Consider the following 226,730-nt stretch of genomic DNA (forward strand, 5'->3'; position numbering starts at 1 on the left):
TCGTACAAGCCCATGACGCGGGGCACGTTTCCTTCCAGCTGGCGGATGCGATCGGGGCCTGTCGGGTGGGTAGAGAGAAAGCCTATGCCGCCTTCGCCCGTGGCCTGGCCCATCTTGCGCCACAGACTCACGGCGGCCTGCGGGTTGTAGCCGGCGCGGGCGGCCAGCTCCAGTCCGACCAGGTCGGCATCGCTTTCGTCGTTGCGGCTGAACTTGAGGCTGAGCAGTTGCCCGCCCAGGCGGGCAGCTGCATTGCCGATATCGCCCAGACCCAGCAATTGCGCGCCCAGCGATATGCCTATGCTGGTGGCCTGGTTCTTGGCCAGCTGCTCGCGCGAATGCTCGCGCAGCGCATGGGCCATCTCGTGGCCCATGATCATGGCGATCTCGTCGTCCGTGAGCTTGAGCTGGTCGATGATGCCTGTGTAGAAGGCGATCTTGCCACCGGGCATGCAGAACGCGTTGATCTGCTTGCTGCCTATGAGGTTGACCTCCCAGCGCCATTGGCTGGCGCGCGGATTCCATTGCGCGGCATAAGGGATGAGGCGCTGGGCAATGCTGCGCAGGCGTTGCAGCTGCGGGTTGCCGGCATCTGCCAGCGCGCCCTGGGCCTTGGCCTTTTGCAGCAGCTCCTGGTATTGCTGGGTTGCGGAGTTCTCCAGCGTCTCGGCCGGCACCAGCTGGCGCATGACCGATGCCTTGCCTACCTCAACCTGAGCCTGCGCTGGCGCGTGCATCAGCGCAGCGCAGACCAGTGCGGGCAGCAGGCAGTTGCGGGGGGCGGGCAGGCGCAGGGATGAGATGAGGGCGTGCATGAGCGCCAAGTCTATGCGAGCCCGGTGAGGACTCGGGTCAGACGGTTTCTGCAGTCTTGCGCTCTGCCTGCACTACCAGCCACAGGCCGCCGATCACGCCCAGCAGACCGATCACCGACCACCAGGCGGGGCGCTCGCCCACCACCAGCAGCGACAGCATAAAGGCTGTGATCGGCTCGGCCTTGCTCAGGGCCACGCCGGTAGCGGCAGACATGCCACGCAGGCCCACGGAAAACAGCAGATAGGCCAGGCCGGTGGCGACCATGCCCAGATAGATCACCACAGCCCAGCCCTCGGCGCGGATCTGCAGCGGCCCGCCCAGCCAGGCGGAAACAGGCAGCGACAGCAGGGCCGCGCTGGCAAAGACCCAGGCATTGACCGTGGCCACGCGCGCCTGCAGCACCAGTGCCTGGTTGACCAGCGCGTAGGCGGCATAGGACAGTCCGGCCAGCAGACACAGGGCCATGCCCGCCCACGGCAGATGCTGCCTGTCGGTGGCGGCCAGCGCCATGACAATGCCTCCGCCCACGCCGGTGCAGGTGCCCAGCCACCATTGGGCGCTGGGCATGCGCTTTCGCACCACGGCCTGCATCAGACCGGCCCAGATGGGGCCGCTGCCAATGGCCAGCGCCGTACCCAGAGCCACGCCGCTGGCCTTGACGCCGGCAAAAAAGCTGAGGTTGTAGATGGCCATGCAAAAGCCGCAGAACAGAACACGCGCCCAGCGTATGGGCTGGCGCACATGGCCTCTGTCCAGAACCATCGCCAGAGCGACAAAGAACAGCGCGGCCATGACCATGCGAAGGCCACCCACCCAGTAGGGCGAGAGCTGTGCAGGCGCGAAATGCTGGGCCGTGCCCGTGGTGCCCCAGAGCATGGCGGCGGCCAGTACCAGTCCCACAGGGCCCAGAGTGCTACGGGGCAAGGAGGACGAAAAAGCTGAAGTGGAGGACATGAGCAGGCCATCATGCTCGGGCTCTGGTCGGCCATCTATCGAGAAACGCTTGAAGTGAGTGCGTCGGCTCAGCGCGGCTTACGCAGCTGACGCGATGTCACGCCGCGCTCGCGCCGCAATGCATAGGCCAGGGCACTGGCCGACGCGTAGCCGCAGCGCAGGGCGGTCGCTTCGAGTGCCGCCCCCTGTTTGAGCTGCAACACGGCGGCGTCCAGGCGCAGGCCGCGAATCCAGTCCTGCGGCGTGCGATCCGTCAGCTCTACAAAACGGGCATGGAACTGGGCCACGCTCAGGTGCATCAAGCCCGCCAGTCTGACTGTGGGCCAGCTTTCGTGCAAGGCGGCCTGGACCTGCTGCTGCAGCCGCAGCAGATCCAGTCCACGCCGCTGCAGCAAGGTGGGAGCCTGCAGCACCAGCGCCATCTGCGCGGCAGCCGACAGGCTTGACTGAGGAAAGCGCAACGCCGGGGGCACGGCAAAGCGGCGCAGCTTGTCCAGCCCCTCGGTCATGGGCGCGTCGATCACCAGCACCTGGGTCTGCGGTGCTGCCAGATAGCCGTGGTCGGCACCTGCGGGTATGACCATGCCGCAGGCGCTGTCCACAAAGCTGGGTCTGCCGCCGACCTCCAGCTCCATGCGGCCCTGCAGCGCAAACAGAATCTGGGCATGGTCATGGGCATGGGCCTGATGCTCGCCGCTGTAGCTGCGCACCGAGGTCTGTGCCTGGTCAAGCACAGGGCGCGGAGATGCGGTGTCACGGCTCATGGGGCAATCCTGCTTACAGAAAGAGACGACGGTCGCGGTAATGGTAGCGCCCGGCGACTGGCGCGGGCAACCGATAATGCCCTCTGCCTCAGAGAACCAGACCATGACCGAGTCGTCCCAAACAAGTCGCAACCCCTCCTCCGCAGATGTCGTCATCAAGCCCAAGCGCAGCTGGAGCCAGGCCTTCAAGGTCTATGCCCAGCCCACCAGCCTGCGCATGCTGGCTTTGGGTTTTTCGGCAGGCCTGCCGCTGTTGCTGGTGCTGGGAACCTTGAGCTTCTGGCTGCGCGAGGCCGATATCGATCGCACGACAATAGGATTTCTGAGCTGGGTGGGTTTGGCCTATGCCTTCAAATGGGTCTGGTCCCCGCTGGTGGATCGTCTGCCCCTGCCGGCACTGACGCGCATGCTGGGGCGGCGCCGCAGCTGGCTGTTGTTTTCGCAGTTGCTGATCGTGGCGGGCCTGCTCGGCATGTCGTTCATGGACCCCAAGCAATCCCTGCAGCCGCTGGTGCTGTGCGCGGTGCTGGTGGCTTTCGGCTCGGCCACGCAGGATATCGCGCTCGATGCCTATCGCATCGAGTCCGCCAAGGTCGACGATCAGGCGGCTCTGGCTGCCACCTACCAGACCGGCTATCGCCTGGCCATGATCTGGGCCGGTGCCGGCGTGCTGTGGGTGGCGGCACAGGTGCAGGGGGATGTGCAGGGCTATATGGTGCAGGCCTGGCATGTGGCCTATACGGCCATGGCGGCAAGCATGCTGGTAGGCATGATCACGGTGCTGCTCTCTCCCGAACCTGAAGCTCGTCCCATGGCGCCGGCACGCAATGCGGCCGAGTGGATCAAGGGCGCGTTGATTGCTCCGTTTGCCGACTTCATCGGCCGCTACCGCTGGCAGGCGTTGCTGCTGCTGGCGCTGATCGGCCTGTATCGCGTGAGCGACGTGGTCATGGGCATCATGGCCAATCCGTTCTATGTGGATATGGGCTACACCAAGGAAGAGGTGGCCGCCGTGACCAAGGTGTTCGGCGTCATCATGACGCTGCTGGGTGGCTTTGTGGGCGGAACCATGGCAGTGCGCTGGGGCGTGATGCGCGTGCTGATGCTGGGCGCGGTGCTGTCGGCCTGCACCAATATTCTGTTTGCCTGGCTGGCTACGCGCGGCCATGATGTCTCGGCGCTGGTCTGGGTGGTCAGCGCCGACAATCTCGCCGGGGGAATCGCCTCGGCGGCCTTTATCGCCTATCTCTCGGGCCTGACCAATGTGCAGTACTCGGCCACGCAATATGCGCTGTTCAGCTCGATGATGCTGCTGGCCCCCAAGTGGCTCGCGGGGTTCTCGGGGGCGTTTGTCGATGCTTATGGTTACGAGGCGTTTTTCCACACCACGGCGTTGATGGGGTTCCCCGTGCTGCTGCTGATTTTCCTGGCATCCAGAGTGAAAATTGGCTCTGACGCTTGATGAGCAAGCACTGACAGCTATTGTTTTTGAGCGGCTCAGCGTTTACCCAACTTTACGCACCAGACAAGAGCAGGTCATCTGCGTGCTGCAGCATGACGTCTTGAGGAAATACCGAGGCGCGAGCATGACTACACTGCCCCCTATGAGCACGCACCAACTTCTGATGATTGAGGATGACGTTCGCCTGGCGCAAATGGTGAGCGATTACCTGGGCAATAACGGCCTGGAAGTGACCCATATGGCTGACGGCAAAAGTGGCCTGGAACAACTGCAGCCCAGCGATGGTGGCTCGGTCGAGCTGCCCGACCTGGTCATCCTTGACCTGATGCTGCCCGATATGGACGGTCTCGAGGTCTGCCGCCGCATACGTTCCATGCCCGGTACTCCGGCACAGGTCCCCGTGCTGATGCTGACCGCCAAGGGCGATCCCATGGATCGCATCATCGGTCTGGAGCTGGGCGCCGACGACTATCTGCCCAAGCCTTTCGAGCCGCGCGAGCTGCTGGCCCGCATTCGCGCCATCCTGCGCCGCAAAGGCAGCGATAGCCAGGCGGCGCCGGCCAATGCCGTCATGCGCTTCGGCAGCCTCGAAATCGATCGCGATGCCCGCACCGTGTCGGTGGGTGAGCAACAGGCCGACCTCACCTCCTACCAGTTCGACCTGCTGGTGGCACTGGCCGAGCGCGCCGGCCGCGTTCTGACGCGTGACCAGATCATGGAAGCCGTGCGCGGCCGCGAACTGGAGGCCTTCGACCGCTCCATCGACGTGCATATGGGTCGCATCCGCGCCGCTATTGAAGCCGATCCCAAGGCTCCCAAGCGCATTCTCACGGTGCGCGGTGTGGGCTACGTTTTTGCCAAGCAACAAGACTGATGAAGTTGCTGCATGCTTTCTCCCAGCGCCTGTATCTGCGCATCTGGCTGGCAGTGGTGGTCGGCGTGGCCGTGCTTACGCTCTGCGTGGCCTGGGCCTGGAATATCGCCGAGGAACAGCGCGCGCAGAACAGCACCACACCGCCCTCGCGCGAGATGGTGCTCAAAGGCCCCGAGGGCGAGGTGCTGGTGGAGGGGCGCGGCAACCGCATCTCTGGTTCGCCCGTAGATGGCGTGCGTTTTGAAATTGCCGCCAGGGACGGGCAGGTCTATGAGCTGTGGATGGCACCACGTGAGTGGCGTGAAGGACGCCCTCCCCCGCGTGATGGTGCCGTCGCCTTCTGGCTGCGGCCGCCGTTTGGCTTTCTGTGGATGCTGGGCCTGGTCGGCGTGGCGGTGGTCGTGGGCGTGTTCCCCATCATTCGCCGCCTGCTCAAGCGTCTGGAAAACCTGCAGCGCGGCGTCAAGCGCTTTGGCGAGGGCGACCTGTCGGTGCGTGTCCCCGAGCATGGTCATGACGAGGTGGCGGATCTGGCGCACCAGTTCAACGCTGCTGCAGCGCGCATCGAAACCTTGATGACGTCTCACAAGTCTCTGCTGGCCAATGCCTCGCATGAGCTGCGCTCGCCATTGACGCGCATCCGCATGGGCCTGGAGTTCATGGGCAATGACCCTGCCAGCACACGCGCCAAGGCCGAGATCCAGCGCAATATTGGCGAGCTTGACCAACTGGTCGACGAGATCCTGCTGGCCAGCCGGCTTGACTCCAGCGAGGTCGATGTAGGTACGGTGGAGTCGGTCGATCTGATCGGTCTGGCGGCCGAGGAATGCGCGCGCATCGATGCCGATCTGGAGATGCAGACCGATGGTCCGCTTGAGGTGCAAGGCATCGCGAAACTGCTGCGCCGTGCCGTGCGCAATCTGCTGGAGAATGCGCGCCGCTACAGCGAGGGCGAGATCACGCTGTCCCTGTCCAGGCAGGACGGCATGGCGTTGATCCGTGTCGAGGATCACGGCCCTGGCGTTCCCAAGGCGCAGCGCGAGCGCATCTTCGAGAAGTTCTATCGCCTGCCCGGGGCCAGCGAGCGCTCCGGCGGCGTGGGCCTGGGCCTGTCGCTGGTGCGTTCGATTGCCGAGCGCCATGGCGGCACCGTGCACTGCGAGGCGCGCCAGGACGGCCGCAGCGGTGCGAGCTTTGTGATCTGCCTGCCGCTGTCCTGAGCCGCTGCCCGGAAAAAAGCCCCGCAGGTTTCGGCCTGCGGGGCTTTTTGTTTCAGCGCGGCGGCTGAGCGGGGCGGCCTATGGAAACATAGCCCAGGCCATGGCTGGCAGGCAGGGCAGGCTCGTAGAGATTACGGCCGTCAAAAATCATTCTGTCGCGCAGCGTTGAGGCCAGCAGGTCAAAGTCCGGCGCACGGAAGATCTGCCATTCGGTCACGATGGCCAGGCAGTCTGCATCCTGCACGGCAGCCAGGGGGCTATCCACCAGTTGCAGGTCGGCACGCTCGCCGTAGATGCGGCGGGCCTCCTTCATGGCAACGGGATCGTAGGCTTTCACCTTGGCACCGGCGGCCCAGAGCGACTCCAGAAGATTGCGGCTGGGCGCTTCGCGCATATCGTCGGTATTGGGCTTGAAAGCCAGGCCCCAGACGGCGATGGTCTTGCCCTCAAGCTGGCCGCCGTTGAAGGCGCTGATACGCTCGAACAGCACATTGCGCTGGGCGTGGTTGCGGTCTTCCACGGCGTTGAGCAGCAGAGGCTCGAAATTGACTTCCCTGGCGGTGTGGATCAGCGCCTTCACGTCCTTGGGAAAGCAACTGCCGCCATAGCCCACGCCCGGGTAGATGAAGTGATAGCCGATGCGCGGGTCGCTGCCGATGCCGCGGCGCACGGCTTCCACATTGGCACCCAGCTTTTCCGCCAGGTTGGCAATCTCGTTCATGAAGCTGATCTTGGTCGCCAGCATGGCATTGGCCGCATATTTGGTCAGCTCGGCGCTTCGGACATCCATCATCACAATCTTGTCGCGATTGCGGTTGAAGGGAGCGTAGAGCTCGCGCAGCTTGGCTTCGGAAGCCGGATCGCCGGTACCTATGATGATGCGGTCCGGACGCTGGCAATCGCCCACTGCCGCTCCTTCCTTGAGAAACTCGGGGTTCGACACCACATCGAAAGGGTGCTGTAGATTGCGCTTTGCAAGGCCTTCGGCAATCACGGCCGAGACCTTGTCCGCCGTTCCCACGGGCACGGTCGATTTGTTGATGACGATGCGCGGGCCGTCCATGTGCTGGGCGATGGTACGGGCCACGGCCAGCACATATTGCAGGTCGGCACTGCCGTCTTCATCGGGCGGTGTGCCAACGGCAAGAAAGATCAACTCGCTGTGTGCCACGCCTTCCGCAGCATTGGTCGTGAACTGGAGACGGCCCAGTTGCTGGTTGCTGATGACGAGTGCATCGAGGCCAGGCTCATGGATGGGGATCTGGCCTGCCTTGAGTGCCGCTACCTTCTTCTCATCCACATCCACGCAAAGCACCTGGTGGCCTACGTCGGCCAGCACGGCGCCTTGCACAAGACCGACATAGCCGGTACCAAAGACAGTAACTTTCATACGCGATAAAAAGAGCGATACCAATCCACAAAATGCTGCACGCCGGTGGCCACGGGCATGGCCGGCGAGAAGCCGACCCAGGCTTGCAGGGCTCGTGTGTCCGCCGATGTGCTGTGCATGTCTCCGGGCTGTATGGGCAGCATTTGCTTGCGGGCGGTAATTTGCAGGGCGCCCTCCAAGGCGGCGATGTAGTCCATCAGCAAGGTTGGTGCGTTGTTGCCGATATTGAAGATGCGATAGGGCGCGGTGCTGGTGCCTGGGTTGGGGTTCTGGCTGTCATAGCTGGCGTCGGGTGTGGCTGGCTTGTCCAGCACGCGCATGACGCCCTCGACGATATCGTCGATATAGGTGAAGTCGCGCACCAGCCTGCCTTCGCCATAGACATCGATGCTCTCGCCCGCCAGCATGGCCCTGGTGAACTTGAACAAGGCCATGTCGGGGCGGCCCCAGGGGCCGTATACCGTGAAGAAGCGCAGACCTGTGGTGGGAATGCCATACAGGTGCGCATAGCTATGGGCCATCAGCTCATTGGCCTTCTTGGTGGCTGCGTAGTAGCTGATGGGGTGGTCGACCGCATCGCTTTCGGCAAACGGCATCTTGGTGTTGCCGCCATAGACGCTGGAGCTGCTGGCATAGACCAGATGCTCGACCTGGTGCTTGCGGCAGCCTTGCAAGATATTGCCAAAGCCCAGCAGATTCGAGTCGGTGTAGTCGTCGGGCTGATCGATGGAGTAGCGCACACCGGCTTGTGCAGCCAGGTGCAGAACTTTGCTGGGGGCTACCTCGGCAAACAGGTCGGCCATGCCTTGTCGGTCCGCCAGATCGAGCTCCACAAAGCGGAAGTGGGCGTGCGGGCGCAACTCGTCGAGGCGGGCATGCTTGAGCGCCACGTCGTAGTAGTTGTTGAGATTGTCGATGCCAACCACGGGCACGCCTTGCTCAAGCAGTCGCTTGGCGCAATGCATGCCGATAAAGCCGGCACAACCGGTGATCAGAACGGGATTCATGGGGCAATCCAGAGATATTGGTATTGAGCAGGTGTTGCGCTGGCAGGCATTTTCTCGAAAGGGATGCTCAGCGTCTGCAGCGCGGTTTTTGCCTGTGTGGTGAAGATGCCTTCCCACCAGCCCTCGACGGGCTTGTCGGCGCGTGTAATCAACAGCAGACCGTCAGCGGTATCGGCGCTGGCCTGAGACAGGCACTGTCTCAGCTGTGCGCCAGCGGAGCAGCCCAGGGCGTAGGTTTGCGGGAACTGCGAATGCAGCATGGCCGCCATCATGTGGTCCGAGCCGACGATGACGCCCTTGCCGTCATAACCGGCCTTGCGCAGTTCCTGGGCCAGCGTCTTGACCGGATGGTTGAGTTCGTCGGGATCGTTCTTGCGACCGCCCTGCCAGGGGCGCAGCGTGGCCATGATCAGAAAGATCAGCGCAAAGACGACGACGAAGGAGGTGAACATCCGGCCCACGCCCTGCTCCAGAAGCGCCGGATGCCGGACATACAAGGCCAAGGGGGCAATAGCCGTCAGAGGCAGCATCCAGCGCTGCTTGAAGTCCGTGACATCTGCCGCCAGCACCATGCCCAGCAGGCAGATGGCAATGATGAGCAGGTAGTTGCGTAGCAAAGGCCAGGCCCACTCCTGGCCCGGCAAAGACGCGTCGGTGCCGGGCTTCCAGAGTCTGGAGCGATAGCTGATCAGAGCGGCAATCAGCCACAGGCCCAGGGTGGCAAGCAGGGCCTTGAGCAGATTGCCCAGACCTTTCAGATGCGAGGCCTCGGTGGAGATGGACATCTTCTGTACGGTCTCGGTGGTTGCCATGCCCCAGTGCGAGGCCAGCCAGAAGGCATGGGGCGCAAACACCAGCAAGCCCACCAACGGAGCCAGCCACCAGCCCCTGGCGAAGATGGTGCGACGTACCTGCGTCACCGTCATGGAGGCCACGAACAAGGCGCCAATGAGCATGGCATAGCTGTATTTGGACAGCATGCCCAGACCGCAGAAGAGGCCAATCAGAACAAAATTGATGGCTTGCGGCCTTTGCACCTGTCGCAGCACGGCCCACCACAAGCCCATGGCCATCACCATCACCATCACCGTATGGGTCTGGTCGCGCAGCGAGTCCCAGCCGAAGGGCGGCATCAGCAGCAGACCTGCGGCAACCCACCAGGCACCTTTCTCATTGAGCAACTGCCGGCCAGCCAGCCATGCCAGGCAATAGGCCAGGGCAATCAGCAGATGTTTGAGCAATGCCAGAGCCAGCACCGAAGGGCCGAGAAGCTGACAGACCGCCCATTGCATCCAGGTATACAGAGGCGGCTGTGGGCCATAACCCAGCTGCAATTGCTGGGCCCAGAGAATCTGTTCGGACTCATCCCATTTCATGCCTGCTGAAATGCTGATGCGGGAAACGATATGGGCACAAACCAAAAGAGCCAGCCATATCCATGGCTTGGCATATAGGGCTTGCTGCCAGTCGGGGCGAATAGAAATCGAAGAGTTTGATGCCATAGGATTTGGCGAGTGCACATGTTTTGATAGTGCGCACTTACGATTGCGCTTGGCTTTGCAGGCCAAACAAAGGGCCTGGCGCAAATGGCACCTAGGGTATTCAGTTAGTATAGGTGACTGTTATCCTCAATCATTCAGCATGACGTCCGTGCACGATTCCAATCCCGAAGTTTCCATCGTTGTTCCCGTTTATAACGAGTTCGATAATCTGCCCGATCTGGTGGCCCGCATTGACGAGGCCATGCGTACCCAGTCACTGAGCTACGAACTGATTGCGGTGGACGATGGATCGACGGATGGCAGTGCAAGACGTCTGCGCGAGCTGGCCGAACAGCATCCCTGGGTGCGTGCCGTCTGCCTGGTGCGCAACTACGGTCAGTCCAGTGCCTTGCAGGCCGGTTTTGACCGGGTGCGCGGCCGCTATGTGGTGACCCTGGATGCAGATCTGCAAAATGAGCCTGGCGATATTCCGCTGTTGCTGGAGCGTCTGGAAAACGATCCCGATGTGGACATGATTTCGGGCTGGCGCAAGAACCGCCAGGACAAGGCCCTGTCGCGCCGCCTGCCCTCGGTGCTGGCCAACCGCCTGATTTCCAAATTCACCAATGTGCAACTACACGACTATGGTTGTGCATTGAAGGCCTATCGCCGCGAGATCATTGACCGCATCCGCCTGTATGGCGAGATGCACCGCTTCATTCCCTCGCTGGCACGTGATGCAGGCGCGCGTATCACGGAGATTCCGGTGCGTCACCATGCGCGCACGCGCGGTGTCTCCAAGTACGGCATAGATCGCACTTTCCGGGTGATTCTGGATCTGATCTTCATTGTCTTTTTCATGCGCTTCCGCCAGCGTCCGCTGCATGCCTTCGGCGGCATGGGGCTGTGGATGGCTACGCCTGGCGTGCTGATCCTGCTGTGGCTGCTGGCGCAGAAGATCATGGGTGAATCGATTGGCGGCCGCCCCCTGCTGATGGCAGGGGTCATGCTGGTGCTGATGGGCATGCAGTTCATCGCGGCGGGCCTGATCGGCGAGCTGCTGACGCGCATCTATTACGAGTCGGGCAGCGGCCTTCAGTACCACGCCAAGGATTACGGCGCTGTTGAACACAAGCCTGCAGACAAGGCCGCGAAAACCGAGACCACGGTTCTGTGAGCAAGGCGCGTAAGGCGGTTGTCCGAGCCCTGATGGGCATCGCTTTGCTGACTGCCGTCATCTATCTCGCCAACCCCGTGCAATTGTGGGGGCGGCTGCAGCAGGCCAGTCCCTGGTGGTTGCTGGGGGGCTTCGCGGTCTCCTTGGCCTCCAATGCGGTGTCGGCATGGCGCTGGCGTGCCATGGCCCAATGGCTTGGGGCCGAGATGTCGGTGGCCTCAGGCATGCGGTGGTACTTTCAGGCCATCGGCCTGAATGTGCTGCTGCCGGGCGCGGTTGTGGGCGGTGATGTCTATCGTGCGATTGCGCTGCAGAAGACCGGCCAGACCAAGGCGGCCAGCAATCTGTCGGTAATTCTGGATAGGGTCAGCGGTCTGTGGATGCTGTGCGCGATCGGTGGTCTGGGAGCGGTGGCCTGTGCTTCCACGCTGGCCCCCTGGGTACACATGAATACCGCAGTCTTCATCGCCCTGCTGCTTGCCGTCATCGTGCTGTGGTTGCTGCTGCCTTGGATTGTTCTGCAGGGCCTGCGCAGCAACTGGTTCAAGCTGCCTGGTGCATGGCTGGAGCCTGTGCGCGTGGCGGCAAGCAGCCCGAACTTCCTGCTGCAACTGTCGGTGCAGGCCGCATCCTCGGCCCTGGTGCAATTGCTGTCTGCTGGTGCGCTGGCATGTGGGGCCATGGCTCTGGACCTGCATTTGCCGCTGGCCGTATGGGCCTTTGTCATCGCCCCCGTGTTTCTGATGGCTGCGCTGCCCGTGAGCGTGGGCGGCTGGGGCACCCGTGAAGCCGCTGCAGTGGCAGCTTTGGCGCCCTTCGGAGTGCCTGCGGTATTAGCGGTCGGGGTTGGGCTCCTGTATGGCGTCTTTGCCCTGGGCCAAGGGGCTCTGGGAGCTCTGGCCCTGGGCTTCCCAAGCAGGTCTCAGGACTGAGTTTTTGTGATTGCAGACCGGGTTTCCAATCTGCAAATACCGCCCCAAAGCACAGCGAGGCTGAAAATATAGAACATGTTTCCGCTGTTGTGCGCGAAGAACACCTGGGTCCAGCCAAACCCGAAGTAGGCCAGTGGCAGCAGTGTGGCGGCTGCGCGCAAAGCCAGCAGCCTGGAGCGTTGCGCTGCATCGGCGCACGCCAGACGGCGCTGCGTGGGCCAGAAAATGGCGGCGGGTACGGCATAGAACGCCAGCAGCAGGATCAACCCCGGCAGCCCGCGCTTGACCCACATGTCCAGGATTTCATTGTGCGCATGCCCATATTCCATGACCGAGGGGTGGGCCAGGCCTTGATCGACCATCTGCTGCTTGGCCGCAGGGTAGCCGGCCAGTCCCCAGCCGCTGAAGGGGCGCTGCTCGATCAGATGTATGGCAAGCCGCCATTGCTCCAGACGCTGGCCGACCGAGGTCACTGCATATTTCTGAGGGTCCTGCAGATACTGCGAGACTTCCCGTGAGGCTTCGGCGCTGCGCTGTTCCAGCTTTTGATAGGCAGGGATGGCAACGATCAGCCCCAGCATCAGCATCGCGGCCGCCGTCATGCTGGCCAGACGCTTGTAGCCATTGAGCCATGCCATCAGCCAGATGGCCGCAATCAGCAGCGGGATCACGACCCAGGAGCCGCGTGAGTCGGAAAGAAAGGACGCATAAATCCCGCATGTACCCATTAGTCCCAGCGCTATTGTTTGAGACTTGCTCCAGCGGCCCAGCAAAGCCAGTGACAAGGTGGCAAAACCCAGATACATGGCGATGCCGCCGTACTGAATGGCATTGGTAAAGCCGGAGACACGTGGCATCTTGAGCACGCCGGCTTGATATGCAGCAATCGCCAGAGCACCCACACTCCCCAGAGCCAGGCCCCAGACAATGGCCCTGAGCCGGATACCTGTTTTGCTCAGATACCAGAGGCAGAGCGCGGCCAGCGCGTACTTCGCACCATAGCCCCAGCCGGCCGCCGAGAACCAGCGATCGAAGGACAGGCTCCAGAGCAGGCCCAACACCAGCATCAGCCCCAGCAGCACCAAGGTTTCGCGTCGAGCTGGGTCCTTGGGGCGAGCGGCGATGGAGCCGGCCAGAGTCAAAAGAGCCAGGGCCGTGGAGCCGTAGGAGTAGCCCGAAGGTACGCAAAGACTCAGTGCAAAGAATGCAAAGCAGGCGGCATCCAGGGCATAGGCAAAGACAGCAGCCCGCTTGCCGGGCTGGCCGGGTTGAGGCGTGACGGGTGTAGGCACATTCATAGTTGTGATCGGGTTCTTCTGCGAGGCAATGGGCTTCAACCTACACTGCAGGTCTTGTGTCCGGTGCAGAAGTGTATGTCCTCATTACCCATTGTCTTTATCAATTTGTCCAAGGACGCGGAGCGTCGCGAGCGTATGACCGCCCAGTTTGCACAAATGGGGTTGGTGGCATCGCGCTTGCCTGCAGTGTGGTGGGCGGATCTGTCCGAGGCCGAGCAAAGACATTACTTCTGTGCGCCTCAAAGCCATGGCCGCTACTTCAAACCCCTGAGCAACGGAGAGAAGGGCTGTTACGCCAGCCATCTGAGGTCATGGCAGCAACTCATGGCTAGCGACGCTCCTGCCATGGCCGTCTTCGAGGATGACGTGCGGCTTCTGCCGGATTTGCCCCAGGCGCTGGCGGCGATTGAAGCACTGCCCGCCGATGGCAGCTGGGACATGATCAAGCTCTACGGGCGCGAGCCGGAAAAAATAGCCGACCAGGGTCCGCTGGTAGAAGGGTCTTTGCAGCTGATCTCCTATCAGCGGGTGCCCAGTTTTGCCGCTGGTTACGTCATCAGCCGCTCCGGGGCCCGCAAGATGCTGGACGCACGTGTTCCCTTCGACAGGCCGGTGGATGTGGATATCCGCTTCTGGTTTGAAAACGACCTGCGTGTGTACGGGGTCTACCCCTCGGTCATTGCTCTGGATGACACCAGCGAGATCAGCAGCATCTGGGCCCAAAAAGAAGCACCGGCGAGTCGTTTGCAAAAAATGCGCAAATTCAAGATGAAGCTGGCATTGAACTGGGGCAATTTCCGGGCGGCAAAACCCCAGGTCTCGGCGGTGCTCAAGCCTTGAGCGGCAGCAGCCCTTGATATTGGCCCCACATCTGCTCGCGTCCATAGTGGCTGAGTGCGTGAGCACGCGCCGCCGAGCCCAGGCGCTGGGCCAGGGCAGGGTCCTGAAGCAGTCTTTGCAGTGCATCCGCCATGGAGTCGGGGTCTGACTCCTGCACCCGCAGGCCGTTCACCTCGGGGGTGACGACTTCCCGGGCTCCGATGACATCGGAGACGACACAGGCACAGCCTGCGGCCATGCCTTCCACCAGCGCCAGAGGCATGCCTTCCCAGTGCGTAGCCAGAACAAAGATCTGAGTTCTGGACAGTCGCTGGGGCAGGTCCGAGACATTGCCCAGGAAGCGAACCTGCTGCTCAAGTCCCAGTTCGGCCACCAGCCGCTCGGCTCTGGCCCTGAGCGAACGCTTGCCTGCGCCGGCCAGATAGAGTGTGGGCGTCAGGCCGCGCTGCCTGAGAGCGGCTATGGCCCTGATCAGCGTGTCGTGATCCTTCTGGCGCGCAAAGCGCGACGCCATGTAAATGGCCGGCTCGCGTTCCTGCCAGAGCTGGGGCATGGCGTCTTGAGCAAAGCGCGTCAGGTCGATGCCGTTGCAGATGGCAATGCATTTTTCGGCCGGGAAACCTCGTTCGACCAGACTGGTTCTGACGCCTTCAGAGACGCCGATATGGGCCTGGGTGAACGGCTCCAGCGCCAGGGCCTGGCGCAGACGACGCGGCGTGTAGCGCTCACGCGAGTTGTGCTCCACATGAAAGATATGAGCCACCCCCTCGGCCGCCGCCGCGCGCCGGCCCCAGATATGGTCGCTGAAACCATGGGCGAACATCGCATCGGGCTTGAACTCGCGAATGATCTTGCGCAGCTCCCAGACAGTCAATGCATGCAGCCAGTTGGACACGACCTTGACCTGAAGGCCTTGCTGGCGCAGTGCATCGATCTTGTGTTCATCCGTGCTGGGCTTGCGGCGCAGCACCAGCAGAGCTTCATAGCCTGGCGTGCGCAGTGCGGCCAGGCTCAGGTCCACCGCGACCTGGGTGGCGCCGGAGAATCCTCCGGTCACAAAGTGCAGGATTCGGGCCGGCGTTGTAGCGTCAGTTTTTGGCTCGGGGAAAGAGTGTGGGTTCATTGTTCTGATGGACAATCTGCACAGATCATTTGCGTCTATTGTTTCTTTTTGTTTCCCGCACCATGACCCGGATTCCTGCCCAATTATTCAAAAGCGCATTGAAGCTGGTTCAGCCCCGGGCGCTGAAATCCTCAGCAAGCTATTGCGACGCAATACCGGTCATTGTCGAAGGCGAGGTAGCTGCTCCAGCACCGCAATTAGCGGCGTCGCCAGGCGCTGCGATTCCCAAGAAATTGTGGACCTACTGGAACCATGCTCAGCCCGACTCGTTTGTGCGCGAATGCATCCAGAGCTGGCGTTTGCAGTGTCCGGATTATGAAGTATGCCTTGTGCATCCTGGCAACCTGGCCCAGTACGTGGCTCAAGAAGCTTTGCCTGCCCGGTTCCATGAGCTGCATCCCACCAAGCAATCTGACTGGCTGCGCCTGTACCTGGTGGCGCTGCATGGAGGCTTCTGGCTGGATGCCAGCACCCTGCTGACGCGCTCATTGGGCTGGATGCAGGCAGCCGTCGACTCCAGGACTGAGTTTGTGGGTTTCTATCTTGAGAAATTCACCACCCAGGTGCAGACGCCGGTGATCGAAAGCTGGGCATTTGGCGCTTTGGCGGGCTCCGGTTTCATCGTCGCCTGGCAGCGGGAATTTCACCAGGCCTTGATTGTCGAGGGAACCGAGGCCTATCTGCGGCGGCTTCAGGCACAGCCCGATTGGGTCGACATCCGGCAGAACATTGGCGATCCCCATTACCTGCTGATCCATGTCACGGCACAGCAGGTGCTGCGCCAAAGACAGTATTCACGCATGGCCTTGTTCAAGGCCGAGGACTCGGCCTATTACTATCACCATGCCTTGCGCTGGAAATGGTATTTGCTGTATCCCCAGCTGTGTCGGGTCCAGGGGCCGAAGATCGGTGCTCCCATCGTCAAGCTCAGGGGCGGAGAGAGGCGGCATTTCACGGAAATGTTCAAGGCACACGGCGGGGCAGTGCCAGGCAGCACCTGGCACCGGGCTCTTAATCCCGAGGCATAAAAAAGAGGCTCCTATCAGGAGCCTCTTTCATGAGCGGTGTTGCTTCAATGCCCGCCAGCAAACACCTCACCGGCCTTGAGGCGGTAGGTCGTGCCGCAATAAGGGCACTTGGCGTCGCCGGTCTTGGCCACATCCAGATAGACCTTGGGGTGGCTGTTCCACAGCTTCATGTCGGCCTTGGGGCTGGGGCAGAACACGCCACCTTGTGCGTTGAGGTCTTTGGCGGCCAGTTCGACGACGGCATTCGTGGTCATTTCTCGTGTCTTTCGTGTTTTCAATAATGAAGCATGGCCGGAAATACTGGCGCAATTGAGATCAGAAGCACCAAGCAAGGGCCGTGTCCCCCGAGGGGGAAGCGGCAAAGCCGCCCAGGGGGTGATTTATACCAAGGTCAGCCAGTGTGCGTACTTGGGATTGCGGCCGTTGACGATGTCAAAGTAGGCAGCCTGGATTTTCTCGGTGATCGGGCCGCGGCGGCCTTCGCCGATCTGCAGGCGGTCCACTTCGCGGATGGGCGTGACTTCTGCAGCGGTGCCGGTGAAGAACAGCTCGTCCGAAATGTAAAGCTCATCGCGGGTGATGCGCTTTTGCACCACTTCCAGGCCGAGGTCCTTGCAGATGTGCAGCACGGTGTTGCGTGTGATGCCGTTGAGTGCGCCGGCGGACAGGTCGGGGGTGTAGACCACGCCGTCCTTGATCACAAAGATGTTCTCGCCCGATCCTTCGGAGACAAAGCCCGAGGCGTCCAGCAGGATGGCCTCGTCGTAGCCGTCGTCCAGAGCCTCGGTATTGGCCAGGATGGAGTTGGTGTAGTTGCTCACCGCCTTGGCCTGGCTCATGGTGATGTTCACATGGTGGCGGGTGAAGCTGGAAATCTTGGTGCGGATGCCGCGCTGCATGCCTTCCTCGCCCAGATAGGCGCCCCAGGCCCAGGCAGCGACCATCAGGTGGATGGTATTGCCCTTGGGCGAGACACCCAGCTTGCGGTCGCCGATCCAGGTCAGCGGGCGCAGATAGCAGGATTTGAGGCCGTTGGCCTTGACCACCTCGACCTGGGCCTGGTTGACCTGCTCCTGGCTGAACGGGATCTGCATGCGCAGAATCTTGGCGCTGTTGAACAGGCGCTTGGTGTGCTCTTCAAGGCGGAAGATGGCCGTGCCCTGTGCGGTTTCATAGGCGCGCACGCCTTCAAAGGCGCCGCAGCCATAGTGCAGCGTGTGGGTCAGCACATGGATCTTGGCATCGCGCCACTCCACCAGCTGGCCATCCATCCAGATCTTTCCGTCGCGGTCGGACATCGAGGGAACAACAGGGCTCATAAAACCATCCTCTATGGGTTGTGTGTTCGGCGGGCGCTGCTGCCGGATAGGCGGCGGCGCTTGTCTCCTGAAACTGCCATTTTAGGGGGAGGTCGGCTCCGATGTCCGGGCTGTTGCCTGCGCGGCAGTCGGGTTCAGCTCTTCCTTGGGCTCGGGACGCTGCAGCTCCCACTTCATGAGGCGGCCGGCGACGAACTCGCAGGTCACATGGGACTGCGAGCCGTCGGTCCAGCGGTAGATCTCGGGGCTCTGGCCTTCTTCGGACAGGCGCTGGCCCAGGGAGCGGGTCATGGCCACCACATGGACCAGCGGGACCTTGGGCTTGAGCTTGGCATTGAGCATCACGGCGCTGCCCACATAGCCGATAGGCCGGTCCGACGCCTTCTTCATGATGGACATCAGGCGCGTGAAGTGCAGCAGCCCCCACATGAGGATGCCGCCTGCCACCGCCGCCACGCCGGGCCAGCCCGCAGAGTTGTAGGCCGCGATCACCAGCACGATCAAGCCCAGGGGAACCAAAATATTGCGCAAATTCATGGGCTTATTGTCTTACGAGGGTATGGGTTTGAGGTTGCGGACAGTGCGTATGCCCACACAGGCTGCGGTGACCAAGGGGTTTTCAAAAACAGTAGCTGCATGCATATCTCAATCAATGATTTCAGATCATTTATTAGCTGATATCGATGACTGAAAGGCGCAAGCAGCTATCAAAATACATCAACCAATGCCGCGCACGATGTTGATGGCTTCATCAACGCGCTCCACGGCATGGATGGTCAGGCCGGTGATGGGCTTCTTTGGGGCATTGGCCTTGGGAACCACGGCGATAGTGAATCCCAGCTTTGCTGCTTCCTTGAGACGCTCCTGACCGCGAGGGGCGGGGCGCACCTCGCCGGCCAGGCCGACCTCGCCAAACGCGATAAAGCCCTTGGGCAGCGACTTTCCGCGCAAACTGGAAGTGATTGCCAACATCACTGCCAGGTCGGCTGCAGGCTCATTGATGCGCACGCCGCCCACGGCATTGACGAAGACATCCTGGTCGGCGCAGGCCACGCCCGCATGGCGGTTGAGCACGGCCAGCAGCATGGCCAGACGGTCGCGGTCCAGCCCGACGGAGAGGCGGCGTGCGGCCGGGCCGCCCTGGTCCACCAGCGCCTGGATTTCCACCAGCATGGGGCGCGTGCCCTCCAGCGTCACCAGCACGCAGCTGCCGGGCACGGGTTCGCTGTGCTGGCTCAGGAAGATTGCGCTGGGATTGGTCACGCCCTTGAGGCCTTTTTCCGTCATCGCGAAGACACCGATCTCGTTGACGGCACCGAAGCGGTTCTTGATGGCGCGTACCAGACGGAAGTTGCTGTGCGTGTCGCCTTCGAAGTAAAGCACCGTGTCCACCATGTGCTCGAGCACGCGCGGGCCGGCCAGCGCGCCATCCTTGGTCACATGGCCCACCAGAATGATGGTGATGCCCGTGGTCTTGGCCGCGCGCGTCAGATGGGCCGCGCATTCGCGTACCTGGGCCACGGATCCCGGAGCCGAGGAGAGCTGGTCCGAATACACGGTCTGGATCGAGTCGATCACCACCACGGCGGGCTGGGTGGCCTCCACGGTGGCGAGGATTTTCTCGAGCTGGATCTCGGCCAGCACATTGACCTGGCTGTTGTCCAGCCCGAGCCGGCGCGAGCGCAGCGCCACCTGGGCGCCGCTTTCCTCGCCCGTAACATAGAGCGTGGGCAGGCCTATGCGATGCAATGCATCCATGGCCTGTAAAAGAAGTGTGGACTTACCTATTCCAGGGTCTCCGCCGATCAGCACCACGCCGCCTTCCACCACGCCGCCGCCCAGCACGCGGTCCAGCTCCTCGATGCCGCTGGGGGTGCGCGCCACATCCTGGGCCTCGATGGCCGACAACGGGGTGACGGGCTGGGCATTGGCCAGACCTGCATAGCCCTGGGGCTGGCTCAGGCGGTTCTTGCCGCCCGAGGCGGAGTCGGCCACGGTCTCGACCAGGGTGTTCCAGGCGCCGCAGCCCGGGCATTTGCCCAGCCAGCGCGGGCTGGTGCCGCCACAGGCGTTGCAGGTGAAAGTGGTTTTCTCTTTGGCCATGGGCGGCAACTATACCGACTGGCATGGGCGGCAATTGCTGTTGCCAAGGGGGAGCGGGCGACAAATCTCAGAGCCAGTAACCATAAAAAGCGCGTGTTTATATAACTGCTCCGCATGACAGGCCGATTTAGGCTACAATTGCGCCCATCGACACAGCGACTGCTGTTGAGAAACAAATTACCGCGCGATGGAGCAGTCTGGTAGCTCGTTGGGCTCATAACCCAAAGGTCGGAGGTTCAAATCCTTCTCGCGCAACCAAACAAAAAGCCTTCTGGAAACAGAAGGCTTTTTTCGTTTTGGGCCTCGAAGCCGCTTGCCCTCTCCAAGAGACGGCAAGCTAGGGCCGGACCGATGGTGAAGCCGGTATCCCCCTTCCGGTTGATGCCAGAGAGGGGGAAGCGGCAAAGCCGCTCAGAGGCCGATCATGGATACAGGCCGCGCGCCTCGCGGGCATGGAGAATGCGCTTGCAGGCCACGATGAAGGTGGCGGTGCGCAGTGTCACCTTGTGCTCCTGGGCCACGGCCCAGACGCCGGCAAAGGCTTCCTGCATGATGCGCACCAGACGGGCGTTGATCTCGTCTTCGGTCCAGAAGAAGCTGGAGAAATCCTGCACCCACTCGAAGTAGCTCACGGTCACGCCGCCGGCATTCGCAATCACGTCGGGCAGAACCAGCACGCCTTTTTCGCTGAGGATGTCGTCAGCCTCGGGAGTGGTGGGGCCGTTGGCACCTTCGATCACCAGCTTGGCCTTGATCTGGCCGGCGTTTTCCTCGGTGATCTGGCCTTCCAGTGCCGCCGGGATCAGGATGTCGCAATCCACGCCCCAGAAGGCGGCAGCATCCATGGCCTCGCCACCGGCAAAGCCACCCACACCGCCGGTATTGCCCACATGTTCCAGCAATGCCGTCACATCCAGGCCATTGGCGTTCTGAATGGTGCCCGTATGGTCCTGCACGGCCACGACCTTGGCACCGGCATCGGCAAACAGCTTGCCCGCCGTGCCGCCCACATTGCCGAAGCCCTGCACGGCCACGCGTGCGCCATGCACATTCAGGCCGGTGAGCTTGGCGGCTTCCACGCCCACGGTGAACACACCGCGGCCCGTGGCCTCGACGCGACCCAGCGAACCGCCCAGATCCACGGGCTTGCCCGTGACCACGCCGGTGGCCGTGGCGCCTGTGTTCATGGAGTAGGTGTCCATCATCCAGGCCATGACCTGACCGTTGGTGTTCACGTCAGGTGCCGGAATGTCCTTGGTGGGGCCGATCAGCAGACCGATTTCGCTGGTATAGCGGCGTGTCAGGCGCTCCAGTTCGGCCTTGGACAGCTTTCGCGGGTCGACACGGATGCCGCCCTTGGCGCCGCCGTAGGGCACGTTCACGGCTGCATTCTTGATGCTCATCCAGGCCGACAGTGCCATCACCTCGGACAGCGTCACATCCTGGTGGAAGCGCACACCGCCCTTGCCGGGACCGCGGCTCAGGTTGTGCTGCACGCGGTAGCCCTCGAAATGGGCGATACGGCCGTCGTCCATCTCGATGGGGACATCGACGATCAGGATGCGCTTGGGGCGCTTGAGCGTTTCCACCCAGCGGGCCAGCGAGCCCAGGTAGGGGGTGACACGGTCGACCTGTTGCAGATAAATGCCCCAGGGACCGAGATGATCGGGGTTGAGGTAGGAGGGCAGAGCATGCGCTGTGGACAGCGCTGAAGAGTCTTTGGCTTGCATGATGTAGGCCTGGTTGACTGAGTGGAGCAAGGTCGTTGTAAGCCCTTGCTGTCCGGGATTCACAGTGTGCGCGCGCCGAATTTTCCTGTCCAAGGCTTCTTGTTTGAGATGCTATGCATTTTATGCATAACCATCCGAAGGCCGCTCTGGATGTGGGCCAAGCACTGAATTGGTGACATGGAGACAGGAAATTTGCCATCATTGCCCTCATGTCTGAAAACAATGATTGCAAAAGCGGCTGGTGCGGCCCGGCACCGTTTGCCAATACCCCGCCCATAGGTCTGGCTCCCGAGCTGCAGACGCAGGATGAGGTGCTGCCCGACTGGAAGACGTTGTGGCCTGATTTGCCCGAGGACAGCTATGCCACGGCCGATGCGCTGTGGTGGTCGCGCAAACTGGGCACGGCCCAGGCCCAGGGTGCCGACGTGGCAGCGCTGATGCGCGATGCCGCCGATGCCCGTGCCGTGCAAAGCGCGCTGGCGCGCACCTGGAACTGGTGGCCCGCCGATCGCGCGCCGCGCTACTGGAAGTCCGGCGGCCCCGACCGCGATGCGGCGCTGCTGCATGTGCCGCTGCCCGAGGAAGGCATTCGCCAGGGCGTGAACCCGGTGCCCGCGCCCGCCACCGTCTTCAATCTGCGCAATGCCGAGGCCGAGATCGCCTTGCGCATAGGCCGGGATGTGAGCGCCGAGCAGGCCGCAGCCCTCGATTACGACAGCGCGCTGGCGCTGGTGGATGCCGTCTGCGTGGCCGTGGAATGGGTGGATGTGCGCTGGCGCGACGGCACCAAGGCCCCGGCCCTGGCTCTGCTGGCCGACGGCCAGTGCCATGGCGGACTGGCCCTGGGCGAGTGGCAGAGCGCTTCCGTCATCGCCGGTCGCGACTGGGCGCGGCAGCTGTGCACGGTGACCGTGAATGGCGGCTTGCCGCAGCGCTTCACCGGAACGCACAGCCTGGGCGATCCGGCCTGGCTGCTCGTGGACTGGCTGCAGCATGTGGCGCGCGAATACGGCAGCGTGCCTGCCGGCACCGTGGTGACGACAGGAACCTGGTGCGGCTGCATGCCGCTGCAGGCCGGCGATCGCTTCGAGATGGAGTTCGACGGCCTGGGCGGACTGGGCTGGCAGTTCTGATCCGTCCCGGGAGTCTTCAAAAACAAGAGCTGCTAGCGCCTTTTGATGAATGATTTCAAATATCTTTCAATCTGAAAATCATTGAAAACATACGCTAAATGCTCTTTTTATGAGAGTGACGCACGGGCACCAGTGGCTGTGTGCGCTGTCCGCGTCATCGGACCTGGATGTGATCCAGCCCCGGTGCGCCGGGCGGATATTTCAGTTCCAGATTGCCCAGCACCTCGCGCAGCACCGTGGCCACCATCAGATTGCGGTGGGTCTTGGAGTCGGCGGGCACAATGGTCCAGGGCGCCCATGGCGTGTGCGTGGCAGCCAGCAGCCGGCCGTAGGCCTGCTGGTAGTCGTCCCACTGGGCGCGCACCTTGAGGTCGTTCTCGTCGAACTTCCAGTGCTTGCTGGGGTCGTCCAGCCGCTGCTGCAGCCGCTCGCGCTGTTCGTCCTTGCTGATGTGCAGCATGAACTTGACGATCACCGTGCCGGTCTCGCTGAGCATGCGCTCGAAGTCGTTGATCTGCGCATAGCGCTGGGTCTGCTGCTCGGGCGTGAGCCAGCCGTTGACCACGGGCACCAGCACATCCTCGTACTGGCTGCGGTTGAAGAGCACGATCTCGCCCGCACCCGGCATCTGCTGGTGAATGCGCCACAGGTAGTCGTGGGACTTCTCCACGTCGGTGGGCGCCTTCCAGCCCACGGAGCGCACGCCCAGCGGCGACATGCGACCGAAGACAGCGCGCAGCGTGCCGTCCTTGCCGGCTGCGTCCATGCCCTGCAGTATGACCAGCAGCTTGAAGCGCCGGTCGGCGTAGAACAGGTTCTGCAGCGCGTCCAGCTCCTCGGCCAGGGCTTCGACACTGGCCCTGTCCTGGGTCTTGCTGCCGCCCGAGAAGGGCTTGGTGCCGGGATCGAACCCGGCCAGCTCGCAGCGTCCGGCCTTGACGGCAGCGGCGCCCGGTTGCAGGGCCTTCCAGCGTTCGCGCAGCGCGGCATCGCTGCTGGTGAAGATCGATTGCGGCATGGGCGGCGGCCTTCCCTGGTGTGATGAGGCGTCGAGCCTAGCGCATGGCCGGCGGCAGCTCAAGCGGCGGCCGGCCCGCGCGGGCGCGCCGCATTCAGTCCATGTGGATGCCGCGCTCGTTGATCAGCCGCGTCCAGCGCTGGCTTTCGGTCTGCAGGTGACGTGCCGCTTCCTCGGGCGTGGAGCCCACGACCTCGGCGCCTATGGCCTGGAAGCGCTCGATCACGTCGGGCTGCTTCATGGCGGCCACCAAGGTCTGATTGAGCTTCTTCACGATGGCCGGCGGCGTGCCGGCGGGCACGAAGGCGGCGAACCAGGGCGAGACTTCATAGCCCTTGATGCCTGCTTCCTCCATGGTGGGTACATCGGGCATGCTGGTCGAGCGCTTGGCCGTGGTCACGGCCAGCGCGCGCAGCTTGCCCGACTGGATGTGGGGACGCGCCGAGGTGATGGAGTCGAACATGTAGTTGACCTGACCGCCCAGCAGGTCGGAGACGGCGGGGCCTGATCCCTTGTAGGGGATGTGCAGCATGTCCACGCCCGCCAGCGAGGTGAAGACTTCGCCGGCCAGGTGAATGGAGGTGCCGTTGCCGGCCGAGGCATAGGTCAGCTTGCCCGGCGCGGCCTTTGCCGCGGCCACCACGTCGGTCACGCTCTTGATCTGGGGCTGGGTGGCGTTGGTGACCAGGATGTTGGGCACCACGGCCAGCACGCCCACGGGCGCGAAGTCCTTGATCGGGTCATAGCTGAGCTTGCGGTACAGCGGCTTGTTGGTGGCCATGCCGATGGAGGTGATCATCAGCGTGTAGCCGTCGGCCGGGGACTTGGCCACGAAGTCGGCGCCGATGTTGCCGCCCGCGCCGGGGCGGTTCTCGATGACGAAGGGCTGGCCCAGCGTGCGCGCGGCCTTCTCGCCCAGGGTGCGGGCGATGGCATCCATGGCGCCGCCCGGCGGGAAGGGCACGATCCAGCGAATGGGCTTGCTCGGCCAGTTGGCCTCGGGCGTCTGGGCATGGGCGGCGGCGGCCAGGGCGCTCAGGCCGAGGACGGCGGGCAGGGCGGCGAGGGTGCAGAGAAGGCGGCGTTGCATGGTGGATGTCTCCTGAAGATGAATGTTGTAGTTGGTGCGGTGTCAGCGGGCTGAGGGGGCAGGCGCAGACACGGGGGCGGATGAAGGTGCGGCGCCGAGGTCGATGTGCGTGGGTTGCAGGCCCTGGCGCGCGCGGTCGAAGCGGTCGAGCTGGGCAGCATCCACTTCCACACCCAGGCCGGGGCCGTCGGGCAATTGCAGGGCGAAGTCGGCAATCGGCATGCGCTCGGCCACGATGTCGTCCACCAGCAACTGGGGGCCGAACAGTTCGCAGTTGTGGTGGCGCCCGCCCAGCGTGGCGAACACATGGGCCGAGGCGGCCGAGCCTATCGAGGTTTCGAGCATGGTGCCGCCGTACCAGCCGATGTCGGCGGCCTGGGCGATGGCGGCGACCTGGCGCGTGCGCAGCAGACCGCCGTGCTTGGCGACCTTGAGCGAAAACACGTGGCAGGCCTGCTCGCGCGCCAGGCGCATGGCGTCGTGCGGCGTGCACACGCTCTCATCGGCCATGACCAGGGCCGTGGACGGCAGCGTGGCCGTGAGCTCGCGCAGCGCGGGCACATTCCACTGGGCCACGGGCTGCTCGATGAGGCTGACGCCGGCCTCGATCATGGGCGGCAGAAAGCGCCGTGCGGTGGCACCGTCCCAGGCCTGGTTCACGTCCACGGTCAGCGTGGCGCGGCCCTGCAGGCCGCGCGCGATCTGGCTCACGTGGGCCAGATCGGCCTCGGGCGTTCGGGCACCGATCTTGAGCTTGAAGATGCGGTGGCGGCCCTGTTCCAGACGCAGCTGGGCCTCGGCCAGGTCGCGTTCCACATCGCCGCTGGCCAGCGTCCAGGCCAGCGGCAGGCTGTCGTGCTGCTTGCCGCCCAGCAGCTGCCACACGGGAACCTGCAGGCTGCGTGCCACGGCGTCGAGTAGGGCCATCTCCACGGCGCTCTTGGCAAAGGCATTGCCGCGGCAGGCCAGGTCCATGCGGGCCAGGCAAGCCTCGATGCGCGCGCCGTCCTGGCCCGTGAGGGCCGGGGCCAGATGGTTGGTGACGGCGTGGTGGATGCTCTCGGGCGACTCCTCGTTCCACGACGGGCCGCCGATGGTGGCTGCCTCGCCGAAGCCCGTGGCGCCGTTGCGCAGCCACAGCTGGACAATGACCGGGCTTTGGCGGTTGATGGCGCCGAACGACAGCTTGTGCGGACGTATGGTGGGAATGTCCAGGATGCGCGCGGTAATGCGTTCGATGGGGAAGCTGGTGGTCATGGGCAAGAGGCCGTGAGGGCGGAAGGCGTTGGGGCGGGCAGCTGCATGGCTGCGATGGTCGCCAGCGTAAATCCATGAATGCCGTTGATCTACTGAATTATTTTTAAGGTATTGTTCGATGGCATCGATGTATCTACCTGGAAGCCGCCCATGGAACTGCGCCAGCTGCGCTACTTTGTCGACATTGCCAAGACCGAGCACCTGACGACCTCGGCGCGCAACCTGTTCGTGACCCAGTCCACGCTGTCGCACGGGCTGCGCCAGCTGGAGGAGGAACTGGGCATGGTGCTGTTCGAGCGCATAGGCCGTGGGCTCAAGCTCTCGCAGGCCGGCGTGGTGTTCCGCAACTATGCCGAGCGCGCACTGCACGAGATCGAGGCCGGGCGCATGGCGCTGGCCGATCTCAGCGAGCTGCAGACCGGCACCCTTACCCTGGGCGTGATCCCCACTTTTCTCAACACCCTGGTCGCGCCAGCCGTGGCGGCCTTCACGCGAGCCTATCCCAAGGTCAACGTGGTGGTGCGCGAGCTGCTGGCGCCGCCCGTGGAGGCCGGCCTGCTCGACGGCAGCCTGGACCTGGGCGTGAGCTTTCATCCGCCGCAGCGCACCGAACTCGAGGCCCTGCCGCTGTTCGATGAACGCATGATGCTGCTGGTCAATCCCTCGCATGCGCTGGCCGGGCGGCGCACGCTGGCGGTCAAGTCTCTGGCCGGCGTGCCGCTGGCGCTGCTGCCGCGCAGCTTCTACACGCGCGGCCTGATCGACAACGGCCTGCGCGATGCGGGCGTCACGCCCAGCCTGCGCGTGGAAATGGGCTCGGTGGAATCGCTGATCGCGCTGTGCCGCTGGGGCGACATGGCCACCATCGTGCCCGAGCGCGCGGCCCAGCAGGCCAGCGATATGGTGGCCATACATCTGGTGGGCCCGCAGTTGGTGCGCACGGCCGGACTGCTGTGGCGTCGCGGCAGCCATTACAGCGCCGCGGCGCGCGAGTTCGCGGCGCTGCTGGCGCCCGCGGCGCGCGCCAGCCTGGGACGAGAAGCCTAGCGCTGCGGTCAGCGGCCCGCGGGCTGCCTGCCCATGAGCTCCACAAAGCGCCGTGTGGCCAGACCTTGCGGGCGCTCCTTGGACCAGACCCAGTCCACGAACAAGGTCGTGCCGTTGCTGATGTTGAGCACGGGAATTTCCATCAGCGCACCGCTGCCGATATGCGACTCCACCAGGCCCTTGGGCAGCCAGCCCCAGGCCAGACCTGCACCTATCAGCGAAAGCGCTGCCTGGTGGCTGTCCGTGCGCCAGAGCTGGCGCGCAAACACAAAGCGCGGGTCTGTCTGCTGTGGGTCGCGGCTGGCCACCAGCACCTGACGCGTGGCAGCCAACTGCTCCACCGTGAGCTGTGGCCGTGTGGTGCGGCCCTGCTCATGCTCGGCCAGCGCCTGCTGCCAGAGCTCGAACTGCGGCGACATCACGGCCACCAGCGTCTCGCGGCCCATTTCCTGGAAGCCCTCGCGCCCGTCAATGGCGGGCCGCTCGAACACCAGGGCCAGATGGGCGCGGCCTGCATGCAAAAGCTCCAGCGCATCTGACTGGGGAGCTGCCAGCACCTCAATGGGCAGCGCAGGAAACTCGTGCACCAGCCGGTTCAGCGGTTCGCTCCAGTGCGTGGCCAGCAGTTCGGGGGCGATGGCCAGCGTCAGCCTTTCCTCCAGACCCGCATGCAGCGCCTGAGCCTGCCAGTTCAGCAACTGCAACTGCTCGGCCAGCAGGCGTGCCTGCGGCTCGAGCGCGCGGGCGGCGGCACTGGGCACGGGTTCGCGTCCGCTGCGGTCGAACAGCTGCAGGTCCAGCTCGGCCTCCAGCTGGGCAATGGCCATGCTGACGGCCGAGGGCACACGCCCCAGCTTGCGTGCAGCCGCCGAAAAGGTGCCGGCATCCAGCACGGCAAGAAACAGCGGAACCTGGTCGGCGCTAAAGGGCATGGTGTCGATCTGTCAGAAAAATTGAAAGGAACTGACTTTTATCTTCAGTTTATAGAACATACACTGCAGCCCATGTCTCAACAAGCCTCAGCGATGGCATCCGCTTCTTCCTCTGCCGTTTCTCTCAGAAATACCGCCGCTTTTGCCACCCCCGCCAAGGCCAAAGGTCTTCAAGGTCCCAAACGTCGCATCCTCTACGTGGGTCTGTACGAAATCATTGCCATCATCGTCTCCAGCCTGATCTTCATGGCCATCGGCCAGAAGGCCGGCGATTCCGGCGTCATGGCCGTGGCTGCCTCGGTGATCGCGATCTGCTGGAATCTGAGCTTCAACCACCTGTTCGAAAAATGGGAATCGCGCCAGAGCGTCAAGGGCCGTTCCCTGATGCGCCGCGTGGTGCATGCCATCGGTTTCGAAGGCGGCATCGCCGCCATGCTGATTCCGCTGATGGCCTGGTGGTTCGGCATCTCGCTGTGGGAAGCTGCAGTGATGGAAGCCGGCCTGCTGGTGTTCTTCATGGTCTACACCTTTGCCTTCAACTGGGCCTTTGACCGCATCTTCGGGCTGCCGGCTTCGGCCCAGGCCGTGGCTGCATGATTTGAGCCGCACAAGCCTCTGACGCTTGCCCTGAAAGCGCAAGCAACCATGAAAAAAGCGTGTTCCCGTCTACCGGGAACACGCTTTTTTTGCCTTATGCAGCGGTCAGCGAAGAATGCTGAGCATGGCCTGCAGCACAAAGGCGTTGATGATGTCGATGAAGAAGGCTCCGACCAGGGGCACGATCAGAAAGGCCTTGTGCGACGGGCCGTACTGGTTGGTGATGGCCTGCATATTGGCAACGGCCGTGGGTGTGGCGCCCATGCCGAAACCGCAGTGGCCGGCAGCCAGCACGGCGGCGTCATAGTTCTTGCCCATGATGCGGAAGGTCACGAAGGCCGCATACAGCGTCATGACGATGGCCTGCGCGGCCAGGATGACCATCAGCGGGCCGGCCAGGTCGGTCAGCTCCCACAGCTTGAGCGAGAGCAGCGCGATGGCCAGATAGATGGACAGTGCGGCATTGCCGAAGACGTCGATGGCGCGGTCAAAGACCTTGAAGCCGAACATATAGTCCAGCACGTTGCGTATGACCACGCCGCCGCCCAGCGCCCAGACAAAGGTAGGCAGCTGGATGACCGTTCCCATGGTCAGGCCGGTCATGAATTCGGCAAAAGCCAGGCAACCCGCGAAGAGGGCCAGCGTCTCCACCGCCGCATCGGCCGTGATCAGGCGCGGAGCCTTGTTGGGCGACTCGAAGTTGGCGACCTCGCTGCCTTCGCTCACGGCGGGCGCATCGGCGCGCAGCTGTTCGGACTCGGTCAGCGGCTGGGCCAGCTGATGGCGCGTGATCAGCCGCTTGGCCAGCGGGCCGCCCACCAGGCCGCCGATGATCAGGCCAAAAGTGGCGCAGGCAATGCCCAGGGTGGTGGCTCCCGTGAGACCGTATTGGTTTTCCAGCACCGAGCCCCAGGCTCCGGCCGTACCGTGACCGCCCACCAGCGTGATGGAGCCCGCGACCAGGCCGATCAACGGGTCCAGTCCCAGCACGGTGGCCAGGCTTACGCCCACGATGTTCTGCATCATGATGAAGACGGCAATCACGCCCAGGAAAATGAACAGCGCCGAGCCGCCCTCACGCAGCTTCGCGAAGTTCGCGCTCAGGCCGATGGACGAGAAGAACACCAGCATGAACGCCGACTGCAGACTGCCCTCGAAGCTCAGCGCCAGTCCCGTGGTCTGATGCAGCATGAAGATGATGGCCGCCACGACCAGGCCGCCGGAGACAGGCTCGGGAATATTGAAGTCGCGCAGAAAGCGGATATGTCTTGTCATGAGCTTGCCAAGCATGAGCACAAGCACGGCCATGATGAGGGTGTAGTACGCGCCGAAGGTCACGTTCATGAAGATCTCCTGGGTGTTCCGTTCCATGCGATGGCTGAATGGCCAGCCCGGTCATGGCTGGCAATCGGCTGTGCACGGCTGAGCACATGGACCAGACATTTGCTGCCGATGGTGCCAAAGACTCAAAGATAGGGGCTGTAGGTGCTTGTCCACTCATGGCAGGCGGGCCCGTCGGTGCCGGGCTGCCTGAGAGCCGGAAAGCGGTGCGCGCCATTCCTTGCGGATGCGCACCATGTCGGGAATATGCTTGAAATGAGATGGTTGCATTCGTGTTTTGCGAAATTACCTTTTGCCCTGCTCCTGTTTTTGGGGCGTGGAAAGTCGAATCTGCTATAGCCATTCGCAAAGAGCTCGCCTGCACAGCCACGGGGCAAAGCGCCTTGAAGCCCCGATTGCCCGCCCTCGCCGTAGAATGACGGGCTTCACCCCGAGGAGCGCTGCAGCAGGTCATCCCTGAGATGTTTGACCCGTCAGGCTCGGGGTCGCAGATCCGGTTGACGATCTGCCTGCACTCCCAACGGCGCTCACCTGTTTTCGATTCTGTTTCTGGTTTTCACACAGGTGAGCTGATGTCCGCTGCTACCCCTTCCACTGTCATTCCTCCCATGCGTCTGTCGGGCCTGGAGCCCGTCTTCATCGGCGATGAGACGCTGTTCGTCAACGTGGGCGAGCGCACCAACGTCACCGGCTCCAAGGCCTTTGCGCGTCTGATCCTCAACGAACAGTATGAAGAAGCGCTGGCCGTGGCGCGCCAGCAGGTGGAAAACGGCGCCCAGGTGATCGATGTGAACATGGATGAGGCCATGCTGGACAGCAAGGCCGCCATGGTGCGCTTTCTGAACCTGATTGCCTCCGAGCCCGATATCGCCAAGGTTCCGGTGATGGTGGACAGCTCCAAGTGGGACGTGATCGAAGCCGGCCTGCGCTGCCTGCAGGGCAAGGGCATCGTCAATTCGATCTCCATGAAAGAGGGCGTCGAGGAGTTCAAGAAGCACGCCAAGCTGGTCAAGCGCTATGGCGCGGCCGCCGTGGTGATGGCGTTTGACGAAAAAGGCCAGGCCGACACCTTTGCGCGAAAGATCGAGATCTGCGAACGCGCCTACCGCATTCTGGTCGATGAAGTGGGCTTCCCGCCCGAGGACATCATCTTCGACCCCAACATCTTTGCCGTGGCCACCGGCATCGAAGAGCACAACAACTACGGCGTCGATTTCATCGAGGCCGTACGCTGGATCAAGCAGAACCTGCCCGGTGCCAAGGTCTCGGGCGGCGTCTCCAACGTGAGCTTCTCCTTCCGCGGCAACGACCCCGTGCGCGAGGCCATCCACACCGTGTTCCTCTATCACGCGATCGGGGCAGGCATGGACATGGGCATCGTCAATGCCGGCATGGTCGGTGTGTATGACGACCTGGAGCCCCAGCTGCGCGAACGCGTGGAGGATGTGGTGCTCAACCGCCGCCCCGATGCGGCCGAGCGTCTGCTGGAGATCGCCGACAGCGCCAAGGGTGCGGCCAAGGACGACAGCAAGAAGCTCGAGTGGCGCGGCACGGCCGAGGCACCGAAGACGGTTGGCGAGCGTCTGTCGCACGCCCTGGTGCACGGCATCACCGACTTCATCACCGAAGACACCGAAGAGGCCTACCAGCAGATCGTGGTGCAGGGCGGCGGCCGCCCGCTGCACGTGATCGAAGGCCCGCTCATGGACGGCATGAATATCGTCGGCGACCTGTTCGGTGCCGGCAAGATGTTCCTGCCCCAGGTGGTCAAGTCCGCGCGCGTGATGAAGCAGGCCGTGGCCCACCTGGTGCCCTATATCGAGGAAGAGAAGCGCCAGCAGGAAGCGGCGGGCCTGGACGTGACCAGCAAGGGCAAGATCGTCATCGCCACCGTCAAGGGCGACGTGCACGACATCGGCAAGAACATCGTCACCGTGGTCCTGCAGTGCAACAACTTCGAAGTCATCAACATGGGCGTGATGGTGCCTTGCCACGAGATCCTGGCCAGGGCCAAGGCCGAGGGCGCGGACATCATCGGCCTGTCGGGCCTGATCACTCCGAGTCTCGAGGAGATGCAGTATGTGGCCGGCGAGATGGACAAGGACGACTACTTCCGCATCAAGAAGATTCCGTTGCTGATCGGCGGTGCGACCTGCTCGCGCGTGCATACGGCCGTGAAGATTGCGCCCAAGTACGACGGCCCCGTGGTCTATGTGCCCGATGCCTCGCGCTCGGTCAGCGTGGCGCAGAGCCTGCTGGGCGAAGGCAAGCAGGCCTATCTGGACGAGCTGAGCGCCGACTACGACAAGGTGCGCACCCAGCATGCCAACAAGAAGAAGACGCCGCTGTGGACGCTGGAGCAGGCCCGTGCCAATGCCGCCGTGGTGAGCCACGCCCCCGTGGTGCCGCGCAGCCTGGGCCGCCGTGTGTTCAAGAACTTCGACCTGGCCGAAATTGCCCAGTACATCGACTGGGGCCCGTTCTTCCAGACCTGGGATCTGGCGGGGCCGTACCCAGCCATCCTCGACGATGAGGTCGTGGGCGTGGAGGCGCGCAAGGTGCTGGCCGATGCCAAGCTGATGCTGCAGAAAATCATCGACGGCCGCTGGCTGCAGGCCAATGGCGTGATGGGCCTGTTCCCGGCCAATCGCGTGGGCGACGACATCGTGTTCTACACCGACGAGTCGCGCAGCCAGGTGCTGACCACCTGGTACGGCATGCGCCAGCAGACCGAGAAGCAGGCCGTGGGCGGCCCGGATGGCCGGCCCGTGATGCGCCCCAGCCGCTGCCTGGCCGATTTTGTGGCCAGCAGGGAGTCGGGCATTGCCGACTATGCCGGCCTGTTTGCCGTGACCGCCGGCATCGGCGCCGAAAAGAAGGACAAGGAATTCGAAGCCGCGCTGGACGACTACAGCGGCATCATGTTCAAGGCCCTGGCCGACCGACTGGCCGAAGCCTTTGCCGAATGCCTGCACCAGCGCGTGCGCAAGGATCTGTGGGGCTATGCCGAAGACGAGAACCTGAGCAACGAGGAACTCATCAAGGAAGCCTACAAGGGCATCCGTCCTGCGCCCGGCTATCCTGCCTGCCCCGATCACACGGCCAAGATCGAGCTGTTCAAGGCGCTGCAGGCCGATGAGATCGGCATGACGCTGACCGAGAGCCTGGCCATGAACCCGGCATCCAGCGTGAGCGGCTTCTATATCGGAAACCCCGAGGCCAGCTACTTCAACGTGGGCCAGATCGGCGAAGACCAGCTCGCTGATATGGCTCAGCGACGTGGTATGGATATCGAGGAGCTGCGCCGCTATCTGGCGCCGAATCTGGGCTGAACCAGCTTCAAGCTCGTACTTCGCAAATGAAAAAGCCAGGGTCGACCCTGGCTTTTTGGTTTGGAGCACGTCGCTCAGAGGCGCTGCTTGAGCACGGGCGCCAGCGTGGCACGCAGCCGGTCGCCGGGCTCCTCGGTCCCGGTCGCACGGATTTCCAGCGAGCGCTCCACCATGCCTATATGTTCCAGCAGCAGCGCCTTGGCACCCTCGGTGTCGCCGCGTTCCAGGGCGGCCACGATGCGCTCGTGCTCGGCGCAGGACTGGCTGGCACTGTGCGTGGACTGATAGAGCGTGGCAGCCAGGGTGGTGCGCGCCGTCAGATCGCGCAGCGTGTCGGCCAGCAGCCGGTGACCCATCTGTTCGGCCAGGCAGACATGGAAATCTGCAAGCAGGAAGGAACGCGTGGCGTTGTCCGCCCCGGCGATGGCTTTCTGCTCCTGGGCGATATGGCGGCGCAGCCTGGTGATGACGCGCTGCAGCGGCTTGCCGGCCTCCTGCAATATGCCGGTCTCGATGATCCGCCGGGCAGAGAACGCGTCCATGGCCTCGGCAGCCGAGGGCTGGACCACGTACCAGCCCCTGCGGGCCTGGACCTGGACAAAGCCCCGGGCCTGCAGCTGCATCAGCGCTTCGCGCACCACGGTGCGGCTGACGTCGAAGTTGTTGGCCAGCTCCTGCTCTCCCAGTCGTTCGCCGGGTGCCAGTTTCTGGGCCAGGATGGCTTCGACGACGCGTTCCGCGATGTGCTGTGGAGAGGCAGGAGTCATTGCTTGGTTCAGTGGCTGGAGTGAGGGATGGGGACTACGACAGGCGGCACGATAGCAGATGCATGGTCTTCTTCTTCGGTCAGTGGCTCGGCCTTGCCGTCAAGTACCGCATGGGCACGCTCGCGGTCGATGTCGCCTTCCCAGGCGGCGATGGCCACGGTGGCCACGCAGTTGCCGATCAGATTGCCCAGAGCGCGTGCAATGCCCATGAACCAGTCCACCGACAGCACCAGCACCAGGCCGATCGCAGGGATGGCGGGGATGGCATGCAGGGTGGCGGCCAGCACCACGATGGCCGAGCCCGGCACGCCGTGCGCACCCTTGGAGGTCACCAGCGCGATGGCCAGAATGGTCAGCAGGTCGGACATGCTGATGGGGGTGTTGGTGGCCTGGGCGATGAAGACCGCTGCCAGCGTGATGTAGATGGAGAATGCGTCCAGGTTGAAGGAGTAGCCGGTGGGAATCACCAGGCCCACGGTGGAGTCGCGCACACCCATGTTGCGCAGCTTGGCCATGATCTGGGGCAGCACGCTGTCGGAGGAGGTGGTCGCAAAGACGATGGTCAGTTCCTCACGCAGATAGCGCAGCAGCTTGATCAGACTGAAGCCCGACAGGCGCATCACCAGGCCCAGCACCACGAACACGAAGAGCAGTACCGAGACGTAGAACAGCGCCACCAGCATGCCCAGCTGCTTGAGCGAGCCTATGCCGTACTGACCCACGGTGAAGGAGATGGCGCCCAGCACGCCCAGCGGTGCCAGCTTGATGATGATGCCCATGACCTTGAACAGGGCCATGGACAAGGTGTCCACCAGCTCGGAAACGGGCTTGCCGCGCTCACCCAGCATGGTCAGCGCGCAGCCGAACAGCACGGCGAACAGCAGCACCTGCAGGACGTCGCCCTTGGCGAATGCTTCCACCACGGTGGTGGGAATGAGCTTCATCAGGAAGTCCACCGTGCCGCCGCTGGTCAGCTTGTCGGCATTGCTGGCATAGGCCGCCATGGCCGAGGCGTCGAGCTTGCTGGTGTCCACGTTCATGCCCACGCCAGGCTCGAAGACAAAGGCCAGCACCAGGCCCATGCCCAATGCGATGGTGGTCAGCACCTCGAAATAGATCAGGGCCTTGACGCCCACGCGGCCTACGCGCTTGAGGTCGCCCGCGCCGGCAATGCCGTGCACGACCACGCAGAACACCAGTATGGGGATGATCATCTTGATGAGCTTGATGAAGCCATCGCCCAGGGGTTTGAGTTTCACGGCCCATTCAGGGGCCAGTAGTCCGGCGAGCACACCCAGTATGAGTGCGATCACCACCTGTCCGAACAATGATCTGACAAAGCGGCGCATAGTCGTCTTTCGCAAGTTGTGGAATCTTGTATGCAAGTTGACTGCAACTTGCATACAAGAATGTAGGCAAGCGAAAGGCGTGCCAGCAGAGGGTATTCCTGCAGATTTGTGTAAATCAGGGGAGGATCAGCCCTGACTTTCACGTATGAAATAAAAGGGCGTTCCGCCTTGGTGCGAGAGGGGCCGCCGGCGTGCACGCACGTGGTGCGTGGGCTTTGGGCATGCCCAAAGCCAGGGCATGGCGCTTACAGCAGCGGGCTCAGCGCGCCCAGCAGGTTGTCCCAGATGCGCTTCCACCAGGGAGCCGAATGCACCTGTGCCAGCGTCACCACATCGGATTCGCTGAGATAGCTTTGCTGGCGCTGCCGGATAGCCTGGGTGGTGGCTTCGTCGTGCAGCAATACATTGTTTTCGAAGTTCAGGTCAAAGCTGCGCAGATCCAGATTCGTGGAGCCGATCAGGCTGACCGAGCCGTCCAGGCACAGGGTCTTGGCATGCAGCAGGCCGGGGCGGAATTCGTGGATATGGACGCCAGCGCTCAGCAGCCGCCAGTAATGGCTGCGGCTGACGGCGCCGACGATCCATGAGTCATTGCGGGCGGGCAGGATCAGCGTGACCTTCACCTGGCGCAGCGCGGCGGCGCACAAGGCATCTAGCACCGTGCTGTCGGGCACGAAGTAGGGGGTGGAGATCACGACCTCGCGCTGCGCGCAGGCCAGCAGGCTGGCAACCAGCTGGGGTGTTGAGCGTGCTCTTTCCGTCGGCCCTTCGGCAATCGCAACGGCATGGAAGCCGTCGTCAGCGGCAGTGCGGGCCTCGGCCTCGATTGCCGGTGGTGCAAAGCTCGCATCGGACTGCGCCCAGTCGCTGGCAAAGGCCTGCTGCATCTGCATGACCACAGGTCCCTGCAGGCGCAGCATGATGTCCACCCAGGGGGCATAGCGAGCCTTGATGTGAAAGCCTTCGTCGGCGCAGTTCTGGCTGCCGCAATAGTTGATCCTGCCGTCTATGAGCGTGATCTTGCGGTGGTTGCGCAGGTCTATGCGGCTGGTCAGCATGACCTTGAGCAGATTGCTGATGGGAAGGGCAATCGCCAGATGTACGCCGGCCTGCCGCATCTGCTGCCACAGTGGCGAGCGCGTCAGTGCGCGCGATCCCAGTCCGTCGACCATGGCACGGCAGGTCACGCCGCGCTGTGCGGCACGCATCAGGGCATGGGCCACATCGGTGCCGGTGCCGTCGTCCAGCCAGATGTAGTACAGCACGTTGATATCGTGGCGCGCGGCATCCATATCGGCGAGCATCTGCGAACGGGCATGTGCACCATCGCGCATCAGCTCGGCCCTGTGGCCGGGCAGCGGCGCAAAGCCATTGATGGACGAGGCATAGCGGAAGGCCGGCAGCCATTGATCGGCCATGGTCGGAAGTGCCTGCGGGCTGCGGCCGGCATCGGTCGCGGCGCCGCTGCGGGACTGGCAGAACTCGCGCACATTGAGTCTTCTGCGGCCGGGCACGCGGCCCAGGGCCACCTCGCCAAACAGGTAGTACAGCAGGCAGCTCACATAGGGCAGCAGCACGATGACCATGAGCCAGGCCAGTCGCACATCGGGCCGCATGTCTCTGCGCAGCAGGATGCGCAGGCCGAAGCCGGCAATCAGCAACACATGAAGAGTCAGCAGCAGCCAGGTCATGAATCAGTGCAGCAACGATGGACCTTGTCGAGCATAACGGGCTCTGCCCCAAGCACAAGCTGCAAGCCCTGATTCATATGCAATGAGCTCGAACTCTTTGATGAAAAAGTGCGGATTGCTATCATTAGTGTAGCGGCAGAGCATCGGCATGGCACTGGCATGGAACCTGCTTCCTTTTCTTGTCAAAGCAAACAAGCAGGGGGGAGTGCATGGAAATGGTGCCATTGACTGCCATCGACAAGGCAGATACCGGTTGGGTCATGGTCGCGTCGGCGCTGGTCTTGCTGATGACCTTGCCGGGTATCTCCCTGTTCTATGCGGGGCTGGTACGTCGCAAGAATGTGGTCAACACCATGGTGGCCGTGTTCGCTGTGGCCTGTGTGGTGACCCTGACTTGGTTCGGCCTGGGCTACTCGCTCGCGTTTACCGCCGAGTCTCCCTGGCTCGGCAATCTGGGACGCGCCTGGTTCGCCTCACTGCACTTTGATGGCCGGCGCAGCGTGATCTCGGTCAGCCATCTGGCGCCGCATCTGCCCGAAGCGGCCTATGCTCTGTTCCAGGCTGCATTCGCCATCATCACCACCTCGCTGATCGTGGGGGCCGTGGTCGAGCGCATGCGCTTTGCGGCCCTGCTGGTGTTTGCCGCGCTGTGGAGCGTTCTCGTCTATGCCCCGGTGGCGCACTGGGTGTGGGAGAGCGGTGGCTGGCTGAACCAGCTGGGCGCGCTGGACTTTGCCGGCGGTGCCGTGGTGCATGTGAACGCAGGTGTGGCGGCACTGGTCTGTGCCTTCATGATGGGGCGCAGGCGTGGCTATGGCACCGAGCCTTTCGAGCCGCACAGCCTGGGCTGGACGGCCATGGGCACTGCGCTGCTGCTGTTCGGCTGGTTCGGCTTCAACGCCGGATCGGCCCTGTCCGCCGACGGTCGTGCAGCGCTGGCCTTTGTGGTCACGCTGGTGGCGGCCTCGGCTGCGGGGCTGGCATGGATGGTGGTGGAGTGGCTGGTGCGCGGCGCTCCGACCTTGCTGGGCCTGCTCTCGGGCATGGTGGGTGGACTGGTGGCCATCACTCCTGCCGCCGGTTTCGTGCAGGTGGGCAGTGCGGTGTGGATAGGCCTGATTGCGGGCGCTGTCTGCTTCTGGGGCGCAACCTGGCTCAAGCGCCGGCTGGGGGCCGACGACTCGCTCGATGTCTTCGGCGTGCATGGCGTGGGCGGCATTGCCGGCTCCATCCTCACGGCGGTGTTTGCCGACCCTCTGATCGCGGGTACGAGTGCCACGGTGCTGAATCAGCTGATTGCGGTGGCAGCCGTGGCTGCCTACAGCGCCGCGGCCACGGCCGGGGTGCTGGTGCTGATCCGTCTGCTGATGCCGTTGCGGGTGGATGCCGTGCAGGAAATGGAAGGCCTGGATATCAGCCTGCATCTGGAGCGTCAGCACTAGTGATCCATCAAAGACAGGAGCGGTGTATGGAGGACAGCGAGCGAGTGGCGGTGGCCGCACATCTGCATGTGGTGTTGCGCCGCAAGACGGGCCGGGTGACCGATACCGAATGGATGGCCTGCAACCAGGCCTATGCACAGGCCATGGTGGCTTTTGCGCTGGAGCACGCGAGAGAGCAACAGGACGAGGAGCTGGCGCGCCTGGCCCGACGTCTGCAGGACAGCTGGAGCGGCGACAAGCCCCGGCATGCAGCGCCTGCCGAGACCGCACAGAGCGATAGCTCGGTCACCACCAAGGCCGCCGAGATACTGCGCACCTCGGCACGCTATATCGGCGGGCTGCGCTGAGGCACAAGCCGAACCGAGGGCGGTACGGCTTGGTGCCACGGATCACAATGCCTGCGATCCGTGGCAGTCCGCTGCAGCAGGCTGTGCCGGCAACGAGCCAGGCCTATTGCTTTTTCAGCTCGGCAATATAGGCATCGCGGGCCTTCACGCCATCGGCCGTGAAGTCGGTGAACACGCCGTCAATGCCCAGGCGGTAGTAAGCCAGGTATTCCTGCAGCGGGTCGCCCTTGAAGATGCCTGCGAGCCGGCTGGCCTCGCTGCGGAAGGTAAAGCTGTGCACCACCAGGCCGGCCTTGTGCGCATTGGCGATCAGGCCGGTGTCCTTGAGCGTGTTGACGTCCTTGAGGCCTGCGCCGTCCTTGTAGGGAACGACGGAATGGGCCAGCACCTGGGGCTTCCAGGGACCGATGCCGTCGGCATAGGTCTTGATCTCGGCCAGGCCTGCCGGCGTCTGCATGACCGCGAAGGTGCGCGCATCGCCGGCCAGCGTCCAGCTATAGGGGCGGCCGCTGATGAAGGTCCATTCGTCGGCGGTGATATAGCCTACGGAGCCATCCTTGAAGTTGTAGTCGTTGCCATCGATCAGCTGCACCCCCTTGGCCTGCATGCCCGCCTTGCGCAGATACTTCAGGCTGTCGGGGTCGAAGCTCTGGATGTAGATGGGCGCTTCCTTGCGGTTGAGATTGTTCCTGTCCAGCAGCGCCATCACGGCGTCTTCGAAGGGGTGGTCACCCGTTCCGCAGCTGTTGGCAATGGCCTGCTGGTTGTTCCAGTAAGGGTTCTTGGTCTCGGCGTAGACGGCAATCGTGCGGCCTGCCGCCTTGCCCTTGGCGAGTGCGATATCGATCACATCCTGTGCGCTGATCAGTGGCAGCCTGCCATTCCATTCGCTGGGGCGATCGGCCCGGTTGTCCAGCGTGGTGCCGCCAAACAGCGTGCGCAGCTCATGCAGGGTGAAGTCCGAGATGGACCAGTCGCCGGTGTGGTCCTCGCCATCGACCACCAGAGCCTGCAGCACCGACTTCTGATTGTTCGGGTCGATGCGGTCGCTCAGGTACTGCGCGGGGCCGTTGGCGGCAATGGCCGGGTACTTCACGTTGACCAGCACGCCGGGCGTGTTGCGCTTGCGGCCCGCCACATAGGCATTGATCTTGGCGACCTCGGCGATATTGGTGCTGTCGCTGAGCCAGGCGTTGTGGCGTGCCACCAGCTGGCAGTCGCGGCTCAGGTGCATGTCCAGCTCGATCATGTCGGCACCGGCATCGATGGCTTTCTCATACGCCATCTGTGTCTGCTCGGGGTACAGCCCCGAATAGCCGCGGTGGGCGATGACCTGGGGCTGCTTGCCGTCCAGCGTCAGAAACTGCGGCGCAGGTGCCGGCGTCGGACCGTCTCCACCGCCACAGGCACTCAGGGCAAGGGCGGCAAGCAAGGTCAGAGCAAAGACGGGGTGGCGGGTATGGGACATGGTTTCAGGCATGGATGGAGATCGCCTCATGCTTGCGGTTGTTGATGACGGTTGTGTGACCGTGCCCTCAGAGCGTGTTCAGCTCCGAAGCACAGGGCTGCGGCCGATACAGCCCCAGCTTCCTGGCGACGCAATCGGCATTCTTGTCGCCGCGGCCCGAGAGGTTGACGAGGATGTGCTGCTCCTTGGCCACATAGCCGGCAGAGTCCTTCACCGGTGTGCCGGCGCTGAGCATCTCGCCCTGGCTGACGGTCTGCAGCCCGCCGTGGAATTGCTTGTCGATGGACATGCGGCCGAGGCCGATGCCGTCGCTGTCCTGTGCATGGGTGGCCAGCGGGCGTAGCTGTACTTCAAAGAATCCGGTGATCTTTGGCATGTCTGGGCTCCTGAGGCATAAAAAAGCGCGATGCACCAGCTCCAGCCGCGCATGAAACTGCGCGGGCAGCGCGATCCACTCGTGGGCCTCGGGTTGCAGGCCATAGGCCTGGTCGAGCGCCGCCCAGCCCGTGGGGATGGCACTGGACCGCGACTATGCCATGCCAGCGTCTGGCCACACGGCGGCGGCTACCGATGGCGGCCGCCGTGCGTGGGCTTGCGCGGCAGTGGAGGTGGCGGAATGGTGGAGCATGATGAATACTGTTAATTTATGCAGTATTCATCAAAACTCCAAGTAACAGCAATACGGCGATCCGGGTCTGGGTTATTTCCCGGTTTTGACAGATTGGCGCCGCCATCCTAAATTGCGTGGCGTGTGCTTCATTGGTGTTCAATGCGAGGCGCCCCACTAGGAGAGCGGCAAACGCTCCCTCAATCCGTCGAGGATTGCATGATTACCTTGAACGTAAATGGGCGCTCGCGCCGTCTGGATGTGGCGGCGGACACGCCGTTGCTGTGGGTTCTGAGGGATTACCTGGGTTTCACCGGCACCAAGTTCGGCTGCGGAGCGGGCCTGTGCGGCGCCTGCACGGTGCATGTGGATGGCAAGGCCGTGCGCTCGTGCATCACACCGGTGTCGGTCGTGGCCAAGGCCCGCATCACCACCATCGAAGGGCTTTCCAGCGACAACACGCACCCGTTGCAGCAGGCCTGGATTGCCGAGCAGGTGCCGCAGTGCGGCTACTGCCAGTCGGGCATGCTCATGGCCGCGGCCGCGCTGCTCAAGGATAAGCCCCAGCCCACCAAGGCGGAGATCGCCGAGGCGATGACCAATGTGTGCCGCTGCGGCACCTATCCGCGGGTGGAGCACGCCATTTTGCGTGCCGCCAAGGCTTGAGGAGGGCGCCATCATGCAAGCATTGCAAGTGGATCGCCGCGACTTCCTCAAGGCCGGCGGCGCGGCGGCCAGCCTGGTGCTGGGCTTCAAGCTGCCGATTGCTGCCGCCAAGGGCCAGCCGGCCCGCGACCCGGATGACATCAACGCCTGGCTGCGCATCGCGCCCGATGGCACCGTCACCATCATGGTGCCCTCGGCCGAGATCGGGCAGGGCGTGTACACCTCGGCGCCGATGCTGATCGCCGAGGAGCTGGAGTGTGACTGGCGGCAGGTGCGCGCGCAGATCGCGCCGACCGACCCGGTGTATGCCAACCGCATGTTCAAGGTGCAGGCCACGGCCAGCAGCACCTCGTCGCGCTGGTCTTTCGAGCCGCTGCGCCGCATAGGCGCGGCAGCGCGCCTGATGCTGGTGGAGGCCGCCGCGCGCGAGTGGCGGGTGGATGCGGCCGGATGCACCGCCGTGCGAGGCCGCGTGCTGCACGCTGCCAGCGGCCGCAGCCTGGGCTATGGCGAGCTGGCGCCCAAGGCGGCGCAACTGCCGCGGCCCGATGTGGCCAGGATCGTGCTCAAGGCCCGGCCCGAGTGGCGGCTCATCGGCCAGCCGGTGCAGCGGCTGGACATTCCGCTCAAGACCAATGGCAGCGCGGTCTTCGGTGTGGATGTGAAGGTGGGCGGCATGCTCATCGGCACCGTGGCCGCCTGCCCGGTGCGCGGAGGCAGGCTCAAGCCCTTCGACGACAAGCCCGCGCTGGCGGTGAAGGGCGTGCACAAGGTGGTGCCGCTGGCTGGCAGCGCCGTGGCCGTGCTGGGCGAGAGCTACTGGCCGGCCAGACAGGGGCTGGCCAGGCTGCAGCTCGACTGGCAACTGCCCGAGGGCCCGCTGGTGGACAGCAAGGCCATGCTGGCCCAGCTGCGCGGCGCAGCGGCGCAGACCGATACCGTGGCGAAGCGCACAGGCGACCCCGAGGCCGCGCTGCGCGAGGCTGCACAGCGCGTGGAAGCAGAGTACGAGGTGCCGTACCTGGCCCACGCGACCCTGGAGCCGATCAACGCCACCGCCGACGTGCGCGCCGACCGTGCGGAGATCTGGGGCCCCACGCAGGTCTGCGGCGAGATTGCCGAGCGCCTGGCACCGCACCTGGGCCTGCCGGCCGAGCGCATCGCGGTGCACTCCACCTTCGTGGGTGGGGGCTTCGGGCGGCGCGAGGAGTTCGACGTCTTTATCCAGGCTGCGCTGGCCTCGCAGGCGGCCAGGCGCCCGGTCAAGCTGATCTGGTCGCGCGAGGAGGACATCCAGCAAGACTTCTACCGCCCGGCAGCCGCTGCGCGCTTCGCGGCCGTGCTGGGCGAGGGCGGCAGCGTGCAGGCGCTGGAGGCCCGGCTGGCCTGCTCGTCGATCTACATCCGCAACTTCCCCGACCGGGTGAAGAACGGCGTTGACCCGAAATCGGTGGAGGGTGTGGTCGATGTGCCCTATGCGCTGCCACATTTCGGCGTGCGCTATGCCATGGTCAACAGCGCGATACCGGCGGGCTTCTGGCGCGGCGTGGGCTACACGCAGAACTGCTTTTTCTTCGAAAGCTTCATCGACGAGCTGGCCCATCAGGCCAGGCGCAATCCGCTGGACTTCCGCCTCGCGCTGCTGAAAGACCAGCCCCGCCATGCCGGGCTGCTGCGGCGCCTGGCGAGCCGCGCGGGCTGGGGGCAGGCGCCTTCGCCATCGGGTGGGGACCGCCACCTGGGTCTGGCGCTGTCCGAGGCCTGGGGCTCGATCTGCGGCACGGCGGTGGAACTGTCGGTGAAAGACAAGCGCATCACCATCCACCGCGTGGTCTGCGTGGTGGATTGCGGCACCGTCATCAACCCGGCCACGGTGCAGCGTCAGCTGGAGGGCGCCACCATCTGGGGCCTCGCTGCCGCCGCCTTTGGCGAGATCAGCATCGAGCAGGGCAAGGTGCTGCAGTCCAACTTCCACGATTACCCGATGCTGCACCTGGCGCAGACGCCGCCGATAGAGACCGAGCTGATCGAGAGCGGCGCCAAGATCGGCGGTGTGGGCGAGTCGGGCGTGCCGCCGCTGGCGCCAGCGCTGGCCAATGCGCTGTTTGCCGCCACGGGCGAGCGGCTGCGTTCGCTGCCGCTGTCGCGCCATGGCTATACGCTGGCCTGAGCGTTATTGCCGGTGTTCCGGCATCAGCGACGAGTGGTGGCTGACGATCAGCCACTGCGTGCCGTCCCAGCGATAGGCGCAGCCGCCGAGGGCCAGGCATGATGCAGCCAAGGTCAATTCCCGAGGGGCTGGCATGGTGTATTCCTTTGTGTTCCAGGTGCGTGGGAGCAGCGGAATACCCCAGGGCGTAGCAGATTCGAAATCGTAAAAATGTTGGCCATCGTCAATGCGGATAGCCATTTTGCCGCCACGGGCGAGCGGCTGCGTTTGCTGCTGCGCCGTGGCTATGTGCTGGCAAAGCCAGCAGGGGCTTACAGGCCGAGCACCCGGGCCACGTAGTCGGCATCCTTGTCGCCGCGGCCCGAGAGGTTGACGAGGATGTGCTGCTCCTTGGGCAGCGTGGGCGCCACCCGCATGGCCCAGGCCACGGCGTGCGCACTTTCCAGAGCCGGGATGATGCCCTCCACACGCGACAGCGTCATGAAGGCATTCAGGCATTCCTTGTCGTCCACGGACTGGTAGTCCACGCGCCCTGTATCCTTGAGATAGCTGTGCTGCGGGCCCACGCCGGGGTAGTCCAGGCCCGAGGCAATGCTGTGTACGGCGGCGGGCGTGCCGTCGGCGTTCTCCAGCACATAGCACTTCATGCCGTGAATCTCGCCGGGCTTGCCAACCGACAGCGTGGCGGCATGGCGGCCGGGCTTATCCACGCCCTCACCGGCAGGCTCCACGCCCACCAGATGCACGGACGCGTCATCCAGGAAGGCCGTGAAGATGCCCATGGCATTGCTGCCTCCGCCCACGCAGGCTGCCACATGGTCGGGCAGCTTGCCGTGCCGGGCCTGGAACTGCTCGCGTGCCTCACGGCCGACGATGGACTGGAAGTCCCGCACCATCATGGGAAATGGGTGTGGGCCGACCACCGAGCCAATCGCGTAAATGGTGTTGACGGGGTCTTGCAGATAGACCTCGAAGGCGCTGTCCACGGCCTCCTTCAGCGTGGCTGCGCCGCGCGTGACGGGCACCAGATTGCAGCCCAGAATGCGCATCTTGGTGACGTTGGGGTGTTCCTTCTCGATATCCACCTGACCCATGTGAATCTCGCAGGGAATGCCCACCAGCGCACAGGCCGTGGCCAGGGCCACGCCATGCTGGCCGGCGCCGGTTTCGGCGATGACTTTTTTCTTGCCCATGAACTTGGCCAGCAGCGCCTCGCCCAGGCAGTGGTTGATCTTGTGGGCACCCGTGTGATTCAGATCCTCGCGCTTGAGATGGATCTGCGCGCCGCCCAGTTGATCGGACAGGCGCCGGGCGTGAAAGATGGGGCTGGGTCGGCCCACATAGTCGGCAAACAGTGCGGCCAGCTCGTCCTGGAAATCCTGGCGTTTGACGATCTCTTCATAGGCAGCGGCAATCTCGTCCATGCATTGCTTGAGCTCGGGCGGTACGAGCTGGCCGCCGTAGGGGCCGAAGAAGCCTTGCGCATCGGGCATGGCCTGGGGGTTCTGGGTCATGGCTTGTCTCCTTGGTGTGTGGTGCAGCGAAGCTGCATTCATAGCACACGGCGGGCTCAAGGCGCTTGCAGGCAAGTCCGGATGGAATCAGTACAGAAATGAACGCAGCCCTCAAGATGAAAGCGCTGACAGCTATTGTTTTGATATTGGCGGCAACCTGCCCCTGCTCTGAAACACAATAGCAACATGAAAGCCAGCTCAGCCCGCGACATTGTCTTTGCCCATGCTCTGGAAACCGCAGCTCCACACGAGGCGCTGCCCACGGCCGAGCGTTGCACTGCCATCACGCAGGAGTGCCTGCACGCCCAGGGCAAGACCAAGGGTGGCGGTCGTGCAGCGTTCGAGAGTTTTCTGCTGGAGCGGGCACAACGCGTGATCGCCGCAGCGCAGCTGCCTGCCGACATACGGGTGATGGCCCGGCAGCGCGCCGGTATTTCGCGCTGGATGGTGCTGGCCGTGATGGCAGCGGCATTTGCGCTGGGCTTTGCGGGTCATGCGATCACGGACCCGCATCGTGTGGATCTGCTCTCGGCCTCACTGATCGGCATCGTGCTGTGGAATCTGCTGGTCTATGTGCTGTTGCTGCTGTCCTGGCTGCGCGGTCTTGTTCGGCGCAGGCAAGCAGTGATTGAACCGCTGGTGCCTGAGACAGGTCAGGACGCTGCGCTGCAGCAGCCCGTGGCAGCACCCGGCGGCTGGCTGCAAAAGCTGCAGATGAAGAAGTGGAGTGTTTCGCGCGGCACGGGGCTGCGCAAGATGGCGCTGAACTTCGAGCGCAACTGGTGGCAGGTCAACCAGAGACCGCGCCATGCGCAATGGCTCATGTGTCTGCATCTGGGAGCTGCCATGCTGGCGCTGGGAGCGCTGGCATCGCTATGGATCACCGGGCTCACCAAGGCTTATCAAGTGGGCTGGGAGAGCACTTTTCTCTCGCCGTCTGCCGTGCAGACCTGTTTGAACCTGCTGTTTGCTCCGGTGCAGCATCTGCTGGGCCTGGCGCCGTGGGGTCTGGCGCAGATCCAGGCGTTGCAGGGTTGGTCGGCCGGTGATGCCGCAGATGCGGGGCCGCGCTGGGTGCAGCTCTACAGCTGGCTGCTGGGATTGATGGTGGTGGCGCCGCGCCTGCTTCTGGCGCTGTGGCAAGGTGCCAGGGTCTGGTGGTTGAGCGAGCATCTGGCCTTGCCGCTGCAGCAGCCTTATTTCCAGAAGCTGCAGCGTGACTGGGCGGGACGCGCCACGGCGCTGCTGGTGCAGCCCTACAGCCTGGACATCACGCCCGAGCGCGAGGCCGCTCTGCGCAACCATGTGGCGCAGAGCTACGGCGCTGGTGCGCAGCTTGAGCTGCTGCCTGTGCTGGCCTATGGCTCGCCCTTGCCGGACGCTTCGGCTGTTGATGCACAGCAGGTGCTGCTGCTCAATCTGGCTGCCACGCCGGAGGCGGAAATTCATGGCGTGCTGCTGGCGCAGGCATTGAACCGCTGGGGCGCGCAGACCGATGTGTGGCTATGGGCGGCGGATTTTCGTGCGCGCAACAGCGGTGCCCCGGCGCGAGTGCAGGAGCGCGAGCAGCTGTGGCGGGAATTTGTGCGCGGCGCGGGCCTGAACGCGACCCTGGTGCCCGGCGCAGGAGTGTGATGATGAGTGAGAACAATGAGCTGGCTCTGAGTGACAGCAGCATTCAGTGGTGTCTGCTGTCGCACACCAATATCGGCAAGACCACGCTGACCCGTACGCTGATGGCCGACGATGTCGGCGAGATTGACGACGCAGCCCATGTGACCACGCAGTCACAGCGCTATCTGCTTCAGAAAACGCAGCAGGGCGATGAGCTGTGGCTCTGGGATACACCGGGTTTCGGCGACTCCGTGCGGCTTTATGAGCGCCTGCGGCAGCAGGGCAATCCGCTGGGCTGGTTTCTCAGCAATGTCTGGGATCGTTGGCGCGACAGGCCTTTTTACCTGAGCCAGCGTGCCTTGCTTGCTGCGCGCGATCATGCGGATGTGATGCTCTATCTCGTCAACGCGGCAGAAGACCCGGCCGATGCAGGCTACTGGAGCGCCGAGATGAACATCCTGGCCTGGATGAACAAGCCGGTCATCGTGCTTCTCAACCAGATCGGCAGCGACACCACCGCAGAGCAGACACAGGAAGATTTGCGGCGCTGGCAGCAGGCGACGCAAAGCTTTCAAAGCGTGGTGCGCGATGTGCTGGTGCTGGACGCCTTCACGCGCAGCTGGTGGCATGAACGCAAGATGATGCAGAGCATTGCGCCATTGTTGCCTAGCTCCAAACAGTCTGCCTATCAGCGCCTGCTGGAACAGCGAGCTTTGCTGCAGCAGCAGCGAGAACAGGCGAGCCTGGCGGTCATGGCAGATCAGTTGCTGGCTGCGGCAGGTCTGCATGAAAAGCTCGATCCCGAGCAAGGCAAGCTGCTGGCGCGTGCCTGGAAAAGCCTGAGCCAACTCACCGCCAAGCTGGGCAAATCGGCAGAGGATGAAGAGCGGCTCGGAGCGCAAGCCAAGGCAGCCGTTCAGCGGCTGATGCAGGCTTTGCGTCAGGCCGATGTGCAGGCCACCCAGCGCTTGCTCGAGATTCATGGACTCGACGGTCAGGCGGCCAGTCAGATTCAGGAGCAATTGCGCAGCCAGCTTCAGATCACCACGCCTGTGGATGCGCAGGCGGCCAGCTTGTGGGGGGCGTTGACTGCCGGTGCGGCCACAGGACTGGGGGCCGATCTGATGGCAGGAGGCTTGACGCTGGGTGCCGGTGCCCTGGTGGGGGCGCTGTTGGGGGCGATAACCTTTGGGGGAGCGGCCTGGGGAGCGAACAAGATGTTCGACCAGGAGCAGCAGAGCTTTCAGCTTTCGACCGATTATCTGAACGTCGCAGCGAGTCAGGTATTGCTCAAGTACCTGCTGATCTCGCATTTCGGCCGTGGTCGCGGTCGCTACACCAGCCCTGCTGCGCCCCGTCAATGGAGCGAGCTGACCCAGGGCACGGTGCAGACATATGCTGCGCAATGGGCGGCGCTCTGGGCGCAGCTGCGCGAAGCACATGCCGCAGGGGCGGCTGCCGATGCGCACAGAGTCGCCATGATGGAGCTGCTCTCGCAAAGCCTGCAGCAGATCATGGCCGATCTCTATCCGGGGCTGAACGCAGAGTCCGGTGTCAGAGACGGGGAAAGCGCACCGTAAACAGGGCACCGCCACGCTCGGACACGCCGGCGCTGACGGTCCCGCCCTGTGAAGTCACCAGTGCCTTGACGATGGACAGGCCCAGACCCGAGCCTTCCCGGCGGCGCTTGCCGGGAGTCTGGGCAAAGCGCTGGAAGGGGTGGGCCTGAACTTCGTCGGCAAGGCCGGGCCCCGCATCGCCCACTTCCAGGGTCACCCATGACTGGTTCTGGTGGTCGGAGGTCGTATGCACTCTGATGCTCAGCCAGTGGCCGCTGCTGGCATGACGCAACACGTTGCCGATCAGGTTGGTGGTGATCTGGCGCAAGCGATCGACGTCGGCTTTGATGTCGGTGCTGCCATCGCCGTCCTGCATGGGCAGATCCAGTGACAGCGCCATGTCCAGCTTTTGCAGCTGCGGGTGCAAGTCCTCGACGACATCGCCGACCAGTGCGGCAAGGTCTATGCGTTCCTTGCGCAGGGACAGTTGTCCTGCATCGGCCATGGACAGGGTGTGCAGATCGCCGACCAGCCGGCCCAGATGCTCGACCTGGGCCAGCAGCGTCTTCATCTCGGCCTGGCTGGAGTCGATGACGCCGTCGCAGATCGCGTGCAGGCGAGCCTGCAACACCGTCAAGGGGGTGCGCAGCTCATGGGAGATGGAGGCGGCCGTGGCCAGGCGCTCTGCTTCCAGCGTCTCCAGCGAATCGACCATGCCGTTGAAGGCATCGATCATCTCGGCCATCTCGCCATGGGCGTTGCCCTTGACGGCTCTGGAGGCCAGATCGCCACGCTCCACGCGCGCAGCCACTTCCACCATGGAGGCCAGCGGACTGGTGATGCGTCGCGAAATCCAGAAGCCCACGGCCATGCCGAAAGGCAGGCTGACAGTCAGGCCGATGACCAGCGACCATTTCTCGCCAAACAGGCGGTCGCCTTCCCAGTACTCGGAGTAGATCTGCAAGGCTCTGGGGCTGTCCTCCAGGTCCTGGGACTTCAGCGCTTCCAGCTCGGTTCTGACGGAGCCTGGCAGGTGGCGGTAGAACTCGCGGTACTGCAGCTCGGAAAACGCAAGCACGCCAATCGCCAGGGAGGCAATGGCCAGCAGCACGGCCGCCGTGATCCACAGACCAAAGCGGACCCAGATGCGGTTCAGTCCCAGGGCCATAGACGATAGCCAATACCGCGCACGGTCTCGATCAGTCCGTCCTGGCCGGCCAGTTGCAGCTTGCGGCGCAGTTTGGAGAGATGGGAGTCGATCACCCGCTCCAGCGCATCGCTTTCCGGCAGGCAGTTCTCAATCAGGTAGGCACGTGAGAAGCAGCGGCGTGGCTGGGCCGCCAGGCATGCCAGCAGACGGAATTCCGTGAGCGTCAGTGCCAGAGGCACGGCCTGGCCCGCATCGTCATAGACGGCTGCGCTGTGGGCTTCCACGTCGATTTCTATGGGGCCGACGCGTATGGGGGCGGCTACCGGCGCAGGCTTGGCCTGGGTGCGGCGCAGCACGGCACGCACCCGGGCCACCACCTCGGGAGGGTTGAAAGGCTTGACCACATAGTCGTCAGCTCCCAGGCGCAGTGCCAGCAGCTTGTCCACATCGTCTGCCAGGGCCGTCACCATGATGACGGGGACATCGCTGTCATTGCGAATCATGCGCAGCACATCAACGCCATCGACCTTGGGCAGATGAATGTCTAGCAGCACCAGGTCCGGGCGCAGTTGGCGAAAGCTCTGCAGGGCTTCCTCGCCGTCTTGCGCCATGCGGATGCGCAGGCCGTCGCGCTCCAGATAGGCACTGAGAATGCCCGCAATTCCGGGTTCGTCTTCGACGACAAGCACCATGGGCGTGGAAGCAGGTTGAGCAAAAGTAGTCATGGTTTTGTGTGCAGCAAAGTCATGCATCTGCTGGACTCCCTGAAACTTGTTATCTGCACATTATGTGCGTTGCCGCTGCAATAGCCGAATGGCGACGGCTCTCCATAATTCCTACATAAACCCTGCAATCTGGCGAAAGCTTGCTGCCGTTCAATGGAGAGGATGGAAAGCTGTTTCTGCTTTCTGCAGGTTCCCGGGGTACAACCTAAAGCTTGAGCCAACTGCGCTGTGATATTTCCCTCCCACGTCTCGCGTCTTCGCATGGGCAGTCTTTGTCTATGTGCTTTGTCCTTGCTGGCAGGCTGTGCCGCGCCCGAGGCCGTCAAGCTGGACCGAACCACGCCACCTCGATGGCAGCAGCAGGAGTCGGCCCCAAAGCCGGCCTCTGCGGAGCTGGCCCAATGGTGGCGCGCCTGGAATGACCCTGCTCTCAATGCGCTGGTGGACGAGGCGCTGGCCCAGAATCTTGATGTGGCTCAGGCCGTGCTGCGCCTGCGTCAGCAGCGCTTGCTGGCCGGTACGGCCGATGCGGCTTTCCGCCCCACGGTCAGCACCGGAGCGCGGACCTTGCAGGATATTGCAGCAGTTGATACTTACTTCCATGCCAGCATTGATGTGAGCTGGGATCTGGGCCTGTTTGGCGATTCAGCCGCGGCACGCCGTGCAGGCGCGGCCGGCGTGCTGGACGCACAAGCCCAGCTGCATGCGTCGCGGGTGGCCCTGGTGGCCGATGTGGTGCACCGTTATCTCGATATCCGGCTGGCCCAGGTGCAGCGCAGTCTTGCAGAAAAGCAGGTGCAGCAGGCAAGGCGACAGCTGCAGCTCTTGCAGATTCGGCATGCGCAGAGGCTGGCCGATGCCCAGTCTCTGGAGCAACAACAGCTGCAGCTGCGCACCGCAGAGTCTCAGCTGTCCATCCTGAACGAAGCCCAGGCGCGTGCAGCCCATGCGCTGGCAGCCTTGCTGGGGCGGGAACGCGCCGAGCCGCAATGGCTGCAGCCAAGTGCCGATGTCGCGCTGCCCGTAGTGCAGGCGCTTGCCGTGCTGCCGGCAGACCTGCTGCGCAACCGCCCCGATATTCAAAGCGCCGAGGCCGCGGTGGAGCAGGCCGCGGCCGAGGTCGGCGTGTCGCGCGCGGCGCTCTATCCGCGGTTGACCCTGACGGGGTCCTTGTTGTATGCCTACAACCTGACGCGCAATCACCGCACGACCTCGGACTCCATCCCCATGGTCGGTCCGCAGATCGATATTCCGCTCTTTGACTGGGGTCGCCGCCGTGCGGTGGCGGACGGCAAGGAGCTGGCGCTGCAGGCCAGCATCAAGGCCTACCGCCAGGCCGTGCTCAATGGCATTGCCGAGGCTGAAACCGCCCTGGCAGCCGTTGCTGCTCAGCAGCAAAGGCAGCAGCAGCTGCAGTCCGAGCAGCAGGTTCATGCCGGGCGCGAGAAGGCCCAGGCAGTGCGCCAGCAACTGGGCCTGTCCAGTGAATTCGCGGGCATCGACAACGCCCGCGCCAGCCTGCAAAACCAGAGCGAGCTGGCAACCGCCAGGGCTGCCGAGGCGCTGGCCTATGTGGCTCTCTACAAGGCCGTGGGCGCTGCGCCTGTCGATGCTGCGCTTGTTACCCAGACCACAGAGGCTCAGCCATGATTGCCCTGGCGCGCAAGACGCTGATCTATGAGTGGCGACGCTTTGTCCCCTCGGTGTTCGCCGTGGGCTTTTCGGGCGTTCTGCTGGCCATGCAGGCTGCCCTGGTGCTGGGCATCTTCGGCTCTGCCGCGATTTACGTGACGGCTTCTTCGGCTGACCTCTGGGTGGGCTATCCGGGCACGCAAAGCGTGAACTTCGGGCGCAATATCGGCAGCGATGTGGAGATGCGTCTGCGCATGGACCCCGATGTGGCGGCCGTGGAATCCTATGTCTGGGTCGATGGCGACTGGCGCGCACGCGCGGGTGCCCAGGGCGCGACCGGCGGCGGAGTCTCGGTCTATCTGTCGGGGGTCGGCACAGCGGACACCTCCATGATGTTCACCAAGGTGCTCACCTCGTGGCAGCGTCAGTTGCTGCGCGAGCCCGGCGCCGTGATCGTGGACAGGGCGGACCTGGGGACTCTGGGGGCGCAGGAAGGCAGCACGGCCTGGATCAACAACCATGCGGTCAAGGTCGTGGCTGCCGTCGACGGCTTGCGCGGACTGGGTGGCGTGAATGTGATCGCCTCGCTCAGTACGGCCCGCGAAATTGCAGAAACCAGTGCCGAGCATGGCAGCACCTATTTCGTGGCGCGCCTGAAACAAGGTGCCAAGGCAGCCGAGGCCCAGGCGAGATTGAGCCAGTCCAGCAGCAGCTTCGGCCCCTATGAGGTCTGGACGGCGGATGCCTTTGCGCGCCGCTCGCAGCGTTACTGGATGCTCGATACCGGAGCCGGTGCCGGCGTCCTCTTCATGGCCGTCATCGTCTGCCTGGTGGGTGCCATCGTGACCAGCCAGTCGCTCAAGGCGGTGGTGGCGGGGTCCGCCCGCGAGTATGCGGTGCTCAATGCTCTGGGCGTGAGCCGAGCGGCACTGGGCCGCGTGGTGGTCGAGCAGGCCTGCTGGATTGGCGGACTGGGATTTGTGCTGGCGGCACTGGCCAGCGCGGTGCTGCTCAGCATTGCATACAGCTATCGCGTGCCCGTGGCCCTCAACCTGTCCGCAGTACTGGCTTGCGGTTTTCTGGTAGCCGTGCTGTCGCTGCTGTCGGGCCTTGGTGCCATGCGCAGCCTGCTGCGTGCCGATCCGGCAACCCTGTTGCGTTAAGGCCTGAAACATGCCAGCCGAGACCATGGAACGCGTCAAAACACCTGCTGCAGCCAAGGATGCTGTGCCCAGCCTCGAGGCCGTGCGCCTCGACAAATCCTTTGTGTCGGGCATCGTCCAGGTGCATGTGCTGCAGGGGCTGTCCGTCAGCCTGTATGCGGGGGAGTTGAGCCTGATCTCCGGTCCTTCGGGCTGCGGCAAAAGCACGCTGCTGTCCCTGATGTCGGGTCTGCAAAAGCCCGATGCCGGCCATGCGCTGGCATTGGGCGAGGACCTGGCCAAGCTCAGCACGGCGGCGCTGGAGAAATTTCGCCTGCGCCATACGGGCTTTGTCTTCCAGGGCTTCAATCTGTTTCCGGCCTTGACGGCACTGGAGCAGGTGCAGTTGCCGCTGGGCTATATGGGCCTCAGGAACGCCGAGACATTGCGCCGTGCCAGGGAGGCGCTCGATGAAGTGGGGCTCTCGCACCGCAGTCATATGCGCCCGGCTCAGCTTTCCGGCGGCGAGAAGCAGCGTGTGGCCATCGCACGTGCCATGGCCAAGCAGCCTCGCCTGCTGTTCGCCGACGAGCCCACCAGTGCGCTGGACGCCGAGAGCGGCCAGCGTGTCATCGATTTGCTGCACCGTGCAGCGCGCACGCATGGCACCACGGTGCTCTGCGTCAGCCATGATCCGCGCCTGGTGCGCCATGCCGATCGTGTGCTGGGCATGGAAGACGGCGCCATTCGCAGCGACTGGCGCCAGAACAGCCCCATCAAGGAATAAACATGAACGCAAGCCCATTTCGTCTCAGCATCGTGTCGGGCGCGCCGCTGCTGGCGGCTGCCGTGCTGGTGCTGGGCGGGTGCTCTCCGTCTCAGGACGCTGCCTCCGTGATCACGCCGGCTGCAGCCCAGATCAAGCCTCAAAGCCAGGTCGCCGTTGCGCGAGGCAAGATCGACGTCGAGGGCGGCCTGCTCGACCTCTCGTCGGCCGCATCGGGCGTGGTACAGCAATTGCTGGTCAAGGAAGGCCAGAGCGTACAGAAAGGCCAGGCGGTGCTGCGTCTCGCGGACGATGCGGCGCGCGCCGATCTGGCGGTGGCGGAGTCCGAGCTGCAGCTGGCACAGACCAGGCTCAAGACGCGCCAGGATCGCCTGCCTGCGCTCAAAGCCACGCTGACGCGCTGGCAGGCCGCTGCCAAACAGGGTGCGGCGGACCTGCAGAGCGTGGACGAAGCCGTGCAGGCCCTGCGTGACGCGCAGTCCGAAGTGGATATTGCGGCTGCGGAAGTCACGGTCGCCAAGCGCAAGGCCGAGCAGCTGCGGGCCCAGCTGCAGCGCCATGAACTGCGTGCGCCCGAGGCCGCTGTCGTGGTGCGTCTGCTGGCCCAGGGCGGCAGCATGCTGCAAAGCGGCAGCCCGGTGGCGGTGCTGCTGCCCAAGCGCCCTCTGATCGTGCGTGCCGAAGTCAACGAAAGCTATGTGACGGCGATTCGCGAAGGCATGAAAGCCCAGGTGGCCGCTGACGCAGACGGCAGCGCTGCCCGGCAGGAGTTTCCCGCTGCGACCGTGCTGCGCATCAGTCCCGTCTATGGCGCCGCCAAGCTGCAGGACGATGCACAGCGCGGCCCGGTAAGGGTTGTGGAATGCGTGCTGGCGTTTGATCAGCCGCCCGCCAATGTCAAGGTCGGTCAGAACGTGAGGGTCAGTTTCCATGAATAAGCGCATTCAGATTTTCCCGTCGCCTGCAGGTACAGCTTCGGTCGGCTGGATGGTGCAAAGCGATTTCGACGGCACCATCAGCCTGCTGGACGTGACCGATACCCTGCTCAACCGCTTCGGCAAGCCGGGTTGGCAGGATCTGGAAGACGCCTGGGAACGTGGCGAAATCGGCTCGCGCGAATGCATGAAGGGGCAGGTGGCCCTGCTGGACATGAGCGAGGCCGAGCTGCAGAACCATCTCGACAGCATAGAGATCGACGAGCACTTTGCCGGCTTCGTGGCCGAGGCCAGGTTGCATGGCATCAAGGTGCAGGTCGTCAGCGACGGCATTGACTATGCGATTCGCCATGTGCTCGCACGCCATGGCCTCGGGGATCTGGAAGTCATCGCCAATCACCTGGTGCAGACGGGAGAGCGCAGCTGGCGACTGGATTCGCCCTGGGCCAGCAATCGCTGCACACGGGCCAGCGGCAACTGCAAGTGCGAACGCCTGGCCGAGCAGCAGGCCGTGCACGGGCGGGTGCTCTATATCGGCGACAGCACGTCGGACTTCTGCGTTTCCGGCAAGGCGGATTTCGTGCTGGCCAAGTACAAGCTCATCGACTATTGCGAGAGCCAGGGGATTGCCCACGCGCGTTTCGAGCATTTTGCGCAGGCCACCCAGCTGCTGGAGCAGGTTGTGCTCGGCATGGAGCAGACTGCATGAATGCTGCCGATGGATTGGGGCTGCTGCTGCAGCCGGATTTGCAGCAGCTGTGCGTGACGCCGCATGAGTTCGTCATGCCCGGCGAAGGCCTCAATGCCCGCACCGGCGTGCTGCTGATTCATGGCCTGACCGGCACGCCGGCCGAGATGCGCCTGCTCGCCAAAGGGCTGAACAAACAGGGCTTCACGGTCTACGGGGTGCAGCTGGCAGGACATTGCGGCAGCATGGAAGACCTGGTGGCAGCCCGCTGGACGGACTGGCTGGCAAGTGTGGAGTCGGGTCTGCAGCGATTTTCGCTGCATGTGGACCATGTCGTGGTCGGCGGTCTGTCCATGGGGGCGCTGCTGTCGCTGGCCGTTGCCGAGCGCCATCCCGACAAGGTGGCTGGCGTCTGTGCGCTGTCCACCACCTTCCGCTATGACGGCTGGAGCATTCCGGCCTATACCAAGCTGGCGTTCCTGCTGCCTCTGTTCCGCCTGCTGGGCATTGGCCGCAACAGCGTTTTCATGGAGGCACCGCCCTACGGCATCAAGGACGAGGCCTTGCGCGCGCGCGTGGTCGAACAGATGAACAGCGGCGACAGCTCTGCCGCAGGCCTGCCCGGCAATCCCTGGTGGAGCGTCATCGAGCTGCGCGCCCTGTCCGCGAATGTGCAGGCCAGGCTGGCGCAGCTGCGCTCGCCCTGTCTGGTCATTCATGCCAGGGAAGACGATATTTCCTCGGTCAGCAATGCCCACGATATCAAGCGTGGCGCGGTCAACGCCCATGTCGACCTGGTGCTGCTGGACAATTGCTATCACATGGTCACCATCGACCGCGAGCGCCGCACCGTGATTGCCAAGCTCAACGAATTCATCGCGCGCATCGCCAGCTCGGCGGCGCCTGCCAGGGGTGCGAATGGGTAGTGATCTCTCGCCCCTGGTGGTGACGCTGTGGATACTCAATGTGCTGGTAGACAGCGGGGGGCAACTGGCCTTCAAGGCCGCGGCCAGCGAGCCGGGGCATCGCAATGGCACCGAGCGCTGGCGCTTCATGCTGACCAGGCCCTGGCTGTGGGTGGGTATTGCCTGCTATGTGGCGGAGTTTCTGGTCTGGCTGGCGTTTCTGTCGCTGGTGCCGCTGTCGGACGGGGTGCTGCTGGGCTCCATCAACATCGTTGCCATCATGATTCTGGGACGGGTGCTGTTTCGCGAAAAGCTCGCGCCCATGCGCGTGGCCGGCATCGTGCTGGTGTCCATAGGCGTGGCCATCGTTGGATTGCACTGAGGGCCCTCGGCTATGAAGCGTTTTTATATTGTCGGCTTTCTGGTACTCATGGCCTTTGACACGCTGGCGCAGCTCAGCTTCAAGCAGGCCGGTGATTCCGCACTGCCGCTGGAGTTCTCGACCGGCTGGCTGCTGCGCGTGTTCAGCCAGCCCTGGATATACGGTGCCTTCGTGGGCTACATCGGGGCCTTTTTCACCTGGATGAGTCTGCTCAAGCACGCTCCCATCGGCCCGGCATTCGCGGCCTCGCATCTGGAGATCATCTCGGTGCTGGCGATCTCGTACTGGCTGTTCAACGAGCCCATTGGCTGGCCGCAGATCATTGGCTGTCTGTTCATCGTGGCCGGCATCATGTGTCTGGCCGTGAGCGAGAAGCCAGAGGCCGAAGAGGCCGCCTGACATGCGCCAGCCCACCGTGCCGCCAACGGCCGGCTTGCCGCTGCAGCTCGGCGATCTCTGGCCCTCGGGGGCGGGCAGCCTGGCGGTGCAGCTGGCCGCGTGGCTGGGAGTGGATGCGGTGCAGCTCGAATGCTCGGGCACCTCGGCCCTGATGGTGGCATTGCGAAGCCTCAAAACCCTCAGTCCGGAGCGCAGCGAGGTCGTTGCACCGGCCTATACCTGCCCGTTGGTGGCGCTGGCGATTGCGCAGTGCGGGCTGCAGCTGCGCCTGTGCGATCTGCGCGCCGATGCGCTGGACATGGACCCGGTTTGCCTGCAGCGCCTGTGCAGCGAGCGCACGCTGGCCGTGCTGCCCACGCATCTGTGCGGGCGTGTGGCCGATGTGGACGCGGCCCTGCAATGCGCGCGTGCCGTGGGCGCCTATGTGATCGAGGATGCGGCCCAGGCGCTGGGAGCGCGCAGCGACGGAACGTCGGTGGGCCTCAAGGGCGATATCGGCTTCTTCAGCCTGGCCGTCGGCAAGGGACTGAGCACCTTTGAAGGTGGCGTGCTGATGGCGCGCGAGCCTTCCATGCGTGCTGCGCTGCGCGCTGCCGGCGCCGCCACGCGCTTCAGCCCGTGGTGGGAGCTGCGCCGCAGCATCGAGCTGCTGGGCTACGCCATGCTCTACCGGCCCTCCGGCCTGCGCATGGCCTATGGCAAGCCACTGGAGAAATCACTGTCGCGTGGTGACTGGGTAGAGGCCGCAGGCGATGACTTCGACGACCTCATTCCCCAGCACCGTCTGGGGCGCTGGCGCCAGAGCGTGGGCGCCAAGGCATTGCGGCGGCTGGCGGCATTTCAGCGACAGACATCCGGGCAGGCCGGCTTGCGCATCGCCCGGTTGCAGGCCTGCGGGCTGGAAGTCGTGCAGGATGCCGTTTCCGGGGCGCAGGGCGTGTGGCCGGTGATACTGCTGCGCATGCCCAGCCAGCAGGCCAGGGATGCCGTGCTGCGCTCGCATTGGGGCGGCGGCTGGGGTCTGTCCCTGCCGTTTGTCCATGTGCTGCCCGACTATGGCCGCTACGACCATGTGCTGGGTGCTGCGCGGGGCGACACCGTCGGCCAGGCACGTGACTGGGCGCAGCGCCTGCTGGCCATCAGCAACAGCCCGTGGCTGGATGAAGCACGGTTTGCCCAACTGGCGAGCCACCTCGGGTCCGCAGTTCAGCGTGCCTGATTCTCATAGAATGATAGCTTCTTGCGCTTGAGATAAAACGATTTCAGGTCTTTTTGATTCTGAAATCGAAGACAGTCAAGCGGTGGATGCTTTGATTTTTGCGGCGCCTGCCATGACCGGTGCGTTCGGGCCCAGGGTCGCTTCCCGGCTTTTGAGTGCCCCTTCGCGCTGGTGCACATAGTCACGCGTGAGCGGCACGGCATCCTGCCTGCGCGCCAGCTGAACCTGGAAGATGGCAATGTCCTGATAGCGGAACGCAGTTTCCGACATGGACAGATAGAACTCCCACATGCGGCAGAAGCGCTCGTCATACAGGGCTGCGGCTTCGGCACGACGTGCCATGAAACGCTCGCGCCACAGGCGCAGGGTCTGGGCATAGTGCAGGCGCAGCACCTCGATATCGCAGATCACCAGTCCCGCGCGCTCTATGGCCGGCGTGAACTCCGACATCGACGGAATATGACCGCCGGGAAAGATGTAGCGCTCTATCCAGGGATTGTTGAAGTCGGGCACATCGCTGTTGCCGATGAAGTGCAGCAGCATCACGCCGTCCTCGCTGAGCAGTTTATGGCATTTGCGGAAGAAGGCGTCATGGAATCTCGTGCCCACATGCTCGAACATGCCGACTGAGACGATGCGCTCGAAGGGCCCCTGCGTATCACGGTAGTCTTCCAGCCGGTACTCCAGCCGCTCGCCATGGATGGACTGCGAGGCCCTGGACTGCGCGCCGGCCAGCTGCTCCGTGGACAGCGTGATGCCGGTGACATGGTCGGCTCCGGCCACCTCGGCCAGATAGCGCGAGAGACCGCCCCAGCCGCAGCCGATGTCTAGCACGCGCTGGCCCGGCGCTATCAGCAGCTTGGCGGCGATATGGCGTTTCTTGGCCAGCTGTGCCGTTTCCAGGTCTTCGTTGCCCTGCTCGAAATAGGCGCAGGAGTATTGGCGCTCGCTGTCGAGAAACAGCTGATAGAGCCGGTCGTCCAGATCGTAGTGATGCGCCACGTTGGCACGCGATTTGCCGCGCAGATTGTTCTGCAGCAAGGGCCGCAGCTTCATGCGCCAGGCATCGAGCATGCGTACCGTGGCGCTGACGGGCACATGCCTGGCGCCGCGCAGCACCAGCTCCAGCACGTCGTAGACCGTGCCTTGCTCGACCAGCAGGCGCTGCTGCATGAACAGCTCGCCAAAGTTGAGGTCGGGGTCGCGCAGCAGCGCAAGGACGGCGCGTCTGTCGGCAAAGCGCAGGCGCGCCTGGGGCTGGCCGTCGTCGCCGAAGATCAGCGCCTTGCCTGAAGGGGTGATGACTTCGAGCCGTCCCGTTTTGACCAGAGGGGCAAATGCCTGTTGCAGCAATTTTTCGGTCAACCGGTCCAGCATGTCAGCTCCTTGAGGCGAAGTGTTGAAAAGTGGTCGGTGGAATCGCTCTAACTCGTGCTGCTGAGCGCTATGTGCTGTATCAGCCGCTGGTTCAATGCATGTTGCCCGGCCTGCCAGCCGGCCAGCGTAGCGGCGTCAATCTGTGTGTCCTGGCCGTCGCCCGCGCTCATCAGTCGCTTCCACCAGGTGCCATAGTGCCATGACGACACATCACCCGTGATGTCGCTTCCCGTGATCTGTCCGCGCAGCGCATCGATCAGCTGCTCGGCCTGCTCTTGCAGCATCCGGCCCTGGTCCCAGTTGGTGCGCACGACTTCAGCGGCGAACACATCCTTGTCTATGCTCAGATACGTGTCCTGCGGCCAGTCATGCAGGTGGCTGGACAGCGCCTGTACCAGCTCGGCGATATCGGCAAAGCTGCGAAACGCCTTGCCCGCGCCCAGGCGCCTGGCCCAGCCGGTGTCCACGCCGCAGCTCCAGTAGGTGAGCTTGCCCGCGCGCAGCGGCCGCAGATAGTTCTCCCAGGCGTGGCCCGAGCCTATGTCCTGCGAGGTAATGCCTGCCACATGGACCTGCGACACGGCCGGGTGCATGGCCACGCGCCGCACCCAGGAGCCGCAGTGCACGCCCCAGGGAAAGCGCATATTGTCAGGGTGGTTGTCCAGCACCACCACGCGCAGCGGATGCTTGGCACTGAAGCCCTTCTGGGCAATGCAGCGCTCGATCAGCGGCCAGCTCAGATGGTGAAAGTCGCCGCTGCCCATGAGCACGGTTCCGTGCTGCGCGGGCAGCTGCTCCTGCATGGCCTGGCTGAAGCGCCTGAAGCTGCGCAGGCCGCAGCCAAAGCGCACCAGCTCCTGCCACTGGGTGAGCGCAAGGCGGTTTTCCTGGAACAGCGGGCCTACCGATCCATCGACATCCAGCACCACAGGTGTTTGTTGCATCATGGCTTGTCACTCCACTGACGATCGCTTTCAAACAGGCCAGAGAAGCGTCGCCCCAACGCGCGCAGCACGGGATTGCGGATGAAGACCAGATGCTGCGTCATGGTGAAGCTGGCGCCGAGCTGGGCCTTGACTTCCGGGTCGGTCCAGCCCGCCACATAGTGGGACAGACCCCGCTCCAGTGCATACTCGAGGTTGACCATCCAGCTCACGAAATAGAGATTCGCCTCACGCGCTGCCGGGTACGACAGGCCTATGTATTTGTCGATCAGCCTGCCGTCGTGCTCGAAGCACAGATTCCAGCCCAGCAGAGCATCGCTTTGCCGATCCCGGTACTCGAACACGATGCCGCCGTTGTCCGCATCGCGCAGCAGGCCTGCCAGGAAGGCGCGCGAGAGCTTGTCGAAATGGATCTCGCTTTGCGCGTACACCGCCTCGAACAAGGCGTAGTAGGCGTCGATGCGGCTCTCGTCGGCGAAAGCGGCGCCGGTCGGCATGCGGCGGATGTCAAGCCCGGCACGGCTCTTGAGCTTGCGCCTGAGGCTGCTGCGGCGGTTCTTGGACAGGCCGGCCAGATACTCGTCCGTGCTGGCAAAGCCAAGAGGCACATAGGCCAGTGCCTGGCCCTCGAGCGCCACAAAGCCCTGCTCCGCCAGCGCCTGGGACAAGGCCTTGGCAAAGTCGTTGTCGTCCGCACTCAGCAGGGGCGATGCCTGCGGCAGATCCTTGACGATGGTGAGCATGGCGCGGCCCGCCACTGCGCGCAGCTGCCGGGCCAGCGTGGCGGCATCCATGCCCTGGGGCAGGGGCGCATACTCGCTGACCGTGCTGCCGACGAAGTCCGTTTTCAGCCTGAGTCTGGAGCTCAGCCAGCGCCCGCCCGGCAACGACAAAAGACGCGCCTTGAGCGCGTCATCTGCAGTGGTCAGCAAATCGAAGGGGGCGGTGAATGCTGGCGCCGGCCATTCCTTCAGCAAGGCAAAGCCTTCTGGAGGATGGTTGGTGAACTGCTGCAGCAAGCCACTGGGTTCGAGCTGGTTGCGGAAATTTTCCGTCGCCATTTCGCCTTTTTGTAGTCGGTTTTGATGGCGCCTGAGTGTGTCTGCAGCGCAGAAAACTGGCACAACCCAAGCAAGAGACAGCGAGGCTGCCGTCCCCTTCCCGAAGCGAGAGGGGGAAGCGGCGCAGCCGCCTAGGCAAAGCCGCTCAGGGGGTTACGCCTTCTTCGCCTTGGTCAGCAACTGATCGAGCAGCACCATGGCTTCGTCGATCTCGCTGCGCGAAATCATCAGCGAAGGCGCGAAGGTGATCACGTTCTTGTAGTAGCCGCCCACGTCCAGCACCAGGCCGCGCTTCTGACCCTGGTATTCCAGGCCGCCTTCGAGGCCGATGTCCACCATCTTGTCCAGCAGCGCCTTGTTGGGCGTGAAGCCGTCTTCGGTGCAGATTTCGGCACGCAGCGCCAGGCCCAGGCCGTCCACATCGCCGATTTCCTTGTGGCGTTTCTGCAGCTCCTTGAGGCCTTCGAGGAAGTAGGCACCCGATTCGCGCACCTGACGGCCGAAGTCCATCTCGTGGGTCATCTTCATGACTTCCAGGCCCAGGGCCGTACCCAGCGGGTTGGAGGCAAAGGTGGAGTGGGTGGAGCCGGGCGGGAACACCGTGGGGTTGATCAGCTCTTCGCGAGCCCACAGGCCGGACAGCGCATTCAGACCATTGGTCAGGGCCTTGGCAAACACCAGCACATCGGGCTTGATGCCGAAGTTTTCCACCGACCACAGCGTGCCGGTACGCCAGAAGCCCATCTGGATTTCATCGACCACCATCAGCACGCCATGGTCGTCCAGCACCTTCTTCAGACCCTTGAAGAAGTTGGGAGGAGGAACCACGTAGCCGCCCGTGCCCTGAATGGGTTCCACGTAGAAGGCTGCATATTCGCACTGATTGGTCTTGGGGTCCCAGACCGCGTGGTATTCGTTCTCGAACTTGCGCGCGAACTCGCGCACGATCTGATCCGCATACTCCTCGGACGTCATGCCCTTGGGGCGGCGGAAGGGGTAGGGGAAGGGGATGAACTGCGCGCGGTCGCTGAAGTGGCCGAAACGGCGGCGGTAGCGGTAGCTGGAGGTGATCGAGGATGCGCCCAGCGTACGGCCGTGATAGCCGCCTTCGAACGCGAACATCAGGCTCTTGCCGCCGCTGGCGTTACGCACGACCTTCAGCGAGTCCTCGATGGCTTGAGCGCCGCCCACGTTGAAGTGCACGCGGCCGTCATGGCCCCATTTGCGCTTGGCGTCCTCGGCGATGAACTTGGCCAGTTCGATCTTGGTGGGGTGCAGATACTGGCTGGCCACCTGGGGCAGCTCCTGCAGCTGCTCGATCATCTTGGCTTCAAGACGCTTGTTCTTGTAGCCGAAGTTGACGGCCGAATACCACATCTGCAGATCGAGGTAGGACGTGCCGGCATCGTCGTACATATAGCTGCCTTCGCAGCCCGTGAAGATCTTCGGAGGATTGACGTAGTGGACGGTGTCGCCAAACGAGCAGTATTTGGCTTCGTCAGCCAGCAATTGGGCAGTATTGATCACAGCAGAAAGCGCTCCGCAAAAATGGATTCGGTCAACGGTATGCGGCAGCAGTGTGCGTTTGCAATATTTCCGGGCTGTCGAGCATTTGTGTGGGAATTGTGGAGAGGTCTCTATTGGCCGGCTTCCTGCGGCCTCAGGGATTTGAAACCGGCGTGGCAGCCCTCCCGCTGCGCTTTCAGCTGGCCCAAGGCTCGGGGCCGAGCCGCCACGGGCTGGTCAGGCGGCACCGTAGCCGTTGCGGCGGGCCGATCAGCCCAGGGCCACCACGCGCAGCACCTCGGCTCCATAGGCATCGAGCTTCTTGGTGCCCATGCCGCTCACGCCCTGCAGCTCCTGCAGGCTCTGGGGATTGAGTTCGGCAATCGATGCCAGCGTGGCATCGTGGAAGATCACATAGGCCGGCAGATTGTGAGACTTGGCCACTTCGGCGCGCCAGGCCTTGAGGTTGATGAAGCGAACCTGCGCATCGGGGCCCAGATTGACCGCAGCCGCATTGGCGGCGGACTTCTTGCTCTGCTTCCTGCTGCGTGAAGCGGCCACGGCTTCGCGCAGCTGCACCTGTATCTCGCCCTTGAGCACGGCACGCGAGCCGGCGGCCAGACACAAGGTGTCAAACACATGGCCGCTATTCTCGCTCACCACCTTGTGCAGGCCCAGGGCCCCGGTGGCCAGCAACTGGCGCATCACGGCGCGCAGCTGCGGCTCCGAATATTCCTTGCCGATGCCGAAGGTGGACACCTTGTCATGCCCGTACTGCGTGACCTTGTCCGTCTCCTTGCCACGCAGCACGTCCATGATGTGGCCTGCACCGTATGTCAGGCCGCTGGCCTCGTGCACGCGGAAGATGGTGGACAGCAGCTTGCGCGCCGCATCCGTGCCGTCCCAGAGCGCCGGCGGCTCCAGGCAGTTGTCGCAGTTGCCGCAATGGGTGCGGGCAACGGCCTGCAGTGGCTTGCCGTCCAGGCTTGGCTCCTGTCCATACTGTTCGCCAAAATAGGCCAGCAGGCGCACACGGCGGCAGTCCGTGGCCTCGGCCAGACCGAGCAGGGCATCGAGCTTGCCGCGCATCACCTGCTTGAACTGTTCCTCGGCCGGGCTTTCGTCGATCATGCGGCGCTGGTTGACCACGTCGCTGAGACCGTAGGCCATCCAGGCATCGGCGGGCAGGCCGTCGCGGCCCGCACGGCCGGTTTCCTGGTAGTAGCCCTCGATGTTCTTGGGCATGTCCACATGGGCCACAAAGCGCACATCGGGCTTGTTGATGCCCATGCCGAAGGCAATCGTCGCCACCATGACCACGCCGTCCTCGCGCAAGAAGCGGTCCTGGTGGTTCTGGCGCATGTCCTGGGGCAGGCCCGCGTGATAGGGCAGGGCATTGATGCCGTTCTGCACCAGGGTCTGGGCCAGCTCCTCGACACGCTTGCGTGACTGGCAATAGACCACGCCGGCCTCGCCCTCATGCTCGCGCTCGATAAAGCGCAGCAGCTGGTTGCTGACGTCCTTTTTCTCGGCGATCTTGTAGCGGATGTTCGGGCGGTCGAAGCTGCTGATGAAATGCTGGGCTGCTTCCAGCTGCAGGCGCTCGATGATGTCGGCGCGCGTCAGCGCATCGGCAGTGGCCGTCAGCGCGATGCGCGGCACCTCGGCATAGCGCTGGTGCAGCACGCTCAGCGCGCGGTATTCGGGGCGGAAGTCGTGTCCCCACTGGCTCACGCAATGCGCTTCGTCGATGGCGAACAGCGACAGCTTGCCCTGGGCATGCAGATCGTCGAGCAGGCCCAGAAAACGTGGCGTGTTCAGCCGCTCGGGCGCGGCGTAGAGCAGGGTGATGTCGCCGCTTTGCAGGCGCAGCTCCACCTCCTGCGTCTCGTCGTAGCTCAGGGTTGAGTTCAGATAGGCGGCGCTGATGCCGGCCTCATGCAGTGCGCCGACCTGGTCGTGCATGAGCGCGATCAGCGGCGAGACCACGATCGTCACGCCATGGCCGAGCTGCTGGCGCGCGATGGCCGGCACCTGATAGCACAGCGATTTGCCGCCACCCGTGGGCATGAGCACCAGCGCATCGCCGCCGTTGATGACATGCGAGACGATGGCCTGCTGGGGGCCACGGAATTGCTCGTAGCCAAAAACGGCTTGCAGAATGGATTGCGCGGAAGACACCGGGTACTCTTGAATCGATAGCTGGTAGCGCTTGCTGTATATGAGTTTGAGGCTGATTTAACCTCGGGTGCAAGCATCAGGACTGGCCCTATTGTGCGCCGCGACCCGACGCGCTGCCCGGGCCGGGTTATGCACAATCAGCCAGCCTGCCCTATGGTGGAGGGCGAAAAATGCGCATCCAGCTCGTAGAGATCGGCGGGATAGGTCAGGCGCACAAAGGTGATGGGCAACTGCCCGGTCCAGGTGCGGCGGTCGATCACCAGGCAGGGAAAGCCGGGCTTGATCTCCAGCAGGCCGGCGGTTTCCTCGCTGGCTGCCTCGGCGCGAATGCGGTGTTCGGCCGAGCTCCAGGGCACATGGTTGACCATCCAGGAGCTGGGGCTGTGTTCGGTGAACGGCTCGTGCTCGGCGTCCGGCACGGATTCGAGATTGATCAGGCGGTCTTCGATGCAGAACGGCCGGGATCCCGCCATGTGCAGGCACAGCACATGGACGATGGGGGCCGGCCGCGTCATGCGCATGGCCTCCATGTCCTCGCGCGTGCTGCGCCGCTGCGTGCGGCCGAGCAGTCTGCTCGAGTACTCCTGCCCCATGCCAAGCACCACCTGACGCAGATCGGGAATCTCGAGCACGGCAGAGCTGGTTTGCGGGCTCGTCACAAAGCTTCCCGCCTTGCGCTTGCGCACCAGCAGACCGGCTTCTGCCAGCTTGTTCAGCACCTTGCTCACGGTCATGCGCGAGCATTGGTAATGGACGGTCAGCTCCATCTCCGACGGGATGCGATAGCCGGGCGGCCAGCGGCCACTGAGAATGTTCTGTTCAATCTCGGTGAGAATTTTCCCGTGCAGCGACATGGAAGAGTGTTTGTCCATGGAGTGGATTACACCAGCAAATCCTCCCGGGTGCCGCTGCGACCCCTAGGTGCTCAGTACGGCACGTGCAATGATGGTGCGCTGAATCTCGGAAGAGCCTTCGTAGATGCGCAGGATGCGGGCGTCGCGCACATAGCGCTCCAGGGGCATTTCACGGGTATAGCCGTAGCCGCCATGGATCTGCAGCGCCTCGTCGGTCACGAAGCCCACCATCTCCGAGGCGAACAGCTTGGCCATGGCCGACTGCTGGGTGAACGGCTGCCCCTGCTGGCGCAGTGCCAGGGCCTGCATGGTCAGCCCCCAGGCGGCTTCCAGACGCAGCTTCATGTCGGCGAGCTTGAACTGGATGCCCTGCTTGCCGGCTATCGGTTCGCCGCCCACCAGACGCTGGTTGGCCCAGTCGGCTGCTGCCTTGAGCGCGGCCTCGGCGATGCCCAGAGAGGTCGCGGCCACGTCCAGGCGGCTGTTGTCCAGCACTTTCATGGCGGTCTTGAACCCGGTGCCCTCGGCGCCGAGGCGGTTGGCAGCCGGGACACGGACGCCGTCCAGCGAAACCTCAAAGGCATGTCCGCCGCGGATGCCCATGAGCTTTTCGGGCGACGATACCTGTATGCCGGGCAGCTCGCGCGGCACGATGAAGGCACTGACTCCGCGTGCCGCAGCCTGCGCATCGGTCTTGGCGAAGACCACCATGAAGCGGGCCTCTGCTGCATTCGAGATGAAGTGCTTGACGCCCGTGATCAGATAGTCGTCGCCGTCGCGCACGGCCCGGGTACGCATGTCTGCTGGGTGGGAGCCGCCACGCGGCTCGGTCAGCGCGAAGGCCGCCAGCCATTCCCCGCTGGCGCAGCGCGGCAGCCATTGCTCGCACTGCGCCTCGTCACCGCCGATGAGAACGGCATCCGTGCCCAGGTAGTGAGCACCGATCATGGACGAGGTCGCTGCACAGGCGCGCGAGATGGCGACCAGCGACATCAGCATGGCGGTGGGAGTGACGCCCGGCCCGCCAAAGCGCTCCGGCAGATTCATGCCCATCACGCCCAGCGCGGACAGGCCGGGCACATGACGCGTGGCGGAAAAGGCTTGCTCGTCCATGGCCTGGGCCACGGGCGCCAGGGCTTCCTCGGCAAAGCGTGCAACGGCATCGGCAACGGCCTGATCTTCTTCGGTCGCGCCCAGACGAATCAATGACATGGCTGTCTCTCCTTGTTTTCTTGCTATCAGAATCAACCCAGGGCGCCTGCTTCGCGCAAGGCAGCAATGGCGTCCGTGCTGCGGCCCAGCCAGCTTTGCAGCAGCAGCTCCGTGTGCTCGCCCAGGGCCGGCGCGCGTTGCGCACGATTGGGCAGAGCGCCGTTGAAATGCACGGGCTGTGTCGGCAGCTGCAGGCCCGGAAGGCGTTCGTCTTCGATCTCGCGGAGCAGGCCACGCGAGCGGATCTGCTCGGAATTCAGGGCCTGCTCGATATTCCAGATGGGGGCTGCGGGAACGCCTGCGCTCTCCAGCCGCGCGACCACCTGGGCCACATCGTGCTGCGTGCTCCAGCCCTCCAGCGCAGCGCGCAAGGCGGGCTCGTTGGCCGAGCGGCTTTCGTCACTGGCAAAACGCGGATCGCTGGCCAGTTCGGGCAGTTCCATCGCGGCAGCGGTGGCATCGAACAGCTTCTTGTTGAGCACGGCCAGGGCGTAGTGGCCGTCACGTGCCCTGTAGACGCCGAACGGCGCCGAGAGCGGATGCCGGTTGCCCACACGCCGGGCAGGCAGGCCGGTGAACAGATAGCGTGACATCGATGTCGCCAGAAAGCTCAGCGTGGTGTCGAACATGGCGACATCGACATGCTGGCCGGTGCCTGTTCTCTGCGCCTGCAGCAGGGCCGCCAGTGTCGCCCAGGAGGCAAACAGGCCGGCAACCACATCGCTGACCGCTTCGCCGACCAGGGTGGGCGCGCCTTGAGGCTCGCCCGTGGCTTCCATCAGGCCGCTCATGGCCTGAACAATGATGTCGTAGGCCGGGCGATGGGCCAGCGGGCCGGTCTGGCCAAAGCCAGAGACGCTGACATACACCAGCCGGGGATTGAGGGCGCGCAGCGTTTCGGGGCCGATGCCCAGGCGCTCGGCCACGCCAGGCCTGAAGTTCTCGACCACCACGTCGACCTGCCGGACCAGCTCATGCACCACGGCCACCGCGTCCGCATGCTTGAGATCGAGCACCAGGCTTTGCTTGTTGCGATTCATGACCGTGAACAAGGCGCTTTGCCCGTTCTTCATGGGGCCGATGGCACGGTAGTCGTCGCCCTGGGGCGGCTCCACCTTCACGACTTCCGCTCCCAGATCGGCCAGCAAGGCCGTGGACATGGGGCCTGCCAGAACCCGGGTGAAGTCCAGGATGCGGATGCCGTCCAGCGGACGGGAGGCAGATTTTTCGGTGGATTCAGGCATGGGATTCCCGCTGTTGATCTGAAGCGATGTCTGCATGCTGCCCAAAACATGAATCAATGGAAAATATTCATTTCCCATTCATTGGATTCAAAAAATTGATTCAGATAAATCTGCGACAGCTCGAGTACTTCGTGGCCGCCGCACGCCACGGCAGCACGGCCAAGGCGGCGCTGGCCATCAATGTTTCACAGCCCTCCATCTCCAAGGCGATTGCCGACCTGGAGGCCCAATGGGGCGAGAAGCTGTTTGTGCGCAAACATGCCGTCGGGCTGGACCTGACCGCGGCAGGGCTGGCCAGAAGCCGGGAGGCCCTGAGCCTGCTGGAGGCTGCGCAACTGCTTCAGGAGCCACGCAAGCAGGCGGTTTCCGGCACGCTGAGGCTGGGCTTTCTGAGCACGCTGGGCGCGCTGTGGATTCCGCAGTTGCTTACCCAGATGCAAAAGCGCCACCCCTCCATCGACATCGAACTGGTCGAAGGGGACATCGCCTCCCTGACGCGGCAAGTGGAGCGCGGGGAGATCCATGCCGCGCTGCAATATGACCTGGGCCTGGCTCGCCCTCTGCTGACCATGCACCCGGTTGCCGCGTTGCCGCCCTATGCCTTGCTGCCCGCAAGGCATGCCCTGGCTGCGGCGCCCAGCGTGAGCCTGGCGGAGCTGGCCCAGTCGCCGTTGCTGCTGATCAACCTGCCGCAGAGCCGAGAGTACTTTCTCTCGCTGTTTCGGGAGGCGGGCGTGGTGCCCACGGTGAACTATGAACTGGCGTCGATAGAGCTTGTTCGCTCCATGGTCGCCAACGGGCATGGTGTCAGCGTTCTGACCACGCGGCCGGTGGTTGACCGAACCCACGACGGCAAGCGACTGGTCTGCAAAAGAATCAAGGGCCGTGTCGCCAAGCAGGCCGTGGTGCTGTCGGTGCCAAGGAGCAATGCCTCGGCGCTGATTGCACCATTTCTGACCGCGGCGAAAAGCGTGATTGCACCCGACTAGCGCAACTCGGATGCTGTTTTGGTGCGCGTCTCCGGGAGACGGCGGAGGCGGTCCGTGGGCGAGCGAGTTGGCACATTGCTTGCTCTTGTCGATTGTTGGTGCATGTCTATACAGCTGAGAAATGCTGTAACTATGGCGCTCGGGTAAGCCTGTATATACATGTTCAATCAGCAACCGCAAACTTCGCTGCCTGCACTGTCGTGCAAGGCTTGAAGTCCGCATCAACAACCGAACTGCTCTGGCATCGACCGAGGAGAGTCCCATGAAATCGACACGTCGCGTTCCAATCTGGCAATTGGCATTAGCCGCAACCGTTCTAGTGTCTGCTGCACAACATGCAGCGGCTCAGGAGACCAAGATCGTCCTGGGCATGTCGGGATGGACCGGCTTCGCTCCACTGACGCTCGCGGACAAGGCAGGGATCTTCAAGAAGAACGGCCTCAATGTCGAAATCAAGATGATTCCCCAGAAGGACCGTCACCTGGCGCTGGCCTCGGGTGCCGTGCAATGTGCCGCCACCACCGTGGAGACGCATGTGGCCTGGAACACCAATGGTGTGCCCATCGTGCAGATCTTCCAGATGGACAAGTCCTATGGCGCAGACGGTATTGCCGTGCGCAACGACGTCAAGAACTTTGCCGATCTGAAAGGTAAGACCGTCGCCGTCAGCGCGCCGGGTACGGCTCCCTACTTCGGTCTGGCCTGGATGCTGAACAAGAACGGCATGACCATGAAAGACATCAAGACCGTATCGCTGGAGCCGCAGCCTGCGGCACAGGCTTTTGTCTCCGGGCAGAACGATGCGGCCATGACCTATGAGCCCTACCTGTCCACGGTCCGCGCCAACCCCAGCGCGGGCAAGATTCTGGCCACCACCATCGACTACCCGATGGTGATGGACACCGTGGGTTGCGATCCCAAGTGGCTCAAGGCCAATGCGCCGGCGGCCAAGGCCCTGACCCAGTCCTACTTCGATGCGATCGCCATGATCAATTCCGACAAGGAAAAGAGCTACGAAATCATGGGCGCGGCCGTGAAGCAAAGCGGTGAACAGTTCGGCAAGTCGGCTGCCTTCCTGAAATGGTCGGACAAGGAAGCCAATCAGAAATTCTTTGCCAACGACCTGCTGCCTTTCATGAAGGAGTCTGCCGCCATCCTCAAGGAGGCCGGCGTGATTCGCAGCATTCCTGAGAACTACGGCGTCATGTACGACGCAAGCTTCATCAAGTAAGCGCAAAGAGGTTGCACATGGAAGCGGTATCACCTTCTATCAAGTCAGCGTCGCCCGCATCGGTTCAGGTGGCATCGCCTTCCGGACGGCCGGCTCGTCGGCGCTATATGGCCCCTCTGGAACCTGTCAGCCCCAAGGCCAAGTGGCTGCTCGGCACGGGCTTTTTTGCGCTTTTTGTGCTGATCTGGTCCGCCGTGACCTTTGGCGGCCTGGTGTCGCCGACCTTTCTTGCCAGCCCTCTGACGATGCTGCGCGAAGGCATTCTGCTGTTCACGGAGTTCGACTTTCACCATGACATCGGCATGACCGTATGGCGTGTCATGGGGGGCTTCATACTGGCCAGCGTCGTGGCCGTTCCGCTGGGCATTGCCATGGGGGCCTGGAAGCCCGTGGAGGCGTTTTTCGAGCCCTTTGTCTCATTCTGCCGCTACCTGCCCGCATCGGCCTTCATTCCGCTGCTGATCCTCTGGGCCGGCGTGGGCGAAGCACAGAAGCTGCTGGTCATCTTCATCGGCTCGGTGTTCCAGATCACCCTCATGGTGGCCGTGACCGTGGGCGGTGCACGCAAGGATCTGGTTGAGGCCGCCTACACCCTGGGTGCCAGCAATACCGGCATCGTCAAGCGGGTGCTGATTCCCGGCGCTGCTCCTGGCATCGCGGAAACCCTGCGCCTGGTTCTGGGCTGGGCCTGGACCTATGTGATCGTCGCCGAGCTGATCGGCTCGTCCTCCGGCATCGGACACATGATCACCGACAGCCAGGCGCTGCTCAATACCGGACAGATCATCTTCGGCATCATCATCATCGGGCTTATCGGTCTGGTGTCGGACTTCATCTTCAAAACCTTCAACCGTCGCATGTTCGAATGGAGTTCCCTGTGATGAACCAGCTGTCCATTCAAGGCGTTTCGCGTACCTTCACCAGCCACAAAGGTGTCAGCACCCAGGCGCTGCTGCCGGTGGATTTCGAGGTCCGGGAGAACGATTTCGTGACCATTCTCGGGCCCTCCGGCTGCGGCAAATCGACGATGCTGCGCATTGTTGCGGGTCTGGATTTTCCGACGACGGGGCAGGTGCTGCTGGACGGGAAACTGGTGCAGGAGCCCGGCGCCGACCGCGGCATGGTGTTTCAAAGCTATACCTTGTTTCCCTGGCTGACCGTAGCCCAGAACATTCGCTTCGGGCTGCGCGAGAAGGGCGCAAGCGAAGCCGTCCAGAAAGAGCGCAGCGACTACTTCATTGCCAAGGTGGGTCTGCGCGGGTTCGAGAATCACTATCCCAAGCAGCTGTCTGGAGGCATGCAGCAACGCACGGCGATCGCGCGTGCGCTGGCCAACGATCCCAAGATCCTGCTCATGGACGAGCCCTTCGGTGCGCTGGACAACCAGACCCGGGTTCTGATGCAGGAGTTGCTGCTGGGCATCTGGGAGGCCGAGCGCAAGACGGTGATGTTCGTGACCCACGATATCGATGAAGCCATCTTCATGGCCAATCGCGTGGCCGTGTTCAGCGCGCGTCCGGGCCGCATCAAGGCAGACATCCCGGTCCATCTGCCGCACCCGCGCCACTACACCGTCAAGACCTCGCCAGAGTTCATGGAGCTCAAGGCCCGGTTGACGGAAGAGATTCGCGCCGAGTCACTGGCTGCGGCTGCTCACTGAGGCCTGCATCATGAATGTCCGAGACCCTGCCCAACGCAAAACGGCTCCTGCAGCCCAGATGCCGCTCGCGTTGTACCAGCAGGTCAAGGACCATGTGCTGCGCAAGATCGGCGACGGCTCGCTGGCGGCCGGCGCGCGTGTGCCTTCCGAGCAGGAGCTGGTCAACGAGTTCGGCGTGGCGCGCATGACGGTGAACCGCGCGCTGCGCGAACTGGCCGAGCAGGGCGTGATCGTGCGTGTGGCGGGAGTGGGCTCCTTCGTGGCCGAGGAAAAGCCGCAATCGACCCTGCTGCGCATTGCCAATATCGGTGAAGAGATCACCCAGCGCGGTCACGATCATCGCTTCGAGCTGCTCGATATGCGCCGCGAGTCCGCCTCGCCCGAAGTCGCCGCGGCGCTGGACCTGGCGGTCGGCGCCTCGGTCTTTCACCTGCACGGCGTGCACTTCGAAAACGAGCTGCCGGTCCAGATCGAAGACCGCTATGTGAACCCCCGCCTGGTCCCTGACTTCATGGACCAGGATTTCTCTGCCGTGCAGCCCTCGGTCTATCTGGTGCGCAATGTGCAGTACGACCAGATCGAACATGTGGTCGATGCGATCTTGCCGACGGCCGAACAGGCCCGGCTGCTGCAGATGGCTATCGACCAGCCTTGCCTGATGCTCACGCGCCGTACCTGGTTGCGCGGCGTCCCTATCACCTGGGTGCATTGCGTGCATCCAGGCATGCGCTACCGACTCGGTAGCCGTTTCCGAACCGATTCAGTGCACGGCGGCTGATCCCGGCCAGGCTCTTGAATCCCTCAGTACGTTTTTGTTTCTCTTGACTGTATAGACAGGTATAGCCATGAACACTACCACCACCCAAGAGCTCTCGAACTCCGAACTGGAACTGCATCCCGGCGAACTCACGCTGGCTCAGCTGCGCCGCATTCAGGACGGCGGCGTGCAGCTCAGCATGGCGCAGGCCGCCTATGCCGCCATGCGCAAGGCCGAGGCGCATGTGCAGCACATCGTCGATGAAGACCAGGTGGTCTACGGCATCAACACTGGTTTCGGCAAGCTGGCTTCGACCAAGATTGCCCATGAGCGTCTGGCCGAGCTGCAGCGCAATCTGGTGCTTTCGCACAGCGTGGGCACGGGCGAGCCACTGCCGGATCATGTGGTGCGTCTGGTGCTGGCCACCAAGGCCGTGAGTCTGGCCCGCGGGCATTCGGGAGCCCGCACGGCGCTGGTGGACGCGCTGCTGGCGCTGGCCAATGCCGATGTCCTGCCCGTGATTCCCTCCAAGGGGTCGGTGGGCGCTTCGGGCGATCTGGCGCCGCTGTCGCACCTGGCCTGCGTGCTGATCGGCGAGGGGCAGGCCAAGGTGGACGGCAAGATCGTCTGCGGCCGTGAAGCCATGAAACATATCGGTCTGGAGCCCTTTGTGCTGGGTCCCAAGGAGGGGCTGGCGCTGCTGAATGGAACCCAGGTCTCCACCTCGCTGGCGCTGGCGGGTCTGTTCCAGGCCGAAAGCGTGCTGGCCGCAGGCCTGGTGGCCGGCTGCCTGACGCTGGAAGCCATACAGGGCTCGATCAAGCCCTTCGATGCGCGCATTCACGAGGCCAGAGGCCAGCAGGGACAGATTGCCGTGGCGGCCGCCGTGCGCTCGCTGCTGGACGGCAGCGCCATCGACCCCTCGCACCCCAATTGCGGGCGCGTGCAGGATCCCTATTCCATCCGCTGCGTGCCGCAGGTCATGGGCGCCTGCCTGGACAACCTCAGCCATGCTGCGCGCGTGCTGGTCATAGAAGCCAATGCAGCCTCGGACAATCCGCTGGTGTTCGACAACGGCGACGTGATTTCGGGCGGCAACTTCCACGCCGAACCCGTGGCTTTCGCCGCCGACATCATGGCCCTGGCGATCGCCGAAATCGGCGCCATCTCCGAGCGTCGCATGGCCTTGCTGCTGGACACCGGGCTGTCGCGCCTGCCGGCCTTCCTGATCGAAGACAGCGGCGTCAACTCGGGCTTCATGATCGCCCAGGTCACGGCGGCCGCCCTGGCGGCCGAAAACCAGTGCCTGGCGCACCCGAGCAGCGTGACCAGCCTGCCCACATCGGCCAACCAGGAAGACCATGTCTCCATGGCCACCTATGGCGCGCGTCGCCTGGCCGACATGGCCAGGAACACGGCGGTGATCGTGGGCGTGGAGGCCATGGCCGCAGTCCAGGGCATGGACTTCGACCGCCGTCTCAAGAGCTCGCCGCTGATCGAGGAGCAGTACGCGCTGATCCGCAGCCAGGTGCCTTATCTGGACAAGGACCGCTACCTGGCCCCCGATATCGAAATCATGCGTCTGTGGGCGCTGGAAACCGCCTGGCCCGAGGTGTTGCAGAACATCCTGCCAAGCACGGAGCGCTAAAACTGCTGCCTACAACCCTCATCGCAAAAATCGCCGGTGCCTCAGGCCAGGGGGGGCAAGCAAGTGCCTCAGCCGGCCGCGCCGCCTCGCAGCGAGGGCGCCGTCCCCTTGGGGGAAAGCGGCGCAGCCGCTCAGGGGGATCAAAAACTTCCCGCGAATTGGTAGCGCGATGCCGGGTGCCACAGGGCCGAAACCGAGGCCACCTGGCCCTGGGAGCGGGTTCTGCGGCGCAGCACCAGGCAGGGTTCGGTGACCTCCATGCGCAAAAGCTCCGCCACCTCTGGCGTGGGCATGCTCGCTTCGATGGAGAAATTCACGCCCTGCAGCGGAGCCACGCGCACCAGATAGGCATTCGGCGTCTGGCTTGCAAAGTCCTGGCTCAGATAGTCGGGAGCCACGGCCGGGTTCACATAGCGGTCTTCGACCTGGATGGGGACATCGTTTTCGAAGTGCACGACCACGGAGTGAAACAGATGGGGGGCGGCGTTCAGCTCGAACTGGCGCAGCAGGGCGGCGTCGACCTTGCAGCGCTCGAGCCGCTGCAGCTCCCCCCGATGGCGGTGGCCGCGAGCCGCGATCTCGTCGGCGATATTGCGCAGCTCGACCAGGGTGGCCTGGTACTTCTGCTGGGCCACGAAAGTGCCCGAGCCCTGGACACGCGTCAGTGTCTTTTCGTCGCTGAGCTCGCGCAAGGCACGGTTGACGGTCATGCGCGCCACATTGAACTGCTTGACCAGCGCGGCCTCGCTGGGAATGGCCTGGCCTTCCTGCCATACGCCACTGTGGATCTGCTGCAGCACATGGTCTTTGATGCGCTGGAACGCAGGTACGGCGGCGGTGGTATCGGTTCGCGACATAGGGTTTGTTTGGATTAGAAAAGCTGTCTAGATGATTGACGTTGGCAGGAGTAAATCACAAAATTCGTATAGACAACTTTATGGAAATTACTGAAAGTTGTTCGGACATATAAGAGACATCCAGAGGGATTGACGGAGCAATTTCATGAGTATTGATACAGCAACGCTGGGTTCCTCTGGCGCCATCGAGAGCAGAACCATAGACATGGTTCCGGAGAGCGAGCGCCACGGCACGCCCTCCAGCCAGTTCACCCTCTGGTTCGGTGCCAACATGCAGATCACGGCGGTGGTGGACGGCGCCCTGGCCGTGGTGTTCGGCGCCGAAGCTATGACCGCCATCCTCGGTCTCCTGATCGGCAATATTCTCGGCGGCATCGTCATGGCGCTGCACTCGGCCCAGGGGCCGCGCCTGGGTCTGCCCCAGATGATCTCCAGCCGCGTGCAGTTCGGCGTCAAGGGCGCAGCCCTGCCATTGGTGCTGGTGATCCTGATGTATGTGGGCTTCGCCGCCACGGGCACCGTGCTCTCGGGCCAGGCCATCAATCTGATGTTCGGCTTTCACAGCCCCGCGGCCGGCATCATCATCTTCGGCGCGCTCACGGCCCTGGTCGCGGTGGTGGGCTACCGGCTCATCCATGTGGTGGGGCGCATCTCCACCGTGGTCGGCATTCTGGGCTTTGGCTATCTGGCCTGGCAGCTGTGCCATCAGTTCGATGTGGTCTCGGCGTTCGGCCAGAAGCCTTTCACCTGGGCCAGCTTTCTCACCGCCATGGCTCTGTCGGCAGGCTGGCAGATGACGTTTGCCCCCTATGTGGCCGACTATTCGCGCTATCTGCCCACCAGGACCTCGACCGCCGCCACCTTCTGGACCACGTTCGGCGGCAGTGTCATCAGCTCGCAGCTGGCCATGAGCTTCGGTGTGCTGGTCGCAGCCCTGGGCGCCAACTTCATCAAGAACCAGGTCGGCTTCATGGGCCAGCTGGCTGGCCCGCTGGCCGTGGTGATCTATCTGGTCATCGTCACCGGCAAGCTTACCGTGAACTGCCTCAACGCCTATGGCGGCTTCATGACCGTGCTGACAACGGTCAGCGCCTTCAACCGGAAAACGCAGTTCACCGCGACATCGCGCCTGCTCTACATCCTGGGCTTTGTGCTGGTGACGGTGCTGGTGGCCCTGCTGGCCAGCTCCAACTTCCTGGCCACCTTCAAGAATTTCGTGCTGCTGCTGCTCACCGTGTTCGTTCCCTGGAGCGCCGTCAATCTGGTGGACTACTACCTGGTCTCCAAGGAAAAGGTGGACATCCCGGCGCTCTATGACAGCCAGGGCCGTTATGGCGCCTACAACTGGACGGCCCTGTCCTGCTATGTGATGGGCGTTGCGGTGCAGATTCCCTTCATCAACCAGGCCATGTATGTGGGCCCGCTGGCCAAGGCCATGAACGGCGCCGACATCTCGTGGATCGTGAGCCTGATCGTCACCTCGCTCGTCTACTACCCGCTGGCCAGGAAAAGCATGAACGTGCCCGGCCAGATGATCTACCCCAGCCCGGCTCCTGCCGCGACCACAGGCGCAGACAGGAACTTTGCTGGTGCCACTTACGCCGTGCAAGCCGGCTGAATCCTCCCACCCATTCTTGAAGGATACGACCATGAACGCCAACGACGCCATCCTCAGCGCGGCCAAGCAAGACCCCCGCTACGACGCCAGCCGAGAAATCCGCGCTCCCCGCGGCAGCGAGCTGCACTGCAAGAACTGGCTCGCCGAAGCGGCCTACCGCATGATCCAGAACAACCTGGACCCGGATGTGGCCGAGAACCCCAAGGCGCTCGTCGTCTACGGCGGCATCGGCCGCGCGGCCCGCAACTGGGAGTGCTATGACGAGATCCTGGCCCAGCTCAAGAAGCTCGAGGCCGACGAATCGCTGCTGATCCAGTCGGGCAAGCCGGTGGGCGTGTTCAAGACCCACCCCGATGCGCCGCGCGTGCTGCTGGCCAACTCCAACCTGGTGCCCAAGTGGGCCAACTGGGAGAAGTTCAACGAGCTCGATCAGAAGGGCCTGTTCATGTACGGCCAGATGACGGCCGGCAGCTGGATCTACATCGGCGCCCAGGGCATCGTGCAGGGCACGTTCGAGACCTTTGTCGAGGCCGGTCGCCAGCACTACAACAACGACCTGACCGGCAAGTGGATTCTCACGGCCGGCCTGGGCGGCATGGGCGGTGCCCAGCCGCTGGCCGGCGTGCTGGCCGGTGCCTGCGTGCTGGCCATCGAATGCAAGCAGTCCAGCATCGACTTCCGCCTGCGCACCCGCTATGTGGACAAGCAGGCCAAGGACATCGACGATGCACTGGCCCTGATCAAGCATCACACCGAAAAGGGCGAGGCCGTCTCCATCGCCCTGCTGGGCAATGCGGCCGAAGTCCTGCCCGAGCTGGTCAGGCGCGCCAAGGCCGGCGGCATCCGTCCCGATATCGTGACCGACCAGACCTCCGCCCATGATCTGATCAACGGCTATCTGCCCGTGGGCTGGACCGTGGAGCAATGGAACGCCGCTGCGGCCGATCCCGGTCAACATCCCAGGCTCAAGAAGGCCGCCGCCCAGGGCTGCGCCCAGCATGTGCAGGCCATGCTGGACTTCCAGGCCATGGGCATTCCCACGGTGGACTACGGCAACAACATCCGCCAGGTGGCCCTGGACGAAGGCGTGAAGAACGCCTTCGACTTCCCCGGCTTTGTGCCCGCCTACATCCGCCCCCTGTTCTGCGAAGGCAAGGGCCCGTTCCGCTGGGTGGCGCTGTCCGGCGACCCCGAGGACATCTACAAGACCGACGCCAAGATCAAGGAGCTGTTCCCCGAAAACAAGCACACCCACCGCTGGCTGGACATGGCCAAGGAGCGCATCGCCTTCCAGGGCTTGCCATCGCGCATCTGCTGGCTGGGTCTGGGCGAGCGCCACAAGGCGGCCCTGGCCTTCAATGAAATGGTCAAGAACGGCGAACTCAAGGCGCCCATCGTGATCGGCCGCGACCACCTGGACTGCGGCTCGGTGGCCAGCCCCAACCGCGAGACCGAAGCCATGAAGGACGGCACCGACGCCGTCTCCGACTGGCCGCTGCTCAACGCACTGCTCAACACTGCGGGTGGCGCCACCTGGGTCAGCCTGCACCACGGCGGTGGCGTGGGCATGGGTTACTCGCAACACGCTGGCGTGGTCATCGTGGCCGATGGCACGGACGAGGCTGCGGCCCGCCTGAACCGCGTGCTCTGGAACGACCCCGCCACCGGCGTGATGCGCCATGCCGATGCAGGCTACGAGATTGCCGTGCAAGCGTCCAAGCGCCATGGCTTGAATCTGCCGATGGTGAAGTAACGTCGTCCCCCCTGAGCGGCTGCGCCTAGGCGGCCCCGCCGCTTCCCCCCCAGGGGGACGACGCCCTTTGCTGCGGGGCGGCCCTTGCTGGGCGTCCCGCACCTGGGGCATGCTTGTTTTTAGAGCTTCGGCTTCACTCACAACAGTCTTCGATGCAACGCTTTGACCTGAACCAGATTGCGCCCAGCCCGTGGAAGAACGGGGGCGGCAGCACGCGCGAGATTGCCTGCTGGCCGCAGGGCGCGGGCATGGACAGCTTTGGCTGGCGCGTGAGCGTGGCCAGGATTGCCCAGGCCGGCCCGTTTTCGGCGTTTGCGGGCATAGACCGGCAGATCATGCTGCTCGATGGCGACGGGGTGCGGCTGCACAGCGCCCAGGCCGGGCTCGAGCATGCATTGACCGAGCGCTGGCAGCCGTTCGCCTTTTCGGGCGATATGGCGCTGGATTGCGATCTGCTGGGCGGCCCGTCCAGCGACTTCAATGTCATGACCCGGCGCGGACAATGGTCGGCCCGGCTGGAGCTGCTCGGCGGCCAGGCCGAGGCGGGGCTGAGCGCTGCGGGGCTTTGCATGGTGTTGCAAGGTAGCTGGAAATGCGCCGACGGGCGGATACTGCAAGCCGGTCAGGGGCTCTGGTGGAGCAGCGTCCGGTCCAAGGAGCTGCTGGTGGCGCAGGGCGAGGATGCCAGGCTGATCCTGGTCAGCCTGACAGCGCACACCTGAAACAGGAGCGGCTTGCGCCTTTGTACCGGACATTTCAGTGAAGATTGATCTGAAAAGTTAAGGGAGGCAAGCGCTGGAAGCTATGAAATCAGGAGTTTCATGGCCTGGACTGACATCATCGAACACGAGGAGCATCGCCATGGCGCAAGCTAATCACCATCCCGCAGTCTCCGCCGACGGCTGCTGGCAAAACCTGCGTCTGGCGCCGCAGCTGTATGTCTCCGAGGTGGCGGATATTCCCGAAGGTACGCTGGCCTGCATCGTGGTGCAGCAGGGCCGCATGGTCTGGGTGGGACCGCTGGATGCCATGCCTGCCCAATACCAGGCGCTGCCCAGGCACGATGGCGCAGGGCGCCTTGCCACGCCGGGCCTGATCGACTGCCACACCCATCTGGTCTATGGCGGCGAGCGCGCCAACGAGTTTGCCATGCGCCTGGCCGGTGCCAGCTACGAGGAAGTGGCCAGGGCCGGCGGCGGCATCGTCTCCAGCGTCAGGGCCACGCGCGAAGCGTCGGAGGACGAACTGGTGGCGCTGGCGCTGCCGCGTCTTGAACAGCTGCTGGCCGAAGGCGTGACGGCCATAGAGATCAAGTCGGGCTACGGACTGGCCCTGGAACACGAGCGCAAGCAGCTGCGTGCCGCAAGGCGTCTGGGCGAGCTGTGTGCCGTGACCGTGCGAACCACGTTTTTAGGAGCCCATGCGCTGCCGCCCGAGTATGCGGGCCGCAGCCAGGAATACACGGATCTGGTCTGTCAGGTCATGCTGCCGGCGCTGGCCGCCGAAGGCCTGATCGATGCCGTCGACGTGTTCTGCGAACGCATCGCCTTCTCGCTGGCCGAGACCGAGCAGGTCTTCCAGGCGGCCAAGGCATTGGGCCTGCCCGTCAAGCTGCATGCCGAGCAGCTGTCGAATATGGAGGGTGCAGCCCTCGCGGCCCGCTATGGCGCGCTGTCCTGCGACCACATCGAGCACCTGTCCGAGCAGGGCATCGCCGAGATGAAGAAGGCAGGCACCGTGGCCGTGCTGCTGCCCGGGGCCTTCTACACGCTGCGCGACACCAAAGTGCCCCCGATTGAGGAATTAAGGGCCGCCAAGGTCCCGATGGCCGTTTCTACCGATCACAATCCGGGTACCTCCCCGTGCTTGAGCTTGCTGCTCATGGCCAATATGGCTTGCACGCTGTTCCGTCTGACGGTTCCCGAGGCTCTGGCCGGCATTACCCGGCACGCGGCGCAGGCTCTGGGCCTGCAGGACGAGCAAGGCCTGATTGCCGTGGGGCGCCCCGCCAATTTCGTGCTCTGGCCCGTGCAGCGGGCTGCAGAGCTGGCCTACTGGTTCGGCAGCAAGCCTGACTGCACGGTGGTGCGCCAGGGCCTGATTGCACAGCAAGCCAAAGCCTGAATGCGGGGAGCGCGAAAGGTTGCTGATGTCTCACGAACAATTTCTCAATGAACTGATTTCCACCCTGGGCGCCGATGTAGCGCTGCGCGGCACGGACACGCCCGAGCGTTGTCGCACCGATTGGAGCGGCACGCCGCCCCGGCAGCCGCTGGCGCTGGTGCGCCCGCGCACCACGGAGGAAGTCAGCGCCGTCATGCGCCTGTGCAGCGCCCACAGGATTGCGGTGGTCCCCCAGGGTGGACTGACCGGGCTGGCCGGTGCCGCAGTCCCCATGGAGGGGGCAGTGGCCCTGTCGCTGGATCGCATGAACCGCATCGAGGACATCGATGCCCAGACCGGGCTGATGCAGGTGCAGGCCGGCGTCACCCTGCAGGCCGTGCAGGAGGCTGCCGTCGATGTCGGCATGGTGTTCGGCGTGGATCTCGGCGCTCGCGGCAGCTGCCAGATCGGCGGCAATGTCTCCACCAACGCGGGCGGCAACGGCGTGCTGCAGCACGGCATGATGCGCGAGCAGGTGCTGGGCCTGGAGGTGGTGCTGGCCGACGGCACGGTGCTGCCCATGCTGCGCCCCATGATCAAGAACAACACGGGCTATGACCTCAAGCAGTTCTTCATCGGTGCCGAAGGCACGCTGGGCATCATCACGCGCGTGCTGCTGCGCCTGCGTCCCGCGCCCCAGGCCACGGCCACGACGCTGGTGGCCATGCCCGATTTCGACTCGGCGCTGGCCGTGCTCAAGCGCATGCAATCGCGCTTCGGCAACAGCGTCGCTGCCTATGAGCTGATGTGGGACAGCTTTGTGCAGGCCTCCATGGCCTGGCTCAAGCTCGCTGCGCCTTTTGAACAGCGCTACCCCTTGCTGGCCCTGATCAATGTGGACGGCAAGGACGAGGCGCAGCTGCAAGGCGATGTGCAGCAGGTGCTCGAGGAAGCCATGGAAGCCGGCGAGGTGCTCGATGCCATCGTGGCCCAGTCGGGTGCCCAGGTGCAGCAGCTGTGGAAGCTGCGCGAGGCACCGGCCGAGCTCAACAACAATATGCATCCCGCCATCAACTTCGACGTGAGCCTGCCCCAGGCCGACATCGGCCGTTTTGCCGAAGCCTGCATGCAGGCCTTTGCCGCTCGCTGGCCAGGTCACCAGGCGCTGTACTTCGGCCATGTGGGCGACGGCAATCTCCATGTCTCGGTGGATGGCAAGACCGTCAACGGCGAATGCGAGCAGGTGGAGGCGCTTCTCTACCGCATCGTGGGCGAGATGCAGGGCAGCGTCTCCGCGGAGCACGGCATCGGCCTGCACAAAAAGCCTTTTCTCAGCAACAGCCGCACGCCCGCAGAGCTGGCGGCGATGCGGGCCATCAAGCTGGCCCTCGATCCCCTGGGCCTGATGAATCCCGGAAAGGTGTTCGATCTATGACGAATTCTCTGGTGGCCTCGCTGGCCCGTGCCCAGGTGCGCCCGCTGCCCGCATACAACGCCGGCCTGTCCAATGAAGCGGTACGGGCGCGCTATGGCGTGACCGATATCGCGCGACTGGCCAGCAATGAAAATCCCTTCGGTGCCAGTGCCTCGGTGCGCCGCGCGATTGCCGAGGTGGCCGACGATGTGGGTAACTATCCCGATGCCAACTGCACGGCCTTGCGCGAAGCCATTGCCGAGCGCACAGGGCTGCCCGCCGGGCGTCTGGTGTTCGGCGACGGCTCGGAAGACCTGATCAAGATTCTCTGCGAGGTCTTCCTCGCCCCCGGCGATCTGGTGGTGACCCAGCGTCCCGTGTTCGGCCTGCACGAAATCTATCCGAAGATGATGGGCGCGGAAGTCGAGCTCCTCGAGCTGAACGGGGAACTGGGCTTCGATCTGGGCGCCTGGTGCACTGCCGTGGCCAAGGCCCCCAAGATCGCCTTCCTGCCCAACCCGTCCAACCCCGTGGGCTGCATGATGGATGCGGCGCAGTTTGCGCAGGTGCTGGAGGCCACGCCCGCCAACACCGTGCTGGTGGTGGATGAGGCTTATTACGAATACGCGCTGCATGACGATGACTACCCCGATGTGCTGGCCATGCTGGACGCGCGGGTCGGACCCTGGATCGTGCTGCGCACCTTCTCCAAGGCCTGGGGCCTGGCCGGTCTGCGCGTGGGCTACGGCATGGCCGACAGCGCCGAGCTGGTGGGCCTGATGGACAAGGTGCGCTCGCCCTTCAACGTGAACATGGCGGCCCAGCGCGCGGCGCTGGCGGCCTGGAACGACCCTGCGCACATGCGCAGCGGCGTGGCCGCCACGGTGGCGCTGCGCGAAGATCTGCGCAGACAGCTGCTGGCGCTGGCAGGACCGGGCCAGCCGCTGCAAGGCCTGCGCATTGCGCCCTCGGTAGCCAACTTCCTGTTTCTCGACCTGGGCCGTCCCAATGCCCCGGTGACCGAGGCGCTGCTCAGGCAGGGCGTGATCGTCAAGCCCTGGAAGGAGTCCGGTTTCGAGCATTTCATGCGCGTGTCCATAGGCACCGAAGGCGACAACGCGCGTTTTGTTCTGGCTTTGCTCGCTGCGATGGAGCAGACTGAGCGCGTGACTGCATGAGCTGCGCGGTTTGATCTTTTTCGCTTCACAGAGACCATCATCATGACTGCATCCTCATCCATTTCGCGTACCTTGTTTGCCGAAGACGCCTTACTGCCCACGGGATGGGCGCGCAACGTCCTGCTGAGCTGGGATGAGAGCGGGCGTCTGGCCGAGGTGCTCACCGATGTGGATCCGCAAAGCGGCGAGGCCGGCGAGGTCGATACCGCCATCCGTGCAGCCGGCCCGCTGATCCCCGGCATGCCAAATCTGCACTCGCATGCCTTCCAGCGCGCATTCGGCGGGCTGACCGAGTTCCGCGGCCAGGCGCAGGACAGCTTCTGGAGCTGGCGCAAGCTGATGTACGGCTTTGCCAATCGCATGACGCCCGAGGCCCTGGAGGCGATCGCGACCTGGCTGTACCTGGAAATGCTGGAGGCCGGCTACACCTCGGTGTGCGAGTTCCACTATGTGCACCATGATGTGGGCGGCAAGCCCTATGCCAACGATGCCAGCCTGTCTCTGGCGCTGCTGCGTGCGGCGCAGAAGACGGGCATAGGCATGACCTTGCTGCCCGTGCTCTATCAGACCAGCGGCTTCGGGGGCCTGCCGCCTCGCGAGGATCAGGCCCGCTTCATTCGCAGCACTGACAATATGCTCGGCCTGCTGCAGCAGCTGGAGCCCGTGACCAGGGCGCAGCAGGCAGCCCTGGGCCTTGCTCCGCACTCGCTGCGGGCCGTGCCCCCGGACAGCCTCAAGACTGCGCTCGCTGGCCTGCACGCCATGCTGCCCAAGGCACCGGTGCACATCCATATTGCAGAGCAGACCCAGGAGGTGGATGACTGCCTGGCCTGGAGTGGTCAGCGCCCCGTGCAATGGCTGCTCGACCATGCTCCCGTCGATGCGCGCTGGTGCCTGGTTCATGCCACGCATATGACGCCCGAGGAATATGCAGGCGCGGCTCGCAGCGCTGCCGTGGCCGGCATCTGTCCCACCACCGAAGCCAACCTCGGCGACGGCATTTTCGACATGCCGCTGTGGCTCAGGCATGGCGGTCGCTGGGGCATTGGCTCGGACAGCCACGCTACGGTCAATGCGGCCGAAGAGCTGCTGATGCTCGAATACAGCCAGCGCCTGAACCTGCGCCAGCGCAATGTGCTTGGCGGCGGCGCTCAGCCCCAGGTGGCGACCTCCATGACCCTGCAGGCGGTGGCCGGCGGTGCCCAGGCCTCGGGCCGTGCCATTGCCGGTCTGGCCGTGGGCCAGCAGGCGGATTTCGTGGTGCTCGATGCCCGCCATGTGGCCCTCAACGGGCTGCCTGCGGACAGCGGCCATGCGGCCCATGTGTTTGCCAGCCATCGCACTTCGGCCATTGCCGAAGTCTGGGTTCGCGGCCAGCAGCGTGTGCAGGCAGGCCGCCATGCGCTGCACGAAGTCGCTCAGCAAGGCTTTGTGCAGACCCGCAAGGCATTGCTGCAGAACGCCTGAGGGCGGCTGCATCCAGATTTTTGACAGAAGAGAGACGCTCCATGAGCCAAGCCATCGCCCCCTTTGTCTTTCACCAGGGTACGGCACCGCTGCTGATTTCCATGCCGCATACCGGCACCCATGTGCCGGCCGACATTGCGGCCAGGCTCACGCCCGAAGGGCGCGAAGTCCACGACACCGACTGGCACATGCCGCGGCTCTACGACTTCGCCAAGGAACTGGGCGCATCCATTCTGGCCGCCACGCATTCGCGCTATGTCATCGATCTGAACCGTCCGCCCGATGGCGCCAGCCTCTATCCGGGCCAGAGCGTGACCGGGCTGTGCCCGGTTGACGGCTTCGACAGCGAGCCCCTGTATGCGAGCAAGGCGTTCGAGCCCGACGAGGCGGAAGTCGCGCGCCGCCGCGAACTCTACTGGCAGCCCTATCATGCGCAGCTGCGCGCCGAGCTCGACCGCATCAAGAGCCAGCATGGCGTGGCCATGCTGTGGGATGCGCACAGCATCCGCTCGGTGCTGCCGCGCTTTTTCGAGGGCAAGCTGCCCGACCTGAACCTGGGCACCGCCGACGGCAAGAGCTGCGCGCCAGCGCTGGCCCAGCAGTTGCTGGATATTGCACGGCAGGCACCGGACCACACCAGCGTGCTCAATGGCCGCTTCAAGGGCGGCTTCATCACACGCAACTATGGTCAGCCGGAGCAGGGCTTCCACGCCGTTCAGCTGGAGATGACGCAGTCCAGCTATATGCAGGAGCAGATGCCGTTCGACTATCTGCCCGAGGTTGCGGCCCGCATCCAGCCCACCATGCAGCGCCTGCTGCAGGCCGTGCTGGCCTTCGCCCAGGCCAGCGGCCGCTGAGCCGAGGCTAGTGGCCTTCGGCCTGCAGCTCGTCGCCTAGCCAGCGGCGCGGCCCAGGGCCGCAGCGCTGGCACTGGTCGCCGGGGTTGTACATGCTGCAGACCTTGAGCGACAGACAGCCGCAGCCTATGCACTGGTTGAGGCTGTCGCGCAGGCGCTGCAGCTCGTCGATGCGCTCGTCCAGCCGCTGTTGCCAGATGCGCGACATCTTCTGCCAGTCGCCGCCCGTGGGCACATGCCGCGTCGGCAGCCGCGCCAGCTGCGCGGCAATCTCCTCCAGCGTGAAACCCACGCGCTGCGCAAACACGATGTAGGCGATGCGCCGCAGGCCCGAGCGGTGGTAGCGCCGCCTTCCGCTGCTGCTTCGCACCGATTCGATCAGACCCAGCGACTCGTAGTAGCGCAACGCCGATGCGTTGACGCCGCTGCGCTGCGCGAAGTCGCTGATGCTCATCAGCGGATCATCCTCAATTTTCATGATGTCTTTCCCTGGGACTTGACTTAAAGTTCACTTGAACTTGAAGAATGCCGCCATTGTGATCGAGAGCCGGTGGAGCCGCAATCAACGGCCCAAGTGCTGGCCGGAGTTCTTCTGATATCCGTAGCTGTATTCGCTTGATGAAAAACGACTTCAGATGGTTTTGTGCCTGAAGTCATTTGGTGAATTGCGGCAGCAGCTATCTTTATTGAATCTCTCTCAGCCACCTGCCAATGCTTGTCACAAGCCTGGCTGCTCCTGCGTCTTGTAGGCAGAGGTGGCCGTTCCGTCAGGCCTGCTGCCGCCAGCAGGGCGGGCGCATTCATTCTGGGAGAGTCCATATGTCAGTCCATTCCACGCCGCCGCTGCGGCCCTTGCTGCTGGCCGGCGGCCTCGCGGCGCTGGTCCTGCTTTCGGGCTGCGACCGTCCCGGCGCGGGCGATGCCCATGCCGGCAACGGCCCGCCGCCCGCGCCCGAGGTGCAGGTAGTCGAGGTTGCCTTGCAGGCCATACGCCCCTGGGACGAGTTCAATGGCCGCATCGAGGCCGTGGAGTCGGTGCAGCTGCGCTCGCGCGTGTCGGGCTATATCGAGCGCATCGCCTTCGTCGAAGGCCAGGAGGTGAAGAAGGGCCAGCTGCTGTTCGTGATCGACCAGCGGCCCTATCGTGCGGCCCTGGCCAGCGCCCAGGCCCAGCTCGAACGCGCGCGTGCCGCTGCCGGGCTGGCGCAGACGCAGGACCAGCGCGCGCGCCAGCTGGTGGCCGAGAATGCAGTCTCGCGCGAGGAGGCCGACACGCGGGCCGCAACGCTGGCCCAGGCCACGGCCCAGGTGCGTGCGGCCGAGGCCGAGCTGGCCACCGCACGGCTGCAGCTCGACTTCACCGAGGTGCGCGCGCCCATCACGGGCCGTGCCAGCCGCGCCCTGCTCACCGTGGGCAATATGGCCCAGGCCGACCAGAGCGTGCTGACCACCCTGGTCTCGCAGGACCCGGTGTATGCGTATTTCGATGCCGACGAGCACAGCTTTCTGCGCTACCAGAAGGCAGGTCTGGCCGGCCTGACCGGCCAGGGCCGCGCGGTGCGTGTCGCCCTGGTCGGCGACAGCGGTTTTCCCCATGCGGGCACGCTGGACTTCAGCGACAACCAGCTCCAGCCGGGCACGGGCACCATGCGGTTGCGCGCGCGCCTGGCCAACCCCGACCGGATGCTGACGCCAGGCCTGTTCGCGCGCGTGCAGATGCAAAGCGGCCCGGACCGGCAGGAGGCCGAGTCCCAGGCGCTGCTGATCGACGACAAGGCCGTGCTCACCGACCAGGACCGCAAGTACGTCTATGTGGTGGGCGAAGGCAATCTGGCCGAGCGTCGCGACCTCACGCTGGGTCGCATGGTCGATGGCCGGCGACTGGTGGAAAAGGGCCTGGCTGCGGGTGACCGGCTGGTGGTGGGCGGAGTGCAGCGCATCTACTACCCCGGCATGCCCGTCAATCCCAGGCCGGTGGCGGCAGCGGCCGCACAGCCCGCGCCAGCCGCTGCGCAGTAAGGAGGGCGTGCCATGGACTTCTCCAAATTCTTCATAGACCGGCCCATCTTCGCGGTCGTGCTCTCCATCATCATGTTCGCCGTCGGCCTGGTGGCCATTCCGCAGCTGCCGGTGGGTGAATATCCCGAGGTCGTGCCGCCCAGCGTGGTGGTGCGCGCCACCTATCCGGGAGCCAATCCCAAGGAGGTCGCCGAGTCGGTGGCCGTGCCGCTGGAGGAAGCCATCAACGGGGTCGAAGGCCTGATGTACATGAAGTCGGTTGCGGCTTCGGACGGCAGCCTGCAGGTGGTCGCCACCTTCCGCCCCGAGATCGACCCCGACACCGCCGCGGTGCGCGTGCAGAACCGCGTCAGCCAGGCCCAGAGCCGGCTGCCCGAGGAGGTGCGGCAGTTCGGTGTGACCACGCAGAAGCAGGCGTCCACGCCGCTGATGTACGTGGGCCTGGTGTCCCGGGACGGCGCGCATGATGCGCTGTATCTGCGCAACCATGTCACGCTCAAGATCAAGGATGTGCTGGCGCGCATTCCCGGCGTGGGCGACGTGGGCATCTACGGCGCCGGCGACTATGCGATGCGTGTCTGGCTGGACCCGCAAAAGGTGGCGGCACGCCAGCTCACGGCCGGCGAGGTGATTGCCGCCATCCGCGAGCAGAACATCCAGGTTTCGGCCGGCCAGCTGGGCGCCGAGCCCAGTGCGCAGAAGTCCGACAAGCTGCTGTCCATCAATGTGCGCGGGCGGCTGAAGACGGCCGAGGAGTTCGGGGACATCGTGCTCAAGAGCGGCGAAGGCGGTCAGGTCGTGCGTCTGGCCGACGTGGCGCGCATCGAGCTGGGCGCCAGCGACTACACGCTGCGCTCGTGGAGCGACACCAAGAACATGGCTGCCGTGGGCATCTTCCTGTCGCCGGGCGCGAATGCGCTGGGCGTGGCCGAGCAGGTCTACGCGGCCATGGACAGGCTTTCCAAGGACCTGCCCGAAGGCGTGGCCTTCGAATCCGTCTGGGACCCCACGGTCTTTGTGCGCGATTCGATCAAGGCCGTGCAGAGCACGCTGATCGAGGCCGTGATCCTGGTGGTGCTGGTGGTCATCGTCTTTCTGCAGACCTGGCGCGCCTCCATCATTCCGCTGCTGGCCGTGCCCGTGTCCATCATCGGCACTTTCGCTGGTCTGTACCTGCTGGGCTATTCCATCAACACGCTGACGCTGTTCGGCCTGGTGCTGGCGATCGGCATCGTGGTGGACGATGCCATCGTCGTGGTCGAGAACGTGGAGCGCTACATCGAGCAGGGCCACAGCCCGCAGGAGGCGGCCCACCTGGCGATGAAGGAGGTCTCCGGGCCCATCATCGCCATCGCCCTGGTGCTGTGCGCGGTCTTTGTTCCCATGGCCTTTCTCAGCGGCGTCACGGGCCAGTTCTACCAGCAATTCGCCGTGACGATCGCCATCTCCACGGTGATCTCGGCCATCAACTCGCTGACCCTGTCGCCGGCGCTGGCGGCCAAGCTGCTGCAGCCGCACGGCGCACCGCGCGACGCGCTGGCGCGCGTCATCGACAAGGGCCTGGGCTGGCTCTTCCGGCCCTTCAACCGCTTCTTTGATCGCAGTGCTCACGGCTACCAGAACTCGGTGGGTCGCTCGCTGCGCCGGCGCGGCCTGGTGTTCGCGGTCTATGCGGCACTGCTGGCCGGCACCGCCGTGCTGTTCCATGTCGTGCCCGGCGGCTTCATCCCCATGCAGGACAAGCTCTACCTGTTTGCCGGCGCCAAGCTGCCCGAAGGTGCGTCGCTGAACCGAACCGATGCGGTCACGCGCCAGATGGTGGAGGCGGCCAAGAGCGTGGATGGCGTGGACATGGTCGCGGCCTTCGCGGGCTTCAATGCGCTGCAGTCCACGACCACGCCCAATCTGACCAGCTCCTACATCATGCTCAAGCCCTTTGGCGAGCGCACGCGCAGCGCCGAGGCCATCAATGCCGAGCTGGGTGCCAAGTTCGCGCAGATCGAGGGCGGCTTCGCCTATGCGCTGATGCCGCCGCCCATCCAGGGCCTGGGCAACGGATCGGGTTATTCGCTGTTCCTGCAGGACCGCGCAGGCCTGGGCTATGCTGCGCTGCAGCAGTCGCTTGCGGCCTTCCAGGCCGAGATCGCCAAAACGCCGGGCATGACCTACCCGGTCAGCAGCTACCAGTCCAACATCCCGCAGCTGGAAGTGAAGGTGGATCGCATCAAGGCCAAGGCCCAGGGCGTGGCGCTGACCGATCTGTTCCAGACCCTGCAGGCCTATCTGGGCTCGGTCTACGTCAACGACTTCAACGCCTTCGGCCGCGTCTGGCGCGTGATGCTGCAGGCCGATGCCGACTACCGCCAGGCCGTGGAGGACATCGCACAGCTGCGCACGCGCAACGCGCGCGGCGAGATGGTACCCATAGGCTCCATGGTCACCGTGGTGCCCAGCTACGGACCCGATCCGGTGCTGCGCTACAACGGCTTTCCGGCTGCCGACCTGATCGGCGACTCCGATCCGCGCCTGCTGTCGTCGGCCGAGGTGCTGACCAAGCTGCAGGAGATCGCGCAGCGCACGCTGCCGCGCGGCATCGAGCTGGCCTGGACGGATCTGAGCTACCAGCAGGTCGAGCAGAGCCATGCTGCGGCCGTGGTCTTCGTCATCGCCGTGATGCTGGTCTTCCTGGTGCTGGCCGCGCTCTACGAAAGCTGGACTCTGCCGCTGGCCGTGATCCTGATCGTGCCCGTGTGTATCTGCGCGGCGCTGTTCGGCGTATGGCTGGCCGGGGGGGACAACAATGTCTTCGTGCAGGTCGGCCTGGTCGTGCTCATGGGTCTGGCCTGCAAGAACGCGATTCTGATCGTGGAGTTTGCACGCGAGCTGGAGATGCGCGGCTCGCCAACAGTCGATGCCGCGCTGCAGGCCTGCCGCCTGCGGCTGCGTCCCATCGTCATGACCTCCATCGCCTTCATCGCGGGCGCCGTGCCCTTGCTGATCGGTAGCGGCGCGGGCAGCGAGGTACGCGCGGCCACGGGCGTGACGGTGTTCTCGGGCATGCTGGGCGTGACCCTGTTCGGCCTCTTCCTCACGCCAGTGTTCTACGTCACGCTGCGCCGTCTGTCGGGCCGTTCGCTGGCGACCCGCACGCCTGCTCATCTAGCTTCACATGTTTCACCCACATCCCTGGAGGGCAGTCATGTCTGAGATCCGCAAACCCTTGCGCCGGCATGCTCTGGCATATGCCGTGACAGGCCTTGCGACCCTGCTGGCAGGCTGCGCCGTCGGCCCCGATTTCCGTGCACCCGAGTTGCCCGCAGCCGGCGCGCAGTTCGCGCGGGCCGAGCCGTCTGCAGTCCTGCAGCTGGCATCCCCCGAGGCCGGTTCCGATGCCGCGTTCTGGCGCCAGTTCCAGGATGAGCAACTGACGCAGCTGGTCGAGCAGGCCCTGCGGGCCAACCAGGAGCTGCGCGGTGCACTGGCGAGGCTGGATGCGGCCCAGGCCCTGCTGCGCGAAAGCCGTCTTGATCAGCTCCCTACGCTCACCCTGTCGGGCCAGGCGCTGCAGCAAAGACGCAGCGAAAACCAGGCACCAAGCGGGCCGCGCAGCCAGCGCAGCTACAGCGCCGGCATCAACGCGAGCTGGGAGCTGGACCTGTTCGGTCGCGTGCGTCGCAGCATCGAGGCCGGCAGCGCCGACCTGCGTGCCAGTGCCGCCGATCTGGCTGCGCTGCAGGTCGCCATTGCGGCCCAGGTCGTGGCCGGCTACGCAGATCTGCGCGGCTGGCAGAAGCGCCTGCATCTGGCCGAGGCCAATGCCGCCAATCAGCAGGACACGTTGCGCCTGGTGCAGCTGCGGCTGGCGCATGGCAGCGGCACCGACTTCGACCTGGCGCGCGCCCAGGCGCAGCTGGAGACCACGCGATCGCGCATTCCGGCGCTGCAGGCCCGGATCGCCGTGGCCCAGCACCGGCTGGCCGTGCTCACCGGCCAGGTGCCCGAGGCTCTGATCGCGGCGCTGGACGCGCCGGCCGCCTTGCCGCAGTTGCCAGAGAGCATCGCTCCCGGCACGCCCGCCGAGCTGTTGCGCCGTCGCCCCGATGTGGCCGCCGCCGAGGCGCGTCTGCATGCCGCCACGGCGCGGGTGGGCGTGGCCACGGCCGAGCTGTTTCCGCGCCTGTCGCTGGGCGGTCTGCTGGGCAGCTCCGCTCTCAGTACGGGCGCGCTGTTCGAGGCCGGCAGCGCGAACCGCAGCGTGTTTCTGGGTGTGGACTGGTCTTTCCTCGACGTGGGCCGCGTGCGCGCACGCATCGCTGCCAGCGAGGCCGGTGCCCAGGTCGCCCTGGCCCAGTACCAGCAAAGCGTGCTACTGGCACTGGAGGACACCGAGAACGCCCTGGTGGGCCTGGCGCGCACCCGCACCGAGGATGCCCATCTGGCCCAGGCCGCCGAGCAGCGTGCCCGGGCCGAGCAGCTCGCGCAGCGCCGCTACCGCCTGGGCAGCGTGGGCCTGTACGAGGTGCTGGACGCGCAGCGCGACCTCTACGCGGCCCAGGACGCGGCGGCCGACAGCCGCGTGCGTGGCCTGCGTGCCGCCGTGGCGCTGTATCAGGCGTTGGCTGGCGGCTGGGAGGGGCAGCCGCCGACCGGGCCTATGATAGCGTTGCAATGACGCTTTCGCTGTTTCCTGACGACCCCCTGCCCGCCGAGATCATTGATGACGGAGCCGTGCTGCTGCGGGGGTTTGCGACAGCCGAGGAGCAGCGCTGGGTGGCCGAGGTGAGGGCCTTGCAGACACGGGCAGCGTTTCGCACCATGCAGGTGCCCGGTGGCAAGTTCATGTCGGTGGCGATCACCAACGCCGGCGGCTGGGGTTGGGTTTCGGATCTGCAGGGCTATCGCTACAGCGCTGTCGATCCGCAGACCGGCAGGCCCTGGCCTGCCATCCCGGCTTTTCTGGGCGAGCAGGCCGCCAGGGCTGCGGCGCTGGCCGGCTATCCGGGTTTTGCGCCCGACGCCTGCCTGATCAACCGCTATCAGCCGGGTGCGCGCATGGGCTTGCACCGCGACCAGGACGAGCACGACTTTGCTGCGCCCATAGTCTCGGTCTCGCTGGGCCTGGCTTGCAGCTTTCTCTGGGGCGGACCGACGCGCCAGAATCCCACCCGGCGCCTTGCACTCACCCATGGCGATGTGCTGGTCTGGGGCGGGCCTTCGCGCTTAGTGTTCCATGGTGTTGCCCCGCTCAAGCCGGGCCCGCACCCGCTGCTTGGCAACGAGCGCTGGAATCTGACGTTCCGCATGGCCAAGGCTCGCTACCCGGCAGGCCAGCCATCGGAATAGGCGCTGGCTACAGGGCAATGCCCGGCTGCCCGGCAAAGCCTGCCAGCTTTCCTACAATGGCGGTCTATGAGCCAGTCGCACCCCACCCCCGCCTACACCCGAGCCCAGGAGCTGCCCGCAACGCTTGCCAAGCGCCTCGTCATTCTTGACGGAGCCATGGGCACCATGATTCAGCGTTTCAAGCTGGGCGAGGCGCAGTATCGCGGCGAGGGCTATGCCGGTGCCGATGCTGCAGGCGAGCGCTTCAAGGACTTCGCCCATGACGTCAAGGGCAACAACGAGCTGCTGTCGCTGACCCGTCCCGATGTGATTCGCGACATCCATGAGAAATACCTGGCAGCCGGCGCCGATCTGATCGAGACCAATACCTTTGGCGCGACCACGATTGCGCAGGAGGACTATCACATGGCCGACCTGGCCTATGAGATGAACCTCAGGAGCGCCCAGCTGGCGCGCGCGGCCTGCGACAAGTACAGCACGCCTGATCACAAGCGCTATGTGGCCGGCGCATTGGGCCCCACGCCCAAGACCGCCTCCATCAGCCCCGATGTGAACGACCCTGCTGCGCGCAACATCACCTTCGAGCAGCTGCGCCAGGCCTATCTGGAGCAGACGCTGGCGCTGATTGAAGGCGGTGCCGACGTGATCCTGGTCGAGACCATCTTCGACACCCTCAACGCCAAGGCCGCGCTGTTTGCCGTGGACGAAGCCTTCGAGCAGACCGGCGAGCGCCTGCCCATCATGATCAGCGGTACGGTGACCGATGCCTCGGGTCGCATTCTGAGCGGACAGACCGTGACGGCCTTCTGGCACAGCGTGCGCCATAGCAACCCGCTGTCCGTGGGCCTGAACTGCGCGCTGGGCGCCACGCTGATGCGTCCCTATGTGCAGGAGCTGGCCAAGGCGGCTCCCGACACCTTCATCAGCTGCTACCCCAATGCCGGCCTGCCCAACCCCATGAGCGATACCGGCTTTGACGAAACGCCCGAGATCACCAGCCGCCTGGTGCACGAATTCGCGGCCGAAGGTCTGGTCAATATCGTGGGTGGCTGCTGCGGCACCACCCCCGACCATATCGGCGCCATTGCCAAGGCCGTGCAGGCCACGGCCACGCGCAAGCTGTTCTACCCGGCCGAAGCCTGATTCCGCCCGCAATGGTTCGCCCCTGACCCGCGCTTCGGATCGCAGGCGTGAACCATGCGGCGCCGGCACGATCCGGGCAGCCCTGGTGCTTGAGCTACAAGCACCGGCAGCTCTTTTTCCGATGCTTATCTGCAGGGGCGGGCACAATGGCCTGATTCCGGCTTTGCTGCCCCGCCACCGACGACCGCATGACTGCACCACTGCAACCCGTTGCCTCCTTACTGCCCGTGTCCGTGCCCACGGGTCAGGCGGCTGCGCAGGCCGGCAATGTGGCTGCAGCCGCTGTCCCGGATCTTCCCGCAGCGCAGCAGCTGCCCGCCGCTCAGGCGACGCCCCCGGCGACCAGCATCGTGCAGTGGTCGCCGCAAACCTTGCAGAACCTCAAGCTCCAGGCCTTTGAGCATCTGATTGCGCAACTGGCCCTGCAGGTGCAGGCCCAGCCCGGTGCGCCTGCGGCGAGCTGGCCCAGTCAGGGCCTGCCAGCGGCCGTGCAGCAGTTTGTGCAAAGCCTGCTCGCGCAGGTTCAGGTCAGCCTGCAGGGACAGGCCCAGCCCTTGCAACTGCTGGCCGGCCAGCAGGGATCGGTTGCGCTGATGCAGGCCTTGGCGCAGGCTGCGGTGTCTGGCGCGCAGCCGCCCAGTTCCGCTTTGCAGACGGCGACGACCCTGTCTCCGACGGCGGCCGTGGCGCTGGAGCAGGCGCAGCAGGGCATGGCGGCGGCAACTGCCGGCGGTGCTGCCGCACCGCGTCTGCCCCAGCTGCAGAACTGGCTGGTGCAGCAAGGCACGCTGGTCACGCCGCAAGGCGAGCGCAGCTTTTCCCTGACATTGCAGGTACCCGCCGCATGGGCGCAGGCCGTGGGTGCGGCAAGCATCCCGACAACCCTGGGGCCGGGGACGGCCCTGCGCCTGCCCATGGCGGATCCGGGTGACTTGAGCAGCGGTCCTCTGGCTCTGGTGGTGCAGCCGCAGTCGCCCGCGGCAACCAGCACGCTTGCCACCAGCGCATTGCTGTGGCTGGAGATGCAGCCCGTCACGGCGAGCGCTGCTCAGGCGACGCCGGCACAGATGGCTTCTCTGCCTCTGGCCATGCCCACGCCGGCGCTGGCGCAGGAGGTGCAGCAGCTGCTGCAGAACAAGTCCGATCCCTGGCTGATGATGGCGGCGGCCCAGGCTGCCAATGCCTTGCCCGTGCCGCGCCGCAACAGCGAGCACCGTTCGCATTTGTGCATGACCGAAGGCTGTCAGTACCAGGGCCTGGCACCCTGTGCCCAGCCGTTTTGCAGCGAGATGAATCGCATCTGGGCCGCTTCCGGCGTGGCGCGCAGCGGCTGAACCAAGCTGACGACGGACTGGACTCTGCGCAGGCCAGACTTTCATAATGCGTCCCGTTGCCTGCTTTTTGAGCAGGCTTCTCGGGCCGGAATCGGCAGCCCCGCTGCCAGCCATGTTCCGGCTGTCTTCAGTGCATCAGGCAGGGCCTGACTGCCTGTCATCGCCTCATCTCACAGGTCTTCGACCTTCTCTGTCTTCTGCTGTGCCATGGGCTGGCTGCGGGGCAGTGACTTCACAATTCAAGGAGAACCACCGGCATGCGCTTGCGTACTGGCATTGCTTGTTCCACATGTTTCACCCTTTTGTCTGCCGTGCTGCCTGCGGCAGCCCAGTCGTCCAGCGTCAGCATTGGCGGTCTGATCGACGGCGGCATCTATCGCGGCTTTGACGGCACGGCCCAGGCCGGCACGATTCAGCGCAGCAATCTGGCCATTGCAGGCTGGGAGGACCTGGGAGGCGGCCTCAAGGCCACCTTCCGCCTGAGCGCGCGCTTCGATATCGATACCGGGCGTCTGGAGGATCAGGGCAGCAAGCCGTTCTGGCACGACGAGTCCACGGTGGGTCTGCAGGGCGGATTCGGCCACCTGCGCCTGGGCCGCGCCCTGTCGGCCATGTGGTCGCAGGACTGGAAGTTCGACCCCTGGGCCAATTTCAACCGCATTTCCTCTCCGGCCTGGTATCAGTGGCACTACCTCACGCCTACCGACCGCTACAGCAACAACGGCGCAGCCGAATATGGGCGCATGGCCAATGGCATCTTCTACGATTCGCCCACGATGGCCGGCTTTACCCTGCATCTGAGCGCCTCGCCGGAGCGCACCGAAGTGCCGCTGACCTTGCGCCGCGAAGGGCGCGGCTATTCGGCCTCTCTCAATTACGACTCGGACAGCCTGAGCGGCATGCTGGCCTTCGAGCGCAACGGCAGCGGTGACAAGGACACCTTCGTGGCTGGCAAATACCGCTTTGGCGCAGCCGCCGTGATGGCCGCCTGGGACTACTCGCGCGTGGCCCAGACGGCGCTTTCGGCCAAGGCCGTGACGCTGGGTGCCACCTATCAGATGGGACAGACCACCCTGAAGGCCGGCTACGGGCGCCAGCGCATGCAGGAGCAGACCAATCATTTCTACTCCCTGGGGGCCGACTATGCGCTGTCCAAGCGCACCACGCTCTATGCCAGTCTGGGCCGCAAGAGCTACGAGTACGGTGCAGATTCGGGTACTTCATTCGGCGTGGGCATGGCTCACGCCTTCTAAGCCCAGCCCTCCCGCCCTACAGCCGCAGCCCTGCTGCGGCTTTTTTTGCGCTCGGTGCGAATGTCCAACAAGAGTTGAGGGAATTAAATCGGCCAGTTTGGGGTGTTTGTCCGCCTTTGCACGGACGGCACAGCACCGTTTCTGGCTCTGATTCAGGCCTTGTCCGGGTAAAAAGCGCCAAAAACCATGTTTTTTGCCGATATCTACGCTCTTCCTCGTTGAAATCCACGGTCTGAATCTGTTGCATTGCACTCAATTGAATGCACAAGAGCTCAATTTGGCAGAAGTTATGGCTGGCTGTTTCTAATGGGTGCTGAAAATCTGTCAAATGCATTGAAATAACGCTCAAAAATAGCGCTTCTTGCTGCAACTCTTTGGAGGGCAACTATTTGCATGTGGGCTCTGTAAATCCTTGATTTTTTTGCCCAAAATGCGCGGCATTCCCCCGATTGAGGAGAGACCGCGATGTCCTATTCCGTGCCCGAGCAAGACAACCCAGTGCGCGCCGCCGACGCACAGCAAGCCGCTGCCTGCGGCAGCCAGACCATGCACTGGCATACGCCGGCCAAGCCCGCCGCGGCCACCGAAGCGCAGCGCTGGCCTGTGGAGGCAGTGCAGTCCTTGCTGGACCTGCCTTTTCTTGACTTGTTGCACCGTGCCCAGAGCGTGCATCGCGAGAACTGGCCGGCGGGCGAGATCGAGCTGGCGACCCTGCTGTCCGTCAAGACCGGCGGCTGCCCCGAGAACTGCGGCTACTGCCCGCAGTCGGCCGAGTTCGATACGGGAGTGAAGGCCGAGAAGCTGATGAGCGTGGAGGAAGTCACCCGCGCCGCCAAGGCAGCACAGGATGCCGGAGCCACCCGCTTTTGCATGGGCGCCGCCTGGCGCGCGCCCAAGGACCGTGACATCGAGAAGATGAACGAGCTGATCGGCGCCGTGAAGGGCCTGGGCATGCAGACCTGCGCCACGTTGGGCATGTTGCAGCCGCATCAGGCGGCATCGCTGCGCGAGGCCGGCCTGGACTACTACAACCACAACCTCGACACCGCGCCCGAGTACTACAAGGATGTGGTCAGCACGCGCCAGTACCAGGACCGGCTGGACACGCTGGCGGCGGTGCGCGATGCGGGCATCAGCGTGTGCTGCGGCGGCATCATCGGCATGGGCGAGACCGAGGTCCACCGTGCCGGCCTGATTGCCCAGCTCGCGAACATGCAGCCCTATCCCGAGTCCGTGCCCATCAACAGCCTGGTGCCCGTGCCCGGCACGCCGCTGGCCGACAGCGAGCCGGTGGATCCGCTGGACTTCGTACGTGTGATCGCCGTGGCGCGCATCACCATGCCCAAGGCCCGCGTGCGCCTGTCGGCGGGCCGCCAGCAATTGGGCGAGGCCGTGCAGACCCTGTGCTTCATGGCTGGTGCCAATTCCATCTTCTACGGCGACAAGCTGCTGGTGACCGGCAATCCCGATGTGGAGGCCGATACCAGCTTGATGCGCAAGCTGGGCCTCAAGGGCCTGGGGACATCGGCCGCGAGCTGATCCCTGAATCGCCCCCGGCCGTCGCGCCGGGGCTTCTCTTTCCGGATGGCTTGGCCTGGCATCTTGCACAGGCCAGGCCCCGCCGTGCCTGCGATCTGGCAAGGCCGGTGATTCGCCTCAGGAGTTTTTGATGGACCACAGTCTTGCCAGCCGCAGCGTGCGCCATGTCTGGCATCCCTGCACCCAGATGAAGCGGCACGAAGCCGCGCCGCCGATTGCCATCGACCACGCCACCGGGCCCTGGCTGGTGGATACCGATGGCCGCCGCTATCTGGACGGCATCAGTTCCTGGTGGGTCAATCTGTTCGGTCACTCGCATCCGCATATCCAGGCGGCGCTGACCGAGCAGATGCGCAAGCTCGATCATGTGATGCTGGCCGGCTTCACCCATGCACCCGTGGTCGAGTTGTCCGAGCGCCTGGCCGCTCTGACTGGCCTGGGCCATGCTTTCTACGGCAGCGACGGCGCTTCGGCCACCGAGATCGCACTGAAGATGAGCGCCCACTACTGGCGCAACCAGGGGCATCCTGCCAAGCACCGCTTCGTGGGCCTGGCCGGCGGCTACCACGGCGAGACCGTAGGCGCGCTGTCGGTCACCGATATTGCGCTGTTTCGCGATGCCTACGGCCCTCTGGTGCGTCTGTCTGCCACCGTGCCCAGCCCCGATGCACGCCAGGCCGGGCCTGGCGAAACCGCTGCCGATGTGGCACGCCGCGCAGCAGAGGGTCTGGAAGCCTGGCTGCAAGCGCATCACCAGGAGACTGCTGCCCTGATTCTGGAGCCGCTGGTGCAGTGCGCCGCCGGCATGGCCATGCACGATGCCGAATACCTGCGTCTGGCCAGGGCGCTGTGCGACCGCTATTCAGTGCATCTGGTGGTGGACGAGATCGCCGTGGGCTTTGGCCGTACCGGAAGCCTGTTTGCCCACCAGCAGGCCGGCATCAGGCCGGACTTCATCTGCCTGTCCAAAGGTTTGACCGGCGGCACGCTGCCCTTGTCTGCCGTGCTGACCACCGATGAGGTCTATGCGGCCTTCTATGACGACGATGCCGCGCGCGGCTTTCTGCATTCGCATTCCTATACCGGCAACCCCCTGGCCTGCCGGGCTGCCGTGGCGACGCTGGAGCTGTTCGAGCAGCTGGACCAGCTGGCTGCCAATCGGCAGCTGGCCCGGAAAATCAGTGCTGCATTGGCCGGGCTGAATGTTCACCCCCGCGTCAGCAATGCATGCCAGCAGGGAATGATCTGGGCCTGGGACATCGATACCGCGTTGCCGGACTTTGCACAGCGCTACCACGAGGCAGCGCTGGATCTCGGTCTGCTGCTGCGCCCCATAGGGCGCACGCTGTACTGCATGCCGCCCTATGTGCTGGACGATACCGATATCGCCCACCTGGGTCAGGCCGCGCTGGCCGCGCTGAACACCACCTTGCAGCAGGAAGCGGAGCTTGCCGCGAAGAAGGGAAACGCATGATCGGCTGTTTCGTCACGGGCACCGATACCGGTGTGGGCAAGACCCTGGCCAGCTGTGCATTGCTGCACGCACTGGCAGGCCACCATTCGCGCGTGGTGGGCATGAAGGCCGTGGCCGCAGGCGCCGAGCCAGACGGGCGGGGCGGCTGGGTCAACGAAGACACGGTGGCCTTGCGCGCGGTCTCCACGCTGGCCGTGCCGGCAGCGCTGGACAATCCCGTGCTGCTGCCAGACCCCATGTCGCCGCATATCGCGGCCCGGCGCGCGGGCGTGGAGGTGACGCTGGCCCCGATTCTGGACGCCTACCGGCAACTGGCGGCGCAGGCCGATGCCGTGGTGGTCGAGGGCGCAGGTGGCTGGCGTGTGCCGCTGTCGGACTCTCTTTGCATTGCCGATCTGGCTGTGGCGCTGCAGTTGCCCGTGGTGCTGGTGGTGGGGCTCAAGCTCGGTTGCCTGAACCATGCGGTGCTGACCGCCGAGGCGATTTGCGCAGCCGGCTTGCCGCTGGCGGGCTGGGTGGCCAGCCGTGTGGAGCCGCAGATGCTGGTGCCCGAGGAAAACATGGACTGGCTGCGCCACCAGCTGGGACGGCTCGGCGCGCCGCTGCTGGCCGATATTCCCTGGCAGGCCACTCCCGATCCTCGCCTGACCAGTTTCTCTTTGCCCAAGGAATGGCAATGACTACATCTTCCAATTTCTGGCTGCAGGATATTCCACGGCAGCTGGCAGCACTCGACGCCGCCGCGCTGCGCCGCACCCGTCGTACCGTGGCGCCCTTGCAAGGTGCGCGCATTCTGGTCGACGGGCAGCCCATGCTGCAGTTCTGCAGCAACGACTATCTGGGGCTGGCCCAGCACCCGGCCATGATTGAGGCGGCCTGCGCCGGTGCGCAGGACTTTGGCGTGGGCTCGGGCGGTTCTCCCATGGTCAACGGCCATAGCACGGCCAACGCTGCGCTGGAGGAGGAACTGGCCCGCTTTGTGCAACTGCCCCGTGCGCTTTACTTCTATGCCGGGTTTGCCACCAACACCAGCATCATCCCGGCGCTGGTGGGCGCGGACGATGCCATTTTCTCGGACGCTCTGAACCACGCCAGCCTGATCGACGGCTGCCGTCTGTCGCGTGCCCAGATCCACCGTTTCGGGCATGGCGATCTGGCCGAATTGGAGCAGATGCTGGCTGCTTGCCCGGTGCAGCGCAAGCTGGTGGTGAGCGATGCCGTTTTCAGCATGGACGGCAATGTGGCAGATATAGAGGGCCTGCTGGCCCTGTGCGAGCGCTACGATGCCCTGCTGCTGCTCGACGATGCCCACGGCTTCGGCGTGCTCGGCCCGCAAGGCCGCGGCAGCCTGGCGGCCGCAGGACTGACGGGGGACAAGGCTTCGCCACGCGTGCTGTACATGGCCACGCTGAGCAAGGCGGCCGGCGTCTCGGGCGCCTTTGTGGCAGGACATGAACTGCTGATCGAGTGGCTGCTGCAGAAAACGCGCAGCTACACCTTTGCGACCGCCGCCCCTGCGATGCTGGCGCGTGCATTGCAAACCAGTCTGCAGCTGATAGAGCAGCAAGGCGCTCTGCGCCTGCAGTTGCAGGCCCGTATCGCCCAGTTGCGCGCGGGTCTGCAGCCCTTGCTGAATGGCAAGGGATGGAGGCTTTTGCCATCGGAAACGGCCGTGCAGGCACTGGTGGTGGGTGGGAATGACGCTGCGCTTAGCCTTATGGAGGGGTTGCGCCGCCATGGCCTGTGGGTGCCGGCGATTCGTCCTCCCACCGTGCCCGTGGGCACGGCTCGGTTGCGTATCGCACTGTCGGCGCTGCACACCGAGGCGGATGTGAGTCAGTTGCTGGCAGCGCTGCAGGAGCTGGCAGGCTGAGGCCTGGCCGCTCGCTGCTCGCTGCTCGCTGCTCGCTGTCAGCGGCGTAGCGCCTGCAGTACCTGTGCCAGCTTCCTCGCGGCGACCTCCAGCTCATGCGGTGTGTGAGCAGCAAATCCCATGAGGAAACCCGCCTTGTGCCGGCTCGATGCATGCAGCTGCGTCAACCCGAGCAGGTCGATGCCAGCTCTGCGAGCGCAATCCACTGCGGCAAGCTCGGAAATGTCGCGAATCAAGGTACACGGCATCTGCATGCCGCCCGCAGGCACCCGGGGCTCCAGAAAATCCCCCAGATGCTCGCGCACCAGCCGCGCCAGTACATCACGCCGCTCGGCATAGACGGCGCGCATGGTACGCACATGCGCTCCCAGGTGCCCGCCTTCGATGAACCGCGCCAGCGTCAATTGCGCAATCGGTGCGCTGTGTCCATCGAGCAAGGTCCGCGCCACCGTCATGGGGGCGACCAGCGAAGCCGGCAACACCATATAGCCTATGCGTAGCCCAGGGAACATCGACTTGGTGAAGGTGCCGACATAGATCGTGCGCTCGTGCTGATCCAGCCCCTGTACGCAGGCCGTGGGCTTGCCGGCGTAGTGGAATTCGCTGTCGTAGTCATCTTCGATGATCCAGGCCTGCTCCTGCTGCGCCCAGGCTATGGCGGCCAACCGGCGATCCAGAGCCAGCGTGGTGCCCGTCGGGAATTGATGGGATGGCGTCAGGAACACCGCCTTGGCGCATGGCATGGTCTGCAATAGATCCACCCGCATGCCGTCGCCGTCCAGCGGCACGGGCACACATTCCAGTCCCGCTGCATCGAAGGCCTTGCGTGCGCCGTGATACACCGGGTCTTCGATAAAGATGCGATCACCGGCGTCGAGCAGTACATTGGCGCACAGGGTCAGAGCCTGTTGCGAGCTGGTCAGCACCAGCACGCGTTCGGGCGTGGCGCGCGCGCCGCGCTCCAGGTTCACATAGGCGGCAATGGCCTGGCGCAAAGCCTCGGTGCCCTGTGGCGGACTGTGCAGCAGAGCCTGGGTGCCGTGTTCCTTGAGCACCTGCCGCTGCAGGCGCTCCCAGGTCTGGAGCGGGAAGTTGCGTATCTCAGGCACACCGGGCGCAAAAGCGCGTGGCGCGAGGAAATCACGCAGGCCACCGCCCGCAAACATGGCTGCGCCGCGTTGGCTCAAACGCAGGGCGGGAACGCGCGCCAAAGGACTTTGCATCAGGCCGCGCCCCGGAAGGCGCTTTACCTGCCCGGACACAAAGCTGCCGCTGCCCGTGCGTCGTTCGATAAATCCTTCGGCATGTAACTGGCCATATGCGGCCTCCACCGTATCGCGCGAGACACCCAACGATTGGGCCAGGGCTCGCGATGCCGGCAGGCGCCGGCCCACGTCCAGCGCGCCATCGAGGATCAGGTGCCGTATGGCCCGCTGGATGCGGGCATGCAGGGGCAAGGCGCCATGAGCGGGGTCGCCGATCCAGGCTTTGACGGATTCGAGTTGGGCGTGTTTGAACAAATGGTCTGTATTCCTGCAAAAAAGTGGCTGGGAGTATCAGGCCATTTTGATTCTATAAATCTGCTACCCCATGGGGTCAATCACTTTTCCGGGAGCCCTTGCAAGACCATGCCAACCACCCACTCACCTTCGCCTCTTCGCTGGAACGATCTCGCACATCCCGTCGTGGCAGGCCTGATCTCGGTCATCGTCAACTACGGCGGCACCTTCATCCTTGTGTTCCAGGCGGCCAAGGTGGCGGGCCTCGGCCCGGAGCTGACGGCCTCCTGGGTATGGTCGATCTCGATTGGCGTAGGGGTGACAGGGCTGCTGCTCAGTTGGGTGACGCGCGAGCCCATCATCACGGCCTGGTCCACACCTGCTGCGGCATTCCTCGTGACTGCCCTTGCGAGCACGCCCTATGCCGAAGCAGTGGGGGCCTACCTGATCTCCGCGCTGGCTTTCGTGGTGCTGGGGCTGTCGGGATATTTCGAGCGCGTCATCCGGCTTATTCCTGCCGGCATTGCGGCCGCACTGCTCGCGGGCATCCTGCTGCAATTCGGTATCAAGGCATTTGGTGGCATGAGCGTCGATCCCATGCTGGCAGGCCTGCTGATCGCAACCTATGTGGTACTGAAGCGGATTTCGGCACGCTATGCCGTCGTCGGCATTCTGGTGCTGGGGCTGGTCTTTTTGCTGTCGCAGAATCGGGTCGATCTGTCCGGGCTGGAGTTGCAGCTTGCTGCTCCAGTGTTCACCAGGCCGGAGTTCTCGCTCAATGCCTTGCTCAGCGTCGCGCTGCCGCTGTTTCTCATCACGTTGACCGGCCAGTACATGCCCGGCATGCTGGTGCTGCGCAACGATGGCTTCAAGACCAGCGCCAATCCCATCGTCACGATCACGGGTCTGGGCTCGCTGCTGATGGCTCCGTTTGGTTCGCATGCGTTCAACATCGCCGCGATCACGGCTGCAATCGCCACGGGCCGGGAGGCGCATGAAGATCCCTCCAGGCGCTGGATTGCCGGCGTTGCTGCAGGCATGTGCTACATCCTGGTCGGTGTGTTCGGGGTCACGCTGGCGGCGGTCTTCATGGCTTTTCCTGCCACCTTCATCACCACGCTGGCAGGCCTGGCCCTGCTGGGCACCATTGGCGCCAGCCTGGCCACGGCCCTGTCGGATGCCAAGGTGCGCGAGGCCGCGCTGATCACCTTCCTGGCTGCTGCCGCCAACATCACGCTGCTGGGCATTGGCGGCGCCTTCTGGGGGCTGGTCATAGGGCTGCTCGCCTATGCGGTCCTCAACGGCCGGATGCCGTGGAGCGCACAGCCGGGCGCTATGGCTGCCATGGAAAAAGGATGAGGTGATGCCCATGACTTCAGAAACCCCGACCCGTCACGATCAGCATGGCCTGTACCCCGAGGCCGGCACGGTAGAGGACTTTCGCCGCAACCTCGCCACCGTGCAGGATCGCATTGCAGCTGCCTGCCAGCGCGTGGGGCGTGATCCAGCCAGCGTGCGCCTGCTGCCCGTCAGCAAGACCAAGCCTCAAGCCAGCCTGCGTCTGGCCTATGCGGCGGGCTGCCGCCTGCTGGGCGAGAACAAGGTACAGGAAGCGCTTGGAAAATGGGAGTCCATGCAGGACCTGGCCGATCTGCGCTGGTCGGTCATCGGCCACCTGCAGACCAACAAGGCCAGGCTGGTGGCGCGCTTCGCCAGCGAGTTCCAGGCGCTGGACAGCCTGCGCGTGGCCGAGGCGCTGGACAGGCGCCTGCAGGCTGAAGGGCGGTCGCTGGACGTGTTCGTTCAGGTCAATACCTCGGGCGAGGCCAGCAAATATGGCTTGAATCCCGAGAACGTGCCAGGTTTCATTCGGCAGCTACCCGTGTTTTCCGCGTTGCGCGTGCGTGGTCTGATGACACTGGCCCTGTTTTCCGCCGAGACCGAGCGGGTGCGCCGGTGCTTCATCCTCCTGCGCGAGCTGCGCGATCAGTTGCGGCAAGGCGCACCCGAGGGCGTGGAGCTGGATGCTCTGTCGATGGGGATGTCCGGCGATTTCGAGATTGCCATCGAGGAGGGCGCTACCGTGGTGCGCGTGGGGCAGGCCATCTTCGGCGCGCGTCCGTTGCCCGATAGCTATTACTGGCCAACGCGCTCTGATCCGGAGACGCCGGAATCCGCTACCGATTGACATGGCATCGGCGCAATCGCAGGTGGCCTGTGCCCGCGCGGTGCGTTGCGACCGCAGCAGGCTGGCCAATCTGCCGCCAGGTCCTGCAGGTGCTGCGCCATGCCCGGCAAGCGCAATGCGCGATGCGCGATGCGCGATTTTTGCCGCTGAAACCGGGCATTGGCCCGCTGCAGAGTTCTCCCGAACTGGTTGATTCCCGCCAGCTTTCCTTCACATCCCACCGGAGCATTGCATGTTGCAAACCGACTCTCACCTGATGCGGGCATACGCCCGCCAGCCTGTTTCTTTTGTGCGCGGACGCGGTGCACTCCTCTGGGATGAGCAAGGGGTGGAATACCTGGACGCCATCGCCGGAGTGGCCGTCACCAGCCTGGGCCATGCCCATCCCGAGATTGCCGCCGTCATGGCTGAGCAAGCCGCGACGCTGCTGCACACTTCCAACGTGTTCCGTATCGACTGGCAAGAGCAGCTTGGCGAGCGCTTATGCGCGCTCGCCGGCATGGAAAAGGTGTTCTTCTGCAATTCGGGTGCCGAGGCCAATGAGACGGCTCTCAAGCTCGCCCGATTGCACGGGCATCGCAAGCAGGTGGCCGAGCCGCAAATTCTCGTGATGGAGAACGCTTTTCATGGCCGCACGCTGGCGACGCTCGCCGCCACGGGCAACGCGGCCAAGCAGCGGGGCTTCGAGCCGCAGATGCCCGGTTTTGTGCGCGTGCCCTATGACGACATCGATGCGGTGCGCCGAGCGGCTCAGGAAGTACCAGGTATCGTCGCCGTGCTGGTCGAGCCCGTACAGGGCGAAGGCGGCATCCGTGTCGCCAGTACCGGCTACCTGCGCGCTCTGCGCGAGCTCTGCGACAGCCAGGGCTGGCTGCTGATGCTCGACGAGATACAGACCGGCCTGGGCCGCACGGGGGCCTGGTTCGCGCACCGGCACGCCGGTATCGAGCCCGATGTGATGACTCTCGCCAAAGCGCTGGGCAATGGCGTTCCCATTGGGGCCTGTCTGGCGCGTGGCACCGCCGCGAACCTGTTCTGTCCCGGCCAGCATGGCTCCACCTTCGGTGGCAATCCGCTGGCATGCCGCGTGGCCTGCGCCGTGCTCGACATCATGGAGCGAGACGGCATTGCGCAGCGGGCAGCCCTGCTGGGCGAGCGCCTGCTGGCCGGGCTGCGGCTGGCTCTGGGAGGACACCCGGGCGTGCAGGCCATCCGAGGCCTGGGGCTGATGGCAGGGATCGAGTTGAACCGGAACTGCCAGGAGCTGGTCGGCCGCGCGCTGTCCGAACAGCGATTGCTGATTACCGTGACCCGTGAGCGCACGATCCGGCTGTTGCCGCCGCTGATCTGCGACGAGGCACAGATTGACGACATCGTTGCCAGAGTCACCAGCCTGTGCCAGGACTGTGCACCAAGTCGCGACGCTGTTTAGCTGCCGGGGCGTGAGCGCTGTGGCCGAAGTCGTCGCAGCTTCGACAAGGTCGCTCTTGGCGTCGCATTCCGGACTCTGATGCGCTGTCCTTGCCGCGGCTTTTTGACGGGAGCAGGCCGGTCTATCTGCCCGCACCCTCCACCTGCTTGGGCACGCGGGGAGCCACGGCACACATCAGCTCGTAGCCCAGCGTGCCGGCAGCAGCGGCTACCTCGTCGATGGGCAGCACGGCGCCATTGCTGGCGCGACCCCAGAGCGTGACCTCGCTGCCCAGCCTGGCCTTGGGAACGGGGCTCAGGTCCACGGCCATCATGTCCATGCTGACGCGGCCCAGCGTGCGGGTGCGCACACCGTCCACCAGCACGGGCGTTCCCGTGGGGCAGACACGCGGATAGCCGTCCGCATAGCCGCAGGCCACCACGCCCAGGCGCAGCGGTCCGTCGCACTGAAAACGCGAGCCGTAGCCCACGGTGTCGCCGGCACGCAGATCCTGCGTTCCGATGATTTTTGACGACAGCGTCATGGTCGGCTCAAGACCCCAGTGAGCCGCATCATGGGTGGGGAAGTCTGGCGAGCTGCCGTAGAGCACGATGCCGGGGCGAACCCAGTCGCAGCGCACATTGTTTTCGTCACCATGCAGCAAGGTGGCAGCGCTGTTGCTGATGCTGCGCTCGCCGGGCAGGTCCAGCGTGGTTTCGTGAAAGACCCTGAGCTGGTGGTCCATGCCATGCTCCACATCGGCATCGCTGAAGTGGGTCATGAACGAGATCTCGTCGACCTGGGGCAGGGCATTCAGCCGCGCATAAGCCGCACGAAAACGCTCGGGTGTAAAGCCCAGTCGGTTCATGCCGCTGTTCATCTTGAGGAAGACTCGGTGGCCGACCTGGGTCTTGTGGGCGGCCAGCCAGTCGATCTGCTCGTCGCAGTGCACGGCATGCCAGATGCCCAGACGCGAGCAGATTTCCAGGTCGCGCAACTCGAACACGCCTTCGAGCAGCAGGATGGGGCCGCGCCAGCCCAGATTGCGCACGCGCTGGGCTTCATCCAGGTCCAGCATGGCAAAACCGTCCGTCGCTCGCAACCCTTCAAACACGTTCTCGATACCGTGGCCATAAGCGTTGGCTTTGATCACGGACCACAATTTGGCATCAGGGACGGCTTGCCGTACCCGCTCCAGATTGTGGCGAACGGCTTCAGGATGGATGGTGGCAGTAATGGGACGAGGCATGGTTTTTCTCAATCAGACCAGTGGGATTCTGGCACTGTCAGCCGGAGCCTGCGTGATATAACCCCCAGTCACTTGCCACGGGGTCTATTATTTCCTTGGCATCGGTCCGTCCGGTGCCAGTTACAGCTAATTCATGAAGCGCGGTTTCTACACCATCATGTCAGCGCAGTTTTTCAGCTCGCTGGCAGACAACGCCTTGTTTGTGACCGCTGTAGAGCTGTTGCGTGCCAATGGTGCCCCCGAGTGGCAACGTGCTGCCCTGGTGCCCATGTTCGCCCTGTTCTATGTGGTCCTGGCCCCCTTTGTCGGAGCCTTTGCGGACGCATTGCCCAAGGGCAAGGTCATGTTCATCAGCAACGCCATCAAGGTGGTGGGCTGCCTGATGATGCTTTTCGGCCATCACCCCCTGATTGCCTACGCCGTGATAGGGCTGGGCGCGGCCGCCTATTCGCCGGCCAAGTATGGCATCCTGACCGAGCTGCTGCCTGCCTCCCAACTGGTCAAGGCCAACGGCTGGATCGAGGGGCTGACCATCACCTCCATCATTCTGGGGGTGTTGGTGGGTGGCCAGCTGGTGGGGCCGACCATTTCCCAGCATCTGCTGGGCTTTGACTTCCCGTACGTCAACACCGGCGTGGATACTCCGGCCGAGGCGGCGATTGCCGTGCTGATCCTGATCTACATCGTGGCGGCCTGGTTCAATCTGCATATTCCGCTGACGGGCGTGGCCATGCGCCCGCTGCGTGAAGACCCGAGCAAGAGTCTGATTGCCAATCTGCTGGGCCTGCTGCCCGATTTCTGGCGCTGCAGCAAGCGCCTGTGGGCCGACAAGCTGGGCCAGATCTCGCTGTCAACCACCACGCTGTTCTGGGGGGCGTCGGGCAACTTGCGCTATATCGTGCTGGCCTGGGGGGCAGCGGCCCTGGGTTACAGCACCACCCAGGCATCGGCGCTGGTGGGCGTGGTGGCCATCGGCACGGCTGTCGGCGCGGTGCTGGCATCCATGCGCATGCGCCTGGACAACGCCACGCGTGTGATTCCCCTGGGCGTGCTCATGGGCCTGCTCGTGGTCTGCATGATCTTCATCGACAGTCTCTGGGTGGCCGTGCCCTTTCTGATCCTTCTGGGCGGTCTCGGCGGCTTCTTGGTCGTGCCCATGAATGCGCTGCTGCAGCACCGTGGCCACAATCTCATGGGGGCGGGCCGCTCGATTGCGGTGCAGAACTTCAACGAGCAGCTGGCCATCCTGGCCATGGGCGGCTTCTACAGCCTGTCCACCAAGATGGGATTGACTGCCTTCGGTGCGATCACGGTATTCGGTCTGCTGGTTGCCGCTAGCATGGTACTGATCGGCCTCTGGCACTGGAATAATTGCAAACGACACCCGCAAGAGGTCGAGAAGCTGCTGGAAATCGCCCGTCGCGACTGCCATTGAAGCCCTGCAGCCAGCGCGCTGCATTAACTACACAATCAATAGCTTCTAACGCTTGCAGAATAAGCGTTAGAAGCCTTTTTTATGCATAGTCCACTACCTGTATTTGCGCTGCTGCTCAATGCCCTGATCTGGGGTTTGTCATGGTGGCCGTTTCGCCTCATGCATGAGGCCGGACTGCATCCGCTATGGGCCACGGCATCGATGTATGCACTGGTGCTGGCCGGTCTGCTGGCGCTGCGTCCCGCCAGCCTCAGGCAGGCCTGGCAATACCCGGTGCTCCTGTTGCTGGCGGCCAGCTCGGGCCTGAACAACGTGGCCTTCAACTGGGCTGTGACCGTGGGCGACGTGGTGCGCGTCATCCTGCTGTTCTATCTCATGCCGGCCTGGGCCGTGCTGCTGGCCTGGAAGCTGCTGGGCGAAAAGCCCACGCCCATGGCGCTGCTGCGCCTGTTGCTGGCCTTTGGCGGTGTGGTGCTGGTGTTGCTGCCCGCCGATGCCACGCTCTCCGGGCTGTTTGCCGGACTGACCCTGGCCGATGCGCTGGCCGTGTTTGGCGGCTTCATGTTCGCGCTGACCAATGTGCTGTTGCGCCGCTTTCAAGGCATTCCGGCCCAGGCCCGCATGCTGGCCATGTTTGCCGGCTGCATGAGCATGGGCCTGCTGACTGCCCTGACCGCCAGCAGCCTGGGCGCGGTGCCGGGCTTTCCGGCTTTCGACGGCAGCTGGGCCCTGGTGGCACTGGGCATGGCCGTGCTGCTGATGCTGGGCAACTGGGCCCTGCAATTCGGTGCCGCCCATCTGCCTGCGGGCGTGACCTCGGTGGTCATGCTCAGCGAAGTGGTGTTTGCCAGCATCTCCTCCGTGCTCATCGCCCACGAGCAGCTCAGTGCACGCACGCTGGCCGGCGGTGCGCTCATCATGGGCGCGGCATTGCTGGCGTCTCTGGGCCGAAGAAGACAGGCCTGAACAGGCGTCAATCAAGCCCGCAGACGCCGAGCAAAGGCCCGAGCGGCCGCCCCGCTCCGCAGCAAGGGCGTCGTCCCGTTGCACGTCGCCCCTTCCTGGGGGAAGGCGCACAGCGCCTCAGGGGGTCACATCAGCTTCCCCGCCAGGATCAGGTATCCGGGCACCCAGCCCGTGAGCACGCCTTGTGCGATGCACAGCCAGCCCGTGGGGCGTTCAATGCGTTTCCTCAGGGCCAGCAGTGCGAAGAACAAGGCCCAGAGCACGGCCCAGGCGGCCCAGTTGACGCCCATCCACCAGTCCAGCCCCGAGCTGGCGCTGGTCAGCGTATCCAGGGCGACGGGAATGGCTGTGATCGCCACGAACAGGCTGAACCAGCCCAGACCGCGGCCGTCGGCACCGCTGAAGCGATTGAAAGCCACCCAGAGATAGGTGAAGGCGAACAGCAGGGTCAGCGCGCCGCTCTTGATCGATGCAGCGTCGGCCGCCGGGCCGAAGATGCTGGCCAGGCCGATGCATAGCGACACCACCCCGGTGAAGATATTGATGACCCAGATTTCCTTGTCGGCAATCTTGCCCAGCATCCACAGGCCGTTGAGAAACAGCACCGCACCCACATAAAACAGCGACAAACCCAACCACATACAAGCTCCTTGGCTGCAGGCTGGTGCAGCGCGGCGAGGATTGTGGGGCCGTGCGGGGTGGGGCGGAACCCTGGGCGAACGCAAAAGAGTCTTGCGCCATGGGGCGGGAATGGGCTCAGAAACCCTCGTCCCGACCGCCGCGCAGGCGGCGGTACAGCGTGCCGCGCGAGATGCCCAGGGCGCGCGCGGCCTGTGAGACATTGCCGCCATGCTGGTCCAGCGTCTCCCTGATCAGCTGCGCGCTGTGCTCACGCAGCGTCGCCAGGGGCTGTGCCTCGGCGGCGGGCGTTGCTTCGGTGGTTACGAGGCAGGGCTGGTCTTGCACGCTGCTGGTGTCCAGGTGCGATCCAAGGCCGTGCGAGGTTTGCAGATGCGCCTGCATCCAGACGCCCAGGCCGCTGGCCAGGCGCAGCGACGCGGGGCCGGGCTGGCCGCTCAGTTGCAGCAGGCGCGTTAGATCATGGCCCAGCAGTTCCTGCGCGCTGCATGTTGCATGTACGGGCTGGCCGATGAGCTGGGCGGCGGTGCCGTTCATCCAGGCGACGCGGCCATCGGCAGCTACGCCCATCAGCGCCTGCAGCGGCGTGTGCAGCAGGGCCGGCGTCACCTGAAAGCGCAGTACCAGATGCTCGTGCGACTGAGCCTGCAGCAAGGTGTTTTCGATGGTCGTGGCGTACATGCCGACCACGGGACTGGCGTCGAAGCTGAAATGCTGCTCCTCCACCATCAGATTGAGCACCCCGGCCAGGCGGCCGTGCACATCGCGTATGGGTGCTGCCGCGCAGCGGAAGGCGTGCAGTTCGTCGAAATAGTGCTCGCCGTTGGTGACGGTGCATGCCTGGCCGGTGGCGGCGACGATGCCCGGTGCGTTCGTGCCCATGGCCTGCTCGGACATGTTCAGGCCGACCCGCTCGTCACGGGGCCGCATGGATGCCGGGGAGACATGGAGCACGATGCCCTTGTCGTCCGTCAGCATCACGCGCGTGCCGGTGCCCGCCAGGGCCTGCTCCAGGGTCGGGAGCTCGTGCTGCAGTGCCTGCAGCAGGCTGCGGCAGCGCTCCTGCGTGGCATGCAGCCTGCTGGGGCTGACGGGAGCCAGAGCCAGCCGCCGTCCATTGCAGTGCTGGCGCTGGCTGCGCAGCCAGGACTGGATGACCGCCTCGCTGACCAGGCCCGAGGGGCGTATGCCGGCCTCGAAGAACTGGCGGCGAGCCTGCAGGGCCCGCTCCGCCCCGGTGCTCGAAAAGCACTGCTGTAGCGCGTCCATCGCGCGTGGCTCATCAACGTTCATGTCATGTCCAGGCTGTCCGCAGGAGCGGTCAATGTGTTCCGCAATGGAACAGTTCGAGCCTGGGGAAATCCCGATCATGAAGAAAAACAGGCGATACACCATGCTTTGCGGCATAGAAATCACAACAGGAGACCTCGATGGAACGGCTGATCGACAACTCTCATGGGCGGCCCGGTCGCATGGCCTGGATGCTGGCCGCCTGCCTGGGCAGCGCAGCGGCTTTCGCGCAAGCCGACCCCGCGGCGCAGGCTGCGGCCGCCGTGCAGCGCGTCGATGGCGCCTTCATCCGTGCCAATGCCGCCAAGACGCCCGACTGGCCCACCATCGGCGTGGACTATGCCGAGACCCGCTACAGCCGCCTCGATCAGATCAATGCCGCCAATGTCAAGGACCTGGGCCTGGCATGGTCGTACAACCTCGAATCCACGCGCGGCGTGGAGGCCACGCCTGTCGTTGTGGACGGCATCATGTACGTCAGCGCCTCATGGAGCGTGGTGCATGCCATCGACACCCGTACCGGCCAGAGGATCTGGACCTATGACCCGCAGGTCGACCGCAGCACCGGCTTCAAGGGGTGCTGCGACGTCGTCAACCGCGGCGTGGCGCTGTGGAAGGGCAAGGTCTATGTGGGTGCATGGGATGGCCGCCTGATCGCGCTGGATGCCGCCACCGGCAAGGAGGTCTGGCAGAAAAATACCTTCGAGGGGCAGAAGGGCTCGCTCACCATCACAGGCGCGCCACGCGTGTTCAAGGACAAGGTCATCATCGGCAACGGCGGCGCCGAATATGGCGTGCGCGGCTATATCACGGCCTATGACGCCGAGACCGGTGAGCAGAAATGGCGCTGGTTCAGCGTACCCGGCGATCCGTCCAAACCCTTCGAGGACGAGTCCATGAAGCGCGCCGCCAGGACCTGGGACCCCAGCGGCAAGTGGTGGGAGGCCGGCGGCGGCGGCACCATGTGGGACAGCATGACCTTCGATGCCGAGCTCAACACCATGTACGTGGGCACGGGCAATGGCTCGCCCTGGTCGCACAGGGTGCGCAGCCCCAAGGGCGGCGACAACCTGTATCTGGCCTCCATCGTGGCCCTGGATCCCGACTCCGGCAAATACAAGTGGCACTATCAGGAAACACCTGGCGACAACTGGGACTACACCTCCACCCAGCCCATGATCCTGGCCGACATCAAGATCGCCGGCAAGCCGCGCAAGGTCATATTGCATGCGCCCAAGAACGGTTTCTTCTTCGTGCTCGACCGCACCAATGGCAAGTTCATCTCGGCCAAGAACTTCGTGCCCGTGAACTGGGCCAGCGGCTACGACAAGCACGGCAAGCCCATCGGCATTGCCGCAGCGCGCGACGGCAGCAAGCCCCTGGACGCGATTCCGGGCCCCTATGGCGCGCACAACTGGCACCCCATGTCCTTCAACCCCCAGACGGGCCTGGTGTATCTGCCTGCGCAGAATGTGCCCGTCAATCTGATGGACGACAAGAAGTGGGAGTTCAACCAGGCCGGACCGGGCAAGCCCCAGTCGGGCACGGGCTGGAACACGGCCAAGTTCTTCAATGTCGAGCCGCCCAAGAGCAAGCCCTTTGGCCGCCTGCTGGCCTGGGACCCCGTTGCGCAAAAGGCCGCCTGGAGCGTGGAGCATGTCTCGCCCTGGAACGGCGGCACGCTGACCACGGCGGGCAATGTGGTGTTCCAGGGTACGGCCGATGGCCGCTTCGTGGCCTACCACGCGGCCACGGGCGAGAAACTGTGGGAAGCGCCCACGGGCACCGGTGTGGTGGCCGCGCCCAGCACCTATATGGTGGACGGCAGGCAGTATGTCTCGGTGGCCGTGGGCTGGGGCGGTGTCTACGGCCTGGCTGCGCGCGCCACCGAGCGCCAGGGCCCCGGTACGGTCTATACCTTCGTCGTGGGCGGCAAGGCCAGGATGCCGGAATTCGTGGCCCAGCGCGCGGGTCGGCTGCTGCAGGGCGTGAAGTACGACCCTGCCAAGGTCGAGGCCGGCGCCATGCTGTATGTGGCCAACTGCGTGTTCTGCCACGGCGTGCCGGGCGTGGACCGTGGCGGCAATATTCCCAATCTGGGCTATATGGACGCAAGCTATATCGAGAACCTGCCCAGCTTCGTCTTCAAGGGCCCGGCCATGGCGCGCGGCATGCCGGATTTCACGGGCAAGCTGTCGGGCGATGACGTGGAGTCCATCAAGGCCTTCATCCAGGGTACGGCGGACGCCATCCGGCCCAAGCCCTGAAGCCTGCACTTCACCACGCCGGGCCGCTGGTGCATCCGAGCCATGCACCGGCGGCCCCGGATCGCAAACCTCTTCTTTTGACTCGATACCAAGGAAATAGCCTCATGCAAGACCATCTGCAGTTCTATATCGACGGACAATGGGTGAATCCGGTCAGCCCGCGCAGCCTGGACGTCATCAATCCCTCCAACGAGCAAGCCATCGCCCGCATCAGCATGGGCTCGGCCGCCGACGTGGACAAGGCCGTGGCTGCCGCGCGCCGCGCCTTCGAGAGCTACTCGCGCACCAGCCGCGAAGAGCGCCTGGCCCTGCTGGCCAAGGTGCTGGAGGTCTACCAGCGCCGCTATGGCGACTTTGTGCAGACCATCTCGCAGGAGATGGGGGCGCCGCTGTGGCTGTCCAAGGCGGCGCAGGCCGCCATGGGGGTGGCCCATCTGGGCTCCACCATCGAGGTCCTCAAGAGCTTTGCCTTCGAACAGGTGCAGGGCAGCACGGCCGTCGTGCACGAGCCCGTGGGCGTGGTCGGCATGATCACGCCCTGGAACTGGCCCATCAACCAGATCATGTGCAAGGTCGCCCCGGCCCTGGCGGCTGGCTGCACCATGGTGCTCAAGCCCTCGGAGGTCGCCCCGCTCAACGCCCTGCTCGTGGCCGAGGTGCTGCACGAGGCGGGCGTGCCGCCCGGCGTCTTCAACCTCGTCAACGGCGACGGCCCCGGCGTGGGCGAGGCTATGTCTTCCCACCCTGACATAGACATGATGACCTTCACCGGCTCCACGCGCGCGGGCATTGCCGTGGCCAAGGCCGCGGCCGACAGCGTCAAGCGCGTGGCCCAGGAACTGGGCGGCAAGTCCGCCAACATCGTGCTGGACGACGCCAACCTGCAAAAGGCCGTGACCCATGGCGTGCAGGCGGTACTGATGAACTCGGGCCAGAGCTGCAATGCCCCCACGCGCATGTTCGTGCCGCGCACCCTGCACGGGCAGGCCGTGGAGATCGCGCGCAGCGTCGCCGCAGCAGCGACCGTGGCCGATGCGCTGGCCGATGGCATGCACATGGGCCCCGTGGTCAGCGAGGCGCAATGGGGCAAGATCCAGGCCCTGATCCGCAAGGGCATCGAAGAGGGCGCGACCCTGGTGGCGGGCGGCACAGGCCGCCCCGAGGGGCTGGCCCAGGGCTACTTTGTCAAGCCCACGGTGTTTGCCGACGTGAGCAACGACATGACCATCGCGCGCGAGGAAATCTTCGGCCCCGTGCTGGTGATGATTCCCTACGATGACGAGGAAGATGCCATCCGCATGGCCAACGACACGGTGTACGGTCTTTCGGGCTATGTGCAGTCGGGCAGCCTGGAGCGTGCGCGCCGCGTGGCCGCGCGACTGCGCACAGGCATGGTGCACCTCAACGGCGCGGGGCCTGACTTCAATGCGCCGTTCGGCGGCTACAAGCAGTCAGGCAATGGCCGTGAATGGGGCGAGCACGGTTTCCGCGATTTCCTGGAAACCAAGGCCGTCATGGGCTACGGCGCGGCCTGAGCTATTCAAAATCAATAGCTGCTGGTGCCTATCTAATGGGCGCCAGCAGCTTTTTTATTGAATATTCTGCTGGCGGCGACGCGCGCGTTCCAGCTGCTGTGCGACCTGGCGCGGATTCATGCCGTACATCTCGGCGAACTCCTGCTCCGAAGTCTGGCCGCTGAGCTGGAAAGAGCGCAGCAGCGCCTCGTCCTTGGCGGCGCGGGCATCGGCCTCGGCCAGAGCATCTACCACCAGGGCGTTGGTCTTTTCGTCACGACCCTGTACGCGCTCGGCGTATTCCTCGCGCGTGAGACCGGAGGCTTCGTAGGCGACGACGATGCGGTTGCGCAGCTTGGGCGTCAGGTCTTCCTGCGTGCGCTGCTGGCGACGGCGGAAGACTTCGATCAGAGCGTGGTGAACATGCTCGGGCAGCGTGGCTTCCACGGGCTGGCCGCTCAGGTCATGACGCTGCTGGCCGCTGGCCATGGCAGCCAGATAGCGGCCGGAGCGGGTGTGCTGCTGCAGCGCGCTCTTGAGCGCGTCCTTGTCCAGCTCAGGGTGGGCGGCCAGCAGGTCTTCAAAAATGCCGCGCTTGAAGGGCAGCAGTTGCTCGCCAAACAGGGCCGGGTGCCACTGTGCCAGCTGCTCCAGCAAGGGGTGTTGCGGGCGTGCGGCCTGCGGGGCGGCTTTGGCTGCAGGAGCGGGGTTCTGGCGGCCACGGCCACCTCGGCGCGAGCGTGAGCCGGGCTGCGAGTCCTGCACGCTGTGCTGCGATGCCGCTTGCGAGGCTTTCTGCTCTTGTGATTCAGACACGATTTCAGTCATGGCAAAGCCCGTGGGCCTGGGAAAACAAAACTCCCAATCATGCCAGCATTGCAAACCGCAGTGGCATGCGGGGGTGTCAGTCGGTGGCCAGCGCCTGATCCAGCAGCTCCACCCAGTGCATGACCGGGACCTCGGTGCCGTTTTGCAGATGGACGATGCAGCCCATATTGGCCGAGAGAATCGCTGCGGGCTTTTCGGGCGCGAACGGCTCGTCCAGTGCGGCGATCTTGCGGTCGCGCAACTGGTGCGAGATTTCGGGCTGCAGCACCGAGTAGGTGCCGGCAGAGCCGCAGCACAGATGGGATTCGGTGCGCGCCACGCGCAGATCGAACCCCAGCTCGCGCAGGCCCGCTTCCACGCCGCCACGCAGTTTCTGCCCATGCTGCAGCGTGCAGGGCGGGTGATAGGCCACAGGAGCCCGGGGAGCTGTGATGCGGTCCTTGAGCTTGTCCACCAGCTCGGGCAGCATGTCGGGCAGCAGTTCGCTGAGGTCGCGGGTCAAGGCGCTGATGCGCGCGGCCTTGTCTGCGTATTGCGGCTCCAGCCGCAGCAGATGGCCGTACTCCTTGACGGTGACACCACAGCCCGAGGCGTTCATCACGATCGCCTCGACCTCGCCGCGCTCCACCAGCGGCCACCAGGCGTCGATATTGGCGCGCATCTGGGCCTTGCCCCCGTCCTGGTCGTTGAGGTGGAACTTCACCGCACCGCAGCAGCCCGCCTTGTCGGCAATCACGGTCTGCACGCCCACGGCGTCCAGCACGCGGGCCGTGGCGTAATTGATGCGGGGCATCATGGCCGGCTGCACGCAGCCTGCCAGCAGCAGCACCTTGCGCGCATGCTCGCGCACGGGCCAGGCACCGGCATCCTGGACGGTCGGTATTTTTTCGCCCAAAGACTCCGGCAGCAGGCCTTTCACGGCGCGGCCCAGCTTCAGTGCGGGGGCGAACAGCGGGGAATTCATGCCCTCCTTGAGCAGCCAGCGCTGCAGCTTCTCGCCCGTGGGTCGCTCGACCTGCTCATCGACGATCTTGCGACCGATGTCGACCAGGTGGCCGTACTGCACGCCGCTGGGGCAGGTGGATTCGCAGTTGCGGCAGGTCAGGCAGCGGTCCAGATGCAGCTGCGTGGCCCGCGTGGGCGTCTGGCCTTCGAGCACCTGCTTGATCAGATAGATGCGGCCGCGCGGGCCGTCCAGCTCGTCGCCCAGGGTCTGGTAGGTGGGGCAGGTGGCGGTGCAAAAGCCGCAATGCACGCATTTGCGCAAAATGGCTTCGGCTTCCTGCCCTTCGGGCGTGGCACGGTATTCGGGCGCGAGATTGGTTTGCATGGGGTGCTGTCCTTGTTCTTACCAATGCGCCGAGAGGCGGCCTACATTGAGAATGCCGGCGGGGTCGAATGCCTGCTTGAGCCGGGCATGCAGCTGTGCCGATGTGCGGCCTGCGGGGCTGGCCTGTGCATGAACATCAAGATCGCTGTTGGCGCTTGTCTGATTGGCGTCCTCGGCTTTGAAAAGAGAAGCGGACCCGCCGGCTGCCTGCGCGAGTTGCTGCAAAGCTGCTGCGGCCGAGCGCGGGGCCTGCACCCAGCGCTGAGCTCCATGCCAGTCGATGAACGGGCCTGCTGCACCTTGCGGCAATGGCAGCGGCGCTGCGGTCGCAGGAACGGACAGACGCCACAGGCAATGATCGGCAGCGCGCTGCTGGAACCAGGGCAGGTTCAGATCGCGGCTGGCGTTCCAGTCGGCGGCAACGGCGTCGCTGTCCAGCCGCTGGCCACCCAGGCGCAGGGTGGCGGCCTGAACGGCTGCGCGGGCGCCGCGCAGTCGCAGATACAGCGTGCCCTTGCCGTCTTCTTCCAGCCAGTTGCTGGCATTGAGCGGCAGAGGCTGGCCGCCCCAGTGGTTGAGCCAGTCCAGCGCCTGCTCCTGGCTGCAGCTATCAAAGCGCAGCGTGGCCTCGGCCGGAGCCATGGGCAGGACCTTGAGGCTGATCTCGGTGATCAGGCCCAGCGTGCCCCAGCTGCCCGTCATCAGGCGCGAGACGTCATAGCCGGCCACATTCTTCATGACCTGGCCGCCGTAGCGCAGCAGCTCTCCCTGGCCGTTGATCATCTCCAGGCCCAGCACGAAGTCGCGTACTGCACCCACGCTGGCACGCGACGGGCCGGACAGGCCTGCGGCGACCATGCCGCCCACGGTGCTGCCCTCGCCAAAGTGCGGCGGCTCGAAAGCCAGGCACTGGCCTTGGCTGGCCAATGTTGCCTCCAGCTCGGCCAGCGGCGTGCCGGCACGAACGGTCACCACCAGCTCGCTGGGCTCGTAGCTGACGATACCGCTGAGCGCGCGCGTGGACAGCGGCTCGCCCTGCAGACGCAGGCCGTAGAAGTCCTTGCTGCCGCCGCCGCAAATGCGCAGCGGGGTCTTGTCACTGGCAGCGGCGCGAATGCGCTCGCTGAGCTGATTGATTTGGCTGGTGGCTGAATCCATGGCCTGCATGGTAGCCGGGGCGCCCCTTGGGCAGGAAGGCCTGGTCTTTGATTTTTTTGAAAAGCAGGCGTGAATAAAAAAGCCCCGCAGTTCGCACTGCGGGGCAACGTAATGAAACTGAACTTGCGAAGAGCCTGCCGCTTAACGGGTGTAGGCCACCTCACCGTGAGAAGTGATGTCCAGGCCCTGGCGTTCGGACTCTTCCGAGACACGCAGACCCACGGTCAGATCGGCAATCTTGTAGGCCAAGAAGGAGACCACGCCGGACCAGACGATGGTCACCAGCACGCTCTCGACCTGCACCCACAGCTGATGCGCCATGTTGTAGCCCTCGGGCTCGATACCGCCCAGGCCCTTGGCGCAGAACACGCCGGTCAGGATGGCACCCAGGATACCGCCGACACCGTGGACGCCGAACACGTCGCAGACGTCGTCAACCTTGAGCAGATGCTTGAGGCCGGACACGCCCCAGAAGCACAGAGGGCCGGCGATGATGCCCATGACGATGGAGCCCATGGGGCCGACGAAACCGGCGGCGGGCGTGATGGTCACCAGACCGGCCACGGCACCCGAGGCAGCGCCCAGCATGGAGGCCTTGCCGCGCAGCAGTGCTTCGGCCACGATCCAGGAGATGGCAGCAGCGCCGGTCGCCAGGATGGTGTTGATGAAGGCCAGGCCGGCAGCGCCATTGGCGGCACCGGCAGAGCCGGCGTTGAAGCCGAACCAGCCCACCCACAGCAGCGAAGCGCCCACCATGGTCAGCGTCAGGCTGTGAGGGGGCAGGGCTTCCTTGCCGAAGCCGATGCGCTTGCCCAGCATGTAGGCACCCACCAGACCGGCCACGGCGGCGTTGATGTGCACCACGGTGCCGCCCGCGAAGTCCAGCGCGCCATCGGCACCCAGCAGACCGCCGCCCCACACCATGTGGGCCATGGGGATGTAGCTGAAGGTGAACCACAGCACGGAGAACACGATCACGGCCGCGAACTTGATGCGCTCGGCAAACGCTCCCACGATCAGCGCCACGGTGATGGCGGCGAAGGTGGACTGGAAGGCCACGAACACGTATTCGGGGATGGTCTTGAGCATGGACGACAGCGTGTCAGGCGTGATGCCCATGAGGAACAGCTTGTCGAAGCCGGCGAAGAACTTGCCTTCGCCGCCAAAGGCCAGCGAGTAGCCGTAGATGGCCCACAGCACGGTGATCAGCGAAAAGATCACGAAGACCTGGGCCAGCACGGACAGCATGTTCTTGCTGCGTACCAGGCCGCCGTAGAACAGCGCCAGGCCGGGGATGACCATCAGGATCACCAGCATGGTCGAGGTCAGCATCCAGGCGGTGTCACCGGCGCTCAGGGTGGGAACGGCCTCGGCCGCTGCTTCGGCCACAGGTGCTGCGGCGGCGGCAGCCGTTGCAGCTTCCTGGGCAAAGCCTGTGGCCGAAGCAGCCAGCAGGCCCAGTCCCAGGCCTGCGCTCAATAATTTCTTGATCATGGCAATCTTTCTCAAAACGGTTCCAGAGAGACTGGGCCTTTACAGGGCCGCGTCGCCGGTTTCTCCTGTACGGATACGGATCGACTGCTCCAGCGCCTGCACAAAGATCTTGCCGTCGCCGATCTTGCCGGTGCGGGCTGCGCCCTCGATGGCGTCGATGGCGGCATCGACCAGATCGTCGGCAATAGCGGCCTCGATCTTGAGCTTGGGCAGAAAGTCCACCACATACTCGGCACCGCGGTACAGCTCGGTGTGACCCTTTTGACGACCAAAGCCCTTGACTTCGGTCACGGTGATGCCTTGGACACCGATTTGGGAAAGTGCCTCACGCACTTCGTCGAGCTTGAAGGGTTTGATGATGGCGATCACCATTTTCATGACGGGCTCCTGAAAAATTAGAAAGTCTTGGAGAGCGTCAGAATCAGACGCGCCTTGTTCACATCGCCGAAGTAGGCCTTCTTGTTGGCGCCGGTCACCGCTGCTGCTGCAGAGAAGCCGTCGCCCAGGTCATAGGCACCACCCAAGCTGTAGTCCACATAGTTGGGAACGCCCAGGTCCTTGATGTCGCTGGAAAAATGGGTGTAACCAACTGATGCTTTCAGTGTCACCTTGGGCATCACTTCCTGGCTGTAGGAGAACTGCAGATATCCGGTGTTGCGGCCCTTGAGACCCGAACCCGCCTTGGCGCCGGCCCAGCCGAAGTAATCCTTGGACACCGTATGCGAATACTTGGCCGTGAACGGGCCGTAGGTACCGGCGCCGTAGATCTCGGTGGTGTTGCCGTTGGCATTGCCCGAGTACACATAGGTCAGCATGCCCACGTCCCAGTCCACATCGGCGGCCTTGAACTTGTAGCCGCCGTAGAAGTCGGTTTCCAGCGAGTTGCCGGGCAGCCAGTCCACGGAGGAGTTCCAGTTGCCCACGTAGAAGCCGCTGTCGCCGAACGTGTAGTCAAAACCGCCTTGCAGCGCGGGCTTGACGGCCTTGGTGCGGCTGGCGTCCTGGTCCTGACCACGGAACTTGTAGTTGGTAGTCAGGGCAACGTTGGCGGAGAGCTGGGCATGGGCCCACATGGGGGCGACAACAGCGCAGGCCAGGGCGGCAGTCTTGGCGAAAGTCTTGAAACGGCTTGCAGCGGGACTAGGCATTCAGGGTTCCTCCGGTTTGAAAATTTCGTGGCAAAAATCTCGGATGAACTCTCAAAGCACAGACCGTGCCAGTCTCTGTGGCTGCTGCCGGGTGGTCCGCCGCTCATGCTCTGAGAACAGGCGCCGGGCCATAGCTGCCAGTACAAAAAGCTACGAGTTTTCACAATCACTGAGCGCATCTTTCGCCACCTGGGTGCTGGCCGAAATCCATTGCACCAAGATGGTGCGTTTTTGCGATGCACCGCCATGGCTCTGCTTTTTGCCGGGTTCTTGCACCAATCAGGGGATTGGGAAGTGAGTGCGTGCTCTTTGTCTGGGCGCTGACAAGGAAAAAGCCCATCGGCTAGGCGATGGGCTTGGGGGTTGGCTGCAATTCAGAAGCTGGCCTGGGGCAGGTCTGCCTTGGTGAACACCAGCGAGACCTTGGCTTCCTCGGGAATCGGCGGCAAGTCCTGATTCCAGTGCTCCCAGGCGCTGCGCAGCTCGGCCAGTTTCCGGGGCTCACGGTCACGCAGATTGGCGCGCTCACGCGGGTCGTTGCCGATGTGGAACAGGTACTCGATGCCCTCGATCTGCAGATATTTCCAGTCGCCGCGTATCAAGGCCTTTTGCTCGCGGTGTTTCATGCGCCAGGCCAGGTCGCGCTCGGGCATCCAGCTCTGGTCCTGCATCAGGGGCAGCAGGCTGATGCCGTCCAGCGGATAGTCGGCATCTGCCGATACGCCGGCGGCGGCCAGGAAGGTGGCCGACCAGTCCATGGTCAGGCTGGGCGTGTCGCAGACGGCTCCGGCCGTCATGCGCGCCGGCCAGCGTGCCAGCAAAGGCACGCGGATGCCGCCTTCGAGCAGGTCCATCTTCTGGCCCACGAAGGGCCAGGTATTGGAGAAGCGCTCGCCGCCGTTGTCGCTGGTGAAGACGATCAGCGTGTTCTCGCTCATGCCTTTTTCCTCCAGCGCATCCAGCAGCCAGCCTATGCCTTCGTCCATGTGATGGATCATGCGCTGATAGGTGTCGATGGAGCCGCCGTCGATATGCTTGCCCATGCCTTGCAGGCGCTCGGATTCGGCGCGGTCCTCGCGCGTCAGCCAGGGCCAGTGCGGCGCGCTGTAGTGCAGCGAGAGGTAGAAGGGCTGGTCGGCCGTCTGGCGCTTGACGAAGTCCACGGCGCGGCGGCTCAGCAGATCGGTCAGGTAGCCGTCTTCGGCATGCGGCTCCTCGTTGAGCCAGAAGTCGGGGCGTCCGCGCGGGTCGCAGTGGGCGAAGTAGTCGGCGCCGCCGGCATGAAAGCCGTAGAACTCCTCGTAGCCCGACAGGCGCGGGCCGAAATGTGGCGGGTAGCCCAGATGCCATTTGCCGACCAGGGCCGTGGCGTAGCCAGCATCGCGCAGCAGCGAGGCCACCGTGGGGTGATCGGGCGGCAGGCCCAGCACCTTGTCGCCATGCACGCTGGCGATCGGCTCCTCGGCCGCACCGCGCAGGCGGTACTGCCAGCGGCCCGTGGCCAGCGCAAAGCGCGTTGGAGAGCACACCGACGAGTTCGAGTAGCCGCGCGTGAAGCGCAGGCCCTGGGCCGCCATGGCGTCCAGGCGCGGCGAGACATCGGTGGCGTTGTTGTGCGCATCGCGCGCACCGGTGCAGCCCAGGTCGGCATAGCCGAGGTCATCGGCCAGGATGAAGATCAGATTGGGACGGGAGTCGGTCATGGGAGAGCGGGGAACATTCAAAAACAGGAGCTTCTATCGCTTGTTATGCAAGGATTCTGAATAGATTTGATGCTGAAAATGTTTGGCGGCAAGCGATAGGCGCTCCTCAAATATCAGGGCTTGAAACCCGAGCGCTGCACCACCGGCGCCCATTGCGCGCGGTAGGCCTTGAGCATTTTTTCCGTGTCCTGCGCACTGCTGACCACGGGTACCAGGTTGGAGGCGGCGAACTTGTGCTGCGTGTCGGTTTCCTTCATCACCTCCTGCACCAGCTGCGACAGGCGCTGCACCGTGGCCGGCGCCATGCTCTGAGGGGCGAACAAGGTATTCCAGCCCGTGCCGACCAGGTTCACGCCCAGCTCCTTGAGCGTGGGAATGCCGGGCGCCATGGTGCTGCGGCGCTCGCCCGAGGTGGCCAGCACGCGCAGCTTGCCTGCTTCGTGCTGGGCAATCTGGGTGTCGAAAGTGTCCACGGCAATGGGGATCTGCCCGCCCATCAGGTCGGTGAGCAGCGGGCCAGAGCCCTTGTAGCCCACGACCTCGACCGGCACCTTGGCGGTCTCGCCCAGCATCAGTGCGAAAAAGTGCGGCAGGCTGCCCGTGGCCGGCACGCCGAAATTGGCCTGCTGCGGATTGGCCTTGAGCCAGGCCAGCAGGTGCGACAGCTCCTTCACGGGCACGGCGCTGGCCACGGCCAGGCCGAACTCGTAGCGGTTCACCTCGCTGATGGGGCGGAAGTCCTTTTCCGGGTCGTAGCCGGAGTCCGGAAACACCAGCGGCGCCACCACCATCACGGCGGGATTGGCCAGCAGCACGGCGGGCTGGGAGGCGGGCGCGTTCTTCACGTACTGGGCCGACAGACGGCCGCCCGCGCCGGGCTTGTTTTCCACGATGACCGGGCTGCCCAATCGGACCTGCAGCCGGTCGGCCACGATGCGTGCCACGCGGTCGGTGGCGCCGCCGGGCGGATAGCCGACCACCATGCGCAGCGGTGTCTTGTTGGGAAACAGGGCATGGCTCTCCTGGGCCTGCAGCGCGCCGCTGCCCAGCAATCCAGCGCTCAGGCCGAGCCCTGCCGCGAGCTTGCCGAAGATTCTTCTTTGCATCGTCATGTCTCTCCTGGTCTGTGATCCGCGCTGCGGTCTCACGCCATTGCTGATGGGAAATTGGGCAGTGTAAGTGCGTGCCGGCAGCGGCCTCAATCGGGTTTCAGATTGATCTTGCGGGCCAGCGCTTCCCATTTGCCCGAGATCTCGCGCACCCTGGCCTGGGCCTGCTCGGGGCTGCTGCCCACCATCTCGATATCCACGGACCTGACCCGCTCCTGCTGTTGTGGCGAGCGGATGGCGGCATCCATGGCGGCGAGAAAGCGCTTCTGGATCTCGGCAGGAACACCCTTGGGCGCCGCCAGCAGCAGCCAGTAGGTGCCGTCGAAATCGGGGTAGCCCGACTCGGCAATCGTGGGCAGCGCCGGCAGCAGGGGCGAGCGCGTGCGCCCCGTGGTGGCCAGCGCGGTGACCCGGCCGCTCTGGATCTGGGGCAGCACCGTGGGTGCGGCCAGGAAGCCGCAGTCCACCTGGCCGCCCATCAGATCCTGCATGGCCGGTGCCGGCCCCTTGTAGGGCACATGCACCATCTTCACGCCGGTTGCCGACAGCAGCGACTCCATGACCAGGTGGCCGGGCGAGCCCGCGCCGCCCGTGGCATAGGTCAGCTCGCGTGCCCTGGCGGTCTCCAGCATGTCCTTGACGGACTTGAAGCCGAGGCCGGGGGTGCAGATCAGGGTCTGCGAGAACCTGGCGGCGGCATTGAGCACCACGATGGCATCGCTGGAGTAGCCGATGTTCTTGTAGATATGCTTGTTGACGGTGAGCACCGGGTCCATGGTCCACAGCCAGGTGTAGCCGTCGGCCGGGGCGCGGGCGACCTCGGCAGCCCCGATATTGCCGTTGGCCCCGGCCCGGTTTTCCACGATCACGGGCTGTCCGAGCGCCTTCTGCACGGCTGCTGCGAGCGGGCGCACGGCAATGTCGGAAGGGCCGGCGGGCGGCGTGGGAACGATGATGCGTATGGGCTTGGCGGGCCAGCTGTCGGCAGCATGGGCAGCCGGCAGCAGCAGCGCTGCGGCCGCCAGCCCGGCCAGAGCGCTGCGGGCGATACGGGTGCAAGGCATGGTGTCTCCTGTCGTTTTCTTTGCAGCCACTGTAAGCAGTGACTCGATAATGGATCTAATCCATCATTCCTAGAGAAAACCCACAACACCCATGACCAAGGTGCAGAGCCACCCCTGGCGGCAGCCGTCCGAGCTGGACGATCTGTTCCTCTACCATCTGGCCCGACTGATGAGCTCGACCGGGACCATGGTGGTGCGCCTGTGCGAGGGCGGCTTCGGCATCACCCGGCGCGAGTGGCGCATGATCGGCCTGCTGGCCACCAAGGGCGCCATGCAGCCCTCTGGGCTCGCAGAACTGGCGCAGCTCGATCGCACGCGCACCTCGCGGACCATCTCCACCCTGATTGCCAAGGGGCTGCTGCACAAGCAGGGCATGGCCGGCGACGGGCGCCAGGCCATGGTGCAGCTGACGGCCGCCGGGCTGGCGCTGCACACCCAGCTGTTTCCGCAGATACAGGCGATCAACCAGGAGCTGCTGAGCGATTGCAGCGATGCCGAGCTTCAGGTGTTGTCGCAGGTGTTCGAGCGCGTGCGTACCAGGGCGGCGCTCATGCAGGAGCAGGGCAGCTTTCCCAAGGCCGAACGACGTCGTGGCCGGGCCGCGGGCAAGCAGCCCGCCCGCGATGACGCCACCGGCTGACGGCCTGTGCACACCCCTATTGCCTGTTTGAGCCGCCCGCGCATACGCTAGGCCCTACAGTCCGGCTGGAAAGGGAGGGGCGTGATGGGTCTGGCTCTGGTTCAAAGTCGTGCCCTGCTGGGCCTGCAGGCACCGGCCGTCACGGTGGAGGTCCATCTGGCCAACGGACTGCCTTCGTTCACGCTGGTGGGCCTGGCGGATGTGGAGGTCAAGGAGGCCCGCGAGCGCGTGCGTGCAGCCATTGTCAATGCGGGGCTGGAGTTCCCGAACAACAAGCGCATCACGGTCAATCTGGCTCCGGCAGATCTGCCCAAGGACTCAGGCCGCTTTGACTTGCCGATAGCGCTGGGAATTCTGGCGGCCAGCGGGCAGATCGATGCACAGCGGCTCGCCGATTATGAGTTTGCAGGAGAGCTGTCCCTGACAGGTGCCCTGCGCCCGGTACGCGGAGCCCTGGCTACGGCGCTGGCCTTGCAGCGTCAGCAACAGCGCGTGCGGCTGGTCCTGCCGCCAGACAGTGCGCTGGAGGCCGCTTTCGTGCCGGCTATCGAAGTCTTCGGCGCTGTGCATCTGCTGGATGTGGTCAGGCAGTTCATCGCGCATGACGCCGCCCCGTCGGAGCAGGGCGATGGCGTGGAGGGCTGGCAGCGGGTGCACTCCAGACCTGCTGAAGCTTCTTTGCAGTCGCTGGATCTGCGGGAGGTGCGCGGCCAGATGCAGGCCAAGCGTGCTCTTGAAATTGCAGCTGCCGGAGCTCACGGCGTCTTGATGATCGGCCCTCCGGGTTCTGGGAAATCAATGCTGGCCCAGCGCTTTGCGGGTTTGCTGCCCGGCATGACCGATGAGGAAGCCCTCGAAGCCGCCGCCATTGCCAGCCTCAGCGGTCGTTTCACGCCGCAGTTGTGGCGTCAGAGGCCGTTTGCCGCTCCCCATCACACGGCCAGCTCCGTCGCGCTGGTCGGCGGCGGCTCGCCGCCGCGGCCCGGCGAGATTTCATATGCCCATTGCGGGGCGCTTTTTCTCGACGAGCTGCCCGAGTTCGCGCGCAGTGCCCTGGAGGCCCTGCGCGAGCCGCTGGAGACCGGGCGCATCACCATCGTGCGGGCCGTGCAGAGGGCGGAGTTTCCGGCTCGTTTCCAACTGGTGGCAGCCATGAACCCCTGCCCCTGCGGCTACTGGGGCTCGCGCGTGAGGGCCTGCCGCTGCTCCCCCGACCAGGTGGCACGTTATCAGGCACGCATCAGCGGGCCCTTGCTGGACCGTATCGATCTGCATGTGGAGGTGGCGGCACTGTCGCCCGAGGAGCTTCTGGCTGCGCCCGAAGGGGAGAGCAGCGCTGCCGTGCAGCAACGCGTGAGTGCAGCCAGGGACAAGGCCTTGCTGCGCCAGGGCCTGCCCAATCATCAGTTGCAGGGGGTGCAGCTCGACACGCATCTGCAGCTGGAGCCCGAGGCGCTGACCTTTGCGCACAAGGCTGCAGCGCGCCTTGGCTGGTCGGCACGCGGCACGCACCGGGCCTTGAAGGTGGCGCGAACCATTGCCGATCTGGCGGACTCGGATGCCATCACGCAAGCCCATCTGGCCGAGGCATTGCAATACCGCCGCGCACTGATGCAGCCGTGATGTCCTGCCGCCCTCAGGCGGCAAGAGCCAGTGCCACGGGCTGTGCCTGTGTGGCATGTGGATGGACACCCAGTACCTGCGCAAATGCATGCAGTGCCGGCGACCAGCCTTGTACGGCAGCAGTCACAAAACAGGTGTCGACAAAGGCCAGCTCCTGCCCGCTCTTGCCGGGCAGCGTCATCCAGTGCACGCCAAAGCGCTGCTGCTGGGCTTCGACCAGCGAGCGCGACAGCAGTGCATAGCCCATACCGGCGGCCACGCAGCCGAGGATGGTGTCCAGCATGCCCAGCTCCATGATGCGTACCGCCGTCACACCCATAGAGGCCATCAGCAGCTCGATCCGCTGGCGATAGCTGCAGCCCTGGCGAAAGGCCAGAAACACGGCGCTGCTGAACTCTGCGGCGGTGGGGAAGCGCGTCAGCGGCTGTCCGCTGACCAGCACCAGCTCTTCGCGGAACACGGGCCAGGATTGCAGCTCGTTTTGCGGTGCGGCGCCGTTGATGAAGGCACAGTCGATGCGGCCGGCCGCCAGCTCCATCAGCAATGCGGCGCTGGGCTGGGCGTCCAGTTCCAGGTCGATATCCGGATGCTGCTTGCGCAACTCGGCCAGCAGTGGCGGCAGACGCAGGGCAGCCGTGGTTTCCATCGAGCCTATGCGCAAGGCGCCCTTGACCTGTCCGGCTGCAAATTGCCGGGCTTGCAGCATGGCCAGCACCTGGTCGTGCGACTGCAGCATCTGCCGCGCAGACTCCAGCAGCGTGCGTCCGGCCGGAGTGGGAAAGACCGGGCTGGCCCGCATCAGCAATTGCACGCCTGCTTCGTCCTCGAGCTTTTTGATATGGGCCGTGACATTGGATTGCACGGTGTGCAGCCGCTGGGCAGCGGCACCAAAGCTGCCGCTTTCGCAGACGGCTTCAAACATGCGCAGGGATTTGAGTTGCATTGCGGCTCCAATATCTTGAATTGAGATGCAAGTCATCATTTTGAATCATTGGACATGATCGAGTCGCAGCGTTTAGGCTTGATGCCAATTCCCCTCCATAACCCGAGCTGTGATCGAGCGCAAAGAACTTCCCCTGCTGTTGACCGGCTTCATGGCCACCCTGAGCGGCGTCGGCCTGGCCCGTTTCGCCTATACGGCGCTGATGCCGCAGATGGTGCATGCGGGCTGGTTCAGCGGCGAGCAGGTGGCATATCTGGGCGCCGCCAATCTGCTCGGCTATCTGATCGGGGCCCTGGTCGCCGCGCCGCTGGCCGAGCGCATGGGCGCGCTGCGCGTGCTGGTGATCTGCTGGGTGGCCGTGATGCTCAGCTTTGCGGGCTGCAGCCTGCCCCAGCCCATGGCCTTGTTCTTTGTCTGGCGGCTGATCTCGGGCATTGCCGGGGCCGCGCTGATGGTGCTGGGCCCGTCGGTGGCCATGGCTGCCGCCGCGCCGTCGCGCCGCGCCACGCTGGGGCCGCTGATGTTCTGCGGCATTGGCGTGGGTGCCTTGCTGGCCGCCACGCTGGTGCCCATGTTTGCGCGCAGCAGCCTGAGCGCCGTCTGGTGGGCGCTGACGGCGCTATGTGCGCTGGCGCTTTACAGCGGCCGGCATGCTGCGCGCCAGATTCCCCTGCATGCGCCGGTGGCGGTCCAGCCCACGGCGACGGCCGCAACTTCCGGGGCAACGCCCTGGAGCCTGGCGGTGATCCTGGTGTTGACTGCCTATGCCTGCGACGCCTTCGGCTTTGTGCCGCACACCGTGTTCTGGGTGGACTACCTGGATCGCGAGCTGCAGCTGGGCGGCGCCTATGCATCGACGCAATGGGCATTCTTCGGGCTTGGAGCGATGGTCGGGCCGTTGTGCGCGGCCTACTGTGCCACGCGCTGGGGCTGGTGGGGAACGACCACGGGCGCTTATGCCCTCAAGGCCGTGGCCATCGGCCTGCCGCTGGTCTGGGCCGGTTTCGGCGGCCATGCGCTGTCGGGCTTTGTGGTGGGGGCGCTGTCGCCGGGCATGGCGGCCATTACTTCGGGCTATCTGATGCAGCTCATTGGCCCCGGCCGGCACAAGAAAATGTGGGGCTATGCCACGGCGGCATTTGCGCTGTTGCAGGCCAGCTCCGGCTATCTGATGGCATTTGTCTACGCCAGCAGTGGCAGCTATCGCCAGCTGTTCGTGCTGGGCTGCGCGGCGCTGGGCCTGGGGGCGCTGCTGGTGGCCTCCAGCCGCCTTGCCCGCGCGGCGCAATGATCCATATCGAGAAGTGACAACTAGGAGACGTGCGATGAGCAAACTACCTTCATGGATGACAGGCCTGGGTCTGCAGCATCCCATCATTCAGGCCCCGATGGCCGGGACCTCAACCCCGCAGCTGGCAGCTGCCGTGAGCAATGCATACGCCCTGGGTTCGGTCGGCATAGGCGCCTACGGCCTTGAGCAGGCGCGCCAGCACATCGAACAGACGCGTGCGCTGACCGATCGCCCCTTCAACGTCAACCTCTTCTGCCACCGTGCGCCGGTAGCAGATGCAGAGCGCGAAGCGCAGTGGCTGCGCTATCTGGCGCCGGAGTTCGAGCGCTACGGCGCGTCCGTGCCGTCTGGCCTGCGCTGCATCTACGAGTCTGCACTGGGCAATGCGCGATTGCAGGCCATGCTGCTGGAGCTGCGTCCCGCTGTGGTGAGCTTTCATTTCGGCCTGCCGGAGCAGGGCTTTGTCGATGCCTTGCGCGCCGCCGGCATCACCACGCTGGCCTGTGCCACCAGTCTCGATGAGGCGCGCCAGATCGAGCAGGCCGGGGTGGATGTGATCGTGGCCCAGGGCATGGAGGCGGGCGGCCATCGCGGCGCTTTCGTGCCCGAGCAGGACACTCTGATGGGGACTTTGGCGCTGGTGCGGCTGCTGGCGCGCGAGTCCCGCCTGCCCGTGGTCGCTGCAGGCGGCATCATGGACGGTGCAGGCATTGCCGCAGCTCTGCAGCTCGGAGCCTGTGCCGTACAGATGGGCACGGCCTTCATCCTCTGTCCTGAATCCGCAGCCAGCCAGGCCTACCGCGCCGAGCTGCAAAGCGACAGCGCTCAGCACACGGCCATCACCGCAGCCATTTCCGGACGCCCTGCGCGCGGCATGTTCAACCGTCTGCATCAGCTGGGACGGGACTATGCGGGAGCGCTGCCCGCCTATCCCATGGTGTATGACGCGGGCAAGGCGCTGCACCAGGCCGCCAGCGCGCAGGGCAGCAGCGACTATGCCGCGCACTGGGCCGGCCAGGGCGCACCGCTGGCCCGCGCCATGCCCGCCGCCGAACTCGTGCGCACGCTGGCGCAGGAGCTGGAGCAGGCCGTGGCCTAGGTTCGGCCGCTTTTCCGCTCTACAGCACCCCCCTGCCGCGCAGCGCCTGCAGTTGCGCAGCGTCGAGCTGCAGTCTTTCACGCAACACCTCCTCGGTGTGCTGGCCCATGGCTGGAGGCGCATAACGCAGCGTGGCCGGAGTGTCGGACAGGCGCAGAGGGCTGGCCGTGGTGACCACCTGGTTGATGCACTCGCCCTGCGGCAGCGGTCCATCCGGGTAGCGCTGCTGCGTGATGCGCAGGCCACGTGCCTGCACATGGGGGTCTTCAAAGGCCTGACGGATGTTGTTGATGGGGCCGCAGGGCACGGCTCTGGCTTCCAGCAACGCGATCCAGTCGGCCGTGCTGCGGCTGAGGGTCAGCTCGGACATCATGGCCACGATCTCCACGCGGTGAATGACCCGGCCCGCGTTCGTGGTGAAGCGCGCGTCCTGGTGCCAGGCCACGCCGGCCGCTTCGCAAAAGCGTGCGAACTGGCCGTCGTTGCCTATCGCCAGCAGCATATTGCCGTCGGCCGTGGGAAAGTCCTGATAAGGAACCACGCTGGGGTGGGTGTTGCCCTGGCGGCCCGGAATGCTCCCGGTGTTCAGGAAACCTGTGCCCTGGTTGGCCAGCACTGCCATGGCCACGTCCAGCAGCGCCATATCGATATGCTGGCCCCGGCCCGTGTGGTGGCGCGCCTCCACGGCGCCCAGGATGGCCGTGGTGGCATACATGCCGGTGAACAAATCGATCACGGCCACGCCCACGCGCAGCGGGCCGCCGCCGGGCTCGCTGTCGGCGCGGCCCGTGATGCTCATGAGGCCGCTCATGGCCTGCACCAGCAGGTCGTAGCCGGCGCGCGGCGCATAGGGTCCGGTGTGGCCGAAGCCGGTGACGGAGCAGTAGATCAGACGGGGGTTGAGGGCCGCGAGGCTGGCGTAGTCCAGGCCGTAGCGCTGCAGGCCGCCGGTCTTGAAGTTCTCCACCAGCACGTCGCTTTGCATGGCCAGCTCGCGGATGATGGCCTGGCCTTCCGGGGTTGCCATGTCGACCGTGACCGATCGCTTGTTGCGGTTGCAGGCCGCGAAATAGCAGGCTTGGGTTGTGGGCCGGCCATCTTGATCGGGGAAAAAGGGCGGCCCCCAGTGGCGCGTGTCGTCGCCTTCGCCAGGCTTTTCGATCTTGATCACGTCGGCGCCCATGTCGGCCAGATTCTGTGTGCACCAGGGGCCGGCGAGCACGCGTGAGAGATCGAGCACGCGCAGATGGCTCAGGGCACCTGTGCGGGCAGTGGCGGAGGAAACAGCAGCAGCGGTCATGAAGAGATTGGGTCCGGATAGAGGGCTGGCAGCCATCGTAGGCAAGCCCGGCAGTCGCGTGTTTCGCATTTGTGGAAGCCGGGTTTATCCGGGCCAGCCGCGCCAATCCGCGACAGCCGATCACTGGCTGCGTTCATACAATGCAGCCATGTCCATGCACTTTGACCTCGTAGACCTGCGCTTGATGACCCATATCGCGGAGGCCAACAGCATGACTCGTGGCGCCGAACTCTCGTGCATTTCGCTGCCGGCGGCCAGCACGCGCATCACGAATCTGGAAGACAGCATCGGCACCAAGCTGCTCTACCGCACCAGCCAGGGCGTGACCCTGACGCCGCCAGGCCAGGCGTTTGTGGCCCATGCGCGCATGGTGCTCAGCCAGATCGAGCACCTGCGCGGCGACATGCAGGAGTATGTGCGTGGCATCAAGGGCCATCTGCGCGTGTATGCCAACACCACTTCGCTGAGCGAATTCCTGCCGCCGGTATTGCGCGAGTTTCTGGGCCGCAATCCGGATGTGAATGTGGACCTGCGCGAGCGTCTGTCCCACGACATCGTGCGCGCCGTGACCGAAGGGCAGACCGACATCGGCATCGTGGCCGGTCTGGTGCGCACCGAGAACCTGGAAACCCTGCCCTATCGCAAGGACAGGCTGGTGCTGGTGGTGCCCAGGGGGCATGCGCTGGATGGGGTGATGCAGCTGGCGTTTTCCGACACGCTGGATCTGGACTATGTGGGCCTGCACGAGTCCAGCGCCATCCATGCTTTTCTGCGTCAGGCCTCGGACCATCTGCACAAGCCCATCAAGCAGCGCATCCAGGTCGGCAACTTCGAGACGGCTTGCCGCATGATCGAGTCCGGCGTGGGCGTGGGCGTGCTGCCGGAGTCGGCGGCCAGCCGCCATGCGGCAGTCATGAACATCGCCATCGTGCCGCTGTCGGATGCCTGGTCGGTACGCGATATGCAGATCTGCATGCGCAGCCTGGATGCGCTGCCCAGTTTTGCCAAGGAGCTGGTGCAGCTGCTGGTGATCGATGCTGCGGGAGAGTCCGATACCGGCGAGCTGCTCTAGGCAGCGCAAACACTTACTAAATAAAAACAGAGCGTGCTGCGCTTGTGGATTCAAGGTTTCAAGGCGATGCAGGCCCAAAGCCATGATTCCATGAGCGGGGGGTGCTCACTTTTCCAGTGTGGTGGGGGCCTTCCAGTACTTGAACGTGCCCTGGGCGGTAGCCACCAGCGTGCCTTGTGCGTCGGTGATCCTGGCGGCGCAGCTGCACAGGCTGAGGCTGGCTTGCACTACCCAGCCCTCGGCCAGCAGGCCGCCGCGACCGGGACGGTGAAAGCGGCTGCTCATCTCTACCGTCACGGCGGTCTGAGATGGCGCCTTTGGCAGTGCGCTGGCAGCGCGCGACATCACCGAATCCAGCAGGCTCATCAGCACGCCGCCGTGGGCGGCAGGCAGCTGGTTGAGCAGTTCCTCGCGCAACTCGGGCAGTCGTATCTGGACCGTGCCGGGGGGCGCATCGGCCACCTGGCAGGCGCCCAGCAGGCGCATGAATGCGCTGCGCTCATGGCCGGATGCTGCGGGCATTGCGGTCGGAGGGTTGAGGATGCTCATGCGTTGGCGCGGGCTTCGCGCACCATGTTGCGGGCAATGATGATCTGCTGAATCTGCGTCGTGCCCTCGTACAACCGGAACAGGCGCACATCGCGGTAGAAGCGCTCGATGCCGTATTCGGACATATAGCCAGACCCTCCCAGGATCTGCACCGCGCGGTCGGCCACGCGGCCGCACATCTCGGTGGCGAACATCTTGGCGCAGGAGGCCTCGGTCGACACATTGCTGCCGTCGTCACGGCGGCGGGCCGCATCGATCGTCATGCACTCGGCCGCGTACAGCTCGGCCTGGCTGTCGGCCAGCATGGCCTGCACCAGCTGAAAGTCGCAGATCGCCTGGCCGAACTGCTTGCGCTCCAGCGCGTACTGCAGAGCATCGCGCAGAATGCGCCTGGCGCAGCCCACGGCCACGGCGGCAATGTGGATGCGGCCTTTCTCAAGCACCTTCATGGCGGTCTTGAAACCCTTGCCTTCCTGCAGGCCGATCAGATTGGCGGCAGGCACCTTGACGTTGTCAAAGATCACATCGCAGGTGTGGGCGCCGCGCTGGCCCATCTTCTTGTCGTATCTGCCAAAGCTGATGCCCGCAGACCTGGCGTCGACGATGAAGGAGGACACACCACCCGCGCTCTTGTCCTCGGGGTTGGTGCGGGCCATCAGCGTGAACATGCCTGCGTGCGGAGCATTGGTGATGAAGCGCTTGGTGCCGTTGACGATGTAGTGGTCGCCGTTCTTGATCGCTGTGGTGCGCAGCGATGCCGCGTCAGAGCCGGCTTCTGGCTCGGTCAGTGCGAACGAGGCAATCACCTCGCCGGTGGCAAGCCTGGGCAGCCACTGCGCCTGCTGCTCGGGCGTGCCATCCATCAGAATGCCTTGTGAGCCAATGCCGACGGTGGTGCCGATGACGGAGCGAAACGCCGGCGCAGTCTGGCACAGCTCCAGCAGCACACGGACCTCTTCCTCCATGCTCAGCTCCAGACCCCCGAAGCGTTCGGGAATGGTCAGACCGAAGAGGCCCAGATCGCGCATCTCCTGCACGATGGCGGCGGGGATTTCGTCAGTGTCGGCCACTTCGTTTTCGGCAGGCACCAGACGCTCGCGCACAAAGCGGCGCACGCTGTCCAGCAGGGCTTCGAGGGTTTCTGGGTCGCGGATCATTGCGGTGTATCTCCTTGTCTTGTGAGTTGTTCATTACGCCCATCGCACCGTCTGTGGCGTATGAAACCGGCGTGGCTCGGGCCAGGGACACCGAGGAAGGGCCTAAGCCGGCCGCGCCGCCCCGCACCGAGGGTGTCGTCCCCCTCCCTCGCGAAGCGAGTAGAGAGGCGCCGTGCCACAGGGGGAAGGCGCGTAGCGACTCAGGGGGTGAGAGCCTCGGCAGTGCCGAGGATTGCTGTCGACTGACTTGACAGCGTGCCGCCGTTGCCGTGGACCACGGCCGTGCGGTGGCGTGCCAGCTGCCGCAGGCCGGCCTGGCCGCGCAGCTGGCGCACGGCCTCAATCAGCAGGAACACGCCATACATGCCCGGGTGGACGCAGGACAGGCCGCCGCCATTGGTGTTCACGGCCAGACGGCCGCCGGGGGCGATGGCGCCGCCTTGCACAAAGGCACCTCCCTCGCCCTTGCGGCAAAAGCCCAGGTCTTCCAGGAACAGGAGGGTGTTTATCGTGAATGCGTCATACAGCTGGGCCATGTCCATGTCGGCTGGCGTCAGCTTCGCCATGGCAAAGGCCTGCCGGCCGGATTGGGTGGCCGAGGTCACGGTCAGATCGGGCATGCAGGAGATCTGGCGGTTCCAGCAGGCCGTGGCATTGCCCAGGATGTAGACGGGGGGCTGTGGCAGATCCTTGGCACGGTCCGCGCGGGTGAGCACGATGGCGCCGGCACCGTCGGTGACCAGACAGCAGTCGCGCACGCCCAGGGGGCTGGAGACCATGCGCGCCTTCAGCACATCGTCGATGGTGAGCGGGTCACGCATAAAGGCTTCGGGGTTGAGCTGAGCCCAGGCACGGGCCGCTACCGCCACCTCGGCCAGCTGCTCGCGCGTGGTGCCGTACTGGTGCATATGGCGCTGGGCGGCCAGCGCATAGGCCGAGGCTGGCAGCAGCGGCTCGTAAGGGTGTTCATAAGGCTGGGGGTCCATGGCACGACGCGCGGCCACGATGTCCTTGCGGCCTGCGGAACCGGAGCGCTGGGCGCTGCCGTAGCAGATCAGCACAGCTTTGCACTGGCCGGCTTCCAGCGCGCGCATGGCGGGCAGCAAATGGGCCACGAAGCTGCTGCCGCCCAGCATGGTGCCGTCGATGTAGCTGGGATTGATGCCCAGATGTTCGATCACCGGCATGGCCCACATGCTGGCGGTGACGCTGCAGGTGGCAAGGCCGTCGATGTCCTGCATGCTCAGGCCGGCATCGGCCACGGCAGCGTGGGCAGCACGTACCAGCAGCGTCATATCGTCCATGCCGGGGGCTTCGCCGCAGCCATAGGTGGCAGCGCCGGCAATGGCCACTTTGCCGCGCAGGGCACGATTCGCGGCTGCGGCGTCCAGGCTGGATGAAGGCAGGGAAACGCTCATGCGACCTCTCCTGGTGCATTGACGGCGGGTTGGAATACGACCAGCCCCTTGCCGTTGTGCTGGATCGTCCGGGCAGTGACGCGCATGCCGATCAGCACGTGCTCGGGTGCAATGCCCTCGATGCGGCTCATCATGCGCACGTCTTCATCCAGATCGATCAGCGCCACGTTGTAGTCACCGCCGGCTTCGGGCTTGCGGGCGATGGTGGTGGTGGAGTAGACCGTGCCCTGGCCGCTGGGGCGTACCCAGCGCAGCGGGCTGGCGCCGCAGTGCGGGCACAGCTCTCGGGGGGTGAACACATGTTGCTGGCAGGCCGTGCATTGCTGGATGGCGAATCGGCCGGCATCGAGTTCGGCCTGGTAGTGGGTCTGTGCGCTCAGGTGCATGGGCGGTGTTTCCATTCTTTGTGTTCTTGGCGCTGCGCCCGGCGGCATGCAGGGCAGCGGCTGTCCGCCAGCATGCCCGCATCGCGGGGCCGCTTCAATTCGCCAATCTGGAAGGGTGGCTTCACCAGCGCCGGCGTCCGGCTGTCAACCCAGGGTTGCTGCCTAGGCGGGCCGGCAGGCACGGCTGCTATGGTGTTTATGCATTCCCGGCCTTTTCTTCATACCCGCCCTGCGCCGCCTGCCGGCGCACCGAGTGCGCGCTGCCGCTTTGGCACGGCGTGGCGCCACAGGAAGGCCGGCAATGGCGTGCCGCACCCCGGCCCGTTCTCCGCTGTCGATCCCCACCCACCCAGGAGGCTTTTGCACATGACGGATACGCTGATCAAGGTTGACCTGAACCGCCCGCCCACCGACAACGAAAGGGTCCACAACCGGTGGCACCCGGACATTCCCATGGCCTGCTGGGTCCAGCCCGGCGACGACTTCATCCTGGAGACCTACGACTGGACCGGCGGCTTCATCAAGAACAACGACAGCGCCGACGATGTGCGCGACATCGACCTGACCACGGTGCACTATCTGTCCGGCCCCGTGGGCGTGAAGGGCGCCCAGCCCGGCGACCTGCTGGTGGTGGACCTGCTGGACATCGGCGCCAAGCCCGACAGCCTTTGGGGCTTCAACGGTTTTTTCTCCAAAAACAATGGCGGCGGCTTCCTGACCGACCATTTCCCCTCGGCCCAGAAATCGATCTGGGACTTCAAGGGCATGTTCACCAGCTCGCGCCATATCCCGGGCGTGAACTTCCCCGGCCTCATCCATCCCGGCCTCATCGGCTGCCTGCCTGACCGGCCCATGCTGGAGATGTGGAACGAGCGCGAGCGCGCCCTGATCGCCACCGATCCCGAGCGCGTGCCCGGCCTGGCCAACCCGCCGTCGGCCGGCACGGCCCACATGGGCCAGATGCGCGGCGAGGCCCGCGACAAGGCCGCAGCCGAAGGCGCACGCACCGTGCCGCCGCGCGAGCACGGCGGCAACTGCGACATCAAGGACCTCTCGCGCGGCGCCAAGGTGTTCTTCCCGGTCTATGTGGACGGGGCCGGCCTGAGCGTGGGCGACCTGCACTTCAGCCAGGGCGACGGCGAGATCACCTTCTGCGGCGCCATCGAGATGGCCGGCTGGGTGCACATGAAGGTCGGCCTCATCAAGGGCGGCATGGCCAGGTACGGCATCAGGAACCCCATCTTCAAGCCCAGCCCCATCACGCCGCGCTATGACGACTACCTGATCTTCGAGGGCATCTCGGTGGACGAGAGCGGCAGACAGCACTACCTGGATGTCAACGTGGCCTACCGCCAGGCCTGCCTGAACGCCATCGAATACCTGAAGAAGTTCGGCTACAGCGGCGCCCAGGCGTATTCCATCCTGGGCACGGCGCCTGTGCAAGGCCATATCAGCGGCGTGGTGGACGTGCCCAACTCCTGCGCCACGCTGTGGCTGCCCACGGGCATCTTCGACTTCGACATCAACCCCAACGCGGCGGGGCCGGTCGTCCAGTTCGACGGCAGCATCGACATGCCCCTGTCCCCCGACCTGCGCTGACGCCAAGGAGCCCGCCCATGCCCACCTACGACTACGACTGCGCGCAATGCGGCGGCTTCGAGGCCCTGCGGCCGCTGCGCCTGCGCGACGAGCCGGCGGCCTGCCCGGGCTGCGGCACGGCGTCCGCACGCGTTCTGGCCGCTGCGCCCCGGCTGGCGCTGATGGCCGACGGCACGCGCCGCGCCATGGACACCAACGAGCGCGCACGCCACGAGCCCGCCAGCTCGCGCGACTATGACTATGCGCGGCTCAGGCACCCGGCAGGCTGCGGCTGCTGCGGATCGGGCCGGCGCAGCGCCACGGTGACGGCGCCCAACGGCGCAAAGTCCGCGCCCTCGCGGCGGCCCTGGATGATCAGCCACTAGGCTGTACGGGAGTCGACCGCTTCCCCAGGGTTTCCACCGCTTGGGAGCCCTGGAAGCGCGCCTTCCACATTGGCGAAACACGGGGCAGGGCAGCTTGCCCAGAATGGGCCGCGCGGCAAGCCGCCGCCCGTTGCCCGGAGTTTCGCCATGCCCTCGTCTTCCCTGCCGTCTTCCTCCTTTTCCTCGCAGCGCCGCCGCCTGCTGTCCGCCGGCGGCGCGCTGGCTGCCAGCAGCCTGTTTCCCGCAGCCCGGGTGGCCCATGCGGCCGATGCCTGGCCCACGCGGCCCGTGCGCTTCATCGTGCCCTTTCCGCCCGGCGGCCCGGTGGACACCACGGCGCGCGCCTTCACCCAGAAGCTGGGCGAGATCTGGCCGCAGCCCTGCATCGTGGACAACCGCGCGGGCGCCGGCGGCATGGTGGGCGCGGCCCTCGCAGCCAAGGAGCCTGCCGACGGCTACACGCTGTTCGTGGGCTCCATCCACCATGCGGTGAACCCGGCGCTGCAGCCGAAGATGACCTACGACATAGAGCGTGACTTCGCGCCCGTGAGCTTTGCCGCCATGTTCCCGGTCTTCCTGGTGGCCCATCCCTCGGTGCCCGCCCGCAGCGTGCGCGAGCTGATCGCGCTGGCCAAGTCCGGCAACGGGCTGAGCTTCGGCTCCTCGGGCAATGGCGGCGGCACGCACCTGGCCGGCGAGCTGTTCAACATGCATGCAGGCATCAAGCTGCAGCACATTCCCTACAAGGGCAGCGCGCCGGCCATGAACGACCTGCTGGGCGGCCAGGTGCAGCTGATGTTTGCCGATGCGCCCAGCGCGCTGCAGCACATCAAGTCGGGCCGCATCAAGGTGCTGGGCGTGGCCAGCCGCCAGCGCTCGGCCATGCTGCCCGAGGTGCCCACCATCGCCGAGTCGGGCCTGCCCGAGTACGAGGCCTATTCCTGGGCGGCCCTGTTCGCGCCGGCCCGCACGCCGCCCGCCGTGCTGGCGCGCATCAATGCCGACTTCAACACCGCGCTGCGCGATGCCGCCGTCCGCGAGCGCCTGCTGACGGCCGGCGCCGAGGCCGACTCTGGCACCCAGCAGCAGATGCGCGAGCGCCTGAGCAGCGAGCTGCGCAAATGGGCCCAGGTGGTCAAGGTGGCCGGCATCCAGGCGGACTGAGCGGCGCTCAGGAAACGCGCAGCGCCTGTTCCTGCAGCAGGCGCTTGAGCACCTTGCCGTTGGGGCTGGTGGGCAGCTCAGCCAGGGGCACGATGCGGGCGGGCAGCTTGTAGGGCGCCAGCCGTTCTCGCAGGTGGGCACGCGCGGCAGCGTTGTCCAGCGTGGCGCCGGGCTGCAGCTCGACGAAGGCGATGACCTCCTCGTTGCCATCGTTTTCGGGGCGGCCGACCACGGCGCTGCGCTGCACGCCGGGCAGCTCGTTGAGCGCCAGTTCCACCTCGGCCGGATACACGTTGAAGCCCGAGCGGATGATCATTTCCTTGAGCCGCCCCACCACGAAGAGCGCGCCGTCGGCATGCAGCTCGCCCAGGTCGCCGCTGGCGTACCAGCCGCCCTCGCGCATCACGGCGGCCGTGGCCTGGTCATCGCGGAAGTAGCCGTGCATCAGGCCGCGCCCGCGTATCCACAGCTCGCCGCGCTCGCCCACCGGCAGGCTGCGGCCCGTGGCCGGGTCCACGGCGCGCACCTCGGCGCCTTCCACCACGTAGCCGGCGCTGGTGTCGGGCCGCTGCTCGCCCTGGCGCGTGAGGTGGACCGACCCTGCGTATTCCGACAGGCCGTAGCCATGGTGCAGCGCCTGGCCGAAGACGGCCTCCACGCGTTTCTTGAGCGGCAGGTCCAGCGGTCCTGCGCCGGTATAGACATAGCGCAGCGCTGGCGCCTGCGGGTGTGCAATGCCCTGCTCCTGCAGATAGGCCAGCAGGCGCGCGTACAGCGCAGGCGGCCCCTGCAGTTGCGAGATGCCGTGGCGCGCCAGCGCGTCCAGCAGGTCGGCCGGGTCGAACTGCGGGCGCATCACCATCTGCGCGCCTGCATGCAGCGAGGCCAGCAGCACCGTGCCCAGGCCGAAGATATGGGTCATGGGCACGAAGGCATAGCTGCGGTCCTGCGGACCCAGGCCGCGCGATGCGGCCGAGACGCACGCGAACAGCGTCAGCGCGTCATGCCCCACCATCACGCCCTTGGGCGTGCCCGTGGTGCCCGAGGTGAAGATCAGCGCCGCCACCTCGTCCTGCAGCGCACCGGATTCGGCCACCGCCTCAGCGCGCACGGGGCTGTGCTGCATGCCGGCCAGTGCCGAGTCGCCTGCGCCAAAGCGCCGCGCGTGGCCGCTGGCGCTGTCCGATGCGGCCGAGGTGAAATACACCACGCGCGCATCGGCCTTGGCTGCAAAGGCATCGATCTCGCCGGGCGCCATGCGTGCGTTTACGCCGCAGGACCAGGCGCCCACGCGGCTGCAGGCCAGGATCAGCGCCGCATGCTCGGGGCAGTTCTCGGCCACGACCAGCACGCGGTCGCCGGGCCGCACCTGCAGCGCACGCAGCTCGGCCTCGGCCGTGTCCGCCAGCGCGCCCAGGTCGGCAAAGCTCAGGCTGCTGCCGTCGGGCAGGTGGATGAAGGGACGCTGCGGCGCTTCGGCCAGCCAGCGGTCCAGCAGATGGTGTATTCGTTGATTCATGGATGCCATGGCATGGCCTTTGCAAATGGTGCGGCCCCACTCGGAGACACCGAGGAAGTGCCACCCCGCACCGAGGGTGTCAGGGGGAAGGCGCGAAGCGACCCAGGGGGTGTCAGTCCACCACAATTCCTTGCGTGACGGTGGCCCACATCGCGCGTTCTTTTGCACCGCGCTCGGCCAGTTTCTGGGGGGCGCCGGTCCACTCTTCGTAGCCCAGTTCCTTGAGGCGCTTGCGCAGCTCCGGCTGGGCCAGGGCGGCGTTGATGGACTTGTTCAGGCGGGCCACGAGTTCAGGCGACATGCCCTTGGGGCCGTAGACGCCATACCAGCCGCCCACGTCGAAGCCCTTGAGGCCTTCGATGCCGGACTCGGCAAAGGTGGGCACATCGGGCAGCGAGGCATTGCGCTGCGGGGAAGTCACGGCCACGGCGCGCACCTTGCCGCCCTGGATGTAGGTGCTGGCGGTGCTGATGATGTCCAGCATCATGCTCAGCTGGCCGCCGATCACGTCGGTCATGGCCGGTGCGTTGCCCTTGTAGGGAATGTGGTTCATCTCGATGCCGCTGCGCCGCGCGAACAGCAGCGCGCCCAGGTGGTTGGAGCCGCCCACGCCGGCCGAGCCGTAGTTGAGCTTTTGCGGATGGGCCTTGGCATAGGCCACGAGCTCGGCCGTGGTCTTGTAGGGCTCGTTGTTGTTGACCACCAGCACGTTGTAGTAGCTGAGCACGGGCGCCACGGGCGTGAGGTCACGGACCGGGTCGAAGGACATCTTGCTCATCACGTTGGGGCTGATGGTGATGGTGGGGCTGGCCGCGAACCACAGCGTGAGGCCGTCGGGCCTGGCGCGCACGACCTCGCTGCCGGCCATGGTGGCGTTGGCGCCGGGCTTGTTCTCCACCACCACCGAGGCGCCCAGCTCCTTGGTCAGCGCCACGCTGAGCAGGCGGGCGCCCTGGTCCACGGGGCCACCGGCCGAGTAGCCCACGATCAGGCGCACGGGCTGCGCGTCCTGCGCGGCGGCGGGGAGGGCGGTCAGGGCGCTCAGGGTGGCTAGGGCGGTCACCAGGGACGCCAGAAGCGGGGCATGGGCCAGGGTGGCCAGGGCCTTGCGGCGGTGTTGGGCAGGCATGTGCATGTCTCCTGAAAAAAATGAATGAAGCGCTGCCGTGGCCTGCACGGCGGCGCGCCCGGTCTGCGCCGGACATGCAGGCAATGGTGCGCACGCCGGCGCTTCTTGGGAATCTGCTTTTGCCTAAGCCGGGGTTTGCCGGCTGTTAGGGCAATCCTAGGAAGACAGGTCCGCGCCCGCCTCTTCGGCGCCCGCCTGCCAGCTGGGGGCGGCGGTGACGATGGCCTCGCGCAGGAACTGCTGGAAGGCGCGCGCTGCCATGGTGGGCTGGCGGTCGGGCATGCGCACCAGGTACATGGCATTGCCCAGGCCGGAGAACACCACCTGGTCCAGCACGGCCACCAGCGTGCGTTGGCCGTCACCTCCAAGCGTGAAGGCTTCGGGCGCGCGTGCGGATTGAGGCGGGAAGCTCACACCCGCTCGAACACCGCCGCAATCCCCTGGCCGCCGCCTATGCACATGGTCTCCAGGCCATAGCGGCCTTTGCGCCGTTCAAGTTCATGCAGCAGCGTGGCCAGAATGCGCACGCCGGTGGCGCCTATGGGGTGGCCCAGGGAGATGCCGGAGCCGTTGACGTTGAGCTTGTGGTCGATGGCGTCCTGGTCGTTCCACTCCCAGCCCTTGAGCACGGACAGCACCTGGCAGGCAAAGGCTTCGTTGAGTTCGATCAGGTCCATCTGGTCCAGCGTGAGGTGCAGGCGCGCCAGCAGTTTCTTGACGGCGGGCACGGGGCCTATGCCCATGTGCGAGGGCTCGCAGCCTGCGGCGGCCCAGCCCACCATGGCGGCCATGGGGGTGAGGCCCAGTTCGGCCAGCTTGTCCTCGGCCACGATCAGGCAGGCGGCGCTGGCGTCATTCTGCTGGCTGGCGTTGCCGGCCGTGACCGTTCCATTGGGCATGAGCACGCGCAGCTTGGCCAGGCTGTCCATGGTGGTTGCGGCGCGGAAGCCCTCGTCCTGGCTGAACAGCAGAGGCTCGCCCTTGCGCTGGGGCACGGATACGGGCACGATTTCATCGTTGAAGCGGCCGGCGGTCCAGGCTGCAGCCGCACGCTGGTGGCTGCGCACGGCATAGGCGTCGGCTGCCTCGCGGCTGATGCCGTAGTCGCGCGCCAGGTTCTCGGCTGTCTCGATCATTCCCGAGATCTTTCCGAAGCGCTCCACGGGCTGGGAGCGCTCGCGGCCGCGGTCCAGGCGGTCATAGAAGCGCACATTGCCCGAGCGCGCGCCCCAGCGCATGTCGGTGCTGTAGTACTCGATGTTGCTCATGCTCTCCACGCCGCCCGCGATCACCACATCGGCGGCGCCGCTTTGCACCATCATGGCCGCCGTAACCACGGCCTGCAGGCCGCCGCCGCAGCGGCGGTCCAGCTGCATGCCCGGCACCTCTACCGGCAGGCCGGCCTGCAGCGCGGCCCAGCGGCCCACGCAGGGCGTTTCGCTGCTGGCGTAGGACTGGGCGAAGACCACGTCGTCGATGCGTGCGGGGTCGATGCCGCTTTTCTCGACCACGGCGCGCACTGTGGTGGCGGCCAGCTCCTCGACCGATACAGGCCGCAGGCTGCCGCCGAAGGTGCCCACGGGCGTGCGAAGGGGGGTGACGATGGCGGCTCTGCGCATGGTGTTGTCTCCTTGGGAATCAGTGGATCAGGAAAAGGCTGCGCCGCATTGGCGCAGCAGGGTATGTGCCTGTTGTTCCAGGTCGGCGCGGTGCTCCGGTGCCGCGATGTCGATCAGCCGTTTCACGCGGCGCGACAGCGTCTGGCCGCGCAGGTCGGCCACGCCGTGTTCGGTGACGATGAGGCCGGCATCGCTGCGCGGCGTACTGACGGGACCGGACAGCCGCACGACGATGCGGGTCTCACCCCTGGCAGTGGCGGGCAGGGCGATGATGGGCAGGCCGCCGCGGCTGCGTGCCGCGCCGCGCAGAAAGTCCACGGCGCCCCCCACGGCGCCCACGTAGACGCCGCCTGCCACCTCGGAATTGATCTGGCCCGTGAGGTCCACCTCCACTGCCGAATTGATGGCGGCCAGCCGGTGGCTGGCCGCCAGCACCTCGGGGTCGTGCGTGTAGCGCGTCTCGCGCAGTTGCAGTGCGGGGTTGCGGTGTGCCCAGCGCCTGAGCGATTCGCCCCCCATGAGGATGCCGCCGATGCCCACGCCGCGGTCCTGGCTCTTGTGCGCGTGGGTCAGCACGCCGGCTTCGGCCAGGGCGGCAATGCCGTCGCCCACAGCGCCGCTGTGCAGGCCCAGGTCGCGGTGGCCGTGCAGGGCGGCGAGCACGGCCTCGGGCAGGTTGCCCACGCCCACCTGCAGCGTGGCGCCGTCTTCGATGAGGGCGGCCACATGGCCGGCAATGGCCTGCTCGGCAGGGCCGGGCGCGCTGCGCGCCTGGCCCTGCGGAGGGTGTTCGGCATCGACCAGCAGGGCGAAGTCGCCGGCCTGCAGGTGCAGGCTGCCATGCGTCCAGGGAATGGCGGGGTTGACCTCGCCGATCAGCACGCGTGCCTTGCGTATGGCGGCCGGCAGGTATTCATGCACCAGGCCCAGGCTGTAGCGGCCCTGTGCGTCGGGCGGGGACAGCTGCAGCAGCACCACTTCGGCAGGCAGCAGGCCATCGTCGATCAGGCTGGGCAGGTGGGAGTAGTGGCTGGGCAGGATGTCCAGCACGCCCGCCTGGGCCAGTGCGCGGTGCGGGCCGCCGGCCGCATAGCCGAAGAAGTCGATGGCGTCGGCATGTGCCGGTTGCAGCGTGCCCGATGCGCCCATGCCCACGAAGACGCGCAGCCGGCCGCCCCGCGCCAGTGCCTGGCGCTGCGCGACTACGGCGCGCGTGAGCGTCAGCGGCTCGGCCGTGGCCTGGCCCCACCACAGCGTGTCGCCTGGGCGGATCAGGGCCTGCAGCCTTTCTTGCAGTGCGTCCGGCGGCAGCACGCTCATGGCGCGCGGTCCCAGTCGAAGCGCGTGGGCTGCTTGTCCTTGAAGCGCTGCACCGCCTCCTGGTGGTAGTCGGAGCCACGGCACATCGTCTGGGCATAGGCTTCCAGCTCGGCCATGGCGCGTGCGTCCAGCTCGAAAGCCTGGTTCATGGCCGTCTTGGCCATGCCGATGGCGGCCGTGGACGCCTGACCAAAGCGGCGGGCCAGCGCCACGGCAGCGGCCTGCAGTGCTTCGCTGTCTTTCACGATCTCGTAGACCATGCCCAGCGACCTGGCTTCCTCGGCCTGCACGGTGCGCGCGGTGAAGACCAGCTCCTTGGCCTTTTGCAGACCCACGATGCGCGGCAGCATGTGCATGGCGCCCAGGTCGGGCACCAGGCCGATGCGGCCGAACACGGCGCAGAACTTCGCGCGCCGCGTGCACAGCACGAAGTCGGCGGCCAGCGCCAGGCTCAGGCCCGCGCCGAAGGCCGGGCCGTCCACGGCGGCGATCACGGGCTTTTCGAGGTTGACCAGCTCGGGAAACCACTGGTGCAGGCTGCGCATGCGCTGGCGCCAGGGCAGGCCGGCCTGGCTGGCATCCATCATCTGGCGGATGTCGCCGCCCGAGCAGAAGGCGCCGCCCGCGCCCGTGAGGATGACGGTGTGCACCTGCGTGTCGTCACGCATCTGCGCCACGGCGGCGGCCAGGGCCGGGCGCATGGCCTGGTTGAGCGCGTTGCGGGCCTCGGGGCGGTTCAGCGTGATCGTGCCTATGCCGTCCTGGACGGAGGTCAATACGGGGGAGGTTTCAGGGGATGTAGTCATGGTGCCGAAGTTTGATTCTTGGGTTCGAAAAAGCTGGAATGTCTTGCTTGCTCCTATGCACACCTGTGACGAGGCATTCAAATCGGCATGTCCCAAGTCAGGGACACCGAGCAAGGGCCTACGCCGGCCGCGCCGCCCCGCAGCTAGGGTGTCACCGGCCGCCCGTATGCTCCCCTCCCGAAGGAGAGGGGGAAGGCGCGTAGCGACTCAGGGGTGGTCCATTCAAGCGAGCTCGGCGTAGCCATGGCTGAGCACGACTTTGTCGCGCTCCAGCACGCGGGCGCGAAACTGCAGCTGGCAGGGCTGGTCGGGCGTGCGCCAGATCTCGGTGACCAGGGTTTCGCCGGGATAGACGGGCGAGGTGAAGCGCACATCCAGCGCCTTCAGGCGCGCGGGATTGCGGTCGCCGCATTGGCGCAGCACGGCATGGGCCACCAGGCCGTAGCTGGCCAGGCCATGCAGGATGGGTCGCTCGAAGCCGGCCTTGCGTGCCACGGCCGGGTCGGCATGCAGCGGGTTGTAGTCGCCCATCAGGCGGTACAGCAGCGCGGCCTCGGGGCGTATGGCTTGGGTGTCGGTGACGTCGGGCGCGCGGTCCTCGGGCGTGGGGCGCAGCGGCTCCAGGGGCGCATCGCTGGGCTGGCCGCCGTCCAGCAGGCTGTAGCCGCCATCGCCGCGCAGAAAGCTCACCTGCTGAACGGTGGCCAGCAGCTCGCCGCCGGCGGTCTCCAGGCGCCGCTCGGTCACCATGATGGCGCCCTTGCCTTCGCCCTTGTCCGTCAGGTGCGTGATGCGGTTGTGGCCCACCACGTCGGCGCTGGCCGGCAAGGGTCGGTGAAGCCGCATGCGCTGCTCGCCATGCAGCAGCTTCACCCAGTCAATGCCCGTATCGGCCTCGCGCGCCCAGAAACCCGGGTAGCCCAGCACCACGGCCTGCGAGGGCAGGGCGCGCAGCCCGCCCGGCGTCCCTTCGTAGAAGAAGGGCAGGGCTGCATCCGACAGCGGATCGCTGCCCAGGCCCAGGCTCAATGCATAGAGCATGGTGTCGCGCTCGCCATAGTGCTGGCGCACGGGCTCGAAGGGGCGCTGTTTCAGGTGGTCGTAGCGAATGGTCATGGAACGGGTCATCTCGGTAATTGATTGCGCTGGCGCAATACCAACAGCCTTCAAAACCGGCGCACCCCAACCCAGGGTCGCCGAGCAAGAGCCGCCTCGCGGCGAGGGCGCCGTCCCCCTCCCGCGAAGCGAGAGAGGGGGAAGCGGCGCAGCCGCTCAGGGGGTGCTTTTCTAGACAGGATCCCAGCTGAAAACGTCGGCGGATCGGTCCAGCGGCACGAACGAGGCCTTGAGCGCGGGCATGCCGTGCTCGGCAATGAACTCGGGTGTCCAGCCTTCGCTGCGATGCACCGATCGCAGCGGCCGGGGCTGGCTCATCAGAAACAGCTCGTTGTTGCGTACGGCAAAGACCTGGGCGTTCACATCCCTGGCCTGGTCGGACAGCAGATAGACCGCCAGCGGCGCGATCTTGTTGGGCGTCATCTGCTGGATCTTGGCCACACGTGCCTGCTGCTCGGGGGTATCGGTGGGAATGGAGCCGATCATGCGGCTCCAGGCAAAGGGCGCGATGCAGTTGGAGCGCACATTGAACTTGGCCATGTCCAACGCAATGGATTTGGACAGGGCGGTCAGGCCCAGCTTGGCAGCGCTGTAGTTTGCCTGGCCCAGGTTGCCGATCAGGCCGGAGGTGGAAGTCATGTGGACCAGGGCGCCGCTTTCCTGCTCCTTGAAGTGGTTGGCGGCGGCGCGGCTCATGAAGTAGCTGCCGTAGAGATGAACCTTGATGACGGCGTCCCACTCTTCCAGGCTCATCTTGTGGAAGAACCGGTCGCGCAGGATGCCGGCGTTGTTGACCACGCCGTCGATGCGGCCGAAGCTGTCCACGGCGCACTGCACGATGCGGGCCGCGCTGGCGGCCTCGGCCACGCTGTCGGTGTTGGCCACGGCCTGGCCGCCTGCGGCCTTGATCTCATCGACCACCTTCTGCGCCGGGCCGGCGTCCGTGCCCTCGCCCGTGGTGGAGGTGCCGATGTCGTTGACCACCACCTTGGCGCCCTCGGCCGCCATGGCCAGCGCCATGTCGCGCCCGATGCCGCCGCCGGCACCCGTCACCACCACTACCTTGTCCTGCATCATTTTCTGCGCCATGGCTTGCCGTTCCCGTTCAGTGTTCGTTGGAAAGAAGTCGGAACCAAGCATGCCGGCAAACGCCGGGCCGCGCCATTCGGCAATCGCAAGGGCGGACTTCGCGGGAATGAAAGCGGCGGCGGCCAGCATGCGCCAGCCCAGCCTTCAGCGGGGGCCAAAGGCATGCCTAAGAAAACGCGGATTGCGGGCCGCTGCGCTTGTCCCGACCATGATGGCCATGACAGAAAAGCAAGCTACCGACACCATCGACGCCGCAGCGCTGGCGCAACTTAAGTCCTGGCAGGCCACCGCGCCGAGCTGCAAAGCGACAGCGCGCAGCACACGGCCATTACCGCCGCCATTTCCGGGCGTCCTGCGCGCGGCATGTTCAATCGCCTGCACCAGCTGGGGCGGGACTATGCGGGTGCACTGCCCGCTTATCCCATGGTGTATGACGCAGGCAAGGCGCTGCACCAGGCCGCCAGCGCACAGGGCAGCAGCGACTATGCCGCGCACTGGGCCGGCCAGGGTGCGCCTGCAGCGATCATCTGATCTGATAGCTGTCATCGCTTGTGATGCATCAAATTTGGAATGTCTTAGTCAATTTTTGATTACTGACTTGCGATGATTGCTATGGTTTCAGTTGTTCCAGCGAATGACCGATGCATCCTTTGACGCGAACAGACGTCGCACCGCATCGGCGCGCCGCGCCAGCACCGCGCGCTGGTTGACGTAGCCCTTGTCGGTGATCTCTCCGGCCTCTGCATCCGGCGGCTCGGCCAGCACCAGCGCGCAGCCGGGGCTTTGCGAGCTGCCCGCGCCTGCGTCGCGCTGCTCGTGCATCACGCGGCGCAGTGCCTGTGCCAGGGTTTCGGGGGCGGCAGCGCCTGCGGGCGTGGCAAACACCAGCAGACCCAGCTCGTCGCGGTCGTGGCCTGCGATGACGATGTCCTGCACCCAGGGTGCCAGGCGTGACACCAGTTCCACGCGCAACGTTCCCACCGAGACCCAGGTGCCGCTGGAGAGCTTGAAGTCCTCGGCCACCCGGCCGTTGAAGATGACGCCTCGTTCAGGGCGCAGCTCGTCGACCATGAAGCCAGCGTCGCCTATGCGGTAGTAGCCTTCTTCGTCGAAGGCTGCGGCCGTTTCGCGCGCTGCATCGCGGTAGCCGGGAAACACCGAAACGCCCTTGACGCGCATTTCCTGCTTGTTGCCGTTGGGCACGAACTTGAGCTCCAGTCCGGGCAGCGGCGCACCTATGCAGCCTGCGCCGTCGAGCTGCCAGTGGGCCGAGGTGATCGCGGGCGAGGTCTCGGTGCAACCCCAGGACGTGGTCAGCCACAGGGGGCGGCCCGGGCGCACGCGCAGGGCTACCGCCTCCAGCCGCTTCCAGCTCGAGGGGGCCAGCGCCGCAGCCGCGTAGAAGGCCAGGCGAAGGCGCGAGAGCATGTCCGCCGCCAGCTTGTCGTCGGCCTCCATCAGCGGCAACACCATATCGAAGCCGCGCGGCACGTTGAACCACAGCGTGGGCCGAACTTCACGCAGATTGCGCACCGTCTTCTCGATCAGACCCGGTGCGGGCCGGCCCTCGTCGATGTAGAGCGTGCCGCCGTGCGCCAGCACCAGATGCAGGTTGTGGTTGCCGCCGAAGGTGTGGCTCCAGGGAAGCCAGTCCACGAGCACGGGTTTTTCCTGCTCGAGGAAGCGCCAGGTCTGCGCCATTTGCTGCTGGTTGGCGCACAGCATGCGGTGCGTGTTGATGACCACCTTTGGCGTGCCTGTGGAGCCCGAGGTCAGCAGGTATTTGGCATGCGTGTCGGGGGCGATGGCCTCATAGGCGGTGCGCACGGCGGCCGTCTCGGGTCTGGCCATGAGCGACTCGAAATCCTGCCCGCCAGGCCAGTGCTGCGCATGTGCGCTGAAGACGCAGGGCGCGTGGGTTTCGCAGGCCGCCAGCGCTGGTCCGTAAAGGCGCGCGTCCGCTGCGTAGATCAGCGCAGGCTGCAGCGCCTGGAGCATCTGGCGCAGCCGCCCGAAGTCGCGCGCCGTGCGCGAGTAGGCACTGGACAGCGAGCAGGCTGCCCGGCCCACGTGCATGGCGGCCAGCATCAGCACCGCGTGATCGATGGCGTTGTCCGACAGGATGACCACAGGGCCGGGGGGCAGATCCAGGTCCAGCAGCCCCTGCGCCGTGCGTCCCACGGCCTCGCGCAGCTCGCCCCAGCGGAGCATGCGCCAGCCGCAGCCGTCGGGCGTGCGTTCGGCCAGGGCCGGGGCCTCGGGTGTTTCGCACGCCCAACGTTCCAGCCACTCGCCCACGCAACGTGCATAGGGCTTGAGCGCCACGGGCGATCGCAGTACGAAGCTGCCGTCGTCGAGATTGATGCGCAGGCTTCGCGGCGGGGCGACCTGCTGCGGATCGGACAGGAAGTCTATGGCTTGCATGGGTGCTCCTCCATGTGGGCTCAGAACAGCGAGCCCTGGGCCTTGGCGCGTATCAGGTCGGTCAGCAGTTCGTCGCGCGTGCGCTCCAGCTCCTCCTCGCGGCGCATGCCGCGCGCCTCTGCCACGCCCTGCACCACTCTGTCCTTGAGCGCCGCTGTCATGGCCGGATTGCCAAGATCGCGCCACCAGCTTTCGATGGGGCCGCCCAGGTGCTCCAGCAGATGCTGCATGCCGCCCTGTCCACCAGACAGATGCAGGTTCATGAATGGCCCCATCAGCGCCCAGCGCAGGCCGGGGCCGTGGGCGATGGCCGTGTCGATGTCGCTGACGCTGGCCACCCCCTGGTCAACAAGGTGAAAAGCCTCGCGCCACAGCGCGGCCTGCAGACGGTTGGCAATGTGGCCAGCGATTTCGCGCCGCACATGAATGGGGCGCTTGCCCAGCGCTGCATAGAAGTCCATGGCGCGCTGGATGCTGCCTGGCGAGGTGGACTCTCCTCCGCCCACTTCCACCAGCGGAATCAGGTGCGGCGGATTGAAGGGATGACCCAGAACCACGCGCTGCGGCGTCTTGCAGCGTACCTGCATGCCGCTGACCGGCAGGCCCGAGCTGCTGCTGGCCAGCAGTACCTGCGGCGGCGTGGAAGCGTCCATGCGCGCATAGAGATCGGCCTTGAAGTCGGCGCGCTCGGGGCCGCTTTCCTGCACGAAGTCGCAGCCGTCCAGTGCACGCTCAAGTTCGGCGTCAAAGCGAAGGCGTCCGGGCGAGGCTCCATCCACCAGCCCCATGCGTTGCATGGTCGGCCAGTGGCGCTGCACCGCTTCGCGCAGGCGCTGTTCGGCGCCGGGTGCGGGATCGGTGGCCATCACATCAAGGCCGCGCGCCAGGAAGAACGCAGCCCAGCTGGCACCGATCACGCCGGTGCCAACCACGGCCACGCGCCGTATCGCGGGTGCGGCCGCGCTCATGATGTCTTCCATTGCGCGCAGCGTGTCTCGGCGCGTGTGGTCCAGGCGGCCTCGCCCCGGATGGTCTCGACCACCTTGTAGTAGTCCCAGGGTTCTTTGAATTCGGCCGGTGTCTTTACCTGCATCAGATGCATGTCATGCACCATCAGGCCGTCGGCGCGCAGCCAGCCGTCCTTGACGAACATGTCGTTGAAGCGGGTCTTCCTGAGCTGTTCCATCACCTTGGTGCCATCGTCCGTGCCCGCGGCCTGCACGGCCTTGAGGTACTGCAGCGTGGCAGAGTAGTCGCCCGCATGGAAGGAGGTGGGCATGCGCTTGTGCTTGTCGAAGAAGCGCCGTGCCCATGCGCTGGCCTCGGTGCTCTGGTTCCAGTACCAGCTGTCGGTGAGATACATGCCCTGTGCCGTCTTCAGGCCCAGGGCGTGCACGTCCTGAATGGTGATGATCATGCCCGCCAGCTTCATCTTCTGCGCCAGCCCGAATTCCGCCGCCGACTTGATCGCGTTGACCGTGTCGCCACCCGCATTGGCCAGGGCCAGTACATCGGGCTTGGCCGCCAGAGCCTGCAGCATGAAGGACGAGAAGTCGCTGGCGCCCAGCGGGTGCTTGACCGCACCGGCCACGTTGCCGCTGCCGGCTTCGAGCACCTTGGCGGCATCGGCCTGAAGCGCATTGCCGAAGGCATAGTCGGCCGTCACGAAGAACCAGCGCTTGCCGCCGCTCTTGAGCACGGCGCTGGCCGTTCCGCGCGCCATGGCCACCGTGTCGTAGGCATACATGACCGTGTAGGGCGAACACTGCTCGTTGGTGAGGCTGGAAGCCCCCGATCCGACCACAAAATAGGGCTTGCGCTTATCGCGCGCCACGCCTGCCATGGCAATGGCCGCGCCCGAGTTCACGCCGCCGATCAGCATGTCGAAGCGTTCCACGTCGAACCATTGGCGCGCCTTGGCGGCGGCGATGTCGGCCTTGTTCTGGTGGTCGGCCGCCACGAGCTCGATCTTCTTGCCGTTGATGGCGCCGCCCATGTCCGCGATGGCCATGCGTATGGCCTCTGCGCCTGCCGGTCCGTCGTAGTCGCGGTACACGCCCGACATATCGCTGATGAAGCCTATGCGTATCACATCGTCCGAAATCTGAGCTGCTGCCGTGGCCGCGCCGGCCAGCGTCACGGCGCCCGCCAGGGCCTTGCATGCGAAGTTCATGATGCTGTCTCCTCGTTGTTTGTGAACAGTGCTGCGCCGTGCGCGGCTCAGGCCGCCTGTGCCATGGCGGCGGGCGCGAACGCGGGTAGCGGCATGCCACTGCGTTGCAGTCCCATGATCTGACGTGCTTCCTCGGGTGTGGCAGGCTCCATGTCGAGCTCGCGGATCAGCCGCACAATGCGCTCGGTCAGCTGTACATTGGTGGCCAGCTCGCCCTGGCAGTAGTAGAGGTTGTCCTCCAGGCCCACACGCGCATGGCCGCCCAGCAGCAGCGCAGCCACATTGGCCTCCAGCTGCGAGGGACCGATGCCGCTGACGCAGAAGATGCTGTTGGCGGGCAGAACGTCCACCATCTGTTGCAGGTAGCGCGGAGAAAACGGCATCGCATTCTGGAAATTCCGGTGGACGTTCATCACCAGGTTGATGAAGTGCGGTGCGGCATCGTGGTCTTCCTCGATCAGCGTCGTCACGTCCTGCAGGATGTGGGTGTGGGCGAAGACTTCCCACTCTGGCTTGATGCCGCGCGCCTTCATGCCTACGGCCAGCTCGCGGCCCCGGGACAGCGGCGTGTCCATGAGGATCTCGCGCCCGCCGAAGCTCAGATTCAGCGTGGTCGCATCCAGCGTGCACATTTCAGCGCCTGCGTCCATGCCCTTGATGCGTTCCTCCCAGGCGATTTCCCAGCGCCCGCCCTGCAACTCGCGCACCATGTCGCCGTGCACGCCGCCGCCCGTGGAGTTGTTGATCACGATGCCGCAGCCCGCAGCGCGGATGCGGGTGTTGATGTCGCGGTAGATGTCTGCATTGCAGGTGGCACCGTCGTCGGGCCGGCGCGCATGGATGGCCGCCACGCTGGCGCCCGCATTGCAGCAGCGCACCACGTCTTCGGCGATCTCGTCCGGCTGGGTGGGGAGATGGGGGTTCTGCGATTTGTGGGCCATGCCGCCCGTGGGGGCAATGGTCACGATCACCTTGCGCTTGCTCATGGCGTCTCCTGATGCGTGGGGTTGGGTCGTCCGCTATTATTTTTTTCACCCCCGCATGAATCAGTCGTTGCGATGACATTTGACCTCGGGGTAAGTACGCAAGGAGTTTCACCATCGCCCGCCATCACCGCTCAACGGCCGCGGCCCGCCCCACTCTCGACGAGCTGCTGTCCGGCTCGGCCTGGTTTCCCGCGCTCGACGTTGCCGTGCGAGAACGCGTGCGTGCCGAGATGCGCGAGGTGGACCTGCCTGCGGGCACTGCGCTGTGCCGTATGGGCGATGAGCCCCGGCACTGGTATGGCGCTATCGAAGGTCTGCTCAAATGGTCGGTGAGCAGCGCCGATGGTCGCTCGGTTACGCTGGGAGGACTGTCGGTGGGAAGCTGGTTCGGCGAGGGAACGGTGCTGCGCGGTGTGGCGCGCACGGCGGACGTGATTGCACTGCGCGACAGCCGCGTGGCCTTGATGCCTGCCGAGGTCTTCGAGTGGTTGCGCGGCAGCGAGCGCAGCTTCGAAGCCTTTTTGCTGCGTCAGATCAACGAGCGAATGCACTGGTTCCTGGGCAACTTCGCGGCCCATCATCTGCTCGATACCGATAGCCAGGTGGCGCGCGCGCTGGTGGGCCTGTTCCACTCATGGCTGCATCCGGGAAGCGACCCGCGCCTGAGGGTGTCCCAGGAGGAGATCGCCAACCTCTCGGGCCTGTCGCGCCAGCGCTGCAACGCAGCGCTGCGCCGCCTGGCGGCGGCGGGCCTGATAGAGATCGAATACGGCGGCATCACCGTCATCGATCTGCCGCGTCTGCGCACGCGTGTGCTTGCAGCGGCGTCGTTCTAGCGGCCAGATTCGCGCTGCCTCACATGCTCTCGCCGAGCTCATGGTAGGCAGCGATGGCGTCCATCAGTTCCTGCAACTGGGCCGATACCTGCTGCTCCTCGCGCACCAGCATATAGCGCGGGCGTACGGCCCAGGCGTCCGTCAGCGGCACGCGACAGACGCGCGGCAGGCCGCGGTAGCGCTGGGCCACGGTCTCGGGCACCACGGCCACGCCCACGCCTGCCGCGACCATGCGGCACATGGAGTCGAAGCTGGACAGCTGTATGCGCAGCTTCAGCGTGGTGCCTAGCTGCTGGCTCAGCCGTTCCAGAAAAGTCTGCAGAGTGCTGCCACGGTGCATGCCCACAAAGCGCTCGTGCAGCACATCGGCAAAGGCCACGCTGCTCATGTCCGCCCAGCGCGCGGTGTCGGGGGTCACCAGCACCAGCCGGTCGGTGCTGAAATGCAGCGCGCGCAGGCCGTGCGTGTCCACCTCTCCGGCCACGATGCCCAGGTCGGCGCGGCCGTCGCGGATGTCGGCGGCAATGCCTGCATTGGGGCGCTCCTGCAGGTCCACGCTGATGTGCGGGTGCTGGGTGAGGTAGGCCGCAAGTATGTCGGGCATGAACTCCGTCACGGCCGTGGTGTTGGCGAATACGCGCACATGGCCGCGCAGGCCCGCACCGTACTCCTGCAGGTCGGCTTGCAGTTGCTGCGAATGCTGCAGCATGGCGCGCGCATGGTGCAAAAAGGCCTCGCCGGGCGCCGACAGTTTTACCCCTCTAGGCTCTCGTATCAGCAAAGGCATGCCGGCCTGCTCCTCCAGTGCCCTGACACGTGCGCTGGTGGCCGCAAGCGATAGATGAGACTGTTCAGAAGCCCTTGTCAGGCTTCCTGTCTGCGCTATCAAAACAAAGAGTCTTAAATCCTTGAGATCGAATTGCATGGCGGTTCATGGTTTATACCAATCAAGGCAAGGCTTCGGAAAAACAAAAGGCTTGATTCCAATATCAGAGATTGTGCACAGAGCTGGCGCCAGCGAGCATAGGCCCATCAACCCCAAAAGAGGAGACAGTCGCCGTGCCAGTCCGATCCGCCCCGCCCTCCATTCCATCGGTATCGCGCCGCAGCCTCTGCGCCGGCGCCCTGCTGACCCTGGGCCTGCCGACCTGGGCGCAGGCCTCCTATCCTTCCCGCCCCATCGTGCTGGTGGTGCCCCAGGCAGCGGGCGGAACCAATGACATCGTGGGCCGCATCGTGGCACAGAAATTGGGCGAGAAGCTGTCCGTGGGAACGGTGGTCGAGAACCGCCCCGGTGCGGGCGGCAACATCGGTACCCAGGCCGTGGCCAAGGCCGCCAGGGACGGCCATACATTGCTGATGACCATCAGCAGCAGCCAGGCCATCAATCCCGCGCTCTACAAGTCGCCGGGCTTCGATCCCGTGGGCGACTTCACGCCGGTGAGCATGATCGGCGCCGTGCCCAATGTGCTGCTGGCCCATCCATCATTTCCCGCACGGACCGTTCCCGAGCTGCTGGCCCTGGCCAGGTCCAAGCCCGGCGAGCTGCAATATGCATCGGCAGGCAACGGTACGCTCAACCACCTGCTGGGCGAGATGCTTAACCAGATGGCCGGCGTACAGCTGCAGCATGTCCCCTACAAGGGCGTGGCGCCTGCACTTAACGATGTGCTGGGCGGGCAACTGCCGCTGCTGTTCGGCAGCCTGCCGTCCACGCTGCAGTACATCAAGTCGGGCAAATTGCGGGCACTGGCCGTCAGCAGCGCAGCGCGCTCGCCCGTGCTGCCCGACGTGCCCTCGCTGGGTGAGTTCGTGCCCGGCTACAACGGCACGCTTTGGATTGCCTTGTTCGTGCCGCGCGGCCTGTCGCCTGCGGTGATGAGCCGGCTGCGCGAAGGCATGCAGCAGGCCATGGCGGACAAGGACATGCGCGCCCAGTTGCAGGCCCAGGGCGTGGAGCTTGCGGGTACGCCAGAGCGTCAAGTCACGCCCGACGAGCTGGCTGCCGTCCTCAGGCAGGACATCGCCAAATGGGCGCAGATCGTGAAGACCTCCGGCGCCACGGTGAACTGAATCCCTTCCTCACTTTCATCCATGAATCCGAACACTGTCCAGATCGACGCTGCCGCCCTGACCAAGCTCCAGTCTTGGCAGGAGCGCAGCGAAACCGCGCTCGACATCATCACCGCCGCTCCGCTGCGTGCCCTCTCGGCCACGCTGGACCGTGACGACCCGGTGCCTGGAGATGGCTCAGCCGTGCCTGCGTTATGGCACTGGCTGTACTTTCTGCCGCATGCGCGCCAGAGTGAGATCGGCCCCGACGGGCATCCCCGGCGCGGTGGCTTTCTGCCGCCCGTGCCGCTGCCGCGCCGCATGTGGGCGGGTGGACGGCTGCGCTGGGAGACAGACAATCCGCTGCGCGTGGGGCAGCAGGTGCAGCGCGTCTCCACCATCCGCAGCGTGCAGCACAAGACCGGACGCTCGGGCGAGCTGCTGTTCGTGCTGGTGGAGCATCGCTTCTCGAACCAGGACGGTCTGGCGCTGGTCGAGGAGCACGACATCGTCTACCGGGCCGCCGCCAGGCCCGGCGATCCGGTGCCGCCACCGCAGCAGCCGCCGCTGGCGGGCCAGGCTGCCTGGTCGCGCACCATCGTGCCCGACGACATCTTGCTGTTTCGCTACTCGGCGCTGACCTTCAACGGCCACCGCATCCACTACGACCGCCAGTATGTGACACAGGTCGAGGGCTACCCGGGCCTGATCGTGCATGGTCCGCTGATTGCCACGCTGCTGCTCGATCTGCTGCGCCGCCAGCTGCAGGGCGCCAAGGTGGTCACGTTCGACTTCAAGGCCTTGCGGCCGACCTTCGACCTTCACCCTTTCAGCGTGCACGGCAAGCCGCGCGAGGACGGCTGGACCATCGACCTGTGGGCGCGGGATCACGACGGCTTTCTCACCATGCAGGCAACGGCCATGGTGTCCTGAAGAATTAAAAACCATAGCTTATGACGCTTGATGGATAAGCGTTCTAGGCCAAAAGGCTTTAAATGATAGAACACACCAGCTCGAATAACCACCACGAGATCCGCGATGCCATCCGTGCGCTGTGTGCGGAGTTTCCCGACGAGTATTTCCGCAAGATCGACGAGCAGCGCGTCTACCCCGAAGCCTTCGTCAACGCGCTCACGAACGCGGGCTGGCTGGCCGCGCTGATTCCGCAGGAGTACGGCGGCAGCGGCCTGGGCCTGACCGAGGCCAGCGTCATCATGGAGGAGATCAACCGCTGTGGCGGCAACTCGGGTGCCTGCCACGGCCAGATGTACAACATGGGCACGCTGCTGCGCCATGGCTCGCAGGCGCAGAAGGAGAAATACCTGCCGCGCATTGCCTCGGGCGAATGGCGGCTGCAGTCCATGGGTGTCACAGAGCCCACCACGGGCACGGACACCACCAAGATCAAGACCAGCGCCGTGAAGAAGGACGGGCGCTATGTGATCAACGGTCAGAAGGTCTGGATCAGCCGCATCCAGCACAGCGACTTCATGATCCTGCTGGCGCGCACCACGCCGCTGGCCGAAGTGAAGAAGAAAAGCGAGGGCATGTCCATCTTCATGGTCGATCTGGCTGAGGCGCAAGGCTTGCCCCCACGCTCCCCTGCTGCGCAAGGGTCGCTGCCCCCCGAGGGGGCAGCTTTGGGCCTTGGGGCGGCCCGGCAGCCCAAAAAGGGCATGACCGTGCGCCCCATCCTCAATATGGTCAACCACGAGACCAACGAGCTGTTCTTCGAGGATCTGGAGATTCCCGAGGAGAACCTGATCGGCGAGGAAGGCAAGGGCTTCAAGTACATCCTCGACGGGCTGAACGCCGAGCGCACGCTGATCGCCGCCGAGTGCATAGGCGACGGCTACTGGTTCCTGGACCGCGTGACCAACTATGTGCGCGACCGCCAGGTGTTCGGCCGCCCCATCGGCCAGAACCAGGGCGTGCAGTTCCCGATCGCCGATGCCTTCATCGAGGTCGAGGCCGCCAACCTCATGCGCTGGAAGGCCTGCGAACTGTTCGACGCGCACGAGTCCATGGGCGCTCAGGCCAATATGGCCAAGTATCTGGCGGCCAAGGCCAGCTGGGAGGCCGCCAATGCCTGCATCCAGTTCCACGGCGGCTTCGGCTTTGCCTGCGAGTACGACGTGGAGCGCAAGTTCCGCGAGACGCGTCTGTACCAGGTGGCGCCGATCTCCACCAATCTGATCTATTCCTATGTGGCCGAGCACATCCTCGGGTTGCCCCGCTCGTTTTGAAATGAAGTACCCCCTGAGTCGCTACGCGCCTTCCCGTTGCACGGCGCCCCCAAAGGGGGACGACACCCTCGGGGAGGGGGGGCGCGGCCGGCCCAGGCCCTTCCTCGGTGCCCCTGGTCTTTGGCCGCGCCAGTTGCACAGGCAGCGCGGAAGCGCAATGGATTTTCAAGATGAAAAAACAAAATCTTCGTCCACTGGACGGCATCACCGTCGTCTCGCTGGAACATGCGGTGGCAGCACCGTTTTGCACGCGCCAGCTCGCCGATCTGGGGGCGCGCGTGATCAAGGTGGAGCGTCCGGGAAATGGCGATTTCGCGCGCGGCTACGACCAGCGCGTCAACGGCCAATCCTCGCACTTCACCTGGATCAACCGCAGCAAGCAAAGCCTGGCGCTTGATCTCAAACGCCCCGACGCACCGGAGGCGCTGATGCAGCTGCTCGAAGGCGCCGACGTGCTGGTGCAGAACCTGGCGCCTGGCGCGGCCGCGCGCATGGGCCTGTCCTATGCGGTGCTGCATGAGCGCTTTCCGCGCCTCATCGTCTGCGACATCAGCGGCTACGGCGCCGACGGCCCCTACCGCGACAAGAAGGCCTACGACCTGCTGATCCAGAGCGAGGCCGGCTTCCTCTCGGTCACGGGCACGCCCGAGGTGCCGTCCAAGGCCGGCATCTCGGTGGCCGACATCGCGGCCGGCATGTATGCGTACACCAACATCCTGTCGGCCCTGCTGCTGCGCGGCCGAACGGGCGAGGGAAGCCACATCGATGTCTCCATGCTGGAGGCGCTGGGCGAGTGGATGGGCTACCCCATGTACTACGCCTTCGACGGCGCGCCGCCGCCGCCGCGCACCGGCGCCTCGCATGCCAGCATCTATCCGTACGGCCCCTTCGAGGCAGGTGATGGCGGCACGGTGATGCTGGGCCTGCAGAACGAGCGCGAATGGAAGCTCTTTTGCGAACAGGTACTGCTGCAGCCCGCGCTGGCCGCGGATGCGCGCTTCGACAGCAATGCGCGCCGCAACGCCAACCGCGAGGAGCTGCGAGCGCTGATCCTGGATGTATTCAACGCGCTGGATGCCGCCCAGGTCGTGCAGCGGCTGGACGCGGCCGGCATTGCCAATGCGCGAGTCAACGACATGGCCGGCCTGTGGGCCCATCCGCAGCTGGCCGCGCGTCAGCGCTGGTGCAGTGTGGGAACGCCGGCCGGGCCGGTGCAGGCGCTGTTGCCGCCCGGCGTCAACAGTGCCTTTGACTACCGCATGGAGGCGGTGCCCTCCGTGGGCGAGCACAGCGAGGCCATCCTGGCCGAGCTGGGCTGGTCGACCGAGCGCATCCGTGCTCTTTACGCCGAAGAAGCGACTCTGTGAGAACTGTGCGCAGCGTATGCGCGGGAGTGATTCCATGAAGAACGAGACCCAAGTGAGCATTCATCCGCTGGCCAGGTTCGCGGCCACGCTGTGCTGGGAGGACATTCCGCAGGAGGTGCAGCGGCGCGCCGAGGATCTGTGGGTGGACTGGTTCGGTTCGGTGATGGCGGGCCAGGGCGCGCGTCCCGTGCAGAGCATCACGCACTTCGCGCTGTCCCAGGGGCCGGCCGCGGGCCCCTGCGAGATACTGGGCAGTGCCGCCACCAGCTCGCCGCTGATGGCGGCCCAGGCCAACGCCGCAGCCTCGCATGTGGCCGAACAGGACGATGTGCATAACGGTTCGGTCTTCCACCCCGCCGCCGTGGTCTTCCCGCCCGCGCTGGCCGTGGCCCAGAGCATCGGCGCCAGCGGCGTCGAGCTCATGGCCGCCTGCGTGGCCGGCTATGAGGTCGGCATCCGGGTCGGCGAGTTTCTGGGCCGCAGCCACTACCGAATCTTTCACACCACGGCCACGGCCGGAACGCTGGCGGCGGCCGCCGCCGTGGGGCGCCTGCTCAAGCTGACGCCCGAGCAGATGCAGCATGCCTTCGGCTCGGCCGGCACGCAGTCGGCGGGGCTGTGGGAGTTTCTGCGCACGGGCGCCGACAGCAAGCAGCTGCACACGGCGCATGCCGCCTCAGCGGGACTGACGGCCGCCTTCCTGGCGCAGGACGGATTCACGGGCGCACAGGACATCTTCACGGGGCCGCAGGGACTGGCGGCAGGCATGTCCACGGATGCCGACCCGGCCCGGCTCAGCGATGGGCTGGGCACGCGCTGGGCCACGGCCGAGACCTCGTTCAAATGGCATGCCTCCTGCCGCCACACGCATCCGGCCGCCGATGCGCTGCTGCAGGTCATGCAGGACCACGGCCTGACCCCCGCCGATCTGGCCCAGGTCACCTGCCATGTGCACCAGGGCGCCATCGATGTGCTGGGCCCCGTGCTCAGGCCGAGCACCGTGCACCAGAGCAAGTTCTCCATGGGCACCGTGCTCGCGCTGGCGGCGCGTCACGGCCATGCGGGTCTGACGGAGTTCGACCGCGACTATCTGGCACAGGAAACCGTGGAGCTGCGCGACAAGGTGAGCATGGAGCTTGATGCCGAGGTCGACGCGGCCTATCCCCGGCGCTGGATAGGCAAGGTCAGCGTACAGACCACGGATGGCCGTCTGCTCAAGGGCCGTGTCGACGAACCCAAGGGCGACCCCGGCAACACGCTGTCGCGCGAGGAGATCACGGCCAAGGCGCTGCGGCTGATCGCCTATGGCGGCCATGTGCCCGCCGAGCGCGCCCAGGCAACGGTGGCAAGGCTGTGGCAGGTCGCGCAATGGCCGCAGGTACGGCATCTGCTGGATTGACACGACTTACGCAAATAGGTTCAGGCCATACCACTGCCCCAGGAGGCAGGCCGTTGCTGCACTCTTGTTTGCGCAAGTCTTATGAGTTTCTTTCTGCCGGTGCAGGCAAGGCCGGCATCCCTAGTGCAAAGGCGCCACTACAGAGCGCCTCCCGCTTTCACAAAGTGCAAAGGAGACAATGCATGCCATATCGATCCATCCGCCGCCGCCTGATCTGCGCCGCGGCCGCAGCCTGCGCGTTCGCCGCGAGCAGCGGCGTCATGGCCGCTAGCTGGCCGGACAAGCCCGTGACCCTGGTCGTTCCCTACAGCGCTGGAGGGCCTACCGATGTGGTGGCGCGGCTGCTGGCCGTGCCGATGGGGCAGTACCTGGGGCAGTCGGTGCTCGTCGAAAACACCGTGGGCGCAGGCGGCACGCTGGCGCCGGCGCGCATCGTACGCTCCAAGCCCGACGGCTACACCATATTGATCCACCACATGGGAATGGCCACGGCACCCGCGCTGTACAAGAAGCTGCCCTATGACCCGCTCAAGGACTTCGAGTACATCGGCCAGGTGCTGGACGTCCCCATGACCCTGCTGTCGCGCAAGGACTTCCCGGCCAACAACTTTCCCGAGCTGCTGGACTATGTGAAAAAGCACCAGGATAAGGTGTCGCTGGCCAATGCCGGCGTGGGCGCCGTGTCGCAGCTGTGCGGCATGCTGTTCATGCACCAGGCGGGTGTGAAACTGACCGTCGTGCCCTACAAGGGGGCCGGTCCCGCCATGAACGATCTGATGGGCGGGCAGGTCGACCTGCTGTGCGACCAGACCACCCAGACCGTGCCCGTGATCCAGGACGGCAAGCGCGCGAAGGTCTTCGGCGTGACCACACCTCAGCGCCTGTCGTCGCTGCCCAATATCCCGACGCTGGACGAGCAAGGCCTCAAGGGCTTTGACGTCAAGGTCTGGCATGGCATGTATGCGCCCAAGGGCACGCCCAGGGAAGCGATAGAGCAGCTGAACAAGGCGCTGAATGTGGCGCTCAAGGACGATAACGTCAGAAAGCGCATTGCCGAACTCAGCTCCGATCTCGTCACACCCGACAAGGCCACGCCAGAAGGACTGCGCAAGCACCTGGAGGCCGAAGTCGCGCGCTGGCGCACCGTCATCAAGGCCGCTGGCGTATCGGCCGAGTGAGGCTGCGCACGGCATGAGGCCCGCGCCCCGGCGCGGAGCCCCGTCTGTCGATTGAAATCCCGCATTCCCAAGAGACGCCATGAGCACCTTGCTGCATAACGCCTGCACTTTTCTGTTCGTTCCCGCCAACCGGCCTCAGCGGCTTGCCAAGGCCCTCGCCAGCGGCGCCGATATGGTGATTGCCGACTGCGAGGATGCCGTGGCGCCGGGCGACAAGGCGGCCGCCAGATTGGCCCTGGAGCGGGCCGTGCAGCAGCTTTCAATGTCCGAGCGCGAACGGCTGCTGGTACGTGTCAATGCCTGGGGAACGCCGTGGTTCGATGAAGATCTTCAGGCGCTGGCGCGGCTGGTGGCCGTTGGCGTGGCCGGGGCCGTGGTGCCCAAGGCGGAAAGTGCGGCGGTGCTGCAGCAGATTGCCGGCGCAGCCGGCCCGCGCTGTGCGTTGCTGCCCCTGGTGGAAAGCGTGGCGGGCCTGGACGCCTGCGATGCGCTGGCCGGTGCCGCGCAGGTGGTGCGGCTGGCTTTCGGACATCTGGACTTCCAGGTCGATGCCGGCATGCAGTGCGAGCCGGACGAAGCCGAGCTTCTGCCGGTGCGTCTGGCGCTGATCCTGGCATCGCGCCGGGGGGGCCTGGCCCGTGCCGTGGATGGCGTCACCATCGACACCAAGGATGCGGCCCGCCTGGAGAGCGACACCCGGCGCGCACTGCGCATGGGTTTTGGCGCCAAGCTGTGCATACACCCGGACCAGGTCGGCACGGCCAACCGCGTGTTTGCGCCTTGCGATCCGGCCGTGGTCCAGGCCAGTGCGGTGGTGCAGGCCATGCAGGCCTCTGGCGGCGGCGTTTGCACCGTCAACGGCAAGATGGTCGATGCCCCCGTGCTCCATCTGGCGCAGCAGACACTGGCCCGCCACGCCTGGGCCCTGCAGCGCATGCAGCGCAACACCTAGTCTTATCGGACGTTGCCGGGTGCCACCGTCTGGTTCAGATTCATGCTGCTTCATGAAACAGGGGACGGCATGAACCAGGCTTTGGTATGTGTGGTGACGGGGGCCAGCCGTGGCGTGGGCCGGGGTGTGGCGCTGGCGCTGGGTGCGTCGGGGGCAACCGTTTACGTGACGGGGCGCAGCGTGAAGGAGGGCGACTCGCCGCTGCCCGGCACGGTGGGCAGGACGGCTGCTGATGTGACGGCAGCCGGCGGCCACGGCATTGCCGTGGCCTGTGACCATGGCGATGATGCCCAGGTGGCAGCGCTGTTCGAGCGCGTGCGCCGCGAGCATGGCCGTCTCGACATTCTGGTCAACTGTGCGATTGCAATTCCCGATCCGCTGACCGTACCCGGCCCGTTCTGGCAGAAGCCGCTGGAGATGACCGGGCTGCTCGATGTGGGACTGCGCTCCACCTACGTGGCCAGTCATTGCGCGGCTGGCGTGCTGATCGCGGCGCGCGGCCTGGTGGTCAATATCTCGTCGGCAGGCAGCCGCTGCTATATGCATGGGCCGGCCTATGGCGCAGGCAAGGCAGGCACGGACAAGATGAGCTTCGACATGGCCCACGATTTCAAGCCTGTCGGCGTAAGCGTGGTTTCGCTCTGGCCCGGACTGGTCAGGACCGAGCGCTCCGAACGCGTCTGCGCGGCCGAACCCGACAAGTACGGCAACAGCTTCGACAGCGCCGAAACGCCGCAATTCATCGGCCGGGTGGTGCTGGCCTTGCATGGCGATGCCGACTGCCTGGAAAAGCGCTCTGGCGGCGTGTTCTATACGGCCGAACTGGCCAGCCAGTATGGCGTGCAGGACATCGATGGCGCGCAGCCGCCGTCGCCGCGCGCCTACTTCGGCGCGCCACCGGAGTTCAGCCCGGTGGTGGTCGATTAAGCCGGTGCACTGACAGCACGCAAGAGCAGGGCCGCCGTGGCGACTACACTGCGGCCTTCCTTGTTTTTGCGGTACCCGGTCCGTGTCTGCTTCTGTCTTCCTTTCCCGCCGCTGCTGTCTGTATCTCTCCTTCTCGCTGCCCCTGGTACCGGGTTTGTCGGCCTGTGCCACGACCACCCCCGAACAAAGCCAGGACGAACTGATCCAGCGCTTTTACGTGCTGATGGCGGCCGGCGATTTCGACGCCTGCATTGCCCTGATCTCGGCACGCAATATTTCCAGGAAGCAGCTGGCGAGTTTTGAGCACAAGCTGCGCCGCATGCTGGCAGGCGCCAAGGGAATGATCGACTCCAAGGGTGGCCTGGCCAAGGTGGAGGTGGTGGAAAGAAAGGTTTCCGAGGAGGAACAGGTCATCAAGCTCAGGGTGCTGGTCAGCTATCGCGATGGCAGCACCCGCCGCGAGCGCATCAATCTGGTCCAGGAAGAAGGTGTCTGGAAAGTGCTGCTGTGATACTTCTGCGGCTGGCAACGGCCGCTGTGGTCGCGGTGTCGGCCTGCTCCGCGGGCCTGGCTTTGGCAATGCCGCCGTTGCCGCCGCAGGCTGCGCCCGGTGATCTGATCTTTCGCCGGGGGACGGAGCACGTCAGCCACCTGGTGCAGGCCGTGGACCATGGTGACTTCAGCCATGTGGGCATGCTGGTGGGTCGGCCCGGTCAGTGGAAGGTGTTGCATGCCACGCCGTCCGAGCGCCCTGGTCAGGCGGATGCCGTGGTGCTGAATTCGCTGGACTTCTTTCTGGACGCTCGGCGCGCTCATCCCGTTTGCGCCCGCTGACGCCCTTGCTGTCCTTGCACTAGGCCCGGACTCTATACGCCCAGATATTGCTGGCGCACGGCCTTGTCGCCAGCCAGTTCGGCCATGCTGGCTGCGTGCACGATCTGGCCTTTTTCCAGCACATAGGCACGGTCGGCCACGACCTCGGCAAATGGCAGGTTCTGCTCGCTGAGCAAGATGCCTATGCCCTGTGCCTTGAGTTCGAGAATCGTGCGCGCCATCTGCTCGACGATCAGCGGGGCTACCCCTTCTGAAGGCTCGTCCAGCAATACCAGACAGGGCTGGCCCATCAACGTGCGGGCCACGCTCAGCATTTGCTGCTCGCCACCGCTCATGCGCCCGCCAAGACGGTCTGGCATCTCGCCCAGGTTGGGGAACAGCGAAAAAAGCCTTGCCGGCGTCCAGTGCGGCATGGCGGAGCCATCGGGCCATCGGCGAGGCTTTTGCTTGCCGACCTCGAGGTTTTCCAGCACCGTCAGCTCGGTAAAGATGCGGCGGTCCTCGGGCACATAGCCCAGGCCGCGCTGTGCGATCTGGTGCGAGGCTTTTTTCTCTATCGACTCTCCCATGAAGCGGATACTGCCCTCGCGGTGCGGCACCAGGGCGGCAATGCTTTTGAGCGTGGTGGACTTGCCAGCGCCATTGCGACCCATCAGCGCCACGACTTCGCCGCGCCCAACGGCCAGCGATACCCGATGCAGGATATGGGCCGCGCCATACCAGGCATCGAGGTTCTGGACTTCAAGCAATTTGGGGCTCTTGACCTTATCCATCAAGCGCTGGTTGCTATGCATTTGATTCATTGCTGTTTTTCAAGAACGAGGCCGGTACCGAGGTAGGCCTGCTGCACGCGCGCGTCGTCGCGAATGGCTTGCGGCCTGCCTTCGGCCAGCAACTGGCCGCGTACCAGCACGGCCACGCGGTCGGCCTGACCGAAGACCACATCCATGCTGTGCTCGGTAAACAGCACGCCCATGCGGCGCTGCTGCGCCAGCTGGCGTGTCAGCTGCATCAGCGCGACACGCTCGCCCGGGGCCATGCCGGCCGTGGGTTCGTCCATGAGCAGCAGCAGCGGATCATGGGCCAGCGCCATGGCCAGCTCCACCCGTTTCACATCGCCATAGGCCAGGGCGCTGCAGGGGCGGTCGGCCTGAGCCGCCATGCCCACCTGTTCCAGCAGGGCCAGAGCATCGGCACGCCGGTGGCTGGCGGCACGCGGCCACCAGCTGAAGATCCTGCGATCGGCCGACAGCAGAGCCATCTGCACATTTTCCGCCACGCTGAGCGAGGCAAAAGTCTGTGCAATCTGAAAGGTGCGTCCCACGCCCTTGCGCCAGATGGTGCGCGGCGGCAGGCCGGTGATGGACTGGCCATTGAGCAGCACCTGGCCGCTGTCGGGCGGCAACTGGCCGCCGACCATATTGAAGGTGGTGCTCTTGCCGGCGCCGTTGGGGCCGATCAGGGCCAGCAGCTCGCCCGCCTGGAGGTCGAATGAGACCTGCTGCACGGCCTTCACGCCGCCAAAGGCCTTGCTGACGTTCTGTACCTGCAGCAGGCTCATGATCTTGCTCCTGCCTTGTTCTTGGCGCATACCTTGCCACATGTGCGCGACCACAGCCGCTGTGCATAGCCTGCAATACCCTGCGGTGCCAGCAGCACCAGAATCAGCATGGTTGCTCCCATCAACGCGCGCCAGTATTCGGTGTTGCGCGCCACGGTGTCGTGCAGCCAGGTGAAGGCTGCCGCACCCACCAGGGGGCCGGCCAGTGTCTGCACACCGCCCAGCAGCACCATGACCAGTGCATCCACCGACTTGCTGACCGACATCGCGTCGGGCGCAACGCCGCCCTTGCTGAAGGCAAACAGCGCTCCGGCCAGGCCGGCAAACAGCCCGGCGATCACGAACGCCGTCCACTGCACGCGGCGCACGTCGATGCCGATCGCATCGGCCCGCAGAGCCGAGTCGCGCGATGCGCGCAGCGCATAGCCCAGAGGAGAAAACAGCAGGCGACGCAGCAGATAGATGCCCAGCGTGCAGATGCCCAGAGCCAGCCAGTAGAAAGCGGGGCCTTGCGATGCCCATTCGGGGGGCCAGACGCCGGTCAGGCCGTTGCTGCCCCCGGTGAAGTCATCCCACTGAAAGACGATGGCCCAGCTGATCTGCGCAAACGCCAGCGTCAGCATGGTCAGATAGACACCCGACAGCCGCACGCAGAACCAGCCATAGAGAAGGGCGCCCGCAGCGGCGGCCAGAGGGCCGAGCAGCAGCGCGGCTTCCATGGGCAGATCCAGGGTGCGCACCAGCAGGGCCGCGCCGTAGGCACCCAGGCCAAAGTAGGCCGCGTGGCCGAAGGAGTGCATGCCGCCGGGCCCGAGTATGGAGTGCAGACTGCTTGCGAACAGCGCGGCGACAAAGATGTCGGCCAGCAGCACGGTGGCGTAGCTGCCGCCTTCGGCGCCGCTTGCCATCAGCGGCAGCAGCACTAGTAGGGTCAGCAGGCCCAGCCATGCGGCTGCTGCTCCACGGCCAGCAGGATGCAGCGGTTGTTCAGGCTCGCCAGCGCTGCGTGCCAGCGCCTGGGGCTTGCCCAGCAGGCCCCAGGGCCGCCAGATCAGCACCACGGCCATGACCAGGAACTCCACCACCAGCGTGAGCTTGGAGAACGATAGCTCAATGCCCGCGATCTCCTGCACGCCCAGCCAGATGCAGACGGCCTTGAGCTCTGCCACCAGCAGCGCCGCAATGAAGGCGCCCGGTATGCTGCCCATGCCGCCGACCACGACCACCACAAACGCGGCGCCAATGGTGAGCATGTCCATCTCCAGGCTGGCGGGTTCGCGCGGCAGCTGCAGCGCGCCGCCAAGGCCTGCCAGCAGCGTGCCCAGTGCGAAGACGGCGGTGAACAGCCAGGCCTGGTTGACTCCCAGGGCTCCAACCATTTCGCGGTCCTGCGTGGCGGCACGCACCAGGGTTCCGAAACGGGTCCTGGTCAATAAAAGCGTTAGGCCCACAAGTACGCAAGGGCCGACAGCTATCAAGAACAGATCGTAGGTGGGGAACTGGCGGCCCAGAATCTCCACCGAGCCTTCAAGCCCTGCGGCACGTGGGCCGAACAGTTCCTCGGGGCCCCACTGCCACAGCGCCGCATCCTTGATGACCAGCACCAGTGCAAACGTGGCCAGCAGTTGGAACAGCTCGGGCGCCTTGTAGATGCGGCGCAGAAGCAGCGTCTCGGTCAGCGCCCCCAGTGCACCGCAGACCAACGGAGCCAGCAGCAGTGCGGGCCAGAAGCCGATATGGGGCGAGAGCCGGTCCACGCTGCTGTAGGCGATGAAGGCACCCAGCATATAGAACGAGCCGTGGGCGAAGTTGATGGTGCGGGTGACACCGAAGATCAGCGACAGCCCGACCGAAACCAGAAACAGCGACGATGCGCTGGCCAGTCCGTTGAGCAACTGGGCCAGCAGGCCGGATGCACTCATGCTGCGTAGCTCCTGAAGCTCGACATAGTGTGTTCAGAGATGAAAAAGCCACCTGCTGCAGTGCAGGTGGCCTGGCATTTTCGCCGAAGCGAAATCAGTTCGCTGTCGCGGTGCGCAGCTTCTTCACTTCCTCGTCCGTAGGCTGGTAGTTCTTGCCGTCGGCATAGTGGTAGTTGACCAGCACGCCGCGCCCCAGATTCTCGTCATAGGCGGTCTTGCCGATATAGGCTCCCATGGTGGACTGGTTGTCCTGTGCCCGGTAGGTGATGGGGCCGAAGGGCGTGGCGACTTCCAGGCCCTTGAATGCCGCAATCAGCTTTTCGGTGTCAGGGTCGCCCTTGGTCTTGCGCAGGCCCGCAGCAATCGACTGGATGGCGTTGTAGCCCACGATGGTGCCCAGGCGCGGGTAGTCCTTGAACCTGGCCTGGTAGGCCTTGAGGAAGGCTGCGTGCTCGGGGGTGTTGATGGAATACCAGGGGTAGCCGGTCACGGTCCAGCCGATAGGCGCTTCCTTCTTGAGCGGGTCCAGGTATTCGGGCTCGGCCGTCAGCAGGCCCACGACTTCGCGGCCATTGAACAGGCCGCGTGTATTGCCTTCGCGCACGAACTTGCCCAGGTCGGTGGCGAACAGCACGTTGAAGATGGCATCGGGCTTGGCGTCAGCAAGCGCCTGCACGACGGAGCCGGCGTCAATCTTGCCCAGCGCAGGTGCCTGCTCGGCCACAAACTCGATGTCGGGCTGCCTGGCCTTCATCAGCGTCTTGAAGGTGGCAACAGCGGACTGGCCGTATTCGTAGTTGGGGTAGACGATGGCCCAGCGCTTCTTCTTGAGCTTGAGTGCTTCCTCCACCAGCATGGCGGTCTGCATATAGGTGGAGCCGCGCAGACGGTAGGTGTAGTGATTGCCGTCGGCCCAGACGATCTTGTCGGTCAGCGGCTCGGAGGCGAGGAAGAAGCGCTTTTTCTGCTTGGCGTAATCGGTCAGTGCCAGACCCACATGCGAGAGAAAGCTGCCCGTGAGCACATCGATTTTTTCGCGCGTGTAGAGCTCTTCGGCGGCGCGCACGGCATCGCCCGGAGTGGCGTTGTCGTCGCGCACGATGAGCTGCAGCCTCTTGCCGGCAATGCCGCCTGCGGCATTGACCTGCTCCACCGCCAGTTCCATGCCCTTTTTGTAGGGCTCCAGAAACGCGGGTTGAGCCTTGTAGCTGTTGATTTCGCCAATCTTGATCACGCCCTGCGCCCAGGCGGGCAGGGCGGCCAGTGTCAGCAGGGGCAGGGACCAGCGCAACTGCATTGTCATTCTCCTTGGTGCTAGATGGGTGACCATGGTCCGAGAGACTGGGTCATCGCAATCATTAATGCTCAATTTGAGCATTTATATAGACAAATAAAGCGCTTGTTCAAAGCGCGTGGGAAACGATCCTAGAGCAGCGTTTTCCCTGAGTCAAGATGGGCGAGACAGTTTTTCGGCGATCGGGCGGTATCTGAGCGCTTCATTCTGCTTATCACTATTCGATCTCAAGACATTCATGTGTGATTCACCCGTTTCTGTGCAATTGCCGGACAATATAGGTCTTGTCCCGCTTGGCAACCGGCAGCCAACGCGCTAGCAGCCCTGACCTGCAGTGCCCCGCCACCGCCCAGCATTTGCCGCGCAGGTTTTCTGCTTCGAGTTTTTATTTCAGACGAATCATGAGTGCTTTTCTTGAAGAACGCGTGCTGTCCGTCCACCACTGGACCGACCGTCTTTTCTCCTTCACCACCACCCGCGACACATCGCTGCGCTTTTCCAACGGCCACTTCACCATGATCGGCCTGAAGGTGGATGGCAAGAACCTGCTGCGCGCCTACTCCATCGCCAGTCCCAACTACGAAGAGCATCTGGAGTTCCTGTCGATCAAGGTACCCGAAGGCCCTCTGACCTCCAAGCTGCAGAACATCCAGGTGGGTGACACCATCATCGTGGGCAAGAAGCCCACGGGCACGCTGCTGATCGACTATCTGCTGCCCGGCAAGAATCTGTATCTGATCGGTACGGGTACCGGCCTGGCTCCCTGGCTGGCCGTGGCGCGCGACCCCGAGACCTATGAGCGTTTCGACAACGTGGTTGTGGTGCATGGCGTGCGTCAGGTGCAGGAGCTGGCCTATCAGGAGCTGTTCGAGAAGGAATTGCCCGAGCATGAATTCCTCGGCGATATCGTCAAGGGCAAGCTGCATTACTACCCCACGGTGACACGCGAGCCCTTCCGCAATCAGGGCCGTATCTCGGCCCAGATCAACAACGGCACCTTCCCGCAGAATCTGGGTCTGCCCGATCTGAATCCCGAGACCGATCGCGTCATGCTGTGCGGCAGCCCCGCCATGCTGTCCGAACTCAAGGAACTGCTGGAAAAGCGCGGTTTCAAGGAAGGCAACACCACCACGCCCGGCGACTTCGTCATCGAGCGCGCCTTCGTGGAAAAGTAATTCCACCTTGCCCCGAGCAAAAGGCCTGCATCAGCAGGCCTTTTTACATTTTCGACATGACGCAGATGGTTGCGAGCGCAGGTATGGCAGTCGATCTCGGCCGCTTCATATGTTCTCCCCTGCATTTTCGGGAAGACGCTGCAAATCCATGGGCCTGGCGCTGGATGCCTTGCGCGCGACAAAAGGGACGGCAAACTGGACCCGGGACTTGCTGCAGGCCTTGGCCGTGGCGGCCGAGAACAGCAGGATGGCCGAGGTGAAGTAAAACCACATCAGCACCACAACCAGCGAGCCGGCTGCGCCATAAGCCGAGACCACGGCGGCGGTGGACAGATACCAGGCAAGGGCCTGCTTGCCTATGGTGAATAGGGCGGCGCCCGTCAGCGAACCCAGCAGCAGGTATCTGGTGGAAGGCTTGATGCCGGTCCCCATGCGCATCAGACCCCAGAACAGCAGCACCGCAATGCCAAAGGACAGGCCCTCGTTGATCAGCCCCATCAGCGGGCCCAGCGGCACAAGCTGCAGCTCGTCATTGGCCCATTTGGTGATCATCTGGATGGCGGTTGAAAGCACCATGGACACCAGCAGCAAGAAGCCCAGGCCCACGACATAGCTCAAACCCCAAAGACGGGAGATGGCCATGCTCCACCAGGGCTTGTTTTCCTGCGGGCGAGACTCTTCGCCCATGGACCAGAGCTTGTCCAGCGAAGCCTGCAGCTCCACAAACACCCCGGTTGCGCCCGAGAGCATCATCACCAGACCGAGTACGGACGCGAGCGAGCCCTGATTGGCATTCTGGGCGCTGGCCAGAGCGCTCCTGACGACCTGTGCCGCGCGCTCTCCGACCACGCTCTGTATCTGGCTGATCAAGGTGCTTTCCACATAGCTGCGATCCAGCCACCAACCCAGCAGCCCCACGACGGCCAGCAACAGCGGTGCCAAGCTCAGCATGCCGTAAAACGACATGGCGGCACTCATGCGCAGACCGTCGGCCTGCAGCCAGAGTTGTACGGAGTCAATCAGCGGTTGCAGGGGGTGGGCGAGGCGTCGCAGCTTGTGCTGCCAGCCGGAGGTATCAAAAGCCATGTGTCGAATTCTGGTTGCTGAACCATGGTGGTTTTGTCAGCCTATGTCTGCTGGCAGTGAGTACAGGCAAATATTTTGTAATTTCCGCCTGCATTCTGGCAACTTTGCCATGGCGGTTGATTTCAGCGGTTTTAAGTTTTCATCCTTTATCCGTTGAGCGATGAATGCTCACTTTTTTGAGTTGTGCATCCAATTTCGTGGGCTTCTTTCAAGAAAGCACATCGGGGTTTTCTCTAGTCAACTACGCTTGGCGACTCTCTGTGTGTCGTAGTTCAATCCGGGTTTGCACCAGTCAAAGTGCAACTCTTTAACTACAAAAAACTATCCCGCTTCACGAAAGCTGGCGAGACGAGACACATTTCATGAAGACTTCCTTCACCACCGCTTCTCCTGCAGATCGCGTGCTTTGCCCTGTCTTGCGCGAACGCATCATGACGGCGGACCAGGCCGCCGACCTGATTCAATCCGGCATGACACTGGGTATGAGCGGCTTCACTCCCGCTGGCGCACCCAAGGCCGTGCCTCAGGCACTGGCACGCCGGATCGAAGCGCAGAACGCCAGTGGCGGAAACTTCCGCATCAGTCTATGGACGGGAGCTTCGACCTCACCAGAACTCGATGGCGCACTGGCCAAGGTGCATGGCATCGAACGCCGTCTGCCCTATCAGTCGGACCCCACGGTGCGCAAGGAGATCAACGAGGGACGCATGCAGTATGTGGACATCCACCTCTCGCATGTGGCACAGCATGTGTGGTTCGGCTTCCTCGGCCATCTTGACGTGGCGGTGATCGAGGTGGCGGGTGTTTTGCCCGATGGCCGACTGATTCCATCGACCTCGGTGGGCAACAACAAGACCTGGCTGGAGCAGGCCGACAAGATCATTCTCGAAGTCAACAGCGCCCAGCCTGCCGAGCTCGAGGGCATGCACGACATTTACTACGGTGCAGCCGTGCCCCCAAAGCGCAAGCCCATACCCATGGAGCATCCGTTCGACCGGATTGGCGAGCCCTATCTGCATTGCGATATGAGCAAGGTGATTGCCGTGGTACCAACGGCCCAGCGTGACAGGTTGGCTGCGTTCACGGCACCCGATGAGGGCTCCATGCGCATTGCCGAGAACATCATCGACTTTTTGCAGCACGAGGTGAAAGTGGGCCGCCTGCCGCCCGAGTTGCTGCCGCTGCAGTCGGGCGTTGGCAATATCGCCAACGCCGTGCTGGCGGGGCTGAACAACGGCCCGTTCGACCATCTGAACGCCTATACCGAGGTGCTCCAGGACGGCATGCTGGACATGCTGGAGTCGGGCAAGCTCGATACCGCATCGACCACCTCGCTGGCGCTGAGCCCTGCGGCCATGGAGCGCTTTCTGGCCAACATCGACTATTACCGTCAGCGCATCATGCTGCGCCCGCAGGAGATATCGAACCACCCCGAGCTGATCCGTCGCATGGGTTTGATTTCGATGAACGCGCTGATCGAGGCCGATATGTACGGCAACGTCAACAGCACGCATGTCATGGGCTCGTCCATCATGAACGGCATTGGCGGCAGCGGCGACTTTGCGCGCAACGCCTATCTGTCGATCTTCATGACACCTTCCACGGCCAAGGACGGCAAGATCAGCTGCATCGTGCCCATGGTCTCCCATGTCGATCACACCGAGCATGACGTGCAGGTCATCGTGACCGAGCAAGGCCTGGCCGATCTGCGCGGCCTGGCGCCGGTACAGCGCGCACGTCTGATCATCGAGAAATGCGTGCACCCCGACTACAAGGTGGCGATGAGCGAGTATCTGGAGCGCGCGCTGCGCGACGCACCGGGCAAGCACACGCCACATTTGCTCGATCAGGCTTATGCCTGGCATCAGCGCTATCTGAAGACGGGCTCCATGCAGGCCTGAGGGAGCATGCGCAAACCGGAAACGCTGCCATGGCAGCGTTTCTGGCGATTCTGTCTGCAGCTCAGGCAACAGCTTCGCAAAGCGCTCTGGATTTGCAAGCGTTTCAGAGGTGAGGGCGCCGTACGGCTTCAGGTCACCGGGGCCGGGTTGAACAGCACCAGCGCGTTGTGCAACTGCCAATGTTCGGCCCAGGTCTTTTTGCGACCGCTGGCGACATCGAGCATCAGCCTGAACATTTCCCAGCCTATGTCTTCGATCGTGGCCTCGCCGTCGGCAATGCGTCCGGCGTTGATATCCATCAGATCGTGCCAGCGTCGCGCCAGATCGCTGCGCGTGGCCACCTTGATCACCGGCACCTGTGCCAGACCGTAAGGCGTGCCGCGGCCCGTGGTGAAGACATGCAGGTTCATTCCCGCCGCCAGTTGCAGCGTGCCGCAGATGAAGTCGCTGGCCGGCGTGGCAGCATAGACCAGACCCTGGCTGATGTCGCGATCGGCCAGCCGCTGGCCCGGCGACAGCACGCCGGTGATGGGGGCCGTGCCGCTCTTGACGATGGAGCCCATGGCCTTCTCGACGATGTTCGACAATCCGCCTTTTTTATTGCCCGGCGTGGTGTTGGCGCTGCGGTCCACGCGGCCCTTGTCGAGATAGGCGTCGTACCAGGCCATTTCCTCGATCATGGCTTCGGCCACCTCGGGGCTTGCGGCGCGCGAGGTGAGCTGGTCGATGCCGTCACGTACCTCGGTCACCTCGCTGAACATCACGGTGGCGCCCGCGCGCACCAGCAGGTCGGTGCAAAAGCCCACGGCCGGGTTGGCCGTGACGCCGCTGAAGGCGTCGCTGCCCCCGCATTGCACGCCTACCACCAGGGCGCTGGCGGGTACAGTTTCGCGGCGGCGGGCGTCGAGGCGGCGCAGGTGCTGCTCGGCCTGGCGCATGATGGAGTCGATCATGGACATAAAGCCCACATGGGCCTCGTCCTGCAGACAGACCACATCGAGTGCTGGTTCGCGCTCGTCGACGATGGGAAAGCTGCCCGGCGGCAGCAGGCGCTCGGGCTGCAGCTTTTCGCAGCCCAGGCTGACCACCATGACCTCACCGCCGAAGTTCGGGTTGCGGCTGATATTGCGCAGCGTGCGCTGCGGGATCTCGGCGCCCACGGCGTCGATGGCCACGCCGCAGCCATAGCTGTGCTCCAGGCCCACCACGTCGTCGACATGGGGGTATCGGGGCAGCAGCTCGGACTTGATGCGGCGCACGGCAAAGTCGAGCACCCCGGCCACGCATTGCACCGTGGTGGTGATGGCCAGGATGTTGCGCGTGCCTACCGTGCCGTCCGCATTGCGGTAGCCCTCGAAGCTATAGCCTGTCAGCGGCTCCAGCACGGGCGGCTTGACGGTGGCGATGGGCAGGCCCTCCAGCGAGCGTGCCTCGGGCATCTGTAGCAAGCGCTCGTGCACCCAGCTGCCGGCGGCAATGGGCTTGAGCGCATAGCCGATGATCACGTTGTAGCGGCGCACCTCGCCGCCCTCGGGAATGTCCACCAGCGCCACCTTGTGCGCCTGCGGCACCTTGTCGAGCAGCGTGAGGCCGGACGGCAGCACGGTGCCCGCAGGCAGCCCGCCGTCGTTGGCAACAATGGCCACGTTGTCGGCCGGATGCATGCTGATGGAAAGCGGAAGTGGGGTACTCATGACAATGTCTCAATTTTCTAGAGGGCCAGCACGGCTACGGCACAGCCTGAGCAAACGGCGCAGCCCAAGGCGAGGGACACCGAGCAAGGGCCGCCCCGCAGCGATGGTGTCGTCCCCCTCCCTTGCGAAGCAAGTTAGAGAGGGGGAAGCCGCGAAGCGGCTCAGGGGGGCTTTACTTACTCAGCCTTTATTCCAGCAGACTTGATCACCTTGGCCCACTTGCTCACCTCGGCCTTCTGATAATCGGCCAGCTCGACGGTGCTCATGTTCGACGGCAGCATGCCGAAGTTCTTGAGGCGGGCCTGGACTTCGGGGGTGGCCACGATCTTCAGGATTTCGGCATGCAGGCGGTCCACGATGGGCTTGGGTGTGCCGGCAGGGGCGAAAACGGCCTGCCAGGAGCCCATGTCGAAACCCTTCTCGCCGGCCTCGGCAATCGTCGGTACATCGGGCAGCGATTCCAGACGCTTGGAGCTGCTCACGGCGATGGGGCGCAGCTTGCCGGACTGGATGTGCGGGCCGACGACCAGGGCAGTGTCGAACATCATGTCAACCTGTCCGCCCATGACATCCTGCACGGCGGGGCCGCTGCCCTTGTAGGGAACATGGGTGAACTTCACGCCGGTCTGATAGGCCAGCAGCTCCAGCGCCATGTGGTTGGAGGTGCCGTTGCCCGGAGAGGCCGAGGTCAGGCCGCCCGACGAGGCCTTGGCCTTGCTGCCGGCCAGCACGTCAGCCAGAGTCTTGTAGGGGCTGGAGGCAGGCACTACCAGCACCAGAGGGCCGGAGCCGAGCATGGCGACGGGCGTGAAGGACTTGACGGGGTCATAGTCCAGCTTGGAGTACAGGCTGACATTGATGGCGTGCGAGCTGATGGTGCCGCCCAGGATGGTGTAGCCGTCGGCCGGGGCGCGTGCCGCCAGGGCCGAGCCCACGCTGCCGCCGGCGCCGCCCTTGTTCTCTATGACCACGGGCGTGCCCAGGGCCTTGCTCAGCGGCTGCGCAATCACGCGCGCCAGGGTGTCGGTATTGCCGCCGGGGGGGAACGGCACCAGATAGGTGATGGGTTTGCCCGTGGGCCAGTTGCCCTGCGCGGCGGCGGGCATGGCGGCCAGGGCCGTGCCCAGCAGCAGGGCGCTGGCGAGGGAATGTTGGATAAGTGTGCGGCGTTGCATGGTGCTTGTCTCCGGGAAGGGTTTGTCGTTGGAATGGCGTGGAAGCGGGTTCAGAAGCGCGGCTGGTGGCCGGTGAACGCGGGGTCGTACTTGCGCATCTGCCCCAGGTCGTCGCGGTTGCGGATGCCGCAATGCAGATAGTTGTCGTGTAGCCGGGCCAGGGCCTCGCGGTCCAGGCTCACGCCCAGGCCGGGCGTGGTGGGCACGCGCAGGCTGCCCTGCTCGAACTGCAGGCGGCCGCCTTCGACGACTTCCTCGTCCTGCCACGGATAGTGGGTGTCGCAGGCATAGGTCAACAGGGGCACGCTGGCGCACAGATGCGTCATGGCCACCAGACTCACGCCCAGATGGGAGTTGCTGTGCATGGACAGGCCCAGGTCGAAGGTGCGGCACAGCGTGGACAGGCGCTGTGTGGCGCGCAGGCCGCCCCAGTAATGGTGATCGCTGAGTACGATCTTCACGGGGCAGCCCATGTCGGCGTTGCGGCGGAACTCGGCAAAGTCCGTCACCACCATATTCGTGGCCAGTGGCACATCGCACTCGCGTGCCACGGCGGCCATGCCGTCCAGGCCCGGGGCCGGGTCCTCGTAGTACTCAAGCACGCCGCGCAACTGCTGCACGATCTTCAGGCTGGTTTCCACGGTCCAGTTGCCATTCGGGTCGATGCGCAGCGGTGTGCTGGGGAAAGCCTCGGCCAGCGCCAGGATGCCGGCGGCCTCCTGCTCGGGCGGCAGCGTGCCGGCCTTGAGCTTGATGCTCTGGAAGCCGTACTGATCGATCATGCGCCGGGCCTGGGTCACGAGCTGGGCCGGCGTTAGGGCTTCGCCCCAGGCGTCGGGTGCATAGGGCTGGCCCACATGCTCGGCGTATTTGTAGAACAGATAGGCCGAGTAGGGCACGCGGTCGCGTGCGGCTCCGCCCAGCAGGTCGACGATGGGGGCCTGGGCCATCTGGCCCTGCAGGTCCAGCATGGCGACCTCGAAGGCGCTGACCACCTTGGCCACGGTCTTGGAGACATGGGTGCCAGGGGCCAGCGAGACCTGCTGACCCAGAAATTCCGAGGCCGTGAGCTTGGGCGGAGTGACCAGGGCGGCGACACGGGTCTCCATTTCATTGAGGGCCCAGGGCGAGAGCCCGACCAGGGCCGGTGCGGCCTTGGCCAGGGCATCCAGCATGGGTTGGTCGCCATAGCTCTCGTTGATGCCGACCAGACCGGAGGCGGTCTCGATCTCGATGATGGAGCGCAGTGCCCAGGGCTCGTGAATGCCGGCGGCGTTGAGCAGCGGCGGATCACGGAAGGCAATCGGCGTGATGCGGATGTGGCGGATCTGGTGAGAAGTGCTCATCTTGAGATGACTGATGCGGCGCAGGAGCTGCGGGCCGAAGTTGAAATAGGGCGTCTTTGTGGTATGTTGTCGTACAACTGAAAGCCATTATCATCAGGCTCATGAGTACTCAGACATCGGAATTACCCCAATCAAGCCCGTCTTTGCCGCTGACGGAGGGGTACGCGCTGCGCAGCAAAACCAGCAAGGGCAGCCGCAGTCTGGCGAATCTGTTGTCCGAGGAGTTCGAGCACAAGATCCGCCAGGGCCTGCTGCATGAGGGGGACAAGCTGCCCACCGAGTCCGAACTCGTGCGCAGCTATGACGTCAGCCGCACCGTGGTGCGCGAAGCCTTGTCCAAATTACAGGCTGCGGGGTTGGTCGAAACCCGCCATGGCATAGGCACGTTTGTGCTGCCCGCGCGTCAGAGCGCAAGCCCCATGCTCAGCGCGCGCGAGCTCAGCGAGTCCGTCGATGTGCTGGCCGTGCTGGAGCTGCGCATCAGTCTGGAGACCGAGGCTGCGGGTCTGGCTGCCCAGCGCCGAAGCGAAGTCCATCTGAAGGTCATGAGCGAGGCTCTGCAGGAGTTCGAGCATCATTTCGCCCTGGGGCACGACACCGTCGAGCATGATCTGGCCTTTCACCTGAGCATCGCGCAGGCCACAGGCAACCGGTATTTTCAGGACATCCTGCAGCATTTCGGAACGCTGCTGATTCCGCGCAATCGCATCGCCTCCATGCATACGCCGGCACGCGATCCCGACTATCTGCGCCGGGTGAACCGCGAGCACGAGGAGATCTATGCCGCCATCGCGCGCCAGGATGCCGATTCGGCCCGCGCCGCCATGCGCATCCATCTGACCAACTCGCGGGAGCGTTTGCGCCTGGCCCAGCGCCTGAGCCTGAGCGCCGAGTCCTGAGCCCGCCTGGGCGGGCGCTTGATGGAAGAGCCTGACCGCAGCAAAGCGCGGCGGACTGCCCGCGGCATGCGGCGGTCGCTGTGACCCCGCTGCGCCAAACATATGAAGGTGCTTTAAAAATAATAGCTTGAAGCGCTTTTCGGTATTGAGCTTGAAGCGCATTTAATGGATGAAAGTGGCACGCGCTGAAGTCTGTTCAACAGCGGTGACCCGTGCTTACCCTTAGAAAAAATCTCTTGGTGTTCAAAAAAACCTAGTTGTATGATGACTGACCACAACAAGGAGACATTTCACCATGGTCCGACGCTCGCACTTTCTGCGCTCTCTGCTGGCCCTGGCGGCAGGCGGTTTGCTGTCGTCCACATTGCTGGCTGCCGATGCCTGGCCCAGCAAGCCCATCCGTCTGGTCGTTCCCTATCCGCCCGGCGGCAGCTCCGACATCATTGCGCGCTCCATCGGGCAGCTGATCTCCCAGGAGCTCAAGCAGACCGTGGTGATCGACAACAAGCCCGGCGCCAATGGCAATCTGGGCGCTGAGTTCGTCGCCCGTGCACCGGCCGACGGCTATACCTGGCTGCTCTGCGATCTCGGCGCGCTGGCCATCTCTCCCTCCATCTATACCAAGCTCAGCTTCGATCCTTCCAAGGCGCTGCGCGGTGCAGCCATGCTGGCCTATTCGCCCCATATGCTGGTGGTGCATCCCTCCGTCCAGGCCAGCAATCTCAAGGAGCTGGTGGAGCTGTCCAAGAAGCAGGACCTGAACTTTGCCGTCACCGCATCGGGCAGTGCCCCCCATCTCGCTGGCGTGGAGCTGGCCCGCATCACTGGCGCCAAATGGGTGTACGTGCCCTACAAGGGCGGTGTGCAGTCGGTCCAGGACACGGTGGCAGGCCAGACCCAGGTGCTGATGAACGGCATGCTGGCCACCTATCCGCATGTGCAAAGCGGCAAGCTCAAGCTGCTGGGCATTTCCAAGAACACCCGCATGCCGCTGATCGCCGATGTGCCGACGCTGGCGGAGCAGGGCGCACAGGGTTTTGCCTCGGGCACCTGGCAGGGCGTGGTGCTGCCCGCCAAGACGCCTGAAGCCGTGGTGCAGCGTGTGAACCAGGTGCTGCTCGCTGCCATCCGCTCCACCGAGGTCCGCTCCCGACTGACCGGCCAGGGTGCCGAGGTCGTCACGATGACGCCCGCCGAAACCGACAAATTCTTCAACGCCGAGCGCGCGCGCTGGCGCGCTGTGGTGCAAGCCGCCCAACTGCAGCTGGACTGAGCTGCCAGATCTTTTTTTGCTCTCCTCTTTTCAAGGATTACCATGACACCCCAAGACCTCAAAGACGTGATGAGTTCCGGCCTGCTGTCCTTCCCCGTGACGGACTTCGATGCCCAGGGCAACTTCAATGCCAGGGGCTATGCCGCGCGCCTTGAATGGCTGGCTCCCTACGGCGCCAGTGCCCTGTTTGCTGCCGGTGGCACGGGCGAATACTTCTCGCTGTATGGCGAGGAATATGGCCAGATCATCAAGACCGCCGTGGATACCTGCCGCGGCAAGGTGCCCATCATCGCCGGTGCCGGCGGCCCCACCCGCAACGCCATCGCCCATGCCCAGGAGGCCGAACGATTGGGCGCCCACGGTATTCTGCTGATGCCTCATTACCTGACCGAAGCCGGCCAGGAAGGCCTGATCGCCCATGTGGAGCAGGTCTGCAAGAGCGTGAAGTTCGGCGTCATCGTCTACAACCGCGACCGTTCGCGTTTCACGCCCGAATCCCTGGCCATCCTGGCCGAGCGCTGCCCCAACCTGGTGGGTTTCAAGGACGGTCTGGGCAATATCGAGACCATGTCCTCCATCTTCATGAAGATGGGTGATCGCTTCGCCTATCTGGGCGGACTGCCCACGGCCGAGGTCTATGCGGCCGCCTACAAGGCTCTGGGTACGCCCGTCTACTCCTCTGCCGTCTTCAATTTCATCCCCAGGACGGCGATGCAGTTCTACGAGGCCGTGCGCAGCGATGACCAGGCCACACAGCACAAGCTGCTCAAGGAATTCTTCATGCCCTACCTGAAGATCCGCAACCGTGTCGAAGGCTATGGCGTGAGCATCATCAAGGCCGGCGCCAAGCTGGTCGGCCACGAGGCCGGTCCCGTGCGCGCTCCCCTGACCGACCTCAAGCCTGCCGAGATGGAAGAACTCAAGGTCCTGATCGACAAGCTCGGCCCGCAATAAGACCCGATGCAGGGGCCAGGCCAAGAACCGGGCCCTGCGTCTTCAGGAGACAAGGCATGAAAAAAATACTGATCACGCTGGGTGCCACCCTGGCCCTGGCCGCCCAGGCGGCCAGCAGCTTTCCCGACAAGCCCGTCAACATCATCGTGCCCTTCCCGGCCGGTGGCTCCACCGACACCGTGGCGCGTGCCCTGGCCCTGAGCATGGGCGAGCAACTGGGCAAGCCCTTTGTCGTGGAAAACCGTCCTGGAGCCACGGGCACCATCGGTGCGGGAGCCGTCAAGCGCGCCGCGGCCGATGGCTACACCCTGCTGGTGGCTTCGCTGGGCCCTTTCGTGGTGACCCCGCATATGGTCAAGAACGTGCCCTATGATGCCGGCAAGGATTTCGACTACATCACCATTCCCGTGCAGGCGCCCAATGTGCTTGTCGCCAGCCCGACGCAAAAGGCCCGCAGCGTGAGCGAGGTGATCGCCGCGCTCAAGGCCAATCCCGGCAAGATCAGTTTTGCCAGCTCCGGCAATGGCTCCTCGGACCACTTGTCGGCCGAGCTGTTCTGGCAGCAAACGGGTACCGAAGCCGTGCATGTGCCTTACAAGGGCGGAGCACCGGCCATCACCGATCTGCTGGGTGGTCAGGTGGATTTCTCGTTCCAGAACGTCAACGCCGTGCTGTCCCATCTGCGTAGCGGCAAGCTGCGCGCCATTGCCGTGACCGGAACCCAGCGTTCGCCCGTGCTGCCCGATGTGCCCACACTGGCCGAGTCCGGCGTCAAGGGGGCCGAGGTCTATTCGTGGCAAGGCATGGCCGCTCCCAAGGGCCTGCCGGTCGATGTGAAGGCTAGATTGTCCAAGGCCGCGATCGCCGCCGTTCAGCAGCCCGAAATCCGCAAGCGCTTTGTGGAGCAGGGACTGGAAATCGTGGGCAACACGCCCGAAGAATTCACGCGTTTTCAGGCACAGGAGAACGAGCGCTGGAAGCGACTGATCGAGACCCGAAAAATCACTGCTGATTGACATGAAGCACCCCTTGAGTCGCTTCGCGCCTTCCACCGTGTGCACGGCGCCCTCTCTCGCTTCGCGGGAGGGGGGCGTCCGGGCAACCGGCGACACCCTTGGTGCGGGGCGGCCCTTCCTCGGTGTCCCTGATCTCTGGCCGCGCCAGTTTCGAACGGCCTTTTTTACACAGAGCACGGTGGGCAACTGAGATAGAAATGTGGGTTGGCCTCAGGCCAACTCAGCAGGCCTGCCATCCGGCAGGCCCTTTCCACAGGGGCTTCAGACCCCCGCAAATTCCAAGGAATTCCCGGCATGGCGACCACCCGACCACGCGTTCTTCAATACGGCAAGATGCCGCTGACCCAGCTTGATGCCGAACTGGCTCAGGCCTACGAGGTGAGCATCCTCTCCGAGCAGCCCGATCCCGGGCGCTTTCTTGCCGAGCATGGCGGACAGTTCGAATATGCGGTCACATCGGCCGCCATGGGCCTGCCTGCGGGCGTGGTCGATGCTCTGCCCAATCTCAAGTTCGTGAGCAGCTTCGGCGTGGGCTTCGATGCCCTGGACAAGGACGCCCTGCTGCGCCGCGGTGCGCGTGTGGGCTATACGCCCGGCGTTCTCGACGATTGTGTGGCCGACCTGGCTTTTGCCCTGCTGCTGGACGCCACGCGTGGCCTCAGCGAATCCGACCGTTTCGTGCGTCGCGGCGACTGGAGCCAGGGCCGCTTCGGCATCCGCACGCGCGCCAGCGGCAAGCGCCTGGGCATCTTCGGCATGGGCCGCATCGGCAGCGCCGTGGCGCGCCGCGCCTCGGGCTTCGACATGGAAGTGGCCTACCACAACCGCCGCCCCGTTGAAGGCTCGCTCCACCAGTACCTGCCTTCGCTGCTGGAGCTGGCGCGCTGGGCCGACATCCTGGTCATCACTGCCGCCGGCGGCGAAGGCACACGCCACCTGGTGAACGCCGAGGTGCTGGCTGCTCTGGGTCCGCAGGGCTTTCTGGTCAATGTGGCACGTGGCAGCGTGGTCGACGAAGCCGCCCTGGCCGATGCCCTGGAGAGCAAGCGCATCGCCGGCGCCGGCCTGGACGTGTTCGAGGACGAGCCCCGCCCTCTGCCCGCCCTGCTGGCCCTGGACAACGTGGTGCTGGCCCCCCACATCGCCAGCGGTACCCACGAAACCCGCCGCGCCATGGCCGACCTGGTTCTGCTGAATCTGCAGCAGTTCATCGCCACGGGCCGGCCTGCGGCAGAAGTGCCCTGGTCTGCTGCGCAGTGATCGCCCTGTGATCCCCTTTTTTCTCCGCGTCTGTTGAAGAGCCTTTCTATGTCCACTACCCCGACCATCACCGCCATCGAAGTCATTCCCGTCGCTGGCCGCGACGGCATGCTCATGAATCTCAGTGGCGCCCACGCGCCTTACTTCACCCGCAACATCGTGCTGCTGCACGACAGCGCGGGCCACACGGGGGTGGGCGAGGTGCCGGGCGGCGAAGGCATTCGCCAGGCGCTGGAGGACAGCAAGCAGGTGTTGATTGGCCGCTCCATCGGCCAACACCTGCAGCTGCTGCAAGAGGTGCAGAAATCCCTCGACGGCCGTGACACCGGCGGCCGCGGCCTGCAGACCTTTGATCTGCGCATCGGCGTGCACGCCGTGACCGCCATCGAATCCGCCCTGCTGGATCTGATGGGTCAGCACCTGGGCGTGCCCGTGGCCGCCCTGCTGGGCGAAGGCCAGCAGCGCGATCGCGTGGAAATGCTGGGTTACCTGTTCTTCGTGGGCCCCAGCGACAAGACCGGCATGGACTACGTCAAGGCCGGCGAAGACAAGCTGGGCACGGATGACTGGACCCAGGTGCGCCACATGACGGCCATGACGCCCGAGACCATCGTGCGCCAGGCCGAAGCCGCCTACGCCCGCTACGGTTTCAACGACTTCAAGCTCAAGGGCGGCGTGCTGGCCGGCGAGCAGGAGGTCGAGGCCGTCACCGCACTCGCCAAACGTTTCCCCGAAGCCCGCGTCACCCTGGACCCGAACGGCGGCTGGCTGCTCAAGGACGCCATCCGCCTGATGCGCGACATGCGCGGCGTGCTGGCCTATGCCGAAGACCCCTGCGGCGCCGAAGGCGGCTTCTCGGGCCGCGAAGTCATGGCCGAATTCCGCCGTGCCACCGGCCTGCCCACGGCCACCAACATGGTCGCCACCGACTGGCGCCAGATGGTGCACGCCCTGTCGCTGCAGTCCGTGGACATCCCCCTGGCCGACCCCCATTTCTGGACCATGGCCGGCTCGGTGCGCGTGGGACAGACCTGCCGCGACTGGGGCCTGACCTGGGGTTCGCACTCCAACAACCACTTCGACATCTCGCTGGCCATGTTCACCCACGTGGCCGCCGCCGTCCCCGGCAAGGTCACGGCCATCGACACGCACTGGATCTGGCAGGACGGCCAGTACCTCACGCAGAACCCGCTGCAGATCAAGAGCGGTTTTGTGGAAGTACCCAAGACCCCAGGCCTGGGCGTGACCGTGGACCGCGCCGCGCTGCAGCGCGCCAACGCCCTGTACCTGGAACACGGCCTGGGCGCGCGTGACGACGCCATTGCCATGCAGCACCTGATCCCCGGCTGGAAGTTCGACAACAAGCGGCCCTGCATGGTGAGGTAGAGCACCCCCTGAGGCGCTACGCGCCTTCCCCCCGTGGCACGGCGCCTCTCTACTCGCTTCGCGAGGGAGGGGGACGACACCCTCGGTGCGGGGCGGCGCGGCCGGCTTAGGCCCTTCCTCGGTGTCCCTCGTTTTGGGCCGCGCCAGTTGCGCAGGCCTCGCCCTTATCGCAGCCCTCTTCAGTCAGCTCTTTTTCTTACGGAGTACCCCATGTCCCGCTACGACAACCTCATCAACGGCCAATGGACGGCCGCCATCACCTACAGCACCAACACCAACCCCAGCGACCTGTCAGATGTGATCGGCGAGTACGCCCAGGGCGGTGCATCCGATGTGCAGGCCGCCGTGGCCGCCGCCGCGGCCGCGTTTCCGGCCTGGTCCACCTCGGGCATCCAGGCGCGCTCCGACGCCCTGGACAAGATCGGTACGGAAATCCTGGCGCGCAAGGCCGAACTCGGCGAGCTGCTGGCCCGCGAAGAAGGCAAGACCCTGCCCGAAGCCATTGGCGAAGTCGGCCGCGCCGGTCAGATCTTCAAGTTCTTTGCCGGCGAGTGCCTGCGCCTCACTGGCGAGACCGTGCCTTCGGTGCGCCCCGGCATCGGAGTGGAGATCACGCGCGAGCCCATTGGCGTGGTCGGCCTGATCACGCCCTGGAACTTCCCCATCGCCATCCCCGCCTGGAAGATCGCTCCGGCCCTGGCTTTTGGCAACTGCGTGGTCCTGAAGCCCGCCGATCTGGTGCCCGGCAGCGCCTGGGCCCTGGCCGACATCATCCACCGCTCGGGCATCCCCGCCGGCGTGTTCAACCTGGTCATGGGCCCGGGCCGCGTGATCGGCGAAGCCCTGGTGAACCACGCCGATGTGGCGGCCATCAGCTTCACGGGCTCGACGGGCGTGGGCCGCGGCATTGCCGAAGCCTGCGTCAAAAGCGGCAAGAAGGTGCAGCTGGAGATGGGCGGCAAGAACCCCCAGATCGTGCTGGACGATGCCGACCTCGCCCAGGCCGTGGAGCTGTCGGCCCAGAGCGGCTTCTACTCCACCGGCCAGCGCTGCACGGCCTCCAGTCGCCTCATCGTCACCGACAAGATCTACCCGGCCTTCATCGAGGCCCTGCAGGCGCGCATGGCGCGCATCCAGGTTGGCGATGCACGCGCCGCCGGCACCGACATGGGCCCCGTGGTCAGCCAGGCCCAGCTGGAGCAGGATCTGAGCTATGTGGAAATCGCCAAGGCCGAAGGCGCGCGCCTGGCCGCTGGCGGCAGCCGCGTCGCCTGCCACACGGGCAGCGGCAAGGACGGCTTCTACATGGCGCCCACGCTGTTCGTGGACACCGAAGCCGGCATGCGCATCAACCGCGAAGAAGTCTTCGGCCCCGTGGCCAGCGTGATCCGCGTCAAGGACTACGAAGAGGCCCTGGCCATGTCCAACGACACGCCGTTCGGCCTGTCGGCCGGCATTGCCACAACCAGCCTCAAGTACGCCACCCACTTCAAGCGCCACAGCCAGGCCGGCATGGTCATGGTCAACCTGCCTACGGCGGGGGTGGACTACCACGTGCCGTTTGGCGGTCGCAAGGGCAGCAGCTACGGCCCGCGCGAGCAGGGCCGCCATGCCCAGGAGTTCTACACCACGGTGAAGACGGCCTATACGCTGGCCTGAGCGCGGCCCTGAAGGACTCTCCGGTTTGCTGCTTCTCCTTGCCGGGCCTGGTGCCCGGCTTTTTGATGATGCCGCAGCGCCTGCAACGTCTGCGTTGCAAGTTATGGCTTCAGAAGAAGATCACACGTACCCAGGGGGCGGCCAGCACGTTGACGGCACCGGCAATCATCATCACCAGCGATGCCATCACGGCCTGCACCTCGCCGGCCTGGCGCGCGCGGGCCACGCCGCTGCCATGGGCGGCTCCGCCCCAGCTGGCGCCCGTGGCCAGTTTGCTGCGGATGCGGGGCAGCACACGCAGCACGGTCTCGCCCAGCAGCATGGCACTGACGCCGGTCAGCAGCACGAACAGCGCCGCCAGATCGGTGGGGCCGCCCAGCACTTTCTCGGCCTCGATCGCAAACGGTGTCGTGATGCTGCGCACGGCCAGGCCTTTTTGCAGCGCCTCGGACAGGCCGAACATATCGGCAAACGCAATGGTGGTGGAGATGGAGACCAGGCTGGCCACGATCACGCCGGTGGCTATCGACATCCAGTGCTTGCGCAGCAGCTTTCGGTTCTCGTACAGCGGCAGTGCAAATGCCACCGTGGTGGGGCCCAGCAGCCAGACCAGCCAGTGGGTCTGGGCAATGTACTGCGGGTAGCTGACATGGGTCAGCAGCGACAGGCCGATCAGCACCATGGGGGTGGCGACTATGGGCATCAGCAGCGGGTGGGGATGTTTGCGATACAGGCGCTTGTTGACCCAGTAGCAGGCCACGGTGGTCAGCAGCGACAGCAGGCCGATGACTTCATTCGACAGCATGGCTTAATCCTCGTTCAGGGCAGCGGCATCGCGGCTGGACTTGCGCCTTGCCAGCCACAGCTCGAAGCGATAGACGCGATCGACTGCCAGCGCGGTCACGGCCATCACGCAGGCTGTGCTGGCCACGATGACGGCCAGAATGCGCAAGCCCTGGTGGCGGATCAGATCGGGGTATTCGGTGACCACCAGCATGGCGGGCACGAAGAACAGCAGCATCTCTGCCAGCAGCCAGTTGGTGCCGCCTTGCAGCCAGCGTGCTTTGACCAGGCCCGAAAAAAGGCCCACTGCCAGCAGGCCGAAACCGATCAGACCGGCCGGCATGCTCCAGCCGAAATGCTGGCGCAGCACATCCATGGCAATCCAGATGGCGCTGAGCAGGCACACTTGCAGCACGGCCTTGAGCAGTTGCCAGAGTGTCTGGGCAAAAGAATGGCTGTCGCCCTGGGCGCGAGGAGCGACAGCTTCCGTAATCTGTGACATGGGTGAAATTCTAGGGTTTTCACCTATATTCATAAAATGACTTATTTTCATTTTTTCCATGCGTAAAAGGAATTGTCATGGACTTGCGTGCCCTGCGTTACTTCATTGAGGTCGTGCGCCAGAACGGCTTCACCCGCGCGGCCGAAACCCTGCATGTGACCCAGCCCACCATCAGCAAGATGGTCAAGGCGCTGGAGGACGAATTCGGTGGTCGCCTGTTGCTGCGCGAAGGCCGGGGCGTGCAGCTGACCGACGCAGGTCAGGTGGTCTATGACCGCGGACTGGAGATTCTGGAGCAGGCCCAGCTGCTGCGCCGTCAGGTGGCCGAGGTGGACCACATCACGCGTGGCGAGCTGTCCCTGGGCATCATGCCCACCACGGGCCATTACATGGCTCCGGTGATTGCGCTGTTCCAGCAGCGCTATCCGGGTGTGAATCTGCAGGTCAACGAGCAGGGTGCGCGTGCCCAGTACCAGCTGATTCAGGAAGGCAAACTGGACATGGCGCTGGGCCTGTTCGCCGCCCCCGATCCGGCGCTGGAGCGCTACACCGTGGCGCGCCAGAAGACGCGCGTGGTGCTGCCTGCCCAGCAGGTGTCAGACCCCGGCCAGCCCATGCGCTGGAGCGATCTGCGCGACCTGCCGTTTGTGCTCTACACCTCGGACTTTGCACTGCACGAGCATGTGCTGCAGCAATGCGAGGCGGCGGGCTTCACGCCCCAGGTCAAGCTGCAGACGCGCTACTGGGATTTCATAGGCCATCTGGTCGCGGCCCAGGTGGGCGTGGCCGTGATGTTCGAGCATGTCATCGCGCGCTACGACCCGCAGCGCGTGGCCAGCCGCCCGCTGGTGGAGCCCGAGATCCCCTGGGATGTGGCGCTGATGTGGCGGCCCGGCTATCTGTCGCGTGCGGCCCAGGCCTGGCTCAACTGCGTGCGTGAGGTGTATCCACAGCCGCTCCTCGGTGCTGCGTCCCCGGATTTTCAAAACTAATAGCTGTATTCCTATGTCCAGTAGGCGATACAAGGCATTCTGATGCTTGATGTCAGTCCTGGCCTTTGTTGCTAAGCTCGCCGCCATGCCCCGCCCGTTCTCTTCCAATCGCTCCAGCAACTTGCGCCGCAGCACCGTGGTGCGCCAGCCCGTGCCCCGGCCTGAGGTCACACGTCTGCTGTGCTTTCACAAGCCCTATGGAGTGCTCAGCCAGTTCACGCCCGAGGGCAAGTGGCAGGGCCTTAAGGACTGGATCGATGTGCCCGGTGTCTATGTGGCTGGCCGGCTCGATGCCGACAGCGAAGGCCTGCTGCTGCTGACCAATGACGGCCAGTTGCAGGCCCGCATTGCCGACCCGCGCCACAAGATGGAGAAGACCTACTGGGTGCAGGTCGAAGGGGTGCCGGACGAGACGGCGCTGCAGCGCCTGCGCGAGGGCGTGGAGTTGAGCGACGGCAAGACCCTGCCCGCGAAGGCCCGCCTGATAGACCCCCAGCCCGGCATGTGGCCGCGCAACCCGCCGATTCGCGTGCGCCAGAACATTCCCGATTGCTGGATCGAGCTCATCATCCGCGAGGGCAGGAACCGCCAGGTGCGCCGCATGACGGCAGCCGTCGGCCACCCCACGCTGAGGCTGGTGCGCATGGCCGTGGGGCCTTATTCGATTGAAGGGCTGGAGCCTGGCCAGTGGCTGGATGTGTTGCCGCTCAGTGGTTCTTAGCGCAGAGTATCGAGCCGCTGCAGCTCATCTTCATCTTCCGGCAAGGCAGCAGCCTGCCAGCGCGGCAGAGCTGGCCAGGGGCGAAAGCGATTCCAGCCCATTTGCACCTCCTGCAGGTTGCCCCGTAGCAAGGGAAGAGCGGTCGTCAGCTCGGATTGGCGAGTCCGCACGCATTCGCGCAGCGATTGCATGGCTTGCTGGCCACGCCCGAAAAAGCGCTGTCTGCCCAACCAGTCGGGGGACTGCTGGCATTGGGCATAGGCCAGTGGCAGGCTGCTGGCCTCTCCTTCCACCACGGAAATCAGGGCCTGCAGATGCATGTTGAGCTGCTCATACGGCATCAGGCCCGCCAGTTGCAGCTCCAGCGCATCCTCATGAAAACGATAGCGTGCGGGCAGGGCGGCGCTCAGGGTATAGCTGCTGCCGCTGCGCGAGCGGGCACGGTGACTCAGGATGCGGCTGCCTTGCTCCAGTATCGGGCGGACCAACTGCAACAAGGCCTGCTGGTGCTCGGCATCGTTGTGCTTCAGGGGGATGCGCAGCCGCGTGCTGTCATAGCCGCGCCATTGCTCGCGCCAGACCATCCAGCCCGCCGTATGCGGTACGAAGAAAATCAGGGTGATCAGGCAGAGCATGGGCACAATGCCCGCCCCTAGCGACCAGGCCGCCCTGATCTCGGCAGCGGCAGCGGCCTCCTCACCCAGGCTGACGAGATTGCCGCTCAGCTTGATGAGGGTGGCAAGACTGATGGCAAACACCAGACCACAGATCAAAGAAAGCTGCTCGGGCGAATAAAGGCTATCGGGCAGATGAATCAGGGTGGCCAGTGCGGCAGCGCATCCCAGCAGGGTCACGGCTGCGGACAGCAGATAAAACAGGGCGCAAGGGGCCTGCTGCTGGATATCGAGAGCCGGGTTCTGTTCCAGCTCGCGCCGCAACTGCCTGTGGCGCCACCAGCGCAGCGGCTGCCAGAGCAGGGCTCTGACCGCCAGGCCGGCGAGCATGCTGATGAACAGCGCCGAAAAAGCCCATAGCAGCAAGGCTGCCACCAACAAGATACCCAGTCCGACCAACCAGTTCATTACCGCGATTGTCCTTTTGAATTGATAGCTGCTTGCGCTTGATGAGCCATCGTTTCAGCGTGTCTTACATGAAAAAACGCGCTGCCTGCAACCGCAGGTCAGCGCGATGCTTGAAGGCTGCAGGTCAGTTGCAGGTCTTGTTGTTGGCGCCGTGCATGCCGGCGGCCTTGGCATCGGCTTCGCTCATGTACTTGCCGTTCTTGGTCGTGCCGTAGAAACGGGTGCCGGGGCAGTGATAGATCTTGCTGTCCTCATTGGCCCAGACCTTGCCTGCACCGCCGCCTGGTGCTGCAGTCTTGGCAGGCTTTGCGCCTGCAGCAGCCTTGGCCGTGGCATCCTGATCAATGCCCTTGCGGCCCGAGCAAGCTCCCTTGGAGGACGCAGCGCTCATGGTGGAGCCATCCTTGCAGACAAAGGTCTGCATGTCCGCCTTGGCAGCAGCAGGGGCCGGCGCAGCCTTTGCTGCCGGTTCTGCCGCCGGCTTGGCGGGCATGGGGGCTGTTTTGGCGGCCGGCGCAGCAGGAGCCGCCGCCGGTGCCTGGGCAAGGCTCGCCCATGAGCTGCTGACCAGGGCTGAAGCCAGGCAAATCTTCCATAAATTGCGCATACGAACTCCCTCCAGTGATGTGATGTCACAAGGCGTGACAGGCGCATGCTGCTACGGAAGACCTGATTCCGCAAGCCTCGGCCGTCAGGATTCAGGTCCCGCTGACATAGGGGTTCAGCTTGCGCTCGCGGCCGAAGCTGCTTTCCGGGCCGTGCCCGGGGATGAAGATCGTCTGATCGCCCATGGGCCACAGGCGCTGCACGATGGAGTCGATGAGCTGCTGATGGTTGCCCTGCGGGAAGTCCGTGCGGCCTATGCTGCCCGCAAACAGCACATCGCCGACAAAGGCGCGGTCGATCTGCGGTGAGTGGAACACCACATGGCCGGGCGTGTGACCTGGGCAGTGGCGCACGTTCAGCGTTTCCTGGCCGATGCTCACCGTATCGCCATCATGCAGCCAGCGTGAGGGCACAAAAGGCTCGGAGTGGGGAAAGCCGAACATGGCGCCCTGTTGAGGCAGACCGTCGATCCAGAACTGGTCGCCCTCATGCGGGCCGATGATGGGCAGCTCGTGCTTGGCCGCCAGCTCGCTGGTGCCGCCCGCGTGGTCGATATGGGCGTGGGTGATCCAGATGGCCTTGAGATTCAGGCCCAGGCGCTCCACCTCCCACTCGATCTGCTCGATATCTCCGCCAGGGTCGATGACGGCCGCATCCATGGTCTGGTCGCACCAGACGAGAGAGCAGTTCTGTTGGAAGGCGGTGACGGGGACAGTGTGATATTGCAACATGGGTGACTTGTATTTTTCGGGCGTTTGCGTAGTCTCGCGGTCAGCGAACCCCGCAAGCATGACACGGCATGACACGCGCATCAAAAATGCCCGCTCAGATTCTGGCGTCATCCCTCATATGAGCTAGCATGGATGCGAGTGCCCCATTTTGGTGCGGGCTGCTAAAACGTATTTGTGCTGCAAGGCAGCGGGCAGTCGCTTCATGGGAAGCGGCCCGACACAGTTTCAAGATCGTTCAGGCCGTGCCAATGCCCATGCAATACAAGTTCCTCCCACGGGCAGGAATGGCAGGAGATGGGGCGGTCTGGAGGAAAACCGTTTTTAAACTCCAGGAGACTCTGCATGTCTACCTCTTCCAACCCGCCGACCGACGTCCAGCGCTCTGGCGCCCAACGTAGTGACGTCCAACGTGGTGACGTCCAACGCATCGGCATCCCACGGGAAACCTTTCCGTTGGAAAAGCGCGTGGCCTCCGTGCCCGATGTGGTCGAAAAGCTCATCAAGCTGGGCTTTTCGGTCGCCATCGAATCGGGTGCCGGCGATGCCGCCAACTTCAGCGATGAGGCTTATCGCGCAGTGGGTGCCGAGGTGCTGCCCAACGCTGCTGCGCTCTGGGCCGCTGCCGACATCATCTTCAAGGTGCGCCCGCCCACCCAGCAAGAAGTCGCTTCGATGCGCGAAGGCCAGATCCTGATTGACTTTCTCTGGCCCGCTCAGAACCCCGATCTGATGCAGCAACTGGCCGCCAAGAAGGTGACGGTGCTGGCGATCGACTCGCTGCCCCGGACATTGAGCCGCGCGCAGAAGATGGATGCACTGACCTCCATGGCCGGTGTTTCGGGTTACCGCGCCGTGATCGAGGCAGCCAACGCCTTCGGTCGCTATTTCAACGGCCAGATCACGGCGGCAGGCAAGGTGCCCCCGGCCAAGGTATTCATTGCTGGCGCTGGCGTGGCCGGCCTGTCGGCCATCGGCACGGCCGCCAATCTGGGGGCCATCGTGCGCGCCAACGACACGCGCGCCGAAGTGGCCGACCAGGTCACATCGCTGGGTGGCGAGTTCGTCAAGGTTGACTACGAAGAGGACGGAGCTGGCGGCGGCGGCTATGCCAAGGTGATGAGCGAGGGCTTCCAGGCTGCGCAGCGTCAGATGTATGCCCAGCAGGCCAGGGATGCCGACATCATCATCACCACGGCGCTGATCCCCGGCAAACCCGCGCCCAAGCTCATCACGGCCGAGATGGTGCAGAGCATGAAGCCCGGCAGCGTGATCGTCGACATGGCGGCCGAGCAGGGCGGCAACTGCGAGCTGACCGTGCCCAATGAGGCCGTAGTGCGCCACGGCGTGACCATCATCGGCTACACCGACCTCGCATCGCGCCTGGCCAAGCAGTCGTCCACGCTGTACGCGACCAACCTGCTGCGCCTGACCGAAGAGTTGTGCAAGGCCAAGGATGGCGTGGCCGTGGTGAATATGGAAGACGATGCGATTCGCGGGCTGACGGTGGTCAAGGACGGCGAAATCACCTGGCCTGCTCCGCCCATTGCCCAGGCGCCCAAGCCAGCCTCCAAACCGGCTGCGGCTGTGGTGGAACAGAAGAAAAGCGGTCATGGCCATGGCGCTGCCGGCCCGCTGCCGGCAAAGACCTTGGCCATTATTTTTGCGATTGCCGCCGTGGCCTTCTGGTTCATCGGTGCCTATGCGCCGGCGGCCTTCCTGGGCCACTTCACGGTGTTCGTGCTGGCCTGCTTCATCGGCTACATGGTGGTGTGGAATGTGACGCCTGCGTTGCACACGCCGCTGATGAGCGTGACCAACGCCATCTCCAGCATCATCGCCATCGGCGCTCTGGTGCAGATCGCGCCGCCGGGCACGGCAGGCACGGGGCGCCCGGATGAACTGATCCGCTGGCTGGCCTTTGCCGGACTTGTGTTGACTGCAGTCAATATGTTTGGCGGCTTTGCCGTGACACGTCGCATGCTGGCCATGTTCCGCAAATAAGAAGAACGAGCACAAGAGAGAAACACCATGTCCCAAAGTCTCGCAACGGTAGCCTATCTGGGGGCTGCCATTCTGTTCATCCTCAGTCTCGGTGGGCTGTCGAACCCCGAAACCTCGCGCCGCGGCAATCTGTTCGGCATGGTCGGCATGGCGCTGGCCGTGCTGGCCACCGTGTTCGGCCCGCGTGTCGATGCCGGCGGTATCGCCTGGATCGTCGGTGCGCTGGTGCTCGGCGGCGGTATCGGCCTGTATGCGGCCAGGGTCGTCAAGATGACCCAGATGCCCGAGCTGGTCGCCCTCATGCACAGCCTGGTCGGCCTGGCGGCCTGTCTGGTGGGCTTTGCCAGCTATGTCGATACCTCCATCCAGCTCGCGGGCGCAGAAAAGGCCATTCACGAGGTGGAAATCTACGTAGGCATCCTGATCGGCGCCGTCACCTTCTCGGGCTCGCTGATCGCCTTCGGCAAGCTCAACGGCAGGATAGGCGGCAAGCCGCTGCTGCTGCCCGCACGCCACTGGCTCAATCTGGTGGCACTGCTGGTGGTGATCTGGTTCGGCCGCGAGTTTCTGCACGCCGAGACCGTGGCTGACGGCATGTTGCCCCTGGTCGTGATGACCGCCATTGCGCTGCTGTTCGGGGTGCACATGGTCATGGCCATCGGTGGTGCCGACATGCCCGTGGTGGTGTCCATGCTCAACAGCTACTCGGGCTGGGCGGCGGCGGCCACCGGCTTCATGCTGGGCAATGACCTGCTGATCGTCACCGGCGCGCTGGTGGGCTCATCGGGCGCCATCCTGAGCTACATCATGTGCCAGGCCATGAACCGCAACTTCATCAGCGTGATTGCGGGCGGCTTCGGCTCCGGGGCGCCGGCCAAGAAGGGCGGTGCCGCTGCGGCTGCCGAGCCCCAGGGCGAAGTGGCGCCCGTCAGCGCCGCCGAAACTGCCGAGATGCTGCGCGAAGCCAAGAGCGCCATCATCGTGCCCGGCTACGGCATGGCCGTGGCCCAGGCCCAGCACACCGTCAACGAAATCACCAGGACCCTGCGCGAAAAAGGCGTCGCTGTGCGCTTTGCCATCCATCCAGTGGCAGGACGCATGCCCGGCCACATGAACGTGCTGCTGGCCGAAGCCAAGGTGCCTTACGACATCGTGATGGAGATGGACGAGATCAACGAAGACTTCCCCGAGACCGATGTGGCCATCGTCATCGGCGCGAACGATATCGTGAACCCCGCGGCTCAGGACGATCCAGAGAGCCCCATCGCCGGCATGCCGGTGCTGGAAGTGTGGAAGGCCAAGACCTCCATCGTGATGAAGCGCTCCATGGCCTCCGGCTATGCGGGCGTGGACAATCCGCTGTTCTACAAGGACAACAACCGCATGCTGTTCGGCGATGCCAAGAAGATGCTCGATGAGGTGCTGGGGGCTCTGAAGAGCTGATGAAAGGGGTGCCTCTCCTGAGGCGCTCTCTCCTCGCCGGGCGCCTCTCTCGCTTTGCTTCGCAATGCGGGCGGGGGACTACATCTTCGCCGGGGCGCAGCGTACGCCTGTTCTTGAAATGCCTGCGGTTTTCGGCTGCAGGCATCTTTTCTTTCAGAGATGCTGGACGGCGATCTCGCCCAGCAGCACAGCGGCAATCAACAGCATCAGCGTGCCCGACAGGCGCGAGACGGCAAGCGCTGCTGCGGGGCGCGAGCGCAGCACGCTTTGCGAGCCCCAGCCCACGCCGAAGTAGACCACGGCACAGCTGGCCGCATGGACGGCGCCCAGCACCATGATCTGCGCAAACACCGGCCAGCTGTCGCCGGGCCGCACAAACTGCGGCAGCAAGGCCAGCAGCAGCAACAGCTGCTTGGGGTTGAGGCCGCTGACGCTGGCTCCCTTGACCGTCCAGTGCCAGCGCGTGCCGGCGTCGGCATCTGCGGCGCTGCTGATGGCGGCCGGGCTGCGCCACAGGCCCACGCCCATCCAGGCCAGGTACAGCGCTCCGGTGGCCGTCAAGGCGGTCAGCAGGGCCGGGTTGCGTGCCACCAGGGCGCCCACGCCTGCAGCCACGGCCAGCGTGGCCAGCAGCGCACCGCAGGCCAGGCCCAGCGTGGCGGGCAGCACCAGCCGCCTGCCGCGCAGACCGGCTGAGATCACATAGGCCCAGTCGGCCCCGGGCGTGAGCACCAGAAGAAAGGAGACGGCCCAGAAGGCGGTCAAGGCGGCGTAGGACACGAAATTCCCTCGAAAAGCGTTGATGCCGAGAGAATATGGAAGAGGAGCGAGAATGTGCTCTCAATATTCGCCGCTGAACGGCTTGAAATTGGAAGAAACTGCCCCGTGAATTCGCTGGATCGAAAAATTCTTGCTGCGCTCGAAAACAATGGCCGCCTCACGGTGACCGAGCTGGCCGAGCAGGTGGGCCTGAGCCTGTCGCCCTGCCACCGGCGTGTGCGTGCGCTGGAGGAGTCTGGCGTGATTCGCGGCTACCGCGCCGAGCTGGACCCCGCGGCGCTGGGGCTGGATTTTTCGTCGCTGGTCTTTGTCACGCTCAAGGACAGCAAATCCGTTCCCGCGTTCGAGGACGCCGTGGCCCGGCTCGACAATGTGGTGCAGGCCCAGCGCCTGTTTGGCGACCCGGACTATCTGCTGCAGGTCGTGGTGCGCGACCTGCCGGCCTACCAGCGGCTCTATGACGAGCACCTGACCCGGCTGCCCGGCGTGCTGCGCATGACCTCCACGCTGGTCATGAAGCATGTGGTGAGCAACAGACCGCTGACCTCCGCGATGGAATAGCCATGAAAAAGCGCCGGTGACTTTCATCACAGGCGCTTTGGGTCAGCCAGATTTGCTATTGATTAAGAAGCTAATTGCGCTTGATTATCAAGGTTTTAAGGTATCTGTATATCTGAAAACCTTTGAGGAAAAGCGCTGGCAGCTACTAAAAAATAGGATTTCGGGATCAGGAACCCAGCTTGAGCGAACCCTTCATGAGGGCAGAGTGGCCGGGGAAGCTGCAGAAGAAGGCGTAATCCGTGCCCGCCTTGAGCTTGGCCACGTCGATATCGAACTTGCTGGTCTCGCCGCCGCCGATAACCTTGGAGTGCGCCAGTACGCGGGCGTCGCCGGCCTTCACATAGTCGGCGCCTGCACCGGCGGCCATGCCGTCGGTGATCACGGGCTGCATATCAGCCGCAGTGCTGACCACGATGTTGTGGCCCATGGCGGTCTTGGGCATCTTGCCCACATGCTTGAGAGTCACGCTGAACTTCTTGCAGGACTTGGGCACATCGATGCTTTTGACATTGAACTGCATGGCGTCGTTGCTTTCAACGATGGCTTCGCAGCCTGCCGCCATGGCGGGTGCGCTCAGGGCACCGACTGCACACAGGGCCAGAGTCGTCAGGATCTTCTTCATTGGCTATTCCTTTTCCTAAAAGCGAAACGGGAGGCCGCTGTGGCGTTGTCGCCATCCAGGCTCCGCATTTCATTTTTTCGGAAACCTGTCCAGCCGGCTCAGTACAACTCATGCTCGCATGGGTTGTACTGTTGCACCTTGCGCTAAAGCAAGTGCTCAAGCATGCATGCGTTCGCTGCTTTGCATGCCTATGCACAGCGCCTCAGATCGCCATGTCGTAGCCAATGGTGATGGGCGCGTGGTCCGAGAACTTCTCGCCCTTGTAGATGGACTCGGTGCGTGCCAGGGCCGCGATCGCTGGTGTTGCCAGATGGTAGTCCAGTCGCCATCCCACGTTGTTGGCATAGGCCTGGCCCCGATTGCTCCACCATGTGTAGCAGGCATCCGTGGTGTCGGGCTGAAGCTGACGATAGACGTCGACCAGACCGCCGCTGGCCTCGGTCTTGTGCAACAACCTGCTCATCCAGTCGCGCTCTTCGGGCAGGAAGCCGCTGTTCTTCTGGTTGCCGCGCCAGTTCTTCAGGTCTTCCTTCTGGTGCGCGATATTGATGTCGCCACAGAGCACGAAGTCACGCTCGGCCTTGAGGTGCATCAAGTGGCTGTGCATCTTGGCCAGAAAGCGGAACTTGGCTTCCTGGCGCAGCTCGCCCGAGCTGCCGCTGGGAAAGTAGGCGCTGATGATGGAGAGCTTGCGGCCGGGCGTGTCGAAGCGGGTTTCGACATAGCGGCCTTCGGCGTCGAACTCGTCGATATCGAAGCCCACCACCACATCGCTGGGCTCGTGGCGGGTGTAGACGCCCACGCCCGAGTAGCCTTTCTTCTCGGCAAAGTGGAAATAGCCCTTCATGCCGGCCAACACCTCGAAGCGCCCGGCCATATCCGAAGCCTGGGCCTTGATTTCCTGGACGCAAATACAATCCGGCGCAGTGGCTTCGATCCAGGCTTCGGCGCCTTTGGTCGTGGCAGAGCGGATACCGTTGAGGTTGAGGCTGGTTAATTTGAACAAGGATGAATCCATGGTGGTGAGTGAGAAGCCAATGGGCGGTGCAGACCGTCTGGCGCAGGATTTTGTGCAGTTTGCCGTCGATGCGGGCGTGCTGCGTTTTGGCGAATTCAAGACCAAGGCCGGGCGCATCAGCCCGTACTTCTTCAATGCCGGCCTGTTTGACGATGGCGCCAAGATGGCCCGTCTGTCCGAATTCTATGCAAAAGCCATTCTGGCCAGCGGCATGGAGTTTGATATGGTCTTCGGGCCTGCCTACAAGGGCATTCCTCTGGCTGCCACGGTGGCGGTGGAGCTGGCGCGCCAGGGCAAGAACGTACCCTTTGCCTACAACCGCAAGGAAGCCAAGGACCACGGCGAAGGCGGTACTCTGGTGGGCGCTCCCCTCAAGGGCCGCGTGCTCATCATTGACGATGTGATGTCGGCCGGTACGGCCGCGCGCGAGTCGATTGCCATCATCAAGGCGGCCGGTGCCGAGCCTCACGCCGTGGCCATCGCTCTGGACCGTCAGGAAATGGCGACGGAGAATGGCCAGGACGTGCCGCACAGCGCCGTCCAATATGTGCGCAATCAGCTGGGCATGCAGGTCTGTGCGATTGCCAAGCTGGCAGATTTGTTGCTCTATCTTGAGCAGCAGGGCGGGGATGCCGGCCGCGAGCATCATGAACGCGTGCTGGCCTACCGTCAGCGCTATGGTGTTGAAAACAAGGAATAAACACGCAAATGAAGCAGGCCTTGCATGCAAAACTGAGTTTGTATGTGGTAGCTATCGTCTGGGCAGGGGCCATGCCGGCTCAAGCCCAGGCCCCAGCCAATAGCGGCGGTATCTACGCCTGCACGGATGCCAATGGGCGGCGCATCACGGCCGACAGGCCTATTGCCTCCTGCGTCGATCGCGAGCAGCGTGTGCTTGGCAACACGGGCGTCGAGCTGCGCCGCGTGGGCCCCACGCTGACCGACCAGGAGCGCAGCGCGCTGGAGGCCAGGCGGCGTCAGGATCAGGCCGAGCAGCAACGCCTGCGCGAGGAGCGCTCGCGTGACCGAGCCATGCTGGCGCGCTTCCCCAATCAGGGCGTGCATGACGCCGCCAGAGCCGAGGCGATTGCCCAGGTCAACGATGTGATCGGCGTGGCCCAGCAGCGCCAGGTCGACCTCAGGGAACGCCGCCGCAAGCTCAATACCGAGCTGGAGTTCTATCAGAACGATCCGAAGAGGGCTCCGGCCAATCTGCGCCGCCAGCTGGACGACAACACGGACTCTCAGGCCGAGCAGCAGCGCTTCATCAAGCAGCAGGAAGAGGAAAAGCAGCGCATCAACCAGCGCTTCGATGCCGAGCTGCAGCAGCTGCGCAAGCTATGGGCGGACCTGCCGCAGACCGCACCGCGCGCGCACTGAGAACGTGTCGCGCCTTCAGTCTTCGTGGCTGTTCTTGTGCATGGCCATGACGCGGCCCAGCAGCAGGGTCGCAATCCAGGCCACTGCCGCGATGATCAAGGGTATCTGCACCAGCAGCGATGCCTGAGCCATGAGCATCAGCGCATCGGCTTGCCACAGCGCCCCATAACCCTTGAGCAAGCCATAGGCCAGCCATAGCAGCAGGCCTGCACTGGCGATGGCGGCCATGCTGCGCATATTGCGGCCGTCACGGCTGCCCGCCGGAACGCGCAGGGCCGAGCGCCACAGCCAGCCCACGGCGGCCAGTACCAGCAGCACGCAGGCCGCGACGGAAAGCGGCAGCCAGAGGGGGGGAGGAATCAACGACATGGCGCCGCACTTTAGCCCAGTTGATCCCTGGATGAAAAAGAAAATACCCACCGAGGTGGGCATGCATGAAGGGGCCTGACAGCGGCTCAGTTTGCGCGCCAGACCACATAGTGGCCCGGCACGGACTGAATGCCCAGCACGGTTGCGTGGTGGGCGAGCAGCTCTTCGAAGGTCTTGGTGATTTCGCTGCCGGCAGTGCTGCCTTCGTATTCCGTGGCCACCTGTGTCGCGGTAAAGGAATTGGCGCCAAAGCTTTGCACGATGTTGCGCAGCTTGTCGAGGTTGGGGGTGAACACGGCGTCCATGGCAGCAACTCCTTTTTCGGGCAATCAAACCAGTACTGCCCATAGTTTATCCAGCAGCCCGTGCCAGGCAAGAGGGCCTTTGCCCGCATGGCTATTGATTGATGGAGAGCAAAGTGCGAATGACGTCGGAGCGCGTGATGACCCCGACCAGGGTTTTGCCGCGCAGCACGGCAATGAACTGCACGCTGTGCGATGCCAGCTCGTGCAGCAGATCGCCCATGGGGGTGTCTTCCTGCACGCTCATCTCTGGTGCGCGCATCAGTTCCTGGGCTACGGATTGCACTTTGGATGGCCGGCTGCGCAGGCGCTGCCAGAGGTTTTGCTGCTGGCGTGCGCGGTGGTCCTGCCAGAGCCAGTCGAACAGGTCGGCGCGCAGCACGCGACCAATCAGCTCACCTTGCGCATCGACCACGGGAAGGCTTTTGATCAGATGGCGGTGAAACAGCTCGGCCACCTCTTCGAGCGGAGTCTGCGGGCTTACGGTCAGGAGCTTGGCGGACATGACGGTGCCGCAGTTGACGCTGGACAGCCGGCGCTTGATGGCCTCCTCCTCGGCGGCGGCCAGCAGCTCGCCCAGATCCTCGGGTGTCAGGTTGTAGCTTTGCTCGAAGCGCTGCAACAGTTGTTCCAGATCCTGCTCGCTCAGCGCCAGGCGCGTGGTGGGGCGCTGGGTCTTGGCCGCTTGAGGCGGCTGGTGCAGGTAGGGGCGGCCGCAGGCACGATGGTAGAGCACGCCGACTGCTGCAAGAACACCAGAGAGCACGGCCATGGGAATCAGCAGATGCCAGCCAAGGGGAGCCATCTGTGCCGCCGCCAGTACCGTCAGCAAGGCAACGGCGCCGCCCGGCGGGTGCAGGGCGCGCAACAGCAGCATTAGGGCAATGGCTCCTGCCACGGCCAGCGCGGCCAGCGAGGTCTGGGACAGCATAGGGAACGCCCAAAGCAGCAGCAAGGTATAGAGTGCGGGCACGGTGTTGCCGACGACACAGTTCCAGGGCTGGGCCAGCGGGCTGCTGGGCACGGCGAATACCAGCACGGCCGTGGCGCCCAGCGGGGCGAACAGGAACAGGGTGTTGGGAAAGAAATGCTCGACCAGCCCGACCAGAATGCCGGCCAGCGCAAGACCCAGACCTGCGCCGATACTGGCGCGGATCAGCTCTTTCCACGAAGGGCGCGAGGCCACCGGCCCCAGGCGCTGCCACATTGTTTGAATGACGGACATAGGCACAGGCTGCAGGGCGCAAAATTGATAGCTGCTCCCGCAATGTTGTATTGATTAGTGCAGCAATTCTGTCAAAAAAAGCTCCACAGGGTGAGCTGTGGAGCTTTGGCGGGATTGACGCCGCTTCAGGCTGCTGCGGGGGCTTGAACGGCTCCGGCACTCAGCATTTCGGCCAGCGGCTTGCGGCCGGACGGCAGTTCGCGCTCGCGCAGATCGTCAGGCAGAGTGGCTGCATCGGCGCGGCGGCCCACGGCGATCACGCATTCGGGTACCAGGTGCTCGGGCAGGTTCAGCACCTTGCGGGCTTCATCGGCCGAGAAGCCGCCCATGGCGTGCGTGGCCAGACCCATGGCATGGGCCTGCAGCGCCAGATAGCCCCAGGCGCAGCCCGTGTCGAAGCTGTGCTTGGCGGCCGAGGCCTGCCTGTCCGACAGCAGCACGATCAGCGCGCCGCCATTCAGGCACCAGCGGCGGTTGGCTTCGTTGGGGATCTGCGAGAACGCCTGCCAGTTCGCGTCATCGCGCAGGGCGTAGGCAAAGTGCCAGGGCTGCTTGTTGCTGGCCGAAGGCGCCCAGCGGGCGGCTTCCACCAACTGCTCCATCTGGGCCGCACTCAGTGCTTCAGGCACAAAGGCGCGCGGCGACATGCGCTCGATGAATTGCGCGTGGACGGGGACGGTACTGCTACGGGTGGTGCTCATGGTGATATCGCTGAACTGAAAAGAAAAGGGCCCGCCTACTGTACAGAGCAGAGGCGGGCCCGAAACCATAGCGCAAGCTCCGGCCTTTGTGCCGGAGCCGGAAAATCAGGGCTTTTGACCCGATTGCGCGCCGATGCCGCGCAGATGGCGTTCCATGCGGAACATCACCAGCGCCATCATCACCATCACCAGGCAGGAAATCAGCAGCGTGGCAAACGCCGTGTCCATGCCCAGAAACTCCCACTTCTCCTCATCGGGGTTGTCGCCGCGCAGCTTGGCGGCCGTGCGGTCGAACGACAGCGTGTAGTTGGTCAGCAAGGTGTTGACGATCTGCGGGGCGGACTGCTGCTGCAGCTTCTTGGCCAGGCTTTCGTTGCCCAGCACCTTCTCCAGCGCCACGGGCAGCCCCTTGATGTAGGCTGCGTACGAGCCCTCGCCATGCTCCATCTCTGCGGCCTGGGCACGGTCGTTGATTTCGGAGGCCAGGTTCACCGGATCCATCAGCATGGCGTCTTCGCCCGCAGCCTCGGCGGCTGCCGCAATCGCCGCATCGGCTGCAGCATCTGCGGCGGCACGGGCCATGCGGTCCTCGCGGGTCAGCGAGATGCGGCGAGCCGTCCAGGCGGCATCCACTTCGGCAGCGGCCGCGTCGGCAGCCTCCTTGTCGCAGCAGGAGTTTTCACGTGCCTCGCGCATCTTGATCTGGCGGTTGACATCGTCGGCCGAGGGCAGGGCATCGCCCTTGAGCAGGGGGTGGATGGGATCCAGGCCCTGGCTGCTGTTTTCCGTTTCTACGCGTTTGCGCGCAGCCGTGTCCCGGTAGATGAAGCCACGCAGCAGGCCGTCGGCCTTGCGGAAGTCCGGACGCAGGGCAGGGTCGGCCAGACGCTTTTCCATGGGCACGGCGTTGCCGAGGACGCTCATGTCGCGGCCGGTCTCTTCTTCCATGTACTTGAGGTCGTAGGGCGCATCCTTCCAGTTCAGCGCCGTTGCGCCGGCAGTGGCGATATCGGGCTTCTTGGGCTTGTAGTGGTCCCAGATCCAGTGGCCCATGCCAAACAGCACAAAGATGGAAAAGGCGAGCAAGACAAGACGCAGAACTTGAATCAGCAAATCTTCTGCGCGGCGCAAGAGGGTCAGCATAGGCAGCAAATCCTTGTAAAAAGCTTGAGTGGTCTGTACTTTCAACTATGAAATTGGAAGCGCGTGAATGATCGCGATTGTAGGAAGCGAATCGGAAAGTCGTAATTTGTTACAGCTGAGTCGACAAATGCACGCTTCTGTCCCGCCCGGCGCTTGTTGTGGGGCCAGGGGCGCCGGTGCTGCTCCTCCTCACGTCATGAAAGGGCGATGCACCCAGATCCTGTAACGGAATTGCGAAACCGCTGTAATGGAGCTTTGATGGATCGAGGCTGGATCATGGGTAAGACGTCGCTGGATAAATCGAAGATCAAGTTTTTGCTGCTCGAGGGCATACATCCCTCCGCGCTCAAGGTGCTGCATGACGCGGGCTACACCAATGTGGAGGCTCTGACCGGCGCGCTGGACGGCGAGGAGCTCAAGCGCAAGATTGCCGATGTGCACTTTGTCGGCATTCGCTCGCGTACCCAGCTCACGGCCGATGTGTTCGCGGCCGCGCAGAAGCTGGTAGCCGTGGGCTGCTTTTGCATCGGCACCAACCAGGTCGACCTCAACGCAGCGCGTGAGCGCGGTGTGGTGGTCTTCAACGCGCCTTACTCCAACACCCGTTCGGTGGCCGAGCTGGTGCTGGGCGAAGCCATTTTGCTGCTGCGCGGCATCCCCGAAAAGAATGCCGTCTCCCACCGCGGCGGCTGGAAGAAGAGCGCGGAGAATTCCTTCGAGATCCGCGGCAAGACGCTGGGCATCGTCGGCTATGGCTCCATCGGCACCCAGCTGTCGGTGCTGGCCGAAGGCCTGGGCATGAAGGTCATCTTCCACGACGTGGTGACCAAGCTGCCGCTGGGCAATGCCCAGCAGAGCAGCGGTCTCAACGAGCTGCTGGCCCAGTCCGATATCGTCACCCTGCATGTGCCCGAGCTGGCCTCCACCAACGGCATGATGGGGGCTGCCCAGATTGCCGCCATGAAGCCCGGCAGCATTCTGATCAATGCGTCGCGCGGCACCGTGGTCGATATCGAGGCCCTGGCCGAGTCGCTCAAGAGCGGCAAGCTGCTGGGCGCCGCCATCGACGTCTTCCCCAAGGAGCCCAAGAGCAACAAGGACGAATTCCTGTCGCCGCTGCGCGGCATGGACAACGTCATCCTCACGCCCCACATCGGCGGCTCCACCATGGAAGCGCAGGCCAATATCGGTCTGGAAGTGGCGGAGAAACTGGTCAAGTACAGCGACAACGGCACGACCACCTCGGCCGTCAACTTCCCCGAAGTGGCACTGCCCGAGCACCCCGGCAACAACCGCATCCTGCATGTGCACGAGAACCGTCCCGGCATTCTCTCTGCCATCAACCAGGTGTTTGCCGACAACGGCATCAATATCGCGGGCCAGTACCTGCGCACCGATGAGAAAGTGGGCTATGTGGTGATCGATATCGATGCCAAGTCCTCGGCGCTGGCGCTGGAGAAGCTCGCGCAGATCGCGGGCACCATCCGCTGCCGCGTGCTGTTCTGAAGCCTTGGTAGCTGAACGGAAAAGGAGACCTCGGTCTCCTTTTTTCATGGGCCGGCCATTGGCGATGCCACGGGCTGGCCGGAAGGGCGCGCGACGGACATGGTGTTGCGCGCCGCTGATGCTAGGCTTGTGCCGTCACAGACCCTCCCGCTTGCACAATGAATACACCAACCAAGAGAGAGTTCACCTTCCGTGGCGTGCTGCTTGGCGCGCTGATCACCCTGGCGTTCACCGCCGCCAACGTCTATCTGGGACTCAAGGTCGGGTTGACCTTTGCCTCGGCGATTCCCGCTGCCGTGATCTCCATGGCGCTGCTCTATCGCTTCAAGGATTCCAACATCCTTGAAAACAATCTGGTGCAGACCCAGGCCTCCGCGGCCGGCACCTTGTCCTCGGTCATCTTTGTGCTGCCGGCACTGCTCATGCTGGGGCTGTGGACGGGTTTCCCGTTCTGGCAGACGGCATTGATCTGCGCGGCTGGCGGCACGCTGGGCGTGCTCTACACCGTGCCCCTGCGTCGCGTGCTGGTGGTGCAGTCCGAGCTGCCCTATCCCGAGGGCGTGGCCGCTGCCGAGGTGTTGCGCGTAGGCGATGAGCAGCGCCATGCCCATGACCCGGAGAGCCTGGGCAAACCGCGCAGTTCGGGCTTGCGCGAGCTGGGCTGGGGCACGGGGCTGGCCGCGCTGTTCGGCTTTCTCAGCGGCGGTCTGCGCCTGCTCGGCGATGCCTTCAATTTCTGGATTCCCGCTGGCGGCGTGGCCTTTCGCGTGGCAGCGGGCTTCTCGCCGGCCCTGCTGGCCGCCGGCTATCTGATGGGCGCGGCCGCAGGCATTGCCGTGCTTGTGGGGCTGGCGCTGTGCTGGGGTGTGGTCGTGCCCTGGCTGACGGCCCAGGCCTCTCCTGCAGCCGGCCAGGCGCTCTCCGAGCTGTCCACCCAGCTCTGGGGCAGCAAGGCCCGCTTTCTCGGTGCGGGCGTCATCGGCATCTCGGCGCTGTGGACCGTGGCCACGCTGGCCAAGCCCATTGTCCAGGCGATTCGCAACCAGCCGGCACGCAGCGTTGCCGACAGCGGCGGTGGCGATGAAACCGACAAGGACATGCCGCGCAGCTGGATGCTGATGATAGGAGCCGCCGCCCTGGGCGTGTTGTTCCTGGTGGTCAATGACTTCATCGCCGGGCATATGCCCGATCTGGTCGCTGGCGCACGCTACGGTCTGGCGGCCCTGTGCGTGCTGTTTGCGGCCCTGTTCGGCTTTCTGGTAGCCGCCGCCTGTGGCTATATGGCCGGTCTGGTGGGCTCGTCGGCCAGTCCGATCTCTGGCATCGGCATCATCGCCACCTTGCTCATGGGAGTGAGCCTGCTGGCGCTGCATGCCCTGGTGCCGTCCTATGCCAGCGCCGTCGCGGGGCAGATGGGCATTGCACTGGTGCTGTTCATGGTCTCGGCCGTTCTGGCCATGGCCGCCATCTCCAACGACAACCTGCAGGATCTCAAGACCGGCTATCTGGTGGGGGCCACGCCCTGGCGTCAGCAGATCGTGCTCATCATCGGCTGCCTTGTGGGCGCGCTGGTCATTCCGCCCGTGCTGGATCTGCTCTATAACGCCTACGGCTTTGCAGGCAGCATGCCGCGTGCAGGCATGGACCCGAACCAGGCCCTGGCCGCGCCGCAGGCCACGCTGATGATGCAGATTGCCAGCGGCATCTTCAAGGGCTCGCTGGACTGGAGCATGCTGGGCCTTGGCGTGGCCGTGGGCATTGCCGTCATCCTGGTCGATCTGGCCCTGCGCAAGAGCGGCAAGGGCGCGCTGCCGCCGCTGGCCGTGGGCCTGGGCATCTATCTGCCTCCCACCATAGGCCTGACGCTGACCATAGGCGCGGTGCTGGGCTGGTGCATTGCCAGAGCCATCAAGGCCTATGCGCAGCGCGGCGGCAAGGACTGGACGGCGGCGGCCGAGGAGCGAGGCCTGCTGCTGGCCTCCGGGCTGATCGTGGGCGAGAGTCTGATGGGCCTGCTGATTGCGGCATTGATTGGCTTCAGCGGCAAGGATGCGCCGCTGGCCCTGGTCGGCGAAGGCTTTGCGCCCGCCATGTGGCTGGGCCTGGCCTATTTTGTGGGCCTGTGTGTGTTCTTTTATCGCCGGGTGCTGTGCAAATGAAGACAGGAAAATTCGACGGGGAACAGGCCGAATACCGCCGGGGCAACTTCGGCTTCGCACATGAATGGCTGCAAGAGTTCAAGGCACTGGACGAGGTGCTGGAGCGGCTGGACGTGCTGCGTGCCGCCGATCCTGCACATCGCTACCTCTGCACGCTGGACGATGTGAGCCAGTGCAGCTACACCAGCGGCCATGCGAGCCAGGATGAGCGCCTGTATCTGGACGACCCCGAGGACATGGATTGGGACGACCCCGCGCAGGAGCAGGCCCTGACGCTGGCATCGCTGCAGCACCGCGTGGCGCAGCTGCAGCGGCCTGAACTCGTGCAGGAATGGGCACAGGTCTGCGGCACGCTGCTACTGGCTGCTCAGGACGTGGATGCCCTGCTGCAGGCCAACCGCAGTCCCGAGGCCCTGCTTGATGACGTGGTCTATGTCCAGCGTCTGCCCGTGCCCTGCGACGAGCTGATGATTGCGGGCCAGCCCAACGGCTATTTCAGCGCGGACTGGGACAGCTTCCAGAACCACGCCGTCATCTGCCACCTTGCGGCGCAGTACGGCTATCGCTTCTTCGGCATGGGCGCCGCATGGATGGGTTTTGTGCGCTGCAGCCTGCCCGATGCAGCGCTGGTCGAGCGGCTGATAGAGGACTTGCGCATGCTCTACGGCCAGGGGCAGGGCGAGGTACGGGAGCATGCGGGCTGGGTACAGCTGGCGTCCGTGCTGCTATCGCGGCGTACGCTGATGCTCGGTTATGCCGAGAGCCTGGCCGAAGGCCTGGACCTGCCTGCGGGATAAAGGCGCATCGCCACGCTGGCAGCGCTTGCAGCATCTGTGCCAGAGGTCTTTCAGGCCTTTTTTTGCTGGCCGTCCACAAACTGCTCTATGGCGCTCCAGAAACCGTTGGCGCGGAAGATGGTCGAATGATTCGCCTGGGTGAATGCCTGCACCTGCACCGCCTTGTCCCTGAGACTGTGCAGCAGGGCGTCGGTGCGCTCGGGCAGCACCACCTGATCGCGTCCGGCGCGCAGCACCAGAATCGGCCCATGGTAGTTGCGCAGATGCGCGGCAGAGTCGAACGGGTCGCGCAGCAGCAGTTCCACAGGCAGCCAGCCATACATGCCGCGCACCGTGTTCAGAATGCTGTCGAAGGGCGTGACCAGCACCAGCTGGTCCGGCTGGCGCAGGTCGGCCACGGCAGCCGCCACGCCCGTGCCCAGGCTGCGGCCGACCACGGTGATGGGCAACTGTGGGTGCAGGCGCCTGACCTCATCGAACAAGGCGGCGGCATCGAGCTCCATCAGCTCCTGCGTGGGCTCGCCCTCGCTGGCGCCATAGCCGCGGTAGGCCAGCATATAGATATCGCTGTGCGGCAGGCTGCGCGACAGCTGCTGGCGCCGGTGGGCAATGTTCTCGGCATTCCCGCCAAAGTAGATCACCGCATTGCGCGCCTTGCCGTCGGCCGGGTGCAGCTGCCAGCCCCGCAGCAGCACATCGGCGCGCTGCAGCGAGAAATCGGTGCTCTCGGCCGCCACCTGCGTGCTGCCGCCCGGAAAAATCATCTGGCGCTGCTGCGCAAACATATAGCTGCAGATACAGATATAGACCGCCAGGCACAGGGCCAGCAGCCAGAGCAGGGGCTTGAGCAGCTTTGAGAACATGGAGCGCAAAAGTATGGGGTTTGCACCGGATTGTGCGCAGATTTGTGTGGGTTTGGTGTGCGCTTTACCTCGGCTTTATGTAAGCGGTGGTTTGAGGAATTGATAGCGGGTGGTGCAAGTGATGTCTACGTTTGGGGCTTGTTTGGCTCGTGGTGATGCTTTAGCTGTTTGCCTGCTGTGGCGAGGCTGATTGCATGCCTGCTTTGCTTGCAGAGGGCGGGTCTCGGCCCGCCTGCCGACCGACTTTCTGCTGCCAGAAAGTCGGCAAAGAGCCAGCCCCTGCTGCCCCCGTCCCTCCGGCTTCGCCTGCGGGCAACCTGCGCCGTCAAGCTCTTGGGGCTGTGCGGCAAAACTCACTCCGCGTCTTCGACGCTCCGTTCAAACAGGTTGCCGCAGATTGGATGACGATGCAGTTGCACTCTGCGGTGCAACTGCCCGCCCCAAGAACTTGCCGTCGCAGGCGTGGACACAAGGGGCAATACCGCATACGGGATAGCTTCTTTGTGTTTTTGATAGCTGTTACCGCAATAGGAGTATGCGTTAGCGGAAAATTTCGTCACAACTCACGAAGGCTGTCCGTGCCCGTATCAACCCGTGTGTCAGCGCCTGCGGCACACGGTTCAGGCTGCGGGCAACGCTGCCGCAGGACAGCGTTGCATCGTGCTCTGACTTGCCGCCGTTTGTTTGAGTGGAGCGGCAAAGCCGCGCAGCGAGTTGGGCGGCACCGCAGACTGGATTGCGTGACGCAGGTTTGCCCGGAGTGAAGTGAAACGTAGCGTAGGGACGCGGACAGTCGGGTCTGTGTTCTTTGCTTACTTTCTTGCACAAGCAAGAAAGTGAGTCGCCGGCCGGGGCGAGACCCGGCCTCTGTCGCTGGCAACCAAGCGATGCTGTGTTGATAGAAGCTTACTTCGTCACAGTTCTTGCTGGCAACAAGCAAAAGGCCGCAGGCATGTGCTGCCTGCGGCCTTGAACGGTGGGGTTGGCGCCTGGAGTTGGCGGCTTAGGCCAGCTTGGCCTTGAGCAGCTCGTTGACCTGGCCGGGGTTGGCCTTGCCCTTGGAAGCCTTCATGACCTGGCCGACCAGGGCGTTGAAGGCCTTGTCCTTGCCGGCGCGGTATTGCTCGACGTTGGCGGGGTTGGCAGCAATCACCTCGTTGATGATGGCTTCCAGTGCGCCGGTGTCGTTGGACTGCTTGAGGTCCTTGGCGTCGATCACGGCGTCCACATCGGAGCCTTCGCCGGTCCACAGGGCTTCAAACACCTGCTTGGCCGAGTTGTTGCTGATGACATTGCCGTGGATGCGGGCGATCAGGGTACCCAGCTGCTCGGCGCTGACCTTGACCTGGTCCATGCCGATCTCTTCCATGTTCAGGCGGCGCGAGATCTCGCCCATGACCCAGTTGGACGCCAGCTTGGGCTGGCCGCAGGCCTTGGCGGCGGCTTCAAAGTAGGCGGCCATGGCCTGGCTTTGCGTCAGCGTGGTGGCGTCGTACTCGGGCAGGCCGTATTGCTCGACAAAGCGCGCGGCCATGGCGCGGGGCAGCTCGGGCATCTCGGCCTTGACCTGCTCCACCCATTCGGGCGCCACGACCAGCGGAGGCAGGTCGGGGTCGGGAAAGTAGCGGTAGTCGGCCGCGTCTTCCTTGGTGCGCATGGCGCGGGTCTCGCCCGTGTCGGGGTTGAACAGCACGGTGGCCTGCTGGATCTTGTGGCCGTCCTCGATCTGCTCGATCTGCCAGAGGATTTCGTAATCGATGGCGATCTGCATGTTCCTGAACGAGTTCAGGTTCTTGATCTCGCGGCGTGTGCCCAGCGGCTGGCCGGGCTTGCGCACGGACACGTTGGCGTCGCAGCGGAAGCTGCCTTCCTGCATATTGCCGTCGCAGATGCCGATCCAGGTGACGATCTTGTGCAGCTCCTTGGCATAGGCCACGGCTTCGGCGGTGGAGCGGATATCGGGCTCGGTCACGATTTCCAGCAGCGGCGTGCCGGCGCGGTTCAGGTCGATGCCGGACTGGCCGATGAACTCGTCGTGCACGGACTTGCCGGCGTCTTCCTCCAGGTGGGCACGCACCAGGCGCACGGTCTTGAGGACGTTGTTCTTGCCTTCTTCCAGATAGAAGCTGACTTCACCGCCTTGCACCACGGGGATCTCGAACTGGGAGATCTGGTAGCCCTTGGGCAGGTCGGGGTAGAAGTAGTTCTTGCGCGCGAAGATGGAACGCGGCGCAATCGTCGAGCCCAGCGACAGGCCGAGCTTGATGGCGCATTCCACGGCCTTTTTGTTCATCACCGGCAGCGTGCCGGGCAGGGCCAGGTCCACGGCGCTGGCCTGGGTATTGGGCTCGGCGCCGAAGGCGGTGCTGGCACGGCTGAAGATCTTGCTGTTGGTCGCCAGCTGGGTGTGGGTTTCGAAGCCGATGACGACTTCGTAGCCATTGATTAGTTTCACAGTCATTGCTCTGTGTGTCCTAACTGCTAAAAGAGAAGCGGCTTGCGCATGTTCTGATTGGGTTTCAGGTTGTTTTCGTGCTGAAAATCAGTCAGTACAAGCGCAAGCAGCTATTGATTTTTAAATGCCAACAGGGCTCTTCAGGTGGAAGTCTGTCGCTTGCTGGAAGCGGTGGGCCGCATTCAGCAGCTTGGCTTCGCCGAAGTAGTTGCCGATCAGCTGCAGGCCCACGGGCATGCCGCCGTCGCCAAAGCCTGCGGGCAGGCTGAGGCCGGGCAGGCCGGCCAGCGAAGCGGGCAGGGTGAAGATGTCGGCCAGATAGTTGCTCACGGGATCGGCCTTGCCGCCGATGGCCCAGGCCGTGGTGGGCGCGGCCGCGCCGGCGATGACGTCGCAGTCCTTGAAGGCGGCCTGGAAGTCGTCGGCAATCATGCGGCGGATCTTCTGCGCCTGCAGGTAGTAGGCGTCGTAATAGCCTTCGGACAGCACATAGGCGCCGATCATGATGCGGCGCTTGACCTCGTCGCCAAAGCCTTCGGCGCGGGTCTTCTTGTACATATCGTTGAGGTCTTCGTACCTGGCGGCGCGGTGGCCGAACTTCACGCCGTCAAAGCGCGACAGATTGGACGAAGCCTCGGCCGGAGCCAGGATGTAGTACACGGGCACGGAAAGCTCGGTGCGCGGCAGGCTCACGGGCACCAGCTTGGCGCCCAGCTTTTCGTATTCCTTGAGCGCTGCGTCCACGGCTGTGCGGACATCGTCGGACAGGCCTTCACCAAAGAACTCGGCGGGCACGCCGATGCGCAGGCCTTCGATCGAGTCACCCAGGCGGGCAGTGAAGTCCTCGGCGGGGTAGTCCAGGCTGGTGGAGTCGCGGTCCAGATCGGGGCCGCACATCTCGGAGAGCAGCAGCGCGCAGTCTTCGGCGCTGCGGCCCATGGGGCCGGCCTGGTCCAGGCTGGAGGCAAAGGCGATCATGCCGTAGCGGCTGGCGCGGCCGTAGGTAGGCTTGATGCCGGTGATGCCGCAGAACGAGGCGGGCTGGCGGATCGAGCCGCCGGTGTCGGTGCCGGTCACGGCCGGGGCCAGACGCGCGGCCACGGCAGCGGCCGAGCCGCCCGAGGAGCCGCCGGGCACGCGTTCAGTGTTCCAGGGGTTGCGCACGGGCTGTGCCGCGTCAAAGCCCACGGGGGCCACGGCCGAGTTTTCGTTGGCGCCGCCCATGGCGAATTCGTCGCAGTTGAGCTTGCCCAGGGTGACCACGCCGGCATCGGCCAGCTTCTTCACCACGGTGGCGTCGAACGGCGAGCGGTAGCCCTCCAGCATCTTGCTGGCGGCAGTGGTGGGGAAGTCCTTGGTGACGAAGATGTCCTTGTGCGCAATCGGCACGCCGGCCAGCTTGCCGCCCTTGCCTTCGGCGATCAGGGTGTCGGCTGCCTTGGCCTGGGCCAGGGTGGCGTCTTCATCGATGGCGACAAAAGCGCCCAGGTTCTGGTGCTGCTTGGCGCGGGCCAGGAAATGCTGGGCAGCTTCGGTGGCGGAGACCTGCTTGGCGCGCAGTTGCGCGGCCAGCTCGGCCACGCTCAATTGGTGGAGTTCGGTTTGGCTCATGTTCTTGTGGTTCCGCGCGTTTATTCGATGACCTTGGGCACGAGGAAGTAACCCTTTTCGGCTGCAGGGGCGTTCTGCATGTTGGCGTCGCGGTTATTGCCCTCACTTACCAAATCGTCACGTAGCCGTAAGGCGACGTCCTGGATGGCAGCCACCGGATGTGACAGAGGGCTGACGCCCGAAGTATCCACAGCCTGCATTTTTTCGACGATGCCGAAAAAGTTGTTTAGTTGCGCGAGCATGCGCTTACTTTCGTCTTGCGACAGTTCAAGGCGGGCCAAGTTGGCGATGCGCGCAATGTCTTGATCGTTCAATGCCATAGAAATTATTTAACAGGGCCGCCGCGTGTAAAGCAGTGTTTCTAACCCTGACAGTAGAAGTTATTCACAGGGGATACGGTATTATCTCGGCTTTGCCGCAATACCTCCGTTCGGCTGGTCATTGTGCAAAAAATGCCCACCACCCAGACTCCATTACCTTACATCCCGGCGACGGCCAGCCGATGCGCAAGCCGTGCCTGAGAGGACCCTGAATGTTCGGAGCTTTCCGTCGGTACTTCTCCACCGACCTTGCCATTGACCTTGGCACAGCTAACACCCTGATTTTCGCCCGAGACAAGGGCATTGTTCTGGACGAACCTTCGGTGGTTGCGATCCGTCACGAAGGCGGCCCCCACGGCAAGAAGGTGATCCAGGCTGTCGGCCGCGAAGCCAAGGCCATGCTGGGCAAGGTGCCCGGCAACATCGAAGCCATTCGCCCCATGAAGGACGGCGTGATCGCCGACTTCGTGATCACCGAGCAGATGATCAAGCAGTTCATCAAGATGGTGCATCCGCGCTCGGTGCTGACGCCCAGCCCCCGCATCATCATCTGCGTGCCCTGCGGCTCCACCCAGGTCGAGCGCCGCGCCATCAAGGACGCTGCCGAAGCTGCGGGCGCCACGGCCGTGTACCTGATCGAAGAACCCATGGCTGCCGGTATCGGCGCGGGTCTGCCCGTCTCCGAAGCCTCTGGCTCCATGGTGGTGGACATCGGTGGCGGCACGACCGAAGTGGGCGTGATCTCGCTGGGCGGCATGGTCTACAAGGGCTCGGTGCGCGTGGGTGGCGACAAGTTCGATGAATCCATCATCAGCTATATCCGACGCAACTACGGCATGCTGATCGGCGAGCCCACGGCAGAACTGATCAAGAAGCAGATCGGCTCGGCTTTCCCCGGCTCCGAAGTCAAGGAGCTGGAAGTCAAGGGTCGCAACCTGTCCGAAGGCGTGCCGCGCAGCTTCACCATCTCTTCGAACGAAGTGCTGGAGGCGCTGACCGACCCCTTGAACCAGATCGTTTCCGCCGTAAAGAATGCGCTGGAGCAAACGCCTCCCGAGCTGGGCGCCGACATTGCCGAACGCGGCATGATGCTGACTGGCGGCGGCGCGCTGCTGCGCGATCTGGATCGTCTGCTGGCCGAAGAAACCGGTCTGCCTGTGCTGGTGGCCGAGGAGCCGCTGACCTGCGTGGTGCGCGGTTGCGGCATGGCGCTGGAGACCATGGATCGCCAGGGCAGCATCTTCACCAGCGATTAATCGCTGTGCACTGTGGTGTTTTGCGGCACGCGGCATAGTGCGCGTACCGCAGCCACTTCCATGAACAGGGCCTGAGTCCGTGATACGCCTGCATACTGCGCTCTCTTTTTGCATTCCTTCTGGTCGGGAAGGCCGTGCGCATGCGGCTATGCCCAGGGAGCGCACATGAGCCTGGACACCCTGGACCACCGCGCCCCATCACTGTTCAAGCAACAGGCATCGCGCACTTCCCAGCTAGCCCTCTACAGCGCCTTGGCGCTGTTTTTGATGGTGGCCGATGCGCGTTTCAAGATCACTACGCCAGTGCGCTCCGCCTTGTCGGTGGCGCTGTCACCCGTGCAATGGCTGGTGGCCCAGCCCGTGCTGGCCTACCAGAACGCCAGCCGCTATGCCGAGGTACAGCAGCAGGCAGTGGCCCGCGAGGATGCCGCGCGCCAGGAACTGGTAGTCATGGCTCAGCGGGCCGAACTGGCCGATGAGCTGATCAAGGAGAACGAGCATCTGCGCTCCATGCTGGAGTTGCGTGAGCGCTCGTTGACGCCGGGCCAGGTGGCCGAGGTGGTCTATGACAGTCCTGACCCCTATACGCGCCGCGTGGTGATCGACAAGGGGCAGGCGGACAATATTGCGCCGGGCTCGCCCGTGCTCGATGAAAAAGGCGTGATAGGCCAGGTCACGCGCGTCTATCCGACGCGTGCCGAGGTCACGCTGCTGATCGATCGCGATCAGGCCATTCCCGTTTTCAACCCGCGCACCGGTGCGCGCAGCGTTGCCTATGGCGATGCGTCTTCGACGCGTGCTGGAGGGCTGGAGCTGCGCTTCATGCCCAGCAATGCCGATGTACAGGTGGGCGATTTGCTGACTACCAGCGGTATTGACGGGCTTTATCCCTTGGGTCTGCCCGTGGCCAAGGTGGTGACGGTGGACCGCCGTGCCGATTCTGCCTTCACCCGCATCTACTGCGAGCCCGTGGGCCGCGTGCAGGGCGTGCGCCATGTGATGGTGCTCAAGCCCCAGGGCCGGACCGAGCATCCCGAGGCTGCCAATATGCAGGCCCAGGCCGATGTCGAGAAGGCCGACCGCGCTGCCAAGGCACGTGGCAGGAAGGAAGCAGCCGCTGCCGAAAAGGAGAAGGCTGCCGCCGAGAAGGCGGGGACCAAGGCCGCCAAGCCTGCAAAGGATCCCGCATGATCATGCCGCGCGGCCAGCAGCTCTTGCTGCCGGTCAATCCTCTGTTCATCGTCGTCACCCTGGTGATAGGCCTGGCCGTCAACATGCTTCCGCTGGGCCGCATCGTCTGGCTGCCGGACCTGCTCATGTTGCTGCTGGCCTTCTGGAGCTTGAACCAGCCGCAGCGCGTGGGCCTGGGCATTGCCTTCGCACTGGGGCTGGTCATGGATGTGGACCGAGCCTCACTGCTGGGCCAGCATGCACTGGCCTATACCTTGCTGGTCTTCGTGACGGGCTGGATGAGTCGCCGCCTGCTCTGGTTCTCGAGCCCCGTGCAGGCCCTGCACCTGCTGCCGGTGTTTGCTGCGGCGCACGGCATTCAGGTACTGCTGCGTGTCGCTACGGGGGGGATCTTCCCCGGACTGGAGTTTTTGATAGCTCCAGTGATCGAGACCTTGCTGTGGCCTGTGGTCAGCGCTTTGCTGCTGGCGCCGCAGCGCCGTGCGCCGGACAGCGATGAAAACCGTCCTCTGTAGATGAAAGCCCCCTTGAGTCGCTGCGCGCCTTTACCCCTCTCGCTTCGCGAGGGGGAACGACTGCCTCGCTGCGGGGCGGCCCTTGCTTGCAGTCACTGGCTTGGCGTGCGGGGAGCCTGCGCATGATGGAGATCCGTAACACCGAAGTCGAGCTGCAGCGCTTCCGGATGCGTGCAGTCGTCATGGGCTGCGTGGTGTTTCTTGCGTTCTGTCTGCTGGTCTGGCGTCTGCTGGTGCTGCAGGTGGAGCGACATGAGGAGTTTGCCGAGCGGGCCGAGAGCAATCGCACGGCGGTGGTGCCCATCGTGCCCAATCGGGGCCAGATTCTGGACCGCAACGGCGTGGTGCTGGCGACCAATTACTCGGCCTATACGCTGGAGATCACTCGCTCCAAGGTCGAGGATCTGGACGAGACCATCGAGGGGCTGTCCGAGGTCATCGAGATCACTCCGCGCGACCGCCGCAAGTTCAAGCGACTCATGGATGACTCCAAGAGCTTTGAATCGATTCCGATCCGCTCGCGCCTGACGGATGAGGAAGTCGCCAAGTTCGCGGCTCAGCGTTATCGCTTTCCGGGCGTGGACATCAAGGCCCGTCTGTTCCGCACCTACCCGCTCAAGGAAACCGGCAGCCATCTGATCGGATACATCGGTCGTATCAATCAAAGGGAAAAAGAAGAGATCGACGAGTCCGACGATGCGGCCAACTACCGCGGCACCGAGGTCATGGGCAAGCTGGGTGCCGAAAAGAGCTATGAGCTGCAGCTGCACGGTCAGACCGGCTGGGAGGAAATGGAGACCTCGGCTGGCGGCCATGCCGTGCGCCGCCTGGGCAGTCGCCCCGCCACGCCGGGACACAGCCTGCAGCTGTCGGTGGACATCAAGCTGCAGAAGATGGTGGAAGACCTCTACGGCAACCGCCGTGGCGTGGCCATCGCCATGGACCCGCGCAACGGCGAGGTGCTGGCCATGGTCAGCAAGCCGACCTACGACCCGAATCTGTTTGTCGACGGCATCGACCAGGAAAGCTGGAAGGCACTCAACGAATCCCTGGACCGCCCTTTGCTCAACCGCTCCATGCGCGGCACCTACCCCGTGGGCTCGACCTACAAGCCCTTTATGGGCCTGGCGGGCATAGAGACCGGCAAGCGCACGCCGGGCACGGTGATCCAGGACGGCGGCTCCTGGACTTTCGGCGGTCACACCTTCCGCTCCGGCCATGCGCTGGGGCCGGTGGACCTGGCACGCGCCATCCAGCATTCCAGCAACGTCTATTTCTACACCCTGGCCAACGAGATGGGCGTGGATGCGATCCACGACTTCATGAAGCCGCTGGGCTTTGGCCAGATCACCGGCATCGACCTGCCCGGCGAGGTGCGCGGAGTGCTCCCCAGCAAGGAGTGGAAGCGCAAGACCTACAAGCGCGCCGCGCAGCAGCAATGGTTTGCGGGCGAGACGATTTCTCTGGGTATCGGCCAGGGCTACAACAACTTCACCATCCTCCAGCTCTCGCATGCGCTGGCCACGCTGGTCAACAACGGCATGAGCTTCACGCCCCATGTGGGCAAGGAGCTGATCGACTCCGTCACCGGAACGCGCACGGCCATTGTCCAGCCGGCGCCCGTCAATCTGGGCTTCAAGCAGAGCAATGTCGATGCCGTCAAGCGCGGCATGGTGGGGGTGGTGACCGGCGGCACGGGGCGCGGCGTCTTCGGCAGTGCCAGCTATCTGTCGGGCGGCAAGACCGGCACGGCCCAGGCCGTGAGCGTGGGCCAGAAGGAAAAGTACAACGCTGCGCGTCTGGCCGAGTACCAGCGCGACCACTCGCTCTATATCGCCTATGGCCCGGCCGAAGCGCCCAGGATTGCCGTGGCCGTGATTGTGGAAAACGCCGGCTTCGGTGCAGCGGCTGCCGCACCTATTGCACGCCGCATACTGGACTACTGGCTGGTCGGCAACTATCCCAGCGAGGCTGATATCGCTGCCGTGCGCCAGGGCAAGGCAGGCGCACCGATAGGCACGCCGCGCCGTGTGGAAGATATCTCGGTGCTGTCCGACGACGAAACAGCACCCTGATAAATTGATAGCTGTTAACGCTTGCTGTGTAAAGGTTTAACGCAGAAAAGCGTCATAACCTGTCTTCAGAATCAGCAAGCTGACCACGCCGATGAAAATCGTGCGCACAAAGCCCGTGCCGTGGCGCAAGGCCATCCAGGTGCCCAGCATGCTGCCCAGCACATTGGCCACGGCCAGCGGGATGGCAAAGTGCCACCAGACATGGCCCTTGAGAGTGAACAGCAGCAGTGCCGCGGCATTGGAGGCCAGGTTCAGCAGCTTGGCGCTGGCCGAGGCGTTGAGGAAGTCATAGCCCAGCAGGCGCACGAACAGGAACACGAAGAAGCTGCCTGTGCCCGGGCCGAAGAAGCCGTCGTAGAAACCGATCAGCAGGCCGATGGCGCTGGCGGTCAGCATCTCGGTGCGGCCCGCCAGGCGCGGCTCGTGGTCGCGGCCCAGCTCTTTTTTGGCCAGGGTGTAGCCCAGCACGCCAAGCAGGATGAAGGGCAGCAGCTTGCGCAGAAAATCGGGCGAAATCAATGTGACGGCCCAGGCTCCGAGAAAAGCTCCCACCAGCGTCGTGCCGATGGCAGGTACCAGCGTGGCCCAGGTGATATGCACACGCTTGCTGTACTGCCAGGCGGAAATGGCCGTGCCCCAGACGGCGGCACTCTTGTTGGTGCCAAACAGCGTGGCGGGCGTGGTGGTGGGGAAGGCTGCAAACATGGCCGGCACCAGAATCAGTCCGCCGCCTCCCACGATGGCGTCAACAAACCCGGCCAGGGCCGAGGCGAGGGAAACAAGAATCCATTCCATGGAGCAAATGCCTGCAATTGGTGCATGCCGTGAGCAGCGCCCGTTGCTGCTGGGGCGGCGCTGCCGGAGGCGGGATGAAGAAGCCAGGGGAGAGCGGGCGTGCATGCCCGCAAATGGCGCCGGCATTGTCGCACCGCCGCCTCAAGCTTGTGCGCAGGCATAAAAAAAGCGCCCACTGAGGGGCGCTTTTGAACGCATCTTTGATGCTTTTATATGTATTGGTCTGGTTGTGTCGAGTTGTCTCCTCGGCCCTCCATGCTGCTTCGTGGAGCAGCGAGAGTGACGAGAATGTAAGGGCTGCACCTGTGTGGTGCATTGGGGAATTCCCTTGGGTTATATCAAAAACGTCTGACAAATGAATCCGAAAGTTTCGTGACATCCTTATGAGTTTTGAGATATTTCAAAAACAATAGCGTCATATGCTTATAAGCAAAAGATCTCTGAGGACTTTGATTCGTGCGGCATGACGCCGCACCGGATTCTTCCGCTAGTACAGACTTTGCGCTCCAGAGCGAATTTCAGGGGGCTGACGGGCTTGTCGCAGTGAATCGCTCGGTTTTTTGAGAGGCCGTTTTTCAGGCCGCGTCACGAATCCACTGCGCCGCCTTCTCAGCCATCATCAGCGTCGGGCTGTTGGTATTGCCGCTGGTGATGGTGGGCATGGCGCCGGCATCGACCACGCGCAGACCCTGCACGCCTCGCACCTTGAAACGGCTGTCCAGGACTGCCATCGGGTCGTCGGTGCGTCCCATCTTGGTCGTGCCCACGGGGTGGAAGATGGTGGTGGCGATATCGCCGGCCAGACGAGCCAGCTCCTCATCGCTCTGGTATTGAGCACCGGGCTTGAACTCTTCGGGTTGGAAGCGCGCAAGCGCCGGCTGGCTGACGATGCGCCGCGTGACGCGCAGGCTGTCTGCCGCCACCTGCCGGTCTTCTGGCGTGGAGAGGTAATGGGGGGCGATGGCCGGAGCCTGGCGGAAATCCGCGCTTTGCAGCTGCACCGTGCCGCGGCTGCTGGGGTTGAGGTTGCAGACGCTGGCGGTGAAGGCGGCAAAGTCGTGCAGCGGCTCGCCAAAGGCATCCAGCGACAGCGGTTGCACGTGATATTCCAGATTGGGGTGGGCCAACGCCGGATTGCTGCGTGTAAAGGCGCCGAGCTGCGAAGGCGCCATGCTCATGGGGCCGCTGCGCTTGAGCGCGTACTCCAGGGCGATGGCCGCCTTGCCCCAGAGACTGCCGGCCATGGTGTTGAGCGTCCTGGCGTTCTGCACCTTGTAGACCGAGCGGATTTGCAGATGGTCCTGCAGGTTGGCGCCCACGCCGGGAAGATCGCGGCGCACAGCCATCCCATGGCGCTGCAGCAATTCGCCGGGGCCTATGCCCGACAGCTGCAGGATATGTGGCGAGTTGACCGCACCCGCGCAGAGCAGCATTTCGCGCCCGGCCTGCACAGTCACCATCTCCTCTCCGGTCCAGACTTCGGCACCGGTGCAGCGCTGGCTGCCGTCCGGCAGATCTTCCAGAATCAGCCGGCGCACCTGGGCGCGGGTCCACATCTCGAAGTTGGGGCGGCCGTAGCAGGTGGGGCGCAGAAATGCCTTGGCTGTGTTCCAGCGCAGCCCCGACTTCTGATTGACTTCAAAGTAGCCCACGCCCTCGTTGCAGCCGCGGTTGAAGTCGTCGGTGGCCGGAATGCCGGCCTGCTGCGCGGCCTGGGCAAAGGCATCGAGTATGTCCCAGCGCAAACGCTGCTTCTCCACGCGCCACTCGCCGCTGCCACCAGTGCTCTTGCTGCCGTGCAGGCGCATGAATTCTTCGCTGGCGCTGCCTCCGGCGTCGAGACGCCAATGGTCTTCATGCTGTTTGAAGGCCGGCAGGACCTGCTCCCAGCGCCAGGTGTCGTCGCCGGTGAGCTCGGCCCATTGCTCGTAGTCGCGGGACTGGCCGCGCATATAGATCATGCCGTTGATGCTGGAGCAGCCGCCCAGTGTCTTGCCGCGCGGATAGCGCAGGCTGCGGCCGTTGAGGCCGGGGTCGGGCTCGGTCTGGTAGAGCCAGTCGGTGCGCGGGTTGCCTATGCAATAGAGATAGCCGACGGGGATGTGGATCCAGTGGTAGTCATCCTTGCCGCCGGCTTCGATCAGCAGAATCCGGTGATTCTTGTTGCGGGTGAGACGGTTGCACAGCAGCGAACCTGCTGTGCCGCCGCCGATGACGATGTAGTCGAACTGGGTATCACTCATGGGCAGATCAAAAGGCTGGTACAGCTAGGCGCAGAGGCCAGAGCATCAGGCAGTCATGGGCAAAAAGGCTGGTTCATTAGGTGTGATGAGCTTGCGGGTGTCGATAGGGAAAGCGCTCGCATACTCCTGTTTTGGAAGCTGTCAACGCAGTGCTGGTTTTGACTTTCACGGTTTTTTGATAAAAATTGCAGCGTTATCATGCTGCTGCTGGCCATGCGCTGCATTGGCATAAAACGGCTTGAATCTTGCTCGGCACGTTATGCTGGCTCCTCTGGCTAGCCAGCCTCCCTCAAGTTCTAGGAAGCTTTTCTTTGTCCAGCTCAGACCAACTACCTCAATGTCCGCTGCAGTCCCGTGAGGGGCAGCAATGGGCCGTGCCTGTGGGCCGCTGGAGTGCAGCCGAGCTGGGCGACCGCCATATCTGGCGTCAGCTGGCGCCGCAGATCAAGGCTGTGCCCAAGGGCGTCGCCTGGGATTTGCAGCAAATGGTCTGGTTCGACCATATCGGTGCCCAGTTGCTGTGGGAGCAATGGGGCAAGGCCTGGCCGGTCCACTTGCTGACGACCAAGACCCAGCGCTCCATGCTGGAGCGTGTGGCCAGGTTCAGCGAAGTGCCCGAGTCCAAGCCCGAACCCTCGGGATGGATGTGCGAGATCAATCGACTGGGTCAGATGGTGATCGATGCCTGCGGGCACTTTTCCAACTTGATCCAGCTCGTCGGTCAGTTGCTGCTGGACTGCCTGCGCCTGCTGCGCAATCCGTTTCGTGGTCCCTGGCGCGATATTTCAGGCCACCTCTATGCGACAGGGGCGACAGCCTTGCCGATCACGGCGCTGGTCGGCTTTCTGATTGGCGTGGTGCTGGCCTATCTGATGGCGCTGCAGCTGCGCCAGTTCGGGGCCGAATCCTTTATCGTCAACATTCTTGGCATTTCGCTGATCCGAGAACTCGGGCCGCTGCTGGCGGCGATTCTGGTGGCAGGACGTAGCGGCTCGGCCATCACGGCGCAGATCGGCGTGATGCGCGTGACCGAAGAGCTTGACGCCATGCAGGTCATGGGCATCTCTCAGGGCTACCGACTGGTGCTTCCGCGTGCGCTGGCGCTGGCCGTTTCCATGCCGCTGGTGGCGTTGTGGACCATTCTTGCGGCATTGGCCGGCGGCATGGTCGCGGCCGACCTGACCATGGACATCACGCCGTCTTACTTCATTCAAAGCCTGCCTGCGGCCGTAAAGGTCGGCAATCTGGTGCTTGCCATGGGCAAGTCCGTGGTGTTTGGCGTGCTGATTGCCCTGATTGGTTGCCATTGGGGCCTGAAGGTAGAGCCCAATACCCAGAGCCTGGGGCGCGGCACCACGGCGGCGGTGGTGTCATCCATCACCATGGTCATCATCGTGGATGCCATCTTTGCCATCCTCTTCAGAAACGTGGGCTTTTAGGATGAACTACCCCCTGCGCGGCTTCGCCGCTTCCCCCCAAGGGGACGACACCTTCGCTGTGGGGCGGCCCTTGCTCGGCGTCTCTGGCTTGGGTCGCGCCAGCCTCGTGGAGCGGGGGACAGGCAAATGACAGAGGTGATGCAGAACCGCCGCATCGAGGGGGCCGTGGGTGACTACACGCCGCCGCAGGATGTGAAGCCGCTGGTGCAGGCGGTGGACCTGTGGACCGAGTTTGGCGAGGGCGAGTCGCGCTTTGCCGTGCACCAGGACTTGAATTTCGATGTCTATCCGGGCGAGATCCTTGCCCTGGTTGGCGGCTCCGGCACCGGCAAGACGGTGCTGCTGCGCCAGATCCTGGGGCTGCTTTCGCCTTCGCGCGGCACGGTGACCGTGGATGGCCGGCCCTCGCGCGAGGTCATCAGCGGTGAACTGGCGGCGAGTCAGGTGGGCATGCTGTTCCAGCAAGGGGCGCTGTATTCGGCCTTCAACGTTCTGGACAACATCGCATTTGCATTGCGTGAACAGGGCACCTTGCCAGATGCCGTGGTGCGCGATGCGGCCATGGTCAAGCTGCAGATGGTCGGCCTCAAGCCGGAGCATGCCTCGCGCATGCCTGCAGACCTGTCAGGCGGCATGATCAAGCGTGTGGCTCTGGCACGCGCGCTGATGATGGATCCGCCGCTTCTGCTGCTCGACGAACCCACAGCGGGGCTCGACCCCAAGGGCTCGGACGAGTTCTGCGAGCTGCTGCGCGATATCCATGCCGAGCTGGGCCTGACCGTGATCATGGTCACCCACGATCTGGATACGCTGTTTGCGCTGTCCACACGAGTGGCCGTGCTGGCCGAGAAAAAAGTGCTGTTCACCGGGGCTCCGCGCGATGTGGCCCGGATCAAGCACCCGTTTATTGAACATTTCTTCCAGGGAGAGCGTGGCCGCCGTGCCATGGCCCCGGTGCAAGGCGGCGCGGCCGCAGAGGAAAGCTGATGGAAAACAAGTCCCATGCCATGGCTGCCGGCATCTTCGTTCTGGTGGTGGCGACCCTGCTGGCAGGGCTGGCCGTCTGGCTGACGCGCGACAACCGGGAATACCAGCTCTATGAAATGTCCACCAAGGACGGTGTCAGCGGCCTGCAGCCCCAGGCCACGGTGCGCTACAAGGGCGTGCCCGTGGGCAAGGTGGTGCGCATCGGTTTTGACCCGCAGATTCCCGGCAATGTGCTGATTCGCATTGCCGTGGGCGAGGACACGCCGGTCACGCCGGCCACCTATGCCCAGCTCGGCTATCAGGGGGTGACGGGGCTGGCCCATATCCAGCTCGACGATGACAGCCGGGCTTCGCAGCCGCTCAAGCCCGGGCCCAGCGGCCTGCCGCGCCTGCCCATGAAGTCCTCGCCGCTGAACATGCTGGCCGACCAGGGGCCGGTGCTGCTGGAGCGGGTTGATGAAATTTCACGCCGCCTCAATGCCATGCTGGGTGAGGACAACCAGAAGCGGGTGAGCGTGGCGCTCGACAATATCGCTGCTGCATCTGGCGGGATCAAGGATCTGGCCGAGACCATGAACAAGACGGCCAAGGACTTTCCACAGATCACGGCAGATGCGCACCAGACCCTGCAGTCCCTTACCAAGGCTGGCAATGCCGCCACGGGCGTGGCGACCGATCTGCAGCAGACCGTGCGCAAGGTGAATGCGCCGGACGGCCCGCTGCAGCAGATTGCCGAGGGCACACAGGCCCTGTCGCAGGCGGCCGAGTCGCTG

199 protein-coding genes, 1 tRNA gene, 2 pseudogenes and 1 riboswitch (2 of these 203 running past the window's edge) are annotated in these 226,730 nt (G+C 64.5%); of the genes and pseudogenes, 105 read left to right on the forward strand and 97 right to left on the reverse strand.

Annotated elements, in window-relative coordinates; all coding sequences use genetic code 11:
* From NOX35_RS00505 to NOX35_RS00515, 3 genes are all read right to left on the reverse strand, one after another.
* Positions 1-815 carry the 5' portion of a M48 family metallopeptidase gene (locus NOX35_RS00505; RefSeq protein WP_182285203.1) on the reverse strand. Its footprint begins 19 nt before the window's first position, so only the first 815 of its 834 coding nucleotides appear in the window; it begins with the start codon at positions 813-815; its stop codon lies beyond the left edge, outside the window.
* Between the two features lie 37 nt (positions 816-852).
* Positions 853-1,725 (reverse strand): DMT family transporter, encoded by an 873-nt coding sequence (locus NOX35_RS00510; RefSeq protein WP_256496969.1) that lies wholly within the window; start codon positions 1,723-1,725, stop codon positions 853-855.
* Positions 1,726-1,838: 113 nt separating this feature from the next.
* Entirely contained in the window at positions 1,839-2,534 is a 696-nt protein-coding gene (locus tag NOX35_RS00515; protein ID WP_182285204.1) for an AraC family transcriptional regulator, read from the reverse strand.
* A gap of 103 nt (positions 2,535-2,637) precedes the next feature.
* Between NOX35_RS00515 and NOX35_RS00520 the strand changes: the two genes are divergently transcribed.
* The 3 genes from NOX35_RS00520 to NOX35_RS00530 all read left to right on the forward strand — a co-directional run bounded on the left by NOX35_RS00520 (position 2,638) and on the right by NOX35_RS00530 (position 6,090).
* Positions 2,638-3,996, forward strand: coding sequence for an MFS transporter (locus NOX35_RS00520; protein WP_034351291.1), 1,359 nt, complete (start codon positions 2,638-2,640; stop codon positions 3,994-3,996).
* 124 nt (positions 3,997-4,120) lie between these two features.
* Positions 4,121-4,870 carry a response regulator gene (locus NOX35_RS00525; RefSeq protein WP_182285205.1) on the forward strand — a complete coding sequence of 250 codons (750 nt, stop codon included), beginning with the start codon at positions 4,121-4,123 and terminating at the stop codon, positions 4,868-4,870.
* On the forward strand, positions 4,870-6,090 hold the full coding sequence (locus NOX35_RS00530) for an ATP-binding protein (RefSeq protein ID WP_182285206.1): 1,221 nt from the start codon (positions 4,870-4,872) through the stop codon (positions 6,088-6,090). The genes NOX35_RS00525 and NOX35_RS00530 overlap by 1 nt, the downstream gene beginning before the upstream one ends.
* 52 nt (positions 6,091-6,142) lie before the next feature.
* Here NOX35_RS00530 and NOX35_RS00535 read toward each other — a convergent pair whose 3' ends face one another.
* From NOX35_RS00535 to NOX35_RS00545, 3 genes are read right to left on the reverse strand one after another with little or no spacing between them, the layout of a single operon-like run.
* Positions 6,143-7,480: a UDP-glucose/GDP-mannose dehydrogenase family protein gene (locus NOX35_RS00535; protein WP_256495374.1), complete on the reverse strand. Its 1,338-nt coding sequence runs from the start codon at positions 7,478-7,480 to the stop codon at positions 6,143-6,145.
* Positions 7,477-8,487: an NAD-dependent epimerase gene (locus tag NOX35_RS00540; protein WP_256495375.1), complete on the reverse strand. Its 1,011-nt coding sequence runs from the start codon at positions 8,485-8,487 to the stop codon at positions 7,477-7,479. Before NOX35_RS00540 ends, NOX35_RS00535 begins: the two co-directional genes overlap by 4 nt.
* A complete protein-coding gene (locus tag NOX35_RS00545) occupies positions 8,484-9,863 on the reverse strand; it encodes a glycosyltransferase family 39 protein (protein WP_182285209.1) in 1,380 nt (459 codons plus the stop codon). Before NOX35_RS00545 ends, NOX35_RS00540 begins: the two co-directional genes overlap by 4 nt.
* Before the next feature lie 265 nt (positions 9,864-10,128).
* Between NOX35_RS00545 and NOX35_RS00550 the strand changes: the two genes are divergently transcribed.
* On the forward strand, positions 10,129-11,145 hold the full coding sequence (locus NOX35_RS00550; protein WP_182285210.1) for a glycosyltransferase family 2 protein: 1,017 nt from the start codon (positions 10,129-10,131) through the stop codon (positions 11,143-11,145).
* Positions 11,146-11,177: 32 nt separating this feature from the next.
* A complete protein-coding gene (locus NOX35_RS00555) occupies positions 11,178-12,077 on the forward strand; it encodes a lysylphosphatidylglycerol synthase transmembrane domain-containing protein (RefSeq protein ID WP_182285211.1) in 900 nt (299 codons plus the stop codon).
* Here NOX35_RS00555 and NOX35_RS00560 read toward each other — a convergent pair.
* Positions 12,068-13,375 carry an O-antigen ligase gene (locus NOX35_RS00560; RefSeq protein ID WP_256495378.1) on the reverse strand — a complete coding sequence of 436 codons (1,308 nt, stop codon included), beginning with the start codon at positions 13,373-13,375 and terminating at the stop codon, positions 12,068-12,070. The genes NOX35_RS00555 and NOX35_RS00560 overlap by 10 nt on opposite strands.
* A 75-nt stretch (positions 13,376-13,450) precedes the next feature.
* Between NOX35_RS00560 and NOX35_RS00565 the strand changes: the two genes are divergently transcribed.
* Positions 13,451-14,215, forward strand: a complete 765-nt coding sequence (locus tag NOX35_RS00565) for a glycosyltransferase family 25 protein (protein ID WP_182285213.1) — start codon at positions 13,451-13,453, stop codon at positions 14,213-14,215.
* On the opposite strand, the gene NOX35_RS00570 is transcribed toward NOX35_RS00565, so the two are convergent.
* A complete protein-coding gene (locus tag NOX35_RS00570; protein WP_256495380.1) occupies positions 14,205-15,338 on the reverse strand; it encodes a glycosyltransferase in 1,134 nt (377 codons plus the stop codon). The genes NOX35_RS00565 and NOX35_RS00570 overlap by 11 nt on opposite strands.
* Positions 15,339-15,400: 62 nt before the next feature.
* On the opposite strand from NOX35_RS00570, the gene NOX35_RS00575 reads away from it, so the two are divergent.
* Positions 15,401-16,366: a glycosyltransferase family 32 protein gene (locus NOX35_RS00575; RefSeq protein WP_182285215.1), complete on the forward strand. Its 966-nt coding sequence runs from the start codon at positions 15,401-15,403 to the stop codon at positions 16,364-16,366.
* A gap of 44 nt (positions 16,367-16,410) precedes the next feature.
* Here NOX35_RS00575 and NOX35_RS00580 read toward each other — a convergent pair whose 3' ends face one another.
* The 4 genes from NOX35_RS00580 to radA form a co-directional block, all read right to left on the reverse strand.
* The gene (locus tag NOX35_RS00580) at positions 16,411-16,620 is read right to left on the reverse strand and encodes a zinc-finger domain-containing protein (RefSeq protein WP_003059801.1); all 210 of its coding nucleotides are present in this window, start codon (positions 16,618-16,620) and stop codon (positions 16,411-16,413) included.
* Positions 16,621-16,746: 126 nt separating this feature from the next.
* Entirely contained in the window at positions 16,747-17,685 is a 939-nt protein-coding gene (locus NOX35_RS00585) for a branched-chain amino acid transaminase (protein WP_182285216.1), read from the reverse strand.
* An 81-nt stretch (positions 17,686-17,766) separates the two neighbouring features.
* Complete coding sequence (locus tag NOX35_RS00590) at positions 17,767-18,222, reverse strand: glycerate kinase (RefSeq protein WP_182285217.1); 456 nt, start codon at positions 18,220-18,222, stop codon at positions 17,767-17,769.
* 180 nt (positions 18,223-18,402) lie between these two features.
* A complete protein-coding gene (gene radA / locus NOX35_RS00595; protein WP_182285218.1) occupies positions 18,403-19,788 on the reverse strand; it encodes a DNA repair protein RadA in 1,386 nt (461 codons plus the stop codon).
* 181 nt (positions 19,789-19,969) lie between these two features.
* On the opposite strand from radA, the gene NOX35_RS00600 reads away from it, so the two are divergent.
* Positions 19,970-20,046 (forward strand) — tRNA-Met (locus tag NOX35_RS00600).
* 164 nt (positions 20,047-20,210) lie between these two features.
* On the opposite strand, the gene NOX35_RS00605 is transcribed toward NOX35_RS00600, so the two are convergent.
* Positions 20,211-21,518: a Glu/Leu/Phe/Val dehydrogenase gene (locus NOX35_RS00605; protein WP_182285219.1), complete on the reverse strand. Its 1,308-nt coding sequence runs from the start codon at positions 21,516-21,518 to the stop codon at positions 20,211-20,213.
* A 209-nt stretch (positions 21,519-21,727) separates the two neighbouring features.
* Between NOX35_RS00605 and NOX35_RS00610 the strand changes: the two genes are divergently transcribed.
* Positions 21,728-22,651, forward strand: a complete 924-nt coding sequence (locus tag NOX35_RS00610) for a fumarylacetoacetate hydrolase family protein (protein ID WP_256495383.1) — start codon at positions 21,728-21,730, stop codon at positions 22,649-22,651.
* A 154-nt stretch (positions 22,652-22,805) separates the two neighbouring features.
* On the opposite strand, the gene NOX35_RS00615 is transcribed toward NOX35_RS00610, so the two are convergent.
* The 3 genes from NOX35_RS00615 to NOX35_RS00625 form a co-directional block, all read right to left on the reverse strand.
* Complete coding sequence (locus NOX35_RS00615; protein WP_182285221.1) at positions 22,806-23,669, reverse strand: PPK2 family polyphosphate kinase; 864 nt, start codon at positions 23,667-23,669, stop codon at positions 22,806-22,808.
* Positions 23,670-23,763: 94 nt separating this feature from the next.
* On the reverse strand, positions 23,764-24,759 hold the full coding sequence (locus NOX35_RS00620) for a tripartite tricarboxylate transporter substrate binding protein (RefSeq protein WP_182285222.1): 996 nt from the start codon (positions 24,757-24,759) through the stop codon (positions 23,764-23,766).
* A gap of 42 nt (positions 24,760-24,801) precedes the next feature.
* The gene (locus tag NOX35_RS00625; RefSeq protein ID WP_182285223.1) at positions 24,802-26,016 is read right to left on the reverse strand and encodes a muconate cycloisomerase family protein; all 1,215 of its coding nucleotides are present in this window, start codon (positions 26,014-26,016) and stop codon (positions 24,802-24,804) included.
* A 150-nt stretch (positions 26,017-26,166) separates the two neighbouring features.
* Between NOX35_RS00625 and NOX35_RS00630 the strand changes: the two genes are divergently transcribed.
* Positions 26,167-27,063, forward strand: coding sequence for a LysR substrate-binding domain-containing protein (locus NOX35_RS00630; RefSeq protein ID WP_182285224.1), 897 nt, complete (start codon positions 26,167-26,169; stop codon positions 27,061-27,063).
* Positions 27,064-27,071: 8 nt separating this feature from the next.
* Here the strand turns inward: NOX35_RS00630 and NOX35_RS00635 are convergent, their stop codons facing one another.
* Positions 27,072-27,995 (reverse strand): LysR family transcriptional regulator, encoded by a 924-nt coding sequence (locus NOX35_RS00635; protein ID WP_182285225.1) that lies wholly within the window; start codon positions 27,993-27,995, stop codon positions 27,072-27,074.
* A 93-nt stretch (positions 27,996-28,088) separates the two neighbouring features.
* On the opposite strand from NOX35_RS00635, the gene NOX35_RS00640 reads away from it, so the two are divergent.
* Positions 28,089-28,592, forward strand: a complete 504-nt coding sequence (locus NOX35_RS00640) for a PACE efflux transporter (protein ID WP_256495385.1) — start codon at positions 28,089-28,091, stop codon at positions 28,590-28,592.
* Positions 28,593-28,697: 105 nt separating this feature from the next.
* Here the strand turns inward: NOX35_RS00640 and gltS are convergent, their stop codons facing one another.
* Complete coding sequence (gene gltS, locus NOX35_RS00645; protein WP_256496970.1) at positions 28,698-29,936, reverse strand: sodium/glutamate symporter; 1,239 nt, start codon at positions 29,934-29,936, stop codon at positions 28,698-28,700.
* Between the two features lie 423 nt (positions 29,937-30,359).
* Positions 30,360-30,469, forward strand: a riboswitch (S-adenosyl-L-homocysteine riboswitch).
* A 36-nt stretch (positions 30,470-30,505) separates the two neighbouring features.
* Between gltS and metH the strand changes: the two genes are divergently transcribed.
* Positions 30,506-33,265 (forward strand): methionine synthase, encoded by a 2,760-nt coding sequence (metH, locus tag NOX35_RS00650; protein ID WP_256495386.1) that lies wholly within the window; start codon positions 30,506-30,508, stop codon positions 33,263-33,265.
* A 74-nt stretch (positions 33,266-33,339) separates the two neighbouring features.
* On the opposite strand, the gene NOX35_RS00655 is transcribed toward metH, so the two are convergent.
* The 3 genes from NOX35_RS00655 to cls form a co-directional block, all read right to left on the reverse strand.
* Complete coding sequence (locus NOX35_RS00655; RefSeq protein ID WP_182285229.1) at positions 33,340-34,032, reverse strand: GntR family transcriptional regulator; 693 nt, start codon at positions 34,030-34,032, stop codon at positions 33,340-33,342.
* An 8-nt stretch (positions 34,033-34,040) separates the two neighbouring features.
* A complete protein-coding gene (locus NOX35_RS00660) occupies positions 34,041-35,381 on the reverse strand; it encodes a C4-dicarboxylate transporter DctA (protein WP_256496870.1) in 1,341 nt (446 codons plus the stop codon).
* Between the two features lie 245 nt (positions 35,382-35,626).
* Positions 35,627-37,072, reverse strand: a complete 1,446-nt coding sequence (gene cls / locus NOX35_RS00665) for a cardiolipin synthase (RefSeq protein ID WP_182285230.1) — start codon at positions 37,070-37,072, stop codon at positions 35,627-35,629.
* A 209-nt stretch (positions 37,073-37,281) separates the two neighbouring features.
* On the opposite strand from cls, the gene NOX35_RS00670 reads away from it, so the two are divergent.
* Positions 37,282-38,514 carry an ammonium transporter gene (locus tag NOX35_RS00670; RefSeq protein WP_256495387.1) on the forward strand — a complete coding sequence of 411 codons (1,233 nt, stop codon included), beginning with the start codon at positions 37,282-37,284 and terminating at the stop codon, positions 38,512-38,514.
* Between the two features lie 26 nt (positions 38,515-38,540).
* On the forward strand, positions 38,541-38,861 hold the full coding sequence (locus NOX35_RS00675; RefSeq protein WP_003071883.1) for a hypothetical protein: 321 nt from the start codon (positions 38,541-38,543) through the stop codon (positions 38,859-38,861).
* Positions 38,862-38,964: 103 nt separating this feature from the next.
* Here NOX35_RS00675 and NOX35_RS00680 read toward each other — a convergent pair whose 3' ends face one another.
* Complete coding sequence (locus NOX35_RS00680) at positions 38,965-40,341, reverse strand: glycerophosphodiester phosphodiesterase family protein (RefSeq protein ID WP_256495389.1); 1,377 nt, start codon at positions 40,339-40,341, stop codon at positions 38,965-38,967.
* A 178-nt stretch (positions 40,342-40,519) separates the two neighbouring features.
* Positions 40,520-40,705, reverse strand: a pseudogene (locus NOX35_RS28740) (DUF3224 domain-containing protein); the annotation flags it as partial.
* A 453-nt stretch (positions 40,706-41,158) separates the two neighbouring features.
* On the opposite strand from NOX35_RS28740, the gene NOX35_RS00690 reads away from it, so the two are divergent.
* Entirely contained in the window at positions 41,159-41,602 is a 444-nt protein-coding gene (locus NOX35_RS00690; RefSeq protein WP_371878535.1) for a (2Fe-2S)-binding protein, read from the forward strand.
* A gap of 13 nt (positions 41,603-41,615) precedes the next feature.
* Positions 41,616-43,772 (forward strand): molybdopterin cofactor-binding domain-containing protein, encoded by a 2,157-nt coding sequence (locus NOX35_RS00695; RefSeq protein WP_182285234.1) that lies wholly within the window; start codon positions 41,616-41,618, stop codon positions 43,770-43,772.
* A gap of 3 nt (positions 43,773-43,775) precedes the next feature.
* Here NOX35_RS00695 and NOX35_RS00700 read toward each other — a convergent pair whose 3' ends face one another.
* Both NOX35_RS00700 and trpB read right to left on the reverse strand, forming a co-directional pair.
* Entirely contained in the window at positions 43,776-44,012 is a 237-nt protein-coding gene (locus NOX35_RS00700) for a hypothetical protein (RefSeq protein ID WP_182285235.1), read from the reverse strand.
* A 71-nt stretch (positions 44,013-44,083) separates the two neighbouring features.
* The gene (gene trpB, locus NOX35_RS00705) at positions 44,084-45,286 is read right to left on the reverse strand and encodes a tryptophan synthase subunit beta (RefSeq protein WP_182285236.1); all 1,203 of its coding nucleotides are present in this window, start codon (positions 45,284-45,286) and stop codon (positions 44,084-44,086) included.
* A gap of 186 nt (positions 45,287-45,472) precedes the next feature.
* Between trpB and NOX35_RS00710 the strand changes: the two genes are divergently transcribed.
* Positions 45,473-46,921 carry a DUF2868 domain-containing protein gene (locus tag NOX35_RS00710; RefSeq protein ID WP_256495390.1) on the forward strand — a complete coding sequence of 483 codons (1,449 nt, stop codon included), beginning with the start codon at positions 45,473-45,475 and terminating at the stop codon, positions 46,919-46,921.
* 2 nt (positions 46,922-46,923) lie between these two features.
* Positions 46,924-48,480 (forward strand): DUF3482 domain-containing protein, encoded by a 1,557-nt coding sequence (locus tag NOX35_RS00715; RefSeq protein ID WP_256495391.1) that lies wholly within the window; start codon positions 46,924-46,926, stop codon positions 48,478-48,480.
* Here the strand turns inward: NOX35_RS00715 and NOX35_RS00720 are convergent.
* Both NOX35_RS00720 and NOX35_RS00725 read right to left on the reverse strand, forming a co-directional pair.
* Positions 48,455-49,627 carry a cell wall metabolism sensor histidine kinase WalK gene (locus tag NOX35_RS00720; protein ID WP_256495392.1) on the reverse strand — a complete coding sequence of 391 codons (1,173 nt, stop codon included), beginning with the start codon at positions 49,625-49,627 and terminating at the stop codon, positions 48,455-48,457. The genes NOX35_RS00715 and NOX35_RS00720 overlap by 26 nt on opposite strands.
* A complete protein-coding gene (locus NOX35_RS00725; RefSeq protein WP_371878509.1) occupies positions 49,612-50,361 on the reverse strand; it encodes a response regulator in 750 nt (249 codons plus the stop codon). Before NOX35_RS00725 ends, NOX35_RS00720 begins: the two co-directional genes overlap by 16 nt.
* Before the next feature lie 234 nt (positions 50,362-50,595).
* Between NOX35_RS00725 and NOX35_RS00730 the strand changes: the two genes are divergently transcribed.
* The 9 genes from NOX35_RS00730 to NOX35_RS00770 are packed head-to-tail and all read left to right on the forward strand — an operon-like array spanning position 50,596 to position 58,423.
* Positions 50,596-51,984, forward strand: coding sequence for an efflux transporter outer membrane subunit (locus NOX35_RS00730; protein WP_182285240.1), 1,389 nt, complete (start codon positions 50,596-50,598; stop codon positions 51,982-51,984).
* Positions 51,981-53,129, forward strand: a complete 1,149-nt coding sequence (locus NOX35_RS00735; protein WP_256495394.1) for an ABC transporter permease — start codon at positions 51,981-51,983, stop codon at positions 53,127-53,129. The genes NOX35_RS00730 and NOX35_RS00735 overlap by 4 nt, the downstream gene beginning before the upstream one ends.
* A gap of 10 nt (positions 53,130-53,139) precedes the next feature.
* The gene (locus NOX35_RS00740; RefSeq protein WP_182285242.1) at positions 53,140-53,895 is read left to right on the forward strand and encodes an ABC transporter ATP-binding protein; all 756 of its coding nucleotides are present in this window, start codon (positions 53,140-53,142) and stop codon (positions 53,893-53,895) included.
* 2 nt (positions 53,896-53,897) lie between these two features.
* Positions 53,898-54,833, forward strand: coding sequence for an HlyD family secretion protein (locus NOX35_RS00745; protein ID WP_256495395.1), 936 nt, complete (start codon positions 53,898-53,900; stop codon positions 54,831-54,833).
* Positions 54,826-55,539 (forward strand): MtnX-like HAD-IB family phosphatase, encoded by a 714-nt coding sequence (locus NOX35_RS00750; RefSeq protein ID WP_182285244.1) that lies wholly within the window; start codon positions 54,826-54,828, stop codon positions 55,537-55,539. The genes NOX35_RS00745 and NOX35_RS00750 overlap by 8 nt, the downstream gene beginning before the upstream one ends.
* Positions 55,536-56,444, forward strand: coding sequence for a carboxylesterase (locus NOX35_RS00755; RefSeq protein ID WP_182285245.1), 909 nt, complete (start codon positions 55,536-55,538; stop codon positions 56,442-56,444). The genes NOX35_RS00750 and NOX35_RS00755 overlap by 4 nt, the downstream gene beginning before the upstream one ends.
* Positions 56,437-56,805 carry an EamA family transporter gene (locus NOX35_RS00760; RefSeq protein ID WP_182285246.1) on the forward strand — a complete coding sequence of 123 codons (369 nt, stop codon included), beginning with the start codon at positions 56,437-56,439 and terminating at the stop codon, positions 56,803-56,805. The genes NOX35_RS00755 and NOX35_RS00760 overlap by 8 nt, the downstream gene beginning before the upstream one ends.
* A gap of 12 nt (positions 56,806-56,817) precedes the next feature.
* Positions 56,818-57,204, forward strand: a complete 387-nt coding sequence (locus tag NOX35_RS00765) for a multidrug efflux SMR transporter (protein WP_182285247.1) — start codon at positions 56,818-56,820, stop codon at positions 57,202-57,204.
* Between the two features lies 1 nt (position 57,205).
* Positions 57,206-58,423, forward strand: a complete 1,218-nt coding sequence (locus tag NOX35_RS00770; protein ID WP_256495397.1) for a DegT/DnrJ/EryC1/StrS family aminotransferase — start codon at positions 57,206-57,208, stop codon at positions 58,421-58,423.
* A 75-nt stretch (positions 58,424-58,498) separates the two neighbouring features.
* On the opposite strand, the gene NOX35_RS00775 is transcribed toward NOX35_RS00770, so the two are convergent.
* From NOX35_RS00775 to NOX35_RS00810, 8 genes are all read right to left on the reverse strand, one after another.
* On the reverse strand, positions 58,499-59,800 hold the full coding sequence (locus NOX35_RS00775; RefSeq protein ID WP_256495399.1) for a cyclopropane-fatty-acyl-phospholipid synthase family protein: 1,302 nt from the start codon (positions 59,798-59,800) through the stop codon (positions 58,499-58,501).
* A gap of 47 nt (positions 59,801-59,847) precedes the next feature.
* Positions 59,848-60,747, reverse strand: coding sequence for a hypothetical protein (locus NOX35_RS00780; protein WP_182285250.1), 900 nt, complete (start codon positions 60,745-60,747; stop codon positions 59,848-59,850).
* Complete coding sequence (locus NOX35_RS00785) at positions 60,744-61,805, reverse strand: peptidogalycan biosysnthesis protein (RefSeq protein WP_182285251.1); 1,062 nt, start codon at positions 61,803-61,805, stop codon at positions 60,744-60,746. The genes NOX35_RS00780 and NOX35_RS00785 overlap by 4 nt, the downstream gene beginning before the upstream one ends.
* Positions 61,806-61,958: 153 nt before the next feature.
* Positions 61,959-63,332 (reverse strand): aspartate aminotransferase family protein, encoded by a 1,374-nt coding sequence (locus tag NOX35_RS00790; protein WP_182285252.1) that lies wholly within the window; start codon positions 63,330-63,332, stop codon positions 61,959-61,961.
* A gap of 249 nt (positions 63,333-63,581) precedes the next feature.
* Entirely contained in the window at positions 63,582-65,492 is a 1,911-nt protein-coding gene (recQ, locus tag NOX35_RS00795) for a DNA helicase RecQ (protein WP_182285253.1), read from the reverse strand.
* 137 nt (positions 65,493-65,629) lie between these two features.
* Positions 65,630-66,364, reverse strand: a complete 735-nt coding sequence (gene hutC / locus NOX35_RS00800) for a histidine utilization repressor (RefSeq protein WP_232538081.1) — start codon at positions 66,362-66,364, stop codon at positions 65,630-65,632.
* A 45-nt stretch (positions 66,365-66,409) separates the two neighbouring features.
* The gene (locus tag NOX35_RS00805) at positions 66,410-67,558 is read right to left on the reverse strand and encodes an acyl-CoA dehydrogenase family protein (RefSeq protein WP_182285254.1); all 1,149 of its coding nucleotides are present in this window, start codon (positions 67,556-67,558) and stop codon (positions 66,410-66,412) included.
* 32 nt (positions 67,559-67,590) lie between these two features.
* Positions 67,591-68,880 carry a CoA transferase gene (locus NOX35_RS00810; RefSeq protein ID WP_182285255.1) on the reverse strand — a complete coding sequence of 430 codons (1,290 nt, stop codon included), beginning with the start codon at positions 68,878-68,880 and terminating at the stop codon, positions 67,591-67,593.
* Here NOX35_RS00810 and NOX35_RS00815 point away from each other — a divergent pair.
* The 6 genes from NOX35_RS00815 (at position 68,859) to hutH (ending at position 75,087) form a co-directional block, all read left to right on the forward strand.
* Positions 68,859-69,791, forward strand: a complete 933-nt coding sequence (locus NOX35_RS00815; protein ID WP_182285256.1) for a LysR substrate-binding domain-containing protein — start codon at positions 68,859-68,861, stop codon at positions 69,789-69,791. The two genes, NOX35_RS00810 and NOX35_RS00815, sit on opposite strands and share 22 nt — an antisense overlap.
* A 262-nt stretch (positions 69,792-70,053) precedes the next feature.
* On the forward strand, positions 70,054-71,022 hold the full coding sequence (locus NOX35_RS00820) for an ABC transporter substrate-binding protein (protein WP_182285257.1): 969 nt from the start codon (positions 70,054-70,056) through the stop codon (positions 71,020-71,022).
* A gap of 17 nt (positions 71,023-71,039) precedes the next feature.
* On the forward strand, positions 71,040-71,903 hold the full coding sequence (locus NOX35_RS00825) for an ABC transporter permease (protein ID WP_198424707.1): 864 nt from the start codon (positions 71,040-71,042) through the stop codon (positions 71,901-71,903).
* Entirely contained in the window at positions 71,903-72,682 is a 780-nt protein-coding gene (locus NOX35_RS00830) for an ABC transporter ATP-binding protein (protein ID WP_182285259.1), read from the forward strand. Before NOX35_RS00825 ends, NOX35_RS00830 begins: the two co-directional genes overlap by 1 nt.
* Before the next feature lie 10 nt (positions 72,683-72,692).
* Positions 72,693-73,460, forward strand: coding sequence for a histidine utilization repressor (hutC, locus tag NOX35_RS00835; protein WP_003059699.1), 768 nt, complete (start codon positions 72,693-72,695; stop codon positions 73,458-73,460).
* Between the two features lie 67 nt (positions 73,461-73,527).
* Positions 73,528-75,087, forward strand: coding sequence for a histidine ammonia-lyase (hutH, locus tag NOX35_RS00840; protein ID WP_182285260.1), 1,560 nt, complete (start codon positions 73,528-73,530; stop codon positions 75,085-75,087).
* Between the two features lie 140 nt (positions 75,088-75,227).
* On the opposite strand, the gene hutC (NOX35_RS00845) is transcribed toward hutH, so the two are convergent.
* Positions 75,228-75,944, reverse strand: a complete 717-nt coding sequence (gene hutC / locus NOX35_RS00845) for a histidine utilization repressor (RefSeq protein ID WP_256495402.1) — start codon at positions 75,942-75,944, stop codon at positions 75,228-75,230.
* Positions 75,945-76,089: 145 nt separating this feature from the next.
* On the opposite strand from hutC (NOX35_RS00845), the gene NOX35_RS00850 reads away from it, so the two are divergent.
* From NOX35_RS00850 to hutG, 8 genes are all read left to right on the forward strand, one after another.
* Positions 76,090-77,562 (forward strand): cytosine permease, encoded by a 1,473-nt coding sequence (locus NOX35_RS00850; RefSeq protein ID WP_182285262.1) that lies wholly within the window; start codon positions 76,090-76,092, stop codon positions 77,560-77,562.
* Positions 77,563-77,593: 31 nt separating this feature from the next.
* A complete protein-coding gene (gene hutU, locus NOX35_RS00855; protein ID WP_182285263.1) occupies positions 77,594-79,315 on the forward strand; it encodes a urocanate hydratase in 1,722 nt (573 codons plus the stop codon).
* 152 nt (positions 79,316-79,467) lie between these two features.
* A complete protein-coding gene (locus NOX35_RS00860) occupies positions 79,468-80,037 on the forward strand; it encodes a HutD family protein (protein ID WP_256495404.1) in 570 nt (189 codons plus the stop codon).
* Positions 80,038-80,176: 139 nt separating this feature from the next.
* Positions 80,177-81,439 (forward strand): imidazolonepropionase, encoded by a 1,263-nt coding sequence (gene hutI / locus NOX35_RS00865; RefSeq protein ID WP_256495405.1) that lies wholly within the window; start codon positions 80,177-80,179, stop codon positions 81,437-81,439.
* Between the two features lie 25 nt (positions 81,440-81,464).
* A complete protein-coding gene (locus tag NOX35_RS00870) occupies positions 81,465-82,853 on the forward strand; it encodes an FAD-binding oxidoreductase (RefSeq protein WP_256495406.1) in 1,389 nt (462 codons plus the stop codon).
* Positions 82,850-84,010, forward strand: a complete 1,161-nt coding sequence (locus NOX35_RS00875) for a histidinol-phosphate transaminase (protein WP_256495407.1) — start codon at positions 82,850-82,852, stop codon at positions 84,008-84,010. The genes NOX35_RS00870 and NOX35_RS00875 overlap by 4 nt, the downstream gene beginning before the upstream one ends.
* A 42-nt stretch (positions 84,011-84,052) precedes the next feature.
* Positions 84,053-85,477, forward strand: coding sequence for a formimidoylglutamate deiminase (locus NOX35_RS00880; protein WP_256495408.1), 1,425 nt, complete (start codon positions 84,053-84,055; stop codon positions 85,475-85,477).
* 41 nt (positions 85,478-85,518) lie between these two features.
* Positions 85,519-86,334 carry an N-formylglutamate deformylase gene (gene hutG / locus NOX35_RS00885; protein ID WP_256495409.1) on the forward strand — a complete coding sequence of 272 codons (816 nt, stop codon included), beginning with the start codon at positions 85,519-85,521 and terminating at the stop codon, positions 86,332-86,334.
* 7 nt (positions 86,335-86,341) lie between these two features.
* On the opposite strand, the gene soxR is transcribed toward hutG, so the two are convergent.
* Complete coding sequence (gene soxR / locus NOX35_RS00890; RefSeq protein WP_256495410.1) at positions 86,342-86,812, reverse strand: redox-sensitive transcriptional activator SoxR; 471 nt, start codon at positions 86,810-86,812, stop codon at positions 86,342-86,344.
* Positions 86,813-87,153: 341 nt separating this feature from the next.
* Here soxR and NOX35_RS00895 point away from each other — a divergent pair, with 341 nt between their 5' ends.
* From NOX35_RS00895 to NOX35_RS00925, 7 genes are all read left to right on the forward strand, one after another.
* Positions 87,154-88,353, forward strand: a complete 1,200-nt coding sequence (locus tag NOX35_RS00895; protein ID WP_256495412.1) for an efflux RND transporter periplasmic adaptor subunit — start codon at positions 87,154-87,156, stop codon at positions 88,351-88,353.
* Between the two features lie 12 nt (positions 88,354-88,365).
* On the forward strand, positions 88,366-91,560 hold the full coding sequence (locus NOX35_RS00900; protein WP_256495414.1) for an efflux RND transporter permease subunit: 3,195 nt from the start codon (positions 88,366-88,368) through the stop codon (positions 91,558-91,560).
* Complete coding sequence (locus tag NOX35_RS00905) at positions 91,553-93,025, forward strand: efflux transporter outer membrane subunit (RefSeq protein WP_256495415.1); 1,473 nt, start codon at positions 91,553-91,555, stop codon at positions 93,023-93,025. Before NOX35_RS00900 ends, NOX35_RS00905 begins: the two co-directional genes overlap by 8 nt.
* On the forward strand, positions 93,022-93,696 hold the full coding sequence (gene alkB, locus NOX35_RS00910; protein WP_182285273.1) for a DNA oxidative demethylase AlkB: 675 nt from the start codon (positions 93,022-93,024) through the stop codon (positions 93,694-93,696). The genes NOX35_RS00905 and alkB overlap by 4 nt, the downstream gene beginning before the upstream one ends.
* Positions 93,697-93,762: 66 nt before the next feature.
* Positions 93,763-94,839: a homocysteine S-methyltransferase family protein gene (locus NOX35_RS00915; RefSeq protein ID WP_256495416.1), complete on the forward strand. Its 1,077-nt coding sequence runs from the start codon at positions 93,763-93,765 to the stop codon at positions 94,837-94,839.
* Between the two features lie 188 nt (positions 94,840-95,027).
* Positions 95,028-96,173, forward strand: coding sequence for a Fe-S oxidoreductase (locus NOX35_RS00920; protein ID WP_256495417.1), 1,146 nt, complete (start codon positions 95,028-95,030; stop codon positions 96,171-96,173).
* Positions 96,174-96,430: 257 nt separating this feature from the next.
* On the forward strand, positions 96,431-97,426 hold the full coding sequence (locus tag NOX35_RS00925) for a porin (RefSeq protein WP_182285276.1): 996 nt from the start codon (positions 96,431-96,433) through the stop codon (positions 97,424-97,426).
* A 16-nt stretch (positions 97,427-97,442) separates the two neighbouring features.
* Here the strand turns inward: NOX35_RS00925 and NOX35_RS00930 are convergent, their stop codons facing one another.
* A complete protein-coding gene (locus NOX35_RS00930; RefSeq protein ID WP_256495418.1) occupies positions 97,443-97,811 on the reverse strand; it encodes a hypothetical protein in 369 nt (122 codons plus the stop codon).
* Positions 97,812-97,972: 161 nt separating this feature from the next.
* Here NOX35_RS00930 and bioB point away from each other — a divergent pair, with 161 nt between their 5' ends.
* From bioB to bioF, 4 genes are all read left to right on the forward strand, one after another.
* Positions 97,973-98,965: a biotin synthase BioB gene (gene bioB, locus NOX35_RS00935; RefSeq protein ID WP_256496871.1), complete on the forward strand. Its 993-nt coding sequence runs from the start codon at positions 97,973-97,975 to the stop codon at positions 98,963-98,965.
* Between the two features lie 130 nt (positions 98,966-99,095).
* Positions 99,096-100,439 carry an adenosylmethionine--8-amino-7-oxononanoate transaminase gene (bioA, locus tag NOX35_RS00940; RefSeq protein ID WP_256495419.1) on the forward strand — a complete coding sequence of 448 codons (1,344 nt, stop codon included), beginning with the start codon at positions 99,096-99,098 and terminating at the stop codon, positions 100,437-100,439.
* Positions 100,436-101,119, forward strand: coding sequence for a dethiobiotin synthase (gene bioD / locus NOX35_RS00945; protein WP_256495420.1), 684 nt, complete (start codon positions 100,436-100,438; stop codon positions 101,117-101,119). Before bioA ends, bioD begins: the two co-directional genes overlap by 4 nt.
* Entirely contained in the window at positions 101,116-102,312 is a 1,197-nt protein-coding gene (gene bioF, locus NOX35_RS00950) for an 8-amino-7-oxononanoate synthase (protein WP_256495421.1), read from the forward strand. The genes bioD and bioF overlap by 4 nt, the downstream gene beginning before the upstream one ends.
* A gap of 38 nt (positions 102,313-102,350) precedes the next feature.
* On the opposite strand, the gene NOX35_RS00955 is transcribed toward bioF, so the two are convergent.
* On the reverse strand, positions 102,351-103,832 hold the full coding sequence (locus NOX35_RS00955; RefSeq protein WP_182285280.1) for a PLP-dependent aminotransferase family protein: 1,482 nt from the start codon (positions 103,830-103,832) through the stop codon (positions 102,351-102,353).
* Between the two features lie 108 nt (positions 103,833-103,940).
* Here NOX35_RS00955 and NOX35_RS00960 point away from each other — a divergent pair, with 108 nt between their 5' ends.
* The 3 genes from NOX35_RS00960 to NOX35_RS00970 all read left to right on the forward strand — a co-directional run bounded on the left by NOX35_RS00960 (position 103,941) and on the right by NOX35_RS00970 (position 107,431).
* Entirely contained in the window at positions 103,941-105,170 is a 1,230-nt protein-coding gene (locus NOX35_RS00960; protein WP_256495422.1) for a benzoate/H(+) symporter BenE family transporter, read from the forward strand.
* A gap of 4 nt (positions 105,171-105,174) precedes the next feature.
* Entirely contained in the window at positions 105,175-105,999 is an 825-nt protein-coding gene (locus NOX35_RS00965; protein ID WP_256495423.1) for a YggS family pyridoxal phosphate-dependent enzyme, read from the forward strand.
* A 232-nt stretch (positions 106,000-106,231) separates the two neighbouring features.
* On the forward strand, positions 106,232-107,431 hold the full coding sequence (locus NOX35_RS00970; RefSeq protein WP_256495424.1) for an aspartate aminotransferase family protein: 1,200 nt from the start codon (positions 106,232-106,234) through the stop codon (positions 107,429-107,431).
* Positions 107,432-107,552: 121 nt separating this feature from the next.
* On the opposite strand, the gene alr is transcribed toward NOX35_RS00970, so the two are convergent.
* A complete protein-coding gene (alr, locus tag NOX35_RS00975) occupies positions 107,553-108,659 on the reverse strand; it encodes an alanine racemase (protein WP_256495426.1) in 1,107 nt (368 codons plus the stop codon).
* Positions 108,660-108,792: 133 nt separating this feature from the next.
* Here alr and lplT point away from each other — a divergent pair, with 133 nt between their 5' ends.
* Positions 108,793-110,094, forward strand: coding sequence for a lysophospholipid transporter LplT (gene lplT, locus NOX35_RS00980; RefSeq protein ID WP_182285285.1), 1,302 nt, complete (start codon positions 108,793-108,795; stop codon positions 110,092-110,094).
* A gap of 81 nt (positions 110,095-110,175) precedes the next feature.
* A complete protein-coding gene (locus NOX35_RS00985) occupies positions 110,176-111,060 on the forward strand; it encodes a DMT family transporter (RefSeq protein ID WP_256495427.1) in 885 nt (294 codons plus the stop codon).
* Between the two features lie 125 nt (positions 111,061-111,185).
* Here NOX35_RS00985 and NOX35_RS00990 read toward each other — a convergent pair whose 3' ends face one another.
* Positions 111,186-111,701, reverse strand: coding sequence for an AmiS/UreI family transporter (locus tag NOX35_RS00990; protein WP_256495428.1), 516 nt, complete (start codon positions 111,699-111,701; stop codon positions 111,186-111,188).
* 115 nt (positions 111,702-111,816) lie between these two features.
* Positions 111,817-112,968 (reverse strand): helix-turn-helix domain-containing protein, encoded by a 1,152-nt coding sequence (locus NOX35_RS00995; protein ID WP_256496872.1) that lies wholly within the window; start codon positions 112,966-112,968, stop codon positions 111,817-111,819.
* A gap of 161 nt (positions 112,969-113,129) precedes the next feature.
* On the opposite strand from NOX35_RS00995, the gene NOX35_RS01000 reads away from it, so the two are divergent.
* Together NOX35_RS01000 and NOX35_RS01005 are read left to right on the forward strand one after the other, a co-directional pair.
* Positions 113,130-115,256, forward strand: coding sequence for a PQQ-dependent dehydrogenase, methanol/ethanol family (locus NOX35_RS01000; protein WP_256495429.1), 2,127 nt, complete (start codon positions 113,130-113,132; stop codon positions 115,254-115,256).
* A gap of 104 nt (positions 115,257-115,360) precedes the next feature.
* Positions 115,361-116,791: an aldehyde dehydrogenase family protein gene (locus NOX35_RS01005; protein ID WP_256495430.1), complete on the forward strand. Its 1,431-nt coding sequence runs from the start codon at positions 115,361-115,363 to the stop codon at positions 116,789-116,791.
* Between the two features lie 54 nt (positions 116,792-116,845).
* Here NOX35_RS01005 and NOX35_RS01010 read toward each other — a convergent pair whose 3' ends face one another.
* The 9 genes from NOX35_RS01010 to NOX35_RS01050 all read right to left on the reverse strand — a co-directional run bounded on the left by NOX35_RS01010 (position 116,846) and on the right by NOX35_RS01050 (position 126,604).
* Entirely contained in the window at positions 116,846-117,598 is a 753-nt protein-coding gene (locus NOX35_RS01010; RefSeq protein ID WP_182285290.1) for a ProQ/FinO family protein, read from the reverse strand.
* 76 nt (positions 117,599-117,674) lie between these two features.
* On the reverse strand, positions 117,675-118,928 hold the full coding sequence (gene glcF / locus NOX35_RS01015) for a glycolate oxidase subunit GlcF (protein ID WP_256495432.1): 1,254 nt from the start codon (positions 118,926-118,928) through the stop codon (positions 117,675-117,677).
* Between the two features lie 18 nt (positions 118,929-118,946).
* The gene (gene glcE, locus NOX35_RS01020; protein WP_256495433.1) at positions 118,947-120,095 is read right to left on the reverse strand and encodes a glycolate oxidase subunit GlcE; all 1,149 of its coding nucleotides are present in this window, start codon (positions 120,093-120,095) and stop codon (positions 118,947-118,949) included.
* Between the two features lie 132 nt (positions 120,096-120,227).
* A complete protein-coding gene (locus tag NOX35_RS01025) occupies positions 120,228-121,580 on the reverse strand; it encodes an ammonium transporter (protein ID WP_182285294.1) in 1,353 nt (450 codons plus the stop codon).
* Between the two features lie 39 nt (positions 121,581-121,619).
* Entirely contained in the window at positions 121,620-121,958 is a 339-nt protein-coding gene (gene glnK, locus NOX35_RS01030) for a P-II family nitrogen regulator (RefSeq protein ID WP_003059648.1), read from the reverse strand.
* A 17-nt stretch (positions 121,959-121,975) separates the two neighbouring features.
* A complete protein-coding gene (locus NOX35_RS01035) occupies positions 121,976-122,728 on the reverse strand; it encodes a TorF family putative porin (RefSeq protein ID WP_182285295.1) in 753 nt (250 codons plus the stop codon).
* A 374-nt stretch (positions 122,729-123,102) separates the two neighbouring features.
* Complete coding sequence (locus tag NOX35_RS01040) at positions 123,103-124,431, reverse strand: sulfatase (RefSeq protein WP_182285296.1); 1,329 nt, start codon at positions 124,429-124,431, stop codon at positions 123,103-123,105.
* 113 nt (positions 124,432-124,544) lie between these two features.
* Entirely contained in the window at positions 124,545-125,537 is a 993-nt protein-coding gene (locus NOX35_RS01045) for a Bug family tripartite tricarboxylate transporter substrate binding protein (protein ID WP_256496873.1), read from the reverse strand.
* Positions 125,538-125,629: 92 nt separating this feature from the next.
* The gene (locus tag NOX35_RS01050; protein WP_256495435.1) at positions 125,630-126,604 is read right to left on the reverse strand and encodes a tripartite tricarboxylate transporter substrate binding protein; all 975 of its coding nucleotides are present in this window, start codon (positions 126,602-126,604) and stop codon (positions 125,630-125,632) included.
* A 91-nt stretch (positions 126,605-126,695) separates the two neighbouring features.
* Here NOX35_RS01050 and NOX35_RS01055 point away from each other — a divergent pair, with 91 nt between their 5' ends.
* Both NOX35_RS01055 and NOX35_RS01060 read left to right on the forward strand, forming a co-directional pair.
* A complete protein-coding gene (locus NOX35_RS01055; protein WP_182285298.1) occupies positions 126,696-127,244 on the forward strand; it encodes a MarR family winged helix-turn-helix transcriptional regulator in 549 nt (182 codons plus the stop codon).
* Positions 127,245-127,328: 84 nt separating this feature from the next.
* On the forward strand, positions 127,329-128,867 hold the full coding sequence (locus NOX35_RS01060; RefSeq protein ID WP_182285299.1) for a YifB family Mg chelatase-like AAA ATPase: 1,539 nt from the start codon (positions 127,329-127,331) through the stop codon (positions 128,865-128,867).
* Between the two features lie 13 nt (positions 128,868-128,880).
* Here the strand turns inward: NOX35_RS01060 and NOX35_RS01065 are convergent, their stop codons facing one another.
* Positions 128,881-129,810 (reverse strand): LysR substrate-binding domain-containing protein, encoded by a 930-nt coding sequence (locus tag NOX35_RS01065; protein WP_256495438.1) that lies wholly within the window; start codon positions 129,808-129,810, stop codon positions 128,881-128,883.
* A gap of 109 nt (positions 129,811-129,919) precedes the next feature.
* Here NOX35_RS01065 and NOX35_RS01070 point away from each other — a divergent pair, with 109 nt between their 5' ends.
* Positions 129,920-131,101, forward strand: a complete 1,182-nt coding sequence (locus NOX35_RS01070; RefSeq protein WP_342760603.1) for a YbfB/YjiJ family MFS transporter — start codon at positions 129,920-129,922, stop codon at positions 131,099-131,101.
* Between the two features lie 34 nt (positions 131,102-131,135).
* Positions 131,136-132,200, forward strand: coding sequence for a nitronate monooxygenase family protein (locus NOX35_RS01075; RefSeq protein WP_256495440.1), 1,065 nt, complete (start codon positions 131,136-131,138; stop codon positions 132,198-132,200).
* Between the two features lie 19 nt (positions 132,201-132,219).
* Here the strand turns inward: NOX35_RS01075 and NOX35_RS01080 are convergent, their stop codons facing one another.
* On the reverse strand, positions 132,220-133,500 hold the full coding sequence (locus NOX35_RS01080; RefSeq protein ID WP_256495442.1) for a CaiB/BaiF CoA-transferase family protein: 1,281 nt from the start codon (positions 133,498-133,500) through the stop codon (positions 132,220-132,222).
* A 148-nt stretch (positions 133,501-133,648) separates the two neighbouring features.
* Between NOX35_RS01080 and NOX35_RS01085 the strand changes: the two genes are divergently transcribed.
* Entirely contained in the window at positions 133,649-134,572 is a 924-nt protein-coding gene (locus tag NOX35_RS01085) for a LysR substrate-binding domain-containing protein (protein ID WP_256495443.1), read from the forward strand.
* Positions 134,573-134,677: 105 nt separating this feature from the next.
* Here NOX35_RS01085 and NOX35_RS01090 read toward each other — a convergent pair whose 3' ends face one another.
* From NOX35_RS01090 to NOX35_RS01105, 4 genes are all read right to left on the reverse strand, one after another.
* On the reverse strand, positions 134,678-135,121 hold the full coding sequence (locus NOX35_RS01090) for a PaaI family thioesterase (protein WP_256495446.1): 444 nt from the start codon (positions 135,119-135,121) through the stop codon (positions 134,678-134,680).
* Positions 135,118-136,278, reverse strand: coding sequence for an acyl-CoA dehydrogenase family protein (locus tag NOX35_RS01095; protein WP_256495447.1), 1,161 nt, complete (start codon positions 136,276-136,278; stop codon positions 135,118-135,120). The genes NOX35_RS01090 and NOX35_RS01095 overlap by 4 nt, the downstream gene beginning before the upstream one ends.
* Before the next feature lie 200 nt (positions 136,279-136,478).
* A complete protein-coding gene (locus tag NOX35_RS01100) occupies positions 136,479-137,696 on the reverse strand; it encodes a thiolase (RefSeq protein WP_256495449.1) in 1,218 nt (405 codons plus the stop codon).
* On the reverse strand, positions 137,693-138,082 hold the full coding sequence (locus NOX35_RS01105) for a Zn-ribbon domain-containing OB-fold protein (protein WP_182287062.1): 390 nt from the start codon (positions 138,080-138,082) through the stop codon (positions 137,693-137,695). Before NOX35_RS01105 ends, NOX35_RS01100 begins: the two co-directional genes overlap by 4 nt.
* Before the next feature lie 366 nt (positions 138,083-138,448).
* Between NOX35_RS01105 and fmdA the strand changes: the two genes are divergently transcribed.
* The 3 genes from fmdA to NOX35_RS01120 all read left to right on the forward strand — a co-directional run bounded on the left by fmdA (position 138,449) and on the right by NOX35_RS01120 (position 141,210).
* Positions 138,449-139,681 (forward strand): formamidase, encoded by a 1,233-nt coding sequence (gene fmdA / locus NOX35_RS01110; RefSeq protein WP_182285308.1) that lies wholly within the window; start codon positions 138,449-138,451, stop codon positions 139,679-139,681.
* A gap of 17 nt (positions 139,682-139,698) precedes the next feature.
* Complete coding sequence (locus NOX35_RS01115; RefSeq protein ID WP_182285309.1) at positions 139,699-140,046, forward strand: zinc ribbon domain-containing protein; 348 nt, start codon at positions 139,699-139,701, stop codon at positions 140,044-140,046.
* Between the two features lie 147 nt (positions 140,047-140,193).
* Entirely contained in the window at positions 140,194-141,210 is a 1,017-nt protein-coding gene (locus tag NOX35_RS01120; protein ID WP_182285310.1) for a tripartite tricarboxylate transporter substrate binding protein, read from the forward strand.
* 7 nt (positions 141,211-141,217) lie between these two features.
* Here NOX35_RS01120 and NOX35_RS01125 read toward each other — a convergent pair whose 3' ends face one another.
* From NOX35_RS01125 to NOX35_RS01160, 8 genes are all read right to left on the reverse strand, one after another.
* Entirely contained in the window at positions 141,218-142,729 is a 1,512-nt protein-coding gene (locus NOX35_RS01125; protein WP_256495451.1) for a class I adenylate-forming enzyme family protein, read from the reverse strand.
* A 112-nt stretch (positions 142,730-142,841) separates the two neighbouring features.
* Complete coding sequence (locus NOX35_RS01130; RefSeq protein ID WP_256495452.1) at positions 142,842-143,858, reverse strand: tripartite tricarboxylate transporter substrate binding protein; 1,017 nt, start codon at positions 143,856-143,858, stop codon at positions 142,842-142,844.
* A gap of 156 nt (positions 143,859-144,014) precedes the next feature.
* A complete protein-coding gene (locus NOX35_RS01135) occupies positions 144,015-144,272 on the reverse strand; it encodes a hypothetical protein (protein WP_256495453.1) in 258 nt (85 codons plus the stop codon).
* Positions 144,269-145,477 carry an acetyl-CoA C-acetyltransferase gene (locus NOX35_RS01140; protein WP_182285312.1) on the reverse strand — a complete coding sequence of 403 codons (1,209 nt, stop codon included), beginning with the start codon at positions 145,475-145,477 and terminating at the stop codon, positions 144,269-144,271. The genes NOX35_RS01135 and NOX35_RS01140 overlap by 4 nt, the downstream gene beginning before the upstream one ends.
* A 27-nt stretch (positions 145,478-145,504) precedes the next feature.
* On the reverse strand, positions 145,505-146,797 hold the full coding sequence (locus NOX35_RS01145; protein WP_256495454.1) for an acetyl-CoA hydrolase/transferase family protein: 1,293 nt from the start codon (positions 146,795-146,797) through the stop codon (positions 145,505-145,507).
* Entirely contained in the window at positions 146,794-147,603 is an 810-nt protein-coding gene (locus NOX35_RS01150; protein WP_182285314.1) for an enoyl-CoA hydratase/isomerase family protein, read from the reverse strand. Before NOX35_RS01150 ends, NOX35_RS01145 begins: the two co-directional genes overlap by 4 nt.
* Positions 147,604-147,825: 222 nt before the next feature.
* On the reverse strand, positions 147,826-148,719 hold the full coding sequence (locus NOX35_RS01155) for a MaoC family dehydratase (protein WP_256496874.1): 894 nt from the start codon (positions 148,717-148,719) through the stop codon (positions 147,826-147,828).
* A 171-nt stretch (positions 148,720-148,890) separates the two neighbouring features.
* Entirely contained in the window at positions 148,891-149,808 is a 918-nt protein-coding gene (locus tag NOX35_RS01160) for an SDR family NAD(P)-dependent oxidoreductase (protein ID WP_182287065.1), read from the reverse strand.
* A 285-nt stretch (positions 149,809-150,093) separates the two neighbouring features.
* On the opposite strand from NOX35_RS01160, the pseudogene NOX35_RS01165 reads away from it, so the two are divergent.
* A pseudogene (locus NOX35_RS01165) lies at positions 150,094-150,330 on the forward strand (nitronate monooxygenase); the annotation flags it as partial.
* Between the two features lie 96 nt (positions 150,331-150,426).
* Here the strand turns inward: NOX35_RS01165 and NOX35_RS01170 are convergent.
* The 4 genes from NOX35_RS01170 to NOX35_RS01185 are packed head-to-tail and all read right to left on the reverse strand — an operon-like array spanning position 150,427 to position 155,391.
* Positions 150,427-152,232, reverse strand: coding sequence for a feruloyl-CoA synthase (locus NOX35_RS01170; RefSeq protein ID WP_256495455.1), 1,806 nt, complete (start codon positions 152,230-152,232; stop codon positions 150,427-150,429).
* A 20-nt stretch (positions 152,233-152,252) separates the two neighbouring features.
* A complete protein-coding gene (locus NOX35_RS01175) occupies positions 152,253-153,200 on the reverse strand; it encodes a 3-hydroxyacyl-CoA dehydrogenase NAD-binding domain-containing protein (RefSeq protein ID WP_182285316.1) in 948 nt (315 codons plus the stop codon).
* Positions 153,197-154,405 (reverse strand): ABC transporter substrate-binding protein, encoded by a 1,209-nt coding sequence (locus NOX35_RS01180; protein ID WP_256495456.1) that lies wholly within the window; start codon positions 154,403-154,405, stop codon positions 153,197-153,199. Before NOX35_RS01180 ends, NOX35_RS01175 begins: the two co-directional genes overlap by 4 nt.
* A 47-nt stretch (positions 154,406-154,452) precedes the next feature.
* Positions 154,453-155,391: a 3-keto-5-aminohexanoate cleavage protein gene (locus NOX35_RS01185; RefSeq protein WP_182285318.1), complete on the reverse strand. Its 939-nt coding sequence runs from the start codon at positions 155,389-155,391 to the stop codon at positions 154,453-154,455.
* A 113-nt stretch (positions 155,392-155,504) separates the two neighbouring features.
* Here NOX35_RS01185 and NOX35_RS01190 point away from each other — a divergent pair, with 113 nt between their 5' ends.
* On the forward strand, positions 155,505-156,227 hold the full coding sequence (locus tag NOX35_RS01190) for a Crp/Fnr family transcriptional regulator (RefSeq protein ID WP_182287066.1): 723 nt from the start codon (positions 155,505-155,507) through the stop codon (positions 156,225-156,227).
* A 19-nt stretch (positions 156,228-156,246) separates the two neighbouring features.
* On the opposite strand, the gene NOX35_RS01195 is transcribed toward NOX35_RS01190, so the two are convergent.
* Complete coding sequence (locus NOX35_RS01195; RefSeq protein ID WP_256495457.1) at positions 156,247-157,152, reverse strand: LysR substrate-binding domain-containing protein; 906 nt, start codon at positions 157,150-157,152, stop codon at positions 156,247-156,249.
* A gap of 134 nt (positions 157,153-157,286) precedes the next feature.
* Here NOX35_RS01195 and NOX35_RS01200 point away from each other — a divergent pair, with 134 nt between their 5' ends.
* The 10 genes from NOX35_RS01200 to NOX35_RS01245 all read left to right on the forward strand — a co-directional run bounded on the left by NOX35_RS01200 (position 157,287) and on the right by NOX35_RS01245 (position 167,182).
* The gene (locus NOX35_RS01200) at positions 157,287-158,300 is read left to right on the forward strand and encodes a tripartite tricarboxylate transporter substrate binding protein (RefSeq protein WP_256495458.1); all 1,014 of its coding nucleotides are present in this window, start codon (positions 157,287-157,289) and stop codon (positions 158,298-158,300) included.
* Between the two features lie 21 nt (positions 158,301-158,321).
* On the forward strand, positions 158,322-159,212 hold the full coding sequence (locus tag NOX35_RS01205; protein ID WP_256495460.1) for a MaoC family dehydratase N-terminal domain-containing protein: 891 nt from the start codon (positions 158,322-158,324) through the stop codon (positions 159,210-159,212).
* Positions 159,213-159,274: 62 nt separating this feature from the next.
* Complete coding sequence (locus tag NOX35_RS01210) at positions 159,275-160,525, forward strand: acyl-CoA dehydrogenase family protein (RefSeq protein ID WP_256495461.1); 1,251 nt, start codon at positions 159,275-159,277, stop codon at positions 160,523-160,525.
* Between the two features lie 170 nt (positions 160,526-160,695).
* Positions 160,696-161,892, forward strand: a complete 1,197-nt coding sequence (locus NOX35_RS01215; RefSeq protein WP_256495463.1) for a CaiB/BaiF CoA-transferase family protein — start codon at positions 160,696-160,698, stop codon at positions 161,890-161,892.
* A gap of 34 nt (positions 161,893-161,926) precedes the next feature.
* Positions 161,927-163,291, forward strand: a complete 1,365-nt coding sequence (locus NOX35_RS01220; RefSeq protein WP_182285324.1) for an MmgE/PrpD family protein — start codon at positions 161,927-161,929, stop codon at positions 163,289-163,291.
* A 182-nt stretch (positions 163,292-163,473) separates the two neighbouring features.
* The gene (locus NOX35_RS01225; RefSeq protein ID WP_256495464.1) at positions 163,474-164,469 is read left to right on the forward strand and encodes a tripartite tricarboxylate transporter substrate binding protein BugD; all 996 of its coding nucleotides are present in this window, start codon (positions 163,474-163,476) and stop codon (positions 164,467-164,469) included.
* A gap of 79 nt (positions 164,470-164,548) precedes the next feature.
* Complete coding sequence (locus NOX35_RS01230; protein WP_256495465.1) at positions 164,549-165,421, forward strand: CoA ester lyase; 873 nt, start codon at positions 164,549-164,551, stop codon at positions 165,419-165,421.
* Positions 165,422-165,490: 69 nt separating this feature from the next.
* Positions 165,491-166,348 (forward strand): SDR family NAD(P)-dependent oxidoreductase, encoded by an 858-nt coding sequence (locus NOX35_RS01235; protein WP_256495467.1) that lies wholly within the window; start codon positions 165,491-165,493, stop codon positions 166,346-166,348.
* Between the two features lie 82 nt (positions 166,349-166,430).
* Positions 166,431-166,859, forward strand: a complete 429-nt coding sequence (locus NOX35_RS01240) for a DUF4878 domain-containing protein (protein ID WP_182285328.1) — start codon at positions 166,431-166,433, stop codon at positions 166,857-166,859.
* Positions 166,856-167,182 carry a hypothetical protein gene (locus NOX35_RS01245; protein WP_232538086.1) on the forward strand — a complete coding sequence of 109 codons (327 nt, stop codon included), beginning with the start codon at positions 166,856-166,858 and terminating at the stop codon, positions 167,180-167,182. The genes NOX35_RS01240 and NOX35_RS01245 overlap by 4 nt, the downstream gene beginning before the upstream one ends.
* Before the next feature lie 32 nt (positions 167,183-167,214).
* Here the strand turns inward: NOX35_RS01245 and NOX35_RS01250 are convergent, their stop codons facing one another.
* The 4 genes from NOX35_RS01250 to NOX35_RS01265 all read right to left on the reverse strand — a co-directional run bounded on the left by NOX35_RS01250 (position 167,215) and on the right by NOX35_RS01265 (position 171,962).
* Positions 167,215-167,985, reverse strand: coding sequence for an ABC transporter ATP-binding protein (locus NOX35_RS01250; RefSeq protein ID WP_182285329.1), 771 nt, complete (start codon positions 167,983-167,985; stop codon positions 167,215-167,217).
* Positions 167,982-168,743, reverse strand: coding sequence for an ABC transporter ATP-binding protein (locus NOX35_RS01255; RefSeq protein ID WP_182285330.1), 762 nt, complete (start codon positions 168,741-168,743; stop codon positions 167,982-167,984). The genes NOX35_RS01250 and NOX35_RS01255 overlap by 4 nt, the downstream gene beginning before the upstream one ends.
* Complete coding sequence (locus NOX35_RS01260) at positions 168,740-170,665, reverse strand: ABC transporter permease (protein WP_256495469.1); 1,926 nt, start codon at positions 170,663-170,665, stop codon at positions 168,740-168,742. Before NOX35_RS01260 ends, NOX35_RS01255 begins: the two co-directional genes overlap by 4 nt.
* A 94-nt stretch (positions 170,666-170,759) precedes the next feature.
* Positions 170,760-171,962 carry an ABC transporter substrate-binding protein gene (locus tag NOX35_RS01265; protein ID WP_256495470.1) on the reverse strand — a complete coding sequence of 401 codons (1,203 nt, stop codon included), beginning with the start codon at positions 171,960-171,962 and terminating at the stop codon, positions 170,760-170,762.
* Positions 171,963-172,360: 398 nt separating this feature from the next.
* On the opposite strand from NOX35_RS01265, the gene NOX35_RS01270 reads away from it, so the two are divergent.
* A complete protein-coding gene (locus NOX35_RS01270; protein WP_003059561.1) occupies positions 172,361-173,134 on the forward strand; it encodes a ferredoxin--NADP reductase in 774 nt (257 codons plus the stop codon).
* A 105-nt stretch (positions 173,135-173,239) separates the two neighbouring features.
* On the opposite strand, the gene NOX35_RS01275 is transcribed toward NOX35_RS01270, so the two are convergent.
* Positions 173,240-174,220: a YihY/virulence factor BrkB family protein gene (locus tag NOX35_RS01275; protein WP_182285333.1), complete on the reverse strand. Its 981-nt coding sequence runs from the start codon at positions 174,218-174,220 to the stop codon at positions 173,240-173,242.
* 362 nt (positions 174,221-174,582) lie between these two features.
* On the opposite strand from NOX35_RS01275, the gene NOX35_RS01280 reads away from it, so the two are divergent.
* Positions 174,583-176,121, forward strand: coding sequence for an acetyl-CoA hydrolase/transferase family protein (locus NOX35_RS01280; RefSeq protein ID WP_182285334.1), 1,539 nt, complete (start codon positions 174,583-174,585; stop codon positions 176,119-176,121).
* Between the two features lie 128 nt (positions 176,122-176,249).
* On the opposite strand, the gene garD is transcribed toward NOX35_RS01280, so the two are convergent.
* The 3 genes from garD to NOX35_RS01295 form a co-directional block, all read right to left on the reverse strand.
* A complete protein-coding gene (garD, locus tag NOX35_RS01285; protein WP_256495472.1) occupies positions 176,250-177,815 on the reverse strand; it encodes a galactarate dehydratase in 1,566 nt (521 codons plus the stop codon).
* Between the two features lie 176 nt (positions 177,816-177,991).
* Entirely contained in the window at positions 177,992-178,990 is a 999-nt protein-coding gene (locus tag NOX35_RS01290; protein ID WP_012836720.1) for a tripartite tricarboxylate transporter substrate binding protein, read from the reverse strand.
* A 50-nt stretch (positions 178,991-179,040) separates the two neighbouring features.
* On the reverse strand, positions 179,041-180,336 hold the full coding sequence (locus NOX35_RS01295; RefSeq protein WP_256495473.1) for a glucarate dehydratase family protein: 1,296 nt from the start codon (positions 180,334-180,336) through the stop codon (positions 179,041-179,043).
* 101 nt (positions 180,337-180,437) lie between these two features.
* Between NOX35_RS01295 and NOX35_RS01300 the strand changes: the two genes are divergently transcribed.
* The 7 genes from NOX35_RS01300 (at position 180,438) to NOX35_RS01330 (ending at position 188,783) form a co-directional block, all read left to right on the forward strand.
* Positions 180,438-181,235 (forward strand): FadR/GntR family transcriptional regulator, encoded by a 798-nt coding sequence (locus NOX35_RS01300; RefSeq protein WP_371878510.1) that lies wholly within the window; start codon positions 180,438-180,440, stop codon positions 181,233-181,235.
* A gap of 295 nt (positions 181,236-181,530) precedes the next feature.
* Positions 181,531-182,508, forward strand: a complete 978-nt coding sequence (locus NOX35_RS01305) for a tripartite tricarboxylate transporter substrate binding protein (protein WP_063662772.1) — start codon at positions 181,531-181,533, stop codon at positions 182,506-182,508.
* Positions 182,509-182,550: 42 nt separating this feature from the next.
* A complete protein-coding gene (gene kdgD, locus NOX35_RS01310; RefSeq protein WP_256495474.1) occupies positions 182,551-183,462 on the forward strand; it encodes a 5-dehydro-4-deoxyglucarate dehydratase in 912 nt (303 codons plus the stop codon).
* Between the two features lie 56 nt (positions 183,463-183,518).
* Positions 183,519-184,478, forward strand: a complete 960-nt coding sequence (locus NOX35_RS01315) for a tripartite tricarboxylate transporter substrate binding protein (protein WP_256495475.1) — start codon at positions 183,519-183,521, stop codon at positions 184,476-184,478.
* A 294-nt stretch (positions 184,479-184,772) separates the two neighbouring features.
* Positions 184,773-185,738, forward strand: coding sequence for a 2-hydroxyacid dehydrogenase (locus NOX35_RS01320; RefSeq protein WP_256495476.1), 966 nt, complete (start codon positions 184,773-184,775; stop codon positions 185,736-185,738).
* A gap of 48 nt (positions 185,739-185,786) precedes the next feature.
* Positions 185,787-187,124, forward strand: coding sequence for an enolase C-terminal domain-like protein (locus NOX35_RS01325; protein WP_256495477.1), 1,338 nt, complete (start codon positions 185,787-185,789; stop codon positions 187,122-187,124).
* Between the two features lie 210 nt (positions 187,125-187,334).
* Positions 187,335-188,783 (forward strand): aldehyde dehydrogenase family protein, encoded by a 1,449-nt coding sequence (locus NOX35_RS01330; protein WP_256495478.1) that lies wholly within the window; start codon positions 187,335-187,337, stop codon positions 188,781-188,783.
* Positions 188,784-188,892: 109 nt separating this feature from the next.
* On the opposite strand, the gene NOX35_RS01335 is transcribed toward NOX35_RS01330, so the two are convergent.
* Positions 188,893-189,588: an LrgB family protein gene (locus tag NOX35_RS01335; protein ID WP_256495479.1), complete on the reverse strand. Its 696-nt coding sequence runs from the start codon at positions 189,586-189,588 to the stop codon at positions 188,893-188,895.
* A gap of 3 nt (positions 189,589-189,591) precedes the next feature.
* Positions 189,592-190,068, reverse strand: coding sequence for a CidA/LrgA family protein (locus NOX35_RS01340; RefSeq protein WP_003070342.1), 477 nt, complete (start codon positions 190,066-190,068; stop codon positions 189,592-189,594).
* Between the two features lie 77 nt (positions 190,069-190,145).
* Between NOX35_RS01340 and NOX35_RS01345 the strand changes: the two genes are divergently transcribed.
* Positions 190,146-191,060: a LysR family transcriptional regulator gene (locus NOX35_RS01345; protein WP_256495480.1), complete on the forward strand. Its 915-nt coding sequence runs from the start codon at positions 190,146-190,148 to the stop codon at positions 191,058-191,060.
* A gap of 49 nt (positions 191,061-191,109) precedes the next feature.
* Positions 191,110-191,781: a pseudouridine synthase gene (locus tag NOX35_RS01350; protein WP_256495481.1), complete on the forward strand. Its 672-nt coding sequence runs from the start codon at positions 191,110-191,112 to the stop codon at positions 191,779-191,781.
* Here NOX35_RS01350 and NOX35_RS01355 read toward each other — a convergent pair.
* From NOX35_RS01355 to NOX35_RS01365, 3 genes are all read right to left on the reverse strand, one after another.
* Positions 191,778-192,863: a hypothetical protein gene (locus NOX35_RS01355; protein WP_256495482.1), complete on the reverse strand. Its 1,086-nt coding sequence runs from the start codon at positions 192,861-192,863 to the stop codon at positions 191,778-191,780. The two genes, NOX35_RS01350 and NOX35_RS01355, sit on opposite strands and share 4 nt — an antisense overlap.
* A gap of 124 nt (positions 192,864-192,987) precedes the next feature.
* Positions 192,988-193,470 (reverse strand): hypothetical protein, encoded by a 483-nt coding sequence (locus NOX35_RS01360; protein WP_232538087.1) that lies wholly within the window; start codon positions 193,468-193,470, stop codon positions 192,988-192,990.
* A gap of 91 nt (positions 193,471-193,561) precedes the next feature.
* A complete protein-coding gene (locus tag NOX35_RS01365) occupies positions 193,562-194,200 on the reverse strand; it encodes an MBL fold metallo-hydrolase (RefSeq protein WP_182285353.1) in 639 nt (212 codons plus the stop codon).
* Between the two features lie 342 nt (positions 194,201-194,542).
* Between NOX35_RS01365 and NOX35_RS01370 the strand changes: the two genes are divergently transcribed.
* Positions 194,543-196,201: a Re/Si-specific NAD(P)(+) transhydrogenase subunit alpha gene (locus NOX35_RS01370; RefSeq protein WP_256495484.1), complete on the forward strand. Its 1,659-nt coding sequence runs from the start codon at positions 194,543-194,545 to the stop codon at positions 196,199-196,201.
* 27 nt (positions 196,202-196,228) lie between these two features.
* The gene (gene pntB / locus NOX35_RS01375; RefSeq protein ID WP_182285354.1) at positions 196,229-197,644 is read left to right on the forward strand and encodes a Re/Si-specific NAD(P)(+) transhydrogenase subunit beta; all 1,416 of its coding nucleotides are present in this window, start codon (positions 196,229-196,231) and stop codon (positions 197,642-197,644) included.
* A 153-nt stretch (positions 197,645-197,797) separates the two neighbouring features.
* Here the strand turns inward: pntB and NOX35_RS01380 are convergent, their stop codons facing one another.
* The gene (locus tag NOX35_RS01380) at positions 197,798-198,424 is read right to left on the reverse strand and encodes a LysE family translocator (protein ID WP_182285355.1); all 627 of its coding nucleotides are present in this window, start codon (positions 198,422-198,424) and stop codon (positions 197,798-197,800) included.
* A gap of 105 nt (positions 198,425-198,529) precedes the next feature.
* Here NOX35_RS01380 and NOX35_RS01385 point away from each other — a divergent pair, with 105 nt between their 5' ends.
* A complete protein-coding gene (locus NOX35_RS01385) occupies positions 198,530-198,985 on the forward strand; it encodes an Lrp/AsnC family transcriptional regulator (protein ID WP_182285356.1) in 456 nt (151 codons plus the stop codon).
* Positions 198,986-199,151: 166 nt separating this feature from the next.
* On the opposite strand, the gene azu is transcribed toward NOX35_RS01385, so the two are convergent.
* Both azu and NOX35_RS01395 read right to left on the reverse strand, forming a co-directional pair.
* Positions 199,152-199,607 (reverse strand): azurin, encoded by a 456-nt coding sequence (gene azu / locus NOX35_RS01390; protein ID WP_182285357.1) that lies wholly within the window; start codon positions 199,605-199,607, stop codon positions 199,152-199,154.
* A 202-nt stretch (positions 199,608-199,809) separates the two neighbouring features.
* Positions 199,810-200,613, reverse strand: a complete 804-nt coding sequence (locus NOX35_RS01395; protein WP_182285358.1) for an exodeoxyribonuclease III — start codon at positions 200,611-200,613, stop codon at positions 199,810-199,812.
* 10 nt (positions 200,614-200,623) lie between these two features.
* On the opposite strand from NOX35_RS01395, the gene pyrE reads away from it, so the two are divergent.
* Positions 200,624-201,325, forward strand: coding sequence for an orotate phosphoribosyltransferase (gene pyrE, locus NOX35_RS01400; RefSeq protein ID WP_182285359.1), 702 nt, complete (start codon positions 200,624-200,626; stop codon positions 201,323-201,325).
* An 8-nt stretch (positions 201,326-201,333) separates the two neighbouring features.
* Entirely contained in the window at positions 201,334-202,005 is a 672-nt protein-coding gene (locus tag NOX35_RS01405) for a DUF4124 domain-containing protein (protein WP_182285360.1), read from the forward strand.
* A gap of 15 nt (positions 202,006-202,020) precedes the next feature.
* Here the strand turns inward: NOX35_RS01405 and NOX35_RS01410 are convergent, their stop codons facing one another.
* The 5 genes from NOX35_RS01410 to NOX35_RS01430 all read right to left on the reverse strand — a co-directional run bounded on the left by NOX35_RS01410 (position 202,021) and on the right by NOX35_RS01430 (position 205,745).
* On the reverse strand, positions 202,021-202,374 hold the full coding sequence (locus tag NOX35_RS01410; protein ID WP_256495488.1) for a hypothetical protein: 354 nt from the start codon (positions 202,372-202,374) through the stop codon (positions 202,021-202,023).
* 86 nt (positions 202,375-202,460) lie between these two features.
* Complete coding sequence (locus tag NOX35_RS01415) at positions 202,461-202,679, reverse strand: hypothetical protein (RefSeq protein ID WP_182285362.1); 219 nt, start codon at positions 202,677-202,679, stop codon at positions 202,461-202,463.
* Between the two features lie 91 nt (positions 202,680-202,770).
* Positions 202,771-203,901 (reverse strand): HPP family protein, encoded by a 1,131-nt coding sequence (locus NOX35_RS01420; protein WP_232538088.1) that lies wholly within the window; start codon positions 203,899-203,901, stop codon positions 202,771-202,773.
* A gap of 125 nt (positions 203,902-204,026) precedes the next feature.
* Positions 204,027-204,602, reverse strand: coding sequence for a nitroreductase family protein (locus NOX35_RS01425; protein ID WP_232538089.1), 576 nt, complete (start codon positions 204,600-204,602; stop codon positions 204,027-204,029).
* Positions 204,603-204,707: 105 nt separating this feature from the next.
* Entirely contained in the window at positions 204,708-205,745 is a 1,038-nt protein-coding gene (locus tag NOX35_RS01430; protein WP_256495489.1) for a hypothetical protein, read from the reverse strand.
* A 276-nt stretch (positions 205,746-206,021) separates the two neighbouring features.
* Here NOX35_RS01430 and serA point away from each other — a divergent pair, with 276 nt between their 5' ends.
* The 3 genes from serA (at position 206,022) to NOX35_RS01445 (ending at position 210,207) form a co-directional block, all read left to right on the forward strand.
* Complete coding sequence (gene serA, locus NOX35_RS01435) at positions 206,022-207,251, forward strand: phosphoglycerate dehydrogenase (protein WP_003074609.1); 1,230 nt, start codon at positions 206,022-206,024, stop codon at positions 207,249-207,251.
* Between the two features lie 158 nt (positions 207,252-207,409).
* Complete coding sequence (locus NOX35_RS01440; RefSeq protein ID WP_256495490.1) at positions 207,410-209,410, forward strand: OPT family oligopeptide transporter; 2,001 nt, start codon at positions 207,410-207,412, stop codon at positions 209,408-209,410.
* Positions 209,407-210,207, forward strand: coding sequence for a hypothetical protein (locus tag NOX35_RS01445; RefSeq protein ID WP_256495492.1), 801 nt, complete (start codon positions 209,407-209,409; stop codon positions 210,205-210,207). The genes NOX35_RS01440 and NOX35_RS01445 overlap by 4 nt, the downstream gene beginning before the upstream one ends.
* 50 nt (positions 210,208-210,257) lie before the next feature.
* Here the strand turns inward: NOX35_RS01445 and NOX35_RS01450 are convergent, their stop codons facing one another.
* The 4 genes from NOX35_RS01450 to gatC all read right to left on the reverse strand — a co-directional run bounded on the left by NOX35_RS01450 (position 210,258) and on the right by gatC (position 215,456).
* Positions 210,258-211,070 carry an alpha/beta hydrolase gene (locus NOX35_RS01450; protein ID WP_256495493.1) on the reverse strand — a complete coding sequence of 271 codons (813 nt, stop codon included), beginning with the start codon at positions 211,068-211,070 and terminating at the stop codon, positions 210,258-210,260.
* A 1,003-nt stretch (positions 211,071-212,073) separates the two neighbouring features.
* Positions 212,074-213,531: an Asp-tRNA(Asn)/Glu-tRNA(Gln) amidotransferase subunit GatB gene (gatB, locus tag NOX35_RS01455; protein WP_182285367.1), complete on the reverse strand. Its 1,458-nt coding sequence runs from the start codon at positions 213,529-213,531 to the stop codon at positions 212,074-212,076.
* A gap of 114 nt (positions 213,532-213,645) precedes the next feature.
* Complete coding sequence (gene gatA, locus NOX35_RS01460) at positions 213,646-215,136, reverse strand: Asp-tRNA(Asn)/Glu-tRNA(Gln) amidotransferase subunit GatA (protein WP_256495494.1); 1,491 nt, start codon at positions 215,134-215,136, stop codon at positions 213,646-213,648.
* Positions 215,137-215,156: 20 nt separating this feature from the next.
* On the reverse strand, positions 215,157-215,456 hold the full coding sequence (gatC, locus tag NOX35_RS01465) for an Asp-tRNA(Asn)/Glu-tRNA(Gln) amidotransferase subunit GatC (RefSeq protein ID WP_003070403.1): 300 nt from the start codon (positions 215,454-215,456) through the stop codon (positions 215,157-215,159).
* A 212-nt stretch (positions 215,457-215,668) separates the two neighbouring features.
* Between gatC and NOX35_RS01470 the strand changes: the two genes are divergently transcribed.
* The 4 genes from NOX35_RS01470 (at position 215,669) to mrdA (ending at position 220,493) form a co-directional block, all read left to right on the forward strand.
* Positions 215,669-216,712: a rod shape-determining protein gene (locus NOX35_RS01470; protein WP_003059473.1), complete on the forward strand. Its 1,044-nt coding sequence runs from the start codon at positions 215,669-215,671 to the stop codon at positions 216,710-216,712.
* A 165-nt stretch (positions 216,713-216,877) separates the two neighbouring features.
* Positions 216,878-217,903: a rod shape-determining protein MreC gene (mreC, locus tag NOX35_RS01475; protein WP_256495495.1), complete on the forward strand. Its 1,026-nt coding sequence runs from the start codon at positions 216,878-216,880 to the stop codon at positions 217,901-217,903.
* Positions 217,900-218,418, forward strand: coding sequence for a rod shape-determining protein MreD (mreD, locus tag NOX35_RS01480; RefSeq protein WP_182285370.1), 519 nt, complete (start codon positions 217,900-217,902; stop codon positions 218,416-218,418). Before mreC ends, mreD begins: the two co-directional genes overlap by 4 nt.
* Before the next feature lie 122 nt (positions 218,419-218,540).
* Positions 218,541-220,493, forward strand: a complete 1,953-nt coding sequence (mrdA, locus tag NOX35_RS01485) for a penicillin-binding protein 2 (RefSeq protein ID WP_182285371.1) — start codon at positions 218,541-218,543, stop codon at positions 220,491-220,493.
* Between the two features lie 36 nt (positions 220,494-220,529).
* Here mrdA and NOX35_RS01490 read toward each other — a convergent pair whose 3' ends face one another.
* Positions 220,530-221,288 carry a TSUP family transporter gene (locus NOX35_RS01490; RefSeq protein WP_003070412.1) on the reverse strand — a complete coding sequence of 253 codons (759 nt, stop codon included), beginning with the start codon at positions 221,286-221,288 and terminating at the stop codon, positions 220,530-220,532.
* Positions 221,289-221,863: 575 nt separating this feature from the next.
* Positions 221,864-223,531 carry a GMC family oxidoreductase gene (locus NOX35_RS01495; protein ID WP_256495497.1) on the reverse strand — a complete coding sequence of 556 codons (1,668 nt, stop codon included), beginning with the start codon at positions 223,529-223,531 and terminating at the stop codon, positions 221,864-221,866.
* Positions 223,532-223,842: 311 nt separating this feature from the next.
* On the opposite strand from NOX35_RS01495, the gene NOX35_RS01500 reads away from it, so the two are divergent.
* The 3 genes from NOX35_RS01500 to NOX35_RS01510 form a co-directional block, all read left to right on the forward strand.
* Positions 223,843-224,970 carry an ABC transporter permease gene (locus NOX35_RS01500; protein WP_256495498.1) on the forward strand — a complete coding sequence of 376 codons (1,128 nt, stop codon included), beginning with the start codon at positions 223,843-223,845 and terminating at the stop codon, positions 224,968-224,970.
* Between the two features lie 126 nt (positions 224,971-225,096).
* Positions 225,097-225,957, forward strand: coding sequence for an ABC transporter ATP-binding protein (locus NOX35_RS01505; RefSeq protein ID WP_182285374.1), 861 nt, complete (start codon positions 225,097-225,099; stop codon positions 225,955-225,957).
* A protein-coding gene (locus tag NOX35_RS01510; RefSeq protein WP_256495499.1) for an MlaD family protein crosses the window boundary here: on the forward strand, positions 225,957-226,730 show its 5' portion. Its footprint extends 174 nt past the window's final position; the window shows 774 of its 948 coding nt (coding positions 1-774); the start codon lies at positions 225,957-225,959; its stop codon lies beyond the right edge, outside the window. The genes NOX35_RS01505 and NOX35_RS01510 overlap by 1 nt, the downstream gene beginning before the upstream one ends.

Source organism: Comamonas sp. C11 (assembly GCF_024496285.1).
Classification (GTDB): domain Bacteria; phylum Pseudomonadota; class Gammaproteobacteria; order Burkholderiales; family Burkholderiaceae_C; genus Comamonas; species Comamonas testosteroni_F.

Excerpts from the sequence above, each read along its gene's own strand:
- NOX35_RS00515 (WP_182285204.1), bottom strand. The coding sequence starts at position 2,534 with ATGAGCCGTGACACCGCATCTCCGCGCCCTGTGCTTGACCAGGCACAG.
- NOX35_RS00520 (WP_034351291.1), top strand. The coding sequence starts at position 2,638 with ATGACCGAGTCGTCCCAAACAAGTCGCAACCCCTCCTCCGCAGATGTC.
- NOX35_RS00525 (WP_182285205.1), top strand. The coding sequence starts at position 4,121 with ATGACTACACTGCCCCCTATGAGCACGCACCAACTTCTGATGATTGAG.
- NOX35_RS00530 (WP_182285206.1), top strand. The coding sequence starts at position 4,870 with ATGAAGTTGCTGCATGCTTTCTCCCAGCGCCTGTATCTGCGCATCTGG.
- NOX35_RS00535 (WP_256495374.1), bottom strand. The coding sequence starts at position 7,480 with ATGAAAGTTACTGTCTTTGGTACCGGCTATGTCGGTCTTGTGCAAGGC.
- NOX35_RS00540 (WP_256495375.1), bottom strand. The coding sequence starts at position 8,487 with ATGAATCCCGTTCTGATCACCGGTTGTGCCGGCTTTATCGGCATGCAT.
- NOX35_RS00545 (WP_182285209.1), bottom strand. The coding sequence starts at position 9,863 with ATGAAATGGGATGAGTCCGAACAGATTCTCTGGGCCCAGCAATTGCAG.
- NOX35_RS00550 (WP_182285210.1), top strand. The coding sequence starts at position 10,129 with ATGACGTCCGTGCACGATTCCAATCCCGAAGTTTCCATCGTTGTTCCC.
- NOX35_RS00555 (WP_182285211.1), top strand. The coding sequence starts at position 11,178 with ATGGGCATCGCTTTGCTGACTGCCGTCATCTATCTCGCCAACCCCGTG.
- NOX35_RS00560 (WP_256495378.1), bottom strand. The coding sequence starts at position 13,375 with ATGAATGTGCCTACACCCGTCACGCCTCAACCCGGCCAGCCCGGCAAG.
- NOX35_RS00565 (WP_182285213.1), top strand. The coding sequence starts at position 13,451 with ATGTCCTCATTACCCATTGTCTTTATCAATTTGTCCAAGGACGCGGAG.
- NOX35_RS00570 (WP_256495380.1), bottom strand. The coding sequence starts at position 15,338 with ATGAACCCACACTCTTTCCCCGAGCCAAAAACTGACGCTACAACGCCG.
- NOX35_RS00575 (WP_182285215.1), top strand. The coding sequence starts at position 15,401 with ATGACCCGGATTCCTGCCCAATTATTCAAAAGCGCATTGAAGCTGGTT.
- NOX35_RS00580 (WP_003059801.1), bottom strand. The coding sequence starts at position 16,620 with ATGACCACGAATGCCGTCGTCGAACTGGCCGCCAAAGACCTCAACGCA.
- NOX35_RS00585 (WP_182285216.1), bottom strand. The coding sequence starts at position 17,685 with ATGAGCCCTGTTGTTCCCTCGATGTCCGACCGCGACGGAAAGATCTGG.
- NOX35_RS00590 (WP_182285217.1), bottom strand. The coding sequence starts at position 18,222 with ATGAATTTGCGCAATATTTTGGTTCCCCTGGGCTTGATCGTGCTGGTG.
- radA (WP_182285218.1), bottom strand. The coding sequence starts at position 19,788 with ATGGCCAAAGAGAAAACCACTTTCACCTGCAACGCCTGTGGCGGCACC.
- NOX35_RS00605 (WP_182285219.1), bottom strand. The coding sequence starts at position 21,518 with ATGCAAGCCAAAGACTCTTCAGCGCTGTCCACAGCGCATGCTCTGCCC.
- NOX35_RS00610 (WP_256495383.1), top strand. The coding sequence starts at position 21,728 with ATGTCTGAAAACAATGATTGCAAAAGCGGCTGGTGCGGCCCGGCACCG.
- NOX35_RS00615 (WP_182285221.1), bottom strand. The coding sequence starts at position 23,669 with ATGCCGCAATCGATCTTCACCAGCAGCGATGCCGCGCTGCGCGAACGC.
- NOX35_RS00620 (WP_182285222.1), bottom strand. The coding sequence starts at position 24,759 with ATGCAACGCCGCCTTCTCTGCACCCTCGCCGCCCTGCCCGCCGTCCTC.
- NOX35_RS00625 (WP_182285223.1), bottom strand. The coding sequence starts at position 26,016 with ATGACCACCAGCTTCCCCATCGAACGCATTACCGCGCGCATCCTGGAC.
- NOX35_RS00630 (WP_182285224.1), top strand. The coding sequence starts at position 26,167 with ATGGAACTGCGCCAGCTGCGCTACTTTGTCGACATTGCCAAGACCGAG.
- NOX35_RS00635 (WP_182285225.1), bottom strand. The coding sequence starts at position 27,995 with ATGCCCTTTAGCGCCGACCAGGTTCCGCTGTTTCTTGCCGTGCTGGAT.
- NOX35_RS00640 (WP_256495385.1), top strand. The coding sequence starts at position 28,089 with ATGGCATCCGCTTCTTCCTCTGCCGTTTCTCTCAGAAATACCGCCGCT.
- gltS (WP_256496970.1), bottom strand. The coding sequence starts at position 29,936 with ATGAACGTGACCTTCGGCGCGTACTACACCCTCATCATGGCCGTGCTT.
- metH (WP_256495386.1), top strand. The coding sequence starts at position 30,506 with ATGTCCGCTGCTACCCCTTCCACTGTCATTCCTCCCATGCGTCTGTCG.
- NOX35_RS00655 (WP_182285229.1), bottom strand. The coding sequence starts at position 34,032 with ATGACTCCTGCCTCTCCACAGCACATCGCGGAACGCGTCGTCGAAGCC.
- NOX35_RS00660 (WP_256496870.1), bottom strand. The coding sequence starts at position 35,381 with ATGCGCCGCTTTGTCAGATCATTGTTCGGACAGGTGGTGATCGCACTC.
- cls (WP_182285230.1), bottom strand. The coding sequence starts at position 37,072 with ATGACCTGGCTGCTGCTGACTCTTCATGTGTTGCTGATTGCCGGCTTC.
- NOX35_RS00670 (WP_256495387.1), top strand. The coding sequence starts at position 37,282 with ATGGAAATGGTGCCATTGACTGCCATCGACAAGGCAGATACCGGTTGG.
- NOX35_RS00675 (WP_003071883.1), top strand. The coding sequence starts at position 38,541 with ATGGAGGACAGCGAGCGAGTGGCGGTGGCCGCACATCTGCATGTGGTG.
- NOX35_RS00680 (WP_256495389.1), bottom strand. The coding sequence starts at position 40,341 with ATGCCTGAAACCATGTCCCATACCCGCCACCCCGTCTTTGCTCTGACC.
- NOX35_RS00695 (WP_182285234.1), top strand. The coding sequence starts at position 41,616 with ATGCAAGCATTGCAAGTGGATCGCCGCGACTTCCTCAAGGCCGGCGGC.
- NOX35_RS00700 (WP_182285235.1), bottom strand. The coding sequence starts at position 44,012 with ATGGCTATCCGCATTGACGATGGCCAACATTTTTACGATTTCGAATCT.
- trpB (WP_182285236.1), bottom strand. The coding sequence starts at position 45,286 with ATGACCCAGAACCCCCAGGCCATGCCCGATGCGCAAGGCTTCTTCGGC.
- NOX35_RS00710 (WP_256495390.1), top strand. The coding sequence starts at position 45,473 with ATGAAAGCCAGCTCAGCCCGCGACATTGTCTTTGCCCATGCTCTGGAA.
- NOX35_RS00715 (WP_256495391.1), top strand. The coding sequence starts at position 46,924 with ATGAGTGAGAACAATGAGCTGGCTCTGAGTGACAGCAGCATTCAGTGG.
- NOX35_RS00720 (WP_256495392.1), bottom strand. The coding sequence starts at position 49,627 with ATGGCCCTGGGACTGAACCGCATCTGGGTCCGCTTTGGTCTGTGGATC.
- NOX35_RS00725 (WP_371878509.1), bottom strand. The coding sequence starts at position 50,361 with ATGCATGACTTTGCTGCACACAAAACCATGACTACTTTTGCTCAACCT.
- NOX35_RS00730 (WP_182285240.1), top strand. The coding sequence starts at position 50,596 with ATGGGCAGTCTTTGTCTATGTGCTTTGTCCTTGCTGGCAGGCTGTGCC.
- NOX35_RS00735 (WP_256495394.1), top strand. The coding sequence starts at position 51,981 with ATGATTGCCCTGGCGCGCAAGACGCTGATCTATGAGTGGCGACGCTTT.
- NOX35_RS00740 (WP_182285242.1), top strand. The coding sequence starts at position 53,140 with ATGCCAGCCGAGACCATGGAACGCGTCAAAACACCTGCTGCAGCCAAG.
- NOX35_RS00745 (WP_256495395.1), top strand. The coding sequence starts at position 53,898 with ATGAACGCAAGCCCATTTCGTCTCAGCATCGTGTCGGGCGCGCCGCTG.
- NOX35_RS00750 (WP_182285244.1), top strand. The coding sequence starts at position 54,826 with ATGAATAAGCGCATTCAGATTTTCCCGTCGCCTGCAGGTACAGCTTCG.
- NOX35_RS00755 (WP_182285245.1), top strand. The coding sequence starts at position 55,536 with ATGAATGCTGCCGATGGATTGGGGCTGCTGCTGCAGCCGGATTTGCAG.
- NOX35_RS00760 (WP_182285246.1), top strand. The coding sequence starts at position 56,437 with ATGGGTAGTGATCTCTCGCCCCTGGTGGTGACGCTGTGGATACTCAAT.
- NOX35_RS00765 (WP_182285247.1), top strand. The coding sequence starts at position 56,818 with ATGAAGCGTTTTTATATTGTCGGCTTTCTGGTACTCATGGCCTTTGAC.
- NOX35_RS00770 (WP_256495397.1), top strand. The coding sequence starts at position 57,206 with ATGCGCCAGCCCACCGTGCCGCCAACGGCCGGCTTGCCGCTGCAGCTC.
- NOX35_RS00775 (WP_256495399.1), bottom strand. The coding sequence starts at position 59,800 with ATGCTGGACCGGTTGACCGAAAAATTGCTGCAACAGGCATTTGCCCCT.
- NOX35_RS00780 (WP_182285250.1), bottom strand. The coding sequence starts at position 60,747 with ATGATGCAACAAACACCTGTGGTGCTGGATGTCGATGGATCGGTAGGC.
- NOX35_RS00785 (WP_182285251.1), bottom strand. The coding sequence starts at position 61,805 with ATGGCGACGGAAAATTTCCGCAACCAGCTCGAACCCAGTGGCTTGCTG.
- hutC (WP_232538081.1), bottom strand. The coding sequence starts at position 66,364 with ATGGACAAACACTCTTCCATGTCGCTGCACGGGAAAATTCTCACCGAG.
- NOX35_RS00805 (WP_182285254.1), bottom strand. The coding sequence starts at position 67,558 with ATGTCATTGATTCGTCTGGGCGCGACCGAAGAAGATCAGGCCGTTGCC.
- NOX35_RS00815 (WP_182285256.1), top strand. The coding sequence starts at position 68,859 with ATGGAAAATATTCATTTCCCATTCATTGGATTCAAAAAATTGATTCAG.
- NOX35_RS00810 (WP_182285255.1), bottom strand. The coding sequence starts at position 68,880 with ATGGGAAATGAATATTTTCCATTGATTCATGTTTTGGGCAGCATGCAG.
- NOX35_RS00820 (WP_182285257.1), top strand. The coding sequence starts at position 70,054 with ATGAAATCGACACGTCGCGTTCCAATCTGGCAATTGGCATTAGCCGCA.
- NOX35_RS00825 (WP_198424707.1), top strand. The coding sequence starts at position 71,040 with ATGGAAGCGGTATCACCTTCTATCAAGTCAGCGTCGCCCGCATCGGTT.
- NOX35_RS00830 (WP_182285259.1), top strand. The coding sequence starts at position 71,903 with ATGAACCAGCTGTCCATTCAAGGCGTTTCGCGTACCTTCACCAGCCAC.
- hutC (WP_003059699.1), top strand. The coding sequence starts at position 72,693 with ATGAATGTCCGAGACCCTGCCCAACGCAAAACGGCTCCTGCAGCCCAG.
- hutH (WP_182285260.1), top strand. The coding sequence starts at position 73,528 with ATGAACACTACCACCACCCAAGAGCTCTCGAACTCCGAACTGGAACTG.
- hutC (WP_256495402.1), bottom strand. The coding sequence starts at position 75,944 with ATGTCGCGAACCGATACCACCGCCGCCGTACCTGCGTTCCAGCGCATC.
- NOX35_RS00850 (WP_182285262.1), top strand. The coding sequence starts at position 76,090 with ATGAGTATTGATACAGCAACGCTGGGTTCCTCTGGCGCCATCGAGAGC.
- hutU (WP_182285263.1), top strand. The coding sequence starts at position 77,594 with ATGAACGCCAACGACGCCATCCTCAGCGCGGCCAAGCAAGACCCCCGC.
- NOX35_RS00860 (WP_256495404.1), top strand. The coding sequence starts at position 79,468 with ATGCAACGCTTTGACCTGAACCAGATTGCGCCCAGCCCGTGGAAGAAC.
- hutI (WP_256495405.1), top strand. The coding sequence starts at position 80,177 with ATGGCGCAAGCTAATCACCATCCCGCAGTCTCCGCCGACGGCTGCTGG.
- NOX35_RS00870 (WP_256495406.1), top strand. The coding sequence starts at position 81,465 with ATGTCTCACGAACAATTTCTCAATGAACTGATTTCCACCCTGGGCGCC.
- NOX35_RS00875 (WP_256495407.1), top strand. The coding sequence starts at position 82,850 with ATGACGAATTCTCTGGTGGCCTCGCTGGCCCGTGCCCAGGTGCGCCCG.
- NOX35_RS00880 (WP_256495408.1), top strand. The coding sequence starts at position 84,053 with ATGACTGCATCCTCATCCATTTCGCGTACCTTGTTTGCCGAAGACGCC.
- hutG (WP_256495409.1), top strand. The coding sequence starts at position 85,519 with ATGAGCCAAGCCATCGCCCCCTTTGTCTTTCACCAGGGTACGGCACCG.
- soxR (WP_256495410.1), bottom strand. The coding sequence starts at position 86,812 with ATGAAAATTGAGGATGATCCGCTGATGAGCATCAGCGACTTCGCGCAG.
- NOX35_RS00895 (WP_256495412.1), top strand. The coding sequence starts at position 87,154 with ATGTCAGTCCATTCCACGCCGCCGCTGCGGCCCTTGCTGCTGGCCGGC.
- NOX35_RS00900 (WP_256495414.1), top strand. The coding sequence starts at position 88,366 with ATGGACTTCTCCAAATTCTTCATAGACCGGCCCATCTTCGCGGTCGTG.
- NOX35_RS00905 (WP_256495415.1), top strand. The coding sequence starts at position 91,553 with ATGTCTGAGATCCGCAAACCCTTGCGCCGGCATGCTCTGGCATATGCC.
- alkB (WP_182285273.1), top strand. The coding sequence starts at position 93,022 with ATGACGCTTTCGCTGTTTCCTGACGACCCCCTGCCCGCCGAGATCATT.
- NOX35_RS00915 (WP_256495416.1), top strand. The coding sequence starts at position 93,763 with ATGAGCCAGTCGCACCCCACCCCCGCCTACACCCGAGCCCAGGAGCTG.
- NOX35_RS00920 (WP_256495417.1), top strand. The coding sequence starts at position 95,028 with ATGACTGCACCACTGCAACCCGTTGCCTCCTTACTGCCCGTGTCCGTG.
- NOX35_RS00925 (WP_182285276.1), top strand. The coding sequence starts at position 96,431 with ATGCGCTTGCGTACTGGCATTGCTTGTTCCACATGTTTCACCCTTTTG.
- bioB (WP_256496871.1), top strand. The coding sequence starts at position 97,973 with ATGCACTGGCATACGCCGGCCAAGCCCGCCGCGGCCACCGAAGCGCAG.
- bioA (WP_256495419.1), top strand. The coding sequence starts at position 99,096 with ATGGACCACAGTCTTGCCAGCCGCAGCGTGCGCCATGTCTGGCATCCC.
- bioD (WP_256495420.1), top strand. The coding sequence starts at position 100,436 with ATGATCGGCTGTTTCGTCACGGGCACCGATACCGGTGTGGGCAAGACC.
- bioF (WP_256495421.1), top strand. The coding sequence starts at position 101,116 with ATGACTACATCTTCCAATTTCTGGCTGCAGGATATTCCACGGCAGCTG.
- NOX35_RS00960 (WP_256495422.1), top strand. The coding sequence starts at position 103,941 with ATGCCAACCACCCACTCACCTTCGCCTCTTCGCTGGAACGATCTCGCA.
- NOX35_RS00965 (WP_256495423.1), top strand. The coding sequence starts at position 105,175 with ATGCCCATGACTTCAGAAACCCCGACCCGTCACGATCAGCATGGCCTG.
- NOX35_RS00970 (WP_256495424.1), top strand. The coding sequence starts at position 106,232 with ATGTTGCAAACCGACTCTCACCTGATGCGGGCATACGCCCGCCAGCCT.
- alr (WP_256495426.1), bottom strand. The coding sequence starts at position 108,659 with ATGCCTCGTCCCATTACTGCCACCATCCATCCTGAAGCCGTTCGCCAC.
- lplT (WP_182285285.1), top strand. The coding sequence starts at position 108,793 with ATGAAGCGCGGTTTCTACACCATCATGTCAGCGCAGTTTTTCAGCTCG.
- NOX35_RS00985 (WP_256495427.1), top strand. The coding sequence starts at position 110,176 with ATGCATAGTCCACTACCTGTATTTGCGCTGCTGCTCAATGCCCTGATC.
- NOX35_RS00990 (WP_256495428.1), bottom strand. The coding sequence starts at position 111,701 with ATGTGGTTGGGTTTGTCGCTGTTTTATGTGGGTGCGGTGCTGTTTCTC.
- NOX35_RS00995 (WP_256496872.1), bottom strand. The coding sequence starts at position 112,968 with ATGGACGCGCTACAGCAGTGCTTTTCGAGCACCGGGGCGGAGCGGGCC.
- NOX35_RS01000 (WP_256495429.1), top strand. The coding sequence starts at position 113,130 with ATGGAACGGCTGATCGACAACTCTCATGGGCGGCCCGGTCGCATGGCC.
- NOX35_RS01005 (WP_256495430.1), top strand. The coding sequence starts at position 115,361 with ATGCAAGACCATCTGCAGTTCTATATCGACGGACAATGGGTGAATCCG.
- NOX35_RS01010 (WP_182285290.1), bottom strand. The coding sequence starts at position 117,598 with ATGACTGAAATCGTGTCTGAATCACAAGAGCAGAAAGCCTCGCAAGCG.
- glcF (WP_256495432.1), bottom strand. The coding sequence starts at position 118,928 with ATGCAAACCAATCTCGCGCCCGAATACCGTGCCACGCCCGAAGGGCAG.
- glcE (WP_256495433.1), bottom strand. The coding sequence starts at position 120,095 with ATGCAGGCCATGGATTCAGCCACCAGCCAAATCAATCAGCTCAGCGAG.
- NOX35_RS01025 (WP_182285294.1), bottom strand. The coding sequence starts at position 121,580 with ATGATCAAGAAATTATTGAGCGCAGGCCTGGGACTGGGCCTGCTGGCT.
- glnK (WP_003059648.1), bottom strand. The coding sequence starts at position 121,958 with ATGAAAATGGTGATCGCCATCATCAAACCCTTCAAGCTCGACGAAGTG.
- NOX35_RS01035 (WP_182285295.1), bottom strand. The coding sequence starts at position 122,728 with ATGCCTAGTCCCGCTGCAAGCCGTTTCAAGACTTTCGCCAAGACTGCC.
- NOX35_RS01040 (WP_182285296.1), bottom strand. The coding sequence starts at position 124,431 with ATGACCGACTCCCGTCCCAATCTGATCTTCATCCTGGCCGATGACCTC.
- NOX35_RS01045 (WP_256496873.1), bottom strand. The coding sequence starts at position 125,537 with ATGCAAAGAAGAATCTTCGGCAAGCTCGCGGCAGGGCTCGGCCTGAGC.
- NOX35_RS01050 (WP_256495435.1), bottom strand. The coding sequence starts at position 126,604 with ATGCCTTGCACCCGTATCGCCCGCAGCGCTCTGGCCGGGCTGGCGGCC.
- NOX35_RS01055 (WP_182285298.1), top strand. The coding sequence starts at position 126,696 with ATGACCAAGGTGCAGAGCCACCCCTGGCGGCAGCCGTCCGAGCTGGAC.
- NOX35_RS01060 (WP_182285299.1), top strand. The coding sequence starts at position 127,329 with ATGGGTCTGGCTCTGGTTCAAAGTCGTGCCCTGCTGGGCCTGCAGGCA.
- NOX35_RS01065 (WP_256495438.1), bottom strand. The coding sequence starts at position 129,810 with ATGCAACTCAAATCCCTGCGCATGTTTGAAGCCGTCTGCGAAAGCGGC.
- NOX35_RS01075 (WP_256495440.1), top strand. The coding sequence starts at position 131,136 with ATGAGCAAACTACCTTCATGGATGACAGGCCTGGGTCTGCAGCATCCC.
- NOX35_RS01080 (WP_256495442.1), bottom strand. The coding sequence starts at position 133,500 with ATGACCGCTGCTGCTGTTTCCTCCGCCACTGCCCGCACAGGTGCCCTG.
- NOX35_RS01085 (WP_256495443.1), top strand. The coding sequence starts at position 133,649 with ATGTCCATGCACTTTGACCTCGTAGACCTGCGCTTGATGACCCATATC.
- NOX35_RS01090 (WP_256495446.1), bottom strand. The coding sequence starts at position 135,121 with ATGAGCATCCTCAACCCTCCGACCGCAATGCCCGCAGCATCCGGCCAT.
- NOX35_RS01095 (WP_256495447.1), bottom strand. The coding sequence starts at position 136,278 with ATGATCCGCGACCCAGAAACCCTCGAAGCCCTGCTGGACAGCGTGCGC.
- NOX35_RS01100 (WP_256495449.1), bottom strand. The coding sequence starts at position 137,696 with ATGAGCGTTTCCCTGCCTTCATCCAGCCTGGACGCCGCAGCCGCGAAT.
- NOX35_RS01105 (WP_182287062.1), bottom strand. The coding sequence starts at position 138,082 with ATGCACCTGAGCGCACAGACCCACTACCAGGCCGAACTCGATGCCGGC.
- fmdA (WP_182285308.1), top strand. The coding sequence starts at position 138,449 with ATGACGGATACGCTGATCAAGGTTGACCTGAACCGCCCGCCCACCGAC.
- NOX35_RS01115 (WP_182285309.1), top strand. The coding sequence starts at position 139,699 with ATGCCCACCTACGACTACGACTGCGCGCAATGCGGCGGCTTCGAGGCC.
- NOX35_RS01120 (WP_182285310.1), top strand. The coding sequence starts at position 140,194 with ATGCCCTCGTCTTCCCTGCCGTCTTCCTCCTTTTCCTCGCAGCGCCGC.
- NOX35_RS01125 (WP_256495451.1), bottom strand. The coding sequence starts at position 142,729 with ATGAATCAACGAATACACCATCTGCTGGACCGCTGGCTGGCCGAAGCG.
- NOX35_RS01130 (WP_256495452.1), bottom strand. The coding sequence starts at position 143,858 with ATGCCTGCCCAACACCGCCGCAAGGCCCTGGCCACCCTGGCCCATGCC.
- NOX35_RS01140 (WP_182285312.1), bottom strand. The coding sequence starts at position 145,477 with ATGCGCAGAGCCGCCATCGTCACCCCCCTTCGCACGCCCGTGGGCACC.
- NOX35_RS01145 (WP_256495454.1), bottom strand. The coding sequence starts at position 146,797 with ATGAGCGTGCTGCCGCCGGACGCACTGCAAGAAAGGCTGCAGGCCCTG.
- NOX35_RS01150 (WP_182285314.1), bottom strand. The coding sequence starts at position 147,603 with ATGACTACATCCCCTGAAACCTCCCCCGTATTGACCTCCGTCCAGGAC.
- NOX35_RS01155 (WP_256496874.1), bottom strand. The coding sequence starts at position 148,719 with ATGACCATTCGCTACGACCACCTGAAACAGCGCCCCTTCGAGCCCGTG.
- NOX35_RS01160 (WP_182287065.1), bottom strand. The coding sequence starts at position 149,808 with ATGGCGCAGAAAATGATGCAGGACAAGGTAGTGGTGGTGACGGGTGCC.
- NOX35_RS01170 (WP_256495455.1), bottom strand. The coding sequence starts at position 152,232 with ATGCAAGCCATAGACTTCCTGTCCGATCCGCAGCAGGTCGCCCCGCCG.
- NOX35_RS01175 (WP_182285316.1), bottom strand. The coding sequence starts at position 153,200 with ATGAGCGCGGCCGCACCCGCGATACGGCGCGTGGCCGTGGTTGGCACC.
- NOX35_RS01180 (WP_256495456.1), bottom strand. The coding sequence starts at position 154,405 with ATGAACTTCGCATGCAAGGCCCTGGCGGGCGCCGTGACGCTGGCCGGC.
- NOX35_RS01185 (WP_182285318.1), bottom strand. The coding sequence starts at position 155,391 with ATGAGCAAGCGCAAGGTGATCGTGACCATTGCCCCCACGGGCGGCATG.
- NOX35_RS01195 (WP_256495457.1), bottom strand. The coding sequence starts at position 157,152 with ATGCAATTCGATCTCAAGGATTTAAGACTCTTTGTTTTGATAGCGCAG.
- NOX35_RS01205 (WP_256495460.1), top strand. The coding sequence starts at position 158,322 with ATGAATCCGAACACTGTCCAGATCGACGCTGCCGCCCTGACCAAGCTC.
- NOX35_RS01210 (WP_256495461.1), top strand. The coding sequence starts at position 159,275 with ATGATAGAACACACCAGCTCGAATAACCACCACGAGATCCGCGATGCC.
- NOX35_RS01215 (WP_256495463.1), top strand. The coding sequence starts at position 160,696 with ATGAAAAAACAAAATCTTCGTCCACTGGACGGCATCACCGTCGTCTCG.
- NOX35_RS01220 (WP_182285324.1), top strand. The coding sequence starts at position 161,927 with ATGAAGAACGAGACCCAAGTGAGCATTCATCCGCTGGCCAGGTTCGCG.
- NOX35_RS01225 (WP_256495464.1), top strand. The coding sequence starts at position 163,474 with ATGCCATATCGATCCATCCGCCGCCGCCTGATCTGCGCCGCGGCCGCA.
- NOX35_RS01230 (WP_256495465.1), top strand. The coding sequence starts at position 164,549 with ATGAGCACCTTGCTGCATAACGCCTGCACTTTTCTGTTCGTTCCCGCC.
- NOX35_RS01235 (WP_256495467.1), top strand. The coding sequence starts at position 165,491 with ATGAACCAGGCTTTGGTATGTGTGGTGACGGGGGCCAGCCGTGGCGTG.
- NOX35_RS01250 (WP_182285329.1), bottom strand. The coding sequence starts at position 167,985 with ATGAATCAAATGCATAGCAACCAGCGCTTGATGGATAAGGTCAAGAGC.
- NOX35_RS01255 (WP_182285330.1), bottom strand. The coding sequence starts at position 168,743 with ATGAGCCTGCTGCAGGTACAGAACGTCAGCAAGGCCTTTGGCGGCGTG.
- NOX35_RS01260 (WP_256495469.1), bottom strand. The coding sequence starts at position 170,665 with ATGAGTGCATCCGGCCTGCTGGCCCAGTTGCTCAACGGACTGGCCAGC.
- NOX35_RS01265 (WP_256495470.1), bottom strand. The coding sequence starts at position 171,962 with ATGCAGTTGCGCTGGTCCCTGCCCCTGCTGACACTGGCCGCCCTGCCC.
- NOX35_RS01270 (WP_003059561.1), top strand. The coding sequence starts at position 172,361 with ATGAGTGCTTTTCTTGAAGAACGCGTGCTGTCCGTCCACCACTGGACC.
- NOX35_RS01275 (WP_182285333.1), bottom strand. The coding sequence starts at position 174,220 with ATGGCTTTTGATACCTCCGGCTGGCAGCACAAGCTGCGACGCCTCGCC.
- NOX35_RS01280 (WP_182285334.1), top strand. The coding sequence starts at position 174,583 with ATGAAGACTTCCTTCACCACCGCTTCTCCTGCAGATCGCGTGCTTTGC.
- garD (WP_256495472.1), bottom strand. The coding sequence starts at position 177,815 with ATGAGTACCCCACTTCCGCTTTCCATCAGCATGCATCCGGCCGACAAC.
- NOX35_RS01290 (WP_012836720.1), bottom strand. The coding sequence starts at position 178,990 with ATGCAACGCCGCACACTTATCCAACATTCCCTCGCCAGCGCCCTGCTG.
- NOX35_RS01295 (WP_256495473.1), bottom strand. The coding sequence starts at position 180,336 with ATGAGCACTTCTCACCAGATCCGCCACATCCGCATCACGCCGATTGCC.
- NOX35_RS01300 (WP_371878510.1), top strand. The coding sequence starts at position 180,438 with ATGAGTACTCAGACATCGGAATTACCCCAATCAAGCCCGTCTTTGCCG.
- NOX35_RS01305 (WP_063662772.1), top strand. The coding sequence starts at position 181,531 with ATGGTCCGACGCTCGCACTTTCTGCGCTCTCTGCTGGCCCTGGCGGCA.
- kdgD (WP_256495474.1), top strand. The coding sequence starts at position 182,551 with ATGACACCCCAAGACCTCAAAGACGTGATGAGTTCCGGCCTGCTGTCC.
- NOX35_RS01315 (WP_256495475.1), top strand. The coding sequence starts at position 183,519 with ATGAAAAAAATACTGATCACGCTGGGTGCCACCCTGGCCCTGGCCGCC.
- NOX35_RS01320 (WP_256495476.1), top strand. The coding sequence starts at position 184,773 with ATGGCGACCACCCGACCACGCGTTCTTCAATACGGCAAGATGCCGCTG.
- NOX35_RS01325 (WP_256495477.1), top strand. The coding sequence starts at position 185,787 with ATGTCCACTACCCCGACCATCACCGCCATCGAAGTCATTCCCGTCGCT.
- NOX35_RS01330 (WP_256495478.1), top strand. The coding sequence starts at position 187,335 with ATGTCCCGCTACGACAACCTCATCAACGGCCAATGGACGGCCGCCATC.
- NOX35_RS01335 (WP_256495479.1), bottom strand. The coding sequence starts at position 189,588 with ATGCTGTCGAATGAAGTCATCGGCCTGCTGTCGCTGCTGACCACCGTG.
- NOX35_RS01340 (WP_003070342.1), bottom strand. The coding sequence starts at position 190,068 with ATGTCACAGATTACGGAAGCTGTCGCTCCTCGCGCCCAGGGCGACAGC.
- NOX35_RS01345 (WP_256495480.1), top strand. The coding sequence starts at position 190,146 with ATGGACTTGCGTGCCCTGCGTTACTTCATTGAGGTCGTGCGCCAGAAC.
- NOX35_RS01350 (WP_256495481.1), top strand. The coding sequence starts at position 191,110 with ATGTCAGTCCTGGCCTTTGTTGCTAAGCTCGCCGCCATGCCCCGCCCG.
- NOX35_RS01355 (WP_256495482.1), bottom strand. The coding sequence starts at position 192,863 with ATGAACTGGTTGGTCGGACTGGGTATCTTGTTGGTGGCAGCCTTGCTG.
- NOX35_RS01360 (WP_232538087.1), bottom strand. The coding sequence starts at position 193,470 with ATGCGCAATTTATGGAAGATTTGCCTGGCTTCAGCCCTGGTCAGCAGC.
- NOX35_RS01365 (WP_182285353.1), bottom strand. The coding sequence starts at position 194,200 with ATGTTGCAATATCACACTGTCCCCGTCACCGCCTTCCAACAGAACTGC.
- NOX35_RS01370 (WP_256495484.1), top strand. The coding sequence starts at position 194,543 with ATGTCTACCTCTTCCAACCCGCCGACCGACGTCCAGCGCTCTGGCGCC.
- pntB (WP_182285354.1), top strand. The coding sequence starts at position 196,229 with ATGTCCCAAAGTCTCGCAACGGTAGCCTATCTGGGGGCTGCCATTCTG.
- azu (WP_182285357.1), bottom strand. The coding sequence starts at position 199,607 with ATGAAGAAGATCCTGACGACTCTGGCCCTGTGTGCAGTCGGTGCCCTG.
- pyrE (WP_182285359.1), top strand. The coding sequence starts at position 200,624 with ATGGTGGTGAGTGAGAAGCCAATGGGCGGTGCAGACCGTCTGGCGCAG.
- NOX35_RS01405 (WP_182285360.1), top strand. The coding sequence starts at position 201,334 with ATGAAGCAGGCCTTGCATGCAAAACTGAGTTTGTATGTGGTAGCTATC.
- NOX35_RS01410 (WP_256495488.1), bottom strand. The coding sequence starts at position 202,374 with ATGTCGTTGATTCCTCCCCCCCTCTGGCTGCCGCTTTCCGTCGCGGCC.
- NOX35_RS01415 (WP_182285362.1), bottom strand. The coding sequence starts at position 202,679 with ATGGACGCCGTGTTCACCCCCAACCTCGACAAGCTGCGCAACATCGTG.
- NOX35_RS01420 (WP_232538088.1), bottom strand. The coding sequence starts at position 203,901 with ATGTCCGTCATTCAAACAATGTGGCAGCGCCTGGGGCCGGTGGCCTCG.
- NOX35_RS01425 (WP_232538089.1), bottom strand. The coding sequence starts at position 204,602 with ATGAGCACCACCCGTAGCAGTACCGTCCCCGTCCACGCGCAATTCATC.
- NOX35_RS01430 (WP_256495489.1), bottom strand. The coding sequence starts at position 205,745 with ATGCTGACCCTCTTGCGCCGCGCAGAAGATTTGCTGATTCAAGTTCTG.
- serA (WP_003074609.1), top strand. The coding sequence starts at position 206,022 with ATGGGTAAGACGTCGCTGGATAAATCGAAGATCAAGTTTTTGCTGCTC.
- NOX35_RS01440 (WP_256495490.1), top strand. The coding sequence starts at position 207,410 with ATGAATACACCAACCAAGAGAGAGTTCACCTTCCGTGGCGTGCTGCTT.
- NOX35_RS01445 (WP_256495492.1), top strand. The coding sequence starts at position 209,407 with ATGAAGACAGGAAAATTCGACGGGGAACAGGCCGAATACCGCCGGGGC.
- NOX35_RS01450 (WP_256495493.1), bottom strand. The coding sequence starts at position 211,070 with ATGTTCTCAAAGCTGCTCAAGCCCCTGCTCTGGCTGCTGGCCCTGTGC.
- gatB (WP_182285367.1), bottom strand. The coding sequence starts at position 213,531 with ATGACTGTGAAACTAATCAATGGCTACGAAGTCGTCATCGGCTTCGAA.
- gatA (WP_256495494.1), bottom strand. The coding sequence starts at position 215,136 with ATGAGCCAAACCGAACTCCACCAATTGAGCGTGGCCGAGCTGGCCGCG.
- gatC (WP_003070403.1), bottom strand. The coding sequence starts at position 215,456 with ATGGCATTGAACGATCAAGACATTGCGCGCATCGCCAACTTGGCCCGC.
- NOX35_RS01470 (WP_003059473.1), top strand. The coding sequence starts at position 215,669 with ATGTTCGGAGCTTTCCGTCGGTACTTCTCCACCGACCTTGCCATTGAC.
- mreC (WP_256495495.1), top strand. The coding sequence starts at position 216,878 with ATGAGCCTGGACACCCTGGACCACCGCGCCCCATCACTGTTCAAGCAA.
- mreD (WP_182285370.1), top strand. The coding sequence starts at position 217,900 with ATGATCATGCCGCGCGGCCAGCAGCTCTTGCTGCCGGTCAATCCTCTG.
- mrdA (WP_182285371.1), top strand. The coding sequence starts at position 218,541 with ATGATGGAGATCCGTAACACCGAAGTCGAGCTGCAGCGCTTCCGGATG.
- NOX35_RS01490 (WP_003070412.1), bottom strand. The coding sequence starts at position 221,288 with ATGGAATGGATTCTTGTTTCCCTCGCCTCGGCCCTGGCCGGGTTTGTT.
- NOX35_RS01495 (WP_256495497.1), bottom strand. The coding sequence starts at position 223,531 with ATGAGTGATACCCAGTTCGACTACATCGTCATCGGCGGCGGCACAGCA.
- NOX35_RS01505 (WP_182285374.1), top strand. The coding sequence starts at position 225,097 with ATGACAGAGGTGATGCAGAACCGCCGCATCGAGGGGGCCGTGGGTGAC.